This window comes from Aneurinibacillus sp. Ricciae_BoGa-3 (assembly GCF_028421645.1).
GTDB lineage: Bacteria > Bacillota > Bacilli > Aneurinibacillales > Aneurinibacillaceae > Aneurinibacillus_B.
The window spans coordinates 185,001-350,000 of record NZ_CP116887.1 but is presented as its reverse complement, the minus strand read 5'-3'; the positions used below and the strand labels follow the sequence as shown (position 1 = coordinate 350,000).

Genomic DNA, 165,000 nt, shown 5'->3' with positions numbered 1-165,000 from the left:
GGCATAAACCCTTAAAAGGAAACCAAGTATTATTCCGTTTACAAGCAGGCCAAATGCCGGATAGATGCCAAACAAAAAGATGCCGAGTCCAAGCATGCTTACAGCCGCCATTAAGTTATTTTTAAAAAGTACCCAGAATGTATACAGGGGGCTTTGTACGTGTTCAATATCCCTCGCAATGCGGTCAATTCCCCTGAACAGATTGCTCGCGATATGTTTAATGATATCTGCACTGACGTAACCGATCAGCACCCCTATTACCATTAAAGCAAAACCTAAGCTGATATATCCTTTATTATCCCGAATAATGCCGCCCAATCTTTTTAGCATCCGCCTATCTTTTCCCCTTTCCGCCTCACTCCTCTTAAGATGATACCACAATTTCTTGTATATGCACCGCCAGACAAGTCATATCTCGTCCCTGTCCGCATACATATTTAGTGGACAACACTTAACCGGGGGGTGTAAGCATTGTTTTGGATATTTAACGCCAGACGTCTTAAACAGTATCTTATTATCTTTACTGCCGCATTATTCGCTGTCGGAATTGGCTGGGCCGAACGGGAAAATATTACAATCTTTACGACAGGAAAAACAGGCCCGGCCGCATTTTACAAAGCTGATACTCAGGAAAAGAAGCTTGCTCTTACCTTTGATATCAGTTGGGGCGAACAGCGTACAGGCCCCATTCTCGATATACTTGAGAAAAAAGGCGTTAAAAAAGCGACCTTTTTCCTTTCTGGACCATGGAGCGAAACACATCCGCAAATCGTGCAGCGCATCAAAGACCTGGGTTATGAAATCGGATCTCACGGACAGAAACATGTTAACTACAGCGGGCTCAGTGACGAGGAAATTAAAACCCAAATCGGAAAAGCGGACGAAATTCTAAAAAAGATTACCGGTTCTTCACCTAAACTTATTCGTACTCCCAATGGGGACTTTGACAAGCGTGTACTGCGGATTGCAGACTCCATGGGTTACAGCGTTATCCAGTGGGACACGGATTCAAAGGATTGGTTAAATCCCGGTACCGACCAAATCGTACAGAATGTCATGAACAAGGCACATCCTGGTGACGTGATTTTGCTGCATGCGAGTGATACCTGCCAGCAAACGCACCTGGCGCTTCCAACCATTATTGATCAACTGCGGGCTAAAGGGTACCAGTTCGTCTCTGTTTCAGAATTGATGTCCGGTACGAATACCAGTACAAAAGAAATTCAATAGAGAAAACCGAGGGTAGCCAGGCGACAGACACCGGTGAGAGCCTTAGTATCCTTTTTAGAAAGTCAGCATGTCTTATGTGCGTAATAAATGCCCGGATCGCTTTTGGCGCGGTCGGGTTTTTTGCTATCCACAGCTTCAGAAGCACGATCGGCCATTACGGAAGAGAAAACGAACCAACATCGCCCAATTAATTGCCTTCTAGCTGCCGCAATAGGTGCGGTAAAACCCAGATTTTTGAAGCCATCACTGCGGATAAACATACAACCCCTTTCACACTCTATAGGTAACTCACAGCATGAAAGGTGGTCAGTTCATGTCTATCCACAAAAGATTAGGTCATTTATATAAAATATGCGCTATTTCACTCCTGGCCGTCGGATGCGGCACTGCGGGTGGCGGCACACAATCTGCCAGTCCAGATTACAGAGAAATGAAACCCATGGTAGTCGATATCTTGAAAACATCCGAAGGAAAGCAGGCCATCCATGAAGCTATGCAGAGTCCTGGTGGAGGTGCTAATAAAGGCGGCATGTCAGCAAAAGGGATGTCTTCTGGTGGCGGTGGTGGCGGCGGTGGCGGCGGTGGCGGCGACCAGGACGGCTCTCAGGGTGGTGGAAGCGACGAGGGAAGCAGCGGCGGCGGTGGAAAAGGTGGCAGCCAGGGTGGCGGTGGCGGCGGTTCTTTAGGCGGTCAATCCGGTGGTATGGGAATTAGTTCCACGGATGCCCAGATGCAGATCCAGCAGCTGATGGCAGATCCCAAATTTGCATCGACCTATGCAAAGTCCATGAAGGATGAAAACAAAAAAATGTTAAGAGTTCTGCTGAAGGATCCTGAGTATCAGCGTATGATGATGGAAGTTATGCGAGATCCGGAATTTGAAAAAACTCTTCTTGAGACAATGAAAAGCCCAGCATACCGTCAGCAGACCATGTCTGTTATGAAGGAGTCATTACAGAGTCCAATGTTTCAGGCAGATATGGTTAACCTTATCCATAAATCCCAACAGCAGATGTTAAAGCCTCAGCCTGCTTTAACCCAGCAAACCGAGGGTGCCGGTGGCGGTAAAGGCGGTAAGGGTAAGGGTGAAGGCAAAGGCGGCGGTAAAGGTGGCAAAGGCGGCGGTAAAGGCGGTAAGGGTAAGGGTGGAGGCAAAGGCGGCAGCCAGGGCGGCGGAGGGTAAATAAGTTCCTTTAGGATAAAAAATTAAAAACCCTGCTTTCCTTTGTGGAGGCAGGGTTAACTTTTACCGTTTTATGATTATACGAGCACGCTGCACTTCTTGTCGACTTCCCGTGCAAGATCCATGTAAACTTTACCGATTGTTTCATTCTCCTGATAAACAGAAGGGCCATAGCGCTCCTCATCACGCATGGGCTCAGGCTGACCGATTGGAATTTGGGCAAGAACTTGTGTACTTAACTGTTCAGCTAGCTTATTTCCGCCACCGCTGCCAAAAATCGGATCCTTCTCGCCATCCTTCGTGACATAGTAAGACATATTTTCTACTACCCCAAGGATTTCATGGTTCGTCTTAATCGCCATAGCTCCGGCTCTGGCGGCTACGAATGCTGCTGTGGGGTGCGGGGTGGTAACAATAATTTCTTTGCTGTGCGGAATCATCTGGTGCACATCGAGTGCCACATCACCGGTTCCAGGGGGTAAATCGAGAATCATATAATCTAACTTGTCCCAGTGAACTTCACTGAAGAAGTTGCGGAGCATTTTGCCAAGCATAGGACCGCGCCAGATAATCGGTGAATTGTCTTCCACGAAGAATCCCATTGATACCACTTTCACACCGAACCGCTGAACAGGCATGATGGTATTGCCAACGATACTTGGACGCTGGGTAATCCCCATCATGTCCGGAACGCTAAAACCGTAAATATCGGCGTCGATCACTCCGACTTTTTTGCCAAGGCGGGCCAACGCGACTGCAAGGTTGACCGTTACAGTTGATTTACCCACCCCGCCTTTACCGCTCGTAATTGCGATAAATTTTGTCTTAGATTCAGGGCCAAGAATAGGTGAAATGCTGCTTAAGCCAGCGCCATGACCTTGAACCGCGCCACCAGCCTCTGCACTTCCCGGGTTTTCACCCCGTATAATTGCCGACACGTTCGCTCGTTCTTCATCCGTCATCGTTCCGAAGCGGACAACTACTTGTTCTGCTCCCAGCGCTTTAATGGCGTTTTCCACATCTTCCTGAATTTTAACTTTAAGCGGGCAGCCTGAAATGGTAAGAATAACATCAAGCTCCACTCTATTATTCTCAATCTTAATGTTGCGAACCATTCCCAGCTCAACAACACTTCGATGTATTTCCGGATCTTCTACATCTTTTAACGCTTCCAACACTTTCTCTTCTGTAATCATCCATTTCACCTCTTTAGCAATATGCGGTGCCTCTTGCCATATTATATCATGCCAGTATCCTTCCACTCCACCTATTGGGCAGTCTGTACTCTTTCTCCCGAATAAAAGCGTAGGATTCCCTGATAAATCGCGTTGGCCATTTGTTTCTGGTACTTTGTGTCGGCCAGGAGACCCGCCTCTGTTTCATTTGAGAGAAATCCGACTTCGACCAACACAGCCGGGACTTGCGCGGTGCGCAGGATATATATATCATTCTTCTTTTTTGCTTCTCTGTCTGTGTTATTCATCACACGTCGAATTTCATTTTGAATAAGCTGTGCACAGCGTCCGGATTCTTCGATGGCCGGGTTGTAAAAAGTCTGCGCCCCGGACCACTTTGGAGAAGGTATCGCATTTAAATGAACGCTTACCAGGAGGTCAGCATGGCTTTCTTTAACAAGTCTGGCCCGCTTTAAGAGGTCTTCTGTTTTTCTCCTGCTGAGGCCCTTCGTCCCCGGGCTGGCCAGATCGTTATCCTCTTCTCGTGTCATAATCACAAGTGCTCCCGCTTGCTGTAAAAAATCACGCGTGTAAAGGGCGATCGGGAGTGTTACTTTCTTTTCTACAAGTCCTTGTTTACTTACAGCTCCCCCATCCGGTCCGCCATGACCCGCATCAAGTACAATAATTTTGCCTGATAACGGCAGAGACCACACTGACCATGATTCATCAATCGGAATCTTGTATGTAAACAAAGCAACAAGTGCGCATAAAGCGGCGATCCAGGCGAATGCCTTTCGCTTCATCCGTACCTCCCCTTCCTGCATTGAGACTACGATAAACCATATGGTACAGCCTCTCTAATTATGCCTTGTAGAAAAGAAAATGCGGACTTCCCTTGGGAAAGTCCGCAATTATTATAGTAAACGCAGCTTGCGTAGCTTTTGGCCATAAGTAAATCCCTTGCGAAACCACTTGGCCGCCAGGTCTTCTGCTATGATTGAGATAGAATACGCATCCCACTCCCCTAAATACCGGTTTATGTGGAACTCTGCAGCAAGTGTGCAGAGTTTATCAAAAAAGATCCCCGATACGCTCTGTTCGATTTCTTCCTCCGTACGCTTCAGCCGATATTGTTTGCTCGCCTGCGCACCCAGATAAAAAAACTCCGAAAGAACCTCAAGCAAATACTGTTCAACCGTATACCGCTGGAGCAGTGTCATATGGCCAACGGAGTGGCTCACAATGGACCGGTAATAATCTTTTACTTCTTCCCGGTCAATCCCATGAACCACCCTTTCCTTAAGCAACTCGACCTTATTTTGTGACCACTGTTCGAAAGAAACGATGTTATCCATTTGATCACCTTTGCTCTGTGCTGGCATCCTATTTCATGTGTTCCCGTTTCGCAAAAGATCCATACACGGAGAAAAAACACCGCAAGCACTAAAACTGTCGGTGGTTCATTATGTACTCCGACGCCTAAAACGAGGGAATCTACATTGAGCTATGCCTTATGGTGAAAATTATTTTCGTGGTCAAAAGCTTTTTTCAAAAATAAAAAAGACCCCCAACCAAAATGGTTGAGAGCCTTTGAAACGTTGATAATTAACGTTTTGAGAACTGTGGTGCACGACGAGCGGCTTTAAGACCGTATTTTTTACGTTCTTTCATACGCGGATCGCGAGTTAAGAAGCCAGCAGATTTGAGAGCCGGACGCAGTTCAGCATCAGCTTCAAGAAGAGCGCGAGCTACACCATGACGGATTGCACCGGCTTGACCTGTAGTACCTCCGCCATTTACGTTAACATGCACATCGTATTTGCCTTCGAGTTCAGTAAGAACGAGCGGCTGTTTTACGATAAGCTTAAGAGTTTCTAGACCAAAGTATTCGTCCATTGGACGTTTGTTAATAAGAATTTGGCCATCGCCTGGTACGAGACGTACGCGAGCAATAGAATTCTTACGACGACCTGTTCCGTAGTATTGTACTTGTGCCACGAATATATCCTCCTTTTATTACCCGCGAAGTTCCCATTTTTCAGGTTGCTGCGCTTGGTGCGGATGTTCAGTTCCAGCGTATACGTTTAACTTTGTTGCTAATTTACGACCGAGACGGTTTTTTGGAAGCATGCCCTTAATAGCCAGCTCCAGAACGCGTTCAGGTTTTGTTGCAAGCATCTGGCCTGCAGTCGTTACGCGAAGACCACCCTGGTAACCGGAATGACGGTAGTATTTCTTGTCAGACAATTTTTTACCAGTGAAAACTACTTTGTCAGCATTAATAATAACTACAAAATCTCCAGTATCAACGTGCGGTGTATATTCAGGCTTTAACTTACCGCGAAGAATTGAAGCAACTTCACTGGCAAGACGGCCAACAGTTTGACCTTCAGCATCAACTACATACCATTTACGCTCTACTTCGTTTGGCTTAGCGATGTATGTCGTGCGCATTACTTTCCCTCCTAAGGTGAATACAATTTCCAATTAAAATTCAACTTCGTTCCGATAAACCATATATTTTAAAAACCACAAGTTTCGGGGCTAGTGGGTATTTAAAATACCAAAGAATATATTACTATACAGGCCATACAGAGTCAAGAAAAAAATCACACACCAGGTCACGTTGACACAACCTCTCACAGGCGGCGCTTTTCTTTTTCCTTTATGCGTATATCGTCTGGTTCCGCGTATTGAATGTCCCATAAATAGAGTCCGTGCGCAGGCGCATTTACCTTCTTAATTAAGGCGTCTTTAGCATCCAGCATTCGTTTAACATTGTCTACCTGCATTCGCCCTTTCCCCACCTCGAGAAGGGCACCTGTCATCATGCGGACCATGTTATACAGGAAGCCGCTGCCGCGGTAGGCCAGCCAGATATCCCGCCCCTGAGCCGGCAATGCAGTGTCGCGCAGCGTCTCCTCGATTCGTATCTCATAAACTGTGCGCACGCGATCGCCCGTTCTGGTGCGGATTGAGCTAAAAGAAGTAAAATCATGGGTACCTGTCAAATAAGAGGCAGCCATTCGCATTTTCTCTAGATCAAGCGGACTTCTCACATGGCAGGCCCAGTCCCTGAGAAACGGATCCGCTACTCTCTGGTTCAGCACCCGGTAGCGATACGTTTTCTCAATGACATGATAACGAGCATGAAAAGACTGGGGTACATCCAGAGCCTCCAGGATGACAATATCATCTGGCAAAAAGGTATTGATCGCAAGCGGGAGACGATCAGCGGGAATGCTGTGAGACGTACAAAAGTGCGCTACCTGCATCCGGGCATGGACACCTGAGTCCGTTCTGCCCGAAGCTACAAGTACAGCCTCATGACCGAGAATCCTGGCCAGAACCTTTTCAATTTCCTCCTGAATACTGGGACCATTCTTCTGGCGCTGCAGTCCATAGTAAGCGGTACCCTGATAGCTAAATGTGAGTTTAATTTTTCGCCATTGCATACGATCTGCAGCCTTTCCTTGTTGTTCTTTATTTAAACAGCGATTCGAAGATACATCAGAATGCCGCTCAGGATAATGAGAATCAGGATCAACCCTGTATCGCTGGTCTTCCACACAAGCTTGCGATATTTGGTCCGTCCTTCTCCCCCGCGGTAGCCTCTGGCCTCCATTGCAAGGGCCAAATCCTCTGCCCGGCGGAAAGACTGCACAAACAAAGGAACAATGAGCGGCACAATGCCCATCACTCGCTTGCCAATAGAACCGCTTGAAAAAGAGGCGCCACGCGATATTTGCGCCTTCGCGATCTTTTCTGTTTCCTCCAGCAGCGTCGGGATAAACCGCAGTGAAATTGACATCATCAATGCCAGTTCATGTGCGGGGAAACCAAAGCGATTCAATGGGGAGAAAAGACTTTCCAGGCCGTCCGTCAACTGGATAGGTGATGTGGTCAGCGTTAGAATCGATGCAATCACCATTAGGAGTATAATACGCGCAGAAACAACAGAGGCTTCTTGCACACCCTGCATGTGGATCTCGATAAAACGCCACGAAAATAATAGAGGGCCCTGCTGATTAGTCAGAACCTGAACCAGAATGGTAAGCACGATAAACCATAAAGCAGGTTTGAGCCCTTTTAACACATACATAATCGAAAGGCGTGAAAGAAGAATCCCAATCAGGCAGACAGCGGTCACAATTAGGAAAGAGAGCAGTGAACCAGCTAAAAAAATAAGGATAATAAAGACAAAGGCAAATACAAGCTTAGCCCTGGGGTCCAACCGGTGTATCGGAGAATGGCCTGCAATATACTGGCCTATTGGGATATTCCCGAGTAAACTCATCTCCCCTCTCCTCCTTTCCTCATGCGGCGTGAAAGCTCGTCCACCAGCACGGCCGTGTCAAAAATATCATGAGGAATAGGGGACAAATCCGGCCGTACAGCCGCCTGCATTTCATTAAACCGCATAATAAACCGGGTGATTTCCGGCAGTTCAAGCCCCGCTTGCTGAATTCGTACCGGGTCTTTGAATACTTCCCCCGGTGTTCCTTCCATCCACACGGTTCCTTCATTCATCACATACAGGTAGTCGGCGTAGTGTGCTGCATCTTCCATACTATGCGTAACAAGGATCGTTGTGCGCTTTTCTTCTCGGTGAATCCTGGTGACCATTTCCAGAATCTCGTGATGTCCGGACGGATCAAGTCCAGCGGTGGGTTCATCCAAAACGAGAATTTTTGGATTCATCACAAGCACCCCCGCCAGCGCAACACGCCTCATCTGGCCGCCGCTTAAGGCAAAAGGAGACTTATCAGCGTATTCTGCCACGTCTAGCCCAACCAGCCCCAGCGCCTCTCTCACCCGTGCAGAAATAAGTTCCTGAGGGACATTCATGTTCTTCAAGCCAAAAGCTACATCTTTTGCGACCGACTCCTCAAACAGCTGGTACTCTGGATACTGAAAAGCAAGGCCCACCTGCTGGCGCAGCCGCTGAAGTCCTTTCTGCCTTTTGACAGGCAGCTTAAAATCCCCCACCTGAAGCGTACCCTCTGTCGGCTGCAGCAGGCCATTAAGCAGCTGAATAAGAGTTGACTTGCCGGAGCCTGTATGGCCAATAATGGCAATATAGCTGCCATAAGGAATGTGAAGCGAAACATTTTTTAAAGCCCGGTGTTCAAACGGAGTGCCTTTTCCATATGTATAGCCTACTTGATTAAGCTGGATGTCCATATCGCTTGCAGCACCCCTTCTGAAGTAGTCTCATAGCCTGGCAGTCGAATTCCGATTGCCCCCAGGCGAAACTTCAGATCGCATGCAAAAGGAACATCAAGGCCAAGCTTACGAAGCCAATCAACCTGCTGATAGAGGACCTCTGGCGTTCCCTCTCCCACAATCTGCCCCTGATCCATTACGACAATACGATCGCTGTTTAACGTCTCTTCTAAGTAGTGTGTGATCTGTATGACCGTCATACCAAGGATCTGGTTCATTTTCCTGACTACCTCCAACACCTCAGCGCGGCCGCGTGGATCGAGCATGGCGGTGGCTTCATCCAACACAAGAATGTCCGGTTCAATGGCCAACATGCCGGCGATAGCCACGCGCTGCTTCTGGCCGCCAGACAGCTTGTTCGGTTCATGAAAACGAAAATCCGTCATATCTACTTTTTCCAAAGCATCCAGGATACGCCCTTCCATTTCATCCTGTGGAACACCCCTATTCTCCAGGCCAAACGCAATATCATCTTCGACTGTTGGCGCAACAAACTGATTGTCGGGATTTTGAAAAACCATGCCAACTTTTTCACGTATATTCCAGATGTGTGATTCATCCGTTGTCTGATAGCCATTTACTTCTACAGTTCCGGAAACAGGCAGCAGCAGGCCATTCAGCATTTTAGCAAGTGTAGATTTCCCTGAGCCGTTATGGCCGATTATTGAAAGAAATTCCCCTCGTTCAACGTGAAGCGAAACTCCCTTTACAGCCAGGTTCTCCGGATGGGCAGGGTCATAGCCGAATGCGGCATTATTCATGCTTACTATACTTTTTGCACCGCTCATACGATCACAACCTATCTCACAAACCTTTTTATACACAAAAAAAGGGTGATTCCCTCACCCTTTCTTGCGTCAATGCATGCAATTAAACTAACTCAATGTATACCATTGGAGCGCCGTCGCCGCGACGAGGCCCAATTTTCAAGATGCGCGTGTATCCGCCTTGACGCTCAGAGAAGCGAGGTGCAAGCGTATCAAATAATTTTTGAATTGCATCCTGATTCGTTTCCTTATCAGCTACTTCTTTACGCACAAAAGCGGCTACTTGACGACGAGCGTGCAGGTCACCGCGTTTAGCCAAAGTAATCATCTTTTCAGCAATTGAACGAAGTTCTTTTGCTTTAGATTCAGTCGTTTCAATGCGCTCATTGATAATAAGGTCTGTAACCAGATCGCGGAACAGCGCCTTACGAGCACTTGTATTACGGCCTAATTTAGATTGTGCCATTTGAATTTCCCTCCTTTAGACCCTTAAGTTGTAACGTTTCTGTATACTAATCGTCTTTACGCAGACCAAGGCCAAGTTCTTCCAGCTTCTCCTGAACTTCTTCAAGAGACTTGCGGCCAAGATTGCGCACCTTCATCATATCTTCTTCTGTTTTTTGCGTGAGTTCCTGCACCGTATTGATACCGGCACGCTTCAGGCAGTTGTAAGAACGAACGGAAAGATCAAGTTCTTCGATGGTCATCTCAAGCACTTTTTCTTTCTTATCTTCTTCCTTCTCCACCATGATTTCTGCTTCCTTGGCTTCATCGGTAAGACCAACAAATAAATTAAGATGTTCGGTCATAATTTTGGCGCCAAGGCTTACCGCTTCCTCAGGGCGAATGCTTCCATCCGTCCAAACTTCCAGCGTCAGCTTGTCATAGTTTGTAACCTGTCCCACACGCGTATTCTCTACCTGATAGTTTACACGGCTAATCGGTGTGTAAATCGAATCAATCGGGATAACGCCGATAGGCAAATCACCCGTCTTGTTCGCATCAGCTGAAACATAGCCTCTTCCTCGATTCGCAGACATGCGGATGTGAAGGCGTGCATCGTCCTCTAACGTAGCAATGTGTAACTCCGGATTAAGAATCTCCACATCGCTATCCGCACGGATGTCAGCAGCTGTAACAGGTCCGCCACCCTCTGCATCGATTTCAAGCACTTTCTCTTCGTCCGAATGGATTTTGAGAGAAAGAGTTTTTAAATTTAAGATGATCTGGGTAGTATCTTCTACAACGCCTTCGACCGTGGAGAACTCATGAAGAACACCATCGATTTGGACGCTGGTAACAGCTGCACCCGGAAGTGAAGAGAGGAGGATTCGACGCAAGGAGTTGCCCAGAGTCGTACCGTATCCTCTTTCCAGAGGTTCAACCACAAATTTACCATAAGTAGAGTCTTCGTTAACTTCTACCACTTCGATCTTTGGCTTTTCTATTTCGATCATCAATCAAACCCTCCTTCAAAACGTCGAAAATTCCGGACGGGTCATAGGGTCCACGACCGGAATTCCCCATAGGCGGTTACCACTGATACTTAAGGCATACGTAAGCCCCGGGGTCCCGTCTAGCAACCTTCAACCCGAAAGCTGCATCTATCTGTTCCCTTAATGACCGCACGTAAAGCGTGTCAGTACCTTAGTATTGCCATGTGTATAACTTCTTAAACTGCTAGTTTATGCAAATTTACACTAAATTATACACGACGACGTTTTGGAGGACGGCATCCATTGTGAGGAATAGGAGTTACATCTTTGATCATGTTAACTTCTAATCCAGTGGCCTGGAGAGAACGGATAGCGGCTTCACGGCCGGATCCTGGTCCTTTAACCAGAACTTCAACAGATTTCATACCATGTTCCATTGATGCTTTAGCAGCTTGTTCAGCAGCCATTTGAGCAGCAAACGGAGTGCTCTTACGAGAACCTCTAAATCCAAGCCCACCAGCACTTGCCCAAGAAATTGTATTTCCATGGGGATCCGTTATAGTAACGATGGTGTTATTAAACGTAGAGCGAATATGCGCGATACCAGTTTCAACGTTTTTACGGTCACGGCGACGAGTACGAGTCGCAGCTACTTTTCTTTTCGCCAACTTCATTTACCCCCTTTACTTCTTCTTATTAGCAACGGTACGACGTGGACCTTTGCGTGTACGAGCATTTGTTTTTGTGCGCTGTCCGCGAACCGGAAGCCCACGACGGTGACGAACGCCACGGAAAGAGCCGATTTCAATCAGGCGTTTAATGTTAAGAGATACTTCACGGCGAAGATCCCCTTCAACCTTGATAGTTTTGTCGATGTACTCGCGAAGCTTAGCTGCTTCATCTTCGGTCAGATCGCGAACACGAGTATTCTCATCGATACCAGTCTCACTCAGAATTTTATTAGCAGTGGAACGTCCAATGCCAAAAATATACGTTAACGCGACAACTACGCGTTTATCACGAGGTAAGTCGACTCCCGCAATACGTGCCATATTTCGTGCACCTCCTTATAAATTAGCCTTGTCTTTGTTTATGTTTCGGGTTTTCACAGATTACCATGATCTTGCCTTTGCGGCGAATGATTTTACATTTCTCGCAAATAGCCTTCACAGATGGTCTTACTTTCATTTGGATAACCTCCTGTCATCTTCTAGAGAATAGAAAATATTAGAGGTTGGAGGTTCGCTGCACCTCTAACTTCTTGTTTTCTAACTCTATTTATAGCGATATGTGATTCGCCCGCGGGTCAAATCGTAAGGCGATAATTCGACAGTTACTTTGTCCCCTGGCAGAATTCGAATAAAGTGCATACGAATCTTTCCAGAAACATGTGCGAGTACTTTATGCCCGTTCTCCAGCTCTACACGGAACATCGCGTTCGGTAGAGGTTCAATAACGGTACCTTCAACTTCGATTACATCTTCTTTAGCCATGAAGGTTATTCTCCTTTCTCCAGCACTTCAGCTTTTTTTAAAAATAGCTGGTCGAACGTGAGTCCCACCCGCTATCATAACACAAAGCCCTATCAAATGAAAAGAGCCGGTGCTACACTTTGGTGAGTATATCGTAGCCGTTCTCAGTAACAACAATCGTATGTTCAAAGTGAGCGCACATCGAACCGTCTACTGTTACAACCGTCCAACGGTCTTCCAGTGTTCTGACGTGGCGGCTTCCCGCATTCACCATCGGTTCAATCGCAAAAACCATTCCCGGTTTTAGCCGCGGCCCACGGCCTGGAGGTCCAAAGTTTGGAATTTGTGGGTCCTCATGTAAGTTTCGACCAATTCCATGCCCCACATACTCTCTAACAATAGAAAACCCCGCATTTTCGACATGAACCTGAATAGCATGTGAGATATCGGTAAGCCGTGCATCCGGTTCCGCCATCCTGAGCCCCTCGTAAAGAGATTGTTCCGTGACATTCAGCAGCCGCTGATTGTCCGGTGCAATCTTCCCGATGCCATAGGTCCAGGCTGAATCTCCGTGATACCCATCTACCTCAGCCCCAATATCGAGGCTGATAATATCTCCGTCTTTTAATTTGCGGTTACCTGGAATGCCGTGAACGAGTTCTTCGTTGACTGAGGTACAAATACTACCTGTAAAGCCTCCGTAACCTTTGAAAGAAGGTTTAGCTCCATGCTTTCGTATGAAGCGATCTGCGATCCCATCCAATTCTTTTGTAGTAACACCTGCACGGAGCGCTTTTTTAAGCTCCTTATGGGTCAAAGCAACAATTCGCCCGGCCTCTCGCATGATGTCAATCTCAGCTTTGGATTTGCAAATGATCATTAAGATTGACCTCTTAACAACTTTGCAATATCTTCAAATACTAAGTTTATATCCTGTTGTCCGTTAATGTTACGGAGCAAACCTTTTTCATCGTAGTATTTTAAAAGCGGCGCAGATTGTTCGATGTTTACATCGAGACGAGTCGCAACGGTTTCCTCATTATCATCGCTCCGCTGGTACAGTTCTCCCCCGCATTTATCACAAACGCCTTCCTGCGCGGGCGGATTAAACACAACATGATAGGTTGAGCCGCAGCTTTTACAGATGCGTCTGCCTGTCAAGCGATCCAGCAGAATGCTGCGATCAACATCGATATTGATAACATGGTCAATTGTTCGGCCCAGATCCTTCAACGTAGCATCTAGTGCTTCAGCCTGGGGCAGGGTACGTGGGAATCCATCCAACATAAATCCCTTCTCACAGTCAGGCTTCGCCAGGCGTTCCTTTACAATTCCGATTACAACTTCATCCGGAACAAGTTTTCCTTCATCCATATAGGATTTAGCTTGTAATCCCATCGCGGTTTCTTCCCGGATGGCTGCGCGGAACATATCCCCTGTCGAAATGTGCGGAATCATGAATTCCTCAACGATTCGCTCTCCTTGTGTTCCTTTTCCAGCTCCCGGCAATCCCATTAAGATAATATTCATCTCTACCCCTCCATACGTCGATCAAATGAACAGCTGAGTATTACTTAATAAAACCTTTGTAATGTCGTTTTACTAACTGGCTTTCAATTTGCTTCATGGTATCCAACGCAACACCGATAACAATGAGCAGCGAGGTGCCGCCGATTTGAATCGATTGTGGAAGCTGACCTGCAGCTGTAAAAATCATTGGAAGTACAGATACAGCGGCCAAGAAAATTGAACCTGCTAAAGTAATCCGATTTAAGGTTCTGATAATATACTGAGCTGTTTCTTTGCCCGGACGTATACCAGGAATGTATCCACCGTTCTTTTTCATATTGTCTGACATCTGCTCCGGATTCATCTGTACGAATGTATAGAAGTACGAGAATGCGATAATCAGTATGACATACAATACCATCCCAGTCGGCGATCGGTAATCAAAGATTTTCTGAATCCAAATTGCAACCGGATTGGTGCTCCAGAACTGAGCGATAGTAGGCGGGAATACAATCAAGGACATGGCAAAGATGACGGGAATTACTCCAGCCGTATTCACTTTCAAAGGAATATGCGTGGATTGGCCACCATACATTTTTCTGCCGACTACCCTTTTAGCGTATTGAACCGGCACTTTACGAATGCCCTGCTGGACATAAATGACGGCAATTACGATGAGAATCACGGCAATGAGAAGGCCGAGCATTTTTACAATGCCCATAAACACATCTGATTGGCCTGTAAACTCTGTTGCGTAAATGTTTCGGACTCCATTCGGGATTGCAGCTACGATACCCGCAAAGATAATAATTGAAATTCCGTTCCCGACGCCCTTCTCGGTAATCTGCTCACCAAGCCACATCAGGAAAGCCGTTCCTGCGGTCAGAACGATAGCAATCATCGCATAGGTCGTAAAACTTGGATTAATAACCAAACCATTGAGGGTCCGGTTAAATCCTATTGACAAACCTACTGCCTGAATCAAGCCAAGTATAATCGTTCCGTAACGAGTATACTGGGCAATTTTCCGGCGGCCGATATCGCCCTCTTTAGCCCACTGGGTGAATTTCGGAACAACATCCATGGATAAGAGCTGCATAATAATCGAGGCGGTGATGTAAGGCATAATCCCCATAGACAGAATAGAGAAGTGCTGCAAAGCACCGCCCGAAAATGTATTGATAAACCCGAACAAATTATTGGACTTGGAAAGATTCTGCAGTACGGATACGTTAATACCCGGTACTGGTATGAAACTTCCAATTCGAAAGACGACAAGCATCAAAAGGGTAAAAATAACCTTTCGACGCAAGTCGGCAATCTTAAAAACATTGGCGATGGAGCTAAACATCAAATCACCTCGGTTTTTCCGCCTGCAGCTTCGATTTTCTCAACAGCTGATTGAGAAAACTTCTGGGCTTGAACCGTTAACTTAACGTTTACTTCTCCATTTCCTAAGATCTTTACGCCATCGCGTACATTTTTAATAACGCCAGTTGCAAGAAGCAATTCAGGTGTTACAACTGTATCAGCTTCGAATTCGTTTAGGCGATCAAGGCCTACAATCGCATATTCCTTGCGAGTAGGATTTGTAAAGCCGCGTTTTGGCAAACGACGATACAGCGGGTTTTGACCACCTTCAAAGCCAGGACGTACACCGCCGCCTGAACGGGCATTTTGTCCTTTATGGCCGCGACCGGCAGTTTTGCCGTTGCCGGAACCAATGCCGCGTCCTACGCGTTTGCGGGTGTGACGTGAGCCTTCGGCTGGTTGAATTTCGTGTAATTTCATCGTTGCACCTCCTCTTTGTAGCGAATTATCTATTACTCAGCGATCTCTTTAACTTCTACCATATGAGCTACTTTGTTCACCATGCCGCGAATAGCAGCATTGTCCTGTTGTTCAACAGATTGGTGAATTTTACGGAGGCCCAGGGCCTTAATAGTAGCTTTTTGTACTTCCGTACGACCAATCAAGCTCTTCTTGAGGGTGATTTGTAGTTTAGCCACGATTCATTCCCTCCTAACCTAACAGCTCTTCTGCAGTTTTACCACGCAGTTTCGCAACTTGTTCAGCAGTCTTGAGACGGCCGAGACCTTCTAATGTAGCATTAACCATGTTGATAGGGTTGTTAGAGCCTAAAGACTTGCTTAATACGTCACCTACACCTGCAAGTTCAAGAACAGCACGTACAGGGCCGCCGGCAATAACACCTGTACCAGCAGAAGCAGGCTTCATGAAGACTTTACCTGCGCCAAAGCGTCCGTTCACCTGATGAGGAAGAGTAGTTCCTACAAGGGGAACTTTAATTAGATTTTTCTTGGCATCCTCAATAGCCTTGCGGATTGCATCCGGAACCTCTTGGGCTTTACCCATTCCAGAGCCTACATGGCCATTGCGGTCGCCTACTACTACTAACGCGCTGAAAGCGAAACGGCGTCCACCTTTAACAACTTTAGCAACACGGTTGATGGCAACGACTTTCTCTTCGAGCTCGAGGTTGCTAGCGTCGATACGCATTGGATTCCCTCCTTGTATAAGGATTTACGTTCTTAATTTTATTAGAATTGCAGGCCAGCTTCACGAGCTGCGTCTGCGAGTGTTTTAACACGTCCGTGATAGAGGTAGCCTCCACGGTCAAATACAACTTCAGTAATGCCTTTTTCAAGGCTGCGTTTAGCAATCAGGGTACCAACTTTAGCAGCGGCATCCTGGTTTCCGCCATGTTTTACCTGTTCTTTAAGCTCTGGATCAACAGTGGAAGCAGAAGCGATGGTCACGCCTGCCACATCATCAACCAGTTGAGCATAGATGTGTTTTGAAGAACGGTATACATTTAAACGTGGCGCTTGAGCCGTACCGTTAATTTTCTTTCGCACTCTTAAATGTCTTTTCTTCCTTGATTTGTTTTTATCCTGTTTAGAGATCACGTCTAATTCACTCCTTTCGTTACACCTTTACGCGATTACTTCTTACCAGTTTTACCTTCTTTACGACGTACATGTTCGCCTTGGTAGCGAATACCTTTGCCTTTGTATGGCTCAGGGCTGCGCACTGCACGAATTTCAGAAGCAATTTGGCCTACGCGCTCTTTGTCGATACCTCTGACAACGATTTGTGTTTGAGCCGGAACTTCAAACTCAATGCCATCTTCCGGAGTGATTTCAACAGGGTGAGAGTAACCTACATTTAAAGTAAGGTTGCTTCCTGCTTTAGCTGCACGGTAACCTACACCTACAAGTTCGAGTGTTTTCGAGAAACCGTTTGTTACGCCTTCTACCATGTTCGCAATTACGCTGCGAGTTGTACCATGCAGAGCGCGGTGTAATTTACTATCAGAAGGACGGGAAACAACGACTTCGTTGTCTTCTACCGCTACGTGTACTTCGTTGTGAAGCGTGCGGGTTAACGATCCTTTAGGTCCTTTAACCGAAATAACAGTGCCATCCAGTTTTACTTCTACTCCTGCTGGAATAGCAATTGGTTTTTTACCGATACGAGACATTTTTTGCACCTCCGTCCCTTTTTAAATTGATTACCAAACGTAAGCTAAAACTTCGCCGCCTACTTGCTGTTGGCGTGCTTGCTTGTCGCTCAGAACGCCATTAGAAGTAGAGATGATTGCAATTCCTAATCCGCCCAGAACTCTAGGAACCTCATCTTTCTTCGCATATACGCGCAAACCAGGTTTGCTAATGCGTTTTAATCCGTTGATTACTCGTTCGTTATCCATACCGTATTTAAGGAAAATACGGAGAATACCTTGTTTATTATCCTCAACATACTCAACGTCACGGACAAAGCCTTCTTCTTTCAGAAGATTTGCGATGTCACGCTTAATTGTAGAAGCCGGAACTTCTAACTTCTCGTGACGAACCGTGTTAGCGTTGCGAATGCGTGTAAGCATATCTGCAATTGGATCTGTCATCACCATATGTTTAACCTCCTTCCCGTTTACAGGGGTTTACCAGCTTGCTTTTTTCACTCCAGGCAGTTGGCCTGCATAGGCCAGTTCGCGAATGCAAATTCGGCAAAGTTTAAATTTACGATATACAGAGTGTGGACGGCCACAACGTTCGCAGCGTGTGTACTCTTGTACTTTAAACTTCGGCTTACGGTTCGCTTTTACAACCATAGATTTTTTAGCCACGTGTTTCCCTCCTTATCGATTCAAATTCCGAAACTATTTAGTGAAGGGCGCGCCCAGTTGTGTTAACAGTTCGCGGGCTTCTTCGTCCGTATTAGCCGTAGTAACAATAACGATATCCATACCGCGGATTGCGTCAACTTTATCATACTCAATTTCAGGGAAAATCAATTGTTCTTTCAGACCAAGTGTGTAGTTTCCGCGTCCATCAAACGCTTTGTTGGAGATACCGCGGAAGTCACGTACACGAGGAAGAGAGATATTAAATAATTTGTCTAAGAAATGATACATGCGCTCACCGCGAAGCGTAACCTTCACGCCGATCGGCATGCCTTCACGAAGGCGGAAGCCTGCGATTGATTTCTTAGCGCGCGTTACAACCGGTTTTTGACCTGCGATAAGCTCGATATCTCGAACTGCGCCGTCAAGAACTTTCGGATTGGATACAGCTTCACCTAAACCAACGTTGATAACAATTTTGTCGATTTTCGGAGCCTGCATAACAGATTTATAGTTGAACTTAGACATTAAAGCAGGAACGATTTTCTCGTTATATACTTCTTGCATTCTTGCAGCCATCTCTAAGTGACCTCCTTTCGACCTGACTACTTATCAAGTGCTTCGCCAGATTTTTTTGCAATGCGTACTTTCTTTCCGTCCACAATTTTATGACCAATACGAGTTGGTTCGCCTGTTTTCGGATCCACGATCATTACGTTGGAAGAGTGAATTGCACCTTCCTGCGTAACGATTCCGCCTTGTGGATTAGCGGCGTTCGGACGAGTATGTTTCTTTACCATATTCACACCTTCAACCAGCACTCGGCCAGTTTTTGGGTAAGCAGCAAGAATACGTCCTTTTTTACCTTTATCTTTTCCGCTGATAACGACTACGTCATCACCGGTTTTCACGTGCAATTTTTGACGTTCGGACATGACGGCACCTCCTTGTCGAACATAATCTTTATATTAGGGAATTACAGTACTTCAGGAGCCAGGGAAACGATTTTCATGAAGTCTTTATCGCGAAGTTCCCGAGCAACAGGCCCGAAGATACGAGTTCCACGCGGGCTCTTGTCATCTCGGACAATTACCGCTGCGTTTTCATCGAAACGGATGTAAGAACCGTCTTTACGGCGGGAGCCGCTTTTAGAACGAACGATAACAGCTTTTACTACATCGCCTTTCTTGACAACGCCACCTGGTGTAGCTTGTTTTACCGAACAAACGATAACATCACCAATATTAGCGAACTTACGACCAGAACCGCCGAGCACTTTAATGCACATTAATTCTTTTGCACCAGAATTATCTGCTACGCGTAAACGTGTTTGCGTTTGAATCACGGAGAGTCCCTCCCTTCAGATGTAACTGAACGAATCTATAATTTATTAGATGATTACGGCTTTCTCTACTACTTCAACCAGTCTGAAACGCTTATCTTTAGAAAGCGGACGGGTTTCCATAATTTTTACTAGATCGCCGATTTTTGCAACGTTTTGCTCATCATGAGCTTTGAACTTTTTGGAGTACTTCACTCGCTTGCCATACAACGGGTGATTTTTGTACGTCTCAACAAGAACAACGATTGTTTTATCCATTTTATCGGATACAACTCGACCGAGAACTACTTTACGGTTGTTGCGTTCTGCTGCCATGTTTGCGACCTCCTCTCTTAACTATTAGCTATTCCTAATTCGCGCTCACGAAGAACGGTTTTGGCTTTTGCGATATCCTTACGTACCTGACGAATACGTGCAGGGCTATCCAGTTGACCTGTTGCTAATTGAAAACGGAGGTTAAAAAGCTCTTCTTTCAAAGAAGTAACTTTTTGTTCGATTTCGGCAGTGGTTAAGTCGCGAATTTCATTAGCCTTCATTTACGTCACCACCCAATTCTTCCCGTTTCACAAATTTACATTTGATTGGGAGCTTATGCATAGCGAGACGCATTGCTTCACGAGCTACTTCTTCTGGAACACCCGCAATTTCAAACATAATCTTGCCTGGCTTAACGATTGCTACCCAGTGTTCTACGGAACCTTTACCGGAACCCATCCGCACTTCTAGAGGTTTTTGTGTAACCGGTTTGTCAGGGAAAATTTTAATCCATACTTTACCGCCACGTTTCATGTAACGAGTCATTGCAATACGGGCAGCTTCAATTTGACGGTTTGTAACCCAAGAAGCTTCCAGAGCTTGAAGGCCATATTCACCAAAGTTTACGGTTGCGCCGCCTTTAGTTTGACCTCTCATTTTTCCGCGATGCTGCTTACGGTGTTTAACACGTTTAGGGATCAACATAATTATTGGCCTCCTTCCTCAGTGTTTCTCTTCTTCGCTTGAGGAAGAACTTCTCCGCGATAAATCCACACTTTAACACCGATTTTTCCGTACGTAGTATCAGCTTCAGCTGTACCATAATCAATATCGGCACGAAGTGTGTGAAGAGGAACTGTACCTTCGCTATAGCCTTCGGAACGAGCGATATCAGCACCGCCAAGACGTCCGCTTACCATAGTTTTGATACCTTTAGCACCTGCGCGCATAGTGCGCTGCAGAGATTGTTTCTGCGCACGGCGGAAAGAAATACGATTTTCTAACTGGCGAGCAATGCTTTGTGCAACAAGTGTAGCATCCATATCAGGGTTTTTAATTTCATTGATATTGATGTGTACTCGTTTGCCAGTCAGGCTAGATAATGCTTTGCGAAGTTTTTCAACTTCTGAACCACCCTTACCGATTACCATGCCTGGTTTAGCAGTATGGACAGTTATGTTTAAGCGGTTGGCTGCGCGCTCAATTTCTACAGTAGAAACAGAGGCGTCTTTCAATTGGTCTTTCACATATTGGCGAACCTTCAGATCTTCATGTAAGAGTGTAGCATAATCTTTATCTGCGAACCACTTGGATTCCCAGTCACGGATAATGCCAACCCGAAGTCCTACCGGGCTAACTTTTTGACCCACGCGCTATCCCTCCTTATTTTTCAGATACAACTAATGTAATATGGCTGGTACGTTTATTAATCCGACTCGCACGACCCATTGCACGAGGACGGAAACGTTTCAGTGTTGGACCTTCATCAACGAAAACTTTGCTGATTACGAGGTCATTAGAATCTAAATTTAAGTTATGCTCAGCGTTTGCTACAGCAGACATCAAAACTTTCTCGATAACCGGAGAAGCTGCTTTTGGTGTGTGCTTAAGGATAGCGATAGCTTCACCAACTTGCTTTCCGCGGATCAGATCGACAACGAGTCGAACTTTACGAGGAGCAATGCGGATATAACGAGCAATAGCTTTTGCTTCCATTTGGGTACCCCCTCTCTGGCGTTCAATGAAATAACTTAGCGTTTTGTTTTCTTATCGGAATCTACGTGGCCTTTGAACGTACGAGTCGGTGCGAATTCACCGAGTTTGTGGCCAACCATGTCTTCCGTTACGTATACAGGCACGTGTTTGCGGCCATCATACACTGCAAATGTGTGTCCGATGAAATCTGGGAAGATTGTAGAGCGGCGTGACCAAGTTTTGATAACACGCTTGTCACCTTTCGCGTTCTGATCTTCGACCTTTTTCATTAAATGGTCGTCAACAAAAGGTCCCTTTTTTAAGCTGCGTCCCATGTACGAACCTCCCTTCGTGATAGAAGTGCGGTTTCTATCGACCGCACCTTGTGTTCATTATTTTTTACGGCTGCGAACGATGTACTTGCTGGAATGTTTCCTCTTCTTGCGTGTTTTCGCACCAAGAGTTGGTTTACCCCAAGGAGTCATTGGGCCACTGCGACCGATTGGAGCGCGGCCTTCACCACCACCGTGTGGGTGATCGTTCGGGTTCATAACAGATCCGCGGACTGTTGGGCGAACGCCTAACCAGCGGGTACGGCCTGCTTTACCGATCGTGATAAGCTCATGATCAAGGTTTCCAACCTGGCCGATTGTTGCACGGCATTCTTTGTGAATCATGCGGGTTTCGCCAGAAGCAAGACGCACGATTGCGAAGTCGCCGTCTTTACCAAGAAGTTGAGCTTCTGCACCTGCAGAACGAACAAGCTGTCCGCCTTTGCCAGGTTTTAATTCGATGTTGTGGATAACCGTACCAACCGGAATGTTTTCCAGTGGAAGTGCGTTACCTACTTTGATGTCTGCATCCGGTCCGGACATAATAACAGTACCTACTGTTAAGCCGTTAGGAGCCAGGATGTACCGCTTTTCACCGTCTGCATAGTTAATGAGTGCGATGTTAGCGGAACGGTTCGGATCGTATTCGATTGTAGCAACTTTGCCTGGAATACCATCTTTTGTACGTTTGAAGTCAATAACACGGTACTTCTGTTTGTGACCGCCACCGTGATGACGAACTGTGATTTTACCCTGATTGTTACGGCCTGCTGTCTTAGACTTCGGAGCAAGCAATGATTTCTCAGGAGTTGAAGTTGTGATCTCTTCAAAAGTAGACACAGTCATTTGACGGCGACCAGGAGAAGTCGGTTTATACTTTTTAATTGCCATTTAATTTCCCTCCTTCGCTCTGTCGTTGATTAAACACCTTCAAAGAATTCAAGAGCTTTACTATCTTCGCTTAATTGAACAATTGCTTTCTTCCAGTCAGAACGGTATCCAGAATATTTGCCTACGCGCTTCGGTTTACCTTTAACACGCATTGTGTTCACGTTGACAACCTTCACATCGAAAATGCGTTGAACCGCATCTTTGATTTCGGTTTTGTTTGCACGCAAATCAACTTCAAATACGTATTTGTTGCTGGACATCATGTCAGCAGTACGTTCGGTAATAACCGGGCGCTTGATAACATCACGAGGATCTTTCATCATGCAAGCACCTCCTCAACTTTTGCCACTGCGTCCTGCGTAATGAGCAGTTTGTCATGATGGAGAACATCAAGTACATTGATTCCATCTGCAGCAACAAATTTTACACCAGGAATATTGCGAGCGGAACGTGCAACCGCATCGTTGTATTCACCAGTAACAACAAGAACTTTTCTGTCGATATTCAGGCCGCTAAGTACGCTGACCATTTCTTTTGTTTTCGGTGCATTCAAGCTCAGTGCATCGAGAACGACGATTTCATCATTTTTTACCTTAGTAGAAAGAGCGGATTTAATTGCCAGACGGCGAACTTTCTTAGGCAATTTGAAAGAATAGCTGCGTGGAGTCGGTCCGAAAACTACACCACCACCTACCCATTGTGGTGAACGAATGCTACCCTGACGAGCGCGTCCTGTTCCTTTTTGTTTCCAAGGTTTACGGCCGCCACCGCGAACTGCTGAACGATTCTTAACAGCATGCGTACCAGCGCGTAAAGAAGCTTGTTGCATGATTACAGCGTCTGCAAGCACAGAAGCATTAGGTTCGATACCGAAAACGGAATCCGCTAATTCGATTTCGCCCACTTGTGAGCCTGCTTGATTAAACAAAGTTACTTTAGGCATTGGGAGTCCTCCTTTCCTGATTATTTGCCGCCCTTAACGGCACTCTTGATTGTTACGAAACTATTTTTAGGGCCTGGAATAGCACCTTTAACGAGTAGAAGATTACGATCTGTATCAACAGATACAACCTGCAGGTTCTGAATGGTAACTTTCTCTCCACCCATACGTCCAGGTAATGCTTTACCTTTAAGAACGCGGTTAGCAGCGATAGAACCCATTGAACCAGGACGGCGATGGTAACGTGAACCGTGCGCCATTGGTCCGCGGCTTTGTCCGTGGCGTTTGATCGCACCAGCAAAACCTTTACCTTTTGAAGTTCCGGTTACATCAATGATGTCACCTTCTGCAAATACATCAGCTTTCAGCTCTTGACCGACTTCGTATTGGGATAAATCCACATTGCGAAGTTCACGTACGAAGCGCTTAGGTGTTGTTTTAGCTTTTGCCGCATGGCCTTTTTCAGGCTTGTTAGCACGAATTTCCTTTTTGTCAGCGAAGCCGATTTGAACTGCTTCATATCCGTCAGTCGTTGCGTCTTTCTTTTGAAGAACTACGCAAGGACCTGCTTCGATTACTGTTACAGGAACAACAATGCCTTCAGCGGTAAAAACTTGAGTCATCCCAACTTTTCTACCTAAGATTCCTTTAGTCATGAGAGCCACCTCCTAAATAAATATTGTTGTTTATTTTAAACGTTCGTTTAAATTCGATAGTTGTTTCAAAGCTTACAGTTTGATTTCGATGTCAACACCAGATGGTAAGTCAAGACGCATAAGCGAATCAACAGTTTGCGGTGTTGGATTCACAATATCGATTAAACGCTTGTGTGTACGCATTTCGAACTGCTCACGAGAATCTTTGTATTTGTGTACCGCACGCAGAATCGTGAAGATTGATTTTTCAGTAGGAAGCGGAATCGGGCCAGATACCTCTGCACCTGAACGCTTCGCAGTATCAACAATCTTTTCTGCGGACTGGTCAAGAATTCTGTGATCGTATGCTTTCAAGCGGATACGAATTTTTTGCTTTGCCATTGTAGTCCCTCCTTTTCGCCCATTTTAGAAACGGACAGTTCTCAGTGGAAAAAACCTGACGCCGGCCATGGCATCGGAGCCGGGTGTGTCAGCAACCTCCCACATCATCGCGTCCATCGACCAATGTCCCTCATTATATCGAATCATAACGTGGGACGCAAGGTTTTTCTTCGTTGTTTTGAATAAACAACTCAGACCTTGTATATATTAACGTATTCATGAACAAAAAGCAAGCGAATACCTAATTTTTCTGTTCAGGTTTACGATTTCCCTGATCGAGCCATACCCGGCCATCCTCTACACGCTTTGTAAGCTTATTTCTGTCAAGCGACTCTAGAAGCGGAATCATGAATTTGCGGGAGAGGCCGAGTATTTCGCGCACAACAGCAGGTGTAATCGTTTGTGACTGTTCCGTTTTGCTGCGGAGCGTTTGAACGCCTTTATCCCACTCCGCTTTATAGATATAGAGGTCGTCCTCCAGTTGCAAAATCTCTGTTCTGTTAAGAAGCAGCGCTTTTAAGTCTCCCGCGAGATGCTCAGCTATGCTGTGTTTGTCCATAAGCACGGTCCATGCCGGCGGGGTCAACCCAGCATTGCGCAGTTCTCTTAGAGCGTCCTCAATCGCAGAGCGCCTCGATGCAGGAAAAGAAGGCGAGAAACCGGTGAGGCAAATCCATTCCTGAGACTCCTTTATCACACCTGTGCTATCCATTTCTTCTATTATATAGCGCCACAATCGATCCGGAAGATTCTGAAACAAAGCACTCTGCAGAGAAGCTTTCTTCATCCCCGGACGCATGGGGTGTTTGGCGTGGTACTCGGCAAGCTCATGCTGTATCTGTTCTTTCCAGATGTCCAGCGTGTGGGCTAGCACCACAAATGGCTGGTGTGCCGACTGTTCCAACCGCCCCCCTAGAAGACGAATCTCTCCCTCTTCAGCCATCTTAAGGACGAGTTGCTTCATTTCTTCTTCGTTTACTGCAAGCTGTTTGGATAATCCTTGTATATCCGTATATAAAGCTCGCTCTAGAACCTGTACAAGCAGTTCCGCCGGTTCCCCTTGCGCTAGCTTGTTTAACCTGTCTGCCGTAGCCTGTCCGAAACGGTGGCGACTGGCATACGGATCAAGCACCTGCCCCCCGCCAATTGTTTCAGCCGGTGAAAGCCTGCGTACGATAAAAGGCTCACCTTTCTTGGCGGCTATGGGCTCCTGTAGCTCCAGCTGGCATGCAGCTGTCTCACCATGCTGCATCGTATTTCGGTCGTAGAAAATAACCTTGCCAATCACTTCAGCTGTACCAATATGGAGGCGAACCCGGCTGCGTTGTTTGAGCGGAAGCTCCTGGTTTGGCAGAGAGGATAATAGGACATCGATTCTCTGTGTGGCCTTAAAATATCCGGGTGACGCCAGCGTCATGCCTCTGGCCGCCGTGTCAGTTCCCGCGATATTAATGGCTGCACGCTGTCCGGCAAACACCCCATCTACCTGCCGGCTGTGCTCATGCAGTTGCCGGACTCGCACAGTCATTCCCTCAGGCAGAAGTTCCAGCACATCCCCTTCAACCGCTTTACCTTCGTATACCGTACCTGTAACAACCGTACCCGCCCCTTTTATATGGAAGGAACGGTCGATCGGCATGCGAAAAGGCGCCTGGCTGCTGCGCGGCGGTATGCGCTCCAGTTCACGCTCTATCATCAGGCGGAGCTCGCCTATCCCCGCTCCGGTTTTTGAGCTGACAGCCAGCATAGGAGCCCCCGCCAAAAAAGTGCCGGAAGCCCACTCTGCGGTCTCTTGCTTGACGAGCTCAAGCCATTCATCATCCACGGTATCAGCTTTCGTGAGCACGATGATGCCGCGTTCGATGCCTAGGTAGCCAAGAATATCGGTGTGTTCTTGTGTTTGCGGCATGACGCCTTCGTCGGCAGCTATCACTAAGACAACGAGATCAATGCCTGCGGCGCCCGCAATCATCTGCCTGATAAAGCGCTCGTGGCCCGGAACATCCACGACTCCAATTGTTTTACCGTCCGGCAGCTTGAAGGGTGCGAACCCGAGCTCTATGGAGATACTCCGTTCTTTTTCTTCTTTTAACCGGTCCGTATCTATCCCTGTGAGCTGCCGGGTTAACGAAGTTTTTCCATGGTCAATGTGGCCGGCGATGCCGATTGTATGACGCAAACCTTCACTATTGTCTATCATATGTCATCCCTTTCCCTGGCTGCATAATGAAATGCTGACCGTTCACTCCTATTTAGCATAGAATAATCCATTTATAAATGAAAGGGAAATGAGGCTGCATGATCTCTGAAACCTTTAGGGGTTCACAACACGGTTTTGTTGACGTATAATTTGCTTCGGGCATGGCGATACAGAATTTCATAGCAATATGGGGGTGGATGGGGTGCTGGTGCCCTCCCCGGTCTTCAAAACCGAGTGAGCGGCTCGTGTAGTCGCTGGTGTGTTCGATTCGCACCCACTCCCGCCAATTCTTATATAACAAGGCTTCCCTCGACTTCCACACTTGGAAAAACCTATAACCCAGAGGCACATGAAATTTCAAATTGGTGCCATTTTGGTGCCATTGTGGTTTTTATTTATTTTGGAGCCCATCCTCTATGCTTTCTTGCTCATTTCATCAAGCAGGAAATCAAATTTTTGAGCAGCCTCTTTTTGCATATTAGGGAGAACATGAGAGTAGGTATCAAGAGTGATACCTATAGTGGAATGCCCTAATCGTTCAGAAACTACTTTAGCGTGTATGTTTTGCTGTAATAATAAAGTTGCATGGGTATGACGCAAATCATGGAATCGAACTTTTGTTACCCTCGCTTCATTTACCATCTTCTTAAATGCTTTGGTCAATTCTGACGGCTGTATGTACTTACCGTTTCCCTGAGTAAAAACTAACCCATAATCTTGATATATATCTCCGAACGCTAGCTTGCTTTTATTTTGCTGTATTTTATGATTTTGGAGCATATTAATGAGTGCGGTTGTCATAGTAACAGTGCGTCCTTTTCCACTCTTAGGCTCCTTAAATATAATTCCTGTTCCTACAATCATCTGTAATGTTTGTCTAACACGGATAATACCATTGCTTAAATCAACGTCTTTCCAACATAATCCCAACAGTTCTCCTCTTCTCATTCCCGTATGAATAGCTGTAAAGATGATAGGATAATATTGTGTTGACTGATACGCAACTTGTAACAGCCTTTTTATCTCATTTACACTAAGTGGGTTTATTTCAACTTTTTTGGGCTTAGGGGGATCTACCACTTCTGCCACATTTCGTATAATCTTTTGCCACTTTACAGCATCCTTTAATGCCTTTGAAATTAACCGATGATGATGTTTAACTGTACGGGCTGATAAGCCACCTTTACCATCATATCGTCCGTCTTTGAGTTTTTCTGCATAATAACTCTGTAAATGAAAAGGTGTAAGTTTTGAAAGCTTAAAATGCCCCAATGCTGGAATAATGTGTGCATGGATCATGGAACAATACCCTTCATATGTCCTTTCCGCTGTATTAATTTTTGCATAATGCTTTAACCAGAATTGAAGATATTCACCAAGAGTAAGTTGATCATCTTCTACGTAAACCCCTTTATTTAAAGCAGTCTCTGCTTCAGCAAGTTCTTTAAGTGCTTCCCTTTTTGTTTTAAATCCTCTCTTCTTCTTCCTCTTCCGTTTGCCTTGCTGATCTTTACCAAGCTCCAACATATAATACCAAGTACTTCCTTCCTTATGTACTGAACCAGCCATATAATTAGCACCCCTTCCTATATTTTTCTGCTGGACAACAAATAACTTGCAATGATATTATATGACTAAACTTAACATTAAGTAAAGTACATTGTATTATACGGAAAGGAAAACACAATGAATAAAAATCTTAGTCGAATCCGCAAGCTTAAGGGGATAACTCAAAAACAGCTTGCCGACTATTTAGAAGTATCTACAACCGCAATCAGTCTTTGGGAAACAAATCCGAATGAAAAGATACCCAAAGATCGATTGGAAGAAATTGCGGAATACTTAAATGTTAGTGCTGAGGATTTCTTTACAGAGGAATTAGATGAGGAGCGCATCAAAGAAAACGCAAGAGAGGAAAAAATAAAGGCACTATTGCAGGAACAAGGCAAAGCCTCGGCGTCTGCATTATTAGAACAAGCAACGCCAATACTGAACTCAGCTTTACAGGTAAATAAAAATACGGAAGTAAGTCCTCCCGATAAGGAGCAAAAATCGAAAAAAATACAAAATGACAATACAAGCAGCAAGAAAAAGTCACAAGAATTTTCTGCCTTAATGTATACAAATGAACAGAGAACAAAAATTTTACATTCGATTTTAGAGACAAATGATGAAGTGATCTTAAAACAGTTAGACTCTTTTTTGAGTTATCTTCAATATGTACAAGATACTAAACATTCTTGATTAAGGTGAACTTAAATCGCCAGTTACAAATAAGTAAAAACATTATGTAGAAGGGGATACATCATGAAAGAATTTGACAATTACCCAAACACTTTAACCGTGAAGGACATCCAGGAAATTCTTCGTATAGGGCGCGTACAGGCCTATGAGTTAGTCAATTCAGGGCAGTTCCATGTAGTACGGGTGGGAAAAAGAATTCTTGTCGCTAAACGCGTATTGTTACAATGGCTGGAGGGAGTAAATGTTGGAGCATGATCGCCTCAAAGCATAAATTGCTTGCAAACATAAGCTAGTTATTAGATACCTATGCTTTAACGACGAAAAGGGCCTCTGAATACCTTGCACAGGAATTCAAAGACCCTTTTCTCTTTTATTCAACCCCTACACGATTACAACATCAGGTTTGTTGTACACCGCAACTGACCATAACGCCTAAAATAAACACAGGGGGGCGGTATGAAAATCCCCCAAATTTATTTTGTATTAAAACGTACTTCTAGGGATTAACAATCTCTGTTGACAAAAATTTTAGGGTTGCAACATAATGGTTAAAGTAAGTTATAGGACTCGTTCTGTTTCTCCTATCAATCCATGTTAAGAAATCAGCCGGGGTAGTATTTAAAGGATAATGTCCGTGGCGTGTGCGAACTAAGGTTTCAAATTTTTGCTTTGAGTTAATAGACATATGAGATAATGCGTTTCTTATTATCTTAGTATCGTTAATATCCGCGATTTTAAGTTTTAGATTTAAAAAAGTTCCGCCATTCTCAAAAAAGTCACCTGCAGTTTTTATGATTTTGTCTGTATTTGTCCAATCGGGATAAGAATTATTTCCTCTTATCATCTCGTATGCATGGATTTCATCACGGGGATTTACATATCGAATAAGTTTATTCCCGTTAGCACCTTCAAAATCAAGACAATATTTAACAAAGACTTTCTCCAAAAAATCTTCCCAACATAGAAATAATTTCATAAAAGAATACTCTACTACTAAATCCCTCATGTTCTTGTCAAATATAATTGGGCCAGTTTGAACTCCTTGACTATAAAGTTCTTGTCCGTTATAGGCATACTTCTCATTTTCATCACATGCTAATAAAAACTTATCGTGGGTTTGTTTTATTGTAGCCATATTGGATGAACGTCTAACTAAGAAGGTATTCTGTTATATAATTTACCATGAACTCACACCTAGTTCTTCTGGATGGTACATCGGTTGTAGCTTTAGTTGTTGAATTGTAAAAATCCTGGTATTTTTCAGGAACAGGATTCATGGTAAGAATGTCATCTATGTTGGATAATGCACTTCTAACTTTTGCGTAGTCATTTGGTTTTATCGGCACAGACGAAGCCAAAAGACCCTCGATGCCAAAATTAAGATGATAAAGAGCTACAAATAAACCATAGAACACAGGAACACGGGAATAATTTGTTTCTTTTAGGGTTCCTTCAAAAATATCACCTATTAAATCCATTGTTGATTTAAAATTTTCCTCAATAACATCTCTTTGTTCAAAATTTTCATCATACTTAATGTAATATTTTTCGACGTTCTTTTTTGACTGAATACCATCTAACATTGCAACTAACAAGTCAGAAGTCAATTCTGCTTCAGCCATCCTCATTATTTTAGTGCTAGTAAATAATTCATTATCGAACCAGAACTTAGAATACTCGAAACTCAATCTATAAACCAATTGTTTAAAGTAACCAAAGTATTTAGCATTGAATAGTTCTTGTTTATTAAGGGATACAGAATAAGTATTCAGTCGAGCAAATATGTCCAAAATGTCTCTATCCTCTAGATCTAACAGCAAATCGACCGCAATTTCATATTTCAAAATATCTCCCTTTACTTCTTTGGGTAATTCAGAATAGTGCATTCCACCATACTGTTCATTGTGAACTGTACTTATGGTAAATCCATCTTTAAGGAAGTTTAATATTGTACGGATACGTTGCTGTCCATCTACGATTTCCCTAATAGTTGTTCTTGTTTCTGCATTAGTTATTTGTCTTATAAAAATTTTTGGAAGAGGCTTTCCTCTAATTATGGTATCCATTAAATAAGACTTCGCCTGAGGCGACCATACAGAACGACGTTGAAATTTTGGGGAGATTTCCAGTTGCTTGCGTTCCTCCCATTCAACAAAATCATTTATACTGTATGTTCTTGAATCATAATCCTTCATGTATTTATATTCTCCTCTTGAAAAAGACATAAGTATCGCTCCTAACCAAAATTATATACTCCTATCTTTTCCATCACAATACTGAAATAGAACAGGCCTTTGCTTTCTATATATGTAAAGAGTGGTCTTTTTAAGCCAATTTTTAGATGCATATAATCTCATAACAGCGAATATGCGTAGCAGTATAAAAATTGCTCAATGGTTTTACTGTCACCAACATATGTTAAGATATAGAATGTTTAAGTGGATTAAATTATGATAACATTTTCTAAGGGGTGTTCTCATACTTCCAAACGATAATTGATTAGCAAAATAAAATAAACCAGTCCTGACGGCTGGTTGTAGAAGATAACAGAGAATAAATCTATTACAATTAAGAACAATATTCAATTCAGGAAGCGCTTATGTTTCCTTTATAATAAAATCATTTACAACACAGCCATATTTATTATTGGTTTTTAAGTTATATGTTTTAAATACACCTAACTCCTCTATTTTCTGAACCTTGTCCCAGTACAAATCGCTTTTCCCCAGATTAATAAGACGCTGACATCCTAATAAATGGCCCCAAAATTCCACTAAGTTTCGCTGAGGAGAATATTGCCTCCTGTAGCGATCATTTGGTTCTCTATTTTTTATCATGTCCTTTGGTCTAATTCCATTTTCTATTCTCAGTTCTTCCACCTCCAACATAATCTCCTTTGGTATTCTATCTTCAAAACATCTCATTTTGTTAGCCACATCAACAGCCTTGTTTAGGCATGCTTCTTTTCCAAATATACCAATTTCCAAAAATTTATAAACGCTGGAACTACCATGAATACTGACAACATAATTTAATTTTCTTCCATCTTTATATTTTACCCACTTTTCACGAAGGACCGATAATATTCCAAACCTCAGTAAAAGATGATGTAAATCACGTGCTAAACGTTCTGAAGAAGATGAATAACCTATTTCAATATGAGCATTATAGTTTCTCTTGTGGCGATTTTTTTTTGTCTCATCATAAATTTCATAAACAGATGACGCCCACCCATCTGTTGAAAACAAGCGGGATAAAAACAAGGCGATATTTTCTCTTCTTAAGGTAAATAGAAATTCAGGAATGGTTTTCTTCAGTGCATTCTTGCCAAATAAGTCAGTTTCCTCAAGGAGCACACGCACCCCATTTTTATATCTCGTTTTAGGGAAGTTATCTCCATTGACAATATTATAATCAATATCCTGATTACATTCATATTGTATTACCTTTGCATCACCAAACATGTTAACAACACTTTTAAATTCCTCGACTATTTTGTCCGTAGCGTTCGAGAAGCGCAATGTTGCGGAAGTACAATTTCCATCTCCAATCATGTACGCTAACAAGATTAATTTATGCTTAACCAATTCAATTTCCCCAAAGTAGGGAAGAACCCTGGGGACAGCCAGATAATCACCAATCCTAACTTTATCAACTTCACACCAATCATTTACATTTAATAGAGATGTATTCTTAGCTAAATCTATTATCCTACCAGATCTCATTGTTATACGCACAATTTTCTCTAGACCATGCGGAGTAATTTTCAAATTACAGGTATTCAATTTGTATTCTTCTGTTAACCCAACAGCGATTGATGTTCTCTGGCTGAATAATTCACTTATTTCAACCAACTCTCCTATATTAGGATTCAACACTCTCATCCAGTCTGGAAAACCCATTATATCCACCCTTATGAATTATTTTTTATTATCATCTCCAATCTTTCAAATGTGCATACTAAGAAACCCTATTGGGGTTGAGGAATTGAGAGGTGTATCCGCTGAGCAAAATTAAACATTTTTTAAGTTTGTGCCAGTTAAGACTGAACACTTTTTACTAGCAACGGACTGCTTGCTTTGCATGGAGTAGCGTGTACGATAGTCTGTTTTATCTTGCGAAGTTCCTATGAATTGCAGCTTTGCTGAAGAATTATCCACGCAAGGCTCCATGCCAAGCAGCAAAAACAGCATTCTATTTCCAGTCATATTTTATTAACTCTGATTTAGAAAAAAGTGTTCATTTTTACTGAACGGTTACAAGAGGTTAAATAGCCAAGTAAACTATGTGTTTCTTTTATAGTCGTCAGCAGCTCAAAATAAAAGCCACATTCTTGGACAAGGTGGTTCACAACTATACTCATAAGAATGTGGTATTTAATATATTGATGTATAATTAATAATGAAAATACAGAAAAAAATTTATTTATGTAAATCTTTTAACTCAAGGATTCGTACCTTCTCATTCAGTTCATCAATGATTTTATATAATTCTTTCCTCTCTCTCTTTAATTGCTCAACTTGTTGCTCTTTATTAATCAGAATTTTTTCAAATCGCTGTGTACACATTTCTAATCCCTCAGCAAGCTCCACTTCTTCGCCATGTCCCACCTCATAATGCAGAACCCTGTTTGTAAGGGGAACTGCAGGATAGCCCAGAAATGCATTTATTTCACACAGTTTCACATATTGTTTTATTATCATTCCTTGAAAATTATGCAATCTTCGCAAGTCCAAATCCGTAAACAGAGTTGTTGTATCCCCTACATTAGCTTTCATCATCACAACTTCTAACGCAGCCTTCGCAATGATTAGTTGTTTAAATTGCAACCATCCCTTTTCTTTTACTGTCCCAGTAGACGTAAATACATATCCAAGTAATAACTGCAATTTATTAATAAACTGCCTCACCGTCCCCCTATGTTTAAACCAACTCCATATGTCATCTTTTTGTTTTTCTGTTATCTCATCAAGCCAGGTAATCTCAATCACTATAATAAGCCTCCTATTTACTATATTTCCGAAAAGAGAATGGAGCCGTCAGGCGACTACAAAAATATAACTTCAACTTCCGAATATCACTTTTCTTACTTCAATGTGAGCTGCTAAATGATATAACCCTTATCAGCATGTGCTGAAGTATCACAGTATAAAGGTAACATGTTTTAATCAAACACCAGCTCTCTAATATTCTTCTCTTCACTTACTCACTAAGATTTTTCTAACTTATGGCTCACACGTTTTTTCCCATCATATAGGCAAGTTCACTTTTCCAAAAGATTAGAACGATCCCCATTTACTTTCAACTACCGTGAAATTTCTACGTACATGTACCCCCCTGCCACGGATAAATATAGAAATGCAGAGAAATTGCTTAATTACCCTACTTTTATTAATGTACACCCAAGCAAAAAAGAATAAGGAGTATGCTTATTATCATCTCTCAAAAAAGTACAAAATGATTTACCTTGAAAATATTTTATATATCCATAGAAAATAGAATTATAGGAAATAGAAAGTTCTTACTAATTTCCATCTACAAAAACTAAAACACGAACAGGCAAGCATATTACACAAACGATTTGTGTCAGTTTTGTGAGCGATTTTTAGTTGAGTTTAAATACCCCAGGTTTGCCGGTATATATTATATATAGGCACTTTATTCATTACATTTTCACATCAATCAAGTAACATGCAACCTGATTCTCAAAATTGAAATAGAGTATGGCAAAATCTCATGCTGCTTGATGGTAAAACAAGTTACTGGTGACAGTAAAATGACATGTCAACATACAAACTACATACGACAACACGTAACAGTCCACATGTCACACCTATATATATCCACGGGGGAGTCTGCACTTTTTTAGTCGGCATGAAACCGAAGGGGTGTAAGGGGCAGTGGAGAAACACTGCTCTTGAACGTTCCTATCCAGCGCAAAAGGGGCTAATTCTTACGTGTAAAAAATCCCCACCTCACATCACTTTAATCCCCTTAGCCAGGATTACTTACCATGAAAAAGATAAAACCCGCTAGAGACCTTACAAGGCCCGCGAGCGGGTTTTTATAGTTACTCTTATAAAGTTACACACTTTCCATTATTGCTTCAATTACAGGGCATTTAATTATGTCAGCGGTATGCAACACCACATAGTTAAGATTTCCTGCTGTTCCGTTGAGTTGAAGTAATATCCTTTATGTCCCTCGTTCTCGTTTGACTTCTGAATACTATCACAGTGTATTATCATCCCCGCATTACGTAAAATGTTTAAATCTGCTCGTTGTACAACACTATACCTTTAACGACCATGAGACTATAGATTTCATGCTCCTTAGCTATACAAGTGCTGTAAATATGTGTAATACAAAACTTCTCACCCCGAAGGAGCTATATAGTTACTTTTTCTTAGAACCACGCTTTTCTCTTCTCTTCTTGATAAACATGTAATTAGAGTATTTCATCATACTTTTATACTTTTCCAATTAATCGTCATTCTCCACCCCTCATACTTCCCAATTATCAACTGTGAGCAATCAATTTCTGTGGTTTAAAGTTCAATCCAGGCCCTATAATAAAGGGGGTGGGGCTTCGAACGATGCTTATTCATTGAATATACATAAGTTACCGGGACACAGAATTTTTTTAAAAACATCTCCCTTATAGCATTTTTACATAATAAGGAAATAAGTGCAAAATGGAGTTAGTCATTACTGATATCAAAATAGCCTACCGAAATATTGTTGTTTGTAAGTTTAATAAATCTATCGATCTTCAAACCAACATCCTGTACTTTCAGATAAAATTCTAGTTTCATTTATCTAAAATCCCAAAAAAATCAGCCTTATGACTGACTCAAAATTTTGTTTTTTATAAATTGCTTTAGCTAACTTTTCGCCTCTACTTTAGAGTATATTTTTCTTCTTCATATAATCGTTTTATTACAAATGTTTGGCAAAGTTTGGTACGGCATATTTTTAATTTGAGCCATTGCTTGACGTATTCCTAATAAATCCACTTCTATCCTAATGTTGGTTTGTTTGGTCAAAGTTCTTGTTGGTGGAAGTTCACTCAATATCCCACATCTTAATACTTATCTATATCAAAAAACACTTTCTTATTTAGTACTCGTATTGCATAAACTGCTCAACTGACAGTTCTTCTAGAATACGACCATTCGCCACCATATATATAAATGTCTGACCAATAACCGCTTGCAAATCATCCCAATCTATCAACAAATCATGTTTTTGCTCTTTAAGCAAAATGAAGCGTGCTTCTCCATCTGCGGATTCACTATAAAAATCAACTAGTCCATATGCTTCAAATGTCTTTATATTTGTTCTACCCTGTTGATATTCGTATGATTTAATCGCATCAGTATATTCAGAGGGAAACAGTCGATAAGCCCCTTTTTCAACGGGAATAACTTCTATTTCCGCTAGCTTACGAGTTGGTCGTAACTGAATACTCCGTTCCCGTTCAATTTCCTCAAGACGCTCTTCACGACGCTCTTCTAATTCTTCCACCTGGCTCATTGTCTGGTTAATAAGTGCACTATTCCGATTATCGACATTATCAGCATGATATGTTTCCAAACGTTTCGTAAACGTTTCGTACTGTGCTTCAAATGAGCGATGCAAAAACTGACTTTTTTTATTCAACTGCTCTTCCCGCTTTGCTTTTATAGCAATAAGCCGTATCCGCGCTTCCTTAATCGCCTGCAAAGTAAAGTCAGTCGGAGAACTTGTATCGGTAATACATAACACACCTTCAAAGGACTTTACAAATAACCAGTATGGATCAAGCGTTAAAAAGGTCCCGTTCTCTCTTCGTGCTAAATGAAGCAGTTCACGAGATAATTCACGACCTGTACCATCCATAATTGTTATTTCATGAATCTCAACATCTAGTTTCTCACTCACTGGATACTGAACAGAATATCGCCCCAAAGCTGTCTTTTCCATTTCTTTTTCCGTCAGCGATAACGCCAGGTTAAATAAAGGATGGTCGTTATGTAAAAGTTCAATTTCTTCGCTTTCTTTTTGCGTAGAACCTGTAAAACGATATGAAGATTCACTTTTCAGCAACATTCCTTTTCGACGCGCATACTCTTTCATATTCTTTGGAATTCGATCGATTCGGATTACTTGATTATCGGATGATTGATGTAATTTAATCCGTGTTTTAGAAAACGCATCGACAGTAAATTCTACAAACACACGCACAGGTAAGCTTTTGACGACCAAATCATTATATATACGGCGCATGCCTGGCAAATCAAAACTCGTCTCATCCATTCGCTCTTCCTTGGCCAACTCTAATAAACGTTGATGTTCTTGAGAAATCATTCGCTCCATTTTTGCAATAATATCATCTAAGTGCTCCCGATTTACCACAGCAGTTTCCATCAGTGTTGCCAAGTCAGCCGATTGATCTTCAAGTACCTCTCCAATAAAGTCATAGACAAGCTCTTGTCCAAGGTCCTGGCGCATCTGCTCCATTTTGTCGAGCAGACGAATCATAACATCGCCTTCTCGTGTATTTCTGGCCACAAGATTGAAAATAAAAACTTCATTTTTTTGTCCAATCCGGTGAATACGCCCCATTCTTTGTTCCAAACGGTTCGGATTCCATGGAATATCATAGTTAATCATCTGATTGCAGAACTGCAAGTTAATTGATTCGCCCCCTGCGTCCGTAGCAAGCATAATTTGACACTCATCTCTAGCAAATAATTTTACTTGTTCACGCCGTTGATCCATATTATACTGGCCTGTTATTTTCGCAATCTGATCTACATACTGCAGCAAGCGGCTCTCTAGACACTGTAATGTATCCGTCGATTCTGTGAAAAGCAGGATTTTCTCTCCCTTCTTCAACAGTCCATTTTCGCCAAACAATGTCTCTTCTAATTGTAGGTATTTCTTCTCTACACCAAGTGCACGAAGCGCAGATGTTTTTTCAATAAGGCGACTTAATTCATCAATTTCAATTTGCAGCTCATCAAGATTTAATGCGTCCGTTATCCCTTCTGCTTCCTCCTCGATTTCCTGTTGTTCTTCAACGGTTACTTCCTCATACTCATCAACAGGTACGAAAACTTGATGACTTTTCAATTCATTTTTCATTAATTCTTCTAGTCGTTCCCGACGTCGTTCAAGTGAAAGATGAATGGCATCAATCGATGAACTCAAACGCCTTTGCAGCAGCATCATGGCGAAAGCGGTACTATTGTTATTATTATTTTTCGCCCTATTAAAGTGGAGCCGTACATAATCTGTTACCTGCTCATATAAATCCAGTTCTTCCGCTGAGAGTTCAAAGCCGATCGTTTGAGTCGTTCGTTTCGGAAACAGCGGTGTACCATCGAAATTCACCATATTTTCTTTAAGACGACGAATGACGAAAGGATTGCTTTTTTCTCGCAGCGTTTCATCGGAATGCAAACTGGAGAAAATTTCATGATCAATCAACTGCATCAAATGACGAAAATTCTCTTTATCCCCTTTGTGCGGCGTTGCTGTCAAAAGAACACAATGCTCCGACTGACGTAAAATTCCTTCTCCAAGCTGATACAACTTTGTACGCTGCACTTTACGCTTTTTCTTTCCGTGAGTATATGCCGCCATTTTATGCGCTTCATCCACAATAATTAAATCAAATTTCGCCTCGTATAAATATCTCTTTACATCATCACGTGCTGCCCAATACATGGATGCCAGACATTTCGAATGCTGTTCAAACGGATTGTTTCCATTCGCCTCTTTAAGCGTTGAACGTGTAATAATAACAAAGTCCTCACCGAATTTCTCTTTCAATTCCTCCTGCCACTGTCGAAGCACGAGAGGAGGAACAAGGATCAAAATACGTTCAGCACTCTTACGGGCTAAAAGCTCACGAATAAGCATTCCTGACATAATCGTTTTCCCTGCCCCTGGATCATCCGCCAACAAGAAACGAACCTGCGGAAACTGAAGCATGCGACTGTATACCGCTTCAATTTGATGGGGAAGTGGCATGATTTTTTTGTTTCCACGTGTCATAGACAGAGAATACTGTTGATCCACCTTTAGTACATAGTAGCGTACGTAGTGCTGAAAATCCTTTATATCCAATAGTGTTGATTCGGTATGAATCTGCAGTCGATCTAATCGTTCAATTTCATCTTTTTCTAACAACGTTTCATAGTATGTATGACTATTACGCCCAATTGCTTCTACGATATAAAGCGTTTCTGCTATGAGTTCGCATCGCTTAATTTCAACACTCTCTGCCCAATACGATCCCTTTACAATTTCTCCAACTGCTAGCATTCAAACTCACCTCTTTTCTCCTGTATGTAAAAACTCCCTTATCCCTGAAGATAGGTGCATTTAATCTAATACAGCACATCGTACATTCGAATGGTGAACACATCTTCTCTATACATCACAGTTTGAGGTGCTGAAACATCTTCCATGCGCAGTTCGCAATCTTCTCCCATATGATATGGCCGTTCAATCAGCGTAAAGATTACCTCCTGATGGCGTTCCGCCGCCTCACCTGTGTGATCAAACATAAGGGAAACTTCATTAGAAATTCGCTCGCCATTTTGATAAAACGCTACTCGTAAATTGCGCGGAGCAAATTCGCCTTCTGCTTTTTGTTCTTGGAATAAGGTTACCTTCATTCGGTAATTTGTAATAATTCGGTCTCGCATGGCGATGCGCACATCGACACGCTGTTGGTCTTTTTTTCTTCCTTTTCCAAATATTTCACGATACTCAATGACAGGGATAATAATTTCTTGCGGCAACGCACCTCCGTGGATAAAGCGGAGCCCGCCTCCACCTGTAAATCGTTGTAATCCATTGGCAATTACCGCTTCATACTCATAAAGGCCGATATAATCTAACGATACACGTGCAGCATTCTCAGGAATTTGCAGATCTTTCCCAATCGCAAAGCGGCGGTTACCATCCACAATATTTCCTCGTACTGCTTCTGTTTTTGCATCGGCTTCAACCTTACGCAGTTGAAACAAAAATCCGTGATCACTCGTAATAAAAATACGCTTTGCCTGATAACGAGCAACCACTTTTTGCACAGCATAATCCAGTTCGTCCAGTGTGTCGCTTACAGCTTGATACGTACGACGCTCTGATTTCTGATTATCTCCAGTCGCATCAATACAATCATGGTATAAGTAGCATACACGTTTTCCTTTTAGCAATTCTTCGCCTTCAGAAACACTTGTATTTACCAAATCCATTAAGCTATAAGCAACCGACTGAGGTTCATATGCTTGTAGGATTTTTTGACGGTTGCCTAATCCCCGTGAATTCTTTCCATCAACTAACACATCTCCATTTTCTGAAAGGCCAATTTCATTATTTGGTAACAAACTCGCCATGCCCAGCTGTGTATACGATGGAATACTCGCCTGCATCCCTGTTACGAGTGCTTGTCCATTCACCCGCTTGTTTAAGCGCTCAGCAAGTTCTACCCCTGCTTCATACCGCAGCGCATCCGAAACAATCACAAATACACGAGTTGTCGGCTCGTTTTGTAAAATCGGTCTCACATACTGTCTGTAAAAAGAGCGCTGCTGCACAATCTCAGGAATCGACCATTGGCTGGCTAGTTGCTGTATCACGATTTGATCTGTATCAGAAGCCATTGCCTGTAAATATACATTTTCATACCAGTTTGTTAACCGTTCAATCATCTCTTCTATCGCATGAATTTCCAAAGAATGAATTCTTTCATGTGGTGTATCATTTTCTATAAAAGCCGTAAGTAAGCGGCGGTATGTTTGATCGATTTTGTAAGATACATTTACATAGTTTGTAAACCACTCAAATCCATTCTGAGTTATTTTTGTACGTTTACCTTGTTCTTTTAATGTCCATAACAAAAACGCTTCTTCTAATACACGGTATAAGCGGGAAAAAGGAACTTGTTCGCCCCAATACTTCTTTTTACGGTAGGCAATCCGCTCACTCCATATCCGAATATCCGCCATATCATGAACCAGCTCGTACGCGGCACGTTCAATCAACTGCACATCAATAGCCCAAAATGTATCACATCTCTCGTACTGTTCATACGAAGCCTGGCCAATAATCTGCTGCACATTCCATTCTCTTTGAGCATCACAAATATATCCTTCAAGAATTTCTACATGATCAGGTGTTGCACGTAACCAATCATCAATAAATAAGCGGCACGTATTCGGCAGCGTCGAACGATACTTCTCTTCTAGCGATGGGAGTGCAAGCATTGCCTCGGTAGCAAAATGGCTGAATAAGAGTGCATAAAAAAGTGGACGTAACGACTGAGTCTGCTCCATATCTCGAAGTCCAAAATAGGGAAGGGAAAGTTCCCAAAACCGCGCCACAGTAAAAAACTTTTGCATTCGTTTATACGCCTCGTTGGTTTCCTCATCCAATCCTTTTACCAATACATGTTGCACAATATCAGGGAGATGAATAGACTGCGCCCCAACTAGCACAGCCATCATTCCTAATTCAAACTCTTTCGCATTTGGCTGCTCAGGCAAAAGGCGGGACAATTTAGCAGCACGACGCTGATCATTAAAAAACACGCGATTCGCCTCAATAATCGGACGCATAATATAATCTTCTACACCATATCGTTCAATGAGCATAGCAATGTCATCCGCCTGAAATTCTGCGCTATATAACACCATATCCAGCAATAAATTGTCCTTATCTGCCGGTTTTGGAAATGACGCATATACAACATATGATTGATCAGGGGAAACAATTTCTAGCTCGTACTTCGTGCGAAAGAAGTTTATTTCATTTAACTCCCACAATTTGATATGCTCTTCTTCAAGTCCTGCTTTGATTTCTTCTATTTCACGCTTTGGATTCGAATCGTACCAGAACACAATGGCACGCTTTTTCGTTACAAGCTCACTTTTAACTTTATCAAGTAAACCATTTAAAATATCCATATTATATCGCCCATCTTTTCAAACAAAATTCCACTAGATTTTCCGTTCGTTTATCCACGTCCTGTTTGGTAAATGTATAACCCTTATTCTGGATATACGCTCCTAATTGATTCGTCATTTCATACCTGCTTTTTACGTATACACCATTCTGTACTTTTCGCTCTGGCGTACTGTTTGTTCCTGACGTATTTAATGGCTGCTCAATAGCAGTTAAATTTCCGATCTGATGGATTTTCGTTACATACTCTTCCTCGTTTGCAAATCCGCGATTCGGGAAGCTCAACGTATGTTTTTGTGAAAAAACATGTTCCACAGAAAATCTTAGCTTATTATCTGTATTAAATGCAGCTAAATCGTTCATTGTATATCCAGCCTTTTGCTGAGCTATTAGCAGATGCTCATTATACTCAATAAAAATATGCTTTAGTCCAACGTTACCGTATATTTGACCTTCTAAACGACTTTTAAATTCAGCATTTCCCATGAAACGCTGAATAAAAGATAATAAGCGTTCTTCAATCTCATCAGCGGAAATTACCTTTGCATCATGCGCCAGTAAAGCCGTATCTTTTACAGGATCTGTACCTCGTACTTTATACACCCGCAAATCAGCAATTTCAATCAAATCGAGAAATGTATTAAATCCACCTGGTAACAAAGAATCTAGCAACTGACGCTCCTCTAATCGAACAACGAGCGGGTATAAAAACGTCGACATCCCCAAAACAGAGAATAGTTTAAAATATTTTTTATCTGTCATTACTTTCTTCATCACAGACAACATATGATGAAAAAACATTTGTAAATCAGAAACATAATCTACAAGAAATGCTTCCAACTCACTTGGATTATGCTTCTTATCCTTTAATATATTTTTCAGGAAGATGTCCAGTACAAAACGGGAAGTCGCATTAAAATCAAATTGCCCTTGACCACCCTTATACTTATAGGCAATATATTGATAACGCAGCAATGTATCTTCAGTGAAGTTCTTTTGACTAATTAACGCTATATTGGTCTCTGAACCGATCTCTTTAATTTCAGTATAATTTTGATAGATTTCACCAAAAGAATGATTGATAAAATCATCCAATTTTCCACTTAGCAGACGGTTGGAATAATAAATCAACAAACTTTTCACTTTATCAATAATCGCTAATGGTTTTCCACGATCATTGACCGTCTGGAAAATTCGAATCGCTTTTCCAGCGTTATCTTCTACAAACTCCATCACTTCCAGGTTACGAATACAGTTCAAAAATGCATTCTCCATACCTTGATTCTTAATCGCTTGTACCCGAGATTGGATGTGTTTATAAGCTGTTTGCAACAATTTCTGACTATTATTAACTGATATAGGATTTTTATCTTGTAACATGTCACGAAAGAACCCTTTATTCTCTCCAAGTAAAGACAAAATCCATTGCCCATTCGAGCAAATAAATCGATCTTCATTAATGATCTTATCCTTCATCGAGGAAAGTGATTGAATCGTTGCATTTAAGATCATCGTTAGTGTTGTTAAACGTTGCTGCCCATCTACAATATCAAAATAATTGGCATCTTCTTTCTTAGATAAAATAAACGTACCAATATAATGCCCAGACTGTAATTCCATCGCCTCTAATATGTCATCAAATAAATCATCGATATTAGAGACCTCCCAAGCGTAATTCCTTTGGTATGCAGGAATACCAAACCGTTTCCCTGTAAAAAACATTTCAATTGTTTTCTGCACCTACTCTTCCCCCAAACAGGGGTAGCAAAACACCACCCCTTTATACAATTATCTCTATTTTAACGCAGCAAGTAGCTTACCAAACTTCGCATAGTTGACCGCTACTCCGTTATCTAAATCAAGCTCGATTTGCCGGTTTGCATAATCACCAAGCAATTTATCAAATTCAACAAGTTCCTCTTGTCGTTTTCGTAGGCTTGTCAGTTCTTTATCCAGCTTCTTTTTCTCTATTGCTGGCAATGATGGATTTGTCATCGCATCTTCCAATCGCTTTATCTCATTGGTGTACTTGATTTGTAATTCCTGCAAATACACGAAACGCAAAGTAGCCAGTGTTTCTTTCGTATAACGATGTAAATAAATCAACGCACGCATCCCTATTTGCTTTCCAGAATCGACGAGCCAGTAAATCGGGCGTTTTTGATACGTCTGCACATGGTCTTTATAAAACTCATCCAGGAAGTAGCGACGTAAACGCTCGACTGCTGTTTCATTTCTCTTTAAAGTTAGTGATTCGGCCAGCCAGTACAGGTTTTCCTGTACTGGCTCTTCCCCGAATGTCACTTTTAAAAATTCATGCAAGCGTAAAATCACATCGTCTTCAAAATAAGCCCGATCGTTCAGAGAGAGAATCCCATAATTTTGTGGAATAAAGGTACTATACTTCGATTCATCCCACTCACTACCTGCGTGTGCTAATCCGTCTACATCTATTGAATAACGTCCCATTGCACAGCCGATGAAGTAAGATAAGAACGTCTTAGCATCACGCTCCCGCTCAGCTCGACGAATCGTTACTTCTTCATCTGGAACTTCAGGGGTTAACTCATTTTTAAAGCTATATAATTCAATAAAAATCCGATTTAATTCTTCTTCGTTTTGCTGAAGTTGACGGAACTGATTTTCTGCATGAGCTTCCCAATTCGAAAAAGCTTCTGCTAATATATTTACATTGTTACGGTATATTAAAAATGGATGACGCTCAAAATCCCATGATGTTTCAAAGGAATCATAATTACATCTCGACGTACTTATGTTTATATCCACCAACTTATTAACTAAATTAATCTCATGCTTATTTAAAGAAGTAATTATAGGTAGATTAGAAACAACACCAGTATTATAGTGCAGTCCTGTTGCTACCATTTTCAAAAGCAAATCACAAACCGCAGAATTCATAAAAGATAATAAAAATTTGAATCCATATTTATTGTCGAGAAAGATAGTTGGTCCTGTAATATCAAATATAATTCCTTGGTTTTTATAACGAACACTGATTTTTCCTGTCGTAACATCTGACCAAGTAATTCCTTCACGAAAGTAATATTCTTTATTCCAACAACTGCTATTTTTCTTTTCTATTAATCCTTTAGCCAGTCTTTCTTGTTTATCACTAATTATATCCGCACCATTATTTTCCCAATTGACTACATACTCTTGGTTACCATACCACTTTTTAAAGGTTCCCCCCTTATTATAAGGAAACCATTTCTTCTTGCTCGCAAAGGCTTGTTGTTCATTCTCATAATTAGCCCCAAATTTTCCGTAATCAATTTCATGCCATAGGCGTAAAAAACGGTTATTATCACCTGTTTGCAACCCTACCTTTGCTTCTGCCACATCACTTAACCTTGAGCTATTCTTAAATATTTTCCGCACTTGCTCTGAAGCCCAGTAGGCAATTGGTGAGTTTGGAATATCTTCAAAGCCCTGCTGATTTATAAAATATACATGTTCATTAGACAAGAATGCTCTTTCCTTCTCTTGTGCTACTGAATAATCGACTAAGCGATAGTAACAAGCTTTATAAGCAGGTAGGAATACTTTTCTTATTACATAACTTGTACTTTGAACTACTTCTCCACCTATCTCCTCAAAAGCTCTTTGTCCTAAGTGAAGCATGGAGTAAATCGTATCACGTTTTAACAAATTCTTTCTTACTTTTTCATAACTATTTAAAAACATCCATGACTGCTGATTAATCATGGAAGTAAAACCGAATTCCCTTGTGAAATTTTGGCTTCTTTCAATAAAGGTTGCATATAAGTCAGCTTTATAATCATTATAAAATTTTTGAATGAAATTCTTTAATTCTTTATTCATTCCATTTTTGCTTCCCATATAAGGAGGATTTGTTACAACCACATCATATTGACTTGATAATAACTCTGTTTGCCTTACAAGCTTTTTCACACCATCTGACATTTCAACCTTCTCAACATCAAACAGCGTTGCCGCTCCCTGTTCTTTCACTTCTTCAATCCTCTGATACACTGCCCCAAAATCAACAGCTTTTGGTTGTAAAAGTGATCCATAGTTTTTCGCATCATGGTATGTGTCAAATAATTCTTTTAACTCGCATGCTTTTGTTTCATCATCAGGATACAAAAACTTCGCCATTACTTCTGTATCCATACCGTTTGACTCCTGGACCGATATCACATTTGGCTGAATCGCTTTACGGGAAATGCTGCGCGATTTCTCTCTTGCTTTCATTAAAAGCGCAAAACCTGCTAATTGTACTGCCCTATCATCCACATCAAGTCCATAAAGATTATTTTCAAGAATAAGACGTGGAATCTCTCTTGTTGGATATCCCTGTTCTTCATACATCGCATACAACAAATCAAAGGCATATACCAAAATATGTCCTGAACCACAAGCAGGATCAATGATTGTCAGCTCTTCTAGGTTTATATGAGCATTGCAAAGTTTATCCAATTTCGCCTGTATTTCAGGTTCCTGTTCTGCTGGCTCAATATAATATCGCATCTCGCTTTTTAACGGCGATTGTGGATATGTCTCCATCCACAAGTGACCGAGCGAGTTTTCCACCATATATTTCACAATCCAGGCTGGCGTAAACAACTGAGTAGCTGCAGGGATATTTTCTTTCATAATTTTCTTATTCTTTTTCAGTCCTGCAAACACTTCATCCTTCTTCTCGGAAATATAGAACTGATACAGCCAGCCAATGACTTCAACTTCCTGAAAACTCTCCGTTAACTCTTCATTTTGTACAAGTTGGTTAATGAGCGAATCGGCTGCTAATAAATAATCAGGAAGCAGTAGTTCCGTGTAATCATTTAGCTTTTCAAACAGAAACGGCATAATCTCACTTAATTCATTGCACTGTGCAATGAGCAGTTGGCGATATGCTTCTTCCCGTTTCCCCTGCTGCAATAAATCCGTAATCTCACCCTCATCAATGCTAAACCCAACCGTACGATATTCCGTTATCAAGTCAGGGTCAACTTTCCCTGATTGGACGCTGGACAGCACCCGTACATGAGACGGGAGGTAATCATGTAGTTCCATATAGCGTAGAGCAATGATGCGGTTAAACCACATATAAGCAACTTCTTCGATTAACTGGTCGTATCCTTTCTTTTGATACTCCTTCACTAAGGTTCGCAGGGCATTTCGATAGAATAGGGCGTATCTTTCATTATGGATCTCTACATAGTCGCTTCCTTCATATAATGTAGGAGCCCCTTCGGGAGTAATTCCGAAGGTATTGGCTCGCAGCTGTACAAGCTTACGCAATTCAGTTCGTGCATACGCAGCAAATTTTTTTAGCTCTGTTTTATTCATACTTCTCACCTTTTCAGTTGAATCGTTGCATCATGTAAGATTGTAATTATTTTTCTTTCCACTCTTTGAAGTGCCATTTTCAGTTCATATTCATTCGTAATGGTTGCTTCCGAACCTGCGAAGAACGTCATTAGTTCTTCTCCAGTAAGCTCGTGTACGTTTTTTTCACGAATAAGATTTGGTTGGAATGTTTCATCTTTAGATGTTTCATCATTACCTTTTTTTTCTTCCTGTTGACGGCGAACAATGCTACCAACTTTCCCATGTAAGGCTTGTCGTCGTTGCTGTGCGACCTGCAAATAGGCATGCAGCTTAGACACACTGTTTGTTGGCTTTACATGTACATCTAATTCATTTTGAAGCGCTTCCTGCCCTGTCTGAATGACAGTTGTTATCTCTTGATTGCCCTGATAAACAGAAACAAGCTGCACCAAATCTGCCTGAATAACAGCGAATTGCTCTATAATGGTCGTTCGTTCGGCTTCTGCCCGTTCATCTAATTTTGTTCGCAATTCATTAATGAGTTGAGGAAGTCTCGGAATGTCGCGATACGGATTTGAATTCATTAAAATAGATGTCACTTGCTGTTTTACGTTTTGGACTGTTGAGTCTGCTCCTGCCCAAATTAAATCAGCTTCATGATCTTTCAAGAATGAAATAGCATCATCAAAGTGCTGGATAGGAGTTTTCAAGTAGAATGACTGTAAGCCCTCCACGTCGTTCATCCAGCCTTCCACATCTTCTTCTAGCTCAATGAATTGTTTAACGATCTCTTCGGAGCTTCTGGTCGCCATAAAGTTTTGTATAGATGTCTCGAGCTTTTGCAATTGTATGCCACCTGGATATGTGTAAGTTGCATCTTTTATTCTCTGACGCCGTTCTTTCATCTGGCGAATCGGTTCAATAAATTTTTTGTTCATTTGCTCACGAACCAAATTTGCTACATCATCATACGTTTCGCCAACCGTTGTCTGACCGAAAAATTCTCGTAACAATGCGCTTATTTCTTTGCGAATGTATGCAGGCATCTCTACTTGTACTTCAATACGCACACGATCACGCTCTGTCGTCTTTAGCAAACAATCCACAAATTTATGGTTTGTAGCCTCTAGGATGCCTCCGTTATACAATAATTTAATTTTTTTATCATGCTGCAAGTCTGCGAGCAAGGTAGCGATATCATGCTCCATCCAACCGAATGGTATCTTGCTGAAATGCTCCATGACATGCTTTACAAAAACCTTCTCATCGTAATTCGTTTTGTCCTCCAAATAACGCCAAACTTCATCATACGCATTTTTGTTTTGATTTCCATCTAGCAATGAGGCAGTTCCCTGTTCCGCAATCTTTACAATCTCTTTCTTCACGTCTTTGAGTGGAATGGACTTTTCAATATATCCGATTTTCGAATAAGTATTCCGTACAAGCATTTCAAATGCATTGCTCATTTGTGTCTGAATGTCGCCACTAAATGTCCGCTCCTGTCCCTGGATATAAAACACCGCATGCTTGCATGCTTCTTCTAACTTCTCTTTAGCTTGCTTTTCAAACTCAACTACCTGTTCTTGTTTTGTATCTAAAATTTTATTTTGTGTTTCAGTCGTGTTTCCACCTCTTTTGCGGCGTACATACGAATTGACTTGCTCGGCATACTTTTGAGCTTGTTCAGCAATAGCGGTTGATTCCTCATCAAGGCACATAATTAATCGTCCTTCATTCGCTTCCAGCATCATCGACTGGGGACTTATGCCTCCCGTATATACTTGCAATGTTAAATCGCTTGCCATATTTCCTTTTATATAGCCGTCAAATCGTTTGTTAAAATCAAATGGGTATATATTTTGATACGTATATTTCGCAGGCACGAATTTCTCAAAGAAAAATTTCCCTAAGCGCTCCGTTACAATACTCGGATTAATGTCTTCGTTGCGAATTTCACGATTAATTTCTTGCTCCTCATCACTTAAGAAGGAGTAGGTTTGGTCTGCATGCTGTTCAATTAAATTGGCGCGCTGTAAACGCTGCAACGATTCTTTTACTTTTAATTCAAGTGGTGCTCGCTCACAATCAATCGCATCAATTAATAACACCGCAACATTCTCCGCTACCGTTTGAATATCGTCAATGCTTTTGACCATGTAGAGGGTTTTTAAAACGTCGACATCAAACCATTCAATATCTTCATGGTTCCTTGCCCTGTCTTCCGCTTTTGCGATCGTACTTTTAATTGGCGTTTCCAAAAATCCCTTAATCGGCTCATAGAATTGTGCAAAAGTAGCCAGATTTGTTGCCCCTTCATTCGCCAATGAACATACAACTGCCTGAAAAGCTTTCAATAGCGAGCGTTCTCCGTGCGCTAAATGCGCCCCGCCTTCCCCTTGTGTACGAATCTTATTGAACACCTTTTGTAAGAGTTCTACTTGATACGGAACAAATGGGTACAGCGAAACAAACTCATCCCGTGAACGATAAGCCGAACGAAGAAGTGTGGTGTTCGGCTTAAATGATAAACGATTGCGAATCATTTGCTCCTGCACATCATATTGAATACCTAGTGTTTTCACCGCTACATCTCTCTTCTGAAGAAGGCGCTTTTTAATAACTTCGTCCGTATTAGAGCTGGATAAATTGATTTTTGTCGCAAAGCGCCCTTGAATTTTGGAAAAGTCATTATTGCTATGCAGCTTTGTAACAGCTTCAATCTTTTCTTGTGAAGTGACAATGACCCAAGCTTGGCCATTTGCATAGTTACCCAAGTCTTCAACAACGGTTTGTAGATTCAGCATCAGACTTGAATTTTGTCCTACATATTGACCAACTTCATCAACTAGAAAGATTAGACTGTAATCATTGCCTCGGCTTTTGCAATAATCGCCTACCATTTTGGCGAATTTTTCTGAACTCATATCGAATGTTTTTGCAGCACTATTTAATAATTCTTTTGCAGTTTCTTCATCATAGCCAATGTTAATCAGCGCTGTGACAATCGCTTTACGCTTTAGCTTGATTTTCAAACGCAATTCTTCCCATGGGATGCCTGAAACAGTAAGTGCTTCTTCCTTCAAACGTTCATATTTGCCATCATCAGCAATTTGCCGTTCAATATCTGCAATCCATAATGTATCGGAGAACCCAAGCTGTGTATTGAATACACGCAAAAAAACTTCTACGATTTTCTCTTTTTCACTGCTAGTAGTAGACGATTTGGAATCAATGTTAAAGAGAATAGCATCACTTGGTTTAGAAGCACATTCTTTCATTTGCTCTAATAGAGACGCATTTTCTGTTTTGCCATGGAAGTATTCAAAAGGTTTTTTTTCACCAATTTCTTTATTATCCAGCAGATAGGAGAGAATTTTTAGGAAGTGGGATTTACCTGATCCGAAGAACCCTGAAATCCATACTCCCATATTCGTCGTTTGTTGCTTAAACGTACGCATATAATTACTGTAAAATAACGTTAAATTCTCTGTTCCTTCTTGAGTCATCACGTATTCTTCAAGTTCATTTTGGATAGTGGAAAGGTCACTCTGCCCTGCTTGAATAACGCCATTTATTTCGCGGTGAATGTCTTTATAAAATAATTGCTCAATACTTAATGTATGCTGCATACATAATTTCCCCCTACTTATGAAATGCGTGAAAGCTGATACTCGTCTTCTGTATGATGAATACCATATAAATGAAGTTGTAATCCTGTAAATTTGCCTGGATAAAACAAAATAACAGGCTTACGAAACGATAACTCGCTGAGACGTTTTAATGTCTTGCTGGCACGTATAAAAGGATGGACACTGCCGACTCCTGTCATAAATACAATGTCAGCGTCTCCTGCTTTTTCAATAAACCCTTCGATATAATCGTTTGTTTCCAATGTGGGGCCGATTGCTTCCCACAGCCCATTCACTCCTTCTTCGTCTCCTAATCCTAACAGATCATCAATATCGTCTTTAAAAAGTTCAAGCAACAAGTGATATAGATTCACTTCGGCTACATGAAGAGATGGACGCTGAAGCATGTATTTAATATAGTCACGAACCATGAGTTCATCTTTAGCATCATAGTCAAGAACATAATGAGGCAAATCACTTCCAATGCCGGTCTGATTTACAAAGTCGTGTTCTTGAATTCTTTCAAATAAATGGTCTAATCTTTCTTGAAGGGTACCCATCCTTGAATTTCTCCTATTTTCTATTTGTTTAAAGTGACAAGAAGCAGCAAAGGAGCCTTCTCTACCGTATATTCTTTTAACTCTTTGCTGATGGGAATAGGCGTGGCAACATACCATTTGTCTTCCTGCATCAGCAGGCCACACTCCGTAAAAAACAACAGCATAATTTGACGCAACTTCTTCTTGGTTTGTTCGGACCAGGCGTAAACAATTTCACTTTCTTCTTCTTTTCGTTCAAAAAAAGCCTGGATTGATTCATTCGTTACAACTTTCCGTTCGAATTCGTAAGCATACCGTACGACTTGAATCACAAAATCGAGTGGAAATTGATATGTTTGCAAAAAACTGTATAAAAGAATTGCTTGTTCATCAAAGCGAGAACTATGTAAAAAGAAATTAGCTAATGTTCCATCTATTACCTTTAAACGGCGAGTAACCATTGCTAACGTACTTTGAATTGCTCCCATACTACGTTTTTGAAACAGATTTTCTTCAATGATTTTTTTGCGAATATTATCTTCACTTGTTCCTTCGAGGCGTAGAGATAACATCATTTTCATTTCCGTTTTAAAAAGTCGTTCTGATGTAAAGCCCGAAGAATAGTTTTCCATATATATCACTCTGCCTTTACGCTAGGTTCAGAGCATTATCTGACCCCATATACCATAAATGTATTTTACCATATTATTGAATAATTTCTTTGTGTTAACTTTTTAAATTCAAAACCATAGACATAGAAGAAATTAATTATGCAACGACAGTATCGGAACATAGGAACTAATTACTGACTATAAAACTTCAAAACAGTGAGATGTTTGGTCGATTTAACATTTCACACTTATCCTTTGAATATGTAATGAAACGAACGCCTTCTTCGATTTTTGGGAAAAACCGTCAAATCTGATTCACCAAAGCAATATAAGTTTCGGCTTCCAATCTTTATATTTGTATTTGCTTTTTATGTCCACTTTAGTATTATCACGTATGCTTTAATTCCACCAATATTAAAGTAACTAATTAACAATCACCATCCTTTTATTTACAACTGAAATTAAATAAAAATTATTTTAAAGCTCATAAAACAAGCCCATAGCTAATTCAAAAAACATTTTTTTAAATGGAGAGTTAATTATTGAGAAAGATGGAGTTTAATTGAGGAATTTCATGATAGATTTCGATTTGTTATTGAAGTTCATCTGCTACTCATGTGTCAACGGTTTAAATTAATCCTTACAATCAGTCGTACGACAATACAAAAACTAGCATTCCCAGTACAATAAAGTTAACAAAAGGAGATACATCGGCCCATATAGCACCGAATGGATTATAGAGGGGTAGTAGATGTTCTCCTTTTGAAACCAATAATTTTTACGGTTCAAAATAATTACCTTGATATTATACTGATTATTTTCACCGTTAACTAAGGAGGATTAAGTAACATGTCAGAAAATTTAATTTACACACGAATTATCGCTAGTGGCAACCTCATTGAAGAATTTACTTATGAATACCCTATTGTCTGCAAGAAAACCAGTCATGGTGGTAGAAAACACTTTCATGAGCAAGCAAGTACCAAGGAAGAGGAACACCGTAAAGTGTCTGTTAAAAGAGCGGTCACTCGTCTCAAACGTCTTCTTTCAGCTAACTTTCGAGCAAAATACAATTTCATTACACTTACCTTCTCAGATGATTGTTCTATTAACGTTCAGAACCTTCAGGAGTGTAAAAAAGAATTCGACAAGTTTAAAAAAAGAGTATGTCGCTTTTTAACAAAGAATGGTCACAATTCAAACTTTAAATACATTGGTGTAACTGAATTCCAAGATGCACATAATCGAGAAGCCATTCATTTTCACCTTGTAACAGATTTACCTTTTATTCCTCAAGAGAAATTACAAGCGCTTTGGCAAAATGGTGGAGTATGGGTTAAAAATTGTCGTTCTTCTGTAAGCACAAACCATAAAATCTCCCACTATTTATCAAAAGGAATCTTAGATTCACGCTTAAATGGACATCAGAGATACATGCGTAGTCATAATCTTGTAGAGCCAAAAGTTTTATATGGTAGGGAAGCTGAGGAGTTCCTTGCGCAAACAGGTATTAAAAATTCACAACCAGAACATTCGGAATGTTACATTAATAATTATCAAGGAAAAACTGTATACAGAGCATACTTTATCCCCAATAAAATTCGGAGGTCGCAACAATGAAGCAGCTACATGATTATCCTGATGTTTTAGACGTAATAGATATTCAGCGAATTCTAGGCATCGGTCGTAGACAAGCTTATGAGCTTGCAAAGTCTAATATATTTCATACCGTCCATATAGGCAAAAGAATTAAGATTCCCAAATATACTTTTGTTAAATGGCTCCAGGGGGAATTGGATACTATACATTCATTTAAATAAGATTATTGAAAACTCATAATGAATCTTCTGAAAATCCAAATCAAGTGAAACCAATAAAATATTACTATTAGGGCTCTATATCGATGATTAGATAAGAGCCTTTTTTTACAAAAACCTGTGGACGCATTAGTGTATTAGCCAATTTGTAACTTAAGTATTTATTCAACTGAACTATGCCCCCTTTCAACTCACTTATTGTCTTATTCTCTTTCTCCCACTGGATAAGTTCGTACTTTTTCCTCACACCCACAATTCAAACAAACGTAAAAGGTAAACAGGTACCCGAAATAATAGCAAAACGTTAGGACTATAAATGGAATAAAAATTAGTCATGGTTACGATTAACTGCAAGGTAGTAAATATTACTGACTAATTTTTCTGCCTTGAACTTATTATTAAGGTTTAGGTTCTTCTCTTTAGTAATGATAATTGCCGAGATCTTTAGTGATGGATTCATTGCTTCCTCTTCCTGACTGGATGTGGAAATAATCGCTTTGAACACGTGTCGGCCCGATGTGAAGAAAAGTGGACAAACACTTATAAAATCAGTTTTAACATAAATAGCAATTACAACTATGATAATTAACAACGAGACTGTTAGGTTTATAACAGATGCATAATCTAGAGACACCAAAGGTAAAAGTAAGGTGATAAGGAAAAATGAATAATCATTTACACTTAGCTTTTCATACTTTCTAACCGCATATGTAGCACCTGCTCCTTGTTGTGTCAATTCTTTTTCAAAATCTTTAAAATACCAATTTGTTACACTCCTATATATAAGTAATGAAAATATAATTATTAGAACTATAATAATAAAATCAAATAGAACCTTATTTATATGTTTGCTCAACCACAAAGCAAGATAGGTTTTTTTAAAAAAATCATTACTATCAATAAAACGATAAATCATAATTAGGTAAAGAGGTAGGTACGCCGTTCCCCACAAAACTGTTTGTTCTCTTTTCCCCCACATATCTACTCTCCTTTCTAGAGCGAAAGGCTAATTACTTGTTATTATTTCACTCATAAGATAGTGCTACTTTAATGCTTTCAGTTAAGAAGGATTTTACAATCTTATCTGCAAAGAAATTGATTAATGGAGTTGGGTTATCTCCTTCGTTAAATCTGATCTTGTACTGATCAACGTCAATATATTCAAATAGTTGCCATAGTGTTCCGAATTTCTCAATATATTCTCTTCTTTCATCTGGATCTTCTGGTGCTAATCTTTTTATTTCGGCTAACTCGTTACATCTTGCTTTAAACTTATCCTGTAAGGCGGATAGTGTTTCAGGTTTGATTTGTGCTAATCCTCTTGAATATACATAAGTTTTACATTGTTTTTCGAATTCACTCTTGTTTGATCTTTCATCGTTAAAGAATGGCATAGAAATTATTTCTGTGAGGTTTTCATCTCTTAATTTATTTATATGGTCTCTATAGTCAAAAGCATGCTCAAAATTTGTAACGTTTAATATAAAGATATAGTCTTGTAATAAAATGAAATCAAAATTGCCGCCCACATCTACAATTGTATGGTCAATAAACTGAAATTGATTGGAATTTTTAAAAACGGCTTTTTTTCTGGCGCTGCTTTTTTTAGCCCCTCTATAGAATGAAAAGAAAACCTGTTCTGTCTGATAAGTTAATTTAACAATTTGAAAATTAGTATCTTTCTCTTGAAACAAGGGATCAGAATTTCTTACTGCTGCTAACAATTTATCTTTTTTACCCTTCAGTTCTGCTGATTTAGAAAGATTATACTTGGCAATTTGATCTTGTTTTTTAATTTCATGATTGTAATCGCCAACATAAAATAATTCCTCACCTTCTGGACCCTTTGTCTTTAAAGACTTTAGCGACTTAATGATATGCTTTTTAAGCCAATCTTTTACTTCAATAGCAAGTGATATCTCCAACGATTGGTAGAATAGATCAGATTCCTTTTGTTTTCTTACTAAGCTTAAAGAGATATCTATTTCAGTTAATTGAGCATTCGAAATTTCACTTAATTTGTAAAGCAAATTGTTAGTGTTGTTAATGTCCATTCAATATCACTCCTCTTCTTACTTTTTTTCTATACAATCAAAGGAAATCCCTCCGTATTTGTTGAAATTTGTACAAACAATATGATTAATCGTTTGTAAAAAATAGCACCTATCAATTAGGATAGGTGCCTCTTTGTTTCTCCTTAACAATCGTAATGCCGCTTTTGTCCTTAGAACTTCCATAGCTTGATAAACGTCCTACAGTCAACCATAAGCATCAAACAGACTTATTAAACCGCCTATTAGTCAAATAAAAAAGCTGCTGAAGCCCCTTATTAAACAATCGATTCCCGTGCACCAGCCTTGCCTTTATTCTAATAAGAAGGGAGATGCTTATCTGTCTACCAAACATCACTCAGAGGCTCAGCCCTTTTTTAAAAAGTGTTTTTCTGGTGCTACTTGCTCTTTTTTAGATTTTGAGCTTTTTTTATTTTATTGGGAATTCAACAAACGGGATATCAATATCAACGCTTTGCTTCCATAGAACCATCCTAAAAAAAAATAAAAATAGCCAGTCGTGATTGACTGGCCAACATTTATAGCTTTATACCTCTTTTAAATTGGTGTCCTTTTTGGTGCCATACTAAGAATAATTATATGAAAATCACAGTTACAGCAAATCATCAAAAGAGTCACTACCCTTGATATATAAGCACTCTTTAACACTTTGTGTAACTACTCATTACACCCTCTTCATAACTTCAAAACCGAGTGAGCGGCTCGTGTAGTCGCTGGTGTGTTCGATTCGCACCCACTCCCGCCAAAAACGTTGATACATCAAGGTTTATGCGACCTTGTTAAAATATGGTGACTCTAGGCGTTTTTCAGGTAGACCGTGTATGTAGAATATTTTAGACCGTGTGTGCTTCCTTGGTATATGGCGATCGCCTATCCATCTAAGGAGGTTTTTTTATGTCTGGTCAAGCAAAAATGAAGGGTCGTAAAACGGTATCTCGAAGGTTAACCGAAGATATCGAAGAGGAGATGCCAACCCCTACGGAATCTCTTACGGATTTATTTGAGATTTTTATTAAAGCTAAAGAAATTGAAGGTCTAAGGGAACGTACGTTGATTGATCATAAGACGCACTTTAAATATTTCAATACCTACCTTAATGATTTTCATCCGTCTTTGAAATGCGCTAGCGAAGTAACAACTGAAATTCTCCGCAGCTATATTCACTTTTTAAAACATGAAAAAGGAATATGGGATAACCATCAATGGTTGGCTGACAAATATGCCCATCAAAAGGGTCTGTCTCCTGTGACGATTAACGTACGGCTTCGATCACTCAAATGCTTTCTGAAATTTTTATTCGATGAGGGATATTTACAAGAAAATCCTGCAGCAAGGATCAAATTACTGAAAACAGAAAAAGACACGATTGAATCTTTTTCTGAAGAGCAAATTTCGAAACTACTCAAACAACCCGATCAAAGAACTTTTGCCGGGTTTAGAGATTACGTTTTGATGTTATTTATGCTGGATACCGGTATCAGGGTAAGAGAAGCGCTAAACTTGCAAGCAAACAATTTTAGCTACGAACAAAAGACCATAATTGTACCTGCACATGTTGCTAAAAATAATCAGGCGAGAATTTTACCTTTATCACAAAGAACAGCCAAATGTATTAAATTATTAATTAAAGAAGATACCATTTTTGAAGACGTTGCCGAAATATTTTTCTTACTAATTATGGAGAAAAGTTAGACCCAAGTGTTATCCGACAACGTTTAACTGATTATGGGAAGAAAGAACAAATTACAGGAGTACGTGTTTCGCCACATACTTTTCGTCACACGTTCGCAAAATATTATATTTTGAATGGTGGCGACGCTTTTACCCTTCAACGATTATTGGATCACAGCACGATGAATACGGTTAGAAAATATATCCAAATGAATAACGAAGACATTAAAATTCAACACAATCAGTTCAGCCCCATTAACCACTTATCCATTTAGAATAAATAAAATTTCAAAAAATAATTTGCTTGTAGAAAAATTAAACATTTGCTTAATTTTATTTACCCGGTAAGGGAGAGAAATGTTCTCTGCCTTGTCCCGTGTATATCTAACAATAGGGGGCTTTCTTCCCGGAAAAATTCTTTCCAAGATAATATTTTTAATATGTAAATAAAAAACCAGCAAGATAAAAACTGATTACCTTATTTCCTAAATTTCTAATTTGATATTCACAAGCAAATCAAAAGGTATTTTCACTTGATTCGACCCAATAACTAGTTTTTTATTTACAGTATCCAATTTGATTATTGCACCAATAACCGTCCTCAATTTGTAATCAAACCAGTATGTAACTTGGATCGATAAATTGTGCATCATGGCATCACTAATTTTGAAAGATAATTCATTGAACCGTTGTTGATTCAAGATAGGTTTTTCAACTTTCTCCTGGTTTTCTTGTATTTGTTTTAATGCCTCAGAATGCTCCGGTAACATAAACGAAGTTTTCCATTTGATATTACCTCCATCCCTATGCTCGTTCATTTTAGTCCTCCTCTATAACAGAAACGTATGTTCCTATTATAGATCGATGAGAAGAAAAACTTCAAAATAATTTTTATACTAAATCTTATTGAGAGCCGACAACTACATAGTAGTAGCGCACCTTTTATTAAACCATAGATTCCCGTCAGCCACCCATGCAGCGCAAGCGCTGCACCACAGACTATGAAAATTTGGTTTTTTTGTTCATACTGATACTACGGCTGGGAGAGGAAGGTCGATCCGCTATGGTGCCATAGAGCCAACCGTTAGTCTGACTCCAACGACCACGGTGCATCACAGATTGTCGTTCCCTTGCGGGAAACACTCATGGGAGATTAATCCTACTCTGGTTGTTGCACCAGCCTCCAGTCATGTTAAGCCGTAGAAAGGATGTTTTTTCCATGGAAGTCCTCATTGAACGGGCATGCGGTATGGACATTCATAAAGACAGCATTACGGCATGTATTATGACACCGGAAGGAAAGGAGATTTAAACGTTTTCTACCAAAACCGTGTTTCTACTCGAGTTAATCGATTGGATTAAGGAACATGGATGTACCCATGTTGCAATGGAAAGTACGGGTGTGTTCTGGAAACCGATTGTAAACTTACTTGAGGCTGAAAGAATTGAGCTTTTAGTTGTTAACGCCCAACATATGAAAGCACTTCCCGGTCGCAAGACCGATGTGAAGGATGCGGAATGGATTGCCCAGCTTCTTCGCCATGGGTTACTAAAGGCTAGCTTTATACCCGATCGAAATCAGCGAGAACTACGAGAACTCGTTCGCTACCGCCGCAGCATCATCGAAGAACGAGCAAGACAACATAATCGGATTCAAAAGGTTTTAGAAGGAGCCAATATCAAACTGGGCTCTGTTGTTTCTGATATTATGGGCTTGTCTTCTCGCGATATGCTTGATGCCATCGGAGATGGAGAAGAAGATCCCGAGAAACTAGCCAATTTGGCGCGGCGCACGATGAAGCGAAAAACGGAAATAAATATCTTAAGTCAGCTCTGGTAGAAGCCGTGATTTAGGAGAAGATTATTTTGACCAGCAAAAACAACAAGCGATTGTACAGTATTCGGTTCGAAGACTCGAAAATTTAGGTTATACCGTGACCATTACGGAAGTTTCCTAATCAATTGCAAATACCACAAACATAGAATTTAGGCGCTGCACTCTTTTTAAAAAATAAATGAGCTGCGTCTTCTTTAGTGTTGTCTTTTTCCAAGAGTTACACAACTAATTTTCATGGGAGCGGAACAAAAAGGGATTGCCTGAGAAGCTTCCTCTTTATTAATTCCGATACTCCCATATCCCCAAGTGCAATATTCTCCTTCAGAGATGCCTCAGAAACCAACCCACTTCGGCTTGTTCTTTGGTTATTTTGGACAATAGGACTCATTTAACTTTTTTCTTTTAGGTGTGTCGTCTTCCCTTGCCATAATAAAACATAATCGTCTCCTTTTAGTAGCTTGTACAGGTTATTTTGTCACTTCTTCTTATTGAATTATCCTGCCAGCTAGAGTAAAACAAGAGCCATGTCGGCTCTTAAAAATATCGTTTATAAAGTTACATAAATTTGAGTGGTTGATGCCTTTTCATGTCCCAGCATCTAAGAACGCCCTTTTCCTATATAATAGAAAAGAAGATGCGCTTATGTTTGAGAAATCAAAAAATCATGAGTGTGTGGGCGTATTTCATCAATTTACTTATGAAACTTTTAATTCTGATAGATTCCCATTCGATTTGTCCATGATGATTCCGCGAACGTTCACATTGGATGGAACAAGTGAATGATTTCGAATAATCTGGACACTTGTTTGTACACCATCCATTATCGTTTTGCTGCCCTCTAACCATTCACGCATAGAGGTCTCAGGAAATTCAGGCATACAAGTTTTAAATAGATAATCTAATACTTCTCTTTGTTCTCGTAATTCTTCTTTTTCATAAATTTTGTCCAATACTTCTTGCATATTAACTACATTTGTTGGTTTGCCTTTTGTGCCGACTACATAAATTTCCTCAACGTTTTCCTCATACACCGAAAGGATGATATCTCGCATGAGATCACTATAGGGTTCTGTGATAACAGGACCATAAATTTGTAACACTAACATATCATCAGAATGGATATTGAACGCTTTTTGTACCTGTTCTATTGTGTTATCCATTCCTATAATAAATAAGCTTTTATTTATTTGCTCCTTAATCATTTTATTCACCCCTATAATAAAATTATATGAATCAATTTATGAAAATTGGGCTTCCAAATTCTTTGCAAATTTAAAAACCATGAGTCGTTCTCCCGTATTTGTACTAATATCGGTGTGGAAACTGACGACCTCTTCACCTGTAATCGTGAAGATGATTTCTTTTATTTGTTCGATCCCCGATTCTACCAAGCCATTACGGTTCTTTTTGACGGACAACATTCCATCTTTATCTTTGCATAAGGAATATTCAGCGGGAGTTAAGACATGATCCAATTGAACAATAATCATGTTTCGTAAGATATCGGATTTTACAGCTACCGCTCCAACGCCCAGGTAATTTTTTTCCCATTGTGTTAATGCTTTACTGATTTCAGCTTCTGTAGCGCCTTTCGATTTTCTTATACTTATTTTCTTATCCCTCTTTGTTAATACTTTACTGATTTCAGCTTCTGTAGCCTCTTTTGATTTACTCATACTTATATTCTTATCCCTCTCTCATAGAATTGACCTAATCAAGGAACACATTGGTATAGTATTGGAAAAACCAATCCTTTCTATCCCTGCTCCCGGTCGATTGGTGGGAAAGATGTCATGACCAACTTTCCCAGTTTCCTTCTGGTTCTATGCATGCAAGCCGAATCCATCCGTTTTGGACTTTTTGACGAAATTCAGGCACTTGTTCCAACAACCGTTCCACGTACTTTCTTGGCGCTTGAATCACCACCAACAAACGCAATGGTTCATGGTACATTTCATTATCCGATTGTGCGACAGACTGCCAAGGAAGTCCCGTCAATAAGTCACTGGCGTTCCCCTGCATAACACCAATCCCAGAGGTTACGGTTTGAGTCGCTTTATTCCCGCTCCCGTAATAATGAGGGGCAACGGTGGATGCGTAATATTGCAGATTAATCCATTGAGCAACCGTTACCGGACCTGTAATGATGTTGGAGAGCAACGTGCCGGTCCTATCCTTTTTCCAGTCGTAGGTTTGGAGAAACGTTCTTCCATCCAAGTTGCAATTTCGGGTAAGTGCACGACTTCCAATGATAAAGGAGGCGTTACGCGCTAACCCCCATTCTGGCCGTATCTCACTCCAATCCTCAGCAAAGCGCTCTGCCTCCGCATTTGGATTTCTCAGCTGTGTGCGAATGTTTGGTAAGCGTGAGAGCCGTTCTGCATTTGCCTTCTCACTCACCTTTTGCATCGTAGATTCAATTTGATCGAAAGCTTCTTGCGCTGCAGGAGAAAGTGCGGGAACATACAGCCAACGTAACGTATCCAATGATGTGATATGTTCGGCAGCCGCAAATAGGGTATCATCGGGAATTACAATACCCTCAGTTTTAAGTGCTTGCCTGACGCTTGGCAGATTGCATAAGGTCGCAAGTACCCGGGCATTGAATCCACTTGACGTCCCTCCACATGCCCCACAATCCAAAGATGAAGCATAAGGATTATTGGTACTGTGGCTACCGTGACCGCAAATAACCACCAAAGGAGCGAAACGCTCGGTAAGCCCCATCATTTTTAGAGCTTGCCGTGCATAGTACACTTTTTCTTTCTCGGAAAAACCAATCGTTAACTCCGTTCCCGTAGTGTGTATCTGACTGAGTGTGAGTTCTGTTGAAGGTTTACGGAGCCATGTTTTCCGAAGTCTGCGCAAGGAAATCCCTATGCCCCGTGGAACAAAGCATCGTGCCAAGGTCTGTAAACAAAGCCAAGGTCCGCTAATCTCCGGCAGTACGAGACTTGTAAACATGTTGTGTTTCATTGCGTCAAACGTAAAACTAAGAGAATTAGCCGCCTGTTGTCTCTGAAGATAGGAGTTATATTCCTTATCATGTGACATTTCTTTGACTTTATGTTTGGGCTTAAACATCACTGGTAACGAGTTATGGGTGTGTTGGTTCCCAAGTGTGCAGGTTTCTATCGGAAGCCCGAAAAAGCCAGCTGTTCCAAAGGTTTCGAACGGACCTGCCTGTTCAAGGTGGCGGCGAAAGGACTCAGAACGTGTATCAATACAAAAAACAAATTGAGCTAATGCAGGCGGCGTAGGTTTGGTTTCTGTGTGTGCTCCAGATGTGATCCTCTTCCTAACATTTTCTTCGTAGGTTTGTTCCCAAGCTTCCAGCCAAAGCCGATTCCGTACCGTTTTATCGAAACGATAAGCAAGGTTCAACCGTGCTTTTAATTCGGAATCGGATACCTTCGCCCATTCGTGAATTGGCAGGTCCCCCCATTGTACACAGGCAGCAATCAATGATTCCAAAAGTAAGGGTTCCTTCGTTCGTTCCTTCGACAAAGGAAGATACCGTTTGAGGAAGGCCCACTCCATGCAAATTCGAACAGCCAAATATTCCAAAAGCAGGGAGCTTTCTTGATCATTTTGTTGGGAACGCCAAAGCATCATCCCCGCCCACCCGGGCATGGTAAGCAAATGGGCCTCCAGGTAACCTTGTATATTCGACTCAGGGATTTCAAGTTTCAACAAAACTTCTTGTAATGCCCGGTCCGCCTCACTTGGTAGTCCTTTCAGTTGTTTCCGTACGCCGGATGATATGGCTGGGTCAAACTGAACAAATCTCTTCCACGCCTGATAGAATCCTTTTTCTCGTTGGGGCATGGACCAAACCGCTTGAGATTCATCCAAGAATAATTTGCACCACTTGATACAATGGCGATCGAGATTGGAAGCTACCTCTGTAATCCCATCCTGTTCCAAACGCTGACTGTAGGTTCGTACAACATCTGGTTTTGTAATCTGAGGGTTAAACCAGTTTAGTCGTTTTGCCAACCGTTTCACCTCAGGTGTTGTCAGAAGTTTCGAAGATGGCGCATTTAGTAAAGCAGTCAGGCAGAACTGTTCGGCAACTTTTCGCGGTAGGTTTACCGACTGGGAATCAAGCCATTTTTGAAGACCCATTTCAAGAAACGACATGTGAATCTCGCCATGATTCCACGCAGAATGGAATACGAAATCGCTCGGATATATATCTACATCACACGTCTCTTTGAATCGTCGTGCCACTTGCTCAAAAGAGTGCCGCTCCAATCTCATCCACGGGTGACGTGCCGCAAATGTTTGTATAGGTCCAAGAGGTGCGATAACTTCACTCGCGGATTTGACATACTGCTCAATTTCTCGAATTTGGAAATCAGATTTCTTTTTTACCTGCACTGGTTGGGCAGTAGGAATCACATCTATTACCTCCTCGTTAGGGATTTTATTAGATATGTTGGATGGATCTCGACAGAATCGTTTTGAGGTTCACTCAGATGCACAAGCCATAAATAAAGAATGGCAAAAGACGTTGATGACTGCCGACGAACGAACCACGATCCTATAAAGCCTCCAAGGAACAATAGAAACACAAGCAAAATACCCGATAGTATAGGCGGTTGCAATCCTTTTTGTATGGCTGCCTGTAACAGTAGATAAAAGGCGTTATGAGTCATGTAAAATACGACTGCAACTCCTGCAAATAAGGAAGCCCCTGCAATACGCCCAATGCGGCCATATCCTTGAGCCACAAGTTTTGTCCATGCCAATGATACAGACCAACCTAAGAATATGGCACTTACCAATTGATACACGTCACCGCGGGACGTAAGCCAAACAACTATACCTACGATAAGCCCTAATACAACGCCAATGACGTTCCAAAAAAGGGAATATGGTGCATAGCGAGATAGGGGTTTATTGTGCTCAATTGCAGAACCAGCTCGTAAGAATAAAGTTGCTTTGAAAACTCCGTGTAATATGGCGTGAGCAATCGCTGCCCAATATGCACCTAATGCACACTGAATTAACATGAAACCCATTTGTGCCATTGTAGATCCTACGAGTTGTCGTTTATAGTCCACCTGAACCAACATGATTCCGATCCCCATCAGGACTGAAAGGCTACACCACACGAGCAAAACCATCTGTGCCGCACTGTCGTTAAAAATTGGAGCAAAAAGGGTCAGCAGAAGTCCTCCGGCATTCACAATGCCCGCATGCATGACAGCGGAAATTGGTGTGGGAGCCACGACCGAATCTAACAACCAGCGTTGGAACGGCCATTGAGCAGCTGGGATTATGACAGCTACGACAAGAAGTAGATTGATAGATGTCCTCTCCCATGAACTAAACTCTGCAAGACTGGTTGGAGTTAGAATAAGTGACACCTGCCAATGGCCTGTAACATGCGCCATCCAAAGTATCGCGACGAGCAAGATAAGCCAACTCATTAAAAACAGTCGCCCGGAAAGAAAAGCTGCATTTCGGGCTACATGCCACTCTTTTTTCAAACGGATGAGCCACGTGAGTCCAAGAAGTGTAGCTCCCCAACAGGCCAAAAGCCACCGTAGATCGTCACTCAGCCAAGCAACGGAATCCGCAACCGTAGTGAAGGTAAGAAGCGCAAAATAGGTTCGATACGAACGATCACCTAGTAAGTAATGAACCGAGTAACGCTGTACAAATAAATTAATGGTAAGAACGAACAATGCAATAAGCCAGGATAATGAATCAAACTGCCAAGGACCCAAAAAGACATTTCTATGATCAAAAACAAGAGCTAATAAGGCAACTATTGGCGGTAACGATATAAGGCCGATATGAATACGAACAAAATTTACGGGAACACGAGGGTAAAACAGAAATATCGCGCTAAGCAAAGAAACTGCAAGTACGATAAGAAATGCGATTGGGAATGAAACAAAGCTAAGGCCTACCATCCGGTTTCCTCCCTTGCAAGAATTAGATGAAAGCAACAAAAATACTAAAAGCAGAAATAACCATTCGTATCATTTTAAAAACATTCCTTCCTTGTTTAGCCCCTTTTTTTCAAATAAAAAAACCGACAAATCCAGAATTCATGGTCTTATAACCATTAATCTCTGAAACTTGTCGGTTTACTGTCAACTAACCAATTGGTTTTTTGAAAAGTCTACCTAATTTTCTATATTGAATTGCATTCGAAACTCCGCAAATCTCTTAACACCATTCATAATAGATTTCACGAATAGAGCATACGTAAGGATTTCACTTAATGATTCTGTGCCTATATTCTAGTATTTATTCTATACCCCGTCAAGGGTTGAAGTAAATCTTGTCCTGTTTTGATTTCATACTGAAGCAGACGTTTCCGAAAATTCGTAAGGGTATTTATACAGACACGTTCTTTTTCAATATCCTGAATCCCCAGTGCATAATGGAATCGAAAATCGAAAGCGAGTGATTCAAGTAATTCCTCGTCCGTCAGTTGATTCATTTCTTTTAAAAGAAGGAGGCTACTGTAAACAGAGCGACTTTTTATGCGCACTTTGCAGATAAATTCGCAATCCTTGAATCTAAGATAAATGAGTCTTTTATAGCGATCATAACTCCCAGAATAAGTGGTCATACAGTATTAAATGAAGAAACTATTGAGAGTATTTTTCTGGCTGTATGCGATTTTCACAAGGATCTGAGCACCTTGTGCAAAAGAAGCTATAAATCGCTTGGAGCTGTATTCGAAATTCAAATAAAGGAAAAAATTCAAACGATACTCCTCTCCTTTATAAACAAAGACAAGATGCTTTCGAGTCCAAACGCGCAATTATTAATAAATACAGCTTCAATCATGTTAAGTTGGGGAATGTATGGGGCAGCTTATGTTTGGAACAATGAGGGGCGTCTAATAAATGCAGAATCATTCGTTAAACAGACCATGCCATTAATAATGAACGGAGCCAAAGAACTGCTGACCTAAGTTCTGTCGCTATTGCATTATCCTTCCTTACACTTCAAATCGAGTAGGAGGGGGTGATTAACCCCCTACCTCTCACACCACCGTACGTACCGTTCGGTATACGGCGGTTCATTATGTACTCCGCAACGAGTCGTATCGTTCTGCCAGACTTTTAAGTCGAAGCGATTCAAAAAAGACGCCCCAGTATCGGGACGCCTTTCCATTCAATTTTAGTAGTGGGTCTTATTTAATTCAGTTATATACGAACTATAAAGGTTTTTATTTGTCGTGTATTGCTGTTCGTAATAATTAAGTGTAGATTTCTGAGAAAGTGCTTCTGAAAAAATACCCTGCTTATCGGCTGCTACATACTTGTTTAGTGCGTCTTGTTCTACCGCCATAGCCGCTACTGCACGTTGAAAATATACGTTAGTCCATCGGAAAGTAGGCGGCACATCTTCCGGTCTGTATGCCTTACCGTTATTCTGACGCGTTACAGCTTCCCATGCTTTGCATAAATCGTCGAGCTTCGTCCATTCGTCCCGCACTCCTGGATATTCATTTTGTGGTATGTATTGCGCCCCCGCCTAGTTTCTTTCCGCTTGAGTGTAGGCCTGCTTTGTCACTGAAGATTTTGCAGAAGATTGAGTTTTGTACGGCGTATACGACTTCTTCAGCTTGTTAAGTTCCGCTAGATAGAGATTCTTGTAAGTCTGGTAGTTACGTTCCCCAAGCACCAGACGGTTATATGCGTCAGCAATCTTAGCCTCGTTTCCTTGTCGAACCACCTTATCAGATTCATCCTTAACATAGTCCTCAAACGCCTGTTTTTCAAACCTTTGCGTAAAGTAACTGCCAACAGCGTTCCTATACGCTTGGTCTTCGCTAGTGAACGATTGTTGTACGGTGGCTGCCGAAGCTGATTGAGATAGCACAGCGTAAGGGGCCGTGATACCGGCTGTTAATGCAGCTGTTAATACGATCTTTTCAAGTTTTTTATAGTGTCCGTCTCCCTTATGTAGGCTTTCATCTGTTAAAGACGCTATGAGTTCGGTATTTGTCGCGTGGTAAATGAATCCAACCATACAACCCCTGGTACATAGTCGGCATACTCAAAGTTAAAGATCGCTTTCGTGGGTTAGTGCCTCATCAGGCTCTAATCAAAGTTCCAGTTTTTTACACGGACATTAGACCATAAAGGTATTTATCTATTCTCTTTTCTTATTCCGTATAACAGCGTGCTTTTATATTATCGGCCTGACTGTTATTCCGAGTAGTTACGGGTTCGTATAATCACAACATACTACCACTTAATAGACGTAAATGGTCGGAAAGAATCGTTCAAAGCTTGGAAGGTATCTGGATTAGAACGGAGGTTCGCAACTGGAGTCAGCGGAAGAAAAGCGGAGTAAGTCGGGCGACTATTGTACGGTTGTGTTCCGGGGGTGTGTTCATGCCGGATATGAAAACGGCTGCCAGGGTAATCAAAGCGCTGCGGGAACTGGTGAATCCGAATGTGTCTGCTGATAAATTCTGGTGCGTTTAACGTTGAATTACTAGCTGAATCAACTAGCGCTAACCCCATGGTTTAGCGCCGATTGCGCAATTTTAGTAACCTTGAACAACGGGCAATTACTTTTGACATCACTCTGACACATAAGAAATGTACTATAGGATTATCACTTACACATATCTCCGGAAACCTCTGTTGATTCAGGGGTTTTTTGAGTTGATTTTCAGGTTAAGGTACATTAAAAACAAAAAGACCCTCCTTATCAGGGTCTTTTGGTGAAAGAAACGGTAGTACATGGGGATATCAGGATGTCCTGAAACACAAATTTAATGTTACAACTAAAGTGTTATTAATGTACTTTGATATCGTTAAGAATTTGTTAATCCTTAACCTTCTTCTCCAGTTTCGTCTTACGCCGTTCCCACGAAGATCCTTCGTTCACGTTCCGGGCCATCGCATCATTAACGACATCCAGCGCATCCTGGTAACGGCCTAAGCGCTCGCATATAAACGCCAGCTCCTTAAACGCAGGGTAACGGGGAACTGGTGCATTTCTACCTAATCCCCCTGCTTTACAAAACTTTACGAAGTAATCATACAGCGCCATATCCTTTTGCAAATAATCGATAAGAGTGTCCGCATATGTCAGATCATCCTTCGTAAGCCGCTTATAATGCTTCCAGGCGATCATATACGTAAAATGCAGCTCGATATCGTCTCGCGCTTCTATCGTTTCTGTAATGGCCCATTCGATCAGCGCTATCTTTAAATTATTCTCAGTAGTCCACGATGCTAAATCGGCTAAGAATTGATATCGCGTACGACTGGCACGCAAACCCATGAGGACGTAATCCGTAATGTCCATATCATCCGGTAAACAACCTGACGTATATTCGCACATTTTACGGAAGCTCTTTCGTTGCTGTTCCGTAAGAGTTAGCCACCAATCGGATAATCCGTGGTAAGCAATCATTCCCTTCGGATATGTATTGCGTGTACAAATGCTTAAACCCATGCTAACGCCCCCTTTATACATGTTACCAGTTAAAGGAATGCGTTATGATAGCGTCATATTTCGTGTTAGGAATAATAATTATGCCTCCAACCGAATTAACGGCGCAGCTATTCGAACACAATAAGCAGTTTTTCTTCCGAATTAACTTATCCACCCACCAATACCATGTGCCATTTGGTCAAAGATACTATGATATTTGGCAGACCGCGAGAAACTACGATCTGCCAATTGTTTATCCTTTAAGATCCCTAAACCCCACAAATCGCTTGCTACTCTCGTCCCACAGCCGGTATCGAAGCGCCTGCAGACTCAAACGAAGTCCAATGGTAGGAACGTCATGCAGTGCGGCGTTGCTCTCGTGTATTTGCTGCAAGTTATAGTTCGACACCTGAGGATCCAGATGATGAATATGGTGGAAGCCGATATTCCCCGTCATCCATTGCAGGATTTTGGGCAGCTTATAATAGGAACTCCCGCGCATCGCCGCACTTACGAAATCCCACTCATGCGCACGCTCATAATAGGTATCCTCGAATTGATGCTGCACGTAGAAGAGCCATATGCCCGCAACGCCGGACAGGTAGAGGATCGTCCCCTCCACAAGTAGGACCTCCTTCAAGCCCAACGACCAACAGAGCAGTCCCATCAAGCCGGCTAGCGTCGCGTTCGTTAGGTACGTGTTCATGTGCTCTTTGCGTCTGGCGCTCTTCCGGTTCAAACGGTATACAATCAAGAAAATAAATACCGGTCCGAGCCCGAACATGACAAATGGGTTGCGGTATAAGCGGTATCCTAGACGCTTCCATGGGGAGAGCGCCGCGTATTCCTTCGTAGTCAGCGTCCATATGTCGCCTGTGCCTCTACAGCCTAAATTTCCGCTAGTCGCATGATGAATGGAATGCTCATTTTTCCATTGTTCATAAGGGAAGAAGGTGAGGATCCCCGTTATCGTTCCGATGATCGTATTCGCCTTCTTCCCATCGAAGAACGACAGATGACAGCAATCATGGAATATAATGAAGATTCGGATCATGAATCCGGCTGCCGGAATTGTAAGCGCCATTGTGATCCATATTGAAATAGACAGACTTACATAAGCGAGACCCCACAGCAGGATGAAAGGAACGATGCTATTGACCAGCTGCCAGACGCTCTTCCTCAAATCTGATTTACCGTGAGGAGCCATGTCCTTCTTCCATCGGGTGTATTCTTGTAGTGATTTCATTGTAACCCCCTTTTCTTGGAAACCATTCTCAGCAATGGATTTCCCTAAATTGCATAGAGGTTTCTGACCTTTCGGTTCGAAAAGGCAATGTAAACGAGGCAGCCAAGCAAAAGTCATCCACCCCAAAAAGTGAAGATAAATGAAGAAATTATGAGATACCATCCCTTTCCTTGCTTGTGTGATTCTTTAAATTGCTCAGATCGTCTACTTTTCTCTGCAACTCTGTTTGTTGGAATAAAAATTAATCATGTCATCAATGGTCGAAAATACGACACTGACGTTCGAATCATGTGTATTTATTTTGATAAAAAACCGCCTGTGTGTATAAGTAAGATTCATACTTCCTATACACCAAAAAAAGGCTGCTAACATTGTTGTTAACAGCCTAACCATTTACAGTTTATAACTTCACAACATTTTCAGCTTGAGCTCCGCGATTGCCTTGAGTAATGTCAAAACTTACTCGTTGGCCTTCTTCAAGAGATTTAAATCCATCACCAGTGATTGCAGAAAAATGTACAAACACATCTTCTCCACCTTCAACTTCAATAAAACCAAAACCTTTTTCTGCATTAAACCATTTTACTGTACCTGTGTTCATTAAGAACCTCCAATAGATATATTATAATATGTTTTGATATTAACCGTAGAAAATAAAAATTCACATATTATCACGGGACATATACATCGATATATAACCCCTGATAACATGTGAATTATAAACATCAATACATATTTAACCTTTAAATTTATTATAGCATATGTATTTCCAAATATCAACAAGTTCAACATTATTTTGCTCCGTCTTTCTGATGTGCCTGCATCACCGATTGGATAAATTACAACAGTATCGTGAATATTAACAATTGAGCAATATCAATCTTTCGCCATTGCTCCTCTCCCATTCAGCGTGTCAGACTTTGGCACATCTTTTTTTTCAAATTTTAGCATATGTAAATACTAATTTTCAGTCATTCTCCAAACGACAATTCCAAAATTATTGATGTGCCGGGCACCGGATAGACAAGTCCCATACTACGTAAAAAATCATAAGACAACTGCGTATGTGAAAGCAAAACTACATTCATCGTTACTTCTGCTATTTATTCATCCCCTACACTTCCCCAATTGGCTAGTTTCTGGAAACACTGTTTTATTTTCCTAATCCATGCTATAATGAATGAGAAGCGGAAATACGTGGTTTATTCATAGCACTACGCATGCAACTGTTGATTTTTTTCTAAACGTCCAACCTGAGTAATATTTACCATTCTATACAGCCCAGAGCGGTGCTTGGGCTTTTTTAATTTGCAGATGTTTGAACATTTTATGACTCTTATCTGAATGTGGATTATTAGTAAATTTCCAGGAGTATAAAGTTTGTTGTTAACGATTTCAGCGCTAACAGTCGTTTTCTTCTGCTAATCGGAAATTTTTCCATGCGAGTCCATAGCGGTGCTATGGGCTTTTTTATTTGACAAAGTCTTTTAATGGACGTCCCGATAAAATATTCGTTTACAAAGGTACACCTTTATAAATAAAAACGAAATCAGATGAAATCAAGGTTTAAAGAACCAATAACGACATCAAAGTAGAAGTAATTATCCCCATTATAAGTTTCTAATTAAGTTTAATTATGAAGAATGCCAGCCCAATTCAAGCTTTTTTTATAAGTAAGATTATCGAGCATACCAAAGCAGCTATCTGGGAAGATAAGTTGCATATGCTTACATTGGAAAATACATTGCTTGTTTTTAACGATAGAGAATTTGAACCATTACTTCCATGGAATCAAAGGTATCGTATAAACATGGATAAAATCAAAACGGGCGATATACAAGAAGGTGCTGAAGTCATCTGTGATTTAATGCATATGAATGAAACAAAAAGGCTGAATACAAGCGAAAGAAGAATGCTGGACAATGCAAAGGACATTTTAACTAGTGAACTAGCGTTAGTCAAAGGATTCACTGAAAATCAGGCTATTGATTTTTTGAATGAAGAGGTTTATTAGCTGTCGGGATCTTGAGGGATATCAAAATTGTAGACATGCGTCACCCCCGAAACATCAATTCCTCTGGCAGCAACGTCTGTTGCTACTAAAATTTCGTTGCTTCCCTCACGAAATTTCTTCATCACAACATCCCTCTCATTCTGATTCAGATCCCCATGTAAGCCATCAGCCATGTATTCTCTCTTATTTAATGTGTCATTTAATTCATCTACCCGCCTTTTTTGTTCGTCCGAATACGATCGTCAATTCCGGGTTTTCAACGTCCAACAAACGGGAAAGAACATCAAACTTTTGACGCTCGCTTACCTCATAATAAACGTTATTAGTTCGCCGATATACGATGCCGTTGCTGTTCCTCGTGTTGATTCACAAGTTGATAAAAGGTAGTTCGTGAGATTTATACGTTCTACGAACTTGTTTTGCGGAAGCACATACAGCTACATCATTAAATAAATCTGCCTATGTAAAAACCAACACTTTTTGCTGTTGGGTGAAGTTCGTATGCTTTTTGGAATGCTTCTTTGCTGTCCTTTGCGTTAACCTCCACGAATGTTCTACGCCCTCTTTCAAAATTTACGATAAGGTCAAATGTCATTTTGGAACCTCCTGATTATATTTTGCCGCCTCAGACACGAAGAGACCGAACCACGTCTGATTCAGTCTAGAGTCTGCATAAATCCGTACAGTATATGATTTTATCACGTATCGCAAAAACCTAATCAGACTACAACGATTTAACGTTGCTTCGTGTTATTCTTCGATAGTGGTGTGGAGGTCTTATCCACGATATTATCATGACCAGATGCTGATGAAAGTATGCAAGTGGAGATTTCCGCTATATCTCACTAAAAATAAAGCATTATTGGCGGTTGAAATCGTTGAAGATATTATTGACCGAATTAAATTGGAAGTTCCTAAAGAAGAAATAGAACAGGGATTTATTATCTATGCTGAATTTATAGGTTTTTTAGGAGATTCCGGTGCTAGCAATGAGAAAGAATTACCAGAAGGACTTACTGAATGGAGCAAAAGGATGGGAGGACGGGAAGCTTCTCTAAGGGGAAGAATTTCAGAAGTTGTTGTTCTCTATCCAACGATTCGAGTTGTCTTTGTTGAACAATTACTAAAATCAGCATAGAGCATGGACTTTCCGCAGAGGAAGTCGCTTTTGTTATTAAACGGATTGGTTACATACTCGACATAAGCATCAATGAAACCATCCTCGCATTTGAACGTCTCAAAGAAAAGAAGGAACGTATATTCATATATACATAGAAGGTCTTGCCTTATGCTATGGCTACTACTGCCGTCACCATTCGGGACTTCAACCCTATAGATAATGCCCATGCCGGGCGTACAACGAAGAAGCCCCGAGCGAATAACGCCTGGAGCTTCCTTGAATCACAGTAGAGAGAGTCGACGGAGATGACCCATCGTCAGTACTAACAAGCAATGTAAAATCTATCCAGCTTTTTCACGTCACTTGTTACCGCCAGCACCGCGCACGTTTTGCGCATAGTTATCGACACCCGCACCTGCCTGGTTACCCAATGCAGCACCAGCTACGGCACCCGCAATAGTACCAAGCGGCCCAAAAAAGGAACCCACGATGGCACCCACAACACCTGTACCCACGGTTGCTACAGTTTCAGCAGAGTTGCCGTCAACAGCGTTCGTCGCATTGGGGCCTCCAGCATCGTTCTGATTGCGATTGTTGTTTTCAGCCATCTATCTCACTCCTCGATCTGTGATAGGGAAGTGCTGCTGGTTTGCCAGCGCAGTCCCGGAACATATTTTGCCCAGAGGGGATTGATTTACGCACTGTGGGTCCTTAACCCTTTCTTTTAGACAAGTTTCAATCCACTAATAAGGATAAGCACTGCTACGACGGCACGCAGGGGTCTGGCGGGAATTTTAGATGATAATGTACTGCCGAGGAGTACCCCTGGGATGGAACCTAACAGAAGATTACCCACAAGCATATAGTTTACGCTCCCTAAACCAGCGTGGAGTATCCCCGCAACCGATACCAGGAGGAATGCATGAGCAATATCCGTCCCCACTAATTCTGATGTCTTCATTCGATACAGATACACCATAGCAACGGCAAAGAGGGAACCGGAGCCAAGCGAAGTAAGACCAACAATAAAACCGAAGACAGCTCCAATGAGGATGGTCATACCCTTCTTTTCTTCTAACGGTTTTACTTGCCACATGTTAGGTCGTAACTTTTTGTCAAAAAAAGTTCGTATTACAATGGCCGTGGCGACCAATACCAAAACGTAACCCAGTGCATGTTTGATAACTTGCTCTTGATTATGGTAAAAAGATCCGAAAAGTTCCAAAGCTCCTATAGCTAAAACAACACCAGGAATACTCCCTAAAGCTAAATATTTAACCATCTGGACATTCACTGTTTTTTGTCTCCAATGTTGAATACCTCCGAACAGTTTTGTGATGGAGTTATAAAAAAGATCCGTTCCGACCGCGATAGTAGGATTAATTCCTAGTAATATTAAAACAGGAGTTAAAAGAGCAGCGCCTCCTACTCCCGTCATGCCCACCAAAAATCCTACCACTAGCCCCATAACCGCAATTCCGATACTCATATTTATATCCCCCATCCGAAAACCAAGTAATTTCATATGATTATATGCTATAAAATGATTTTCGTAAACAGCAAAGAATCAAAATATTATATGCAACCCAATAGAAAGGGCGCCTGCCTACAAAAAAACCGGCGATTCACCATCAAAAGAGTGAATGACCGGTTTACTGTTACAAAATATTAAAAACGGTACACAAGAAAATACATCAACAGCATGTTAATAATAAACACTGGAATTGCTGTAGGTATTTGTGCTTTAACAACAGCATTTTTGTCCTTTAATTCTAAAAGCATTGCAGGAACAATGTTATAATTCGCCGCCATAGGTGTGATCAGCGTTCCACAATAGCCTGCAAACATACCTAGGGCAGCCATAATCGCCGGGTTTCCACCATGCATGTGCACGATTAGCGGTACTCCGATTCCTCCAGTAATTACTGCAAATGCAGCGAAGGCGTTGCCCATCACAACAGTGAACAGCATCATGCCCAAACAATAAGCCGCTACTGCAACAAACGAATACTGGGTCGGGAGAAGATTTCCAACAATTCCAGAAACCACGTTGCCTACTCCTGATTTAGCAAAAATACCTCCAAGTGCTGCCAACATCTGCGGGAGTATAACAGCCCACCCGACCGCTTGAAGCAGACGACTCCCTTCATTTAAAGGAACAGTGGCTTTTGCTTTAGTGATACGTAGTGCCGCTACAAATGCAATAATCGTTGCTACTGCCAGGGCAATTATCGTTACCTTTTTAGGATCAACAAGCCAAACCGAACCAAAGTGGATTTTATCAAGTGTTAGGGTACCAATAATCGTAAAAACAGGGATAAACAGTGCTGGAATAAAAACTGTATTCTTTAATCGCTGTGCGTGTCTTTCACGCTCTTCAATATCTGCCTCTTCCTTATTTGACTTTGTTACTCTGCCGAGAGAGGCAATGACCACCATAATCAATACAAGGTAACCTACATAAAGTGGCGGAATTTGGTTTCCGAATAAAAATGTAATAGCGAAGATGCTCCAGAAAACGGTTGAACCCACACGGTTGGGATGGTTCTTATCAAGTGCTACCCGTATGGCAACAAAGGCAACAATAATACCAAGTAAATAGTAAATGGCATCAAGGGTAACTAAATGCATTATTGTGCCTCCTTTACGTTCACCTGATCCTCAGCATTCGATTTGGAGAAGGCAGCACCCGCTTCTTTAGCAATTCGCTTATCCAGCCTATAGAAACGAAACCAACTAACAAGTAAAGCCGTGATTGCAGTGGGAATTCCCCAGAGTGCCATATTCCATATTTCAACATTCATACCAATTGAATCAAAGAAGCCTTTCATCAGCAATATGCCGCCTGTAGCAATGAAGATATCTTCCCCAAAAAAGAATCCTGTATTTTCAGCCGCAGCAGAATATGCCTTGATGTCATTCTTTGTCTTAGTTGAAATTTCACCAAATTGTCCTACTGCGGCTCCTTCCGCCATCGGTGCCACTAATGGGCGTACAGTCTGTGCATGACCCCCAATGTTAAGACCTATTGCTGCAAACACCTCACGGATAAACAAGTAGGTCAACAGCACACGACCTGTTGTTGCGTTTTTTGCTTTTTGTATCAACATCTCCGCCCTTTCTTTTAAACCGTAACGCTCAAGAACCCCAATCACAGGTAGTGTCAAAATAATAGGGAGAGACATATAACGATTATCAATAAAGAATTTCCCGAACAATTCGATGATATCATTAAAGGACATGCCCGCCACCAGCCCTGTGACAATCCCAGATACCATCACAACCAGTAGTGTGTTAAACCGAAATGCAAATCCAAGTGCCACTACAAGAATTCCAATTAGCTTAATCAATTAACTGTTCCCCTTCTGTATATCGTACTCGAATTTAATAATATACGGTCTTCTACCCACAATTTGCACTGCTTTTCTATTCATACACCTTCTTTAAAAGTAATTATTACAGACGAACTACTTTGTATAATAATAAAATTAATTGATTAAAAATACAATATATCTTAACTATTTTCTATAAATCCCCATAATGAGGAATAACATTGCTATTTATATTACCCATGCGGGGCGCACAAAAAAGACCCTAACATCGTTAAAAGATGTTGGGTCTTTTTTGTTATTTGATTCTTATTGATTGTGGTGCTATTTTATTGAAAAAGAAGCTGAGATTTATATGTTCGCTTATTCGCCTTTGCCTTCGGTGTCGTGTACCAGCTGCTGCTCTTTCGGTTCGATCTCCGTATCCGTAGTGGCGTTTTTCACTTCGGTGATGGTGCAGATCACTTCTTCCGGATCGGTATGCAGCGTCACACCGGTAGGCAGTGTCAAATCGCCCGCGTGCATGGTGTCGCCTACAGCGAGGTTTGCGATGTTGTGTGTGATCGATTCCGGAACGTTAGTTGGCAAGCAACGTACTGCGACTTCACGCGTTTGTTGCTGAACGATGGCACCTTTGCTTTCCACCACTTGCAGGCCGTCTAGCACAACCGGCACTTCGGCGTTTATAGGCTCGTTCAAGTTGACGGCGTGCATGTCGATGTGCAACGGACGGTGCTTCATTATTTCATAGGCAATTTCGTTAATCATGGCCGAAACATGCTCGCCTTCCAAATTCACATCAACAAGAATGTTGCCGTGGCCATTTACCTGTCTGAACGAGTTACCGGTGATGTAGATCGCTTGTGCTTCTGTTCCTTTACCATATAAAACGCCTGGCACATGACCTTCTCTGCGCAGACGGTTGCGTTCGCCTTTGGTCAATATGGTGCGCGGGTGTGCTTCTAATTGAATGCTGTTCATCATAAAATCCTCCCATTTGTATACTGCCTTGTTGTACTTTATTATGATACTCCTAATATGCAATTAAAAAAACCCAGGCCGTCCGCCTGAAAAGAAGCTGGAGCTTTGAATGTACAAATCTGACATTTGTTAGAACCGGACTGGCAGTTTACTTTTGAAATAAATCATATCCGGTAAAACAGAATCACTTGGAGACCGAATTTGGTTGATATAGAATAAGATAGATACCCTGCTGAATTCAAGTTACGAATATGAAAGGTGATGCATGATGAAAAAATACATAAAGGTAGCATGCTTGTTACTTCTTTCCGGTTCACTTGCGGGATGCTCACAAGCTGGCGCAAATGGGCCAAATAACAGCGGAGCGAGCCAACCGTCGAGCGGATCGGCGGCCACTTCAAATGCGATACAATACGCTTTTACCCGGGCGCATCAACAGCCAGATAAGCTACTTGAATCGGTCATGGATTCAACCAACCAATCGCTGGATATCGCCTGTTACAGCCTCACAGAAAAAGGAATCGTAAACAGTATCGTTAGTGCCAAGCAACGGGGAGTCAAAGTTCGGTTAATTACAGATCGGGATTCCACGCACAACAAATCGCAAGCTGCAGCCATACACAAGATCCTGGCCGCCGGCATACCCGTTAAGGAGAACAATCACAAAGGTCTCATGCACCTGAAGATTACGATTGCAGATAGTAAGACACTTACTACCGGCAGCTTTAATTATACGAATGCAGCCAGCCAATATAACGATGAAGTTTTGATGGTTGTCCACGATACAAGTTTGGCAAAACAATGGGATGATGAGTTTGATGCCATGTGGAATGATACTGCAAATTATGAGGATGTTCGAGTGAGATAACGTTTGTAGGAAAGGCGACCGTCTCCGGCCGATGTAGCCGGGGCGGACTATTCACTCGTCTATCAAGCCCAAATAGGGTTTTTCGGGATCACGACCAAACTAATCTACCTATCATAATTTATTACAAAAATCGCGCAATCCAACAAGATTGTGCGATTTATTGTGTGAATTGTCGGACAATTTTTATACAAAAATTCTGCCTATTGCCTTATACTTAAAACACAAGTTACCACAAGCAAAGCTGATCACGCCGTTGGACATAGAGAAGGATCCTGTTCAATTTAAATAAGGAGGATGAAGCTCATGGTACATGCAATGAAAATGAACTGGCTTCTAAACAAATGCCTTATGAGATACCATGAATTATTTTTATTTATACTTACATCCCTATTAATGGTGTTTCCTTTGACCATTAGACATTTTGGAAAGCTGACAATTAAAAACGTTGCCGCTGCGGCTTCTACGATAAATGTGCAATTGTTTCCCGACTCCTCATCCGTGCTATCAAGAAGGCTCAGAAAGCAGATAAAGTCAGCGAAACGACTGCTGAAAGCTTCTGCTGAGAAGGATGCATATGGATAAAGGCAAGAATGGAAACGAAGGTATTCGATAGCAAATGAACAAAGGACACGCTGCTAGCCCGCCGCTTTCGCTGAACGTGATCACCAAACATGACAGGGAGGAATAAACGATGAACACCAACCTTGAAATGGAAGTTTTCACTTACTATAAAGAAGGTACACTCCAAATAATTGGTTCGCAACAAACGGACGAGCCTTGCGAGCAGCAGCAAACCTCCCCTCACATAAGCGTGATCAACAAGACCTTTGCCATACACAGTGATGTTAGCCCACATATAGGGTACAACACCCATGAGCTTGCTGTTAGGCCGAAGATAGCTTTCGAGAATGAAAGCGACATGATAGCGTTGCCAGTGTGGACAGCCGGGCAATCTTATGAAACCCTTTCGCTTCCTATGACAGAGTGGGATACAAGTTAAAGGCAAAGTCTGTAAGATCTCCCTCTCTTTTCCGCGAAGTCAATAGAAAGATGAAATTTAGAGAGCTATGAATCCAATCGAATAAAAACGGTATTCGTTCCGGTATTAAAAAATACCAAGATGAATACCGTTTTTTTATTTGATGTCCGAACTATTTGGCCACGTCCAGCAGCACTTTTCCTACGCTTTGTCTGCTTTCGACCCAGTGTTGCGCCTGTGCAGCCTCTTCAAGCGGAAACCGCCGTCCGACTTTTATCCTTAAACGCTCATCCGCTATAAAGTTAAGCACCTGAACAGCGGCATCCTGCAACAAATAGGGCCGTCTGTTCCGTGTGGTGCCCAGGCTAAACCCAAGAACAGAACGGCAGCTCGAATGCAGATCATTTGAGTGATATTGCGCGGCCTCACCGCTGGCATTCCCGAAGTTTACCAAACGCCCGTAAATTGCCAGGCAATGCAAGCTTTTCTCTGAGACAGACCCGGCAATAGAGTCCAGAATGACATCTGCCCCCTCCCCATCGGTTAGTTGGTTTACCTTATCAGAAAAATCATCCTGACTGTAACAAAGGACATGATCCGCGCCGGCCTCTAAAGCTGCTGCAGCCTTATTCTGACTGCCCACTGTTCCAATCACCTGGCCCGCCCCTAATAGTTTCGCCAGCTGGATCGCGGTGGTCCCTACCCCACCTGCGGCGGCATGAATAAGAACCGTTTCACCAGCTTGAAGCCTTGCTACATCCGCAAGCAGCTTGTATGCCGTAAAAGAGACAATGGGACAGGCCGCAGCTGTGTCAAAATCTACGTTATCCGGAATCGCAAAGGTAAGGTTCTCATCTGCAGCCACGTACTCTGAATACGAGCCGTTTTTCGGGAAAGCAATCACCCGTTGTCCAACTTTCAAATGCTTGACTCCTGAGCCGATCTTCTCGATCACACCTGCCACGTCCAATCCAGGAATAAAGGGAGGCTGCCCTGTTCCATGATAGTTTCCGTGGCGCGATTTAATATCAGCGAAATTCACACTCGTTGCCGCAACACGAATGAGCACCTGGTTTGAGCCTGGGGAAGGTGTATTTACATCCATATATTTCAGCACTTCAGGCCCACCAAAGTCCGTGACGAGTACTGCTTTCATTTAGCGATCACTCCCAACAAAAATGAAATTTCTATATGTACTAAACTATTACAGCCCTGACGGAAATATCCTTCCCGAATCTTCTCATCTTTTCACTTTGGGTACTCGCATAATTCCACAATGGCACTGCTTCTGGATGACAAGTGGATGTATATAAGGCGTCTCCCCCTCACGTTAGTGCGAAGCGTTTCCTCCATGAACCTAACTCCCTTTTCTTTTGCCTCCCGAATGGCCTCGTCTAAATTCTCCACGCGATAGGCAACATGGTGTACGCCCGGCCCTTTTATTTTCATGAATCTAGCAATGGGCGAGTTTTCATTCGTTGGTTCCAGCAATTCTACTGTCATCCCTCCTACTGCCACTACGGCCACATGCACCTCAACTCCAGGCGCGTCACTTGTATAGCGATCTGTTACTTTACCACCCATGATTTCTGTATAGAAGGGCAATGCATCGTCTATTCTTCTGATCGCTACTCCTAAATGGTCAAAATTTGAAAACATCTGTTACCCTCCTTTTAAGTTCCCTGTTACACTCATTTAATCAAATTCGCGCGTTAAAATCATTAAAAAAGCTACCCCTTAAGACAAAAAAACACAGTGACCAATCACTGTGGTTTTTTGCCTTCACTTTATGATAAGGCTTTGATATCCCGCTTTCTACCGGAAACAGGTACCGGCTCAGACGAAGAAGCTGATGATTTTTTGTACATCCATTTATAAAGCACAGGAATCAGAAGCAGGCTGATAAAGGTTGAACTGATCATTCCTCCAACCACCACGATTCCGAGGGTTTGGGAAACCACGGTATCCGTTCTGGAAGAAAGAGCAACCGGCAGCAACGTTAATACAGTGGTTAATGCGGTCATCAGGACAGGGCGCACCCGGGACAGGGTGCCTTGTAAAATGGCTTCTTCCGGAACCATTCCGCCTGCCATATTGCGCTCTATTTTATCTACAAGGACAATACCATTGGTCACTACAATTCCAACCAGCATTAAAATGCCAATCAATGCGGCAAGGTTCCAGACCTCTCCGAAGAGAGCCATCCCCCACACCGATCCAATAATTGAGAGCGGGATGCATGAGAGAACGGAGAGCGGAGCCTTCCAACCGCGGAATACCGCAGCCACAATCAGCAGAACGAGCACCACAGAAATCGACAACGCGATGGCAATTCCCATAATCATTTGCTGCACCTGCTGCGAGATGCCTCCGAACGAATAATTTACCCCTTTAGGAAGCGATATGCCCTGTAAAACATCTTGCACCTGCTGGGTTACCTTCGCCACATCCGGCGAAATGATATTGGCGGTAACGAGTGCAAAAGGCTGCCCATCGCGATCCCGATATACCGACAATTCATTCCCAGGAGCGGGAGAGACCAGTTTTTGTAAGGAGATGGTTTTGCCACCCTTTGTTTGAAAGGTCTCGTTCGCCAAGAGCGCAAAGGCATCTTTACCTGTTCGTTTTGCAACAGCATCCACATCCGTATTCAATGTGAACGGCACATGCTGCCCATCAACCAAACCATCCAGCTTGGTTCCCTGTGACAGATAGGGCTGAATCCTGTTTAAAATGTCGTCTACTTTAATCCCCGTACGCTGAATTTCATCCTTGTTAAGAGAGAGATGGTACGACACACTCGTTTCTTTGTCATTTTCAGCACCTGCCACGCTCAACCCCGGTACCAGCTGCAATTTACTCTGTATCATTCGGGCAGTGTTATCAAGCGTGCGCGCATCTGCTCCTGTCAACACCACTTTAAGCTGTGAGTCATCGCCTGAAATATTTTGATTGGTCACAGTGTACACGGCCTGGCTGCTATGAGCTGTTAATTGATGCTGCAAATCAGCAATGAGTGCATCAACATTGACGCTAGGCTTCACCTTTATAGCGACATTGGCTTCCGTTGGAGATTGGATCCACCCTCCCCCCGCATCAAATACATCGTCAAACTGTGGAATAAAGGAGGAACCAAGCGCAGAAGAGAAGGTGTCAATTTGTGGATTCGATTTTAGCAAATCCTCTACCCTTTTCACCTCGGTATCAACGGCCGATAGAGAACTCCCCTCGGGCAACGCTACCTTAATGGTGATTCCTCCTGGACCACTCGTGGGCAGCACATTAACAGGAAAAGAGGCAGCCTCGATAATCGTTCCCGCAAAAATGACCAAGCTTAAAGCAAAGATCCATTTTCTACGCGGGAAAGCCCACAGCAATAGTCGTTTGACCATAGGTTCAACGGTAGCTGAATGTACCTGAAATTCCCGCCACCCTACACGAGCCATCGCTGGAACGGCGAGGATTGAAACGAGAAGCGATACAACTAACGCAATCACTACCGTCCAGGCAAAAGCCGAAAAGCTGGATTGAATAATGCCTCCAACCAACGAAATAGGAAGGAACACCGCAATTGTCGTTGCCGTTGATGATACAATTGCGGGCATCATTTCCCGAACAGCTCCCGCTAAGTCATGAAGATTGATTTTACGGTCGGACTCCTGGATTCTTCGGTATATATTGTCAAGAATGACGATCGAATCATCCACAACCCTCCCCATCGCCACCACCAACCCGGATAAAGTAAGGATGTTTAACGTAATACCCATCCCTTTCAGTACAGCAGTCGTAGTCAGCAGACAAATGGGCAGCGATAGCGCAATTAATAAAGTAGCCCGTACATTTCTCAGAAACAAAAAGACACTTAGCATTGAAAATACACAGCCTAACAGCCCTTCCCGAATCAAACCGTTAAGCGAGGACTGAACGTCCGCACCGCGATCCAACGCAATCGCGAGATGAATGCCTTGTGGCAGGCTACCCTGAAGCTGCTGAATGCGTTGATGCACGTGGTCCGAGACGTCCATAATGTTGGACGAAGGATTTTTCAGAATATCTAGGATTACACTCGGCTTAGCATCCGTGCGCGAAATGGTCTGCAGGTCAACCATGGATGGAGATACATCCGCTACGGCTGAAAGAGGAATCGCTTTGCCGTTGGCACCATGAATCACTGTTTGTTTTACATCTTGCTCACTAACCCCCCAGCCCGTGACCCGGACAGAAGACGAGCTGACGATATTGCCCTGTGGCCACACCGTGTTAGAGGACGTGAGGGATCGTTGGACGTCGTTTAACGTGAGTCCGGCCTTCTCCAGATCCTTCATGCGGACTGTCATCACAAATCCATTACTTCCTGCACCGCTCACGCGTATGTCCCCTACCCCAGGCACACTTTTAAGTTCATTGACCACATCGTTTTGAGTGGACGTACGAAGCGTATTCTCTGCCGCCTGGCCCCCGTCGCCTATAAGGCTTACCCTCATAATGGGGAAGGAACTGGTGCTTAACCTGGTGACAAGAGGCCTGTGTACACCGGAAGGCAGCGCAAGACTGCTTAACGCCTGTGTCAGCTCGCCTTCCGCTTTTTCCATATCATAGTTATATGGAAAGTATAGGCTGCAGAGCAAGCCGCCATTAAAAGAATTTGACTCCACCGACTGCAGCCCTTTTATATTTCTTATTGCCTGGTTTACTGTACCCGCTATACTTGTTTTCACTTGATCAGCCTGGTAATGGTCTGCCTGAACACTAACCATAAGCGCAGAATTATTGATAGGGGGCAGATAATCGCGTTCCATCTGATAAGCAGACATTCCACCCCAACCCAAAATTAGTAAAATCGATACGATAATAAGAACCGAACGTTTCATCACTGCTTCAATAAATAGTTGCATAATGGAACCGGGTCCGATACGAAGCCCAGGTATGGCACATCCTTCCCTATTTATTTCTCCTATATCATTAGTAAGTATAATGAAAAATTGTAAAACTAATGTAAAGAGAAGATAAACATTTGGATACCAAAAAAAATATCCCCTTGTATGACGCAGCAGCAAGTCTTCCTCCTGCTTTGTGCCAAAGGGGATCGTGAAGAATAGATGGGGGGGTGTATAGTACAAACACTTATACATGTGTTTTCGGCTTCAACCGTCTATTGTATGCCTTGCGCATGCCTTTTCTCGCACGTTTTACCGCAAGCGCATGAAAATGAATTTGGCTGTTCACACGCGTCTCCCCCTCAGCAGGGACAACATGTGTATACGAGCCATCAGTGTTCAACTGTCTGGCCTTTATATTATCCTGCAAATAAACCACCAGAATATCTTTCAACCGCTGCTTTAACCGCTTCGCTTCAATCGGAAAGAGAATCTCAACACGCCGTTCCATGTTTCGTGTCATCCAGTCTGCACTAGAGAGGAAAATTTGTCCATCGCCGCTATTTTTGAAGTAATAAATGCGGCTGTGCTCTAAAAACCGTCCGACAATGCTGCGAACCCGGATGTTTTCACTCACCCCTGGAATACCAGGGCGCAAACAGCAAATGCCGCGAATAATCATATCTATCTGCACACCAGCCGCTGAAGCTTTGAAAAGGGCCTTTATGAGCTTTTTATCCGTTAAAGAATTCATTTTGATAATAATATGGCCGGGGCTTTCCGGCGTACTGCCCGCAATTTCATTGTCGATCAGCTCAAGAAGCTTATTTCGCAGCCCTTTCGGAGCAGACGCTATCTTTTTCCACTTAGGTGTCTTGGAATACCCAGACAGGTGATTAAATAAGTACGAGGCATCAATAGCAAAATTCTCCTTACATGTGAACATGCCAAGATCGGTATACAGCCGGGCTGTTAAATCGTTGTAGTTACCGGTCGCCATATGCACGTAACGGATCAGTTTATCGCCTTCCTGCCTTACGATCAGTGTAATTTTCGCATGAGTTTTTAGCCCGACTAACCCATAAATAACATGGCAGCCTGATTGCTCCAGTTTTTTTGCCCACTCAATATTTCTTTCTTCATCAAAGCGCGCTTTCAATTCCACAAGCACGGTGACCTGCTTGCCGTTATCCGCCGCTTTAGCAAGGGCATTGACAATGGGTGAATCCCCGCTTACACGGTATAGCGTTTGTTTAATAGCGAGCACGTTCGGATCGTCTGCCGCCTGGGTTACAAAGTGAATCACGGGATCAAATGATTCATATGGATGGTGCACAAGGATATCTTTGCTCGCAATGGCCTCAAAAATATTATTCTCCCCGATAAAATCGGCTGGAGGCTGCGGCCTGAGGTCCACATACCGCAGGTGGCGGTAGCCTGGCAGCGACGAAAACTTCATAAAGAAAGTTAAATCCAACGGCCCGCTTACTTCATAGATGTCGCTTTCTTCGATCTGCAGAGATTCCTGAAGAATGTGCTTCATGTAATCGTCCATCTCATGCGTAATTTCCAACCGGACGGTAAATCCCCATTTACGCTTCTTGAGTTCCTCCTGGATTTCTTCTAATAGATCCTCTGCCCCTTCTTCATCCAGCGTGATGTCAGCGTTGCGCGTAATCCGGAACGGCTGCACCGAAAGAATGCGATTTCCTTTGAAGAGGAAGTCAGCATAGTGGCAGATCACGTCTTCTAACAGGATAAAGGCCGCTGTTCCCTCTTCGTCAGGCAGCTTAATGAAGCGGGAAAGAACAGAAGGAACCTGCACAACAGCAAATAAAGTCTTGCTTTTCCCCTGTTTCTCGCTTTCAAGCATAATGGCTAAATTCACGCTTTTGTTTAACAGGAGCGGGAAAGGACGGCTGGCGTCTACTGCCATTGGCGTGAGGACCGGGTAGATGTGGTCATAGAAATAACGGTTTACAAACCTTGTCTGTTCCTGGTTTAACTGTTCGGGTTTGAGAAAAACAATTCCATGTTCAGCAAGCAGCGGCATAATGTCATTTTGCAATACGTGGTATTGATGGGCAACAAGTTTATGGGCTTCCCGGGAGATGGCGTGAAGCTGCTGTTTCGGCGTCATCTGCGCTTTATTCTCAGGTGTGGTAATCGAGTGCTTCTCCTGATTTTTCAGAAAAGCTACCCGCACCATAAAGAACTCATCGAGATTTGAACTGGTTATGGCAATAAACTTCAATCTTTCAAGTACCGGATTGTTTTGGTCTTGAGCCTCTTCTAACACCCTTCGGTTGAACGCCAGCCAGCTTAATTCACGGTTAATGTAATAATCGGGATTATCGAGATCCACCTCTGGTGATCTAACATGTTCCTCCATGGTTAACTACCTTTCCTATCGGTATTCAAATGTCCCTCTTTCCAGATAATACCCAAAACCTAGCCCGATGACTAGAATTGCCGGTACCTTTAATGAAGTTTCGTAGGGATTCTAATGGCCTGTTTCTTTAAAAATTCATCATTTATTACATTTAACGGCTCCGTCCTCTTCAGGAAGTCCTCCGGTGCAATGTTTGTATTATAAGTTAACGGAGAGGCCATGATGCCTCTGGTATGGTCTGTTCTATCTACTTCCTTCTCCTCCCTGGCTGTTTCTGCAACTTCATTGCGCATGGAAGAAGCACTTTCTTTAATTTGTTCCGTCAGGGCCATTATAGCAGACAACCCTTTAACGGCAGCCTTGCGAACAGCTTTTCGTGTTTCAGGGGATGCATATAAGACAACAGCCGCAGTCGTTAATGCGATGCCCCACGGCGATTTGGGAAGCAGCTTGTTAAACATGATCATGATCCTCCTTAAAAACATTAGTAAAAAACATTTTGCATGTATTCCTTACTTTTTATACATAGAAGCGAATTCGTATATCTTTTCCCGGCCTAACACATACTACACGATATCATTTCGAGCTTGAGAGAAGGGGGAGAGATAAAAAATTGGCCTTTATTGCGTTTAAAAACCGATTTATCCACTCTTTGCCTGGCAGATTGCGGATAGAGGTTTATGGATTAAAAGCAAATCCGAGTTTTGCCCATAGAATAGAAAACTTTTTTCAGGAAAACATGTGCAGCGTCACCCTTAAGGCCTCTCCTTCTACAGGCAGAGTACTGCTTACGTATGATACAGCGAAGGTGTCAGCGGAAACACTGTGTCAGCAGATTGGGCGGTTAGAAGAGGCCTATTATATGGAGCAGCACCCCGAATGCAGACTCAGCATGGATGAACAAGCTGTACAAGAAGCCGCAACCACTCTCACTTTCGACATGGATGCAGCTGAAGCAGCAGAAATTCCAGAACAATTTCGTGCGGTCCCTGTAGAGGAGCCAGAGAAGAAAGAAAGGCTTCCGCTGGCTTTGACCGCTTCCGTCGTTGGTTTAGGTGTGCTGGGAGCCAAACAGCTCCTGATGGGAAAATCACCACTGGCTCACCACGTGGGGCTTTTTTCTGCGGCTGGCATTCTTTCCGTTCTAAGTGGATACCCCATTTTCAAGAAGGGTTTTGAGCGGTTTTCCAGAGAAAGGCGCATTAATGAAGACCTTGTGTTAGGAGCCGCAGCGTTAAGCTTCGCTTTGGTCCGGGAAAATTTAGTTGTATTAGCTAGCATTAGCGCCATTCAGTATTTGAGATGGCAACGTGATAAGCAGGAACAGACTGATGCAGATCCGGCGTTGTATTTAACAACCCAAACCAAAACGTACGCAAACCGTGTAACCAAGCTGGGATTTGGTGTGGCAGCCGCCAGCCTGCTACTGACACGCAGCCCGCTTGTCGCGCTTGGGGTTTTACTTGCGGCCAATCCAATGCCTTGCCTGGCAGCGGAAGAATATACGTGGAAGACAGCAGAACTTCGCGCACAAGAACAAGGGTTGCCACTCCCTGCAAGCGCTACGTTATGCCAGATAGCTGAGTCAAAACAACTGGTTGTAGAAGATACCGAATTGTTATTTTCAGGAAAAGAAGAAGTGCTTCATTGTACCACCCGGGAGGACGAATCGGACGTGTGGCATCTCGCCGCCAATCTCCTTGAGAAAACCAATCATCCGTTAAAACAAACGATTCTCGCCAAAACCGATCATGCAAAACGAACCAAACGATCGGTCCATCAGCTTAAAGAAACAAAAGAAGGAATTACCGGAAAAATCAACCGGCAGGATGTGCTGTTCGGTTCAAAAGGTTGCATGCAAAAGCACAAAATTCCGCTTGATGAATACGAATTCGAAGCAAAAGCACTTGAGAAGCGGGGGGAACAAGTTTATTTTCTCGCCTCACAGGGAAAATGCCTTGGTATCATCTCATACGCAGCCCCTTATACGCCTAAAAAATATGCGGTGGATCTTGAAAATGCGCTTCAGCAATTTCCGGATCGGCGGGTATGTTTCTTAAGGGACTCCATTGGCGTTTTGAGCAACCACGGTGCAGAAGCACAAGCCAGCCTGCTCGTTACAGCAGACCACCTGGCTCAAATGCAGCAGGAAAACGTGCCCTATTTAATGGTCACAGCTGAGCGCTATGCATCCGGGCAACCAAATGGCACCATTCACATTGATGAATTGGGTGATCTTAAGAACGCCCTTGAATGCGCGGACAAAGCGGAACAACTTACAAAGCAACATCGTAAGTGGACAGCTTTATGGAATGCAGCAGGGACCGCGCTGGTGATACCCGGCAGAATTGCTGCTCCTTTCGCGAACCTGATCGCTGATGTTGTGAAATTATTATGGATTAGCAGAAGCGCAAGTCAGCTAAAAAATAAAACGTCCAGGCTAAAAGGCGAAAAACTCGCAGGCAGCACAGCCGTGTCAAAGAAACAGGATATGGCGTGGCATGCAATTTCTGATCAGGAATTGCTGGCGCAGCTGCACACGGATAAGCAAAGCGGTTTAGATACGGGCAATATCAAGCAACTTCAAGCTATTGTCGGCTTAAATCGCCTTCAAACGATGGAAAAGTCTCCGTGGTTTGTTAGATTGATTAAACAATTTAAGGAATTTACGAATCTGGTGCTGCTGAGTACGGTAGGCCTTTCGTTTGTCTCAGGGGATATTTTCGACGGCGTAGCCATGTTAGCCGTACTAGTTGCCAATGCAGTAACAAGTACCATCCAGGAACAAAAGGCCGAAAAGGTTGTGGAGGAATTAAATCAATTCCAGCCTCCGATTTGCAAAGTCATTCGGTCCGGAAGCGAGCAAGAGGTATCTTCTGAAGAACTGGTGCCAGGCGATCTGGTTGTACTGGAAGCAGGAGATCTGGTGCCCGCCGATATCCGAATCCTGTCCGAATGGAATTTGGAAGTCAATGAATCCGCATTGACCGGGGAATCTATGGCTGTAAAGAAGGCTGCGGGCGTACAACCCGCTGCTGCTGTGCTCGCTGATCGGACAAATATGGTGTACATGGGGACCAATATCACGCGGGGAAAACTGACGGGTGTTGTCGTGGACACCGGTATGAACACGGAGATTGGCTATCTAAGCTCGCTGTTAAAAGACGAAGAGCATGAAATGACCCCTCTTCAGGAACGGGTCACATCCATTAGCAAGAAATTTGTTAAGGGTGCCTTTTGTGTCGGCGCCATCGTGTTAGGTGTCGGATTATTGCGGGGAAATACCATTCAACAAATGATCTCCACATCCGTAGCGCTGATCTCCTCCGCCATCCCAGAAGGATTACCGGTGACGATTACGATCGCTTTAAGCGCCGGCATCCGCAGAATGTCCAAGCGAAACGCCGTCATTAGAAGGCTATCCGCACTCGAAACACTAGGGCGCGTGTCCGTTATTTGTTCGGATAAAACTGGAACATTGACGAAAAATGAAATGACTGTGACCCGGATTGCAACCGTTAATGAAGAATGGACCGTTACGGGCGAGGGATACGCGCCAGAAGGAGAAATTATCCATCAGAGCAAGGAGAACTCCCCTCTTAATGAAGATATCGAACAGCTGATTCGTATCGGGGTGCTCTGCAATAACAGTGAAGTCAACCAGGAAGAAGGCAGATGGTCCATAAAAGGCGACCCTACTGAAGGGGCTTTACTCATTGCTGGCGGTAAAGGCGGTATGTATCCGGACCAATTATCACACTGGGTACGCAAACGGGAAATTCCGTTTGATTCTTACCACGGTACCATGAGCGTCATTTGCCATGAAGCGGATAAAGAAGATGAATGCTATATCATCTCGAAAGGATCGGTTGAAGCAACGCTAAAGCGCTGTGATTTCTATCAGAAGGAAGGCAAAACCTATCCGTTAACGCAGGAAATTCGCGAAAAAATTCTTAAACAAAATGAATCATTTGCTGCGGATGCTCTTCGTGTACTGGGGTTTGCATACCGGCCGCTTGACCAAGCTGAAACGTGCGAACAGGCCAAAGACCAGGGCCTAATCTATGTCGGCATGGTTGGCATGATCGATCCGCCAAAACTCGAGGCAGCGCAGGCGATCGTAGAAGCCCTGCAGCTGGGTGTCAAACCTGTCATGATTACAGGGGACCACCCGATTACAGCTATTGCGATCGGGCGCCAGTTAGGCATCTACCGTGAAGGTGACCGGGTGCTTACAGGCTCCGAGTTAAATGAGTTGCATGATGAAGAATTGGAAAGACTAGTTTCTACTGTTTCCATTTTCGCGCGTGTCTCGCCAGAGCATAAACTGCGGATTGTACGAGCCTATCAAAAAACAGGGCAGATTGTAGCGATGACTGGCGATGGTGTAAACGATGCACCTGCGATTAAAAAAGCAGATGTGGGCATCGCCATGGGTAAGACCGGCACCGAAGTAACAAAGCAAACAGCAGACATGGTATTAAAAGAAGACCACTTCGGGTCCATTGTCGATGGCGTAAAAGAGGGCCGCACCATCATCAGCAACATTCGAAATGCGATTGGGTGCCTACTAACCGGAAACTTGGCTGAGATTATTGTCAGCAGCGTAGCTGTCATTGCTGGTCTCCCCATTCCGCTCGTTCCGGTGCAAATCCTGTTAATGAATTTACTTACAGATGCGCTCCCGGCAGCAGTGCTGGCCGTTAATCCTGGTAATAAAGAACTCGTAACAGAAAGACAGGATATTGTGGACGGAAGCCTCTACAAAAAGGTTATCGTCCGAGGAGGCATTCTTGCCATTGGAGCGCTTGCACTGTTCGCGAGCAGCTTATCGATGGGTGCATCGCTGCCTGTAGCCAGAACGATGGCCTTCGCTACGCTAGTCGCCGGGCAGTTAATCCAGACGTTTTCATGGAGGCAGGAGAAAGGGCAGCCGTTCTCCCAATGGATTCGGGATAAATTCTTCATTGGTGCCTTAGGCATCTCCTGGCTGGCATTCTTCTCGGTGATTTATGTGCCCGGAATCGCGCAGGTATTCCATACGGCGCCGCTGCAGCTTCATCAACTGCTTCAAGTATTACTTGTAGGGGGTTCAGTAAGCCTGCTGTCCAAACCATTAATTAAACGTACGGCAGGCTTGCAGCCTCCATTATCCATGCCTGTTGTGCAGGCGGCTTAAGGAAAGGGGACATCATGAACGTAAACATTGAACGAGTTGTTGTCGGCGCTGCGTTGCTTGTCGCTGCTCCCGTTCTCCTGCCAATTATTAGAGAGGCGGGCAACATCGGGGCAAAAACAACAGCCACAGCCTGGTCAGGCTTGCGTACAACTACGCGCAGGATGAAAGAAGAATTGGAAGATATTGTAGCGGAAGCACAGTTTGAACGATTAAAAAAGCGCGTAGAGAAAGAAATTTATTGACTGGAGGAGTAGCATATGGAAGTGCAGAAGGTGGACCACCACCTCCAACAGGCGTTTGCTCATTTGAGGGAGGCACTTAGCGTAAGCGTTACAATGGTGCTGAACAAGCAAATCAGCAAAGATGATATAGGAAAAAGATGGGAAGTATTCTTCCGCGAGTTTTTTGACATGATAAAGACAAAAGGAAAGGAAAACAAGTTAAACCTCTTATCGTGGATTTCCTTCTCTAAAATTTGGCGATGGTGAACCGGTTGTGCAAGCTTGTGCTAAACCAGGTACACAACTAAATTTTGCAAAAACGGGTTTGATTGAACATGACATGGAGGGAGTTGAAGGAATGAATCGAGGAACGTCTTTATGGGCTGGTGTCATCTCAGGCGGTTTGTCCCAGATGCAGGATACAAATGCCTTACGCAATGGCCAAATGTCGACAAAAGAGTATGCGGCCCATACAACCCGCAATGTCACCGTTGCAGCAGGCGTCTATGCTGGGATGGAGTATGGCGGCATTCTCGGATCTGCTGTTTTGCCGGGAATTGGAACGATTATAGGCTCTGTCGTTGGCGGCCTTGTTGGAGATAAAGTGGCACGGGTAGTTGGCATGCAGGCGGGCAATCTCGTCTTTAATAGGCCATCGATGAACCCTACGAATCAAATGCAAGGGAATCAAATGGCTGTGCAAAATAACTCATTCATGGTGAACAATCAGTCTGAGGCACAAGCCCAGCAGGAATAATGTAAAAAAACCCTGCACCAAACCGGATGAATCTCCATATACTAAATTATTAGTTTTTTACGGAGGCTTTTCATCAAGGAATGTCTAGTAAGGGGGAAATTTCAGATGAGAGTAAAAGTTAGAATGACACCGGCGCGCAGACTCATGCTTAAACTGGTAAGGAAGGTTATCGGCTAGAGTTACCCCTTGACGTAATCACATTGCCTTATGCATCAAAACAAAGAAGCACGCTTATCCGATTAGGGATAAAGAGTGCTTCTTTTTTGTTACGGTTAATGGTGATTAGCTGGCTACTTCCACAGTTCACGCAGGTACTCAAGCGATGTCCGGGCATACCAGTCCGGGTCGGCACTGCGTTTGTCAAATCCAATCTCCATTGTAAGATACCCATCGTACCCGATCCTTTTCAAAGCCTGGATAAGCCCCTTATAGTCGCACCGCCCCTGCCCCGGAGGCATCCGGTCAGAATCCGCAATATGGATGTGGGCTAAGTTATCTTTCATTTTATCCACGTAATCAACAGGGACTTCATTGCGATACATGACATGGAACGTATCAAACATAAGTTTTACATTCTGTCGGCCAGTGGCCTGAAGCAGCTCAATCGCGTCGTCTGCACTCTCGATTAAGTTGCTGTCTGCCGAAGTGGGTTCAATGACAATCGTAACACTCAAATCTTTTGCATAATCGGCCATTTCCTGCAACCCCGCCCGCGAGTATTCTTTTGCCTGCTGCTGTGTGGTTCCATGCACAATCCAGCCTGCAATATAGAGGACAGTAGGACACTCTAAGTCGTGCGCCAGGCGGATAACATCCTTGTAGTGCTCCACAGTATACTTTCGTTCTTCCTCTAACGGCGAAGCTGGATTCATGCCAGGCCCACCTCCTGGTGCCGGGAGCATGCTGGAGACTTTCAATGATTTGGACTGAAGCAGCTGCGAGATTTCCCGTCTGCGCTGGGCTGATAAGTAGGCAGGCCAGGCGTGGGGGCTTGCACAGCCAATTTCAAGGGCATCATACCCCATATCCGATAGCCGCACGATTACGTTATCAAGTGTGTAAGATGGAACCCATGTTGGAAAACTGCCATATACCCACGTGTTAAAGGATATTCCCTTCATAGTCCGTCCTCCTTCTATACTTTTTATGACCAGGTAAAAACAGCTTTCTCAGTTTTGCGTTGATCAAACATGCGGAACGCCTTCTCCGCTTCGTTGATAGAAAATCGGTGAGTGATTAATTTCTCAACAGGTATTTGTTTACGCACAATAAAATCTGTGATTTCTCCCCACTCATGAATCGGAAAATACCACGACCCAATAACATTAATTTGTTTCCTTATAAACTGATCAGATGGCTTAATTGTTGTCTCCTTTGCCTCCCCAATAAACGCGCCCCGTCCATGGCGCCGTAAAACGTCGAAGGCCTGGTTATGGCAGATAGGTGAACCTGTGCAATCGATAACGGCATCAGGACCCGATCCATTTGTCAATTGCAGAATCTCATGCACGACATCGGCCTCTTTTCCGTTTATGACATGATCCACACCCAGCTCTTTCGCTAGCTCTAGCCTGTGGTCCACAAGGTCAACCGCGATGACTTTGGCCCCTGCAGCCTTGGCTATAAGCACGCCGGCCATCCCCATTGGGCCCAATCCAAAAATAGTGAGTGTGTCGCGCCCGGAGATGCCAAGCCTTTTTTGCGCATGATAGAGCGTTCCCACTGCATCAGTCGAAACAGCCGCCACTTCGAAACTCATTGTATCCGGAAGCGGCAGGCAATTAATCTCAGGTACAACAATGTAATCGGCATCACCGCCATGAACGTCGAACCCTACACATTTCCACTGTGCACATAACATTCTGTATCCGGAGAGGCAGTAGCTGCAAGCCATACAGCCAATCGCCAGGTACACAGCCACCCTGTCACCGGGTTTAAGGGTTGTCACCCCTTGCCCTACCGCTTCAACAATTCCGGCCGGTTCATGACCGGGTATGACGGTTCCTTTGCCTGCATCTTCACTCCCGACAACCGGGTCTGCATTGCCATAATATAAGCTCATGTCGCTTCTGCATATCGCGGAGGCTTGCATCCTGATTAACACTTCTCGTGGGCCAGGATTCGGGGTGGGAACTTCTCGAACTTCAACCTGCTTGTTTCCTGGGAAGTATACGGCCTTCATCTCATTTTCCTCCTCGAAATAAGTCCTTTTAGAATCATGCATCCCTAAATTAGTTTTCCGTTGCGGGCACTTCTGTACTCTCCGGTAATCTAATGAAGATCATCAATATTGCACTGATAAAGTAAAGAATCGCGAATATCCACATGACCCCGTGCACCCCTATGCTACCGATAAAGGATCCCACGATGGCGGGCGATATAAAGTAAGACAATCCCGCACCAAAACTAACGACAGCCATGGCAGACCCTTTCTTGTCCGGTGCAAGCGACGTTACAATAGCCGAGATTGGCACGTACCCTGTAAGAGCCGCCCCATAGAAAATTCCGGCAAGGGTAATCAACCACAAGTTACGGCCGAAAAACTCGGGCATATACAGCAATATTAAAGAAGCGAGGCCACATCCAACGCTTCCTATCCACATGACTGTGTTGCGCCAGCCGAGCCATTTGTCGCTGATATACGCGATAACAACGTCACCTGCAATATTGGCCAGCCACATCGTCCCCCAAATCTTGAGCCACTGCTCGGTGCTGATGCCATATTGGGAAGATAAGTACAGCGGAAAAAACACAGGCAGCGCACCAATTCCTGTTGTATTAATCGTACGGACGATCCCACACAGTGCCACTTTTGGTTTTTCGATGCAAATGGTCAATCCGCTTATTAAACTTGAGAGCTTTTCTTTGGGATTGGCTGGCTCATCACTGACCTTTCCTTTAACAAGAAAAATGCCAAGCAATCCGCCTACAAGCACCCAGATCACTGCACTCCATAATGTACCAATAGGTCCAATCCACGGGATCGTGTAGGCCGGATAGTAGCTTCCAATAACATTTACTCCCGCAATCCAGGCCGCCCAGAAGATTCCAATTGCCGTAGCCAGCACATGTTGCGGACTGCGGTACGTCACCCATACTAAAAACGAGTAGCAAAATAAGGGATAGCCAAACCCGCGTATCGCGTATGTTGGTAGCATAACCGCATAATTATTTCGCTGAATGCCGTAGATGATAAAAAGCACTTCACCTACCAGCCAGATCACCATTCCTGCCGCCATTACTCTTCGGGGCCCCCATGCTTCTGTCAGCACTCCGGAAAAGTACGACGCAACGGCTAACACCGCTCCGTATACCGCAAAAAGCGTGGCGGATTGCTGGACGGTCAACCCACGCTCAATAAGGTACGGAGACAGCCATCCCTGTTCGAGTCCATCGCCAACCATAAAGATAACAGTTGCGACATAGCCCCAAATTAGTTCAGCTGGAAGCCCCATTACCGTCTTTCTTCCGCCACCTGAAACTTCATTCATGTCATCATCACCTCATTTGCCGTTATACGTGAGATTTTGCTGCTTAAGCCAAACCCTGCATATCCTCCGAAGCACATCCCATTTATGCCCACCACATCTCGCCGGGGGCTTCACGAAGGATCGAACGCTTGAGCATGTCCACCGCCTTCGAAAACCCTTCCCTCACTGACGCCAAAGCATCTTCATGTTCGATGCTCAGTACATCGTCGTACCCTACGACACGCAGCATACTGATAATCTGCTTCCAGGTCGCTTCTTCCATGCCGTAACCCACACTGCGAAATGTCCAGGAACGGTTGGCAATGTCGCCATACGGTTTTGTATCCAATACGCCATTGCGTTTAATATTGGTGTGATCCAAATAAACGTCCTTTGCATGCGCATGAAAGATTGCCTGATGGCTGCCAAGCAGCTTAATAGCCTCCACTGGGTCGATGCCCTGCCAGAGCAAGTGGCTCGGGTCAAAATTGGCCCCGATGGAGCTTCCCACTGCCTGCCGCAGCTGCAGCAGCGTTTCCGGGTTATACACCATAAAACCAGGATGCATTTCAAACGCAATTTTGCCCACATGATGTTGCTGCGCAAATTCAGCTTCAGATTTCCAGTAGGGTATAAGCTTTTGTTCCCACTGCCAATTAAGCACTTCCAGGTAATCAGGCGGCCAGGCACAGGTTACCCAATTGGGGTGTTTCGATTGCTCTGAATCACCCGCACAGCCCGAAAACACGTTTACGCAACCTACCTCTAATTTCTCAGCCAGCAGGACTGTTTTGCGCCAAGTCTCATGAAATGCCAGTGCGGCATCTTTTTGCGGGTGCAGCGGATTTCCATGGCAGCTTAGTGCGCTGATGCGCAAGTTTCGCTTAGCAATAGCCCTCTGAAATGCTTCCAGGTTTCTGTTATCTTCCAACAGAGCCGCCGGATTACAGTGCGCATTACCGGGATAATTTCCTGTCCCGAACTCCACCGCTTCCAGCCCAAACTCCTGGACAATGTCAAGTGCCTCTTCAAAGGGTTTGTCCTGGTAGAGGACGGTTAGTACCCCAATTTGCACGATTAATCCTCCTTATCGCCTATATCCACCCAACTCTGTGTTCGACTGCTGTGCAAAATGGCCTCTGTAACACGTACACAATGGTAACCATCCGCAAAAGTCGCAAAATCATGTTTGGTGCTTTCAGAATCCTTCCTGTCAAGAACAGTACGGTAAAATGTCTGCATCGTATTGCGCACGCTGTCAGCCCAGCCTTCGTTATGTCCGCTCGGGTAATGCACGAAAGGCTTAACCTGCGGGTCAACCAGGGACGGGTCTGCCATCAGCAATTCATCTGGTCTATCCCTATGGCCAATCCACAATTGTTCGGGTTGCTCCTGATTCCAATATGCAGAAGTTTTACTCCCGTTGACCTCGAAACTTAACCGATTCTTCCGGCCTGCACTCACCTGGGACACAATGAACATGCCGAATGCGCCTCCATTCATGCGGAACATAACGGCAGCGCAATCTTCCGTCGATATGGGAACGTCCTCATAGGCTGCCTGGTCGCTGCTTGCGGACTGAAAGGTCTGACTTTTATCTTTTGGCTTCTTACGTACCGGAATTACGGTCGTTAAATCCGCGAATACAGATGTCATGCGCTGGCCAGTCACATATTGAATGAGATCCACCCAGTGAGAGCCGATATCGGCCACTGCACGCATCTTTCCGCCATACCGTTCTTCCAGCCGCCAATTGTAATCCGTCTCATAAAGCAACCAATCCTGCAAGTAGCCTCCGTGAACCAGGTTAATTTTTCCGAGCTGTCCGCTGGAAATACTTGCTTTTACCTGCTGCACCATGGAATAGGCGCGATAGTTGAAGTTAACGGCATGCACCACGTCGTATTCTTTTGCAAGCTGGAGTAATGATGCGCACTCTTCGCTGGTCATGGCCAACGGTTTTTCTGATAAAACATGCTTACCCGCCCGAATAATCTCGCGGTTGATCCCGTAGTGTAAATAATTGGGGGTACAATTGTGTATCACATCAATCGTTGGATCTTCAACAATATGCCTGTAGTCTCCATAGGCATTGGGTATCCCCAGTTCCCGTGCTTTCTGTTCCGCTCCAGCCTGACTGCTTCCCGCAATTGCAGCGATATCAGCCCAACCCAAACGTCGTACAGCTTCGACGTGCACCGGGCCAATAAATCCAGTACCGATAATTCCAACTTTAAGCTTGGGCATGAATACCACTCCTAATCTATCTATATTTTGTCCCTTTTTAACCTCGGAGACAGAACCCGGCAATTAAGCCATATATTATCCAATCAAGGAAACATTAATGCGTAATTAGCAACTTCGGCTGGCGCCAAACTAGCGAACGCCGGCAATCTTAGCTTTACTTTTCGATAACAAAGGTTTCTTACCTACTAAAGCAGATTTGCTCAAAGCAAAACAGCACCTCCTAAAGAGGTGCTGCTTAGTACTTAATTCTTAATGACCAGCGCGCTAAAAGAAACAGGGCCAACGACATCCGCTCTTGTGCCACTTGTTCTGTTTTCTGCGGTTAATACATATTTGTGGGTGCCAGCAGCAAGATTCCGATCAATCGCCTGGAAACTTACCGTATAATTTTGCTCGGATCCCGCGGATTCGATGCCTGACTGTGTGCTGAAAATTTGCTTACCATCGCGGAAAACCCGGAACAGAATTTGAGAGATTCCTGTTACTCCGCGAACACCTACCGTTGCCACTAGTTCCACCGTATTGTTGCTTGAGTTCGTTGGTATCATTACACGCAAGCTAGCCAGACCAAGCCTTGTTGGAGAAGTAGTGATAGGTGTGGAGATTGCAACATTAAATGTGCGGCGGGGTTCTGTTGCCTTATAGTCGATAATACGTTTCATTTAGCTCACCCCCTTTACTTTTTGATAATCCATAGTTATGTAAAAAGGGAGTGGCTAGCTTGGACATAAATACTGATGCAAACAAACAATTATTTAAGCAACTGTTTAAGTTGTTCCGTATGACCAGATTCGATAAGATCCAGCACTTGATCAATTATTTTATCGATTTCGCTATTGCCCTGTTGAAGAATGGATGCCAAGCGGGCAATTCTGATTTGTTTGGCCCTCTCCAGCTCAAGCTGTTCCAGCTTCCTGTTTCTTTCATCTCAACGCATCCTTCCGGAATAATATATGTCAATTACAGTCTTTGACATATATTATGTCAATGCCCCTCCGATACGCACAACTCTTATCTCCATCAGGTACAGAACATGGGTATGTCCGATCGGTATATACGGAAAAGGAGAACAGCTATTACCTGTTCTCCCGATTCTTGCTCGTTATTTATTCGGAACTGTGCTGCCTATTTTTAATGGAAGATAGAAAAAAGAATAATCGCAAGTAAGAGGCCAATCGTGGTAATGACGACGCTAACCATAGCAAGCGGCCAATAAGCGCGTTTGTGCGTGTCTTTTGCAATGGAGCGGATAAGCGTAACAACATACCCATTATGCGGCATAGCATCCAGGCCGCCTGAGGCAAGTGCAGATATACGGTGCATGGCGCCTGGATCAAGACCCATCTTCGTGTAGATAGGCGCAAGAATGGGCAGGGCTATTCCCAGACCGCCGGAAGCAGAACCAGTGATGCCGGCAATAATGGTTACGGCAATTCCAAGCCCAAGATATGGGGACCCGGGCATATGGGTTACCACGTGAATCACGTCTTTAAACCCTTGCGTTAACGCCACAACTGAACCAAAACCTACAACCGCAGAAGTGTTAGAGATCGCCACAATGGATTCTGATGCACCGTCCGCCAGCGAACCCCAGAATTCCCGAATGAAACGGAACATAAGCAACCAGGCAATCACAATGCCTGCCACCATCGAGTAGACTGCTGCGATAGTAGAGTCCACATGAAATCCATTGGTCATCACCGCCAGGCTCACAACCACAACGATCAGCGGCATTACCGCCAATCCGAAGTGAGGCAGAGAAGTTTCAGCCACATGCAGAGACTCGGCTTGGGCAGCTGCCAGTTCATGGACACCGCCCTGCATATTCACAGCCTGGTCTTGAACGGGATACTCATCATATCGCTCACCCCGTGCTACTGCTTTTTTTACCGTAGACATGAGGTACATACATCCTGCCACCGCAATGCCAAGAGCAATAAGTATGCCGATCACACCACCAGCCCATGGGGTTGTGTGAAAGAACTTAGTAGGAATGAGGTTCTGAATTTCAGGAGATCCGGGCATGGTCATTGTAAAGGATACCGAGCCCAGAATCATGGCAGCCGGGATAAATCTTCTTGGCAGATTTGCACTTCTAAACAGCGAAACCGCTAAGGGATAAACCGAGAATCCAACCACAAAAAGCGATACGCCACCATACGTCATAATTGCACAGGTTAACACGGTTGCTAAAACCGCCCATTTCTCCCCTAAGAATTTCATTAAAGCGTTCGCAATGGAGTCCGCCGCCCGTGTATCTGACATAACTTTCCCAAATACAGCTCCCAAGAGGAATAAAATAAACCATGAGGCAAAAAATCCGGTGAATCCTTTCATGTAAGCTTCCGTTAGAACTTTAGCTACATTGAGACCTGCTGTGATCGCTACAAAGGAAGACGATATAATAGCGGCAATAATAATGTTGATTCCACGCATAGTCATCCACATAAGCAGTCCTAATGAAATAATTAACAAAATAATTCCCATTCTCCAATACCCTCCTTTGATAAATTGTATACGCTTACTTAAATTAGCAAAAACAATGCCAATAATATTTACTATTGTCACTACCGCTACATCCTTTGTAAAATGTAACGGTTTGATTTGTTTTTGAATTTTGATGGAAACAAACGCAAAAAAAATCGTCCAGATTTCCGGAAAAAATTCCATCAATTTGGACGACTTCGCTGTACCTATTAACCCGGTCCCTTTTGTCTTATAACCACAAAAAAGCCGATGGTTGAAAGAACCTGGCTTTTTCTAGACCTACACGGTCTGGACGTACTTTTTCTTGTATATAATTGCTGTCTTGTTCACCAGCGCCGTTAGCTGCTCACGCAGAACTTCATCAATGGTAAACAGCACGCCGTATTCATAATCCCCCTCTTCCCTGTCTACCCGCCAAACATTATAGCCCATAAGAGTAAGAGGTTCTTTGTTTAACTCCATCTTAAATTCCAGCACAATTTCATGAGATACCGGCATTTTAAGATCTGAAAAATATTTGAGACCACCTCCGCTGATATTATCGACTTTAACCAGCGTTTCTTTGCTTTCAATACGCTGGTCTTTAATCTGCACAATACTCATTTCAGCATCAAGAGGCTCTTTAAGCTGTAGACGAAAGAAATGCCGTTTATTAGTAGGGTTATCTGACATGGTATCGCTTTCCCTTCCCGCTTAGTTCTTTGGATGTTATTGTTTTAGACTCCACACATTCTATGATACTAACTATTATATTAAGCTTTGGTAAAAATAGAAATGGTTATCAGTAAATTTACATGCTTTTTGCACAAAATAAAATGAAAATGAACCGCCGTTTTTTGGTTTTTGGGCAGACAACATCTTTTTCAACGACCATTCCTGGCCGCAACTCCCTGATTACGACGAGATCCATAATACTCCCCCCATTTTATATTTGTGAAAAAAATCACACCATTTTACCTATTATACAATGTATTTATAAGGTTAGGAATACTGCACCTATTTATCCTCATGAACAAGGTAAAAACCTCCAGTTATTTAGGCTAATAAAAGGTCCGCTTCGATAACACAATAAAAAGAACGGAGGTGCCAAAGATGGAATCCCAACCACAATCCAAAATCAGCGGAAAAGAACTTGTAGAGGCCTGGAGCCAAACACTCCCGGGCATTCTTAATGCAACGGATTCTGTAAAAGTAACGGGCGACCCGAGGAATCCGCGTACGGTACAAATCCATATCGATACGGCGGGGCATACCGGTTACTCCTTTGACTTTTCCTGTTCCTACATGGATGACCGGGAAGTGAAAGTAGATTTTAGAAAAGGCCGCAAGGAGGGAGAGGCCATTTTAGATGGTTCTGCTCCTGTTAACCATTTGCTGGACGACTACATTCGGCATATTCACGAATGTGCGCAGGCATTGCAAGAAGATACACACCAATAAGGGGGAACGAACGATGGGTAAAAAAAATAAAGTGAGCCACGATAAGAATTTGCAGAACGTTATAGAGGACCTCGAAGTGATGCCTGTTAGCGGCCTGTATGCAAGAGAGATTCAGCAGGACCGCAACGACAGACGCCACCAGGATGCGTTAAATCACGAAGAATAGAAAAAGCAGGGCGCATGCCCTGCTTAATCTTTTTGCAGAATTAGTTTGCTTGTCTCATATGCGCTGGAGAATGAAAGCTCCGAAAGCTGCCCTTCACCCTGGCACCAGTCCCCTGTGAAAAACACGTTGCGATAATCAGGAAAATACAGCGGCATCGGATCCTGAGTCATCGTCCATTTAATTTCCTGGGCGGCTGCACGTTTCGACACCCGCGGCACAACCAGTTGATCTCGCCATCCGGAGAAGTGTTTGTCGTAAAGCGCTTCAATTTTTGCATGGTATTCTTCCATTTTCTCTTTATCTTTTAAATCGTCCTGTGCAATATACGCAATAGCTTGCAGCAGCTGGCTTCCTTCCGGTGCGCACGAACGGTCATAATGGGAGATATCTGTAATAAAGATTCTATTCTGCTTATCGTAAATATACGTGTACGGCACGTCAATTCTTTCCCGTAGACCTACATCATACACATAAACATAGCTCGGTTCATAGTTTGAGTACTGTTTAACGGAGTGTTCGATTTTCGTACCAACGAAGACTTTGTCCAGTTCTTTTGGCGGAATAGCAAATACAAATTCTTTGCCGGCAAAGTTTGCTTTATTCGTTTGAATTCCGGTTACTCGATCATTGTCAGCGGACACAGACTCAACCTTTGTTTTCATATAAATTTCACCGCCGCTGCTTTCAATTACCCTGATAAATTCATCAATAAGTGCCTGCCAGCCGCCTGCAATGTAAGCTACTGGTTTGTTAGTCGTAAATAGCCGTTGATAATAGTTAAAGAATACATCTGATGGAATTTTTTCAGGTTCTTTGGTGAAGAAATTGGAAGAGGCAAGCGTAAGCATCATCTCTCTTACGTCTTCATTAATATGATTCTCTTCCATCCATTTGGCGATCGAGAGGTGAGGGTGGCCTTTCTCAAGGCGGAGCAATGTTTTGAATATTTCAAAAGTAAATTTAATTTTTCCTGTTCCTTTGATAACAGCCGTGCGAAACAGTCCCTGGATATTGGCAGGCACATCGGTTAACTGGTCGCCAATGTCATACTTCGCTTTATTGGGTTCGAAGTCCTCCCATCCAATATTAATGCCAATCTCCTTTTTCAGGGTGCGCAGCACGGAAGTGTCACGACCGTAAATGGCATGCGCACCAAAATTGAAGGCAAAATCCTTTATTCTGAGCGTTACCGCTCTCCCTCCAAGGTTTCCACGTTCCACCAAAGCCACTTTCTTACCTTTATGCGATAATATTGCGGCAGCAGTCAGTCCAGCCAGTCCACCGCCCACTACGACGACATCATAGTGTTTTGTTTCTCGTGCAGTTTCTACAGTATTCTCCATACCAGTCTCCATTTAACTTAACATCTCCTATATCTAGCTGAATAATCTGTGGCTGTTTGCTTCTCTTTTATGTACCACGTTTCTACGCCACCTTCTATTATAACGTGAGATAGCCTTAAAATGGCTATACGAAAGTTCTGGAAGCGTTTTTTTCCCACAGCGATACTTATTTTAGTAGAAAAGTTTGCAGTTGCCAAGCCTTGTTCTATTAATTCGCCGTGAAGCAGGACAAACGATTAATAGATAGTGTATAGTAAAGTGGGAATAAACAGAAAAAGGGAGGCATCACTGTGGTTGTTGATTTGCAAAGTGTTAGCTGGAGGCGTGATCAGGGATATATTTTAGAGGATGTGTCCTGGAAAATCAAAGACGGAGAGCATTGGGCTCTTATCGGACTCAACGGGTCAGGTAAAACCACACTGTTAAATATGATTAACGGCTACATATGGCCCACACGCGGAAAGATAAGTGTGCTAGATAAACGGTTTGGGGAATATGATTTGCGCGAGCTGAGGAAATCCATTGGATGGGTAAGCTCCTCGCTGCAGGAAAAACTCCACAGCAATGAAAAGGCCGAAACCATCGTGCTAAGCGGTAAATTTGCAAGTATCGGGCTCTACGAAGAACCCACAGAAGCAGACTATGAAAAAGCAAGATCGCTTCTCCATACCCTTGGGTGCGGCTCATTCATGACACGTTCCTATCAAACCCTTTCACAGGGCGAAAAACAAAAAATCCTTATCGCCCGGGCACTTATGGCCTCTCCTAAACTTCTCATACTGGATGAGCCGTGTACCGGGCTTGATATATTCGCAAGAGAGCAGTTACTGACTACTATTGAGCATATTGCCAGGCAGCCCAATGGCCCCACATTGATTTACGTAACCCACCATGTTGAAGAAATTGTACCTTCCATCACCCATGCTCTGCTGTTGAAAAAGGGGCAGGTATTCGCATCCGGCACAACAAGTGATGTGTTAACAAGCGCAGCCCTTTCCGATTTCTTCGAAAGCAGCATTAACCTCAAATGGGAAAACGAACGTCCGTGGCTTCAGCTTATGAAAGAGTAAAAGCGGTGATTTGCTCACCGCTTTATTTTGTCGGCAGCTGGCAGCTATCTTCTGTACAGTTTCCAACAGGGATAATCGCACGCCGCGCGGCAATCCAATCGTAAACATGCTGGCCAAATCCGAAGGCGATGCCTGCTGCGATAAAAGGAGCGAAGATCCAATAGGCCGGTACCCGTAACGATGTCTGCAGAACCGTATAAATGCCTTCGTACTCCTGTCTGTCGGGTATCGCAAGGCTGCAGATGCGCTTTTCCATATCTTTTCCCGTTATGTGATAGCGGTTAACCAATTCCTCATCCCGAAAAGAAACAAACTCGATACGATGAAACCAATCCAGTTTATGGGTCTTGCTCGCGGCGTCACGGCACAGCGGACACCAGCCATCATAGAAAACGACTAGTTTTTTTGTACGGGGTGCTGCTGTTGTGTTCACATTAACCGCCTCTTTTAAATGAATGATGCGTTCACTTCATTCTGCTCTTATTTTGCCCAGCTGTCCAGCTGATAAACGTAAAAGCTTGTCGTTGCCAGGAGAGGTTGGCTCCTGCTTGTTTAGTTTTTATCTGACTCTTTCAATGCGGCACTTACATCATCGAGCAGGCCTTTCATCTCACGGGTCAGCTCATTGATAATATTCTCAACATCCTTGGAAGATTTGGCACTGCTTTCTGCAAGCTTACGAACTTCAGAAGCTACGACTCCAAATCCCCGGCCATGATCTCCGGCACGGGCCGCCTCAATTGCAGCGTTTAAGGCCAACAGATTTGTTTGGGAAGCGATATCCTGCAGTACACCCACAATCTTAAGAATATCGGTTGATAGATTCGTTAAAACAGACATTCTCTCTACAATATCTTCCCCGCTGCCGCTTATTTTATTGCCTAATGACCGCCTTGCCTCCTCTTGCTTCTGCAACATTTCTCCCACTCTCCAATGCGAATAAAATACTAATTATATCATTTGTTACCATTCATTATATTTGGTCACTAGGCCTCTGTACACCTGTTGCCGAAATATTTTTACCGGCCTATAACCAAAATAAGACACCCGGGAGGCGGGCGCCCTATTCAGACACTTCTCTATTTGCATTTCTACCCTTGTTGACGATCAAGGCGAGGCCATTCTGGATCAATTCTTTGTTTTCCGGGATAGCTTGAAGCTGTTGCAAGCAGGCAAGCAATTCCTGTCGTTCATCCGCGAGCCAATCTTTGTGGGTTAGCAGTTCAAGAATTTCTAGCCGAAGCAGCCAATCATTCGGAAATTCACTTTTTAGCTGTTTACTAACGTACAGGATTTGGGCTTTTGCCTTATCCGGCTCAGCCTGCTGGCTGCGCAAATTGCGTATTTGCCCGTATAGCGCGTGCAATTGCGCCTCACGGGGCGATATCTGGCGTCTTTTTGTGGACAGGGAGGACTTCTTTTCGGTATGGGCGGGGAATTTCTCCTTATCGGCGGCACCCGCAAACACCGAAATGATTTTTTGGCCCACCGCCATATCATATATGCCCCAATCAGGTTGGAAAAGCACCTGCCCCTGGTAAGAAACTGTACAATCAAACAGCCCGATAAGCATGATTTTACCTGCCTGGCGTTGGACATAAGATACGGTGCCTGTTACTTTTACGCCTGATTCAAATGGCAAAGCCACCTTTTTTCCTTCTATAAGGTTCCACTTCTGAACCTCTGTTTCCGAGAAGTCTTCGATCGCACACGGTTCCCCTGCCAGCCTGCCGACCGGTGAACCATACCCTTCTTTATGATCATCCTTGCCGTGCCCGGCAAGTTCAACATTCCTGTATGCCAACGCAGTTGGACCTCTATATTGTAGATAGGCCGCTTCGCCTTGCGCATCATATTCAATACCCGCCAAAACCCCTGTTACCTGAAGCCCAGAGCTGTACACGGCGGTTGTAAAATTCTCCGATTGAAGGGCCATCTCCAGGCTTTTTGTGGCTCCAACCGAACAGGCCAAGCGGCTCTCCAGCTCCTCAACGGCTTGTATCAATTCACCAAAGCTGCGGCAGACGAACAATTGTGGCTGGTAATCCGTTATGTCATAGCCAGTTTGTATGCACGCATCAAGTGAGAAAGGGAGCTTCGCAACATCCGGCTGCAGGCAGCGCTTACTCTCCCCTACAGAGGAGAGGAGGCCTGCTCCATAAATCCGCGGCTGATCGACATCCCCTGTTAACCCGTATTCCACGGTCCACCAGTACAGGCGGGATACCATCTGTATTTCCGAAACTTCTGTTAACGCATCCTGAGCCTGCACCAACCCCTCCTCCGCCTGCCGGATCTGTTCTGCGCTGGCTTCAGGGTCTTCTTTTAACATGGACAGTAGGCGGATGGCTTCATATAGCACATAATCTTCTTTGGTTGATAGAGCCTTGGCGCCCACCGATCCGATTTTTCTTAAATAGGCAGCGTATTCTTGGTTTTTAATAATCGGCGCATGGCCTGCCGCTTCATGCAAAATGTCTGGCGCAGGCGTGTAGGCTATATGTTCATTCGTTCGGATATCGGCTGCTATCGGCAGAATGCCGTGCGCCTGAAAGTCCATGAAGGCTGCAGATGATAAGAAGCCGTCGATGCTTACAGCACCCCAGCCATGTTTGGACAGGCATTCATTCATCCATTCGATGCGTGGAATCGATTCAATGCCAATCCCGGTTGACTTTAAACCATCCACGTAGGCTGGGTGGGCCTTATTTTCAAGAAAAGCCCTGTTCTGCCGCATCACATAACGCCATACGGCCTGGTCAATCGGTGTATATTTATCATAAGACTGTTCAACTACAAATTCCTGTAAGTGTGACGGAACATGCACCATTGCCATGGCTCCTTTCCAATGTAGCTATGACTCTAACGACGGGCTGTCAGCCATACCAGCTGTTCATATAAGCCGGGTCTTCCCATTCAAGCGCCTGCTTTACGACTAACAGAGGCCGGAATGTATCAATCATCACGGCAAGTTCGGCTGTTTCTTTCTGACCGATGCTTTCCTCCACCTTTCCCGGATGAGGACCATGCGGCAGCCCGCTCGGATGTAACGTAAAGGATCCTTCCTTAATCCCTTTCCTGCTCATAAATTCCCCATCGACATAGTAAAGAACCTCATCGCTATCTACGTTGCTGTGCGTGTAGGGGGCAGGAATGGCCTGGGGGTGGTAGTCAAACATTCTAGGGACAAATGAGCACAGCACATAGTTGTGCCCCTCGAAAGTTTGGTGAACAGGCGGTGGCTGATGGACCCTGCCAGTAATGGGTTCAAAATCATAGATGCTAAAAGCATACGGATACAGATATCCGTCCCATCCTACAGCATCTAACGGGTGGTGATCAAAGCGGTAAGCCGTAAGCATGCCATGGGCACGGACTCTTACCTCAAAATCACCTTTTTCTAAGTGAGGTTCTAACTTCTCAGGCGGCCTAATATCCCGCTCGCAATACGGAGAATGTTCAAGGAGCTGGCCGTGTTCATTTCGATAACGCCTGGGCGTGGTGATGGCAGACCTGGATTCGACCACGAGAAAACGCGCGTCGGGTGTTTGCAGCATAACCCGGTAGGTGGTGCCGATTGGAAGGACAATATAATCACCTGGCCTAAAAGATAGCTCGCCAAATACACTCTCAATTTTCCCGGAGCCTTCATGGACAAACAAGAGCTCATCGCACTCGCCATTCCGGTAAAAATAATTCATTTCTTTATTGATTGGACGGGCGATGCCGATCGCTATGTCTTCGTTAGCCAGCAGAATTTTTCTGGCTTCGAGAAAATCTCCGCCTGCAGGGCAGTTCTCAGTTAAGAAATGGCGATGCTTCAGTGGTCCCCTGTCTTCAAACTCATACTGAATATCCTTTATTTTCGTGACGCTTTTCACCCGGGTTGGGGGTGTATGGTGATAAAGCAGAGAATGTATGCCTGAGAAGCCTTTTGTACCCATTACTTGTTCGTAATAAAGCGACCCATCCGTTTTTCTGAACTGTGTATGTCGTTTGTTCGGAATATCCCCCATCTTAACGTAGAACGGCACGTATCTCCCCTCCCTTGCTGGTCAGTAGAATCCTTTTATTCGTTAAACAATTCGGGCAGCAAGCACACCTAACTTGTCGACTTCCAATTCAACGAAATCACCCTTCTGCAGCCAAGCGTGCGTCTCCTCACCCAGTTCAAGAATACATCCCGACCCCACTGTGCCTGAACCGATAACATCACCCGGGTACAGCGTGCATGAATCCGATGCTCTTTCAATAAGCTGGGCAAATGAATAATAGATGGTATTTAAATTCCCTAGGGAGAGCTGCTTCCCGTTTATTCTGGCTTTCATTTCCAGTTCGTAATGCTCCCCCTTACGCACCGCTTCCAGTTCATCTCTGGTGACAAGATATGGACCCATCGATGTAGCGAAATCCTTCGCTTTTGCCGGGCCAAGCCCCACTTTCACCTCTTCCCGCTGTACATCCCGCGCACTCCAATCGTTAATGATAAAAAAACCTTCGATATAATCCAGCGCATGCCTGCGCGCGATATCTCTGCCTTCCTTTCCTATTACGCAGCCGATTTCAAGTTCATAATCCAGTTGATTCGTATAAGCCGGTTTTTCTACGGGTTCCAGGTGCCCTTTTAAAGCCTGTGTATTGGAAAAATAAAAAACAGGAAAATTGTACCATTGTGGAATCATGCCAAGGCCCCTGTTGGACCTGGCTGTTTTTACGTGTTCTTCAAACGCGTAGAAGTCGCGAAAGCCCGGCGGCTGCTGAACAGGCGCACGCAGAGTGGTCTGATCAAGGGATATAGACTTTAGCATGGGAACTGGCCCCTGTACCGCAAAGTCATACAGCCACCGCTTATGATTCTCTTTCAGACATAAAAAATCAAGCAGGGTTACGGGAGGGGCCACCTCTTCCCCTCTCATTTCACACAGGTGGCAATATGTTTGTTCCAAGTCATATACTTGGCCGGCGTGGAGCCAGCCACCGCGAATGGCGCGTTTCTGTGGGTGATAATAACTTACAAGTTTCATTATTAAATATTACCCCGCCGTTCCTGTTCGCGTTCTATCGATTCAAATAAGGCTTTGAAGTTGCCATCGCCAAAACCAAGCGCGCCTTTCCGCTGGATAATCTCAATAAATAGAGTGGGCCGGTCAACAATTGGTTTGGTAAAAATCTGAAGCAGGTATCCCTCATCATCCCGATCCACAAGGATATTTAATTCTTGTAGCTTTTTCAAATCTTCATCTATTGTTCCGACCCGGTTAGCCAGATCCTCGTAATACGTATCAGACGTATAAAGGAATTCCACCCCGTTGTCCTTCAGCGCGGTAACCGTCGAAATAATATCATTCGTGAGCAGCGCGATATGCTGTACACCTGGTCCATTATAGAAGTCCAGGTATTCCTGAATTTGTGACTTTCTCTTTCCTTGCGCCGGTTCATTTATCGGAAACTTAATGCGGCCGGTTCCGTTCATCATAACCTTGGACATGAGTGCAGAATACTCGGTTGAGATATCCTCATCATCAAAATGCTTAAGAATTTTAAAGCCAAACACCTGAGAATAATAGTTGACCCATTCCTCCATCCGCTCTACATTACCTACAATATGGTCGATCCCAACAAGTCCTGTAGATACCGACGAAATCCGGAAGTCGGAGGCCTGATATCCTGGGAGGAATGCACCTTTATAATTCTGGGTTTCGATGAGCGTATGAACGGTGTCGCCATACGTACCGACAACTGCCTTTTTCAAATATCCATGTTCATCGCTCTCTGTCGATGGTTCCCGAACCGCAATCGCTCCCCGCTCTATAACAGACTGATACTCTTCTTCTACATTTGAAACCTTTAAGGCAATATCCTTTGCTCCTTCTCCGTGCTTTTTGATGAATTCGGCTACAGTTGTACTCTCGCTTAATGAACCTGTCACAATAAGCCGAATCTTCCCCTGTTCCAACACATAAGAAACTAAATCGCGAGAACCGGTTTCCAATCCCTTGTAGGCTTTGATTTGGAAACCATAAGCCTTTGCAAAAAAATAAGCGGTTTGTTTGGCATTGCCTACATATAGTTCAATATGGTGAATTTCCTGCACGGGGAAAATATCCTCGCCCGCAAAATTTTTCACGTTGAAGAGCTCTTTTTCCATTCTAACTCCTCCTTCAACTGATAAATAAACATGGTTACTCATACTATTCAGAATTAATTCTTCAAGTTTACTATATTCGTTGTTTTTATTTCTTGCAAACGCTTATACTAACGCGTTTTTTCGCTGCTCCATTAAAGGTTAAATGAATGAAGGAAGCTGGAATAAAGAAATTAGCAACCTGGTGGACGCGAAGGCACAGGTCTATACATCGTAAGCTGCTTATGTTGAGAGGGAAGCAGAGCTTTCCGATCCAATAAAAAAACACCCTGTTCAACTAAGAACAGCGTGCTTATTTAACGTATGTATGGTGGGCCTAGGCTGACTCGAACAGCCGACCTCACGCTTATCAGGCGTGCGCTCTAACCAACTGAGCTATAGGCCCCTAATTTTTTAACGGGCCCCGCAAAAGTATTAGGAAGTAGCTACGAAGCATCTACTTCACTTTTGTGGGTAGTAGTGGAGCGGGTGATGGGAATCGAACCCACGTATTCAGCTTGGGAAGCTGATGTTCTACCATTGAACTACACCCGCATCGAAATGGTCGGGAAGACAGGATTTGAACCTGCGACCCCCTGGTCCCAAACCAGGTGCTCTACCAAGCTGAGCCACTTCCCGAAATTACAAACTGATTTAATACATAGATATGGCGTGCCCGGAGAGACTCGAACTCCCAACCTTCTGATTCGTAGTCAGACACTCTATCCGATTGAGCTACGGGCACATAAGGATAAAAACAAAAAAAAGAAGATATTCTTCTTTTATAAAGTAACATGGTGCCGAGGACCGGAATCGAACCGGTACGGTAGTCACCTACCGCAGGATTTTAAGTCCTGTGCGTCTGCCAGTTCCGCCACCCCGGCACATTAGTACACCTTGTACGGTACTACTGATTTCATTCTTTACACATGGAGCGGACAACGAGACTCGAACTCGCGACCCCGACCTTGGCAAGGTCGTGCTCTACCAACTGAGCTATGTCCGCACAATATTAGAATCATTCTTATCACTTTTGATTAAAGTGGTGAGCCATACTGGACTCCGATGCACAGGATGTACGAGGTTCTGCGTTGCAATAGGACGTTGCGCTTTTAGCAGAACTTCCTCTCTGGTGAGAGTCCTGTTCGATTTATTACGAAGTCTGCAGATGATCATTCTTATCACTTTTGATTAAAGTGGTGAGCCATACTGGACTCGAACCAGTGACACCCTGATTAAAAGTCAGGTGCTCTACCAACTGAGCTAATGGCTCATTTATGAAGATAACTCGACGTAGTTAAAACGTTAAAATCAACATTAATGGTGCACCCTAACGGGTACTACTGATTTCATTCCAGCGAAGATGTCAATGCGACATAGTTGGAATGAATATAAATGGTGCCGGCGAAAGGACTTGAACCCTCAACCCCCTGATTACAAGTCAGGTGCTCTACCAGTTGAGCTACACCGGCAACATATTAGTTAAAGAATGGTGGAGGATGACGGGATCGAACCGCCGACCCTCTGCTTGTAAGGCAGATGCTCTCCCAGCTGAGCTAATCCTCCAAATGGTGACCCGTAGGGGATTCGAACCCCTGAATGCATGCGTGAAAGGCATGTGAGTTAAGCCGCTTCTCCAACGGGCCAATGATAAGTTTTTATGGCGGAGGGAGCAGGATTCGAACCCGCGTGGGCTTGCACCCTAACGGTTTTCAAGACCGCCCCGTTATGACCACTTCGGTATCCCTCCACATCAATGGTGTACCCTGTCGGGTACTACTGATTTCATTCCTGTACTAAAGATTATTCGATGTAGTAGGAATGAATAATAATGGTGCGGTCGGCGAGACTCGAACTCGCACGATCAAAGATCACTACCCCCTCAAGATAGCGTGTCTGCCAATTCCACCACGACCGCAAAATATTAAGTTAGTTAAATGGTGGGCCCTGCAGGACTCGAACCTACGACCAATCGGTTATGAGCCGACCGCTCTACCAACTGAGCTAAGGGCCCTCAAAAAAATTCAGAAATGATTTGCACTTTGAAAACTGAACTGGAAGAAACAATGCGTTAGGAATTCCTTAAAAATTGGGTTAAGCCCTCGACCGATTAGTATTCGTCAGCTCCATGCGTTGCCGCACTTCTACCCCGAACCTATCTACCTCATCATCTATAAGGGGTCTTACCAGCTTATGCTGTGGGAAATCTCATCTTGAGGGGGGCTTCACGCTTAGATGCTTTCAGCGCTTATCCCGGCCGCACATAGCTACCCAGCGATGCTCCTGGCGGAACAACTGGTGCACCAGCGGTGCGTCCATCCCGGTCCTCTCGTACTAAGGACAGCTCCTCTCAAATTTCCTGCGCCCACGACAGATAGGGACCGAACTGTCTCACGACGTTCTGAACCCAGCTCGCGTACCGCTTTAATGGGCGAACAGCCCAACCCTTGGGACCTACTTCAGCCCCAGGATGCGATGAGCCGACATCGAGGTGCCAAACCTCCCCGTCGATGTGGACTCTTGGGGGAGATAAGCCTGTTATCCCCAGGGTAGCTTTTATCCGTTGAGCGATGGCCCTTCCATGCGGAACCACCGGATCACTAAGCCCGACTTTCGTCCCTGCTCGACTTGTAGGTCTCGCAGTCAAGCTCCCTTGTGCCTTTACACTCTGCGAATGATTTCCAACCATTCTGAGGGAACCTTTGGGCGCCTCCGTTACACTTTAGGAGGCGACCGCCCCAGTCAAACTGCCCACCTGACACGGTCCTCCATCCCGATAAGGGATGCGAGTGAGAAGGCCGGCATAATCAGGGTGGTATCCCAAGGATGCCTCCACCGAACCTGGCGGTCCGGGTTCAAAGGCTCCCACCTATCCTGTACAAATCATACCAGCATTCAATATCAAGCTGCAGTAAAGCTCCATGGGGTCTTTCCGTCTTGTCGCGGGTAACCTGCATCTTCACAGGTAGTATGATTTCACCGAGTCTCTTGCCGAGACAGTGCCCAAGTCGTTACGCCTTTCGTGCGGGTCGGAACTTACCCGACAAGGAATTTCGCTACCTTAGGACCGTTATAGTTACGGCCGCCGTTTACTGGGGCTTCGGTTCACAGCTTCGCGCTTGCGCGCTAACCGCTCCCCTTAACCTTCCAGCACCGGGCAGGCGTCAGCCCCTATACTTCGCCTTGCGGCTTCGCAGAGACCTGTGTTTTTGCTAAACAGTCGCTTGGGCCTTTTCACTGCGGCCCCCTCACGCTTATCACGCTAGCGGGGCACCCCTTCTCCCGAAGTTACGGGGTCATTTTGCCGAGTTCCTTAGCAAGAGTTTTCTCGCGCGCCTTAGGATTCTCTCCTCGCCTACCTGTGTCGGTTTGCGGTACGGGTACCTTACTTCTCGCTAGAAGCTTTTCTTGGCAGTGTGAGATCAGGAACTTCGGTACTTAAATTTCCCTCGCCATCACAACCCGGCGTTACAGTGTACGGATTTGCCTATACACACGCCTCATTGCTTGGACAGACATAACCAGCAGTCTGCTTGCCTTACCCTCCTGCGTCCCTCCGTTGCTCAAACGAAGTAGAGGTAGTACAGGAATTTCCACCTGTTGTCCATCGCCTACGCCTTTCGGCCTCGGCTTAGGTCCCGACTAACCCTGAGAGGACGAGCCTTCCTCAGGAACCCTTAGGCTTTCGGCGGAAGGGATTCTCACCCTTCTTTTCGCTACTTACACCGGCATTCTCACTTCCTGCCGCTCCACCCGTCCTTTCGGTCGAGCTTCACCGCTGCAGGAACGCTCCCCTACCCCTGACACCTACGGTGTCAAGCCACAGCTTCGGTACTTCACTTAGCCCCGTTACATTTTCCGCGCAGAGTCACTCGACCAGTGAGCTATTACGCACTCTTTAAATGGTGGCTGCTTCTAAGCCAACATCCTGGTTGTCTGGGCAACTCCACATCGTTTCCCACTTAGTGAAGATTTAGGGACCTTAGCTGGTGGTCTGGGCTGTTTCCCTTTTGACTACGGATCTTAGCACTCGCAGTCTGACTCCCGGATATCTGTAGCCGGCATTCGGAGTTTGACTGAATTTGGTACCCCGCGAGGGGCCCGCATCCAATCAGTGCTCTACCTCCAGTACAGTAAATCCGAGGCTAGCCCTAAAGCTATTTCGGGGAGAACCAGCTATCTCCGAGTTCGATTGGAATTTCTCCGCTACCCACACCTCATCCCCGCACTTTTCAACGTGCGTGGGTTCGGGCCTCCAGTGCGTGTTACCGCACCTTCACCCTGGACATGGGTAGATCACACGGTTTCGGGTCTACGGCTGCGTACTCACTCGCCCTGTTCAGACTCGCTTTCGCTGCGGCTCCGGCTTCTCACCTTAACCTCGCACGCAACCGTAACTCGCCGGTTCATTCTACAAAAGGCACGCCGTCACACAGTTAATGTGCTCCGACTAGTTGTAGGCACACGGTTTCAGGTTCTCTTTCACTCCCCTCCCGGGGTGCTTTTCACCTTTCCCTCACGGTACTGGTTCACTATCGGTCGCCAGGTAGTATTTAGCCTTGGGAGATGGTCCTCCCAGCTTCCCACGAGGTTTCACGTGTCTCGCGGTACTCAGGGTACGTCTCGGAGAGACGGCCATTTCGATTACAGGGTTGTTACCTTCTGTGACGGGCCTTTCCAGGCCGCTTCATCTATGACCGTCTTTTGTAACTCCATGTGAGACGCCCTACAACCCCGGAAGGCGAACCTTCCGGTTTGGGCTTCTCCGCGTTCGCTCGCCGCTACTTACGGAATCACTATTGTTTTCTGTTCCTCAGGGTACTTAGATGTTTCAGTTCCCCTGGTCTGCCTCTACCTGCCCTATGGATTCAGGCAGGAGTACGATCCCATTACGAATCGTAGGTTTCCCCATTCGGACATCTCCGGATCAACGCTTGCTTACAGCTCCCCGGAGCATTTCGCAGTTCGCCACGTCCTTCTTCGGCTCCTGGCGCCAAGGCATCCACCGTGTGCCCTTCATAGCTTAACCTCTGGTTTCCAATCAAGCGTCCTGATCAACGTCGATCTTCTGCGTTGCGTTGTCCCTGCGCTGCTCACGTATCAAAATCATACGCTCCGCTGCTCGGTCCTGCCGCGCCTTGAATCTCTCGTTTCTCATGCCGCTTTCTTTCATGGAAATCCGGTTTCACCTAAAAGGTTATTACAATTGGATTTTCCTATTGCGCATTGTTTCTTCCATGATTCAGTTTTCAAAGTGCAAAATTGACGCCCACGGATGGGCTAACGTCTACGTTGCAACAGCGACGACCAGGACGGTCTAGCATCGTTAACGCAACAGGACGTTGCGCCTGTTAACGATGGCACGTTGCGCTTTTAGTAGACGATCCTTTTTTCGGCAAGGTTGCCGGCCTGGCAATGTCCTACTCTCCCAGGGCGTTGCCGCCCAAGTACCATCGGCGCTGAAGGACTTAACTTCTGTGTTCGGGATGGGAACAGGTGTGACCCCTTCGCCATTATTACCAGACATGGTGGAGGTAAGCGGGATCGAACCGCTGACCTCCTGCTTGCAAGGCAGGCGCTCTCCCAGCTGAGCTATACCCCCACATCTTATTTAGTTCCAGGTGTTCCTGGAAAACTGAACAGTGAAAGTGCCAGTGTGCCGATTCTCCATAGAAAGGAGGTGATCCATCCGCACCTTCCGGTACGGATACCTTGTTACGACTTCACCCCAATCATCTGCCCCACCTTCGGCGGCTGGCTCCTTACGGTTACCTCACCGACTTCGGGTGTTGCAAACTCTCGTGGTGTGACGGGCGGTGTGTACAAGACCCGGGAACGTATTCACCGCGGCATGCTGATCCGCGATTACTAGCGATTCCGGCTTCATGCAGGCGAGTTGCAGCCTGCAATCCGAACTGAGAATGGTTTTTAGGGATTGGCATACTCTCGCGAGTTAGCGGCCCGTTGTACCATCCATTGTAGCACGTGTGTAGCCCAGGACATAAGGGGCATGATGATTTGACGTCATCCCCACCTTCCTCCGTCTTGTCGACGGCAGTCTCCCTAGAGTGCCCAACTGAATGCTGGCAACTAAGGACAAGGGTTGCGCTCGTTGCGGGACTTAACCCAACATCTCACGACACGAGCTGACGACAACCATGCACCACCTGTCACCGCTGTCCCGAAGGAAGCCTCTGTCTCCAGAGGGGTCAGCGGGATGTCAAGCCCTGGTAAGGTTCTTCGCGTTGCTTCGAATTAAACCACATGCTCCACCGCTTGTGCGGGTCCCCGTCAATTCCTTTGAGTTTCAGCCTTGCGGCCGTACTCCCCAGGCGGAGTGCTTATTGCGTTAGCTGCGGCACTGAGGATTGGAGTCCCCAACACCTAGCACTCATCGTTTACGGCGTGGACTACCAGGGTATCTAATCCTGTTTGCTCCCCACGCTTTCGCGCCTCAGCGTCAGTTACAGACCAGAGAGTCGCCTTCGCCACTGGTGTTCCTCCACATCTCTACGCATTTCACCGCTACACGTGGAATTCCACTCTCCTCTTCTGCACTCAAGCCTCCCAGTTTCAGATGGCCCTCCACGGTTGAGCCGTGGGCTTTCACACCTGACTTAAGAAACCGCCTGCGCGCGCTTTACGCCCAATAATTCCGGACAACGCTTGCCCCCTACGTATTACCGCGGCTGCTGGCACGTAGTTAGCCGGGGCTTTCTCGTCAGGTACCGTCAGACCGGGAGGTCTTCCCGGCGGTTCTTCCCTGACAACAGAGCTTTACGATCCGAAAACCTTCATCGCTCACGCGGCGTTGCTCCGTCAGACTTTCGTCCATTGCGGAAGATTCCCTACTGCTGCCTCCCGTAGGAGTCTGGGCCGTGTCTCAGTCCCAGTGTGGCCGATCACCCTCTCAGGTCGGCTACGCATCGTCGCCTTGGTAGGCCACTACCCCACCAACTAGCTAATGCGCCGCGGGCCCATCTGTAAGTGTCCGAAAACTTTCCATTCAGAACCATGCGGTTCTGGATCCTATCCGGTATTAGCTTCGGTTTCCCGAAGTTATCCCAGGCTTACAGGCAGGTTGCCCACGTGTTACTCACCCGTCCGCCGCTAACTTTGAAAAGCAAGCTTCTCAAAGTCCGCTCGACTTGCATGTATTAGGCACGCCGCCAGCGTTCGTCCTGAGCCAGGATCAAACTCTCCAAAAAGGTTCGATGCTGTTCGCTCATACGAGCTGGTCTTACTTATAAAATCCAGAATTGAATTCTGGGTTAATCGCACATTGGCATTTCACTGTTCAGTTTTCAAGGAACTTTATCAGTCAGCTGTTTGTTTAGCAGCGGCTTACTTATCATATCAATTTGGCGTCTTTTTGTCAACACTTTTTTATATTCATTATGTTTAACGAATTGTTTCGGTCCGAAAAGACGTTTATTAATATACCACGCCTCTGTGCAATCAATAAATAGGCATTTGGGCCTATTTTGATGTTAGACCTAAATAAAGAACAGCCTCAGGCCACTACGCTTACCCACAATTTACAAGGATAATCATGTATACTAAACCTTAAACAATTGTTTAATCTTATGAATGGAGGTTTCCCATGCAAATCATCGTTTATTCAGCTCCCGGATGCAGTACATGCGAAATGGTAAAAAACTATTTAAAAGATCAAGGATACGATTTCGAGGTGAGAGACCTGTTGTCCAACAGGGAATATCAAAAACAGGTAGAAAGCTATGGACTAATGGGGATACCTGTGACAGTTATTAACGGGCAGGCTGTAAAGGGCTTTAACCCTGAACAAATGCATTCCCTTCTATCTGTTAACAAGTGATCCCCCGCTTGAGCCACCCCAACAAAACAGACAGGAAGCCTATGAGCTTCCTGTCTGCTGTATAACCCATTACGTATTCAGATCTGCAATGCTGCCAGTAGCGATGTAGAGGGTCCATTCTCCGATGTTTGTCGCATGGTCTCCAATTCGCTCCAGAGACTGAATTAGTTTGATAAGCTGGAGTCCCTCTTTAATATAGGACGTGTTCTTTTCCAGGCTAACCTCCAAGTAATCAAAACACTGGCTAAAGTGCCGGTCAATCTGGTCATCCATCTCATCAAGCAGGCGAGGGCTGCGCGTGTCATTGGAGTGCAAGGTTTTAATACTCACATCCATAATCTCTTTCACTTTTTTAGCCATCTCCGGTATTTGGAAAAGCGGAATACTGAAAGGCTTTGCTTCCAAACGAACGACTACCTTGGCAATCTCTACAGCAAGGTCACCGATTCTCTCCAAGTCCGTAACGATTTTCAAATAAGAACCAATCGTTCTCAGATCCGTAGCAACCGGAGCCTGTAAAGCGATAAGGCTAAGGCTCATTTTAAAGATTTTTTCAGCCAGTACATTTAACTTCTCATCCCGGACAATCACACTTTTCGCCAGATTAAGATCGCTTTCTTCAAACGCCTTCCAAGCCTGGAGAAAACCATCATTGGCTATGGAAGCCATTAGGCAAACTTCTTTTTTTAAATCGACAAGCTGCTGTTCCTGCATAGCATCATCCACCATTCTATTTAATTCCCAAGCCTCTATACGTTCAAGTTATTCATTCTGACGCGTAGCCACATTCCATTATCGTACATTAAGTTTGTTAATCTTATGTTAAATCCTTGTTAATCTCTAATGAAGTAACTGCCTGTGATGTGTTTCCTTATATGAGACATGTTATGTTACATTTGTTAAAAAAGAACTGCCATGTAAGGCGGATTATAGTAAACTGTTATATAGAATGCTGGATAAGCCGTATACAGCGCGGCACATGGAGGATTGCATGAAAACAAGAGGTAGGCCTGATTTTTTACTTCTTACGTTAACATTTATTCTTGTAGGATTCGGTCTGGTAATGGTTTACAGCGCCAGTTCAGTATATGCACTCTACGAAACGTTTACACATCATGATTCAACTTACTTTATGAAGCGGCAGATTCTGTGGGCATGTTTGGGGCTTATTGGCATGTTTGTGACGATGAACGTCCCTTACACCTTCTATAAAAAGAAATTCGGCTCCATAATGGCGATTACTTTTTTTGTTTTGTTTGCTGTTTTAATTCCGGGTATCGGATCGGTACATAAAGGTGCCCGCAGCTGGTTTGACTTTGGCCCCGTTTCCCTCCAGCCGGCTGAGTTTGCTAAAATTGCCATCGTACTCTATCTTGCCGGTATCATTGCGAAGAAAGGCGAGAAATTCCGGGAATTTAAAAAGGGATTTATTCCGCCAATGGCAGTCTCACTTGCATTTGCGGTCGTGATAGCGGTGCAGCCGGACTTCGGTTCTGCAGCTATTCTGATGCTGACTGCTGTCTCGGTCCTTTTTGCAGGGGGGGTAAACTTAAAACATTTATTCGGTTTGCTCATTCCAATAGGTGGAGCCGGCTTCCTCTATGTCTTTACTTCACCTTACAGATGGAGCCGGATCGCGAATTTTACGAATCCATGGAATGATGGATTTAACGGACTGGGGGCAGGATACCAACTGGTTCATTCATTTTTTGCGCTTGCACATGGAGGATTAACAGGTGCAGGGTTAGGCAAGAGTATAGAGAAATATCTTTACCTTCCCGAGGTTCAAACCGACTTTATCTTTTCTATCCTTTCCGAGGAACTGGGTTTTATCGGTGCATTTATCTTTATCATTGTCTATCTTTTTTTCCTCTGGCGGATCCTAACGATTACGCTGCGGGTGAAAGATGTCTTCTGTAACCTGGTGGGCATTGGCGTGGTCAGCATGACCTTTATCCAGGCTTTTATTAACATTGGCGGTGTGCTGGGTGCAATCCCGATTACTGGTGTGCCCTTGCCGTTTATCAGCTATGGCGGCTCCTCGCTCCTGCTCAACTTAATCAGTATGGGTATCGTGTTAAGTATCTCTCGCGAAACGCATAAGGAGAAGAATACAAAGTTACAGAACGCTGAGCGGAAAACCCAGTCCTCGATTCAACTGGTCAATGGAAAGTGAGAAAACATCGTGGGTGTTTCGGGACCGGAGGTCCCATTTAAAAAATCACTCTCCAATAAACAAAAAAAGGGATATAATGCTCCCAACTCGAAATACTTTATCATATTAAGGCAACATACACTTCATCTACCATAAAGAAAACCGGCTCCCATAAAGGGATGCCGGTTTTTTTATGCTGTACAACTTATGGATCTACAATCTGATTAATAGCCAGCAGGATGGTACCTTCTTGACTGTGATGGATCGTTCGGAAGTCAAGAATGAACCAATCATCCTGTACACGACCTATAATAGCCGGTTGATACCTGCGGAACGCTTTTTCCAGCGAAGCTGTGCTCATGCTCGCACAGCGGATAGCTGCTGTCCAGGTGGGCAGTCTCACACCTGGCAGGGTTCCACCCCCCACTTCGGACTCGCCTTTACAAATTCGCACTTCAATATGTGTCTGTTCTTTCAGCCGTCCGGCAAATGCATACACCCTGGCTTTGATCTCGTCTGCAGGCGTTAAAATTGCGCGCAGAGTGGGAATTTCTTTTATTGCCAGCTCCGGCTTCAAATAGGCAAGCAGTGTAGCTTCAAGGGCTGCCAGCGTTACTTTATCAACGCGCAGTATTCGGGCAAGCTGGTTTTTCTTTAATCTGTTAATAAGTTCACTCTTACCTGCGATAATTCCAGCCTGAGGCCCCCCTAGTAGCTTATCGCCACTGAACGAGATAACGTCCGCACCCGCTTTTATTACTGCTGAGGCCACGGGTTCCTGGCCAATGCCATGTCCCGCCAGGTCATAAAGCACTCCGCTTCCCAGATCTTCATACACAGGGAGTTCCCTGCTGTGCGCAATCTGTACGAGCTCGGGCAGTCGGACTTCTTCCGTAAAACCCGTAATGGTGAAATTGCTCGTATGTACCCTCATTACAAGGGCTGTTTCTGAAGAAATGGCCCTTTCATAATCATAAGGATGCGTCTTATTGGTTGTTCCAACTTCACGCAGAATCGCGCCGCTCTCCTCCATAATTTCTGAAATGCGGAAAGAACCGCCTATTTCAACAAGCTGTCCGCGAGAGATGAGAACCTCCCGGCCTTTCGCCAGTTCACGAAGAATGAGGAATACGGCCGCTGCGTTATTATTTACGACCATAGCGGCCTCAGCCCCCGTAATCCGGGTAACCAGATGCTCGACCAGTTCATGCCTGGAGCCGCGGCTGCCTGCCGCCACATTGTATTCGAGGTTGCTGTAGGATCGTGCCACCTGTACCATTTGTTCCACCGCACGCTCGGATAGTACAGCACGCCCCAAATTCGTATGCAGAATAATGCCGGTTCCGTTGATGACAGGAACAATGGAAGGCGTATGCAGTTTCTCTACAGCTTCCTTTAGTTGCATCACCCAATCATCAATATTTTGATGGCATTCCTGGGGTTCGCCTTCTCCACTTAACAACCTTTTGCGTTCCTGTTCGATCAGTTGCTGGGCAAGCGCAGTCACTTCCTCCGCGGTGTAGCTGTATTCTTCCCGCCAATTTACAATAGCAGGATGGTAAGCCAGCTTATGAACAGAAGGCAGGCTGCGCATGCGGTTTTGCTGCTGATTAGTGAATCCACTCATTATTTTTAACTTCCCTATGTTAAAATGTTACCTGACAACAATTTTACCGGGCTGTTCATCCGAAACGGCAGCTATAATAGCCGCATCTGAAATGCCTGCTTCATGCAGATCAGCAATCAGTGAGTCAGCTTCCTGCTGCGGTACACTAAGCGCTAGGCCGCCGGAAGTGACGGCATCACAAAGTATCCATTGATCCACCAAATCCATTGTTTCGGGATAGTGTACATTTGGCTCCAGCCACTCATGATTCGCTTTCGTTCCCCCGGGAACGGACCCTGCTTCTGCGAGCTCTCTTGTCCTTTTGAGAACCGGGACCTCATCGGCATAAAGGGTTATGCCTGTACCGCTTCCCTCCGCCATTTCTTTCAGATGGCCAAGCAGGCCAAAACCTGTTATATCGGTGGAAGCATGGATGGTATAGCCGGCAGCGATCTCTGCGGCTTTTTTGTTTAAAGCGGCCATTACATTTGAAACCTTGTCAATTTCGTGTTCGCTTAATAAATTTCGTTTGATGCCCGTGGTTTGTATTCCAACCCCAATCGGCTTGGTTAAAATAATGGCATCCCCGGGCCGGGCTCCGTGATTCGTCCATATTTGTTCAGGGTGGACAAGTCCGGTAACCGCCATGCCGAATTTTGGTTCCTGATCATCAATAGAGTGCCCTCCAATAATAACGGCTCCTGCTTCCATCACTTTATCTGAGGCACCTTTTAGGATAGAAGCCAGAATTGATGGGTCTAATTTCTTGATAGGAAAGCCAACAATATTAAGGACAGTTATCGGTCTGCCTCCCATTGCGTAGACATCGCTCAATGCATTGGCAGCAGCGATTTGTCCGAAAAGGTACGGGTCATCGACAATGGGTGTGAAATAATCGACTGTCTGAACAAGTGCGGTGTCTTCATTTACTTTATATACACCGGCATCATCCGGAACGTCGAGTCCAACTAATACGTTAGCGTTAGCTGATGATTCTTTAGGTAAATGGCACAAGACTTGTGCCAGGTCGGCTGGGCCGATTTTGCAGCCTCAACCAGCCTTGCTTGAAAGTGACGTCAGTTTAATTAGTTCCTGGCTCACTGTACCACTCCTTTCCTGTATCTTTTTTTACTATACCATATAACACAACCAGTTAAAAAAGGGAGCTGAATTAGCTTTGTTTTCTAGAGAAATCAACATAGAAAAATTACTTGAACAACGTGATCATTTTACCCTGATAGATGTCCGCAGTCCCGGCGAGTACACAGAGGCAAGCATTCCGGGTGCGGTTAATATCCCCCTCTTTACAAACGAAGAGAGAGCAATAGTCGGAACCACCTATAAACAGGAAGGGAAAAATCAAGCGAAGTGGAAAGGCATGGAGATAGTTTCCCCAAAACTGCCCAATCTCATGGAGGAAATTAAAAAACAGGCCAACAGTGAACGCCAGCCCGTCCTTTATTGCTGGCGGGGCGGCATGCGAAGCCAGTCGATGACAGCCTTCGCCCTCATGTCAGGGCTGCCCGTCATCCGCCTGGAAGGAGGGTATCGTGCCTATCGGCAGTATATAACAGAACACCTGAGCGAAGATATAGCGCCAGACAAAGCTTACGTGCTTCACGGACTTACTGGTGTCGGAAAAACACGAATCCTAAACAAACTTAAGGAATGGGAAGAACCTGTTCTGGATCTGGAAGGATATGCAGGCCATCGCGGTTCGGTTTTTGGAGCGGTAGGGATTCAGGAGAAAAACCAGAAAATGTTTGACAGCCTTCTTTTTGATGAACTCATGCAATATCAGCAGCAGGGAATCCACTATGTATTCATGGAAGCCGAAAGCCGGAGAATCGGAAGAGTTGTTGTGCCTGACTTTATTATGGACGCAAAAAGCAAAGGCGTGCAGTTCCATGCGACTGCCCCTCTTGATATACGCATTGACAGAATATATGAGGATTATATTACACCTTACCAGCATGAGGAATGGTTTACGAAACAGGTAATGGATGCGTTTAATTCCATTGGCCGAAGAATGGAGACATCTGCCCGGAATGATTGCTACCGTTATTTAGTGGAACGGAAATACAGACAATTTATTCGCACCATCCTGATCAAATACTACGACCCCCGTTACTCCTACAAAAAAGAAGAATACGAAGGGGAATTCACTGAGATCGATGCTACGTCGATTGAAGAGGCAGCCATCCAGCTGCGAGACTTTGTACATCATTCCACCGAAAACAAAAGCTAAAAACCAAAGTTAAAAGAATGAAAAAAAGGACCCGCATAACCCCGGATCCTTTTTTCATCGCACAAAGCGAAATTATTTAATGATAGTTGCAACAGCACCTGCACCAACAGTACGTCCACCTTCACGGATAGCGAAGCGAGTACCTTCTTCCATAGCGATTGAGCTGATGAGTTCAACAGTGATCTCAACGTTATCGCCAGGCATAACCATTTCAGTGCCTTCTGGAAGTTTAATGATACCTGTCACGTCAGTTGTACGGAAGTAGAACTGAGGACGGTAGTTAGCGAAAAAAGGAGTGTGGCGTCCACCTTCTTCTTTAGAAAGAACGTAGATTTGAGCTGTAAAAGTAGTGTGAGGCTTTACAGAACCTGGTTTTGCAAGTACTTGACCACGTTCGATATCAGCACGGTCAACACCGCGAAGAAGCGCACCGATGTTGTCACCAGCTTGAGCTTGATCAAGAAGCTTACGGAACATTTCTACACCTGTAACAGTTGTAGTTTTAGGTTCTTCAGTAAGACCAATGATTTCAACTTGGTCACCAACTTTAACCACACCGCGCTCTACACGACCAGTTGCAACGGTTCCACGACCTGTGATTGAGAACACGTCCTCAACAGGCATAAGGAAAGGTTGGTCAACTGCACGTTCTGGGGTTGGGATGTAAGAGTCAACAGCATCCATGAGTTCATTGATGCGTGCAGCCCATTCGCCAGTTGGGTTTTCAAGAGCTTCTTTAGCAGAACCCTTAACAACCGGGATGTCATCGCCAGGGAATTCATATTCAGAAAGAAGGTCACGAATTTCCATTTCAACGAGTTCAAGTAATTCTTCATCGTCAACCATGTCACATTTGTTCATGAATACAACGATGTAAGGTACGCCTACTTGGCGGGAAAGAAGGATGTGCTCGCGAGTTTGCGGCATAGGGCCGTCAGCAGCGGACACAACAAGGATTGCTCCGTCCATTTGAGCAGCACCAGTGATCATGTTTTTAACATAGTCAGCATGTCCTGGGCAGTCAACGTGTGCATAGTGACGGTTTTCAGTTTCATACTCAACGTGTGCAGTAGAGATTGTGATACCGCGCTCGCGCTCTTCTGGAGCAGCGTCGATTGAACCATAGTCCATAGCTTTAGCTTTACCAGACTGAGAAAGTACAGTTGTAATAGCAGCTGTTAAAGTTGTTTTACCGTGGTCAACGTGACCGATAGTACCAATGTTTACGTGCGGTTTCGTCCGCTCATATTTTTCTTTAGCCATTTGGAAAAAAGCCTCCTTAAGGGGTAGGTTAAGAAATTAAGTATTTTTACAAGAAAGGTTTAAACAGTATGGTATATCCCCTACACATTTTAAACCTTTCTTGATAGAAAAATAAAGGGGTTAATGATATAAATTAAACGCCTTTAGCTTTTTTGATGATTTCATCAGCGATGTTTCTTGGCACCTCTTCATAATGGTCGAAGTGCATGCTGTAAGTACCGCGTCCCTGTGTGCGGGAACGAAGAGACGTTGCATATCCGAACATTTCAGAAAGCGGGATGAAAGCACGAACTACCTGTGCATTACCGCGAGCGTCCATACCTTCAATGCGTCCACGACGGGAACTTACGTCACCCATGATATCGCCCATGTACTCTTCTGGAACAACAACTTCAACCTTCATTACAGGTTCAAGAATAGCTGGGTTCGCTTTCTTACCGGCTTCTTTTAATGCCATAGAGCCGGCGATTTTGAACGCCATCTCAGAGGAGTCAACTTCATGGTAGCTACCATGAACAAGTCTAGCTTTGAGGTCAAGAATTGGGTAGCCTGCAAGAACACCATTAGCCATAGCTTCCTCGATACCAGCCTGAACGGCAGGAATGTATTCACGAGGAATTGCACCGCCGACAACCTTGTTTTCGAAGATATAGCCAGTTCCTGGTTCGCCTGGTTCGAATTCAACCACAACGTGGCCGTATTGGCCTTTACCACCGGATTGTTTAGCATATTTGGATTCAACTTTCGCTTCTTGGCGGAATGATTCCTTATATGCAACCTGAGGTGCACCAACGTTTGCTTCTACTTTGAATTCCCGCTTCATACGGTCAACAATGATATCGAGGTGAAGCTCACCCATACCAGAGATGATGGTTTGTCCGGTTTCCTGGTCCGTATACGTTTTGAAAGTCGGATCCTCATCAGCAAGCTTAGCAAGGGCCATACCCATTTTATCCTGGTCAGCCTTTGTTTTCGGCTCAATAGCAATTGAGATAACCGGCTCTGGGAATTCCATAGATTCAAGGATTACAGGGTTCTTCTCATCGCAAAGAGTGTCCCCTGTAGTTGTATCTTTAAGACCTACGCCTGCAGCGATGTCACCAGAGTAAACCATCTTGATTTCTTCACGGTGGTTTGCGTGCATTTGCAGGATACGACCGATACGTTCACGTTTCCCTTTAGTAGAATTCAGAACATAAGAACCGGATTCAAGTGTGCCGGAGTAAACGCGGAAGAAGGTTAACTTTCCAACGAATGGATCCGTCATGATCTTGAACGCCAGCGCTGAGAAAGCAGCCGAATCATCAGATTCACGTGTGGTTTCTTCATTCGTGTCCGGAATAGTACCCTTGATTGCCGGAACATCAATTGGTGCTGGAAGGTAATCGATAACCGCATCCAGCATCGGTTGAACGCCTTTATTCTTAAAGGCAGAACCACAAGTTACCGGGAAAAATTCAACGCTGATTGTCGCTTTGCGGATCGCTTCTTTGATTTCTTCGTTCGTAACTTCTTCGCCTTCAAGATATTTCATCATCAGTTCTTCATCGAATTCAGCAACCGCTTCGATTAGCTGACCGCGAAGTTCTTCTGCCTGGCTTTCATATTCAGCCGGGAAACCATCAGTAATTTCAATATCTGTACCGAGGTCATTTGTATAGATGTATGTTTTCTTTTCAACAAGATCGATAATGCCGCGGAATTGGTCTTCTGCACCAATCGGTAATTGGATTGGATGAGCATTAGCCTGCAGGCGATCCTTCAGCGTACGAACAGAATAAAGGAAGTCCGCACCGATTTTGTCCATTTTGTTAACGAAAACGATACGCGGTACACCGTATGTTGTCGCCTGACGCCATACAGTTTCCGTTTGTGGTTCTACACCTGACTGTGCATCAAGTACGGCAACCGCACCATCAAGAACACGGAGGGAACGTTCTACTTCAACAGTGAAGTCTACGTGTCCTGGTGTGTCGATGATGTTAACGCGATAGCCTTTCCATTGGGCGGTGGTAGCAGCGGATGTGATTGTAATACCACGCTCCTGCTCCTGCTCCATCCAGTCCATTTGCGAAGCACCTTCATGTGTTTCCCCGATTTTATGAACGCGGCCTGTATAGAACAGAATCCGTTCAGTAGTCGTGGTTTTACCAGCATCGATGTGAGCCATGATACCGATATTGCGGGTTTTAGCTAAGGGGAATTCGCGTCCCATTGAATATAGCCCCCTTTCAGATTTGAAGGATGTGGAACTAAAGCGGCATTAGGCCGCCTTAATTCTACCAGCGATAGTGAGCAAATGCTTTGTTAGCTTCAGCCATTTTGTGAGTGTCTTCGCGTTTTTTCACGGAAGCACCTGTGTTATTAGCTGCGTCCAGGATTTCATTAGCCAGACGCTCTTCCATTGTTTTCTCACCGCGTTTACGGGAGTATTCAACCAACCAGCGAAGTCCAAGCGTTGTACGGCGTTCAGGGCGAACTTCAACCGGAACCTGGTAGTTAGCACCACCTACACGGCGAGCGCGTACTTCAAGAACTGGCATGATGTTTTTCATTGCTTCTTCGAACACTTCCATCGCTTCACGACCTGCGCGTTCTTGGACAATATTGAAAGCACCATACAGAATTTGTTGAGAAACTCCGCGCTTTCCGTCAATCATCATACGATTGATTAAACGAGTTACTAATTTACTGTTATAAATCGGGTCGGGTAATACATCACGACGAGGTACTGGGCCTTTACGTGGCATTCATTTCCCCTCCTTTGCTTGCAATTTTAATAGATTGTAGATGCGATTCCTCACACGATTCCTTACGCTATTCCTTACGCTTTAGGAGCTTTAGGGCGTTTTGAACCGTATTTAGAACGGGATTGCATACGATTTTGCACGCCAGCTGTATCTAAAGCACCGCGTACGATTTTGTAACGTACACCTGGCAGGTCTTTTACACGACCGCCACGAACAAGAACCACGCTGTGTTCTTGAAGGTTATGGCCAATACCCGGAATATACGCTGTTACCTCGATACCGTTTGTTAAACGTACACGAGCATATTTACGTAAAGCTGAGTTTGGTTTCTTCGGTGTCATCGTACCAACACGAGTACATACTCCACGTTTTTGAGGAGAGTTCACGTTGGTCAGCTCTTTTTTCATACTGTTGTAACCTTTAGTAAGAGCTGGTGATTTAGATTTGTATTCTTTGCTTTCGCGACCTTTGCGCACGAGTTGATTAATTGTCGGCATCCGTCGCACCTCCTTCCAATACTGTACAGTTTAAGACCACAGGTCCTGGTGGTTCATAAAAGTGCAAATGAAAAGTTTTTGCTGCTGTGTGCCCGCTGCAGTGAGTGCGAACCGGCACACAGACCTAAGCAAAAACATCTTTTAGAAACATATACTATTTTATAGCAACCACCGCTGCTCCAACATCTATCCCGCACGCCTTACCGAGGCGGTGCATGGAATCAACGTAATGGATTGGCAGACCCTTCTCTTTGCAGATTGAAACAATTTTGCTTAAAATTTTTGCATCCGCATCTCTCGCCAGAATAACTTCTGCTGCTCTGCCAGCTTCAATGGCTCGCTGCGTCTGCTTCGTGCCGATTATAACGGACGTTGCCTGCTCTACTTTTTCATAAGACATTTTCATATCCTCCAAAGTACAGGTATTAGGCACACTTCGATATAATACCATCTGAAAGAGTCGGTGTCAACCATTGCTTAAAATTACTTTTCAACCATTACATCCTCAGGCGTTTCATTCATCGCTGCCAGTCCCTCGGCCATCTCTTCGTTCTGCATCAGGCGATGAGAGAGCTTAATGTTGCGGTACTGGTTCATACCTGTACCAGCCGGTACCAGCTTACCAATAATAACATTCTCCTTCAGGCCGAGCAGACGGTCAATTTTTCCTTTGATCGCTGCATCAGTAAGAACACGGGTGGTCTCCTGGAAGGATGCAGCTGACAGGAAGGAATCCGTCTCCAGCGATGCTTTCGTGATACCAAGCAGAACAGGACGCGCCACAGCCGGGTTTTTGCCATCAAGCAGCGCTCTGCGGTTCGCTTCTTCAAACTGATGAATTTCAACAAAAGAACCTGGAAGCAGATCGGTTTCGCCATTATCAACCACGCGAACTTTGCGCAGCATCTGACGGATCATAACTTCTACGTGCTTGTCGTTAATTTCTACCCCCTGCATACGGTATACCTTTTGCACTTCCTGCAGGATGTAGTACTGAACGCCACGCATACCGCGTACTTTCAGCATTTCTTTCGGGTCAACCGAACCCTCTGTTAATTCTTCACCAATATCTACTTTGCTGCCTACGCTAACCTTGAGGCGGGAACCATAAGGAATTTGATACACCTTATTCTCCGTTTCACCGCGCACTTCCACCTCGCGACGGTCCTTGCCTTCACGGATATCGATGATTTCCCCTTCAATTTCCGTAATGACAGCCTGACCTTTAGGATTACGCGCTTCGAAAAGCTCCTGGATACGAGGAAGACCCTGGGTAATATCGTCCCCTGCAACCCCACCGGTATGGAACGTACGCATCGTAAGCTGTGTACCTGGTTCCCCGATGGACTGGGCAGCGATAATACCTACAGCTTCCCCGACATCAACCTTTTTACCGGTTGCGAGGTTACGGCCGTAGCATTTCTTACATACTCCATGCTGGGTCCGACAGCCGATAACGGAACGGATATTAACGGTTTCGATACCCGCCGCGATAATTTCGTCTGCTATCTCTTCGTCAATCAGCTCATTGCGGCCAATGATCACTTCACGTGTTTGCGGGTGGCGTACCGTTTCAAATGAGTAGCGGCCAACCAGACGGTCATACAAGTCCTCAATGACTTCATTGCCGTCTTTAATCGCGCGCGCCGGAATCCCTTTGTCTGTTCCGCAATCTTCATCACGGACGATAACATCCTGTGCCACGTCTACAAGACGGCGAGTCAGATAACCAGAGTCCGCTGTACGGAGGGCTGTATCCGCAAGACCTTTCCGGGCACCGTGTGTGGAGATAAAGTATTCCAACACCGTAAGGCCTTCCCGGAAATTCGATTTAATCGGGAGCTCGATGATACGGCCGGACGGGTTCGCCATAAGACCGCGCATTCCTGCAAGCTGTGTAATCTGCGATACGTTACCGCGGGCACCTGAGTCAGCCATCATGTTAATGGCATTGAACTTATCGAGCGATGCCATCAGCACTTTGGTGACATCGTCCTTCGCCCGGCTCCAGATGGAGATTACCCGGTCATAACGCTCATTCTCGGTGATCAGTCCGCGGCGGTATTGCTGCATAACCTGATCAACTTTTTTGTCCGCATCCGAAAGAATTTCCTGTTTTTCCCGAGGTGTCGAGATATCTGAAACGGCAACCGTAATACCGGCCTTTGTCGAGTATTTAAAGCCGTTCGCTTTGATTTTATCCAGGATTACTGAAGTCTGTGTGGTACCAAAACGGCGGAAACACTCGGCGATGATGGTTCCCAGGAACCCTTTCTTAACGGCTCCCACTTCAGGCAGTTCTTGAATAAACCCTTTGATATCTACGCCTTTATCGAAAATAAAGTATTTATCAGGTACAAGCTTCTGCAGGTTATTCTTCGTCGGTTCGTTAATAAACGGCAGTTCAGGTGGAAATATTTCGTTAAAAATAAGTTTTCCCACCGTTGTCACGAGCAGAGCGTTCTCCTGTTCTGGAGTAAAAGATGTCTTGCCCAGATTTTTAGCCGGTATAGCAATGCGGGTATGAAGGGTAATATGCTCGTTTGCATAAGCCGATACAGCCTGGTTAATGGTCGGGAATAGTTTGCCTTCATTCGGCGCCTTGCTGTTTTCCATGGTTAGATAGTACGTTCCCAGAACCATGTCCTGAGAAGGTGTAACAACCGGCTTCCCGTCTTTCGGGTTCAGGATGTTCTGCGCAGCGAGCATTAACAAGCGGGCTTCAGCCTGTGCTTCAGCCGAGAGCGGCACGTGAACAGCCATTTGGTCTCCGTCGAAGTCCGCGTTGTAGGCCGTACATACGAGGGGATGCAGGCGGATTGCACGCCCCTCGACAAGCGTAGGTTCGAATGCCTGAATGCCCAGTCTGTGCAGGGTGGGGGCACGGTTTAACAGCACCGGATGTTCTTTAATAACATCTTCGAGCACATCCCACACCTCAGGGTGAATGCGTTCAACCTTCCGCTTGGCAGATTTAATATTATGAGCAAGCCCTTGAGAGACAAGTTCTTTCATAACAAATGGCTTGAACAGCTCAAGTGCCATTTCTTTCGGCAGACCGCACTGGTACATCTTCAGGTGAGGCCCTACAACAATTACCGAACGTCCGGAATAGTCAACGCGTTTTCCGAGCAGGTTCTGACGGAAACGGCCCTGTTTACCTTTCAGCATGTGGCTGAGGGATTTAAGCGGACGGTTGCCCGGTCCTGTGACAGGACGGCCGCGGCGGCCGTTATCGATAAGTGCATCGACAGCTTCCTGCAGCATCCGCTTCTCGTTCTGCACGATAATGTCCGGTGCCCCCAGATCAAGCAAGCGCTTCAAGCGGTTGTTCCGGTTAATTACGCGGCGGTATAAATCGTTCAGGTCAGACGTTGCAAACCGTCCGCCATCCAGCTGTACCATTGGGCGCAGCTCAGGAGGAATAACCGGCAGCACATCGAGTACCATCCAATCAGGGTGGTTGCCGGAGTTCCGGAAAGCTTCCAGCACTTCAAGACGTTTAATGACACGGCTGCGGCGCTGGCCTTGAGCAGATTTTAACTCTTCCTTCAGGTAATCAACATCTTTATCCAAGTCGATTTCTGCCAGAAGCCGTTTTATGGATTCGGCACCCATGCCAGCCTGGAATGCATTGCCATACTTCTCACGGTAGGTACGGTACTCCTTCTCGGATAAAAGCTGCTTTTTCTCAAGCGGCGTTTCACCTGGTTCGGTTACCACATAAGATGCAAAATAAATGATCTCTTCAAGCGAACGCGGGGACATGTCTAGCACAAGCCCCATACGGCTCGGAATTCCTTTGAAATACCAGATGTGGGACACAGGGGCAGCTAGCTCAATATGCCCCATGCGTTCCCGGCGTACTTTCGCGCGGGTCACTTCTACGCCGCAGCGGTCGCAGACTACGCCTTTGTAACGAACACGCTTGTATTTACCGCAATGGCATTCCCAGTCCTTCGTTGGACCAAAAATCTTCTCGCAGAACAAGCCTTCTTTTTCCGGCTTTAATGTCCGGTAATTAATTGTTTCAGGTTTTTTAACTTCCCCGTAGGACCAGGAGCGGATCTTCTCCGGTGATGCGAGGCCGATTTTCATATACTCGAAATTATTCACATCTAACAAGGCGCATACCTCCCAATACTTCCCGGTTTAATCCCTTTACTCTTCGGTTCCGCTTAAGTTAAGGCTGAGCTTCTCGCCGGCTGCATCATCATCTTCATCGATGTCGCGCATTTCAATCTCCTGCTCATCTTCTGAGAGGATTTTTACGTCCATACCCAAGCTCTGCAGCTCTTTAATTAAAACCTTAAAGGATTCCGGTACACCAGGTTCCGGTACATTTTCCCCTTTAACAATGGATTCGTATGTCTTCACACGACCCACAACATCGTCTGATTTAACCGTAAGAATTTCTTGCAGCGTATAAGCTGCCCCATAAGCCTCAAGCGCCCAAACCTCCATCTCACCAAAACGCTGGCCGCCAAACTGGGCTTTACCACCGAGCGGCTGCTGCGTAACAAGCGAGTATGGTCCCGTTGAACGGGCGTGAATTTTGTCATCAACCATATGTGCCAGTTTAATCATGTACATGACACCCACGGTTACGGTACGGTCGAACGGCTCGCCTGTGCGTCCGTCAAACAGAACCGTTTTACCGGTGCGGCTAAGTCCCGCTTCTTCCAGCGCATCGAACACGTCATCTTCACGGGCACCGTCAAATACCGGCGTTGCAATGTGAATCCCGAGTGCGCGGGCAGCCATGCCAAGATGTACTTCCAGCGCCTGCCCGATGTTCATCCGTGAAGGTACGCCCAGCGGGTTCAGTACAACCTGTACAGGCGTGCCATCCGGCATAAACGGCATATCTTCTTCAGGCAGAATGCGTGCGATAACCCCTTTGTTACCATGGCGTCCTGCCATTTTGTCACCCACGGAGATTTTACGCTTCTGGGCGATGTATACGCGAACCAGCTGGTTTACACCTGGCGGGAGTTCATCCCCGTTGTCGCGGGTAAACACTTTAACATCCACAATGATACCTGAGCCGCCATGCGGTACACGAAGGGAAGTATCACGAACCTCACGAGCTTTCTCACCGAAGATCGCATGTAGAAGTCTTTCTTCGGCAGTAAGTTCCGTTACCCCTTTAGGCGTTACCTTACCAACGAGGATATCACCGTCATTGATTTCGGCACCTACGCGAATAATGCCGCGTTCATCCAGGTTTTTCAGCGCTTCTTCCCCGACATTTGGAATGTCACGGGTGATCTCTTCAGGCCCAAGCTTCGTATCACGTGCCTCTGACTCGTATTCCTCGATATGGATAGAGGTATAAACATCCTCTTTTACGAGTTTTTCGCTAAGCAGGATCGCATCCTCATAGTTATAACCTTCCCAGGTCATAAAGGCTACGACCACATTGCGTCCAAGCGCTAATTCGCCAGCCTCTGTTGAAGGACCGTCAGCGACGATGTCCCCCACTTCAACAAATTCACCCTTTTTAATGATAGGGCGTTGATTGATACAGGTTCCCTGGTTAGAGCGTTCAAACTTATGAAGCTTGTATTTGTCAATGTCTCCCATGATCGTTCTGCCATCTACTTCTTCCTGGCGGCGCACCCAAATCTCGCGTGCGGTTACGCGCTCGACCACACCAGCGTTGCGGACAACGATGGCAACACCGGAGTCTTTGGCAGCCTTATGTTCCATACCCGTTCCGATAAACGGAGCTTGTGGAATAAGAAGCGGTACGGCCTGCCGCTGCATGTTTGATCCCATGAGGGCGCGGTTCGCATCGTCATTTTCCAGGAATGGAATCATGGCGGTCGCTACGGATACAACCTGCTTAGGCGACACATCCATGAAGTCTACTTTATCTTTAGGGACCGTTACGATTTCACCGCGGCGGCGGCAAATAACGGTATCGTTAATGAACTCGCCTTCCTCCGTAATCGGAGCATTAGCCTGCGCGATGTTGAAGACATCTTCTTCATCTGCTGTAAGGTAATTGATTTCATTCGTGACACGGCCTGTTTCCGGATCAATCCGGCGGCGTGGTGTTTCAATAAAACCATATTCGTTTATTCGTGCATAACTTGATAGTGAGTTGATAAGACCAATGTTTGGTCCCTCAGGCGTTTCAATCGGGCACATCCGGCCATAGTGAGAATGGTGAACGTCGCGCACTTCAAATCCTGCGCGTTCACGGGTTAAACCACCAGGTCCCAGTGCAGATAAACGCCGTTTATGTGTAAGTTCAGCCAGCGGATTTGTCTGGTCCATGAACTGGGAAAGCTGGGAACTCCCAAAGAACTCTTTAATAGACGCGATAACCGGTCGAATATTAATAAGAGCCTGTGGAGTAATGGCATTGGCGTCCTGAATAGACATCCTCTCCCGAACTACCCGTTCCATACGGGACAGACCGATCCGGAACTGATTCTGCAGAAGTTCACCAACTGAACGCAGACGGCGGTTACCCAGATGGTCAATATCATCTGTAGTTCCAATGCCGTGTAAGAGGTTCATAAAATAGTTGATAGATGAAACAATATCTGCAGGCGTAATATGTTTAACGGTCTTGTCGATAATACCATTCGCCATAACCTTGATAACCTTGCCATCTTCTATTGGAGAAAAAATCTTAATAGCCTGTAGGCGAACTTCATCATCCAACACACCGCCGCGAGGGCGAACGTTAACAAATCCAACGTTGTCTTCCAGATACGGAAGGATTCGATCCAGCAAACGCCGGTCTACAACCTGCCCGGCTTCCGCAATAATTTCACCGGTTGCCTCGTCAACTAGCGTTTCAGCAAGACGCTGGTTATAAAGTCTATTTTTAATATGAAGCTTTTTATTAATTTTATAGCGTCCTACATTTGCTAAGTCATAACGCTTTGGATCGAAGAAACGGGAAATTAGCAAGCTTTTTGCATTTTCTACTGTAGGAGGCTCTCCAGGACGGAGCCTTTCGTAGATTTCAATCAGCGCTTTCTCCGTTGAATCTGTGTTATCCTTTTCAAGTGTATTTTTAAGGAACTCATCTTCACCGAGGAGGTTTAGAATCTCAACATCTGTTCCAAAACCCAATGCACGCAAAAGAACCGTAACCGGTATTTTCCTTGTACGGTCGATACGAACATAAATAATATCCTTGGCATCCGTCTCGAGTTCCAGCCATGCGCCCCGGTTCGGAATAACAGTCGCCGTATAAGCCTGTTTTCCGTTTTTATCTATTTTTGTGCTGAAATACACGCTAGGAGAACGAACAAGCTGACTGACAATAACACGTTCAGCACCATTAATAACAAAGGTACCCGTTTCTGTCATAAGTGGAAAATCACCCATAAACACTTCTTGTTCCTTAACTTCTCCCGTCTCTTTGTTAATGAGACGAACTTTCACGCGCAGCGGTGCCGCATACGTAACATCCCGCTCTTTGGATTCATCGACAGAGTACTTCGGTTCACCGAGACTATAGTCAATGAACTCAAGCACAAGATTACCTGTGAAATCCTGAATCGGAGAAATGTCTTGAAACATTTCCCGCAGTCCTTCATCAAGGAACCACTGATACGATTTTTGTTGGATCTCAATTAGGTTTGGTAATTCCATTACCTCTTGAATTCTAGCGTAACTGCGACGCTGGCGATGACGTCCAGATTGAATTAGATGACCTGCCAACTCATTCACCTCTCAAACCGAGTTTTTGCACAAAAAAGAACAAAGTCTCCTACTATAGAAGACTTTATTATTAATTTGAAGAACCGGTACGTAATATTATATAATGATTAACAAAAGGTAACACTTACATACCTGCTCGTAAAACCTTATTTTAACGCGAAAAAAAAGGTTGACTTTTTATGCAATAATAACATCCCACTTAACATTTCGGTGGCATTATATAACGATATCACAATTGCAATATCAAGTCAACTGTTCCGGCCGTTTATTCTTTTATTGCTCTGAAAATAGCATATCCTTTTTTTCTCTCGACTTCTTCAACTTCTGCAAACAGTTCCTGCAGCCTGGCAAACGCCGATGGAGCTCCCTGCTTCTTCTGGATCACAACCCACAACGCTCCCCCGCTTCTTAAATGCTTATGGGCATCTTCAAAGATAGCATGTACAACTTTTTTGCCAGCTCTTATGGGCGGATTGGTAATAACCACATCAAAACGTTCATTTTGTGCCAGTGATTGCAGCCTGTCGCTAACAAGGGCCCTTGCATTTGTAATTCCATTTAATTCAAGATTCCGGTTGGCAAGAGATACGGCACGTTCATTAATATCTACCATTTTCACATTCCCGTGTGGAGTAAGTACAGATGCAGCCATTCCCATCGGGCCATAACCGCAGCCGATATCCAGTACATCCATCCCGTCCTCGATCTCCATAGTTTCAACTAGAAGCACACTTCCAAAGTCAATCCTATCTTTCGAAAACACTCCGCGGTCCGTAATAAAACGAAAATCTCTTCCTCGCAGCGTAAACGTAAATGTCTGCTCACGGCTTTCTGTTTCCGGCTGATTCGTATAGTAATGCTCCATCAAAACACCACTCTTTTACATTCATTTGTTCTATTATAACCCTGTTAACTCTATTCTATATAACACAAAAAGCCTGGTGCAGTTCATGCACCAGACTCTCAGCAGCAAACGGAAATTACTTAACTTCTACAGATGCGCCAGCTTCTTCAAGCTTAGCTTTGATTGCTTCAGCATCTTCTTTAGAAATGCCTTCTTTAACGTTAGCAGGAGCGCCATCAACCATAGCTTTAGCTTCTTTCAGACCAAGGCCAGTGATTTCACGAACAACTTTGATAACGTTGATTTTAGATCCGCCAGCGCTAGCAAGAACAACTGTGAATTCAGTTTGTTCAGCTTCAGCAGCACCGCCAGCAGCGCCAGCAACAGCTACAGGTGCAGCTGCAGTTACGCCAAATTCTTCTTCAATTGCTTTAACAAGATCGTTCAGTTCAAGAACGGACATTTCTTTAATCGCATCAATGATTTGTTCTTTACTCATTGTTATTAGTCCTCCTAACAGGTTTTTAAATTAAGCCCCTTGGCCTTCTTTTTGGTCACCAACAGCTTTAACAGCAAGAGCGAAGTTGCGCATAGGCGCTTGAAGTACACTAAGCAGCATAGAAAGTAAACCTTCGCGGTTTGGCAGGCTTGCGATCGCTTTTACTTCAGCAGCATTCATCACGTTGCCTTCCAGAACGCCAGCTTTAATTTCAAGTGCTTCGTTTGCTTTAGCAAAATCCGATAATACTTTAGCGGCCGCCATTTCATCTTCCATGCTGAAAGCAATGGCTGTTGGGCCAGTAAGGTATTCATCAAGACCAGTTAATTCTACTTCTGCAGTAGCACGGCGAGCCAGTGTATTTTTATAGACTTTGAAATCCACACCTGCTTCACGGCAAAGTTTGCGAAGTTGAGTAACCTGAGCTACGTTTAAACCGCGGTAATCAGCAACCACTGTGCTTTTGCTGCTGCGGAATTTATCGACAATCTCACTTACGGCTTGAACTTTTTCTTCACGTACGGACATTTTTACACCTCCTGTAGCATGAGATCCTGTATCAAAAAAAGCCTCCGCAGACATGCGAAGGCTTCGAATTTATATTCTTCAGCACCTCGGAAGGATATTAAGCAAAACGCACCTTCTGTCTACGGTAACGGACTATTCTTTTATCAACAAGAAATATTATATCAATTAACAAAGTTAATGTCAAGAAATTATTTTACTGCGTTAACGCGAACGCCAGGGCCCATTGTAGAGCTTACTGTAACGTTCTTCATGAATATGCCTTTTGCAGCAGCTGGCTTCGCTTTATTCAAAGCATCTGTTAAAGCGTTGAAATTCTCAACCAGTTTATCCACATCAAATGAAACCTTACCGATTGGCGCATGAATGTTACCCGCTTTATCTGTACGGTATTCGATTTTACCGGCTTTAATTTCATTAACAGCTTTTTCTACTTCGAATGTTACAGTGCCTGTTTTAGGGTTTGGCATTAAACCTTTAGGTCCAAGCACACGGCCCAGACGGCCCACTGTACCCATCATATCAGGTGTAGCAACAACAACATCGAATTCGAACCAGCCCTGCTGGATCTTATTGATGAATTCATCGTCGCCTACATAATCTGCGCCTGCAGCTTCCGCTTCTTTCGCTTTATCGCCTTTTGCGAATACGAGTACGCGCTGTGTTTTACCTGTGCCATGTGGAAGAACAACCGCACCGCGGATTTGCTGATCGTTTTTGCGAGGGTCAACACCCAGGCGGTATGCAACTTCTACTGTTTCGTCAAACTTAGCTTTAGAAGCATTTTTCACAAGTTCAAACGCTTCGGGTGCATCATACTGAACCGAGCGGTCTACAAGTTTTACAGCTTCTTTATAATTCTTGCCTTTTTTAGCCATTTTTGTATCCTCCTCATGTGGTAATAGCGGTTTTACCTCCCACGAAACGGGGCTGCGCTGCCAACACAAAAACCCGTTGCACACACAACCCCTTCGGTAGAACCATTTTTATTAAGCCGGGAATTAGTCTTCGATTGTAATACCCATGCTACGAGCTGTACCTTCAACCATACGCATAGCGGATTCAACGTTTGCTGCGTTAAGGTCCGGCATTTTGAGCTCAGCGATTTCGCGAACTTTGTCACGCTTCACAGTTGCAACTTTCGTTTTATTAGGAACGCTCGAACCGGATTCAATGCCTGCTGCTTTTTTCAGCAGTACGGCAGCCGGAGGAGTTTTAGTAATAAATGTGAAGGAACGATCTTCGAACACAGTGATTTCTACAGGGATAATAAGGCCTGCCTGATCCTGTGTACGCGCATTAAATTCCTTACAGAAACCCATGATGTTAACGCCAGCTTGACCTAAAGCAGGACCAACCGGTGGTGCCGGGTTTGCTTTACCTGCAGGAATTTGAAGTTTGACCATTTTAATTACTTTTTTAGCCATGTATTCCACCTCCTAAAAACAAACTCAATACCTTCTATGTTAAGAGAAACGTAAACAAATTTGAAAATACCATATGGGGAAATGTATTTCAAGTCTATTTATAGCTTAGCCACTTGAGCAAAATCAAGCTCAACCGGTGTCTCTCTTCCGAACATATCAACAAGAACTTTGACTTTGCGCTTGTCCGCCTGAATTTCTTCAATCGAACCAACCATATTGGCGAATGGCCCTTCTTTAACTTTGACCATTTCCTTTAGCACAAAGTCAAAACGCGGAGCTGTTTCTTCCACGCCCATTTGTTTCATAATCGATGCAACTTCTTCAGGAAGCAAAGGTGTCGGCTTCGAACCAGCACCTGCCGAGCCTACAAATCCGGTTACACCTGGTGTATTCCGAACAACGTACCAAGAATCATCGGTCATAGCCATCTCCACGAGCACATAGCCCGGAAAGACTTTTTTCGTTACAACCTTCTTCTTGCCATCACGAACCTCGGTTTCGTCTTCTGTCGGAATCATGACACGGAAGATCTTATCTTCCATACCCATCGATTCTACCCTTTTTTCAAGGTTGGTCTTAACTTTATTCTCATAACCTGAATAAGTATGAACTACATACCAGTGTTTTTCCATGATTTGAGGACAAACAGGTGTCCTTAACCCCCCTAACGATTATTTCCCTGCTTTAACCAGGAGTCCAAGCAACTGGGAAATACCTAAATCAATAACCGCGAAGAAAGCCGCAAGCAGCGCAACTGTCACAAGAACAACAGCGGAGTAAGACAAAAGTTCTTTCCGCGTTGGCCAGGTAACTTTCTTTAACTCGGTGACGGCTTCTTTAAAGAAGGCCGGTCCGCGTTTGAGTCTTTCAATAAAACTCATAACGCACCCCCCATTACATTCAAGCTCATCGAACTAGCGAGTCTCGCGATGAAGAGTATGGTCGTTGCAGAATTTGCAATGCTTCTTCATCTCAATGCGGTCTGGATGCTTGCGTTTATTTTTGTTTGTGGTATAGTTGCGTTGTTTGCACTCGGTGCACGCTAAAGTCACAATTACCCGCATGATGTTACACCTCCCACAGATTCAGAAATGGCCTATATGCCGTTCCATTATGATAGCATCAAAGTATAACCGTGCTGACACGGCTACCTCCAATACTTTATCACAATGGAAATTTAGTGTCAAATATATATTTGTTTTCAATGGGTTTAAAAAACATATGTAAAGAGGCCAACTATAGTCCAGTCTTGACGGTTAACGCGTTCTTAATACCCCGCTTTAAAGCCGAGATGGCTCTTTTTTTGCAAAAGAAAAAGCAGGGCATCCCCCCTGCTCAATTAAAAGCTATACTTGTGAAACTTCCCGCACTTCCAGATACCGCTCAAGCTTGCGTTTGACACGCTGCAGCGCATTGTCAATCGATTTGACATGACGGCGTAAATCGACAGCAATCTCCTGATAAGATCGGCCGTCCAGATACAGCAGCAGAACCTGCTGTTCTAAATCGCTTAAAAGTTCACTCATTTTATCTTCAATGTCATCATATTCTTCCTGGTTAATAATCAGCTCTTCAGGATCTGTTACCCTGGTTCCACAGATAATATCCAGCAAAGTACGATCGGAATCTTCATCATAGATTGGCTTGTCCAGGGAAACATAAGAATTCAATGGAATATGCTTCTGCCTGGTCGCCGTTTTAATGGCCGTAATAATCTGGCGTGTAATGCACAATTCGGCAAACGCTTTAAAGGATGCAAGTTTATCGCCGCGGAAATCCCGAATTGATTTATACAGGCCAATCATACCTTCCTGCACAATATCTTCACGATCTGCTCCAATTAAAAAATACGATCTTGCTTTTGCCCGAACGAAGTTTTTGTACTTGTTAATCAAATACTCCAGTGCATCACTATCGCCCATACGTACAAGGTCTACAATGTCTTCATCGTAAAGCATTTCAAATCGGTTGTGATCAGTGCCCAAACATCATCCCTCCGACCTGCCGCATCAGATAAGGACATTATACATTATGTAATCTTCCAACGTCAACCAAATCAATGTTCGCCTCTGCGCCACTTTTCAAAGATCTTTTGCACATGATCATCCAGGACAAGCCCTCTTCCTTTTGGCTTTTCCTTAGCTTTTTTTACCTTCTCGCCGATATCCGCCTGCGCCTGCTTAACATCGATCCATAACTCCCGAACAGGTTTGCGCAATGCGCCATAGCCAAACGTCACATGCTGTTCCGTATTATCGGATGTGGCCACGTAAATCTGCCGCTGGCGGTGGGATAATTCCCGCACCAGTCTCTCAATCATCTCATCCGCTGTTTCCTTTTCTTTTGTGTAGCGGATGTCTAATCGGAACTGCTTAATCTTTCTGCCGATCCCCTTCACATTATAGGCATCAAACACGACAATGACCTTTATTCCTGTGTATGCCTGGTAATCAGCAAGCATAGACAGAAGTTCGTTTCGGGCCTCTTCCAGACTGTTCTCTTTATGCTCTTTAAGCTGTCCCCAGTCTCCGATTACATTATAGCCGTCAACGATTAGGATTTGTTCCATTTCCCCTAAGCCCCTTATCTAGCGGGACAGTGGATGCCGCTGCCTGTATACCTCATACATTAATAACGCGCCGGCGACTGAGGCATTAAGAGAGGTGACATGGCCAACCATCGGCAATTTCACGGTAAAGTCGCACTTTTCTCTCACCAGGCGGCTCATTCCCTTGCCTTCGCTGCCAATAACCAGCGCAATCCCCATATCCATTCTCGCCTCACGAAATTCCTCCTTACCAGATGCGTCGGTTCCTACCACCCATATATTTTTCTCTTTAAGATCATCTATCGTCCGCGCGATGTTCGTTACCCGTGCTACCGGAACGTACTCGATGGCGCCTGCCGAAGATTTCGCAACGGTAGAAGTAAGCCCAGCGGCACGCCGCTTTGGAATAATAACCCCATGGACACCGGCTGCGTCAGCCGTCCGCAGAATGGAACCCAGATTATGCGGGTCTTCCACTTCATCAAGAATAACAAGAAAAGGCGGTTCTCCGGACGCATCAGCCCGCCGCAGAATATCATCCAGTTCCACATAGTCATAAGCCGCGATATAAGCCAAAATTCCCTGGTGGCTTTCCCCTTCCGCCGCCTGGTCCAGCTTCTTGCGCGGCACAACCTGCACGGTGACCCCTGCTTCCTTTGCAAGCGCCGTTACCTGGCCGGTAACTCCCTTCTGTGAGCCTTCTGCAATCCAAATTTTATTAATGGAGCGTCCTGAGCGGAGCGCTTCAAGTACAGGATTCTTTCCCACAATATATTCACTCATGAATTTACTCCTTGTTCAATATTAAAGCGGGCAATTCTTTTGCTACCTGCCCGCTTCTACCCATTCAATCGCATCGTTTAATATTTGATCCAGCCTCTCCTCCTGCTGCGTCAGGTAAAGAAAACCAAGGAGGGCCTCAAAGCCCGTACTCAACCGATAATCCGCTACTTCCGCGTTTTTCGGCATGGTGGCGGATTTTGCATTCCGCCCTCTTTTTAGAACAGCTATTTCATCTTCTTTGAGTTTATCCCATATGCCATGAACGATGGAAGCCTGCGCTTTAGCTGAAACATAGCGGACCGCCGCCCGCTGCATTTGATTCGGCCTTACCTCTCCTGCAGCGAGCAGGTGCTGGCGAACACGCATTTCCAGGACGGCATCGCCCATATAGGCCAAAGCCAGCGCATTTAATTGGCGGGGATCTCTGTTCATTTTATCCTGTATCATTGCTTTACCCTGTCTTCCCTTAAGCTTTGCGATGCCAGCGTATCCCCTGTGGTGTGTCCTCCAGTACAATACCCATTTCGGTGAGCTCGGCGCGTATTTCATCCGCACGCGCAAAATTTTTCTCCCTGCGCGCCCGGGTTCTTTCAGCAATCAATGCTTCGATTTGATCATCTGAAGGGCCTTTGTCTCTCGAATTGTGAGCCCCAAAATCTATGCCAAGCACACTGCCGAGTTCAACGAACAAAGCAAGATAAGCTTCGACAAAGGATTTGTTCACTGTTCTGCGGGTTAAACCCTGATTCGCTTCACGCACAGCATCAAACAGAACCGTTATGGCATCTGCGGTATTAAAATCATCATCCATTTCCTCAATAAAGCGGTCTCTAAAAGTTTGAAGCGCATTTTTCTCCTGGGCATCGAGTTCCCCTTCAACTGCGGACCCCAGCCGGTACTGCAGGTTTCGCACGGAATTATCAATCCGCTCGATGCTGTTAGCCGCCTGCGTAATTAAATCCCGGCTGAAATTTATCGGGTTGCGGTAATGTCCGCTCAGCATAAAGAAGCGGATAATCCGCGGCGCGTACTCATCGCGTAAATCTTTTACGAGGATAACATTTCCGATGGATTTGGACATTTTTTCATTCTCTATGTTAATAAAACCATTATGCATCCAGTACCTTGCCATCGTATGGCCTGTAAGGCATTCGGATTGGGCAATTTCATTCTCATGGTGGGGAAATGTCAGATCATGCCCGCCGCCGTGAATATCGAACGTTTCTCCTAAATACTTCAGGGACATGGCTGAGCATTCAATATGCCATCCAGGACGGCCTGCACCCCATGGGCTGTCCCACGATATTTCCCCTGGCTTAGCCGCTTTCCATAAAACAAAGTCAAGCGGGTCCTTCTTATTTTCATTTATTTCGATACGCGCCCCTGATTTTAGATCCGCAATATTCTGATGGGATAGCTTGCCGTATTCCGGGAAGGATGCCGTCTTAAAATAAACATCTCCAGCCGCTTCATAGGCATGGCCTTTGTCAATGAGCCCCTGAATGAAAGCAATGATCTCCGGGATATGTTCGGTTACCTTCGGGTGCAGATACGCCTCTTTCACGCCAAGCGCACGGACATCATCCATATAAGCCGCAATGAAACGCTCGGCTAATTCGGGAACCGTCTCACCCGTTTCTTCGGCTTTTCTAATCAATTTATCGTCTACATCCGTGAAGTTCTGAATAAAGGTGACCTCATAGCCGCGATAGCCAAAGTAACGGCGCACCACATCGAATACAATAGCGGGACGGGCATTTCCTATATGGATATAGTTATATACGGTTGGACCGCAAACATACATTTTAACTTTTCCCGATTCAATCGGAATAAACTCTTCCTTTTTTCTCGTAAGCGTATTGTATATCTTTATTTTACTCATGCGATGCCAGCCCCTTTGCTTCCTTGAGATGTTCAATTTCCTGCCTGAGATCGTCTATTTCCTGCTGCAGAAGACGAAGCGTTTCAGCAACCGGGTCAGGCAGATTAACCTGGTCAAAGTCCTGTTGTATGCGGACCCCATCCTGAATAATGATCTTACCCGGAATCCCAACAACTGTCGAATTAGGCGGAACCTCCTGCAGGACGACCGAACCCGCCCCGATTTTAGAATTATCCCCAATTTTCATAGAGCCAAGAACTTTTGCCCCCGACGCAATCAGAACATTGTTCCCGATTGTGGGATGCCTTTTCCCCTTTTCTTTCCCCGTACCACCGAGCGTAACTCCCTGGTACAACGTTACGTTATCGCCAATTTCACATGTTTCACCGATTACAACACCGGAACCGTGGTCGATAAACAGCCCTTTTCCAATTTTAGCACCGGGATGAATCTCAATGCCGGTGACAAACCTGGCGAACTGTGAAACCATTCGGGCCAATGTATATAATTTGGTTTTCCAAAGCTTATGACTGATTCGATAAAACCATACGGCATGCAATCCGGAATAAGTCAGAACAACTTCAAGGGCACTTCTGGCTGCCGGATCCCGTTCCATTATACATCGGATGTCCCGCCGTATTGTCTTGAACATGCGCCTTCTCCTCTCGGCTATCATATATTTTTCTATCCACAAAAAAACGCCTCCACAGCCTATTAGGCTTCAGAGGCGCTGTCGCGCGGTTCCACTCTGCTTTATTTCAACTGCATGCATTGCACTTATCTGGTAAGCCTGCAGAAAAAATATATCTTGAACCCTTAACGCGGGAAACGGAACCCTATACTTACTATTCAAGGGCCCGGCTAACGGAGGCATTTCCGGGAATGATCAGCAGGTCACTTCCAGCCAGTGATGACCCTCTCTGGGCTTCTCTTGTTTCCCGTACTTCTTCCGGTCACAGCCGTTCGATAAATTAGATTAGGCTTTTAAAATTTCCTGGTAATTGTCCGCAACGTTGAGAACGCGCCCCGCTACTTTTTCCCGGCCAAGCAAATAAAGGGACTGGCCAAGATCCGGACCGTGCGTTACACCTGTTGCCGCCACACGGACAGGCATGAATAATTTCTTGCCCTTATGTCCCGTCGCCTTCTGCACATTCTTCAGTGCAGCTTTAATGGTTTCCGGAGTGAATGCTTCCTCAGCTGTAATCTGTTCGTGAAAAGCCCGCATTACTTCAGGAACTTGTTCTTCTCCCAGTATTTCCTTGGCCTCTTCATTATATTCGAGTTTATCGATAAAGAAAAGGGACGCGAGCTCAACGATTTGTGCACCATACGCCATCTGCTCTTGATAGAGGGCAATGACTTTCTCCGCCCATTCTCGCTGTTCAGGCGAAAGTACTTCTGGAAGCTGGCCGGCTTTCTGCATATGGGGCAGCGTCAGTTCCACAATCCTTTCAAGCGGAGCTTCCTTGAAATAGTGGTTATTCATCCAATTCAATTTATCTATATCAAATACAGAAGGAGACTTCGATACGCGATCAAGCGTAAAGCGCTTAATCAGTTCCTCTCTACTGAATATTTCTTCTTCCCCTTCAGGAGACCAGCCGAGAAGCGCCAGGAAGTTAACCAGCGCTTCAGGCAAATAGCCAAGTTCGCGATACTGCTCCACGAATTGGATAATCGATTCGTCACGCTTGCTCATTTTCTGGCGATCCGGATTTAAAATTAGGGACACGTGAGCGAAATCCGGCGCTTCCCAGCCAAAAGCCTCGTAAATCATCAGCTGGCGCGGCGTATTGGAAAGATGTTCTTCACCACGGATAACATGGGTAATTTCCATCAAATAATCATCGATCGTTACAGCAAAGTTATAGGTGGGTATGCCGTCCGGACGTGCAATAACGAAGTCGCCGATTCCATTCGACTCAAATGCAACTTCTCCGCGAACATGGTCATGCACAACGTATTCCCGGTCCGCAAGAACGCGGAAACGGATAGAAGGAACCCGGCCTTCCGCCTTATAAGCAGCAACCTGCTCAGCAGTTAAATGGCGGCACTTCCCGGAATAGCGCGGCATTTCCCCGCGGGCCTTCTGTGCTTCCCGTTCAGCGTTAAGCTCATCCTCGGTACAGTAGCAGTGATAGGCCTTGCCTTCCTCCAGCAGTCGATTCAAATGGTCGGTATAAATATCCATCCGATCCATCGAACGGTACGGCGCATGGGGACCGCCTTTATCAATGCTCTCATCCCATTCTGTACCTAACCAGCGCATGCTTTGTATCAACTTGGCTTCCGCATCCTCTACATTGCGCTTGCGGTCGGTATCTTCAATCCGAATAATGAATTTGCCGCCGTGGTGGCGTGCAAAAAAATAGTTAAAAAGTGCGGAGCGAGCACCGCCTATATGTAAATGTCCGGTTGGGCTTGGTGCAAACCGTACGCGTACTTCTTTTGACATGGGAATTGCCACCGTCCTTTTATTAATCAAACTGTTTTCAAGTGTCTATTATAGTCCTTCCTTCTGCAACAATACAACCGCCATTGAAGCAATTCCCTCTTCACGCCCGGTAAAGCCTAGCTTTTCTGTTGTCGTCGCTTTAACATTAACCCGGTCCATGTCAGCTTGCAAGGTCTTCGCAATAATGGCGCGCATCTTTTCAATGTGAGGGGCCATTTTCGGCTTCTGTGCAATAATGGTAACATCCAGGTTACCCAGTTTGTATCCTTTTTGCCCGGCAAGCTTCCACACTTCCTCAAGGAGAATCCGGCTGTCTGCACCCGCAAATGCCTGATCTGTATCCGGAAAATGCTTCCCGATATCCCCAAGACCGAGCGCTCCTAGAACAGCATCTGTAATCGCATGGAGTGCCACATCAGCATCCGAATGGCCCAGCAGTCCTTTATCAAACGGGATCTCAACGCCGCCGACTTTTAAAATCCGTCCTTCTGCTAATTGGTGGACGTCAAACCCCTGGCCTATACGTATCATTGATCTTCTCCTTTATTGTTGCCCCGCCTCATAATTGTTTCGCCCATGGCCAAATCTTCTGGAGTGGTTAACTTTATGTTGGTATAATCCCCTGCTATCACGGTGACGTCTTGTCCCAATCTTTCCAGCAAGGAGGAATCATCCGTTCCTGTATATCCATCCGCCCGTGCCTGTTCATGGGCATGAAGAATGGCAGGAAGACGAAAAGCTTGCGGCGTCTGTACAGCCCACAAGCTTTTTCGGGGAGGAGTTGCTACCACTATCCCCTTGTCATCAACCTGCTTTATTGTATCCTTCACAGGGACAGCCAGCACGGCTGCATCCGTCTTTTTCATAGCGGAAACCAAATCCAAAAGCGCTCCTTGTGTAACAAATGGGCGTGCCCCGTCATGAATCAGCACGAAATCAGACGCAATCAGTTTTGTGAGACCACAGTATACGCTGTCCTGTCTCTCTGCACCGCCTGGTGTTACCTGTACCTGGGGAAAGTCTTTCAAAAGACGTTTTACATGCTGGATATCTTCTTCAGAAGTCACCACTACGATCTCGCTCCAGTTGTCCATCGAAGCGAAGATTTCTACTGTATGGAGCAGTACAGGTTTGCCAGCTAGTTCAATAAACTGCTTTTTAACCTGTCCTCCCATTCTTTTTCCGCTGCCAGCCGCAACGATAACAACGCCTATATGCATATTCGAGAACGCCTACTCTTACCTGAAATTTTTATAACGCTTTTTCCATTAGTTTCGGTTTAGCAAAAATCATGCGTCCTGCCGATGTTTGAAGTACGCTGGTTACAATCACATCTATAGTCGAGCCGATGTAGTCTCTTCCGCCCTCCACGACAATCATCGTTCCATCATCCAGGTAAGCTACACCCTGTCCGTTTTCCTTTCCGTCTTTAATGACCTGCACATGCAGCAGTTCTCCCGGCAGCACAACCGGCTTCACTGCATTAGCCAGATCATTAATATTTAAAACAGAAACGCCCTGGAGTTCACACACCTTATTCAGGTTAAAATCGTTCGTTACAACTTTGCCTTTCATAACTTTGGCCAGCTTAACCAGTTTGCTGTCTACTTCGCTGATGTCTTCAAAGTCTTGATCGGTAATGATAACCTTTACCTTTAATTCCTTTTGAATTTTATTCAAAATGTCGAGGCCCCTGCGGCCCCTGTTCCTTTTGAGCGCATCAGAAGAGTCTGCGATATGCTGGAGTTCTTCCAGAACAAACTCAGGAATAACCAGGGCGCCTTCAATGAACCCGGTCTTACAGATGTCCGCTATGCGTCCATCAATAATGACGCTCGTGTCCAGAATCTTATATTCAACATTGGATGGACTCTGTTTCTCTTCCTTCTTTTTTTCCCTGTTTAGTCTTCCAATCGAGAAAACAGACATAATTTCATCCCGTTTTTTCAGTCCCACTTGGAAACCAATATATCCGCATAACACGGAAATAAGTAAAGGAAGCAGTTTTGCAACAACAGCAATCGGAATGTTGCTAATAGGGAGGAAAAGTAAGAAAGCGACTATAAGTCCAATAATTAACCCCATAGCTCCAAATAGAACATCAGTGATCGGAAGTTTAACTAGCGTATCTTCACTGCGGCGTATGAACGTAACCAGGTAATCGGTTGGCCAGGCAGTCAGCAGGAAAAGAACCACTGCGCCCAGGATAGCGCCGATATATTCCGGGCCTGGTACCCTGCCGAAATGAAGCAGCTTGTTGAGCATGGTAAAGAGATCCGCTCCGAATTGATACCCAAGACCAGCTCCGGCCAATACAAAGAATAATTGAATGACTCGTTTTAACAAAAATTCACCCCCTCTTCCTCATTATAGTCATATCTACCAATTAAAAACCTATTTTAATCAAAAAATAATAAAAAAGCTTCTCAATGAGAGAAGCTCCCGCATCCTTCTCTAGCTATTTACGACTTCATCGAGCAGATGAATTGCCTGATCCTGGTCGATATCTTTAACCAGCACAAGCTCACTGATTAAAATCTGGCGGGCATTATCCAGCATCTTACGCTCCCCGGTGGATAACCCTTTCTCTTTCTCTCTTCTCATTAAATCGCGAACCACGCCTGCCACCTGATAGATATCTCCTGTTTTCATTTTGTCCATGTTTTTTCGGAAGCGGCGGTTCCAGCTTGTAGATAAATCGGTTTCTTCTTCGCTTAAGATCGTTAACACCTTATCAAGTGCATCCATGTCGATAACAGAACGAACTCCCAATTGCTCCAATTTAGCCATAGGGATCATCACCTGCATATTTCCTACAGGCATCTTCATCACATAATACTTCTGTTTTTGCCCTAGGACTTCTTTTTCTTCAATGGCTTCAATTACACCTGCCCCATGCATTGGATAAACAATCTTGTCGCCAATTCGAAACAATCGATCCACCTCCAACAGAGTATCCTTTTTAATTATATAATAAATTCATATAATTAGTCAAAGTAAATTCATTATCTTATCACAACATAAAAAGACATGTCAACATGAAAAAAGAGCAGAGAATGATCTCCGCTCTTTTTTAGGAATTCATATATTCTTCATCTGACTTCTGCCGGGATTTCTTGCGCATAAACCGCTCCACATTTTTCTTTAACCCATAAAAAGCGTACAGAATGAGCGGAACAAACACAATCATAGGGAACTGGTGAGGGAACTTAAAAGCAAATACAGCAACGACTGCAATAATAATAGGAGTCATCCAGTAGGCTGAACGTGGAATGCCTACCTTCTTAAAGTTTGGATATTTAATATTACTGACCATCAGATAAGACAGCCCGACCATGCCTGCGATTAAATAAACCGGCGGAAAAGCATTGTGGTAAAGTGCTAACGTCGCCAGCACACCCCCGGCAGCTGTGATGGGGAGGCCAACAAAATATCCGGTATTGCCGCTTGTGGCGGAATTAAACCGAGCCAATCGAAGCGCACCGGCTATCGGAAACAACGCAGTTAGGATAATACCGAACCAGCCCATATCTTCCAGCAGAACAACATACATAATAAGCGCCGGCGCTACACCAAACGTTACGATATCAGATAAAGAATCCAGTTCTTTGCCGAAATCGCTTTGAACCTTAAGCATACGCGCCAGGCGGCCATCCAGCCCATCGAGCGCCATTCCGATAATCACCATAATTGCAGCATAATTAATATAAAGCGGTTCTCCGTTGAACGCCATCATCATGGCAACAATTCCAAGGAACAGATTCCCCAGGGTAAACAAGTTAGGAATTTGCTTTATTACCATTTCATTTATTACCTCCTAAAGACCGTTTAACCGGCATAACCCGGTCTGCCCCTCTATTGACCATCCAGATAATGACTTATTCTATCTGCTTTTAAATATGTCTGTCAATAAACACCTGTTCCTGAATTCTTTTGAGGCCTTCTTTGATGGCGCGGGCTCTTACCTCCCCAATCCCTTCTACCTCATCCAGTTCTTCAATCGTTGCCATCATAACCTGAGGCAAGCTCGAGAACTCTTCGATTAAATTCGTTACGATTGAAACGGGAAGGCGGGGGATTTTGTTGAGAATGCGGTAACCCCTTGGAAACACGGGTTCATCATACAGGCTGGCATTCCCATTATAACCGAGAATTTTAAGAACATTTAGAGACTCAAGCAGTTCGTCGCCAGAGAGCTTATGCATGGCAGACAGCACGTCGTCCGGGTCTGTAGATTCGCCGGATTTGCAGTAATCTTTAATCAGCAGATACGCATCATCCTCTACAGTTGCAACTAACTCTTCCATTTGCATGCTGATGAGGCGGCCTTCTGTACCTAATTCATTAATATATTTTATAATTTCCGATTTTATCCGCAACACCATCTCAATCCGCTGCACAACAAGCGCTACTTCGTGCAATGTCACCAATTCCTCGAACTCAAGGGCCCCAAGATTGGTCATGGCTTGATCCAGAACCGATTTATATTTTTCCAGTGTCTGAATGGCCTGGTTTGCTTTGGTCAGGATGACCCCGATATCCTTCAAGGAATAGCGGTAGGGACCGCGGTAAAGCGTGATTACACTGCGCCTTTGTGATATCGATATGACAAGTTGACCTGTCTGCCTCGCCACCCGTTCTGCTGTCCGGTGGCGAATACCGGTTTCGGTCGACGGTATAGAGGAGTCTGGTATAAGCTGTGTATTTGCATAGTGAATTTTTTTCAAATCTTCGCTGAGTATAATGGCGCCATCCATTTTAGCCAGCTCATAAAGGTGTGCGGGGGTAAGCTCACAGTTGATCGAGAATCCCCCATCTGTAATCTGCTGCATCATGGGTGAATTGCCCACCACTATCAGCGCCCCTGTTTTAGCCCCCAGCACATTTTCCAGCCCTGCACGCAGTGGGGTCCCTGGTGCGACAAGTCTGAGGACTTCCTGAATAAATTGCTCACGTTTGCTTTCCGTTGACATGTTAACCTCCCAGCGTTTCTCGCAGAGCGTCGGAAACCGTATGTACGCCGATCACTTCCAAACCCTGCGGATATTCCCAGCCGACTGCGTTCTTTGCGGGAATGATGACGCGCTTAAACCCCAATTTCTGGGCCTCTCTTACTCTCTGCTCAATGCGCGATACGCCTCTGACTTCTCCGGTAAGCCCAACTTCTCCTATAACGACATCATAGGGATGGGTTTGCTTATCACGAAAACTGGAGGCAAGGCTTACCGCAATGGCCAGATCAACCGCAGGCTCATCGAGACGTACTCCTCCTGCAACGTTAACATACGCATCCTGATTTTGCAAAAGGAGTCCTACTCTTTTTTCTAAAACAGCCATGATCATCGCGATACGGTTGTAATCGACTCCGGTCGCCATTCTTCGCGGAGTGGCGAATCCGGTCGGTGTGACAAGTGCCTGCAGTTCAACCAGAACAGGCCGTGTCCCTTCCATGCTTGCGACGACGGTTGAACCAGCTACACCAAGCGAACGTTCAGATAGAAACATTTCAGAAGGATTGAGCACTTCAGCGAGCCCGTTCTCAACCATTTCAAAAATGCCGATTTCATTTGTAGAGCCGAATCTATTTTTAACGGCGCGAAGTATCCGGTATGTGTTATGGCGTTCCCCTTCAAAATACAAAACGGAATCTACCATATGCTCCAGCAGGCGCGGGCCGGCAATCGCGCCCTGCTTGGTGACGTGACCGACTATCATAATCGCGATTTCTTTTGTTTTGGCCAGTTTCATTAGATGGGCCGTACATTCGCGGACCTGAGCCACACTTCCCGGCGCTGACGTAATGTCAGGATAAAAGATCGTCTGGATCGAGTCGATTATAACGACGGAAGGCATCATATCCGTAATCTGCTGCTCAAGTAGCAGCAGGTCTGTCTCTGCCAGAACGTACAGATTTTCACTGTTGGCTCCCAGCCGTTCTGCGCGCAGCTTAATCTGGCGGGCCGATTCCTCCCCGGATATATACAACACTTTATTTCCGTTTGCGGCCAGCTGCTGGGATGTCTGCAGAAGAAGCGTTGATTTTCCGATACCGGGGTCACCGCCTACAAGCACGAGAGAACCGGGGACTACCCCTCCCCCGAGCACACGGTTTAATTCGCTCAGCTTCGTATCAAGGCGCGCTTCTTCTTCCCCCACAATGCTTGTAATAGACGATGGCCGGGCTAAAGAGCCCGATACAAGCCGCGTAGATGAACCAGCCCGAGATTTTTCCTCTAACTCTTCCACCAGTGTATTCCAGCTACCGCAACCCGGGCATTTGCCCATCCATTTCGGTGATTCATACCCGCACTCCTGGCAGACAAACTTCGATTTATATTTTGCCATTCTCCATGTTCACATCCTGCCTTTATCGCATAAAGAAAGACTCTCCTGAACGTGATGTTCAGCGAGAGTCATGCTGTTTATTTCTATTATATATGATTTTATTAATGTTGGGATACAGATTCTTCCGGTCTCACTTTGGCCACTGTAAGCTGACCGTCTTTTTCATCGATTTGCACGGTATCGCCTTTTTTAATGTTTCCTGTTAACAACTCTTCAGACAGCCGATCCTCTATGTGGCGCTGAATGGCGCGACGTAGAGGACGGGCACCATATGCTGGGTCAAACCCCTCTTTAACAAGGAATTTCTTGGCGGAATCCGTCAGAACAAAGTCGATGTCCTGTTGATTCAAGCGTTTGCGAAGCTGCTCAGCCATAAGGAGAACTATTTCACTGATGTGTGATTCTTCAAGCGAGTGGAACACAATGATTTCGTCAATCCGGTTGATAAACTCCGGACGGAAGCTGCGTTTCAACTCTCCAAGCACACGGCCCTTCATTTCTTCATAATCCTTGCTGCTGTCAGGCGTTGTGAAGCCAAGCGATGCATTTTTCTTAATCATCTCAGCGCCAACGTTTGACGTCATGATAATGACCGTATTGCGGAAATCAACAGTCCGGCCTTTAGAGTCTGTCAGGCGTCCGTCCTCGAGAACTTGAAGCAGGATGTTGAAAACTTCCGGATGTGCTTTCTCAATTTCATCCAGCAGGATAACGGAATAAGGCTTACGGCGAACTTTTTCCGTTAACTGTCCCCCTTCATCAAATCCCACATACCCTGGAGGTGCACCAACAAGGCGGGAAGTGGAGTGCTTCTCCATGTACTCCGACATGTCAATCCGGATGATGGCATCTTCGGCACCGAACATGGCTTCCGCTATCGCTCTCGCCAATTCCGTTTTACCGACACCTGTTGGTCCAAGGAAGATGAACGAACCAATCGGTCGTTTTGGATCTTTGAGGCCGGCGCGGGCACGGCGGATCGCGCGGGAAATGGATTTAACTGCATCTTCCTGGCCGATTACACGGTTGTGTAGAATGTCTTCCATTTTTAACAGGCGTTCTGTCTCTTCTTCTTTTAATTTATTAACAGGAATACCGGTCCAGTTCGCAACAATCGTAGCAATGTCCTCAGGGGTAACTTCAGAATCGGTCTGCCCCTGCTTCTCCTGCCACTCATTCTTCGTGCGTTCTAATTCTTCGCGGATTTTCTGTTCCTTATCGCGAAGAGCAGCGGCTTTCTCAAATTCCTGACTCTGGACGGATGAATCCTTTTCTTTTCGAATTTCCTCCAATCTCTTCTCTAAATCCTTGAGATTTGGCGGAATGGTATAAGATTGAAGACGAACTTTAGAAGCCGCTTCGTCGATTAAATCGATAGCTTTATCAGGCAGGAATCGATCCGAGATGTATCGGTCGGATAAATAAACAGCCTGTTCAAGAGCTTCGTCAGTAATGTTAACCCGGTGGTGCGCTTCGTAACGGTCGCGCAGGCCCTTCAGAATCTGAATGGCTTCCTCTGGTGTAGGCTCATTTACCTGGATAGGCTGAAAACGTCTTTCAAGCGCCGCATCCTTCTCGATGTATTTTCGATACTCATCAAGTGTGGTGGCGCCGATGCATTGCAGTTCGCCACGGGCCAGAGACGGCTTGAGAATGTTGGAAGCGTCAATCGCCCCTTCCGCACCGCCGGCACCAATCAATGTATGAAGCTCGTCGATGAATAGGATGACGTTGCCTGCCTGGCGAATCTCATCCATAATTTTTTTCAAGCGGTCCTCAAATTCACCGCGGTATTTCGTACCGGCTACAACTGTACCCATATCAAGTGTCATTACCCGCTTGTTGCGGAGCGTTTCAGGAATTTCGTTATTAATAATCCGCTGAGCGAGGCCTTCAGCAATCGCGGTTTTACCAACCCCAGGCTCCCCGATAAGCACCGGATTGTTCTTAGTGCGGCGGCTTAATACCTGGATAACACGTTCGATTTCTTTTGCACGGCCGATAACCGGATCCAATCCGCCTTCACGAGCAACTGCAGTCAGATCGCGAGCGAGGCTGTCAAGCGTAGGCGTGTTGGCCGCGGGATTGCCGCTGCTCTGCTGATGGGAAGACATCGCCTCGCTGCTGCCTAGCAGCTGCAAAACTTGCTGCCGGGCTTTGTTCAGGCTGACTCCGAGATTATTTAGCACACGTGCAGCGACCCCTTCGCCTTCACGAATGAGTCCAAGCAGAATATGCTCTGTGCCTACATAGGTGTGCCCTAGTTTGCGCGCCTCGTCCATAGAAAGCTCGATGACTTTTTTGGCCCGCGGTGTGTAGTTGATATTGCTCGGCTGCTCTCCACCGCGTCCGATTAGGGATTCTACTTCTCCTTGAATTTTGTCAAGACCAAGCCCCAGAGCCTGCAGTGCTTTCGCTGCAATCCCGTCTCCCTCGCGGATGAGACCGAGTAGAATGTGCTCTGTACCTATATTTTTGTGTCCGAGACGAACAGCTTCTTCCTGAGCAAGAGCCAATACTTTCTGGGCTCTTTCCGTAAAACGACCAAACATCATAACAGACACCTCCGAATAATTTATGAGTTCAATGCTTGCTGTAAACGTTCGCGGATGAGGCGTGCACGCCGTTCATCGCGCGACCCCGGTGTTAACTGCTGCCCCGCAAACTGTTGTAAGAAACCAGGCTGCGTCATAATCATCAGTTCATTAATGGCACCGGCATCTATTCCTTTAATTATCTCAAGATCAATTCCGAGGCGCACATCTGAGAGCCGCTGCGCAGCTTCACCCGTTTCGATTACCCGTGCGTTAGTCAGGACACCGAATGAGCGGCATAAGCGATCCTCTAATTGCAGCCGGCTGTTTTCAAGAAGCAGTCTGCGAGCGTTTCGTTCTTGATCGATGATTTGTCTGGCAACACTGTACAAATTCGTTATAATTTCATTCTCTGACTGCCCAAGTGTGATTTGGTTGGAGATCTGGAATAAGTTGCCGGTAGCTTCGCTTCCTTCACCATAAAGCCCTCTTACCACCAAGCCTACGTGGGTAATCGCTGAAAGAATCCGGTTGATCTGCTGCGTCATCACCAGCGCAGGCAAGTGCATCATTACCGAGGCACGAATTCCTGTCCCTACATTAGTCGGACAGCTGGTAAGGAAGCCTCTTTCTTCATCAAAGGCAAAATCCAGATGCTTCTCAAAAGCATCATCAAGCTTATTTGCAATCTCCCAGGCCTCTTTTATTTGCAAGCCCGGAAATAAGCATTGGATTCTCATATGGTCTTCCTCATTAATCATGATGCTAATGGATTCATCCTCACTCAGCATCGCTGCACCCTTGCGGGATTCACCCGCAAGATTAGGGCTAATCAGGTGTTTTTCCACCAGCACCCTTTTTTGAAGGCTGCTCAGTTCATCCATTCTTATCAGTTCAAAACTGCCCAGCTCCCTAAAAGATGGATCTTTGACTGCTTGTTGGATTTTTTGAATGATTTGTTCCGACTGTGAATCGGTAGCCAGCATTGGGAAGGGCTGTTCTCGAAGATTGCGGGCTAACCGGATACGGCTGCTGATTACAATATCCGCATCTGCGCCATCTCCATTCATCCAATCACTCACTGCATTAGTAATAAACTTCTGGAAAGCCACTTCGTTTCCCTCCTACAGTTCAGCAATTTTATTCTCTAACCCGCGGATGCGATCACGGATTTTTGCCGCTTCTTCAAATTCTTCATGCTCAATGCACCGCTGGAGGCTTTTCTTCAGTTCTTCCACTTGTTTTTTTAATTTTATGCTTCCACCGGATCGTTCGGGAACTTTTCCGCTATGATGTGTGTTTCCATGAATGCGGCGGAACAAAGGATCAAGCTTACTTTCAAAGGCAGAGTAGCAGTTGCTGCAGCCAAAGCGTCCGCTTTTTGAAAACTGCTTGTATGTGAGGCCGCAATTATTACAGCGGAGAGTTTGTTCCTGGTTTACATGAAGTTCGCCTGCCGATTCTCCATTATGATTAAGCAGGCCGGATAGAAGATTGTGTATGGAGAAATTATTCATCGCACCCGGAAACATTTCACCTTTGTCCTGCGCGCACACTTCACAGAGATGCGATTCGGTTTTCTCTCCGTTGACGATCTTTGTAAAGTGGAGTGTCGCCGGACGTTTCTTGCATTCCTGGCAAATCATAAACGCTCCCCTCCTTGCTCTTGCAGAGAATTCATATGCAATGTCCTAATAAATAAAAAGTACAGTGAGCATCGATTTTAAAATCTCTGCCCGGTATAAATCGCGTACGGCTGCAGGCAGGCTAGAAATCGATCGGCCTGTCGCTGTTTTCATCAGCCGCATTTCGCGATGGCTGATTAAACCTTCTTCAAGCATCCGGTCAATAATGTTGTCACACGCTGCTGCTGTGATCCGTTCGCCTATTATTTCCATTAATTTATAATAAAAGCTGTCCTTGTCAATAATATCAACTTTGCGTATCCGAATGTACCCGCCGCCACCTCGCTTACTCTCTACCAGATAACCTTTTTCCACCGTGAAACGTGTACTGATTACATAGTTTATTTGGGAAGGGACGCAGCGAAATTGGTCTGCCAGTTCGCTTCGCTGGATTTCAACCGCACCATTGCTTTGCTGTAATATATTCTTTAGATGTTGTTCAATGATGTCGGATATATTTCTCATTCGGGCACCTCCTTTGCACAGCCTTTTGACTTTGACTTTCTTTGACTTTATTATAATACTAATTATTTAACGAATCAAGCCTGCTATCTATTTTTTCACAATCATTCTGATTTTATGCTTTATTTACCTATATGTAGAATACCCGCTTTTATAGGTTTTTAACGCTAAAAGAAGCGACATATTTCTCTTGAACATGAAGATAAGTTGTCCGCCTTATTTCGTCAGCAAACGCTGTCGCATTCTAAGCCTTATTTCAAAATACGCTGTTTTTGTAGGATAATACAAGCGGAAGGACACGGCAAAAGGGTACGATTTTTGCTTACTAGACGTATGTATCACCTTCACTCATTTTTTGTTTCTTTATCCTTAACTTTCCCGCAGATTCATAAATAAAACAACACAGGCTTGTTTAAACGCAGCTCCACTGTTACGCTATTACAACAAATAAAAAAAACCGGGCGTGTATGCCCAGTTTTAATTAACCAAAACGCCCTGAGATATAATCTTCGGTACGTTTGTCGCGTGGATTGGTAAAAATTGTTTCCGTTTCATCAAACTCAACCATTTCACCCAGAAGGAAGAACGCCGTGTAATCCGATACACGCGCTGCCTGCTGCATGTTGTGGGTTACCATGATAATGGTATATTTCTTCTTAAGCTCCATTACCAGTTCCTCAACTTTTTGGGTCGAGATAGGGTCTAAGGCCGAAGTTGGTTCATCCATGAGAATTACGCTTGGTTCTACCGCCAAGGTTCTGGCGATACAGAGGCGCTGCTGCTGGCCGCCAGACAGGCCCATTGCGTTCTTGTTCAATCGGTCTTTTACTTCATCAAAAAGCCCCGCCTGGATCAGGCATTTTTCTACAACCTCATCCAATTTCTTTCGATTGCGGATGCCATTTAGTCGCAGGCCAGCCGCGACATTTTCATAGATAGACATGGTCGGGAACGGATTTGGCTTTTGAAAAACCATCCCGATCTTGTGGCGAACATTTACGGGATCCACGTTGGAGCCATAAATATTTTTCCCATCCACAATGATTTCACCGCCGACTTTTGCTCCTTCAATGACTTCGTGCATCCGGTTTAGCGCCCGTAGAAAGGTTGATTTTCCGCAACCTGAAGGACCGATAAAAGCCGTCACCTTATTTTTCTCTATAGACATGTTTATATTGTGAATGGCCTGGAAATCACCATACCATAAATTTAGATTTTTAGCTTCAATCATGGTTTGCTCCACCTCTATCCATTATCGCTTTCTTGTCAGTAAGCGAGCGAAAATGTTTAATAGAATTACAATAATAATAAGGGTCAACGCACCTGCCCAAGCCTGGTCTTTCCATTGTTTGTATGGAGAGATCGCATAGGTAAACACTTGTACAGGCAGAGATGCAATCGGTTGGCGCAAGGTGGTACTCCAGTACATGTTGCCAAAGGCAGTAAACAGCAGCGGAGCCGTTTCACCGGATATACGGGCCACAGCCAGCATAATCCCGGTGATAATTCCACGAAGGGATGTAGGGAGCACAATAAACAATATGACGCGCCACTGAGGAATTCCAAGGGCAAGTCCGGCTTCCCTAATACTGTTAGGCACAAGCTTCAGCATTTCTTCCGTCGTTCTGGTTACAGCAGGAATCATGATAATGGCAAGTGCCACCCCTCCTGCGTAAGCTGTAAATCCACCCATTGCAAGCACCATAAAAGTGTATACAACAATACCAATGACAATAGAAGGAACACCCAGCAAGATATCTGTTAAGAAAGAGACAACTCTTCCAAAGCGATTGCGGCCATATTCGGAAAGAAAAATACCCGCCATTACTCCAAACGGGACACCAATAATAGAAGCAATTCCAATCAGAACAAATGTACCAACAATGCCATTTGCCATACCTCCGCCCATTTCACCAGGAGGTGCAGGAAGGGCCGTGAAGAAAGCAAGGTTTAGACTCCCAATACCTTTTACCACCACATACCCAAGAATGCTGAACAGCGGTGTAAGTGCAAGGAGCGTAGCAAGTATAGTAAGAACAATCATGATCGAGTTAACAGCTTTGCGCCGCTTTAATGAAGTCGACTTCGTCTCCATTCGGTACACTTCCTGTCTTTCTGCGACATTATCCATTATTTAGCCTCCTGTACGCCTCGGGATGTGGACCACACTAAGAGGCGGGCCAGCATGTTTACCACGAGGGTAACACCGAACAGCAGTAACCCGACTTCGATTAAAGCCGAAAGATACAAATTGGAAGAGGCTTCGGTGAATTCATTGGCGATAACACTTGCCATTGTGTAAGCCGGATCAAAGATTGACTTTGGAATCTCGGGGCGGTTTCCGATAACCATGGTTACGGACATCGTTTCGCCTATTGCCCGGCCAAGTCCAATAATCATGCCACCCATAATTCCTGACCTTGCATACGTCAAAACCGCTTTACGAATCATTTCCCATTTGGTTGCACCAAGCGCTAGCGCGGCCTCTCGCTGTGAATCCGGTACAACAAGGAGAACTTCACGGGAAATAGCAGCGATGGTTGGAATAATCATAATGGCAAGAATCACACCCGCCGTAAAAATCCCGACTCCGAACGAAGGTCCATTGAAAAAAGGAATAAATGTTCCAAGTGTATTGATAAATATAGGAGCTATATGGTCACGAACAATAGGTCCAAGAATAAATATACCCCATAGACCATAAATAATCGAGGGAATAGCAGCTAACAATTCAATTAAAAAACCAATTATATTTTGAAACCATTTCGGTGCGATTTCGACAAGGAAAATGGCAATCCCTACACTTATCGGTGTTGCAATTATCAAGGCCATAATGGAAGAAACAATCGTTCCATAAATAAAAGGCCATGCCCCGAATTGTTCCGAAACGGGATCCCATGTCCGGCCCAAAATAAAACCTAAGCCGAATTTATTTATGGCCAGACTTGATCCTTTGTACATTTCCCACAGCATAAGGACAAGCAAGCCGATTATAGCCAGGCCAAAGAAATAGGCTATTCCTTTAAATACCTGGTCACCATATCTTCTTTTCAAGAGCTACACTCCCATTTCTTAAATAAAGCTATACTCATGTAAAACGAGAACTTATGTTTTTTCTGCTAAACGTGTGAAAGAGCCAATCGTAATATCCACTGATAGAATAAACGGCAAAAAACTCTAAGAAATAGAGTTTTTTGCACGCTTTGTTTAAATCTATCTACGTTGTTGTTCTATTTAAGAACAGCAGCTCCATTTGCTTTAACTTTTTTAAGTTGTTCAATATCTAAATCCTGGATTTGTTTAGGCAGCGGCGCATATTGCAATTCTGTAGCATATTTTTGTCCGTCTGTAACGCACCATTTAAGAAGATTTACAACTTTTTCAGTCTTTGCTTGGTCTTTGTTATCAGCATAAACTAACGCCCAAGTTGTACCTACGATTGGGTAAGAATTCTTGCCTGATTCATTAACAAGAGACACTTTCATGTCCTTCGGCATATTTTTTAAAGCGCCTGCTGCAGCAGCGGAAACCGTATCAAGAGATGGGGAAACGTATTGGCCATCCTTGTTTTGCACTTGAGCAGCCGTCATGTTGTTTTGAAGAACATAGGCTAATTCAACATAACCGATAGAGCCAGGAGTGTTTTGAATTTGTCCAGCAACCCCCTCGTTACCTTTCGCACCTGTACCTACATTAGCCCACTTAATGGATTTACCAACTTGTTCTTTTGTCCAGGAAGCCGGAGCAGCTGCATTGAGGTAGCTTGTAAAGATGAAGGAAGTACCAGAACCGTCAGAACGGTGAACTGGGAAGATATCTTGAGCAGGGAGTTTTGCACCCGGGTTATTTTTAGCAATGGAAGCATCATTCCATTTTTTGATTTTTCCATTGTAGATATCGGCAATATTTTGTGAAGTTAATTTCAGATCTTTAACACCTGGTAGGTTATAGGCGATTGCAACACCGCCAAGCGTTACTGGGATGTGAAGAACTTCAGCTCCAGCAGATTTCGTTTCACCAGCATTCATAGGAGCATCGGATGCGCCGAAGTCAACTGTTTTTGCGATTAACTGCTTGATACCGCCGCCAGAACCGATTGATTGATAGTTTACTTTTATGTCAGTGTGATCTTTTTGATATTCGCTAAACTGCTTAGAGAATAATGGATTTACGAAAGTTGAGCCTGCGCCGTTAATTAATGTAGCGTTCCCGCCACCCGCAGCTCCAGTTTGTGCACCTGGTGTAGTAGCATTATTACTACCGCCTGTGTTTGGCTGCGAGCTTTGGCTACCGGATGAGGAACATGCTGTTAAAGAAGCTGCTACAGCTGCAGATACAACTAAAACGCCCATTTTTTTCATATTCACTTTGAAAAATCCCCCTTAAGATTTTTAATGAATCTCTTGCGTGCTTAATCTCATTTCCTACACTTTTTCTTTTGGCGCCTTCATTCGCCTTTTTTTGACTCGCATGAAATAATGACTACGCGATACATAATAAAAGATGTTAGGCATGTACACAATACGATTTACACGATCTTTATTTTATCTTTACATAACATTTACACCATTAAATTTGTTGATTTAACAAGGTTTTTGTCGTTTCGCGCGATCCTTTATTTATACAAGTTGCACCCGTTTATGTATGAAATGTTAAGATAATTTTAAGATAATGTTAACGAATCAGACCATGTCTGATGTTATTTTAATAGAGTCAAAACTTTTACATTACCTGGTTCAGTTTACATATCCTACTAAGGTAGGATGGTACTCCATAGGATCATATAGCTAGTATCAGTGTTTTTTATGGGACCAAGATATGAGATGGGCGGCAACGGCGTCTTTTTAAACCATTTTTTACACACAAAAAGGCCTCTACCTAATTTGGTGAGGCCTTTTCTTACACTTTGAAAACTGAATTGGAAGTTACAATGCGTTAGGAATTCCCCAAATATTGGGTTAAGCCCTCGACCGATTAGTATTCGTCAGCTCCATGCGTTGCCGCACTTCTACCCCGAACCTATCTACCTCATCATCTATAAGGGGTCTTACCAGCTTGTGCTGTGGGAAATCTCATCTTGAGGGGGGCTTCACGCTTAGATGCTTTCAGCGCTTATCCCGGCCGCACATAGCTACCCAGCGATGCTCCTGGCGGAACAACTGGTGCACCAGCGGTGCGTCCATCCCGGTCCTCTCGTACTAAGGACAGCTCCTCTCAAATTTCCTGCGCCCACGACAGATAGGGACCGAACTGTCTCACGACGTTCTGAACCCAGCTCGCGTACCGCTTTAATGGGCGAACAGCCCAACCCTTGGGACCTACTTCAGCCCCAGGATGCGATGAGCCGACATCGAGGTGCCAAACCTCCCCGTCGATGTGGACTCTTGGGGGAGATAAGCCTGTTATCCCCAGGGTAGCTTTTATCCGTTGAGCGATGGCCCTTCCATGCGGAACCACCGGATCACTAAGCCCGACTTTCGTCCCTGCTCGACTTGTAGGTCTCGCAGTCAAGCTCCCTTGTGCCTTTACACTCTGCGAATGATTTCCAACCATTCTGAGGGAACCTTTGGGCGCCTCCGTTACACTTTAGGAGGCGACCGCCCCAGTCAAACTGCCCACCTGACACGGTCCTCCACCCCGATAAGGGATGCGAGTGAGAAGGCCGGCATAATCAGGGTGGTATCCCAA

At 44.4% G+C, this 165,000-nt stretch carries 153 protein-coding genes, 15 tRNA genes, 4 rRNA genes, 5 pseudogenes and 1 other annotated feature (2 of these 178 running past the window's edge); of the genes and pseudogenes, 26 read left to right on the top strand and 151 right to left on the bottom strand.

Features of this window, described 5'->3' with window-relative positions; genetic code table 11:
• Positions 1–330 carry the start of a stage II sporulation protein M gene (locus PP175_RS01820; protein ID WP_272441196.1) on the bottom strand. It extends 333 nt beyond the left edge of the window, so only the first 330 of its 663 coding nucleotides appear in the window; the start codon lies at positions 328–330; the stop codon falls past the left edge of the window.
• Positions 331–471: 141 nt separating this feature from the next.
• On the opposite strand from PP175_RS01820, the gene pdaB reads away from it, so the two are divergent.
• Together pdaB and gerD are read left to right on the top strand one after the other, a co-directional pair.
• Positions 472–1,230: a polysaccharide deacetylase family sporulation protein PdaB gene (gene pdaB, locus PP175_RS01815; protein ID WP_272441195.1), complete on the top strand. Its 759-nt coding sequence runs from the start codon at positions 472–474 to the stop codon at positions 1,228–1,230.
• A 313-nt stretch (positions 1,231–1,543) separates the two neighbouring features.
• Positions 1,544–2,413: a spore germination lipoprotein GerD gene (gene gerD / locus PP175_RS01810; RefSeq protein WP_272441194.1), complete on the top strand. Its 870-nt coding sequence runs from the start codon at positions 1,544–1,546 to the stop codon at positions 2,411–2,413.
• A 77-nt stretch (positions 2,414–2,490) separates the two neighbouring features.
• On the opposite strand, the gene PP175_RS01805 is transcribed toward gerD, so the two are convergent.
• The 40 genes from PP175_RS01805 to selB form a co-directional block, all read right to left on the bottom strand.
• Positions 2,491–3,609, bottom strand: coding sequence for an Mrp/NBP35 family ATP-binding protein (locus tag PP175_RS01805; protein WP_272441193.1), 1,119 nt, complete (start codon positions 3,607–3,609; stop codon positions 2,491–2,493).
• A 71-nt stretch (positions 3,610–3,680) separates the two neighbouring features.
• A complete protein-coding gene (cwlD, locus tag PP175_RS01800; RefSeq protein ID WP_272441192.1) occupies positions 3,681–4,394 on the bottom strand; it encodes an N-acetylmuramoyl-L-alanine amidase CwlD in 714 nt (237 codons plus the stop codon).
• A 111-nt stretch (positions 4,395–4,505) separates the two neighbouring features.
• Entirely contained in the window at positions 4,506–4,946 is a 441-nt protein-coding gene (locus PP175_RS01795; protein WP_272441191.1) for a DUF2521 family protein, read from the bottom strand.
• Positions 4,947–5,196: 250 nt separating this feature from the next.
• Positions 5,197–5,589 carry a 30S ribosomal protein S9 gene (gene rpsI / locus PP175_RS01790; protein WP_272441190.1) on the bottom strand — a complete coding sequence of 131 codons (393 nt, stop codon included), beginning with the start codon at positions 5,587–5,589 and terminating at the stop codon, positions 5,197–5,199.
• A gap of 18 nt (positions 5,590–5,607) precedes the next feature.
• Entirely contained in the window at positions 5,608–6,045 is a 438-nt protein-coding gene (gene rplM / locus PP175_RS01785; protein ID WP_272441189.1) for a 50S ribosomal protein L13, read from the bottom strand.
• Positions 6,046–6,230: 185 nt separating this feature from the next.
• On the bottom strand, positions 6,231–7,046 hold the full coding sequence (gene truA, locus PP175_RS01780; protein WP_272441188.1) for a tRNA pseudouridine(38-40) synthase TruA: 816 nt from the start codon (positions 7,044–7,046) through the stop codon (positions 6,231–6,233).
• 32 nt (positions 7,047–7,078) lie between these two features.
• Positions 7,079–7,888: an energy-coupling factor transporter transmembrane component T family protein gene (locus tag PP175_RS01775; RefSeq protein ID WP_272441187.1), complete on the bottom strand. Its 810-nt coding sequence runs from the start codon at positions 7,886–7,888 to the stop codon at positions 7,079–7,081.
• Positions 7,885–8,775, bottom strand: coding sequence for an energy-coupling factor transporter ATPase (locus PP175_RS01770; protein WP_272441186.1), 891 nt, complete (start codon positions 8,773–8,775; stop codon positions 7,885–7,887). The genes PP175_RS01775 and PP175_RS01770 overlap by 4 nt, the downstream gene beginning before the upstream one ends.
• Positions 8,751–9,605, bottom strand: coding sequence for an energy-coupling factor transporter ATPase (locus PP175_RS01765; RefSeq protein WP_272441185.1), 855 nt, complete (start codon positions 9,603–9,605; stop codon positions 8,751–8,753). Before PP175_RS01765 ends, PP175_RS01770 begins: the two co-directional genes overlap by 25 nt.
• An 82-nt stretch (positions 9,606–9,687) precedes the next feature.
• Positions 9,688–10,050, bottom strand: coding sequence for a 50S ribosomal protein L17 (gene rplQ, locus PP175_RS01760; protein ID WP_272441184.1), 363 nt, complete (start codon positions 10,048–10,050; stop codon positions 9,688–9,690).
• Between the two features lie 46 nt (positions 10,051–10,096).
• Positions 10,097–11,041: a DNA-directed RNA polymerase subunit alpha gene (locus PP175_RS01755; protein WP_272441183.1), complete on the bottom strand. Its 945-nt coding sequence runs from the start codon at positions 11,039–11,041 to the stop codon at positions 10,097–10,099.
• Positions 11,042–11,289: 248 nt separating this feature from the next.
• Complete coding sequence (rpsK, locus tag PP175_RS01750) at positions 11,290–11,694, bottom strand: 30S ribosomal protein S11 (RefSeq protein ID WP_272441182.1); 405 nt, start codon at positions 11,692–11,694, stop codon at positions 11,290–11,292.
• 9 nt (positions 11,695–11,703) lie between these two features.
• Complete coding sequence (gene rpsM, locus PP175_RS01745; protein ID WP_272441181.1) at positions 11,704–12,072, bottom strand: 30S ribosomal protein S13; 369 nt, start codon at positions 12,070–12,072, stop codon at positions 11,704–11,706.
• A gap of 22 nt (positions 12,073–12,094) precedes the next feature.
• Positions 12,095–12,208, bottom strand: a complete 114-nt coding sequence (gene rpmJ, locus PP175_RS01740) for a 50S ribosomal protein L36 (RefSeq protein WP_272441180.1) — start codon at positions 12,206–12,208, stop codon at positions 12,095–12,097.
• A gap of 86 nt (positions 12,209–12,294) precedes the next feature.
• Positions 12,295–12,513, bottom strand: a complete 219-nt coding sequence (infA, locus tag PP175_RS01735; RefSeq protein ID WP_003322635.1) for a translation initiation factor IF-1 — start codon at positions 12,511–12,513, stop codon at positions 12,295–12,297.
• 112 nt (positions 12,514–12,625) lie between these two features.
• Positions 12,626–13,372: a type I methionyl aminopeptidase gene (map, locus tag PP175_RS01730; RefSeq protein ID WP_272441179.1), complete on the bottom strand. Its 747-nt coding sequence runs from the start codon at positions 13,370–13,372 to the stop codon at positions 12,626–12,628.
• Positions 13,372–14,022: an adenylate kinase gene (locus PP175_RS01725; protein ID WP_272441178.1), complete on the bottom strand. Its 651-nt coding sequence runs from the start codon at positions 14,020–14,022 to the stop codon at positions 13,372–13,374. The genes map and PP175_RS01725 overlap by 1 nt, the downstream gene beginning before the upstream one ends.
• Before the next feature lie 40 nt (positions 14,023–14,062).
• Positions 14,063–15,352 carry a preprotein translocase subunit SecY gene (gene secY / locus PP175_RS01720; RefSeq protein ID WP_272441177.1) on the bottom strand — a complete coding sequence of 430 codons (1,290 nt, stop codon included), beginning with the start codon at positions 15,350–15,352 and terminating at the stop codon, positions 14,063–14,065.
• On the bottom strand, positions 15,352–15,792 hold the full coding sequence (gene rplO / locus PP175_RS01715; protein ID WP_272441176.1) for a 50S ribosomal protein L15: 441 nt from the start codon (positions 15,790–15,792) through the stop codon (positions 15,352–15,354). Before rplO ends, secY begins: the two co-directional genes overlap by 1 nt.
• A 32-nt stretch (positions 15,793–15,824) precedes the next feature.
• Positions 15,825–16,013, bottom strand: a complete 189-nt coding sequence (gene rpmD / locus PP175_RS01710; RefSeq protein WP_272443153.1) for a 50S ribosomal protein L30 — start codon at positions 16,011–16,013, stop codon at positions 15,825–15,827.
• A 10-nt stretch (positions 16,014–16,023) separates the two neighbouring features.
• Complete coding sequence (gene rpsE / locus PP175_RS01705) at positions 16,024–16,521, bottom strand: 30S ribosomal protein S5 (protein ID WP_272441175.1); 498 nt, start codon at positions 16,519–16,521, stop codon at positions 16,024–16,026.
• 41 nt (positions 16,522–16,562) lie between these two features.
• Positions 16,563–16,931 carry a 50S ribosomal protein L18 gene (gene rplR, locus PP175_RS01700; protein WP_272441174.1) on the bottom strand — a complete coding sequence of 123 codons (369 nt, stop codon included), beginning with the start codon at positions 16,929–16,931 and terminating at the stop codon, positions 16,563–16,565.
• A gap of 35 nt (positions 16,932–16,966) precedes the next feature.
• Positions 16,967–17,506, bottom strand: a complete 540-nt coding sequence (gene rplF, locus PP175_RS01695; RefSeq protein WP_272441173.1) for a 50S ribosomal protein L6 — start codon at positions 17,504–17,506, stop codon at positions 16,967–16,969.
• A 30-nt stretch (positions 17,507–17,536) separates the two neighbouring features.
• Positions 17,537–17,935 carry a 30S ribosomal protein S8 gene (gene rpsH, locus PP175_RS01690; RefSeq protein WP_272441172.1) on the bottom strand — a complete coding sequence of 133 codons (399 nt, stop codon included), beginning with the start codon at positions 17,933–17,935 and terminating at the stop codon, positions 17,537–17,539.
• Positions 17,936–17,965: 30 nt separating this feature from the next.
• Entirely contained in the window at positions 17,966–18,151 is a 186-nt protein-coding gene (locus PP175_RS01685; RefSeq protein ID WP_027415404.1) for a type Z 30S ribosomal protein S14, read from the bottom strand.
• 33 nt (positions 18,152–18,184) lie between these two features.
• Positions 18,185–18,727 carry a 50S ribosomal protein L5 gene (rplE, locus tag PP175_RS01680; protein ID WP_272441171.1) on the bottom strand — a complete coding sequence of 181 codons (543 nt, stop codon included), beginning with the start codon at positions 18,725–18,727 and terminating at the stop codon, positions 18,185–18,187.
• Positions 18,728–18,753: 26 nt separating this feature from the next.
• A complete protein-coding gene (gene rplX, locus PP175_RS01675; protein WP_272443152.1) occupies positions 18,754–19,065 on the bottom strand; it encodes a 50S ribosomal protein L24 in 312 nt (103 codons plus the stop codon).
• 59 nt (positions 19,066–19,124) lie between these two features.
• Positions 19,125–19,493, bottom strand: coding sequence for a 50S ribosomal protein L14 (rplN, locus tag PP175_RS01670; protein ID WP_272441170.1), 369 nt, complete (start codon positions 19,491–19,493; stop codon positions 19,125–19,127).
• Between the two features lie 45 nt (positions 19,494–19,538).
• On the bottom strand, positions 19,539–19,805 hold the full coding sequence (gene rpsQ, locus PP175_RS01665; protein ID WP_272441169.1) for a 30S ribosomal protein S17: 267 nt from the start codon (positions 19,803–19,805) through the stop codon (positions 19,539–19,541).
• Positions 19,806–19,822: 17 nt separating this feature from the next.
• Positions 19,823–20,026 (bottom strand): 50S ribosomal protein L29, encoded by a 204-nt coding sequence (gene rpmC / locus PP175_RS01660; RefSeq protein ID WP_272441168.1) that lies wholly within the window; start codon positions 20,024–20,026, stop codon positions 19,823–19,825.
• Positions 20,016–20,450: a 50S ribosomal protein L16 gene (gene rplP, locus PP175_RS01655; RefSeq protein ID WP_272441167.1), complete on the bottom strand. Its 435-nt coding sequence runs from the start codon at positions 20,448–20,450 to the stop codon at positions 20,016–20,018. The genes rpmC and rplP overlap by 11 nt, the downstream gene beginning before the upstream one ends.
• Positions 20,451–20,452: 2 nt before the next feature.
• Positions 20,453–21,115 carry a 30S ribosomal protein S3 gene (gene rpsC, locus PP175_RS01650; RefSeq protein ID WP_272441166.1) on the bottom strand — a complete coding sequence of 221 codons (663 nt, stop codon included), beginning with the start codon at positions 21,113–21,115 and terminating at the stop codon, positions 20,453–20,455.
• A 13-nt stretch (positions 21,116–21,128) separates the two neighbouring features.
• Positions 21,129–21,461 (bottom strand): 50S ribosomal protein L22, encoded by a 333-nt coding sequence (gene rplV / locus PP175_RS01645; RefSeq protein WP_272441165.1) that lies wholly within the window; start codon positions 21,459–21,461, stop codon positions 21,129–21,131.
• Between the two features lie 35 nt (positions 21,462–21,496).
• Entirely contained in the window at positions 21,497–21,775 is a 279-nt protein-coding gene (gene rpsS / locus PP175_RS01640; protein WP_272441164.1) for a 30S ribosomal protein S19, read from the bottom strand.
• 57 nt (positions 21,776–21,832) lie between these two features.
• Complete coding sequence (gene rplB, locus PP175_RS01635; protein ID WP_272441163.1) at positions 21,833–22,663, bottom strand: 50S ribosomal protein L2; 831 nt, start codon at positions 22,661–22,663, stop codon at positions 21,833–21,835.
• 29 nt (positions 22,664–22,692) lie between these two features.
• A complete protein-coding gene (gene rplW / locus PP175_RS01630) occupies positions 22,693–22,983 on the bottom strand; it encodes a 50S ribosomal protein L23 (RefSeq protein ID WP_272443151.1) in 291 nt (96 codons plus the stop codon).
• Positions 22,983–23,606, bottom strand: a complete 624-nt coding sequence (gene rplD, locus PP175_RS01625) for a 50S ribosomal protein L4 (protein ID WP_272441162.1) — start codon at positions 23,604–23,606, stop codon at positions 22,983–22,985. Before rplD ends, rplW begins: the two co-directional genes overlap by 1 nt.
• A 20-nt stretch (positions 23,607–23,626) precedes the next feature.
• On the bottom strand, positions 23,627–24,259 hold the full coding sequence (rplC, locus tag PP175_RS01620; protein WP_272441161.1) for a 50S ribosomal protein L3: 633 nt from the start codon (positions 24,257–24,259) through the stop codon (positions 23,627–23,629).
• Positions 24,260–24,331: 72 nt separating this feature from the next.
• Positions 24,332–24,640: a 30S ribosomal protein S10 gene (gene rpsJ, locus PP175_RS01615; RefSeq protein WP_272441160.1), complete on the bottom strand. Its 309-nt coding sequence runs from the start codon at positions 24,638–24,640 to the stop codon at positions 24,332–24,334.
• 241 nt (positions 24,641–24,881) lie between these two features.
• Positions 24,882–26,840, bottom strand: coding sequence for a selenocysteine-specific translation elongation factor (gene selB / locus PP175_RS01610; RefSeq protein WP_272441159.1), 1,959 nt, complete (start codon positions 26,838–26,840; stop codon positions 24,882–24,884).
• Positions 26,841–27,029: 189 nt separating this feature from the next.
• Here selB and PP175_RS01605 point away from each other — a divergent pair.
• Positions 27,030–27,126 (top strand) — tRNA-Sec (locus tag PP175_RS01605).
• 128 nt (positions 27,127–27,254) lie between these two features.
• Here the strand turns inward: PP175_RS01605 and PP175_RS01600 are convergent.
• Entirely contained in the window at positions 27,255–28,409 is a 1,155-nt protein-coding gene (locus PP175_RS01600) for a tyrosine-type recombinase/integrase (protein ID WP_272441158.1), read from the bottom strand.
• A 117-nt stretch (positions 28,410–28,526) separates the two neighbouring features.
• On the opposite strand from PP175_RS01600, the gene PP175_RS01595 reads away from it, so the two are divergent.
• A complete protein-coding gene (locus PP175_RS01595) occupies positions 28,527–29,084 on the top strand; it encodes a helix-turn-helix domain-containing protein (protein WP_272441157.1) in 558 nt (185 codons plus the stop codon).
• Positions 29,085–29,147: 63 nt separating this feature from the next.
• The gene (locus PP175_RS01590; RefSeq protein WP_272441156.1) at positions 29,148–29,339 is read left to right on the top strand and encodes a helix-turn-helix domain-containing protein; all 192 of its coding nucleotides are present in this window, start codon (positions 29,148–29,150) and stop codon (positions 29,337–29,339) included.
• 241 nt (positions 29,340–29,580) lie between these two features.
• Here PP175_RS01590 and PP175_RS01585 read toward each other — a convergent pair whose 3' ends face one another.
• From PP175_RS01585 to PP175_RS01535, 11 genes are all read right to left on the bottom strand, one after another.
• Complete coding sequence (locus PP175_RS01585) at positions 29,581–30,219, bottom strand: hypothetical protein (protein WP_272441155.1); 639 nt, start codon at positions 30,217–30,219, stop codon at positions 29,581–29,583.
• 13 nt (positions 30,220–30,232) lie between these two features.
• Positions 30,233–31,279 carry a DUF262 domain-containing protein gene (locus tag PP175_RS01580; protein WP_272441154.1) on the bottom strand — a complete coding sequence of 349 codons (1,047 nt, stop codon included), beginning with the start codon at positions 31,277–31,279 and terminating at the stop codon, positions 30,233–30,235.
• A gap of 402 nt (positions 31,280–31,681) precedes the next feature.
• A complete protein-coding gene (locus tag PP175_RS01575; protein WP_272441153.1) occupies positions 31,682–32,986 on the bottom strand; it encodes an LAGLIDADG family homing endonuclease in 1,305 nt (434 codons plus the stop codon).
• A 519-nt stretch (positions 32,987–33,505) separates the two neighbouring features.
• Entirely contained in the window at positions 33,506–34,075 is a 570-nt protein-coding gene (locus PP175_RS01570) for a hypothetical protein (RefSeq protein ID WP_272441152.1), read from the bottom strand.
• A gap of 2,128 nt (positions 34,076–36,203) precedes the next feature.
• Positions 36,204–39,398, bottom strand: coding sequence for a DEAD/DEAH box helicase (locus PP175_RS01565; RefSeq protein ID WP_272441151.1), 3,195 nt, complete (start codon positions 39,396–39,398; stop codon positions 36,204–36,206).
• A 65-nt stretch (positions 39,399–39,463) separates the two neighbouring features.
• Positions 39,464–42,046 (bottom strand): BREX-1 system phosphatase PglZ type A, encoded by a 2,583-nt coding sequence (pglZ, locus tag PP175_RS01560; RefSeq protein WP_272441150.1) that lies wholly within the window; start codon positions 42,044–42,046, stop codon positions 39,464–39,466.
• 1 nt (position 42,047) lies between these two features.
• On the bottom strand, positions 42,048–43,784 hold the full coding sequence (locus tag PP175_RS01555) for a DUF262 domain-containing protein (RefSeq protein WP_272441149.1): 1,737 nt from the start codon (positions 43,782–43,784) through the stop codon (positions 42,048–42,050).
• A 54-nt stretch (positions 43,785–43,838) separates the two neighbouring features.
• Complete coding sequence (gene pglX, locus PP175_RS01550; protein ID WP_272441148.1) at positions 43,839–47,378, bottom strand: BREX-1 system adenine-specific DNA-methyltransferase PglX; 3,540 nt, start codon at positions 47,376–47,378, stop codon at positions 43,839–43,841.
• Positions 47,379–47,383: 5 nt separating this feature from the next.
• Entirely contained in the window at positions 47,384–50,989 is a 3,606-nt protein-coding gene (gene brxC, locus PP175_RS01545; protein WP_272441147.1) for a BREX system P-loop protein BrxC, read from the bottom strand.
• 17 nt (positions 50,990–51,006) lie between these two features.
• The gene (locus PP175_RS01540; protein ID WP_272441146.1) at positions 51,007–51,549 is read right to left on the bottom strand and encodes a BREX protein BrxB domain-containing protein; all 543 of its coding nucleotides are present in this window, start codon (positions 51,547–51,549) and stop codon (positions 51,007–51,009) included.
• A 20-nt stretch (positions 51,550–51,569) separates the two neighbouring features.
• Positions 51,570–52,160 (bottom strand): DUF1819 family protein, encoded by a 591-nt coding sequence (locus tag PP175_RS01535; protein WP_272441145.1) that lies wholly within the window; start codon positions 52,158–52,160, stop codon positions 51,570–51,572.
• 828 nt (positions 52,161–52,988) lie between these two features.
• Between PP175_RS01535 and PP175_RS01530 the strand changes: the two genes are divergently transcribed.
• Positions 52,989–53,759, top strand: coding sequence for a rolling circle replication-associated protein (locus tag PP175_RS01530; RefSeq protein WP_272441144.1), 771 nt, complete (start codon positions 52,989–52,991; stop codon positions 53,757–53,759).
• Positions 53,756–53,959 (top strand): helix-turn-helix domain-containing protein, encoded by a 204-nt coding sequence (locus tag PP175_RS01525; protein ID WP_272441143.1) that lies wholly within the window; start codon positions 53,756–53,758, stop codon positions 53,957–53,959. The genes PP175_RS01530 and PP175_RS01525 overlap by 4 nt, the downstream gene beginning before the upstream one ends.
• A 325-nt stretch (positions 53,960–54,284) precedes the next feature.
• Here PP175_RS01525 and PP175_RS01520 read toward each other — a convergent pair whose 3' ends face one another.
• Both PP175_RS01520 and PP175_RS01515 read right to left on the bottom strand, forming a co-directional pair.
• Positions 54,285–54,935 carry a hypothetical protein gene (locus tag PP175_RS01520; protein ID WP_272441142.1) on the bottom strand — a complete coding sequence of 217 codons (651 nt, stop codon included), beginning with the start codon at positions 54,933–54,935 and terminating at the stop codon, positions 54,285–54,287.
• Between the two features lie 46 nt (positions 54,936–54,981).
• Entirely contained in the window at positions 54,982–56,010 is a 1,029-nt protein-coding gene (locus PP175_RS01515; protein WP_272441141.1) for a Kiwa anti-phage protein KwaB-like domain-containing protein, read from the bottom strand.
• 912 nt (positions 56,011–56,922) lie between these two features.
• Between PP175_RS01515 and PP175_RS01510 the strand changes: the two are divergent.
• A pseudogene (locus PP175_RS01510) lies at positions 56,923–57,974 on the top strand (tyrosine-type recombinase/integrase).
• A 210-nt stretch (positions 57,975–58,184) separates the two neighbouring features.
• Here the strand turns inward: PP175_RS01510 and PP175_RS01505 are convergent.
• Positions 58,185–58,517, bottom strand: a complete 333-nt coding sequence (locus tag PP175_RS01505) for a YolD-like family protein (protein WP_272441139.1) — start codon at positions 58,515–58,517, stop codon at positions 58,185–58,187.
• A 401-nt stretch (positions 58,518–58,918) separates the two neighbouring features.
• Between PP175_RS01505 and PP175_RS01500 the strand changes: the two are divergent.
• A pseudogene (locus tag PP175_RS01500) lies at positions 58,919–59,512 on the top strand (IS110 family transposase); the annotation flags it as partial.
• 719 nt (positions 59,513–60,231) lie between these two features.
• On the opposite strand, the gene PP175_RS01495 reads toward PP175_RS01500, so the two are convergent.
• The 5 genes from PP175_RS01495 to PP175_RS29800 form a co-directional block, all read right to left on the bottom strand.
• Positions 60,232–60,738 (bottom strand): carbonic anhydrase, encoded by a 507-nt coding sequence (locus PP175_RS01495; RefSeq protein ID WP_272441138.1) that lies wholly within the window; start codon positions 60,736–60,738, stop codon positions 60,232–60,234.
• A gap of 36 nt (positions 60,739–60,774) precedes the next feature.
• On the bottom strand, positions 60,775–61,140 hold the full coding sequence (locus PP175_RS01490; protein ID WP_272443150.1) for a Na-translocating system protein MpsC family protein: 366 nt from the start codon (positions 61,138–61,140) through the stop codon (positions 60,775–60,777).
• A gap of 187 nt (positions 61,141–61,327) precedes the next feature.
• Entirely contained in the window at positions 61,328–63,940 is a 2,613-nt protein-coding gene (locus PP175_RS01485) for a DUF2309 domain-containing protein (RefSeq protein ID WP_272441137.1), read from the bottom strand.
• A gap of 5 nt (positions 63,941–63,945) precedes the next feature.
• Positions 63,946–65,463 carry an NADH dehydrogenase subunit 5 gene (locus PP175_RS01480; protein WP_272441136.1) on the bottom strand — a complete coding sequence of 506 codons (1,518 nt, stop codon included), beginning with the start codon at positions 65,461–65,463 and terminating at the stop codon, positions 63,946–63,948.
• 326 nt (positions 65,464–65,789) lie between these two features.
• On the bottom strand, positions 65,790–65,999 hold the full coding sequence (locus PP175_RS29800; protein ID WP_442870412.1) for a transposase: 210 nt from the start codon (positions 65,997–65,999) through the stop codon (positions 65,790–65,792).
• Between the two features lie 12 nt (positions 66,000–66,011).
• Here PP175_RS29800 and PP175_RS29695 point away from each other — a divergent pair.
• Positions 66,012–66,479, top strand: a pseudogene (locus PP175_RS29695) (TetR/AcrR family transcriptional regulator); the annotation flags it as partial.
• A gap of 209 nt (positions 66,480–66,688) precedes the next feature.
• On the opposite strand, the gene PP175_RS01475 reads toward PP175_RS29695, so the two are convergent.
• The 5 genes from PP175_RS01475 to PP175_RS01455 form a co-directional block, all read right to left on the bottom strand.
• Positions 66,689–67,006: a hypothetical protein gene (locus tag PP175_RS01475; protein ID WP_272441135.1), complete on the bottom strand. Its 318-nt coding sequence runs from the start codon at positions 67,004–67,006 to the stop codon at positions 66,689–66,691.
• Positions 67,007–67,045: 39 nt separating this feature from the next.
• Positions 67,046–67,543 (bottom strand): hypothetical protein, encoded by a 498-nt coding sequence (locus PP175_RS01470; RefSeq protein ID WP_272441134.1) that lies wholly within the window; start codon positions 67,541–67,543, stop codon positions 67,046–67,048.
• 807 nt (positions 67,544–68,350) lie between these two features.
• Positions 68,351–68,986, bottom strand: a complete 636-nt coding sequence (locus PP175_RS01465) for a hypothetical protein (RefSeq protein ID WP_272441133.1) — start codon at positions 68,984–68,986, stop codon at positions 68,351–68,353.
• 232 nt (positions 68,987–69,218) lie between these two features.
• On the bottom strand, positions 69,219–70,211 hold the full coding sequence (locus PP175_RS01460) for a Delta(5) desaturase DesA (RefSeq protein ID WP_272441132.1): 993 nt from the start codon (positions 70,209–70,211) through the stop codon (positions 69,219–69,221).
• 400 nt (positions 70,212–70,611) lie between these two features.
• Complete coding sequence (locus tag PP175_RS01455) at positions 70,612–70,812, bottom strand: cold-shock protein (RefSeq protein ID WP_272441131.1); 201 nt, start codon at positions 70,810–70,812, stop codon at positions 70,612–70,614.
• Positions 70,813–71,934: 1,122 nt separating this feature from the next.
• Between PP175_RS01455 and PP175_RS01450 the strand changes: the two are divergent.
• A pseudogene (locus PP175_RS01450) lies at positions 71,935–72,225 on the top strand (CarD family transcriptional regulator); the annotation flags it as partial.
• Here PP175_RS01450 and PP175_RS01445 read toward each other — a convergent pair.
• Together PP175_RS01445 and PP175_RS01440 are read right to left on the bottom strand one after the other, a co-directional pair.
• Positions 72,225–72,549 (bottom strand): annotated as a pseudogene (locus PP175_RS01445) (helicase-related protein); the annotation flags it as partial. The pseudogenes PP175_RS01450 and PP175_RS01445 sit on opposite strands and share 1 nt — an antisense overlap.
• A gap of 121 nt (positions 72,550–72,670) precedes the next feature.
• On the bottom strand, positions 72,671–72,820 hold the full coding sequence (locus PP175_RS01440) for a hypothetical protein (RefSeq protein WP_272441129.1): 150 nt from the start codon (positions 72,818–72,820) through the stop codon (positions 72,671–72,673).
• Between the two features lie 213 nt (positions 72,821–73,033).
• Here PP175_RS01440 and PP175_RS01435 point away from each other — a divergent pair, with 213 nt between their 5' ends.
• On the top strand, positions 73,034–73,363 hold the full coding sequence (locus tag PP175_RS01435) for a hypothetical protein (protein ID WP_272441128.1): 330 nt from the start codon (positions 73,034–73,036) through the stop codon (positions 73,361–73,363).
• 341 nt (positions 73,364–73,704) lie between these two features.
• Here the strand turns inward: PP175_RS01435 and PP175_RS01430 are convergent, their stop codons facing one another.
• From PP175_RS01430 to PP175_RS01410, 5 genes are all read right to left on the bottom strand, one after another.
• Positions 73,705–73,953, bottom strand: a complete 249-nt coding sequence (locus PP175_RS01430) for a hypothetical protein (protein WP_272441127.1) — start codon at positions 73,951–73,953, stop codon at positions 73,705–73,707.
• A gap of 116 nt (positions 73,954–74,069) precedes the next feature.
• The gene (locus PP175_RS01425; RefSeq protein ID WP_272443149.1) at positions 74,070–74,834 is read right to left on the bottom strand and encodes a sulfite exporter TauE/SafE family protein; all 765 of its coding nucleotides are present in this window, start codon (positions 74,832–74,834) and stop codon (positions 74,070–74,072) included.
• Between the two features lie 179 nt (positions 74,835–75,013).
• The gene (locus tag PP175_RS01420; RefSeq protein WP_272441126.1) at positions 75,014–75,976 is read right to left on the bottom strand and encodes a DUF979 domain-containing protein; all 963 of its coding nucleotides are present in this window, start codon (positions 75,974–75,976) and stop codon (positions 75,014–75,016) included.
• On the bottom strand, positions 75,976–76,695 hold the full coding sequence (locus PP175_RS01415; RefSeq protein ID WP_272441125.1) for a DUF969 domain-containing protein: 720 nt from the start codon (positions 76,693–76,695) through the stop codon (positions 75,976–75,978). Before PP175_RS01415 ends, PP175_RS01420 begins: the two co-directional genes overlap by 1 nt.
• 342 nt (positions 76,696–77,037) lie before the next feature.
• On the bottom strand, positions 77,038–77,658 hold the full coding sequence (locus tag PP175_RS01410; RefSeq protein WP_272441124.1) for a 50S ribosomal protein L25: 621 nt from the start codon (positions 77,656–77,658) through the stop codon (positions 77,038–77,040).
• A 262-nt stretch (positions 77,659–77,920) separates the two neighbouring features.
• Here PP175_RS01410 and PP175_RS01405 point away from each other — a divergent pair, with 262 nt between their 5' ends.
• From PP175_RS01405 to PP175_RS01395, 3 genes are all read left to right on the top strand, one after another.
• The gene (locus PP175_RS01405; protein WP_272441123.1) at positions 77,921–78,523 is read left to right on the top strand and encodes a phospholipase D-like domain-containing protein; all 603 of its coding nucleotides are present in this window, start codon (positions 77,921–77,923) and stop codon (positions 78,521–78,523) included.
• Between the two features lie 303 nt (positions 78,524–78,826).
• Positions 78,827–79,105, top strand: a complete 279-nt coding sequence (locus PP175_RS01400; protein WP_272441122.1) for a hypothetical protein — start codon at positions 78,827–78,829, stop codon at positions 79,103–79,105.
• A gap of 109 nt (positions 79,106–79,214) precedes the next feature.
• A complete protein-coding gene (locus PP175_RS01395; protein WP_272441121.1) occupies positions 79,215–79,523 on the top strand; it encodes a hypothetical protein in 309 nt (102 codons plus the stop codon).
• A gap of 151 nt (positions 79,524–79,674) precedes the next feature.
• On the opposite strand, the gene PP175_RS01390 is transcribed toward PP175_RS01395, so the two are convergent.
• The 5 genes from PP175_RS01390 to PP175_RS01370 form a co-directional block, all read right to left on the bottom strand.
• Entirely contained in the window at positions 79,675–80,658 is a 984-nt protein-coding gene (locus PP175_RS01390; RefSeq protein ID WP_272441120.1) for a quinone oxidoreductase family protein, read from the bottom strand.
• A gap of 92 nt (positions 80,659–80,750) precedes the next feature.
• The gene (locus PP175_RS01385) at positions 80,751–81,161 is read right to left on the bottom strand and encodes a VOC family protein (RefSeq protein ID WP_272441119.1); all 411 of its coding nucleotides are present in this window, start codon (positions 81,159–81,161) and stop codon (positions 80,751–80,753) included.
• A gap of 128 nt (positions 81,162–81,289) precedes the next feature.
• The gene (locus PP175_RS01380; RefSeq protein WP_272441118.1) at positions 81,290–84,559 is read right to left on the bottom strand and encodes an efflux RND transporter permease subunit; all 3,270 of its coding nucleotides are present in this window, start codon (positions 84,557–84,559) and stop codon (positions 81,290–81,292) included.
• A gap of 67 nt (positions 84,560–84,626) precedes the next feature.
• Positions 84,627–86,771, bottom strand: coding sequence for an RNA degradosome polyphosphate kinase (locus PP175_RS01375; protein WP_272441117.1), 2,145 nt, complete (start codon positions 86,769–86,771; stop codon positions 84,627–84,629).
• Between the two features lie 89 nt (positions 86,772–86,860).
• Complete coding sequence (locus tag PP175_RS01370) at positions 86,861–87,232, bottom strand: hypothetical protein (protein ID WP_272441116.1); 372 nt, start codon at positions 87,230–87,232, stop codon at positions 86,861–86,863.
• Between the two features lie 152 nt (positions 87,233–87,384).
• Here PP175_RS01370 and PP175_RS01365 point away from each other — a divergent pair, with 152 nt between their 5' ends.
• The 4 genes from PP175_RS01365 (at position 87,385) to PP175_RS01350 (ending at position 92,928) form a co-directional block, all read left to right on the top strand.
• The gene (locus PP175_RS01365) at positions 87,385–91,950 is read left to right on the top strand and encodes an HAD-IC family P-type ATPase (protein ID WP_272441115.1); all 4,566 of its coding nucleotides are present in this window, start codon (positions 87,385–87,387) and stop codon (positions 91,948–91,950) included.
• Between the two features lie 14 nt (positions 91,951–91,964).
• Positions 91,965–92,192 carry a DUF5132 domain-containing protein gene (locus tag PP175_RS01360; RefSeq protein ID WP_272441114.1) on the top strand — a complete coding sequence of 76 codons (228 nt, stop codon included), beginning with the start codon at positions 91,965–91,967 and terminating at the stop codon, positions 92,190–92,192.
• Positions 92,193–92,207: 15 nt separating this feature from the next.
• Entirely contained in the window at positions 92,208–92,438 is a 231-nt protein-coding gene (locus tag PP175_RS01355; RefSeq protein WP_272441113.1) for a hypothetical protein, read from the top strand.
• A 91-nt stretch (positions 92,439–92,529) separates the two neighbouring features.
• Positions 92,530–92,928: a hypothetical protein gene (locus tag PP175_RS01350; protein ID WP_272441112.1), complete on the top strand. Its 399-nt coding sequence runs from the start codon at positions 92,530–92,532 to the stop codon at positions 92,926–92,928.
• Positions 92,929–93,218: 290 nt separating this feature from the next.
• Here the strand turns inward: PP175_RS01350 and PP175_RS01345 are convergent, their stop codons facing one another.
• From PP175_RS01345 to PP175_RS01320, 6 genes are all read right to left on the bottom strand, one after another.
• Entirely contained in the window at positions 93,219–94,049 is an 831-nt protein-coding gene (locus PP175_RS01345) for a sugar phosphate isomerase/epimerase family protein (protein ID WP_272441111.1), read from the bottom strand.
• A gap of 23 nt (positions 94,050–94,072) precedes the next feature.
• Complete coding sequence (locus PP175_RS01340; RefSeq protein WP_272441110.1) at positions 94,073–95,110, bottom strand: zinc-dependent alcohol dehydrogenase family protein; 1,038 nt, start codon at positions 95,108–95,110, stop codon at positions 94,073–94,075.
• Between the two features lie 49 nt (positions 95,111–95,159).
• On the bottom strand, positions 95,160–96,419 hold the full coding sequence (locus PP175_RS01335; RefSeq protein ID WP_272441109.1) for an MFS transporter: 1,260 nt from the start codon (positions 96,417–96,419) through the stop codon (positions 95,160–95,162).
• Positions 96,420–96,501: 82 nt separating this feature from the next.
• Positions 96,502–97,473 carry a sugar phosphate isomerase/epimerase family protein gene (locus tag PP175_RS01330; RefSeq protein WP_272441108.1) on the bottom strand — a complete coding sequence of 324 codons (972 nt, stop codon included), beginning with the start codon at positions 97,471–97,473 and terminating at the stop codon, positions 96,502–96,504.
• Between the two features lie 2 nt (positions 97,474–97,475).
• Positions 97,476–98,645 (bottom strand): Gfo/Idh/MocA family protein, encoded by a 1,170-nt coding sequence (locus tag PP175_RS01325; protein WP_272441107.1) that lies wholly within the window; start codon positions 98,643–98,645, stop codon positions 97,476–97,478.
• A gap of 242 nt (positions 98,646–98,887) precedes the next feature.
• On the bottom strand, positions 98,888–99,307 hold the full coding sequence (locus PP175_RS01320; protein WP_272441106.1) for an exosporium protein C: 420 nt from the start codon (positions 99,305–99,307) through the stop codon (positions 98,888–98,890).
• A 59-nt stretch (positions 99,308–99,366) separates the two neighbouring features.
• Here PP175_RS01320 and PP175_RS01315 point away from each other — a divergent pair, with 59 nt between their 5' ends.
• On the top strand, positions 99,367–99,618 hold the full coding sequence (locus PP175_RS01315; RefSeq protein ID WP_272441105.1) for a hypothetical protein: 252 nt from the start codon (positions 99,367–99,369) through the stop codon (positions 99,616–99,618).
• Positions 99,619–99,776: 158 nt separating this feature from the next.
• On the opposite strand, the gene PP175_RS01310 is transcribed toward PP175_RS01315, so the two are convergent.
• Both PP175_RS01310 and PP175_RS01305 read right to left on the bottom strand, forming a co-directional pair.
• Entirely contained in the window at positions 99,777–101,132 is a 1,356-nt protein-coding gene (locus tag PP175_RS01310; protein WP_272443148.1) for a GntP family permease, read from the bottom strand.
• Positions 101,133–101,411: 279 nt separating this feature from the next.
• Entirely contained in the window at positions 101,412–101,804 is a 393-nt protein-coding gene (locus PP175_RS01305) for a PilZ domain-containing protein (protein ID WP_272441104.1), read from the bottom strand.
• 420 nt (positions 101,805–102,224) lie between these two features.
• Here PP175_RS01305 and PP175_RS01300 point away from each other — a divergent pair, with 420 nt between their 5' ends.
• Both PP175_RS01300 and PP175_RS01295 read left to right on the top strand, forming a co-directional pair.
• Positions 102,225–102,572, top strand: coding sequence for a hypothetical protein (locus tag PP175_RS01300; protein ID WP_272441103.1), 348 nt, complete (start codon positions 102,225–102,227; stop codon positions 102,570–102,572).
• Positions 102,573–102,585: 13 nt separating this feature from the next.
• Complete coding sequence (locus PP175_RS01295; protein ID WP_272441102.1) at positions 102,586–102,738, top strand: hypothetical protein; 153 nt, start codon at positions 102,586–102,588, stop codon at positions 102,736–102,738.
• Between the two features lie 23 nt (positions 102,739–102,761).
• Here PP175_RS01295 and PP175_RS01290 read toward each other — a convergent pair whose 3' ends face one another.
• A complete protein-coding gene (locus PP175_RS01290) occupies positions 102,762–104,093 on the bottom strand; it encodes a phytoene desaturase family protein (protein WP_272441101.1) in 1,332 nt (443 codons plus the stop codon).
• 272 nt (positions 104,094–104,365) lie between these two features.
• Between PP175_RS01290 and PP175_RS01285 the strand changes: the two genes are divergently transcribed.
• Positions 104,366–105,151, top strand: a complete 786-nt coding sequence (locus tag PP175_RS01285; RefSeq protein WP_272443147.1) for an ABC transporter ATP-binding protein — start codon at positions 104,366–104,368, stop codon at positions 105,149–105,151.
• Between the two features lie 22 nt (positions 105,152–105,173).
• Here PP175_RS01285 and PP175_RS01280 read toward each other — a convergent pair whose 3' ends face one another.
• The 23 genes from PP175_RS01280 to PP175_RS01170 form a co-directional block, all read right to left on the bottom strand.
• Positions 105,174–105,584, bottom strand: coding sequence for a thiol-disulfide oxidoreductase DCC family protein (locus tag PP175_RS01280; RefSeq protein WP_272441100.1), 411 nt, complete (start codon positions 105,582–105,584; stop codon positions 105,174–105,176).
• Positions 105,585–105,703: 119 nt separating this feature from the next.
• Complete coding sequence (locus PP175_RS01275) at positions 105,704–106,069, bottom strand: methyl-accepting chemotaxis protein (RefSeq protein ID WP_272441099.1); 366 nt, start codon at positions 106,067–106,069, stop codon at positions 105,704–105,706.
• A 145-nt stretch (positions 106,070–106,214) separates the two neighbouring features.
• Positions 106,215–107,981: an aromatic amino acid hydroxylase gene (locus PP175_RS01270; protein ID WP_272441098.1), complete on the bottom strand. Its 1,767-nt coding sequence runs from the start codon at positions 107,979–107,981 to the stop codon at positions 106,215–106,217.
• A 46-nt stretch (positions 107,982–108,027) separates the two neighbouring features.
• Positions 108,028–109,185 (bottom strand): homogentisate 1,2-dioxygenase, encoded by a 1,158-nt coding sequence (locus PP175_RS01265; RefSeq protein WP_272441097.1) that lies wholly within the window; start codon positions 109,183–109,185, stop codon positions 108,028–108,030.
• A 42-nt stretch (positions 109,186–109,227) separates the two neighbouring features.
• Positions 109,228–110,175, bottom strand: a complete 948-nt coding sequence (locus PP175_RS01260; RefSeq protein WP_272441096.1) for a fumarylacetoacetate hydrolase family protein — start codon at positions 110,173–110,175, stop codon at positions 109,228–109,230.
• A 2-nt stretch (positions 110,176–110,177) separates the two neighbouring features.
• Positions 110,178–111,299 carry a 4-hydroxyphenylpyruvate dioxygenase gene (gene hppD / locus PP175_RS01255; RefSeq protein WP_272441095.1) on the bottom strand — a complete coding sequence of 374 codons (1,122 nt, stop codon included), beginning with the start codon at positions 111,297–111,299 and terminating at the stop codon, positions 110,178–110,180.
• Between the two features lie 305 nt (positions 111,300–111,604).
• Positions 111,605–111,681: transfer RNA gene (locus PP175_RS01250), tRNA-Ile, on the bottom strand.
• A 75-nt stretch (positions 111,682–111,756) separates the two neighbouring features.
• Positions 111,757–111,830, bottom strand: a tRNA-Gly gene (locus tag PP175_RS01245).
• 7 nt (positions 111,831–111,837) lie between these two features.
• Positions 111,838–111,914 (bottom strand) — tRNA-Pro (locus PP175_RS01240).
• Positions 111,915–111,943: 29 nt separating this feature from the next.
• A tRNA-Arg gene (locus tag PP175_RS01235) sits at positions 111,944–112,020 on the bottom strand.
• A 50-nt stretch (positions 112,021–112,070) separates the two neighbouring features.
• Positions 112,071–112,159, bottom strand: a tRNA-Leu gene (locus PP175_RS01230).
• A gap of 46 nt (positions 112,160–112,205) precedes the next feature.
• A tRNA-Gly gene (locus PP175_RS01225) sits at positions 112,206–112,281 on the bottom strand.
• Between the two features lie 191 nt (positions 112,282–112,472).
• Positions 112,473–112,548 (bottom strand) — tRNA-Lys (locus tag PP175_RS01220).
• A gap of 123 nt (positions 112,549–112,671) precedes the next feature.
• Positions 112,672–112,747 (bottom strand) — tRNA-Thr (locus PP175_RS01215).
• Positions 112,748–112,765: 18 nt separating this feature from the next.
• A tRNA-Val gene (locus tag PP175_RS01210) sits at positions 112,766–112,841 on the bottom strand.
• A 3-nt stretch (positions 112,842–112,844) separates the two neighbouring features.
• Positions 112,845–112,921, bottom strand: a tRNA-Glu gene (locus PP175_RS01205).
• 15 nt (positions 112,922–112,936) lie between these two features.
• Positions 112,937–113,025: transfer RNA gene (locus PP175_RS01200), tRNA-Ser, on the bottom strand.
• Between the two features lie 82 nt (positions 113,026–113,107).
• A tRNA-Leu gene (locus PP175_RS01195) sits at positions 113,108–113,193 on the bottom strand.
• Between the two features lie 20 nt (positions 113,194–113,213).
• A tRNA-Ile gene (locus PP175_RS01190) sits at positions 113,214–113,289 on the bottom strand.
• 76 nt (positions 113,290–113,365) lie between these two features.
• Positions 113,366–116,304: ribosomal RNA gene (locus tag PP175_RS01185) — 23S ribosomal RNA — on the bottom strand.
• 378 nt (positions 116,305–116,682) lie between these two features.
• A 5S ribosomal RNA gene (gene rrf / locus PP175_RS01180) occupies positions 116,683–116,799 on the bottom strand.
• A 2-nt stretch (positions 116,800–116,801) separates the two neighbouring features.
• A tRNA-Ala gene (locus tag PP175_RS01175) sits at positions 116,802–116,877 on the bottom strand.
• A gap of 71 nt (positions 116,878–116,948) precedes the next feature.
• Positions 116,949–118,483 (bottom strand): 16S ribosomal RNA (locus tag PP175_RS01170).
• The 16S, 23S and 5S rRNA genes sit together here with 14 tRNA genes alongside, the layout of an rRNA operon.
• A 395-nt stretch (positions 118,484–118,878) precedes the next feature.
• Here PP175_RS01170 and PP175_RS01165 point away from each other — a divergent pair.
• Positions 118,879–119,112 carry a glutaredoxin family protein gene (locus PP175_RS01165; protein ID WP_272441094.1) on the top strand — a complete coding sequence of 78 codons (234 nt, stop codon included), beginning with the start codon at positions 118,879–118,881 and terminating at the stop codon, positions 119,110–119,112.
• A 69-nt stretch (positions 119,113–119,181) separates the two neighbouring features.
• Here PP175_RS01165 and phoU read toward each other — a convergent pair whose 3' ends face one another.
• Complete coding sequence (gene phoU / locus PP175_RS01160; RefSeq protein WP_272441093.1) at positions 119,182–119,841, bottom strand: phosphate signaling complex protein PhoU; 660 nt, start codon at positions 119,839–119,841, stop codon at positions 119,182–119,184.
• A gap of 262 nt (positions 119,842–120,103) precedes the next feature.
• On the opposite strand from phoU, the gene ftsW reads away from it, so the two are divergent.
• A complete protein-coding gene (gene ftsW / locus PP175_RS01155) occupies positions 120,104–121,288 on the top strand; it encodes a putative lipid II flippase FtsW (RefSeq protein WP_272441092.1) in 1,185 nt (394 codons plus the stop codon).
• A 184-nt stretch (positions 121,289–121,472) separates the two neighbouring features.
• Here the strand turns inward: ftsW and selA are convergent, their stop codons facing one another.
• Positions 121,473–122,894 (bottom strand): L-seryl-tRNA(Sec) selenium transferase, encoded by a 1,422-nt coding sequence (selA, locus tag PP175_RS01150; RefSeq protein ID WP_272441091.1) that lies wholly within the window; start codon positions 122,892–122,894, stop codon positions 121,473–121,475.
• Positions 122,895–122,921: 27 nt separating this feature from the next.
• A complete protein-coding gene (gene selD, locus PP175_RS01145; protein WP_272441090.1) occupies positions 122,922–123,974 on the bottom strand; it encodes a selenide, water dikinase SelD in 1,053 nt (350 codons plus the stop codon).
• A 76-nt stretch (positions 123,975–124,050) separates the two neighbouring features.
• Between selD and mnmH the strand changes: the two genes are divergently transcribed.
• Positions 124,051–125,121, top strand: coding sequence for a tRNA 2-selenouridine(34) synthase MnmH (mnmH, locus tag PP175_RS01140; RefSeq protein ID WP_272441089.1), 1,071 nt, complete (start codon positions 124,051–124,053; stop codon positions 125,119–125,121).
• A gap of 72 nt (positions 125,122–125,193) precedes the next feature.
• Here mnmH and tuf read toward each other — a convergent pair whose 3' ends face one another.
• The 38 genes from tuf to PP175_RS00950 form a co-directional block, all read right to left on the bottom strand.
• Positions 125,194–126,384, bottom strand: coding sequence for an elongation factor Tu (tuf, locus tag PP175_RS01135; RefSeq protein WP_272441088.1), 1,191 nt, complete (start codon positions 126,382–126,384; stop codon positions 125,194–125,196).
• Between the two features lie 133 nt (positions 126,385–126,517).
• Positions 126,518–128,599, bottom strand: a complete 2,082-nt coding sequence (gene fusA, locus PP175_RS01130) for an elongation factor G (protein ID WP_272441087.1) — start codon at positions 128,597–128,599, stop codon at positions 126,518–126,520.
• A 64-nt stretch (positions 128,600–128,663) separates the two neighbouring features.
• Positions 128,664–129,134, bottom strand: a complete 471-nt coding sequence (gene rpsG / locus PP175_RS01125) for a 30S ribosomal protein S7 (protein ID WP_272441086.1) — start codon at positions 129,132–129,134, stop codon at positions 128,664–128,666.
• 74 nt (positions 129,135–129,208) lie between these two features.
• Complete coding sequence (rpsL, locus tag PP175_RS01120) at positions 129,209–129,631, bottom strand: 30S ribosomal protein S12 (RefSeq protein ID WP_272441085.1); 423 nt, start codon at positions 129,629–129,631, stop codon at positions 129,209–129,211.
• 154 nt (positions 129,632–129,785) lie between these two features.
• Positions 129,786–130,031, bottom strand: a complete 246-nt coding sequence (locus PP175_RS01115; RefSeq protein WP_272441084.1) for a 50S ribosomal protein L7ae-like protein — start codon at positions 130,029–130,031, stop codon at positions 129,786–129,788.
• Positions 130,032–130,114: 83 nt separating this feature from the next.
• Positions 130,115–133,756: a DNA-directed RNA polymerase subunit beta' gene (gene rpoC / locus PP175_RS01110; protein ID WP_272441083.1), complete on the bottom strand. Its 3,642-nt coding sequence runs from the start codon at positions 133,754–133,756 to the stop codon at positions 130,115–130,117.
• Between the two features lie 36 nt (positions 133,757–133,792).
• Positions 133,793–137,320: a DNA-directed RNA polymerase subunit beta gene (rpoB, locus tag PP175_RS01105; protein WP_272441082.1), complete on the bottom strand. Its 3,528-nt coding sequence runs from the start codon at positions 137,318–137,320 to the stop codon at positions 133,793–133,795.
• 265 nt (positions 137,321–137,585) lie between these two features.
• Positions 137,586–138,188 (bottom strand): class I SAM-dependent methyltransferase, encoded by a 603-nt coding sequence (locus PP175_RS01100; protein WP_272441081.1) that lies wholly within the window; start codon positions 138,186–138,188, stop codon positions 137,586–137,588.
• Positions 138,189–138,300: 112 nt separating this feature from the next.
• Entirely contained in the window at positions 138,301–138,663 is a 363-nt protein-coding gene (rplL, locus tag PP175_RS01095; protein ID WP_272441080.1) for a 50S ribosomal protein L7/L12, read from the bottom strand.
• Between the two features lie 30 nt (positions 138,664–138,693).
• Entirely contained in the window at positions 138,694–139,191 is a 498-nt protein-coding gene (rplJ, locus tag PP175_RS01090) for a 50S ribosomal protein L10 (RefSeq protein ID WP_272441079.1), read from the bottom strand.
• A gap of 24 nt (positions 139,192–139,215) precedes the next feature.
• Positions 139,216–139,334: a sequence feature (ribosomal protein L10 leader region), on the bottom strand.
• A 45-nt stretch (positions 139,335–139,379) separates the two neighbouring features.
• Positions 139,380–140,066, bottom strand: a complete 687-nt coding sequence (gene rplA, locus PP175_RS01085) for a 50S ribosomal protein L1 (RefSeq protein WP_272441078.1) — start codon at positions 140,064–140,066, stop codon at positions 139,380–139,382.
• Positions 140,067–140,189: 123 nt separating this feature from the next.
• Positions 140,190–140,615: a 50S ribosomal protein L11 gene (gene rplK, locus PP175_RS01080; protein WP_272441077.1), complete on the bottom strand. Its 426-nt coding sequence runs from the start codon at positions 140,613–140,615 to the stop codon at positions 140,190–140,192.
• A 98-nt stretch (positions 140,616–140,713) separates the two neighbouring features.
• On the bottom strand, positions 140,714–141,247 hold the full coding sequence (gene nusG / locus PP175_RS01075) for a transcription termination/antitermination protein NusG (protein WP_272441076.1): 534 nt from the start codon (positions 141,245–141,247) through the stop codon (positions 140,714–140,716).
• Between the two features lie 39 nt (positions 141,248–141,286).
• Complete coding sequence (gene secE, locus PP175_RS01070) at positions 141,287–141,496, bottom strand: preprotein translocase subunit SecE (RefSeq protein WP_272441075.1); 210 nt, start codon at positions 141,494–141,496, stop codon at positions 141,287–141,289.
• A 33-nt stretch (positions 141,497–141,529) separates the two neighbouring features.
• Positions 141,530–141,679 carry a 50S ribosomal protein L33 gene (rpmG, locus tag PP175_RS01065; RefSeq protein WP_081413237.1) on the bottom strand — a complete coding sequence of 50 codons (150 nt, stop codon included), beginning with the start codon at positions 141,677–141,679 and terminating at the stop codon, positions 141,530–141,532.
• Positions 141,680–141,961: 282 nt separating this feature from the next.
• Positions 141,962–142,600 carry an RNA polymerase sporulation sigma factor SigH gene (sigH, locus tag PP175_RS01060; protein ID WP_272441073.1) on the bottom strand — a complete coding sequence of 213 codons (639 nt, stop codon included), beginning with the start codon at positions 142,598–142,600 and terminating at the stop codon, positions 141,962–141,964.
• Positions 142,601–142,671: 71 nt separating this feature from the next.
• Positions 142,672–143,184 carry an NYN domain-containing protein gene (locus tag PP175_RS01055; protein ID WP_272441072.1) on the bottom strand — a complete coding sequence of 171 codons (513 nt, stop codon included), beginning with the start codon at positions 143,182–143,184 and terminating at the stop codon, positions 142,672–142,674.
• Between the two features lie 18 nt (positions 143,185–143,202).
• Complete coding sequence (gene rlmB, locus PP175_RS01050; RefSeq protein WP_272441071.1) at positions 143,203–143,946, bottom strand: 23S rRNA (guanosine(2251)-2'-O)-methyltransferase RlmB; 744 nt, start codon at positions 143,944–143,946, stop codon at positions 143,203–143,205.
• A 42-nt stretch (positions 143,947–143,988) separates the two neighbouring features.
• A complete protein-coding gene (locus PP175_RS01045; protein ID WP_272441070.1) occupies positions 143,989–144,393 on the bottom strand; it encodes a Mini-ribonuclease 3 in 405 nt (134 codons plus the stop codon).
• 19 nt (positions 144,394–144,412) lie between these two features.
• On the bottom strand, positions 144,413–145,828 hold the full coding sequence (cysS, locus tag PP175_RS01040; protein WP_272441069.1) for a cysteine--tRNA ligase: 1,416 nt from the start codon (positions 145,826–145,828) through the stop codon (positions 144,413–144,415).
• Positions 145,821–146,504, bottom strand: a complete 684-nt coding sequence (gene cysE, locus PP175_RS01035) for a serine O-acetyltransferase (protein ID WP_272443146.1) — start codon at positions 146,502–146,504, stop codon at positions 145,821–145,823. The genes cysS and cysE overlap by 8 nt, the downstream gene beginning before the upstream one ends.
• Positions 146,505–146,804: 300 nt before the next feature.
• Positions 146,805–148,286, bottom strand: a complete 1,482-nt coding sequence (gltX, locus tag PP175_RS01030; RefSeq protein ID WP_272441068.1) for a glutamate--tRNA ligase — start codon at positions 148,284–148,286, stop codon at positions 146,805–146,807.
• A gap of 48 nt (positions 148,287–148,334) precedes the next feature.
• Positions 148,335–148,817: a 2-C-methyl-D-erythritol 2,4-cyclodiphosphate synthase gene (ispF, locus tag PP175_RS01025; RefSeq protein ID WP_272441067.1), complete on the bottom strand. Its 483-nt coding sequence runs from the start codon at positions 148,815–148,817 to the stop codon at positions 148,335–148,337.
• Complete coding sequence (gene ispD / locus PP175_RS01020; RefSeq protein WP_272441066.1) at positions 148,814–149,506, bottom strand: 2-C-methyl-D-erythritol 4-phosphate cytidylyltransferase; 693 nt, start codon at positions 149,504–149,506, stop codon at positions 148,814–148,816. Before ispD ends, ispF begins: the two co-directional genes overlap by 4 nt.
• 31 nt (positions 149,507–149,537) lie before the next feature.
• Positions 149,538–150,632, bottom strand: a complete 1,095-nt coding sequence (locus tag PP175_RS01015) for a PIN/TRAM domain-containing protein (protein WP_272441065.1) — start codon at positions 150,630–150,632, stop codon at positions 149,538–149,540.
• Positions 150,633–150,740: 108 nt separating this feature from the next.
• Complete coding sequence (locus PP175_RS01010; protein WP_442870411.1) at positions 150,741–151,235, bottom strand: CarD family transcriptional regulator; 495 nt, start codon at positions 151,233–151,235, stop codon at positions 150,741–150,743.
• A 124-nt stretch (positions 151,236–151,359) separates the two neighbouring features.
• Complete coding sequence (gene pssA / locus PP175_RS01005; protein ID WP_272441063.1) at positions 151,360–152,088, bottom strand: CDP-diacylglycerol--serine O-phosphatidyltransferase; 729 nt, start codon at positions 152,086–152,088, stop codon at positions 151,360–151,362.
• A 91-nt stretch (positions 152,089–152,179) separates the two neighbouring features.
• A complete protein-coding gene (disA, locus tag PP175_RS01000) occupies positions 152,180–153,259 on the bottom strand; it encodes a DNA integrity scanning diadenylate cyclase DisA (protein ID WP_272441062.1) in 1,080 nt (359 codons plus the stop codon).
• Between the two features lies 1 nt (position 153,260).
• On the bottom strand, positions 153,261–154,631 hold the full coding sequence (radA, locus tag PP175_RS00995) for a DNA repair protein RadA (RefSeq protein ID WP_272441061.1): 1,371 nt from the start codon (positions 154,629–154,631) through the stop codon (positions 153,261–153,263).
• Between the two features lie 101 nt (positions 154,632–154,732).
• Positions 154,733–157,186, bottom strand: a complete 2,454-nt coding sequence (locus PP175_RS00990) for an ATP-dependent Clp protease ATP-binding subunit (RefSeq protein ID WP_272441060.1) — start codon at positions 157,184–157,186, stop codon at positions 154,733–154,735.
• A gap of 20 nt (positions 157,187–157,206) precedes the next feature.
• Positions 157,207–158,235, bottom strand: a complete 1,029-nt coding sequence (locus PP175_RS00985; protein WP_442870442.1) for a protein-arginine kinase McsB — start codon at positions 158,233–158,235, stop codon at positions 157,207–157,209.
• Between the two features lie 54 nt (positions 158,236–158,289).
• A complete protein-coding gene (locus tag PP175_RS00980; RefSeq protein ID WP_272441058.1) occupies positions 158,290–158,811 on the bottom strand; it encodes a protein-arginine kinase activator protein McsA in 522 nt (173 codons plus the stop codon).
• A gap of 45 nt (positions 158,812–158,856) precedes the next feature.
• Complete coding sequence (locus PP175_RS00975) at positions 158,857–159,315, bottom strand: CtsR family transcriptional regulator (protein WP_272441057.1); 459 nt, start codon at positions 159,313–159,315, stop codon at positions 158,857–158,859.
• Between the two features lie 478 nt (positions 159,316–159,793).
• Positions 159,794–160,543 carry a phosphate ABC transporter ATP-binding protein PstB gene (gene pstB, locus PP175_RS00970; protein ID WP_272441056.1) on the bottom strand — a complete coding sequence of 250 codons (750 nt, stop codon included), beginning with the start codon at positions 160,541–160,543 and terminating at the stop codon, positions 159,794–159,796.
• A gap of 21 nt (positions 160,544–160,564) precedes the next feature.
• Positions 160,565–161,443 carry a phosphate ABC transporter permease PstA gene (pstA, locus tag PP175_RS00965; protein WP_272441055.1) on the bottom strand — a complete coding sequence of 293 codons (879 nt, stop codon included), beginning with the start codon at positions 161,441–161,443 and terminating at the stop codon, positions 160,565–160,567.
• Positions 161,443–162,366, bottom strand: coding sequence for a phosphate ABC transporter permease subunit PstC (pstC, locus tag PP175_RS00960; protein ID WP_272441054.1), 924 nt, complete (start codon positions 162,364–162,366; stop codon positions 161,443–161,445). The genes pstA and pstC overlap by 1 nt, the downstream gene beginning before the upstream one ends.
• A 176-nt stretch (positions 162,367–162,542) precedes the next feature.
• On the bottom strand, positions 162,543–163,673 hold the full coding sequence (gene pstS / locus PP175_RS00955; protein WP_272443145.1) for a phosphate ABC transporter substrate-binding protein PstS: 1,131 nt from the start codon (positions 163,671–163,673) through the stop codon (positions 162,543–162,545).
• Between the two features lie 593 nt (positions 163,674–164,266).
• Positions 164,267–165,000, bottom strand: a 23S ribosomal RNA gene (locus PP175_RS00950); it runs 2,205 nt beyond the window's last position.

Bases quoted from the DNA above. Each gene is read 5' to 3' on its own strand.
- gerD (WP_272441194.1), top strand. From the start codon at position 1,544: ATGTCTATCCACAAAAGATTAGGTCATTTATATAAAATATGCGCTATT.
- PP175_RS01805 (WP_272441193.1), bottom strand. From the start codon at position 3,609: ATGATTACAGAAGAGAAAGTGTTGGAAGCGTTAAAAGATGTAGAAGAT.
- cwlD (WP_272441192.1), bottom strand. From the start codon at position 4,394: ATGAAGCGAAAGGCATTCGCCTGGATCGCCGCTTTATGCGCACTTGTT.
- PP175_RS01795 (WP_272441191.1), bottom strand. From the start codon at position 4,946: ATGGATAACATCGTTTCTTTCGAACAGTGGTCACAAAATAAGGTCGAG.
- rplM (WP_272441189.1), bottom strand. From the start codon at position 6,045: ATGCGCACGACATACATCGCTAAGCCAAACGAAGTAGAGCGTAAATGG.
- truA (WP_272441188.1), bottom strand. From the start codon at position 7,046: ATGCAATGGCGAAAAATTAAACTCACATTTAGCTATCAGGGTACCGCT.
- PP175_RS01775 (WP_272441187.1), bottom strand. From the start codon at position 7,888: ATGAGTTTACTCGGGAATATCCCAATAGGCCAGTATATTGCAGGCCAT.
- PP175_RS01770 (WP_272441186.1), bottom strand. From the start codon at position 8,775: ATGGACATCCAGCTTAATCAAGTAGGCTATACATATGGAAAAGGCACT.
- PP175_RS01765 (WP_272441185.1), bottom strand. From the start codon at position 9,605: ATGAGCGGTGCAAAAAGTATAGTAAGCATGAATAATGCCGCATTCGGC.
- rplQ (WP_272441184.1), bottom strand. From the start codon at position 10,050: ATGGCACAATCTAAATTAGGCCGTAATACAAGTGCTCGTAAGGCGCTG.
- PP175_RS01755 (WP_272441183.1), bottom strand. From the start codon at position 11,041: ATGATCGAAATAGAAAAGCCAAAGATCGAAGTGGTAGAAGTTAACGAA.
- rpsK (WP_272441182.1), bottom strand. From the start codon at position 11,694: ATGAAGTTGGCGAAAAGAAAAGTAGCTGCGACTCGTACTCGTCGCCGT.
- rpsM (WP_272441181.1), bottom strand. From the start codon at position 12,072: ATGGCACGTATTGCGGGAGTCGACTTACCTCGTGATAAACGCGTAGTT.
- rpmJ (WP_272441180.1), bottom strand. From the start codon at position 12,208: ATGAAAGTAAGACCATCTGTGAAGGCTATTTGCGAGAAATGTAAAATC.
- infA (WP_003322635.1), bottom strand. From the start codon at position 12,513: ATGGCTAAAGAAGATGTAATCGAAGTTGAAGGTACCGTTATTGAACCT.
- map (WP_272441179.1), bottom strand. From the start codon at position 13,372: ATGATCATTTGCAAATCCAAAGCTGAGATTGACATCATGCGAGAGGCC.
- PP175_RS01725 (WP_272441178.1), bottom strand. From the start codon at position 14,022: ATGAATATTATCTTAATGGGATTGCCGGGAGCTGGAAAAGGAACACAA.
- secY (WP_272441177.1), bottom strand. From the start codon at position 15,352: ATGTTTAGCTCCATCGCCAATGTTTTTAAGATTGCCGACTTGCGTCGA.
- rplO (WP_272441176.1), bottom strand. From the start codon at position 15,792: ATGAAATTACACGAAATTCAACCAGCCGAAGGCTCACGTCACACCCGC.
- rpsE (WP_272441175.1), bottom strand. From the start codon at position 16,521: ATGCGTATCGACGCTAGCAACCTCGAGCTCGAAGAGAAAGTCGTTGCC.
- rplF (WP_272441173.1), bottom strand. From the start codon at position 17,506: ATGTCTCGTATCGGTAAAAAACCAATTGCTATTCCAGCAGGAGTAGAA.
- rpsH (WP_272441172.1), bottom strand. From the start codon at position 17,935: ATGGTGATGACAGATCCAATTGCAGATATGCTTACACGCATTCGCAAC.
- rplE (WP_272441171.1), bottom strand. From the start codon at position 18,727: ATGGCTGCAAGAATGCAAGAAGTATATAACGAGAAAATCGTTCCTGCT.
- rpsQ (WP_272441169.1), bottom strand. From the start codon at position 19,805: ATGGCAGCAGAACGCAACAACCGTAAAGTAGTTCTCGGTCGAGTTGTA.
- rpmC (WP_272441168.1), bottom strand. From the start codon at position 20,026: ATGAAGGCTAATGAAATTCGCGACTTAACCACTGCCGAAATCGAACAA.
- rplP (WP_272441167.1), bottom strand. From the start codon at position 20,450: ATGTTGATCCCTAAACGTGTTAAACACCGTAAGCAGCATCGCGGAAAA.
- rplV (WP_272441165.1), bottom strand. From the start codon at position 21,461: ATGGAAGCAAAAGCTATTGCTCGTTATATCCGCATTGCTCCTCGTAAA.
- rpsS (WP_272441164.1), bottom strand. From the start codon at position 21,775: ATGGGACGCAGCTTAAAAAAGGGACCTTTTGTTGACGACCATTTAATG.
- rplB (WP_272441163.1), bottom strand. From the start codon at position 22,663: ATGGCAATTAAAAAGTATAAACCGACTTCTCCTGGTCGCCGTCAAATG.
- rplW (WP_272443151.1), bottom strand. From the start codon at position 22,983: ATGAAAGATCCTCGTGATGTTATCAAGCGCCCGGTTATTACCGAACGT.
- rplD (WP_272441162.1), bottom strand. From the start codon at position 23,606: ATGCCTAAAGTAACTTTGTTTAATCAAGCAGGCTCACAAGTGGGCGAA.
- rplC (WP_272441161.1), bottom strand. From the start codon at position 24,259: ATGACTAAAGGAATCTTAGGTAGAAAAGTTGGGATGACTCAAGTTTTT.
- rpsJ (WP_272441160.1), bottom strand. From the start codon at position 24,640: ATGGCAAAGCAAAAAATTCGTATCCGCTTGAAAGCATACGATCACAGA.
- selB (WP_272441159.1), bottom strand. From the start codon at position 26,840: ATGATAGACAATAGTGAAGGTTTGCGTCATACAATCGGCATCGCCGGC.
- PP175_RS01600 (WP_272441158.1), bottom strand. From the start codon at position 28,409: ATGGCTGGTTCAGTACATAAGGAAGGAAGTACTTGGTATTATATGTTG.
- PP175_RS01595 (WP_272441157.1), top strand. From the start codon at position 28,527: ATGAATAAAAATCTTAGTCGAATCCGCAAGCTTAAGGGGATAACTCAA.
- PP175_RS01590 (WP_272441156.1), top strand. From the start codon at position 29,148: ATGAAAGAATTTGACAATTACCCAAACACTTTAACCGTGAAGGACATC.
- PP175_RS01585 (WP_272441155.1), bottom strand. From the start codon at position 30,219: ATGGCTACAATAAAACAAACCCACGATAAGTTTTTATTAGCATGTGAT.
- PP175_RS01580 (WP_272441154.1), bottom strand. From the start codon at position 31,279: ATGAAGGATTATGATTCAAGAACATACAGTATAAATGATTTTGTTGAA.
- PP175_RS01575 (WP_272441153.1), bottom strand. From the start codon at position 32,986: ATGGGTTTTCCAGACTGGATGAGAGTGTTGAATCCTAATATAGGAGAG.
- PP175_RS01565 (WP_272441151.1), bottom strand. From the start codon at position 39,398: ATGCTAGCAGTTGGAGAAATTGTAAAGGGATCGTATTGGGCAGAGAGT.
- pglZ (WP_272441150.1), bottom strand. From the start codon at position 42,046: ATGGATATTTTAAATGGTTTACTTGATAAAGTTAAAAGTGAGCTTGTA.
- pglX (WP_272441148.1), bottom strand. From the start codon at position 47,378: ATGAATAAAACAGAGCTAAAAAAATTTGCTGCGTATGCACGAACTGAA.
- brxC (WP_272441147.1), bottom strand. From the start codon at position 50,989: ATGCAGCATACATTAAGTATTGAGCAATTATTTTATAAAGACATTCAC.
- PP175_RS01540 (WP_272441146.1), bottom strand. From the start codon at position 51,549: ATGGGTACCCTTCAAGAAAGATTAGACCATTTATTTGAAAGAATTCAA.
- PP175_RS01535 (WP_272441145.1), bottom strand. From the start codon at position 52,160: ATGGAAAACTATTCTTCGGGCTTTACATCAGAACGACTTTTTAAAACG.
- PP175_RS01530 (WP_272441144.1), top strand. From the start codon at position 52,989: ATGTCAGAAAATTTAATTTACACACGAATTATCGCTAGTGGCAACCTC.
- PP175_RS01525 (WP_272441143.1), top strand. From the start codon at position 53,756: ATGAAGCAGCTACATGATTATCCTGATGTTTTAGACGTAATAGATATT.
- PP175_RS01520 (WP_272441142.1), bottom strand. From the start codon at position 54,935: ATGTGGGGGAAAAGAGAACAAACAGTTTTGTGGGGAACGGCGTACCTA.
- PP175_RS01515 (WP_272441141.1), bottom strand. From the start codon at position 56,010: ATGGACATTAACAACACTAACAATTTGCTTTACAAATTAAGTGAAATT.
- PP175_RS01505 (WP_272441139.1), bottom strand. From the start codon at position 58,517: ATGAACGAGCATAGGGATGGAGGTAATATCAAATGGAAAACTTCGTTT.
- PP175_RS01495 (WP_272441138.1), bottom strand. From the start codon at position 60,738: ATGATTAAGGAGCAAATAAATAAAAGCTTATTTATTATAGGAATGGAT.
- PP175_RS01480 (WP_272441136.1), bottom strand. From the start codon at position 65,463: ATGGTAGGCCTTAGCTTTGTTTCATTCCCAATCGCATTTCTTATCGTA.
- PP175_RS29800 (WP_442870412.1), bottom strand. From the start codon at position 65,999: ATGAATCAACTGACGGACGAGGAATTACTTGAATCACTCGCTTTCGAT.
- PP175_RS01470 (WP_272441134.1), bottom strand. From the start codon at position 67,543: ATGGTTGGATTCATTTACCACGCGACAAATACCGAACTCATAGCGTCT.
- PP175_RS01465 (WP_272441133.1), bottom strand. From the start codon at position 68,986: ATGGGTTTAAGCATTTGTACACGCAATACATATCCGAAGGGAATGATT.
- PP175_RS01460 (WP_272441132.1), bottom strand. From the start codon at position 70,211: ATGAAATCACTACAAGAATACACCCGATGGAAGAAGGACATGGCTCCT.
- PP175_RS01455 (WP_272441131.1), bottom strand. From the start codon at position 70,812: ATGAACACAGGTACAGTAAAATGGTTTAATGCAGAAAAAGGTTTTGGT.
- PP175_RS01440 (WP_272441129.1), bottom strand. From the start codon at position 72,820: ATGACATTTGACCTTATCGTAAATTTTGAAAGAGGGCGTAGAACATTC.
- PP175_RS01435 (WP_272441128.1), top strand. From the start codon at position 73,034: ATGAAAGTATGCAAGTGGAGATTTCCGCTATATCTCACTAAAAATAAA.
- PP175_RS01430 (WP_272441127.1), bottom strand. From the start codon at position 73,953: ATGGCTGAAAACAACAATCGCAATCAGAACGATGCTGGAGGCCCCAAT.
- PP175_RS01425 (WP_272443149.1), bottom strand. From the start codon at position 74,834: ATGAGTATCGGAATTGCGGTTATGGGGCTAGTGGTAGGATTTTTGGTG.
- PP175_RS01420 (WP_272441126.1), bottom strand. From the start codon at position 75,976: ATGCATTTAGTTACCCTTGATGCCATTTACTATTTACTTGGTATTATT.
- PP175_RS01410 (WP_272441124.1), bottom strand. From the start codon at position 77,658: ATGATGAACAGCATTCAATTAGAAGCACACCCGCGCACCATATTGACC.
- PP175_RS01405 (WP_272441123.1), top strand. From the start codon at position 77,921: ATGATGAAAAAATACATAAAGGTAGCATGCTTGTTACTTCTTTCCGGT.
- PP175_RS01400 (WP_272441122.1), top strand. From the start codon at position 78,827: ATGGTACATGCAATGAAAATGAACTGGCTTCTAAACAAATGCCTTATG.
- PP175_RS01395 (WP_272441121.1), top strand. From the start codon at position 79,215: ATGAACACCAACCTTGAAATGGAAGTTTTCACTTACTATAAAGAAGGT.
- PP175_RS01390 (WP_272441120.1), bottom strand. From the start codon at position 80,658: ATGAAAGCAGTACTCGTCACGGACTTTGGTGGGCCTGAAGTGCTGAAA.
- PP175_RS01385 (WP_272441119.1), bottom strand. From the start codon at position 81,161: ATGTTTTCAAATTTTGACCATTTAGGAGTAGCGATCAGAAGAATAGAC.
- PP175_RS01375 (WP_272441117.1), bottom strand. From the start codon at position 86,771: ATGGAGGAACATGTTAGATCACCAGAGGTGGATCTCGATAATCCCGAT.
- PP175_RS01370 (WP_272441116.1), bottom strand. From the start codon at position 87,232: ATGTTTAACAAGCTGCTTCCCAAATCGCCGTGGGGCATCGCATTAACG.
- PP175_RS01360 (WP_272441114.1), top strand. From the start codon at position 91,965: ATGAACGTAAACATTGAACGAGTTGTTGTCGGCGCTGCGTTGCTTGTC.
- PP175_RS01355 (WP_272441113.1), top strand. From the start codon at position 92,208: ATGGAAGTGCAGAAGGTGGACCACCACCTCCAACAGGCGTTTGCTCAT.
- PP175_RS01350 (WP_272441112.1), top strand. From the start codon at position 92,530: ATGAATCGAGGAACGTCTTTATGGGCTGGTGTCATCTCAGGCGGTTTG.
- PP175_RS01345 (WP_272441111.1), bottom strand. From the start codon at position 94,049: ATGAAGGGAATATCCTTTAACACGTGGGTATATGGCAGTTTTCCAACA.
- PP175_RS01340 (WP_272441110.1), bottom strand. From the start codon at position 95,110: ATGAAGGCCGTATACTTCCCAGGAAACAAGCAGGTTGAAGTTCGAGAA.
- PP175_RS01335 (WP_272441109.1), bottom strand. From the start codon at position 96,419: ATGAATGAAGTTTCAGGTGGCGGAAGAAAGACGGTAATGGGGCTTCCA.
- PP175_RS01325 (WP_272441107.1), bottom strand. From the start codon at position 98,645: ATGCCCAAGCTTAAAGTTGGAATTATCGGTACTGGATTTATTGGCCCG.
- PP175_RS01320 (WP_272441106.1), bottom strand. From the start codon at position 99,307: ATGAAACGTATTATCGACTATAAGGCAACAGAACCCCGCCGCACATTT.
- PP175_RS01310 (WP_272443148.1), bottom strand. From the start codon at position 101,132: ATGGGAATTATTTTGTTAATTATTTCATTAGGACTGCTTATGTGGATG.
- PP175_RS01305 (WP_272441104.1), bottom strand. From the start codon at position 101,804: ATGTCAGATAACCCTACTAATAAACGGCATTTCTTTCGTCTACAGCTT.
- PP175_RS01300 (WP_272441103.1), top strand. From the start codon at position 102,225: ATGGAATCCCAACCACAATCCAAAATCAGCGGAAAAGAACTTGTAGAG.
- PP175_RS01295 (WP_272441102.1), top strand. From the start codon at position 102,586: ATGGGTAAAAAAAATAAAGTGAGCCACGATAAGAATTTGCAGAACGTT.
- PP175_RS01290 (WP_272441101.1), bottom strand. From the start codon at position 104,093: ATGGAGACTGGTATGGAGAATACTGTAGAAACTGCACGAGAAACAAAA.
- PP175_RS01275 (WP_272441099.1), bottom strand. From the start codon at position 106,069: ATGTTGCAGAAGCAAGAGGAGGCAAGGCGGTCATTAGGCAATAAAATA.
- PP175_RS01270 (WP_272441098.1), bottom strand. From the start codon at position 107,981: ATGGTGCATGTTCCGTCACACTTACAGGAATTTGTAGTTGAACAGTCT.
- PP175_RS01260 (WP_272441096.1), bottom strand. From the start codon at position 110,175: ATGAAACTTGTAAGTTATTATCACCCACAGAAACGCGCCATTCGCGGT.
- hppD (WP_272441095.1), bottom strand. From the start codon at position 111,299: ATGGAAAAAGAGCTCTTCAACGTGAAAAATTTTGCGGGCGAGGATATT.
- PP175_RS01165 (WP_272441094.1), top strand. From the start codon at position 118,879: ATGCAAATCATCGTTTATTCAGCTCCCGGATGCAGTACATGCGAAATG.
- phoU (WP_272441093.1), bottom strand. From the start codon at position 119,841: ATGGTGGATGATGCTATGCAGGAACAGCAGCTTGTCGATTTAAAAAAA.
- ftsW (WP_272441092.1), top strand. From the start codon at position 120,104: ATGAAAACAAGAGGTAGGCCTGATTTTTTACTTCTTACGTTAACATTT.
- selA (WP_272441091.1), bottom strand. From the start codon at position 122,894: ATGAGTGGATTCACTAATCAGCAGCAAAACCGCATGCGCAGCCTGCCT.
- tuf (WP_272441088.1), bottom strand. From the start codon at position 126,384: ATGGCTAAAGAAAAATATGAGCGGACGAAACCGCACGTAAACATTGGT.
- fusA (WP_272441087.1), bottom strand. From the start codon at position 128,599: ATGGGACGCGAATTCCCCTTAGCTAAAACCCGCAATATCGGTATCATG.
- rpsG (WP_272441086.1), bottom strand. From the start codon at position 129,134: ATGCCACGTAAAGGCCCAGTACCTCGTCGTGATGTATTACCCGACCCG.
- rpsL (WP_272441085.1), bottom strand. From the start codon at position 129,631: ATGCCGACAATTAATCAACTCGTGCGCAAAGGTCGCGAAAGCAAAGAA.
- PP175_RS01115 (WP_272441084.1), bottom strand. From the start codon at position 130,031: ATGTCTTATGAAAAAGTAGAGCAGGCAACGTCCGTTATAATCGGCACG.
- rplL (WP_272441080.1), bottom strand. From the start codon at position 138,663: ATGAGTAAAGAACAAATCATTGATGCGATTAAAGAAATGTCCGTTCTT.
- rplJ (WP_272441079.1), bottom strand. From the start codon at position 139,191: ATGTCCGTACGTGAAGAAAAAGTTCAAGCCGTAAGTGAGATTGTCGAT.
- rplA (WP_272441078.1), bottom strand. From the start codon at position 140,066: ATGGCTAAAAAAGGCAAGAATTATAAAGAAGCTGTAAAACTTGTAGAC.
- rplK (WP_272441077.1), bottom strand. From the start codon at position 140,615: ATGGCTAAAAAAGTAATTAAAATGGTCAAACTTCAAATTCCTGCAGGT.
- nusG (WP_272441076.1), bottom strand. From the start codon at position 141,247: ATGGAAAAACACTGGTATGTAGTTCATACTTATTCAGGTTATGAGAAT.
- secE (WP_272441075.1), bottom strand. From the start codon at position 141,496: ATGAGTTTTATTGAAAGACTCAAACGCGGACCGGCCTTCTTTAAAGAA.
- rpmG (WP_081413237.1), bottom strand. From the start codon at position 141,679: ATGCGGGTAATTGTGACTTTAGCGTGCACCGAGTGCAAACAACGCAAC.
- PP175_RS01055 (WP_272441072.1), bottom strand. From the start codon at position 143,184: ATGGAACAAATCCTAATCGTTGACGGCTATAATGTAATCGGAGACTGG.
- rlmB (WP_272441071.1), bottom strand. From the start codon at position 143,946: ATGAGTGAATATATTGTGGGAAAGAATCCTGTACTTGAAGCGCTCCGC.
- PP175_RS01045 (WP_272441070.1), bottom strand. From the start codon at position 144,393: ATGATACAGGATAAAATGAACAGAGATCCCCGCCAATTAAATGCGCTG.
- cysS (WP_272441069.1), bottom strand. From the start codon at position 145,828: ATGAGTAAAATAAAGATATACAATACGCTTACGAGAAAAAAGGAAGAG.
- cysE (WP_272443146.1), bottom strand. From the start codon at position 146,504: ATGATAGCCGAGAGGAGAAGGCGCATGTTCAAGACAATACGGCGGGAC.
- gltX (WP_272441068.1), bottom strand. From the start codon at position 148,286: ATGTCAAAAGAAGTACGCGTACGGTTTGCACCAAGCCCAACCGGACAT.
- ispF (WP_272441067.1), bottom strand. From the start codon at position 148,817: ATGATACGTATAGGCCAGGGGTTTGACGTCCACCAATTAGCAGAAGGA.
- ispD (WP_272441066.1), bottom strand. From the start codon at position 149,506: ATGCATATAGGCGTTGTTATCGTTGCGGCTGGCAGCGGAAAAAGAATG.
- pssA (WP_272441063.1), bottom strand. From the start codon at position 152,088: ATGGTAATAAAGCAAATTCCTAACTTGTTTACCCTGGGGAATCTGTTC.
- disA (WP_272441062.1), bottom strand. From the start codon at position 153,259: ATGTCAACGGAAAGCAAACGTGAGCAATTTATTCAGGAAGTCCTCAGA.
- radA (WP_272441061.1), bottom strand. From the start codon at position 154,631: ATGGCAAAATATAAATCGAAGTTTGTCTGCCAGGAGTGCGGGTATGAA.
- PP175_RS00990 (WP_272441060.1), bottom strand. From the start codon at position 157,186: ATGATGTTTGGTCGTTTTACGGAAAGAGCCCAGAAAGTATTGGCTCTT.
- PP175_RS00985 (WP_442870442.1), bottom strand. From the start codon at position 158,235: ATGAATGGAGATGGCGCAGATGCGGATATTGTAATCAGCAGCCGTATC.
- PP175_RS00980 (WP_272441058.1), bottom strand. From the start codon at position 158,811: ATGATTTGCCAGGAATGCAAGAAACGTCCGGCGACACTCCACTTTACA.
- PP175_RS00975 (WP_272441057.1), bottom strand. From the start codon at position 159,315: ATGAGAAATATATCCGACATCATTGAACAACATCTAAAGAATATATTA.
- pstB (WP_272441056.1), bottom strand. From the start codon at position 160,543: ATGATTGAAGCTAAAAATCTAAATTTATGGTATGGTGATTTCCAGGCC.
- pstA (WP_272441055.1), bottom strand. From the start codon at position 161,443: ATGGATAATGTCGCAGAAAGACAGGAAGTGTACCGAATGGAGACGAAG.
- pstS (WP_272443145.1), bottom strand. From the start codon at position 163,673: ATGAAAAAAATGGGCGTTTTAGTTGTATCTGCAGCTGTAGCAGCTTCT.